The 230,686-nt window shown below is 70.1% G+C and carries 201 protein-coding genes, 2 tRNA genes, 3 rRNA genes and 4 pseudogenes (2 of these 210 cut by a window edge); 113 read left to right on the plus strand and 97 right to left on the minus strand.

From position 1 onward, the window contains the following. On the plus strand, positions 1–472 hold the 3' portion of the coding sequence (locus G9272_RS24785) for a PE-PGRS family protein (protein ID WP_171398600.1). Its footprint begins 371 nt before the window's first position; only the last 472 of its 843 coding nucleotides appear in the window; its start codon lies beyond the left edge, outside the window; its stop codon occupies positions 470–472. Here G9272_RS24785 and G9272_RS24790 read toward each other — a convergent pair. The 4 genes from G9272_RS24790 to G9272_RS24805 form a co-directional block, all read right to left on the minus strand. Continuing rightward, complete coding sequence (locus G9272_RS24790; RefSeq protein WP_253268233.1) at positions 402–1,904, minus strand: PE-PGRS family protein; 1,503 nt, start codon at positions 1,902–1,904, stop codon at positions 402–404. The two genes, G9272_RS24785 and G9272_RS24790, sit on opposite strands and share 71 nt — an antisense overlap. 365 nt (positions 1,905–2,269) lie before the next feature. Next, positions 2,270–2,343, minus strand: a tRNA-Pro gene (locus G9272_RS24795). 42 nt (positions 2,344–2,385) lie between these two features. Beyond that, positions 2,386–3,171: a Pr6Pr family membrane protein gene (locus tag G9272_RS24800; RefSeq protein ID WP_171398602.1), complete on the minus strand. Its 786-nt coding sequence runs from the start codon at positions 3,169–3,171 to the stop codon at positions 2,386–2,388. 416 nt (positions 3,172–3,587) lie between these two features. Further along, complete coding sequence (locus tag G9272_RS24805; protein WP_171398603.1) at positions 3,588–4,514, minus strand: metallophosphoesterase; 927 nt, start codon at positions 4,512–4,514, stop codon at positions 3,588–3,590. A 94-nt stretch (positions 4,515–4,608) separates the two neighbouring features. Between G9272_RS24805 and G9272_RS24810 the strand changes: the two genes are divergently transcribed. Further along, complete coding sequence (locus tag G9272_RS24810) at positions 4,609–5,073, plus strand: GatB/YqeY domain-containing protein (protein WP_171398604.1); 465 nt, start codon at positions 4,609–4,611, stop codon at positions 5,071–5,073. A gap of 193 nt (positions 5,074–5,266) precedes the next feature. Here G9272_RS24810 and G9272_RS24815 read toward each other — a convergent pair whose 3' ends face one another. Further along, positions 5,267–7,540 (minus strand): transglycosylase domain-containing protein, encoded by a 2,274-nt coding sequence (locus tag G9272_RS24815; RefSeq protein ID WP_171398605.1) that lies wholly within the window; start codon positions 7,538–7,540, stop codon positions 5,267–5,269. 407 nt (positions 7,541–7,947) lie between these two features. On the opposite strand from G9272_RS24815, the gene wblA reads away from it, so the two are divergent. Next, positions 7,948–8,286 carry a transcriptional regulator WblA gene (wblA, locus tag G9272_RS24820; protein ID WP_020129278.1) on the plus strand — a complete coding sequence of 113 codons (339 nt, stop codon included), beginning with the start codon at positions 7,948–7,950 and terminating at the stop codon, positions 8,284–8,286. Positions 8,287–8,300: 14 nt separating this feature from the next. On the opposite strand, the gene G9272_RS24825 is transcribed toward wblA, so the two are convergent. Together G9272_RS24825 and G9272_RS24830 are read right to left on the minus strand one after the other, a co-directional pair. Further along, positions 8,301–9,719 (minus strand): ArsA family ATPase, encoded by a 1,419-nt coding sequence (locus G9272_RS24825; RefSeq protein WP_171398606.1) that lies wholly within the window; start codon positions 9,717–9,719, stop codon positions 8,301–8,303. Beyond that, the gene (locus tag G9272_RS24830) at positions 9,716–10,693 is read right to left on the minus strand and encodes an ArsA-related P-loop ATPase (protein WP_171398607.1); all 978 of its coding nucleotides are present in this window, start codon (positions 10,691–10,693) and stop codon (positions 9,716–9,718) included. The genes G9272_RS24825 and G9272_RS24830 overlap by 4 nt, the downstream gene beginning before the upstream one ends. A 120-nt stretch (positions 10,694–10,813) precedes the next feature. On the opposite strand from G9272_RS24830, the gene G9272_RS24835 reads away from it, so the two are divergent. The 4 genes from G9272_RS24835 (at position 10,814) to G9272_RS24850 (ending at position 13,499) form a co-directional block, all read left to right on the plus strand. Then, positions 10,814–10,972: a DUF4177 domain-containing protein gene (locus tag G9272_RS24835; protein ID WP_020129281.1), complete on the plus strand. Its 159-nt coding sequence runs from the start codon at positions 10,814–10,816 to the stop codon at positions 10,970–10,972. Beyond that, positions 10,969–11,433, plus strand: coding sequence for a RidA family protein (locus G9272_RS24840; RefSeq protein ID WP_171398608.1), 465 nt, complete (start codon positions 10,969–10,971; stop codon positions 11,431–11,433). Before G9272_RS24835 ends, G9272_RS24840 begins: the two co-directional genes overlap by 4 nt. A 163-nt stretch (positions 11,434–11,596) precedes the next feature. After that, positions 11,597–12,493: an NUDIX hydrolase gene (locus tag G9272_RS24845; protein ID WP_171398609.1), complete on the plus strand. Its 897-nt coding sequence runs from the start codon at positions 11,597–11,599 to the stop codon at positions 12,491–12,493. 163 nt (positions 12,494–12,656) lie between these two features. Continuing rightward, entirely contained in the window at positions 12,657–13,499 is an 843-nt protein-coding gene (locus G9272_RS24850; protein ID WP_171398610.1) for an MBL fold metallo-hydrolase, read from the plus strand. On the opposite strand, the gene G9272_RS24855 is transcribed toward G9272_RS24850, so the two are convergent. Both G9272_RS24855 and G9272_RS24860 read right to left on the minus strand, forming a co-directional pair. Further along, positions 13,496–14,323 carry a nucleotidyltransferase domain-containing protein gene (locus G9272_RS24855; RefSeq protein WP_171398611.1) on the minus strand — a complete coding sequence of 276 codons (828 nt, stop codon included), beginning with the start codon at positions 14,321–14,323 and terminating at the stop codon, positions 13,496–13,498. The genes G9272_RS24850 and G9272_RS24855 overlap by 4 nt on opposite strands. 230 nt (positions 14,324–14,553) lie before the next feature. Beyond that, complete coding sequence (locus tag G9272_RS24860; protein WP_020129286.1) at positions 14,554–15,228, minus strand: Crp/Fnr family transcriptional regulator; 675 nt, start codon at positions 15,226–15,228, stop codon at positions 14,554–14,556. Between the two features lie 329 nt (positions 15,229–15,557). Between G9272_RS24860 and nth the strand changes: the two genes are divergently transcribed. From nth to G9272_RS24875, 3 genes are all read left to right on the plus strand, one after another. After that, on the plus strand, positions 15,558–16,529 hold the full coding sequence (gene nth / locus G9272_RS24865; protein WP_171398612.1) for an endonuclease III: 972 nt from the start codon (positions 15,558–15,560) through the stop codon (positions 16,527–16,529). Positions 16,530–16,779: 250 nt separating this feature from the next. After that, positions 16,780–17,475 carry an NUDIX hydrolase gene (locus G9272_RS24870; protein WP_171398613.1) on the plus strand — a complete coding sequence of 232 codons (696 nt, stop codon included), beginning with the start codon at positions 16,780–16,782 and terminating at the stop codon, positions 17,473–17,475. Positions 17,476–17,595: 120 nt separating this feature from the next. Then, positions 17,596–18,795: a MarP family serine protease gene (locus G9272_RS24875; protein WP_171398614.1), complete on the plus strand. Its 1,200-nt coding sequence runs from the start codon at positions 17,596–17,598 to the stop codon at positions 18,793–18,795. Positions 18,796–18,858: 63 nt separating this feature from the next. On the opposite strand, the gene G9272_RS45445 is transcribed toward G9272_RS24875, so the two are convergent. The 6 genes from G9272_RS45445 to G9272_RS24900 form a co-directional block, all read right to left on the minus strand. Beyond that, positions 18,859–19,041: a hypothetical protein gene (locus tag G9272_RS45445; RefSeq protein WP_253267937.1), complete on the minus strand. Its 183-nt coding sequence runs from the start codon at positions 19,039–19,041 to the stop codon at positions 18,859–18,861. A 127-nt stretch (positions 19,042–19,168) separates the two neighbouring features. Continuing rightward, positions 19,169–20,119, minus strand: a complete 951-nt coding sequence (locus G9272_RS24880) for an alpha/beta fold hydrolase (protein WP_171398615.1) — start codon at positions 20,117–20,119, stop codon at positions 19,169–19,171. Continuing rightward, positions 20,116–20,604: a phage holin family protein gene (locus G9272_RS24885; protein ID WP_054241806.1), complete on the minus strand. Its 489-nt coding sequence runs from the start codon at positions 20,602–20,604 to the stop codon at positions 20,116–20,118. The genes G9272_RS24880 and G9272_RS24885 overlap by 4 nt, the downstream gene beginning before the upstream one ends. A gap of 98 nt (positions 20,605–20,702) precedes the next feature. Beyond that, positions 20,703–22,160 carry a Na+/H+ antiporter NhaA gene (nhaA, locus tag G9272_RS24890; protein WP_171398616.1) on the minus strand — a complete coding sequence of 486 codons (1,458 nt, stop codon included), beginning with the start codon at positions 22,158–22,160 and terminating at the stop codon, positions 20,703–20,705. 171 nt (positions 22,161–22,331) lie between these two features. After that, on the minus strand, positions 22,332–24,290 hold the full coding sequence (gene acs / locus G9272_RS24895; RefSeq protein WP_171398617.1) for an acetate--CoA ligase: 1,959 nt from the start codon (positions 24,288–24,290) through the stop codon (positions 22,332–22,334). A gap of 288 nt (positions 24,291–24,578) precedes the next feature. Beyond that, positions 24,579–27,293: a SulP family inorganic anion transporter gene (locus tag G9272_RS24900; RefSeq protein ID WP_171398618.1), complete on the minus strand. Its 2,715-nt coding sequence runs from the start codon at positions 27,291–27,293 to the stop codon at positions 24,579–24,581. Between the two features lie 335 nt (positions 27,294–27,628). On the opposite strand from G9272_RS24900, the gene G9272_RS24905 reads away from it, so the two are divergent. Then, positions 27,629–28,909, plus strand: coding sequence for a hypothetical protein (locus G9272_RS24905; protein ID WP_171398619.1), 1,281 nt, complete (start codon positions 27,629–27,631; stop codon positions 28,907–28,909). 83 nt (positions 28,910–28,992) lie between these two features. On the opposite strand, the gene G9272_RS24910 is transcribed toward G9272_RS24905, so the two are convergent. After that, the gene (locus tag G9272_RS24910; protein WP_171398620.1) at positions 28,993–29,973 is read right to left on the minus strand and encodes an ATP-binding protein; all 981 of its coding nucleotides are present in this window, start codon (positions 29,971–29,973) and stop codon (positions 28,993–28,995) included. A gap of 101 nt (positions 29,974–30,074) precedes the next feature. Between G9272_RS24910 and G9272_RS24915 the strand changes: the two genes are divergently transcribed. Continuing rightward, the gene (locus G9272_RS24915) at positions 30,075–30,899 is read left to right on the plus strand and encodes a Fic family protein (RefSeq protein ID WP_171398621.1); all 825 of its coding nucleotides are present in this window, start codon (positions 30,075–30,077) and stop codon (positions 30,897–30,899) included. 432 nt (positions 30,900–31,331) lie between these two features. On the opposite strand, the gene G9272_RS24920 is transcribed toward G9272_RS24915, so the two are convergent. Then, a complete protein-coding gene (locus tag G9272_RS24920; protein ID WP_171398622.1) occupies positions 31,332–32,165 on the minus strand; it encodes an HAD family hydrolase in 834 nt (277 codons plus the stop codon). A 571-nt stretch (positions 32,166–32,736) separates the two neighbouring features. Here G9272_RS24920 and ssd point away from each other — a divergent pair. The 7 genes and pseudogenes from ssd to G9272_RS24955 all read left to right on the plus strand — a co-directional run. Continuing rightward, a complete protein-coding gene (gene ssd / locus G9272_RS24925; protein ID WP_171398623.1) occupies positions 32,737–33,849 on the plus strand; it encodes a septum site-determining protein Ssd in 1,113 nt (370 codons plus the stop codon). After that, entirely contained in the window at positions 33,846–35,051 is a 1,206-nt protein-coding gene (locus tag G9272_RS24930) for a TadA family conjugal transfer-associated ATPase (RefSeq protein ID WP_171398624.1), read from the plus strand. The genes ssd and G9272_RS24930 overlap by 4 nt, the downstream gene beginning before the upstream one ends. Continuing rightward, complete coding sequence (locus tag G9272_RS24935) at positions 35,044–35,904, plus strand: type II secretion system F family protein (RefSeq protein WP_437184299.1); 861 nt, start codon at positions 35,044–35,046, stop codon at positions 35,902–35,904. The genes G9272_RS24930 and G9272_RS24935 overlap by 8 nt, the downstream gene beginning before the upstream one ends. 39 nt (positions 35,905–35,943) lie before the next feature. After that, the gene (locus G9272_RS24940) at positions 35,944–36,729 is read left to right on the plus strand and encodes a type II secretion system F family protein (RefSeq protein ID WP_171398625.1); all 786 of its coding nucleotides are present in this window, start codon (positions 35,944–35,946) and stop codon (positions 36,727–36,729) included. 168 nt (positions 36,730–36,897) lie between these two features. Continuing rightward, positions 36,898–37,107, plus strand: a complete 210-nt coding sequence (locus tag G9272_RS24945) for a DUF4244 domain-containing protein (RefSeq protein WP_171398626.1) — start codon at positions 36,898–36,900, stop codon at positions 37,105–37,107. 34 nt (positions 37,108–37,141) lie between these two features. Further along, positions 37,142–37,480 (plus strand): annotated as a pseudogene (locus tag G9272_RS24950) (TadE family type IV pilus minor pilin); the annotation flags it as partial. A 374-nt stretch (positions 37,481–37,854) separates the two neighbouring features. Further along, positions 37,855–38,259 (plus strand): annotated as a pseudogene (locus G9272_RS24955) (Rv3654c family TadE-like protein); the annotation flags it as partial. Here G9272_RS24955 and G9272_RS24960 read toward each other — a convergent pair. Beyond that, positions 38,189–40,753, minus strand: coding sequence for a DEAD/DEAH box helicase (locus G9272_RS24960; RefSeq protein ID WP_253267938.1), 2,565 nt, complete (start codon positions 40,751–40,753; stop codon positions 38,189–38,191). The pseudogene G9272_RS24955 and the gene G9272_RS24960 overlap by 71 nt on opposite strands. Positions 40,754–40,834: 81 nt before the next feature. Here G9272_RS24960 and bldG point away from each other — a divergent pair, with 81 nt between their 5' ends. The 11 genes from bldG (at position 40,835) to G9272_RS25015 (ending at position 57,589) form a co-directional block, all read left to right on the plus strand. Continuing rightward, complete coding sequence (gene bldG, locus G9272_RS24965) at positions 40,835–41,176, plus strand: anti-sigma factor antagonist BldG (RefSeq protein ID WP_009189842.1); 342 nt, start codon at positions 40,835–40,837, stop codon at positions 41,174–41,176. Between the two features lie 110 nt (positions 41,177–41,286). Beyond that, the gene (locus G9272_RS24970; protein WP_171398627.1) at positions 41,287–41,721 is read left to right on the plus strand and encodes an ATP-binding protein; all 435 of its coding nucleotides are present in this window, start codon (positions 41,287–41,289) and stop codon (positions 41,719–41,721) included. 321 nt (positions 41,722–42,042) lie between these two features. Beyond that, positions 42,043–44,448 carry a sodium-translocating pyrophosphatase gene (locus G9272_RS24975; RefSeq protein ID WP_171398628.1) on the plus strand — a complete coding sequence of 802 codons (2,406 nt, stop codon included), beginning with the start codon at positions 42,043–42,045 and terminating at the stop codon, positions 44,446–44,448. Between the two features lie 193 nt (positions 44,449–44,641). Then, complete coding sequence (locus tag G9272_RS24980; RefSeq protein ID WP_171398629.1) at positions 44,642–45,244, plus strand: small secreted protein; 603 nt, start codon at positions 44,642–44,644, stop codon at positions 45,242–45,244. A 56-nt stretch (positions 45,245–45,300) separates the two neighbouring features. Continuing rightward, positions 45,301–46,842, plus strand: coding sequence for a DUF7059 domain-containing protein (locus G9272_RS24985; protein ID WP_437184300.1), 1,542 nt, complete (start codon positions 45,301–45,303; stop codon positions 46,840–46,842). 531 nt (positions 46,843–47,373) lie between these two features. Beyond that, positions 47,374–47,571 carry a hypothetical protein gene (locus G9272_RS24990; RefSeq protein WP_171398631.1) on the plus strand — a complete coding sequence of 66 codons (198 nt, stop codon included), beginning with the start codon at positions 47,374–47,376 and terminating at the stop codon, positions 47,569–47,571. Between the two features lie 328 nt (positions 47,572–47,899). Next, positions 47,900–50,731 (plus strand): type I DNA topoisomerase, encoded by a 2,832-nt coding sequence (gene topA / locus G9272_RS24995; RefSeq protein ID WP_171398632.1) that lies wholly within the window; start codon positions 47,900–47,902, stop codon positions 50,729–50,731. Between the two features lie 226 nt (positions 50,732–50,957). After that, entirely contained in the window at positions 50,958–54,266 is a 3,309-nt protein-coding gene (gene tmk / locus G9272_RS25000; RefSeq protein ID WP_171398633.1) for a dTMP kinase, read from the plus strand. 132 nt (positions 54,267–54,398) lie between these two features. Further along, positions 54,399–55,604, plus strand: a complete 1,206-nt coding sequence (locus tag G9272_RS25005) for a DNA polymerase III subunit delta' (RefSeq protein ID WP_171398634.1) — start codon at positions 54,399–54,401, stop codon at positions 55,602–55,604. Positions 55,605–55,830: 226 nt separating this feature from the next. Next, positions 55,831–57,408, plus strand: coding sequence for an alpha/beta hydrolase (locus tag G9272_RS25010; RefSeq protein ID WP_171398635.1), 1,578 nt, complete (start codon positions 55,831–55,833; stop codon positions 57,406–57,408). 107 nt (positions 57,409–57,515) lie between these two features. Next, positions 57,516–57,589: transfer RNA gene (locus G9272_RS25015), tRNA-Thr, on the plus strand. Positions 57,590–57,941: 352 nt separating this feature from the next. On the opposite strand, the gene G9272_RS25020 is transcribed toward G9272_RS25015, so the two are convergent. The 17 genes from G9272_RS25020 to G9272_RS25100 all read right to left on the minus strand — a co-directional run bounded on the left by G9272_RS25020 (position 57,942) and on the right by G9272_RS25100 (position 72,988). Then, positions 57,942–59,645, minus strand: coding sequence for a hypothetical protein (locus G9272_RS25020; RefSeq protein ID WP_171398636.1), 1,704 nt, complete (start codon positions 59,643–59,645; stop codon positions 57,942–57,944). 137 nt (positions 59,646–59,782) lie between these two features. Continuing rightward, complete coding sequence (locus G9272_RS25025) at positions 59,783–61,138, minus strand: tyrosine-type recombinase/integrase (protein ID WP_171398637.1); 1,356 nt, start codon at positions 61,136–61,138, stop codon at positions 59,783–59,785. A gap of 93 nt (positions 61,139–61,231) precedes the next feature. Then, on the minus strand, positions 61,232–61,435 hold the full coding sequence (locus tag G9272_RS25030; protein ID WP_171398638.1) for a helix-turn-helix domain-containing protein: 204 nt from the start codon (positions 61,433–61,435) through the stop codon (positions 61,232–61,234). 135 nt (positions 61,436–61,570) lie between these two features. Beyond that, complete coding sequence (locus G9272_RS25035) at positions 61,571–62,827, minus strand: DUF3631 domain-containing protein (protein WP_171398639.1); 1,257 nt, start codon at positions 62,825–62,827, stop codon at positions 61,571–61,573. Further along, complete coding sequence (locus G9272_RS25040; RefSeq protein WP_171398640.1) at positions 62,824–63,258, minus strand: hypothetical protein; 435 nt, start codon at positions 63,256–63,258, stop codon at positions 62,824–62,826. Before G9272_RS25040 ends, G9272_RS25035 begins: the two co-directional genes overlap by 4 nt. Beyond that, positions 63,255–64,163 (minus strand): bifunctional DNA primase/polymerase, encoded by a 909-nt coding sequence (locus G9272_RS25045; protein WP_171402161.1) that lies wholly within the window; start codon positions 64,161–64,163, stop codon positions 63,255–63,257. Before G9272_RS25045 ends, G9272_RS25040 begins: the two co-directional genes overlap by 4 nt. A gap of 29 nt (positions 64,164–64,192) precedes the next feature. Then, the gene (locus G9272_RS25050) at positions 64,193–65,296 is read right to left on the minus strand and encodes a DNA cytosine methyltransferase (protein ID WP_171398641.1); all 1,104 of its coding nucleotides are present in this window, start codon (positions 65,294–65,296) and stop codon (positions 64,193–64,195) included. A gap of 89 nt (positions 65,297–65,385) precedes the next feature. Then, positions 65,386–65,841 (minus strand): single-stranded DNA-binding protein, encoded by a 456-nt coding sequence (ssb, locus tag G9272_RS25055; protein ID WP_171398642.1) that lies wholly within the window; start codon positions 65,839–65,841, stop codon positions 65,386–65,388. A 23-nt stretch (positions 65,842–65,864) separates the two neighbouring features. Continuing rightward, entirely contained in the window at positions 65,865–66,173 is a 309-nt protein-coding gene (locus tag G9272_RS25060; protein WP_437184301.1) for a hypothetical protein, read from the minus strand. After that, positions 66,170–66,337 (minus strand): hypothetical protein, encoded by a 168-nt coding sequence (locus G9272_RS25065; protein WP_171398643.1) that lies wholly within the window; start codon positions 66,335–66,337, stop codon positions 66,170–66,172. The genes G9272_RS25060 and G9272_RS25065 overlap by 4 nt, the downstream gene beginning before the upstream one ends. A 17-nt stretch (positions 66,338–66,354) precedes the next feature. After that, entirely contained in the window at positions 66,355–66,663 is a 309-nt protein-coding gene (locus G9272_RS25070; RefSeq protein ID WP_171398644.1) for a hypothetical protein, read from the minus strand. Between the two features lie 230 nt (positions 66,664–66,893). Further along, entirely contained in the window at positions 66,894–69,080 is a 2,187-nt protein-coding gene (locus G9272_RS25075; RefSeq protein ID WP_437184302.1) for a hypothetical protein, read from the minus strand. A 2-nt stretch (positions 69,081–69,082) separates the two neighbouring features. Further along, positions 69,083–70,627, minus strand: a complete 1,545-nt coding sequence (locus G9272_RS25080) for a hypothetical protein (RefSeq protein WP_171398645.1) — start codon at positions 70,625–70,627, stop codon at positions 69,083–69,085. Between the two features lie 271 nt (positions 70,628–70,898). Then, the gene (locus tag G9272_RS25085) at positions 70,899–71,951 is read right to left on the minus strand and encodes a hypothetical protein (protein WP_171398646.1); all 1,053 of its coding nucleotides are present in this window, start codon (positions 71,949–71,951) and stop codon (positions 70,899–70,901) included. A 4-nt stretch (positions 71,952–71,955) separates the two neighbouring features. After that, positions 71,956–72,369 (minus strand): RRQRL motif-containing zinc-binding protein, encoded by a 414-nt coding sequence (locus tag G9272_RS25090; protein ID WP_171398647.1) that lies wholly within the window; start codon positions 72,367–72,369, stop codon positions 71,956–71,958. Further along, positions 72,369–72,698, minus strand: a complete 330-nt coding sequence (locus G9272_RS25095) for a hypothetical protein (protein ID WP_171398648.1) — start codon at positions 72,696–72,698, stop codon at positions 72,369–72,371. The genes G9272_RS25090 and G9272_RS25095 overlap by 1 nt, the downstream gene beginning before the upstream one ends. Then, on the minus strand, positions 72,695–72,988 hold the full coding sequence (locus tag G9272_RS25100) for a hypothetical protein (RefSeq protein ID WP_171398649.1): 294 nt from the start codon (positions 72,986–72,988) through the stop codon (positions 72,695–72,697). Before G9272_RS25100 ends, G9272_RS25095 begins: the two co-directional genes overlap by 4 nt. Before the next feature lie 754 nt (positions 72,989–73,742). Between G9272_RS25100 and G9272_RS25105 the strand changes: the two genes are divergently transcribed. Together G9272_RS25105 and G9272_RS25110 are read left to right on the plus strand one after the other, a co-directional pair. Further along, positions 73,743–74,468 carry an XRE family transcriptional regulator gene (locus G9272_RS25105; protein WP_253267939.1) on the plus strand — a complete coding sequence of 242 codons (726 nt, stop codon included), beginning with the start codon at positions 73,743–73,745 and terminating at the stop codon, positions 74,466–74,468. 3 nt (positions 74,469–74,471) lie between these two features. Beyond that, the gene (locus tag G9272_RS25110) at positions 74,472–74,945 is read left to right on the plus strand and encodes an NUDIX domain-containing protein (protein WP_171398651.1); all 474 of its coding nucleotides are present in this window, start codon (positions 74,472–74,474) and stop codon (positions 74,943–74,945) included. Here G9272_RS25110 and G9272_RS25115 read toward each other — a convergent pair. From G9272_RS25115 to G9272_RS25135, 5 genes are all read right to left on the minus strand, one after another. Further along, positions 74,933–75,499: an HD domain-containing protein gene (locus tag G9272_RS25115; protein WP_171398652.1), complete on the minus strand. Its 567-nt coding sequence runs from the start codon at positions 75,497–75,499 to the stop codon at positions 74,933–74,935. The two genes, G9272_RS25110 and G9272_RS25115, sit on opposite strands and share 13 nt — an antisense overlap. Position 75,500: 1 nt before the next feature. Continuing rightward, positions 75,501–75,881, minus strand: a complete 381-nt coding sequence (locus tag G9272_RS25120; protein WP_367398584.1) for a GntR family transcriptional regulator — start codon at positions 75,879–75,881, stop codon at positions 75,501–75,503. 354 nt (positions 75,882–76,235) lie between these two features. Continuing rightward, on the minus strand, positions 76,236–78,335 hold the full coding sequence (locus tag G9272_RS25125) for an ATP-binding protein (RefSeq protein ID WP_171398654.1): 2,100 nt from the start codon (positions 78,333–78,335) through the stop codon (positions 76,236–76,238). 17 nt (positions 78,336–78,352) lie between these two features. Beyond that, positions 78,353–78,904 carry an ABC-three component system middle component 2 gene (locus G9272_RS25130; RefSeq protein WP_171398655.1) on the minus strand — a complete coding sequence of 184 codons (552 nt, stop codon included), beginning with the start codon at positions 78,902–78,904 and terminating at the stop codon, positions 78,353–78,355. Further along, positions 78,897–79,943, minus strand: coding sequence for a serine/threonine protein kinase (locus G9272_RS25135; RefSeq protein ID WP_171398656.1), 1,047 nt, complete (start codon positions 79,941–79,943; stop codon positions 78,897–78,899). Before G9272_RS25135 ends, G9272_RS25130 begins: the two co-directional genes overlap by 8 nt. 296 nt (positions 79,944–80,239) lie before the next feature. Between G9272_RS25135 and G9272_RS25140 the strand changes: the two genes are divergently transcribed. Next, positions 80,240–80,989 carry a hypothetical protein gene (locus tag G9272_RS25140; RefSeq protein WP_253267940.1) on the plus strand — a complete coding sequence of 250 codons (750 nt, stop codon included), beginning with the start codon at positions 80,240–80,242 and terminating at the stop codon, positions 80,987–80,989. A 161-nt stretch (positions 80,990–81,150) separates the two neighbouring features. On the opposite strand, the gene G9272_RS25145 is transcribed toward G9272_RS25140, so the two are convergent. Next, positions 81,151–84,114, minus strand: coding sequence for an ATP-dependent helicase (locus tag G9272_RS25145; RefSeq protein WP_171398657.1), 2,964 nt, complete (start codon positions 84,112–84,114; stop codon positions 81,151–81,153). A 368-nt stretch (positions 84,115–84,482) separates the two neighbouring features. Further along, positions 84,483–85,265: pseudogene (locus G9272_RS25150) on the minus strand (tyrosine-type recombinase/integrase); the annotation flags it as partial. A 1,047-nt stretch (positions 85,266–86,312) separates the two neighbouring features. Between G9272_RS25150 and G9272_RS46210 the strand changes: the two are divergent. Further along, a complete protein-coding gene (locus G9272_RS46210; protein ID WP_171398658.1) occupies positions 86,313–87,104 on the plus strand; it encodes a S1 family peptidase in 792 nt (263 codons plus the stop codon). A 483-nt stretch (positions 87,105–87,587) separates the two neighbouring features. Here the strand turns inward: G9272_RS46210 and G9272_RS25160 are convergent, their stop codons facing one another. The 4 genes from G9272_RS25160 to G9272_RS25175 are packed head-to-tail and all read right to left on the minus strand — an operon-like array spanning position 87,588 to position 89,658. After that, positions 87,588–88,445: a DUF3592 domain-containing protein gene (locus G9272_RS25160; RefSeq protein ID WP_171398659.1), complete on the minus strand. Its 858-nt coding sequence runs from the start codon at positions 88,443–88,445 to the stop codon at positions 87,588–87,590. 25 nt (positions 88,446–88,470) lie between these two features. After that, a complete protein-coding gene (locus G9272_RS25165) occupies positions 88,471–88,935 on the minus strand; it encodes a hypothetical protein (RefSeq protein WP_171398660.1) in 465 nt (154 codons plus the stop codon). Position 88,936: 1 nt separating this feature from the next. Further along, positions 88,937–89,197 (minus strand): hypothetical protein, encoded by a 261-nt coding sequence (locus G9272_RS25170; RefSeq protein WP_171398661.1) that lies wholly within the window; start codon positions 89,195–89,197, stop codon positions 88,937–88,939. Between the two features lie 23 nt (positions 89,198–89,220). Beyond that, positions 89,221–89,658 carry a hypothetical protein gene (locus tag G9272_RS25175; protein ID WP_171398662.1) on the minus strand — a complete coding sequence of 146 codons (438 nt, stop codon included), beginning with the start codon at positions 89,656–89,658 and terminating at the stop codon, positions 89,221–89,223. Between the two features lie 204 nt (positions 89,659–89,862). On the opposite strand from G9272_RS25175, the gene G9272_RS25180 reads away from it, so the two are divergent. The 3 genes from G9272_RS25180 (at position 89,863) to G9272_RS25190 (ending at position 95,843) form a co-directional block, all read left to right on the plus strand. After that, positions 89,863–91,377, plus strand: a complete 1,515-nt coding sequence (locus G9272_RS25180) for a hypothetical protein (protein WP_253267941.1) — start codon at positions 89,863–89,865, stop codon at positions 91,375–91,377. After that, complete coding sequence (locus tag G9272_RS25185; RefSeq protein ID WP_171398663.1) at positions 91,377–92,732, plus strand: hypothetical protein; 1,356 nt, start codon at positions 91,377–91,379, stop codon at positions 92,730–92,732. The genes G9272_RS25180 and G9272_RS25185 overlap by 1 nt, the downstream gene beginning before the upstream one ends. A gap of 150 nt (positions 92,733–92,882) precedes the next feature. Beyond that, entirely contained in the window at positions 92,883–95,843 is a 2,961-nt protein-coding gene (locus tag G9272_RS25190; protein WP_171402165.1) for a CHAT domain-containing protein, read from the plus strand. 38 nt (positions 95,844–95,881) lie between these two features. Here the strand turns inward: G9272_RS25190 and G9272_RS25195 are convergent, their stop codons facing one another. Both G9272_RS25195 and G9272_RS25200 read right to left on the minus strand, forming a co-directional pair. Beyond that, the gene (locus G9272_RS25195; protein ID WP_171398664.1) at positions 95,882–96,073 is read right to left on the minus strand and encodes a DUF397 domain-containing protein; all 192 of its coding nucleotides are present in this window, start codon (positions 96,071–96,073) and stop codon (positions 95,882–95,884) included. Between the two features lie 8 nt (positions 96,074–96,081). Beyond that, on the minus strand, positions 96,082–96,933 hold the full coding sequence (locus G9272_RS25200) for a helix-turn-helix domain-containing protein (RefSeq protein WP_171398665.1): 852 nt from the start codon (positions 96,931–96,933) through the stop codon (positions 96,082–96,084). A 197-nt stretch (positions 96,934–97,130) separates the two neighbouring features. Between G9272_RS25200 and G9272_RS25205 the strand changes: the two genes are divergently transcribed. Beyond that, positions 97,131–97,550, plus strand: coding sequence for an ATP-binding protein (locus G9272_RS25205; protein WP_171398666.1), 420 nt, complete (start codon positions 97,131–97,133; stop codon positions 97,548–97,550). Between the two features lie 4 nt (positions 97,551–97,554). Here G9272_RS25205 and G9272_RS25210 read toward each other — a convergent pair whose 3' ends face one another. Next, on the minus strand, positions 97,555–98,520 hold the full coding sequence (locus G9272_RS25210; RefSeq protein WP_171398667.1) for a D-2-hydroxyacid dehydrogenase family protein: 966 nt from the start codon (positions 98,518–98,520) through the stop codon (positions 97,555–97,557). Between the two features lie 65 nt (positions 98,521–98,585). Between G9272_RS25210 and G9272_RS25215 the strand changes: the two genes are divergently transcribed. The 3 genes from G9272_RS25215 (at position 98,586) to G9272_RS45450 (ending at position 103,230) form a co-directional block, all read left to right on the plus strand. After that, entirely contained in the window at positions 98,586–99,008 is a 423-nt protein-coding gene (locus G9272_RS25215) for a DUF3052 domain-containing protein (RefSeq protein ID WP_171398668.1), read from the plus strand. Positions 99,009–99,314: 306 nt separating this feature from the next. Then, the gene (locus G9272_RS25220; RefSeq protein ID WP_171402166.1) at positions 99,315–100,208 is read left to right on the plus strand and encodes a glycosyltransferase family 2 protein; all 894 of its coding nucleotides are present in this window, start codon (positions 99,315–99,317) and stop codon (positions 100,206–100,208) included. A 511-nt stretch (positions 100,209–100,719) separates the two neighbouring features. Beyond that, complete coding sequence (locus G9272_RS45450) at positions 100,720–103,230, plus strand: BTAD domain-containing putative transcriptional regulator (protein ID WP_253267942.1); 2,511 nt, start codon at positions 100,720–100,722, stop codon at positions 103,228–103,230. 65 nt (positions 103,231–103,295) lie between these two features. Here the strand turns inward: G9272_RS45450 and G9272_RS25235 are convergent, their stop codons facing one another. Next, complete coding sequence (locus G9272_RS25235; protein ID WP_171398669.1) at positions 103,296–105,044, minus strand: bifunctional 3'-5' exonuclease/DNA polymerase; 1,749 nt, start codon at positions 105,042–105,044, stop codon at positions 103,296–103,298. An 81-nt stretch (positions 105,045–105,125) separates the two neighbouring features. Continuing rightward, positions 105,126–105,872 carry a Clp protease N-terminal domain-containing protein gene (locus G9272_RS25240; RefSeq protein WP_171398670.1) on the minus strand — a complete coding sequence of 249 codons (747 nt, stop codon included), beginning with the start codon at positions 105,870–105,872 and terminating at the stop codon, positions 105,126–105,128. Positions 105,873–105,963: 91 nt separating this feature from the next. Between G9272_RS25240 and G9272_RS25245 the strand changes: the two genes are divergently transcribed. Next, entirely contained in the window at positions 105,964–107,157 is a 1,194-nt protein-coding gene (locus G9272_RS25245) for a DUF2786 domain-containing protein (RefSeq protein WP_171398671.1), read from the plus strand. Positions 107,158–107,223: 66 nt separating this feature from the next. Here G9272_RS25245 and G9272_RS25250 read toward each other — a convergent pair whose 3' ends face one another. The 4 genes from G9272_RS25250 to rpmB all read right to left on the minus strand — a co-directional run bounded on the left by G9272_RS25250 (position 107,224) and on the right by rpmB (position 109,137). Next, positions 107,224–107,760, minus strand: a complete 537-nt coding sequence (locus G9272_RS25250) for a DUF4232 domain-containing protein (RefSeq protein ID WP_171398672.1) — start codon at positions 107,758–107,760, stop codon at positions 107,224–107,226. 181 nt (positions 107,761–107,941) lie between these two features. Further along, on the minus strand, positions 107,942–108,469 hold the full coding sequence (locus G9272_RS25255; RefSeq protein WP_171398673.1) for a hypothetical protein: 528 nt from the start codon (positions 108,467–108,469) through the stop codon (positions 107,942–107,944). A gap of 126 nt (positions 108,470–108,595) precedes the next feature. Continuing rightward, entirely contained in the window at positions 108,596–108,901 is a 306-nt protein-coding gene (rpsN, locus tag G9272_RS25260; protein ID WP_171398674.1) for a 30S ribosomal protein S14, read from the minus strand. Further along, positions 108,901–109,137 (minus strand): 50S ribosomal protein L28, encoded by a 237-nt coding sequence (gene rpmB / locus G9272_RS25265; protein WP_054241771.1) that lies wholly within the window; start codon positions 109,135–109,137, stop codon positions 108,901–108,903. Before rpmB ends, rpsN begins: the two co-directional genes overlap by 1 nt. 74 nt (positions 109,138–109,211) lie before the next feature. Here rpmB and rpmG point away from each other — a divergent pair, with 74 nt between their 5' ends. The 5 genes from rpmG (at position 109,212) to G9272_RS25290 (ending at position 112,951) form a co-directional block, all read left to right on the plus strand. Further along, complete coding sequence (rpmG, locus tag G9272_RS25270) at positions 109,212–109,376, plus strand: 50S ribosomal protein L33 (RefSeq protein ID WP_171398675.1); 165 nt, start codon at positions 109,212–109,214, stop codon at positions 109,374–109,376. A 9-nt stretch (positions 109,377–109,385) separates the two neighbouring features. Further along, positions 109,386–109,649, plus strand: a complete 264-nt coding sequence (locus G9272_RS25275) for a type B 50S ribosomal protein L31 (RefSeq protein ID WP_171398676.1) — start codon at positions 109,386–109,388, stop codon at positions 109,647–109,649. Beyond that, positions 109,646–110,794 (plus strand): CobW family GTP-binding protein, encoded by a 1,149-nt coding sequence (locus G9272_RS25280; protein WP_171398677.1) that lies wholly within the window; start codon positions 109,646–109,648, stop codon positions 110,792–110,794. The genes G9272_RS25275 and G9272_RS25280 overlap by 4 nt, the downstream gene beginning before the upstream one ends. Positions 110,795–110,797: 3 nt before the next feature. Next, entirely contained in the window at positions 110,798–111,088 is a 291-nt protein-coding gene (gene rpsR / locus G9272_RS25285; protein ID WP_171398678.1) for a 30S ribosomal protein S18, read from the plus strand. A gap of 1,644 nt (positions 111,089–112,732) precedes the next feature. Beyond that, on the plus strand, positions 112,733–112,951 hold the full coding sequence (locus tag G9272_RS25290) for a DUF397 domain-containing protein (RefSeq protein WP_052183895.1): 219 nt from the start codon (positions 112,733–112,735) through the stop codon (positions 112,949–112,951). Positions 112,952–113,097: 146 nt separating this feature from the next. Here the strand turns inward: G9272_RS25290 and G9272_RS25295 are convergent, their stop codons facing one another. Beyond that, the gene (locus G9272_RS25295; RefSeq protein WP_028807289.1) at positions 113,098–113,583 is read right to left on the minus strand and encodes an ATP-binding protein; all 486 of its coding nucleotides are present in this window, start codon (positions 113,581–113,583) and stop codon (positions 113,098–113,100) included. A gap of 374 nt (positions 113,584–113,957) precedes the next feature. Here G9272_RS25295 and G9272_RS25300 point away from each other — a divergent pair, with 374 nt between their 5' ends. The 5 genes from G9272_RS25300 (at position 113,958) to G9272_RS25320 (ending at position 118,912) form a co-directional block, all read left to right on the plus strand. Next, positions 113,958–114,782, plus strand: a complete 825-nt coding sequence (locus tag G9272_RS25300; RefSeq protein ID WP_171402167.1) for a helix-turn-helix domain-containing protein — start codon at positions 113,958–113,960, stop codon at positions 114,780–114,782. Between the two features lie 120 nt (positions 114,783–114,902). After that, positions 114,903–116,363: an aldehyde dehydrogenase family protein gene (locus G9272_RS25305; protein WP_171398680.1), complete on the plus strand. Its 1,461-nt coding sequence runs from the start codon at positions 114,903–114,905 to the stop codon at positions 116,361–116,363. A gap of 97 nt (positions 116,364–116,460) precedes the next feature. After that, entirely contained in the window at positions 116,461–117,102 is a 642-nt protein-coding gene (locus G9272_RS25310) for a PadR family transcriptional regulator (protein ID WP_171398681.1), read from the plus strand. A gap of 80 nt (positions 117,103–117,182) precedes the next feature. Next, positions 117,183–118,154, plus strand: coding sequence for an ATP-binding cassette domain-containing protein (locus tag G9272_RS25315; protein ID WP_171398682.1), 972 nt, complete (start codon positions 117,183–117,185; stop codon positions 118,152–118,154). Next, on the plus strand, positions 118,151–118,912 hold the full coding sequence (locus tag G9272_RS25320) for an ABC transporter permease (RefSeq protein WP_171398683.1): 762 nt from the start codon (positions 118,151–118,153) through the stop codon (positions 118,910–118,912). The genes G9272_RS25315 and G9272_RS25320 overlap by 4 nt, the downstream gene beginning before the upstream one ends. A 21-nt stretch (positions 118,913–118,933) precedes the next feature. On the opposite strand, the gene G9272_RS25325 is transcribed toward G9272_RS25320, so the two are convergent. Both G9272_RS25325 and G9272_RS25330 read right to left on the minus strand, forming a co-directional pair. Beyond that, entirely contained in the window at positions 118,934–120,340 is a 1,407-nt protein-coding gene (locus G9272_RS25325; protein WP_171398684.1) for a glutamate decarboxylase, read from the minus strand. 30 nt (positions 120,341–120,370) lie between these two features. Next, positions 120,371–121,654 carry an ion channel protein gene (locus G9272_RS25330; protein ID WP_171398685.1) on the minus strand — a complete coding sequence of 428 codons (1,284 nt, stop codon included), beginning with the start codon at positions 121,652–121,654 and terminating at the stop codon, positions 120,371–120,373. A 128-nt stretch (positions 121,655–121,782) separates the two neighbouring features. Here G9272_RS25330 and G9272_RS25335 point away from each other — a divergent pair, with 128 nt between their 5' ends. After that, entirely contained in the window at positions 121,783–122,544 is a 762-nt protein-coding gene (locus tag G9272_RS25335; protein ID WP_171398686.1) for a MerR family transcriptional regulator, read from the plus strand. 85 nt (positions 122,545–122,629) lie between these two features. Here the strand turns inward: G9272_RS25335 and G9272_RS25340 are convergent, their stop codons facing one another. Next, entirely contained in the window at positions 122,630–122,995 is a 366-nt protein-coding gene (locus tag G9272_RS25340; protein ID WP_171398687.1) for a YbjQ family protein, read from the minus strand. Positions 122,996–123,137: 142 nt separating this feature from the next. On the opposite strand from G9272_RS25340, the gene G9272_RS25345 reads away from it, so the two are divergent. Beyond that, a complete protein-coding gene (locus G9272_RS25345) occupies positions 123,138–124,121 on the plus strand; it encodes a DedA family protein (protein ID WP_171398688.1) in 984 nt (327 codons plus the stop codon). Between the two features lie 5 nt (positions 124,122–124,126). On the opposite strand, the gene G9272_RS25350 is transcribed toward G9272_RS25345, so the two are convergent. Continuing rightward, entirely contained in the window at positions 124,127–125,788 is a 1,662-nt protein-coding gene (locus G9272_RS25350) for a threonine/serine ThrE exporter family protein (RefSeq protein WP_171398689.1), read from the minus strand. Positions 125,789–125,904: 116 nt separating this feature from the next. Further along, positions 125,905–126,396 carry an inorganic diphosphatase gene (locus G9272_RS25355; protein WP_007452023.1) on the minus strand — a complete coding sequence of 164 codons (492 nt, stop codon included), beginning with the start codon at positions 126,394–126,396 and terminating at the stop codon, positions 125,905–125,907. A gap of 79 nt (positions 126,397–126,475) precedes the next feature. On the opposite strand from G9272_RS25355, the gene dacB reads away from it, so the two are divergent. The 6 genes from dacB to folE all read left to right on the plus strand — a co-directional run bounded on the left by dacB (position 126,476) and on the right by folE (position 134,220). After that, positions 126,476–128,137 (plus strand): D-alanyl-D-alanine carboxypeptidase/D-alanyl-D-alanine endopeptidase, encoded by a 1,662-nt coding sequence (gene dacB / locus G9272_RS25360; protein WP_171398690.1) that lies wholly within the window; start codon positions 126,476–126,478, stop codon positions 128,135–128,137. Between the two features lie 108 nt (positions 128,138–128,245). Continuing rightward, a complete protein-coding gene (locus tag G9272_RS25365) occupies positions 128,246–129,379 on the plus strand; it encodes a zinc-dependent metalloprotease (protein WP_171398691.1) in 1,134 nt (377 codons plus the stop codon). A gap of 193 nt (positions 129,380–129,572) precedes the next feature. Next, the gene (gene tilS, locus G9272_RS25370; protein WP_171398692.1) at positions 129,573–130,604 is read left to right on the plus strand and encodes a tRNA lysidine(34) synthetase TilS; all 1,032 of its coding nucleotides are present in this window, start codon (positions 129,573–129,575) and stop codon (positions 130,602–130,604) included. Between the two features lie 72 nt (positions 130,605–130,676). Next, positions 130,677–131,237 (plus strand): hypoxanthine phosphoribosyltransferase, encoded by a 561-nt coding sequence (gene hpt / locus G9272_RS25375; RefSeq protein ID WP_057601282.1) that lies wholly within the window; start codon positions 130,677–130,679, stop codon positions 131,235–131,237. Between the two features lie 186 nt (positions 131,238–131,423). After that, positions 131,424–133,463 (plus strand): ATP-dependent zinc metalloprotease FtsH, encoded by a 2,040-nt coding sequence (gene ftsH, locus G9272_RS25380; protein WP_020132504.1) that lies wholly within the window; start codon positions 131,424–131,426, stop codon positions 133,461–133,463. Between the two features lie 151 nt (positions 133,464–133,614). Continuing rightward, on the plus strand, positions 133,615–134,220 hold the full coding sequence (gene folE / locus G9272_RS25385; protein WP_054241753.1) for a GTP cyclohydrolase I FolE: 606 nt from the start codon (positions 133,615–133,617) through the stop codon (positions 134,218–134,220). Positions 134,221–134,246: 26 nt separating this feature from the next. On the opposite strand, the gene G9272_RS25390 is transcribed toward folE, so the two are convergent. The 6 genes from G9272_RS25390 to G9272_RS25415 all read right to left on the minus strand — a co-directional run bounded on the left by G9272_RS25390 (position 134,247) and on the right by G9272_RS25415 (position 139,505). Beyond that, positions 134,247–134,732: a DUF3180 domain-containing protein gene (locus G9272_RS25390; protein ID WP_171398693.1), complete on the minus strand. Its 486-nt coding sequence runs from the start codon at positions 134,730–134,732 to the stop codon at positions 134,247–134,249. Between the two features lie 72 nt (positions 134,733–134,804). After that, on the minus strand, positions 134,805–135,416 hold the full coding sequence (folK, locus tag G9272_RS25395; protein WP_054241751.1) for a 2-amino-4-hydroxy-6-hydroxymethyldihydropteridine diphosphokinase: 612 nt from the start codon (positions 135,414–135,416) through the stop codon (positions 134,805–134,807). Further along, positions 135,413–135,772, minus strand: a complete 360-nt coding sequence (gene folB / locus G9272_RS25400; protein ID WP_057601292.1) for a dihydroneopterin aldolase — start codon at positions 135,770–135,772, stop codon at positions 135,413–135,415. The genes folK and folB overlap by 4 nt, the downstream gene beginning before the upstream one ends. A gap of 282 nt (positions 135,773–136,054) precedes the next feature. Next, complete coding sequence (locus G9272_RS25405; RefSeq protein ID WP_171398694.1) at positions 136,055–136,576, minus strand: nuclear transport factor 2 family protein; 522 nt, start codon at positions 136,574–136,576, stop codon at positions 136,055–136,057. Next, a complete protein-coding gene (folP, locus tag G9272_RS25410; RefSeq protein ID WP_171398695.1) occupies positions 136,573–137,553 on the minus strand; it encodes a dihydropteroate synthase in 981 nt (326 codons plus the stop codon). The genes G9272_RS25405 and folP overlap by 4 nt, the downstream gene beginning before the upstream one ends. 140 nt (positions 137,554–137,693) lie before the next feature. After that, positions 137,694–139,505: a phosphatidylglycerol lysyltransferase domain-containing protein gene (locus tag G9272_RS25415; protein WP_171398696.1), complete on the minus strand. Its 1,812-nt coding sequence runs from the start codon at positions 139,503–139,505 to the stop codon at positions 137,694–137,696. A 235-nt stretch (positions 139,506–139,740) separates the two neighbouring features. Between G9272_RS25415 and G9272_RS25420 the strand changes: the two genes are divergently transcribed. Together G9272_RS25420 and G9272_RS25425 are read left to right on the plus strand one after the other, a co-directional pair. After that, on the plus strand, positions 139,741–140,868 hold the full coding sequence (locus G9272_RS25420) for an alpha/beta hydrolase (protein ID WP_171398697.1): 1,128 nt from the start codon (positions 139,741–139,743) through the stop codon (positions 140,866–140,868). A gap of 304 nt (positions 140,869–141,172) precedes the next feature. Beyond that, positions 141,173–142,801, plus strand: a complete 1,629-nt coding sequence (locus G9272_RS25425; protein WP_171398698.1) for a hypothetical protein — start codon at positions 141,173–141,175, stop codon at positions 142,799–142,801. A gap of 19 nt (positions 142,802–142,820) precedes the next feature. Here the strand turns inward: G9272_RS25425 and G9272_RS25430 are convergent, their stop codons facing one another. Both G9272_RS25430 and G9272_RS25435 read right to left on the minus strand, forming a co-directional pair. Next, the gene (locus G9272_RS25430; RefSeq protein ID WP_171402168.1) at positions 142,821–144,173 is read right to left on the minus strand and encodes a PH domain-containing protein; all 1,353 of its coding nucleotides are present in this window, start codon (positions 144,171–144,173) and stop codon (positions 142,821–142,823) included. Between the two features lie 77 nt (positions 144,174–144,250). Further along, on the minus strand, positions 144,251–144,754 hold the full coding sequence (locus G9272_RS25435; RefSeq protein WP_171398699.1) for a PH domain-containing protein: 504 nt from the start codon (positions 144,752–144,754) through the stop codon (positions 144,251–144,253). Positions 144,755–144,797: 43 nt separating this feature from the next. On the opposite strand from G9272_RS25435, the gene G9272_RS25440 reads away from it, so the two are divergent. Further along, the gene (locus G9272_RS25440; protein ID WP_171398700.1) at positions 144,798–145,949 is read left to right on the plus strand and encodes an NADH-quinone oxidoreductase subunit D; all 1,152 of its coding nucleotides are present in this window, start codon (positions 144,798–144,800) and stop codon (positions 145,947–145,949) included. Between the two features lie 32 nt (positions 145,950–145,981). On the opposite strand, the gene G9272_RS25445 is transcribed toward G9272_RS25440, so the two are convergent. Continuing rightward, positions 145,982–147,043, minus strand: a complete 1,062-nt coding sequence (locus tag G9272_RS25445) for an SAM-dependent methyltransferase (protein WP_171398701.1) — start codon at positions 147,041–147,043, stop codon at positions 145,982–145,984. A gap of 118 nt (positions 147,044–147,161) precedes the next feature. On the opposite strand from G9272_RS25445, the gene G9272_RS25450 reads away from it, so the two are divergent. Beyond that, positions 147,162–148,364, plus strand: a complete 1,203-nt coding sequence (locus tag G9272_RS25450; RefSeq protein WP_171398702.1) for a sensor histidine kinase — start codon at positions 147,162–147,164, stop codon at positions 148,362–148,364. A 117-nt stretch (positions 148,365–148,481) separates the two neighbouring features. After that, positions 148,482–149,153 carry a response regulator gene (locus G9272_RS25455; RefSeq protein ID WP_171398703.1) on the plus strand — a complete coding sequence of 224 codons (672 nt, stop codon included), beginning with the start codon at positions 148,482–148,484 and terminating at the stop codon, positions 149,151–149,153. 39 nt (positions 149,154–149,192) lie between these two features. Here G9272_RS25455 and G9272_RS25460 read toward each other — a convergent pair whose 3' ends face one another. Next, a complete protein-coding gene (locus G9272_RS25460; protein ID WP_171398704.1) occupies positions 149,193–150,299 on the minus strand; it encodes a DUF5937 family protein in 1,107 nt (368 codons plus the stop codon). Between the two features lie 231 nt (positions 150,300–150,530). Here G9272_RS25460 and G9272_RS25465 point away from each other — a divergent pair, with 231 nt between their 5' ends. Further along, positions 150,531–150,740: a hypothetical protein gene (locus tag G9272_RS25465; protein ID WP_171398705.1), complete on the plus strand. Its 210-nt coding sequence runs from the start codon at positions 150,531–150,533 to the stop codon at positions 150,738–150,740. Here the strand turns inward: G9272_RS25465 and G9272_RS25470 are convergent. Further along, entirely contained in the window at positions 150,730–151,908 is a 1,179-nt protein-coding gene (locus G9272_RS25470; RefSeq protein ID WP_171398706.1) for a threonine aldolase family protein, read from the minus strand. The two genes, G9272_RS25465 and G9272_RS25470, sit on opposite strands and share 11 nt — an antisense overlap. 199 nt (positions 151,909–152,107) lie before the next feature. Here G9272_RS25470 and G9272_RS25475 point away from each other — a divergent pair, with 199 nt between their 5' ends. The 10 genes from G9272_RS25475 to G9272_RS25520 all read left to right on the plus strand — a co-directional run bounded on the left by G9272_RS25475 (position 152,108) and on the right by G9272_RS25520 (position 160,398). After that, on the plus strand, positions 152,108–153,073 hold the full coding sequence (locus G9272_RS25475) for a Rossmann-like and DUF2520 domain-containing protein (protein ID WP_171398707.1): 966 nt from the start codon (positions 152,108–152,110) through the stop codon (positions 153,071–153,073). Beyond that, a complete protein-coding gene (panC, locus tag G9272_RS25480; protein WP_171398708.1) occupies positions 153,070–154,071 on the plus strand; it encodes a pantoate--beta-alanine ligase in 1,002 nt (333 codons plus the stop codon). The genes G9272_RS25475 and panC overlap by 4 nt, the downstream gene beginning before the upstream one ends. Then, positions 154,068–155,783, plus strand: a complete 1,716-nt coding sequence (locus G9272_RS25485; protein WP_171398709.1) for an L-aspartate oxidase — start codon at positions 154,068–154,070, stop codon at positions 155,781–155,783. Before panC ends, G9272_RS25485 begins: the two co-directional genes overlap by 4 nt. Before the next feature lie 5 nt (positions 155,784–155,788). Continuing rightward, positions 155,789–156,790, plus strand: coding sequence for a carboxylating nicotinate-nucleotide diphosphorylase (nadC, locus tag G9272_RS25490; RefSeq protein WP_171398710.1), 1,002 nt, complete (start codon positions 155,789–155,791; stop codon positions 156,788–156,790). A gap of 15 nt (positions 156,791–156,805) precedes the next feature. After that, a complete protein-coding gene (locus G9272_RS25495) occupies positions 156,806–157,603 on the plus strand; it encodes a type III pantothenate kinase (RefSeq protein ID WP_171398711.1) in 798 nt (265 codons plus the stop codon). 166 nt (positions 157,604–157,769) lie between these two features. Continuing rightward, on the plus strand, positions 157,770–158,459 hold the full coding sequence (locus tag G9272_RS25500; protein ID WP_171402169.1) for a hypothetical protein: 690 nt from the start codon (positions 157,770–157,772) through the stop codon (positions 158,457–158,459). Between the two features lie 51 nt (positions 158,460–158,510). Next, positions 158,511–158,690 (plus strand): hypothetical protein, encoded by a 180-nt coding sequence (locus G9272_RS25505; RefSeq protein ID WP_171398712.1) that lies wholly within the window; start codon positions 158,511–158,513, stop codon positions 158,688–158,690. A 135-nt stretch (positions 158,691–158,825) separates the two neighbouring features. Beyond that, positions 158,826–159,278 (plus strand): BlaI/MecI/CopY family transcriptional regulator, encoded by a 453-nt coding sequence (locus G9272_RS25510; RefSeq protein WP_394644903.1) that lies wholly within the window; start codon positions 158,826–158,828, stop codon positions 159,276–159,278. Between the two features lie 9 nt (positions 159,279–159,287). Beyond that, the gene (locus G9272_RS25515) at positions 159,288–159,836 is read left to right on the plus strand and encodes an amino-acid N-acetyltransferase (protein ID WP_020132477.1); all 549 of its coding nucleotides are present in this window, start codon (positions 159,288–159,290) and stop codon (positions 159,834–159,836) included. 226 nt (positions 159,837–160,062) lie between these two features. Next, positions 160,063–160,398: a histone-like nucleoid-structuring protein Lsr2 gene (locus G9272_RS25520; protein ID WP_020132476.1), complete on the plus strand. Its 336-nt coding sequence runs from the start codon at positions 160,063–160,065 to the stop codon at positions 160,396–160,398. On the opposite strand, the gene G9272_RS25525 is transcribed toward G9272_RS25520, so the two are convergent. Beyond that, positions 160,377–161,018 (minus strand): SCO3374 family protein, encoded by a 642-nt coding sequence (locus G9272_RS25525; RefSeq protein ID WP_171398714.1) that lies wholly within the window; start codon positions 161,016–161,018, stop codon positions 160,377–160,379. The genes G9272_RS25520 and G9272_RS25525 overlap by 22 nt on opposite strands. Before the next feature lie 430 nt (positions 161,019–161,448). On the opposite strand from G9272_RS25525, the gene G9272_RS25530 reads away from it, so the two are divergent. Continuing rightward, positions 161,449–163,974: an ATP-dependent Clp protease ATP-binding subunit gene (locus G9272_RS25530; RefSeq protein WP_171398715.1), complete on the plus strand. Its 2,526-nt coding sequence runs from the start codon at positions 161,449–161,451 to the stop codon at positions 163,972–163,974. A 93-nt stretch (positions 163,975–164,067) separates the two neighbouring features. Here G9272_RS25530 and G9272_RS25535 read toward each other — a convergent pair whose 3' ends face one another. Beyond that, entirely contained in the window at positions 164,068–164,703 is a 636-nt protein-coding gene (locus tag G9272_RS25535) for an HAD family acid phosphatase (protein WP_171398716.1), read from the minus strand. 516 nt (positions 164,704–165,219) lie between these two features. Here G9272_RS25535 and G9272_RS25540 point away from each other — a divergent pair. After that, positions 165,220–165,801, plus strand: a complete 582-nt coding sequence (locus tag G9272_RS25540) for a M23 family metallopeptidase (protein WP_171398717.1) — start codon at positions 165,220–165,222, stop codon at positions 165,799–165,801. A gap of 11 nt (positions 165,802–165,812) precedes the next feature. Here G9272_RS25540 and G9272_RS25545 read toward each other — a convergent pair whose 3' ends face one another. Continuing rightward, positions 165,813–166,400 carry a TetR/AcrR family transcriptional regulator gene (locus tag G9272_RS25545; protein WP_171398718.1) on the minus strand — a complete coding sequence of 196 codons (588 nt, stop codon included), beginning with the start codon at positions 166,398–166,400 and terminating at the stop codon, positions 165,813–165,815. 166 nt (positions 166,401–166,566) lie between these two features. Between G9272_RS25545 and G9272_RS25550 the strand changes: the two genes are divergently transcribed. Then, complete coding sequence (locus G9272_RS25550) at positions 166,567–168,153, plus strand: MDR family MFS transporter (RefSeq protein WP_171398719.1); 1,587 nt, start codon at positions 166,567–166,569, stop codon at positions 168,151–168,153. Between the two features lie 369 nt (positions 168,154–168,522). Here G9272_RS25550 and cseC read toward each other — a convergent pair whose 3' ends face one another. From cseC to G9272_RS25575, 5 genes are all read right to left on the minus strand, one after another. Beyond that, positions 168,523–169,857, minus strand: coding sequence for a two-component system sensor histidine kinase CseC (gene cseC, locus G9272_RS25555; protein ID WP_437184303.1), 1,335 nt, complete (start codon positions 169,855–169,857; stop codon positions 168,523–168,525). Between the two features lie 28 nt (positions 169,858–169,885). Beyond that, on the minus strand, positions 169,886–170,587 hold the full coding sequence (cseB, locus tag G9272_RS25560) for a two-component system response regulator CseB (RefSeq protein WP_171398721.1): 702 nt from the start codon (positions 170,585–170,587) through the stop codon (positions 169,886–169,888). 301 nt (positions 170,588–170,888) lie between these two features. After that, entirely contained in the window at positions 170,889–171,554 is a 666-nt protein-coding gene (locus tag G9272_RS25565) for a hypothetical protein (protein ID WP_171398722.1), read from the minus strand. Further along, positions 171,539–172,081: a SigE family RNA polymerase sigma factor gene (locus G9272_RS25570; RefSeq protein ID WP_020132466.1), complete on the minus strand. Its 543-nt coding sequence runs from the start codon at positions 172,079–172,081 to the stop codon at positions 171,539–171,541. Before G9272_RS25570 ends, G9272_RS25565 begins: the two co-directional genes overlap by 16 nt. 300 nt (positions 172,082–172,381) lie before the next feature. After that, positions 172,382–173,314 (minus strand): A/G-specific adenine glycosylase, encoded by a 933-nt coding sequence (locus G9272_RS25575; protein WP_171398723.1) that lies wholly within the window; start codon positions 173,312–173,314, stop codon positions 172,382–172,384. 260 nt (positions 173,315–173,574) lie between these two features. Here G9272_RS25575 and G9272_RS25580 point away from each other — a divergent pair, with 260 nt between their 5' ends. Then, on the plus strand, positions 173,575–174,414 hold the full coding sequence (locus G9272_RS25580; RefSeq protein WP_171398724.1) for a hypothetical protein: 840 nt from the start codon (positions 173,575–173,577) through the stop codon (positions 174,412–174,414). Between the two features lie 23 nt (positions 174,415–174,437). Here the strand turns inward: G9272_RS25580 and disA are convergent, their stop codons facing one another. Together disA and radA are read right to left on the minus strand one after the other, a co-directional pair. Beyond that, positions 174,438–175,562 (minus strand): DNA integrity scanning diadenylate cyclase DisA, encoded by a 1,125-nt coding sequence (disA, locus tag G9272_RS25585; protein WP_054241725.1) that lies wholly within the window; start codon positions 175,560–175,562, stop codon positions 174,438–174,440. Between the two features lie 80 nt (positions 175,563–175,642). Continuing rightward, a complete protein-coding gene (gene radA / locus G9272_RS25590; protein ID WP_171398725.1) occupies positions 175,643–177,052 on the minus strand; it encodes a DNA repair protein RadA in 1,410 nt (469 codons plus the stop codon). A 276-nt stretch (positions 177,053–177,328) separates the two neighbouring features. Here radA and G9272_RS25595 point away from each other — a divergent pair, with 276 nt between their 5' ends. Beyond that, complete coding sequence (locus G9272_RS25595) at positions 177,329–179,113, plus strand: sigma-70 family RNA polymerase sigma factor (RefSeq protein ID WP_171398726.1); 1,785 nt, start codon at positions 177,329–177,331, stop codon at positions 179,111–179,113. 110 nt (positions 179,114–179,223) lie between these two features. Here the strand turns inward: G9272_RS25595 and G9272_RS25600 are convergent, their stop codons facing one another. Then, the gene (locus tag G9272_RS25600; protein WP_171398727.1) at positions 179,224–180,102 is read right to left on the minus strand and encodes a hypothetical protein; all 879 of its coding nucleotides are present in this window, start codon (positions 180,100–180,102) and stop codon (positions 179,224–179,226) included. 71 nt (positions 180,103–180,173) lie between these two features. Between G9272_RS25600 and G9272_RS25605 the strand changes: the two genes are divergently transcribed. The 4 genes from G9272_RS25605 (at position 180,174) to ilvD (ending at position 184,694) form a co-directional block, all read left to right on the plus strand. After that, on the plus strand, positions 180,174–181,106 hold the full coding sequence (locus tag G9272_RS25605) for a Ppx/GppA phosphatase family protein (RefSeq protein ID WP_171398728.1): 933 nt from the start codon (positions 180,174–180,176) through the stop codon (positions 181,104–181,106). A gap of 149 nt (positions 181,107–181,255) precedes the next feature. Continuing rightward, positions 181,256–182,113: a sugar phosphate isomerase/epimerase family protein gene (locus G9272_RS25610; protein WP_171398729.1), complete on the plus strand. Its 858-nt coding sequence runs from the start codon at positions 181,256–181,258 to the stop codon at positions 182,111–182,113. Next, complete coding sequence (locus G9272_RS25615; RefSeq protein WP_171398730.1) at positions 182,110–182,715, plus strand: TetR/AcrR family transcriptional regulator; 606 nt, start codon at positions 182,110–182,112, stop codon at positions 182,713–182,715. Before G9272_RS25610 ends, G9272_RS25615 begins: the two co-directional genes overlap by 4 nt. Positions 182,716–182,840: 125 nt before the next feature. Next, a complete protein-coding gene (ilvD, locus tag G9272_RS25620; protein ID WP_171398731.1) occupies positions 182,841–184,694 on the plus strand; it encodes a dihydroxy-acid dehydratase in 1,854 nt (617 codons plus the stop codon). A gap of 160 nt (positions 184,695–184,854) precedes the next feature. Here ilvD and G9272_RS25625 read toward each other — a convergent pair whose 3' ends face one another. Beyond that, the gene (locus G9272_RS25625; protein WP_171398732.1) at positions 184,855–187,029 is read right to left on the minus strand and encodes a serine/threonine-protein kinase; all 2,175 of its coding nucleotides are present in this window, start codon (positions 187,027–187,029) and stop codon (positions 184,855–184,857) included. A gap of 181 nt (positions 187,030–187,210) precedes the next feature. Between G9272_RS25625 and G9272_RS25630 the strand changes: the two genes are divergently transcribed. From G9272_RS25630 to G9272_RS25640, 3 genes are all read left to right on the plus strand, one after another. After that, on the plus strand, positions 187,211–187,531 hold the full coding sequence (locus G9272_RS25630) for an SH3 domain-containing protein (protein ID WP_171398733.1): 321 nt from the start codon (positions 187,211–187,213) through the stop codon (positions 187,529–187,531). Between the two features lie 291 nt (positions 187,532–187,822). Beyond that, entirely contained in the window at positions 187,823–188,401 is a 579-nt protein-coding gene (locus G9272_RS25635; protein WP_171398734.1) for an EamA/RhaT family transporter, read from the plus strand. A 126-nt stretch (positions 188,402–188,527) separates the two neighbouring features. After that, on the plus strand, positions 188,528–189,304 hold the full coding sequence (locus G9272_RS25640; RefSeq protein WP_171398735.1) for a class I SAM-dependent methyltransferase: 777 nt from the start codon (positions 188,528–188,530) through the stop codon (positions 189,302–189,304). Here G9272_RS25640 and G9272_RS25645 read toward each other — a convergent pair. Then, positions 189,268–190,728: a SulP family inorganic anion transporter gene (locus G9272_RS25645; RefSeq protein ID WP_171402170.1), complete on the minus strand. Its 1,461-nt coding sequence runs from the start codon at positions 190,726–190,728 to the stop codon at positions 189,268–189,270. The genes G9272_RS25640 and G9272_RS25645 overlap by 37 nt on opposite strands. A 357-nt stretch (positions 190,729–191,085) precedes the next feature. Here G9272_RS25645 and G9272_RS25650 point away from each other — a divergent pair, with 357 nt between their 5' ends. The 3 genes from G9272_RS25650 to proC all read left to right on the plus strand — a co-directional run bounded on the left by G9272_RS25650 (position 191,086) and on the right by proC (position 193,775). Beyond that, positions 191,086–191,934: an ABC transporter ATP-binding protein gene (locus G9272_RS25650; RefSeq protein ID WP_171398736.1), complete on the plus strand. Its 849-nt coding sequence runs from the start codon at positions 191,086–191,088 to the stop codon at positions 191,932–191,934. Next, a complete protein-coding gene (locus G9272_RS25655; protein WP_171398737.1) occupies positions 191,931–192,749 on the plus strand; it encodes an ABC transporter permease in 819 nt (272 codons plus the stop codon). Before G9272_RS25650 ends, G9272_RS25655 begins: the two co-directional genes overlap by 4 nt. A gap of 213 nt (positions 192,750–192,962) precedes the next feature. Continuing rightward, the gene (gene proC / locus G9272_RS25660) at positions 192,963–193,775 is read left to right on the plus strand and encodes a pyrroline-5-carboxylate reductase (RefSeq protein WP_020132448.1); all 813 of its coding nucleotides are present in this window, start codon (positions 192,963–192,965) and stop codon (positions 193,773–193,775) included. Between the two features lie 15 nt (positions 193,776–193,790). On the opposite strand, the gene G9272_RS25665 is transcribed toward proC, so the two are convergent. Beyond that, positions 193,791–194,378: a cysteine hydrolase family protein gene (locus G9272_RS25665; RefSeq protein ID WP_171398738.1), complete on the minus strand. Its 588-nt coding sequence runs from the start codon at positions 194,376–194,378 to the stop codon at positions 193,791–193,793. 75 nt (positions 194,379–194,453) lie between these two features. Between G9272_RS25665 and G9272_RS25670 the strand changes: the two genes are divergently transcribed. Next, positions 194,454–195,461, plus strand: coding sequence for a GlxA family transcriptional regulator (locus tag G9272_RS25670; RefSeq protein ID WP_171398739.1), 1,008 nt, complete (start codon positions 194,454–194,456; stop codon positions 195,459–195,461). On the opposite strand, the gene trpS is transcribed toward G9272_RS25670, so the two are convergent. Further along, entirely contained in the window at positions 195,389–196,426 is a 1,038-nt protein-coding gene (gene trpS / locus G9272_RS25675; protein WP_171398740.1) for a tryptophan--tRNA ligase, read from the minus strand. The genes G9272_RS25670 and trpS overlap by 73 nt on opposite strands. Before the next feature lie 852 nt (positions 196,427–197,278). Here trpS and G9272_RS25680 point away from each other — a divergent pair. The 12 genes from G9272_RS25680 (at position 197,279) to G9272_RS25735 (ending at position 210,510) form a co-directional block, all read left to right on the plus strand. Further along, a 16S ribosomal RNA gene (locus tag G9272_RS25680) occupies positions 197,279–198,804 on the plus strand. Positions 198,805–199,123: 319 nt separating this feature from the next. Further along, positions 199,124–202,246 (plus strand): 23S ribosomal RNA (locus G9272_RS25685). A 90-nt stretch (positions 202,247–202,336) separates the two neighbouring features. Continuing rightward, positions 202,337–202,453, plus strand: a 5S ribosomal RNA gene (rrf, locus tag G9272_RS25690). The 16S, 23S and 5S rRNA genes sit together here, the layout of an rRNA operon. A gap of 72 nt (positions 202,454–202,525) precedes the next feature. Then, positions 202,526–203,170, plus strand: coding sequence for an HAD family hydrolase (locus G9272_RS25695; protein ID WP_171398741.1), 645 nt, complete (start codon positions 202,526–202,528; stop codon positions 203,168–203,170). A 92-nt stretch (positions 203,171–203,262) separates the two neighbouring features. Beyond that, positions 203,263–203,973: a VC0807 family protein gene (locus tag G9272_RS25700; RefSeq protein ID WP_437184304.1), complete on the plus strand. Its 711-nt coding sequence runs from the start codon at positions 203,263–203,265 to the stop codon at positions 203,971–203,973. A gap of 76 nt (positions 203,974–204,049) precedes the next feature. Beyond that, positions 204,050–205,273: an MFS transporter gene (locus tag G9272_RS25705; RefSeq protein ID WP_171398743.1), complete on the plus strand. Its 1,224-nt coding sequence runs from the start codon at positions 204,050–204,052 to the stop codon at positions 205,271–205,273. Next, positions 205,224–206,396, plus strand: a complete 1,173-nt coding sequence (locus G9272_RS25710) for an acetoin utilization protein AcuC (RefSeq protein WP_171398744.1) — start codon at positions 205,224–205,226, stop codon at positions 206,394–206,396. Before G9272_RS25705 ends, G9272_RS25710 begins: the two co-directional genes overlap by 50 nt. Before the next feature lie 214 nt (positions 206,397–206,610). Next, positions 206,611–207,426, plus strand: a complete 816-nt coding sequence (locus G9272_RS25715) for a phosphatase (protein WP_171398745.1) — start codon at positions 206,611–206,613, stop codon at positions 207,424–207,426. Positions 207,427–207,560: 134 nt separating this feature from the next. Then, complete coding sequence (locus tag G9272_RS25720) at positions 207,561–207,773, plus strand: helix-turn-helix domain-containing protein (RefSeq protein WP_015658719.1); 213 nt, start codon at positions 207,561–207,563, stop codon at positions 207,771–207,773. A 177-nt stretch (positions 207,774–207,950) separates the two neighbouring features. Next, positions 207,951–208,049, plus strand: a complete 99-nt coding sequence (locus G9272_RS25725; protein ID WP_003948845.1) for a 30S ribosomal protein bS22 — start codon at positions 207,951–207,953, stop codon at positions 208,047–208,049. A gap of 302 nt (positions 208,050–208,351) precedes the next feature. After that, complete coding sequence (locus G9272_RS25730) at positions 208,352–209,425, plus strand: NAD-dependent epimerase/dehydratase family protein (RefSeq protein ID WP_171398746.1); 1,074 nt, start codon at positions 208,352–208,354, stop codon at positions 209,423–209,425. 14 nt (positions 209,426–209,439) lie between these two features. Next, complete coding sequence (locus tag G9272_RS25735; RefSeq protein WP_171398747.1) at positions 209,440–210,510, plus strand: lysophospholipid acyltransferase family protein; 1,071 nt, start codon at positions 209,440–209,442, stop codon at positions 210,508–210,510. A 645-nt stretch (positions 210,511–211,155) separates the two neighbouring features. Here G9272_RS25735 and G9272_RS25750 read toward each other — a convergent pair. From G9272_RS25750 to G9272_RS25760, 3 genes are all read right to left on the minus strand, one after another. Further along, a complete protein-coding gene (locus G9272_RS25750; RefSeq protein ID WP_171398748.1) occupies positions 211,156–212,400 on the minus strand; it encodes a DUF5667 domain-containing protein in 1,245 nt (414 codons plus the stop codon). 255 nt (positions 212,401–212,655) lie between these two features. Further along, positions 212,656–213,435, minus strand: a complete 780-nt coding sequence (locus tag G9272_RS25755; RefSeq protein WP_054238616.1) for an ECF subfamily RNA polymerase sigma factor, BldN family — start codon at positions 213,433–213,435, stop codon at positions 212,656–212,658. 402 nt (positions 213,436–213,837) lie between these two features. Then, entirely contained in the window at positions 213,838–214,785 is a 948-nt protein-coding gene (locus G9272_RS25760; protein WP_171398749.1) for an HAD family hydrolase, read from the minus strand. 102 nt (positions 214,786–214,887) lie between these two features. Here G9272_RS25760 and G9272_RS25765 point away from each other — a divergent pair, with 102 nt between their 5' ends. From G9272_RS25765 to G9272_RS25785, 5 genes are all read left to right on the plus strand, one after another. Continuing rightward, positions 214,888–215,160, plus strand: a complete 273-nt coding sequence (locus G9272_RS25765) for a glutaredoxin family protein (protein ID WP_171398750.1) — start codon at positions 214,888–214,890, stop codon at positions 215,158–215,160. 251 nt (positions 215,161–215,411) lie between these two features. Beyond that, positions 215,412–216,176, plus strand: coding sequence for a redox-sensing transcriptional repressor Rex (locus G9272_RS25770; RefSeq protein WP_171398751.1), 765 nt, complete (start codon positions 215,412–215,414; stop codon positions 216,174–216,176). Then, entirely contained in the window at positions 216,173–217,909 is a 1,737-nt protein-coding gene (locus tag G9272_RS25775; protein WP_171398752.1) for a glutamyl-tRNA reductase, read from the plus strand. The genes G9272_RS25770 and G9272_RS25775 overlap by 4 nt, the downstream gene beginning before the upstream one ends. A 5-nt stretch (positions 217,910–217,914) precedes the next feature. Then, the gene (gene hemC, locus G9272_RS25780) at positions 217,915–218,874 is read left to right on the plus strand and encodes a hydroxymethylbilane synthase (protein WP_171398753.1); all 960 of its coding nucleotides are present in this window, start codon (positions 217,915–217,917) and stop codon (positions 218,872–218,874) included. Continuing rightward, complete coding sequence (locus G9272_RS25785) at positions 218,871–220,574, plus strand: uroporphyrinogen-III synthase (RefSeq protein WP_171398754.1); 1,704 nt, start codon at positions 218,871–218,873, stop codon at positions 220,572–220,574. Before hemC ends, G9272_RS25785 begins: the two co-directional genes overlap by 4 nt. A 12-nt stretch (positions 220,575–220,586) precedes the next feature. Here the strand turns inward: G9272_RS25785 and G9272_RS25790 are convergent, their stop codons facing one another. Next, positions 220,587–221,981, minus strand: coding sequence for an FAD-binding oxidoreductase (locus G9272_RS25790; RefSeq protein ID WP_171398755.1), 1,395 nt, complete (start codon positions 221,979–221,981; stop codon positions 220,587–220,589). Positions 221,982–222,135: 154 nt separating this feature from the next. On the opposite strand from G9272_RS25790, the gene hemB reads away from it, so the two are divergent. Next, positions 222,136–223,128, plus strand: coding sequence for a porphobilinogen synthase (gene hemB / locus G9272_RS25795; protein WP_171398756.1), 993 nt, complete (start codon positions 222,136–222,138; stop codon positions 223,126–223,128). 11 nt (positions 223,129–223,139) lie between these two features. On the opposite strand, the gene G9272_RS25800 is transcribed toward hemB, so the two are convergent. Continuing rightward, positions 223,140–223,892, minus strand: coding sequence for a DUF4232 domain-containing protein (locus tag G9272_RS25800; protein WP_171398757.1), 753 nt, complete (start codon positions 223,890–223,892; stop codon positions 223,140–223,142). Between the two features lie 188 nt (positions 223,893–224,080). Between G9272_RS25800 and G9272_RS25805 the strand changes: the two genes are divergently transcribed. After that, positions 224,081–225,400, plus strand: coding sequence for a helix-turn-helix domain-containing protein (locus tag G9272_RS25805; protein ID WP_437184305.1), 1,320 nt, complete (start codon positions 224,081–224,083; stop codon positions 225,398–225,400). Here the strand turns inward: G9272_RS25805 and G9272_RS25810 are convergent. Next, a complete protein-coding gene (locus tag G9272_RS25810) occupies positions 225,390–225,578 on the minus strand; it encodes a hypothetical protein (RefSeq protein WP_171398759.1) in 189 nt (62 codons plus the stop codon). The genes G9272_RS25805 and G9272_RS25810 overlap by 11 nt on opposite strands. A 432-nt stretch (positions 225,579–226,010) precedes the next feature. Here G9272_RS25810 and G9272_RS25820 point away from each other — a divergent pair, with 432 nt between their 5' ends. Next, entirely contained in the window at positions 226,011–227,264 is a 1,254-nt protein-coding gene (locus G9272_RS25820) for a PLP-dependent aminotransferase family protein (RefSeq protein WP_253267943.1), read from the plus strand. Positions 227,265–227,270: 6 nt separating this feature from the next. Here the strand turns inward: G9272_RS25820 and G9272_RS25825 are convergent, their stop codons facing one another. The 3 genes from G9272_RS25825 to G9272_RS25835 form a co-directional block, all read right to left on the minus strand. Further along, positions 227,271–228,056 carry a DUF4253 domain-containing protein gene (locus G9272_RS25825; protein ID WP_171398760.1) on the minus strand — a complete coding sequence of 262 codons (786 nt, stop codon included), beginning with the start codon at positions 228,054–228,056 and terminating at the stop codon, positions 227,271–227,273. 69 nt (positions 228,057–228,125) lie between these two features. Continuing rightward, positions 228,126–228,290, minus strand: coding sequence for a hypothetical protein (locus G9272_RS25830; RefSeq protein ID WP_171398761.1), 165 nt, complete (start codon positions 228,288–228,290; stop codon positions 228,126–228,128). A gap of 24 nt (positions 228,291–228,314) precedes the next feature. Then, complete coding sequence (locus G9272_RS25835; RefSeq protein ID WP_367398557.1) at positions 228,315–228,821, minus strand: DUF2690 domain-containing protein; 507 nt, start codon at positions 228,819–228,821, stop codon at positions 228,315–228,317. 2 nt (positions 228,822–228,823) lie between these two features. Between G9272_RS25835 and G9272_RS45455 the strand changes: the two are divergent. Beyond that, positions 228,824–228,916: pseudogene (locus G9272_RS45455) on the plus strand (peptidoglycan-binding protein); the annotation flags it as partial. Positions 228,917–229,022: 106 nt separating this feature from the next. Here the strand turns inward: G9272_RS45455 and argS are convergent. Then, positions 229,023–230,686, minus strand: partial view of an arginine--tRNA ligase gene (gene argS, locus G9272_RS25840; RefSeq protein WP_171398763.1) — the 3' portion only. Its footprint extends 106 nt past the window's final position; only the last 1,664 of its 1,770 coding nucleotides appear in the window; its start codon lies beyond the right edge, outside the window; the stop codon is at positions 229,023–229,025.

Below are 230,686 nucleotides of genomic sequence, written 5' to 3' on the forward strand. Positions count from 1 at the left end.
CGACGAAACGGCACCGCTCATCGGCATCGACGTCGCCGAACTCCGCGGCGACGCGATGGTGTACGAGAACCGCCACGGCGTGTGCCTTGCCGGGTGGCGGGTCACCGAGCGAATCGCCCGTCACGTGGCCAGCCGCCTCGCCGATGAGATCCTTCCAGAGGTGGATCGCAAGCAGCAGGACATCGAGCAGGAGCGTGCCCAGCCCTCCTGGTACTCCTACAGTCGGCGGGACGAACGGAAGTTGGACGCGGAGGCGGCTGTGCTGCGGACCGTCCGGGCGTGGTGCGGCGAGGACAAGGCCGAGCGTTACGACGAGTTGGTCGCCCTGCGAGCCGAGGTCATCCGGCTCGGGGAGCTCGTCGACAAGGCGGTCAAGGCCCTACGCGATCGAGGTCACGGCGTCATCGCCTCCACCATTGAGCGCGACCTTGGCGTCCATATCGCCACCCTTGATCCTGATGTGCGTCGATGACGCCGCGCCACGGGTCTGGCTCCGGTGTGGGAGGCGCTGGCTGCGCCGGAGGCTTCTCCTTCTCCGGCCGGTCCGGGTGCCAGCCGTCGAGGAACGGGCGCAGCTGATTTTTCGTCGGCTTCGCGTTGAAGTCGCGGGCGGCCAGGCCCTGGCCGTTCGTGGTGGGGTCGAGCCGATCGGCCTCCGTGTTCCCCCAAGCCGACCACTCACGCAGCCTCTCGACTTCGAGGACGTCTTCCGACGCGGCGGCGACTTCATCCAGCGCGGCACAGAACGCCCGGATCTCACCCGCGGCCCGCCACTGCTCAAGCGCCGTGCCGAGGTGCTCGGCCCGTACCGCGTGAACCGCCTTCACCGAAGCCGCACTTACCGCGGCCTCCCACTCCCGCCGCTCGCGCTCCTCCTGCTCCGCCGCCAGCCGCCGGCGTTCGGCCTCCTGGCGCTCCCGCTCCTCTCGCAGACGCCGCTGCTCGGCCTCTCGTTCCAGCCGGGCCCGCTCCTGCTCCTCCGCGCGTGCCTTCAACGCCCGGAAGATTGAGCCGATCTGCTCCTCCAACGGCTTCTTGGCCGTGTCGGCCCATTCCTTCTTCCAGCCGTAGCTGTAGCTGTAACCTGAGTTCTCGCTGACCAGCAGCTCCAGTTCGCCGGACGGCTCGAACTTGTGGGCTGGGGTGACCCGTTGCCAGTCGTACGTGCGCCGGCCCGGCTGCTTGGGGACGTACCGGACCTGCTTCTGCCGCTCACGGAAGCCGATCTCGTACGTCCTGCCGTGGACGGTGAGCAGCGGCCTCGGCTGTCTGCGCTTCTTGGACACCGCGATCTCGCCGTACCGCGCGAGTGCCTGATCGGCGAGGAGCCGGAGCAGCGCGAGCACCCTCGGCAGGACCTCCTCGGAGATCTCGAAGGCGCTGTGGTCCGCCGTGACGGCGGCGAGCACGTCCTCGACGTCGGTGATCACGCGGCTGCGCGCCAAACGGATCCGGTTCCACTCGGTGTCGTCCTCACCGGTCACCCGGAGCAGGCCGAGGAAGAAGTCGCCCTTCGCCCGCCCGCTGTACTTCAGGTGGTACCCGTCCGGAGCGCACTGCCGCGCCGCGTCGAATGCCCTGCGATACCGAGCCCGTTCCTCGGCACTGGGCTCCGGGATCCGAAGGAATCGTCCGGCCTTCTGTACCTGCGCGATGAGCGCTGGCCCGACAGCCGCCGGCGACGGGCGCGGAGGTTTCACGGCACGCTTCGATACGGGCTTCGTCTCCGTCGAAGGATCGGCATCCTGCTGAGGGCCAGCGGCAACCGGCGTCTCGGCTTCAGACGCCGCCGCGCGAGGCTTGCGTGGAGCCAGCTCCGGACGGTCAGGATGATGACCATGCTCCAGGTGGAACCGACCCGCGTCAGTGATTTCCGCCTGCCACCTCCCCTTCTTCCTGGGCATGGTCACCAAGCCCCGGTCCCTGAGCGCGCGAGCCGTGACGGCGAGCTCGGGGCTGTCAGAAGTGACGGGGTCGGTTCCGCCCCCGATGCGGGTGAGGAGTGCGAGCTGCCGGTCATTTAACGGAGACCAAGGGTGCATGGCGATGGTCGTACCGTCTCAGGTCTGCTCGGCACAAGCCGTGCAGTGACTCATTCGGGGCGTGAGGCGTACATCGCGCTAGGAGGAGGCGGAATGCCACTCCTCGGGAGCCAACCTGGGAGCCGGATCCCGAAGATCACACCCAGTTGGCTCCCAAAACAGGGCCACAACGCAAATCAGGCCCGGTGCTGATCTCTCAGCACCGGGCCTGACCTGGTGTTTCACGGTCGGGGTGGCGGGATTTGAACCCACGACCTCTTCGTCCCGAACGAAGCGCGCTGCCAAGCTGCGCTACACCCCGATGTCGCTGCTTGTCCTGCTTGTCGCGGCGACGTCGTTTACTTTAGCCCACCGGTGGCCCGAGACGAAATCCGGTTTTGGAGCGGTGGCTGATCGGGTTCGGGCGGGTGTGGTCGAGGGCCACGAGGAGGACCGCGAGGGCGTAGAAGGAGAGGCCGAGGAGGAGGGCGTTGGCGAGGGCGTGTTTGTAGCCGTGGGTCTCGACGTCGAAGAAGGGGTAGAGGTAGCGGCCCGGGGTGCCGACCGTGATCAGCTGGGCGCGGGTGAGGGAGAACGCCAGGTAGGTGACCGGGTAGATCATCCAGGTGACGGCCCGGCGCAGGCGCAGTCGGCCCGGGGGTGTCAGCAGCAGCCAGTCCAGGACGGCGGCTGTCGGTGTCACCGTGTGGACGAGGTGTCCGGCGATCAGGTGCCAGCCCGTGGGGGCGGCCGTCGTGCCGGTCACCGAGAAGGGGACGGCGGCGTCCGCCAGGAGCAGGTGGTAGACGAGGCCGGTCATCGTGACGTAGAGCAGTGCGGCGCCCGTCAGGGCGGCGGGGAGGGGCCGGCGGGCCGTCCACGCGCGGCGGGCGGACAGCAGCGCGACCACGGCAAGCAGGATGTTGCTCTGGATCGCGAAGTGGCTCAGGACCCGCAAGGGGCTGCCGAGCAGGAGGGCGAGCGTCACGCCCGCGGCCGCGGTGCCGGCCAGCAGCAGGCGCAGGACGGCGGCCAGTGGACGGCGTGCAGGGGCGACCACCGCCGAGGCGGGGACGGAGGAGAGCAGTAGCGCGTGGGTCCGCGGGATCGCGGGCAGATCCGGGATGTCCCTGGGTAGCGGCGCGGTCATACCCTCACGCTAGACAAGCACGACAAAAGGGGCGATACGGGAGGGCTGTTCGGGGGAACCGCGGCCGCCTCTCCGCGCCCTCCGCCCCTCCGCAGCCCCCACCTCTCCGCCACCTCCGCCCCGCTTCGCCCCCTGCCCCTCGGCCTGCTCCGCCCCGCTTCGCCCCCTGCTCCTCGGCCTGCTCCGCCCCGCTTCGCCCCCTGCTCCTCGGCCTGCTCCGCCCCGCTTCGCCCCCTGCTCCTCGGCCTGCTCCGCCCCGCTTCGCCCCCTGCTCCTCGGCCTGCTCCGCCCCGCTTCGCCCCCTGCTCCTCGGCCTGCTCCGCCCCGCTTCGCCCCCTGCTCCTCGGCCTGCTCCGCCCCGCTTCGCCCCCTGCTCCTCGGCCTGCTCCGCCCCGCTTCGCCCCCTGCTCCTCGGCCTACTCCTGCCCGACCAACGTCAGCAAGGTCACCTCCGGCGGGCATGCGAACCGCACCGGTGTGTAGCGGTTCGTTCCGCAGCCCGCCGACACGTGCAGGTAGGACGTGTGCCCCTCCGCCGTGTGCGTCGACAGGCCCTTCACGCGCTCCGTGTCCAGGTCGCAGTTGGTGACCAGGGCGCCGTAGAAGGGGATGCAGAGCTGGCCGCCGTGGGTGTGGCCGGCCAGGATCAGGGGGTAGTCGTCCGCCGTGTAGGAGTCCAGGACCCGCAGGTAGGGCGCGTGCACCACACCCATCGAGAAGTCGGACGACGCCGACGGACCGCCGGCCACCTGCGCGTAGCGGTCGCGCTTGATGTGCGGGTCGTCCAGGCCCGTCAGCTCGATCGACACGCCCTCGACCTTCAGCACACCCCGGGTGTTCGTCAGGTTCAGCCAGCCCGCCGCGTCGAAGCCGTCGCGCAGGTCTTCCCACGGGTTGTGGACCACGTCGACGGCGGGCGCGTTGCCGTTCAGGCCGTGGCGCCCCTGGGCCTTCTCGAAGAGATAGCGGGCGGGGTTGCGCAGCTTCGGGCCGTAGTAGTCGTTCGAGCCGAAGACGTAGGCGCCCGGGAACTCCATCAGGGGGCCGAGGGCGTCCAGGACCTCGGGCACGCCGTCCGGGTCGGACAGGTTGTCGCCGGTGTTGATCACGAAGTCGGGGCGCAGACCGGCCAGGGAACGCAACCAGCGCTGCTTCTTGCGCTGGCCGCCGACCATGTGGATGTCGGAGACCTGCAACACGCGCAGGGGGCGCATCCCGGCGGGGAGGACAGGGACCGTCACCCGTCGCAGGCGGAAGGAGCGGGCTTCGAAGCCCGCCGCGTACACCAGACCGGCGGCGCCGGCCGCCGCAATGGACAGAGGTACTCCGTATCGCGCGCGCATACGTCCATCGTGTCAGACGCCGTCAACGGCCCTTGCCCCGCCGCCCCTTAAATCGGCGGGCGTACGGCCACCGACACCTGCGACAATCAAACCCATGACCACGCTCAAGTCGAAGCTTCAGGAAGACCTCAACGCCGCGATCAAGGAGCGCGACGAGCTCCGCTCCTCGACGCTCCGGCTCACGCTCACCGCGATCACCAAGGAGGAGGTCGCCGGCAAGGAGAAGCGCGTGCTCTCCGACGACGAGGTCCTCAAGGTGATCACCAAGGAGGCGAAGAAGCGCCGTGAGGCCGCGGACGCCTTCGCGCAGGGCGGTCGGGCCGAGTCGGCCGAGCGGGAGAAGGCGGAGGGCGAGCTGCTCGCCACCTACCTGCCCAAGCAGCTCAGCGAAGACGAGCTGAACGACATTGTCGCCCAGGCCGTCGCGGAGGCGAAGGCGGCCGGTGCCGAGGGGCCGAGGGCGATGGGCGCCGTCATGAAGATCGTGAACCCGAAGGTGGCCGGCCTGGCCGAGGGCGGCCGCGTCGCCGCGGTCGTCAAGAAGCTGCTCGCGGGCTGACCCCGGTCGCTTACCTCGGCGGAGCATCGGCCTCCGCCGAGCGCCACCGGCCCCGCACGACGAACGGCCCCTGCCTCTCCGTACGAGAAGAATTCCCGTACGAGAAGCAGGGGCCGTTCGCTATGTTCCGCGCCGGCGGACCGGCGGACCGACCGGCCGACCTCCCGGCGGACCTACCGGCGTCGGACCGGTCTCAGCCGCGTCCGCCGCCGTTTCCGTTTCCGTTGCTCTGGCCCTGGAAGAACGTGCCTCCGTCGTTGCCGCCGGTCGAGTTCCCGCCGTTCGTCGTGCCGTTGGTGAGCAGACCGGTGAGGAAGCCGTCGTCGTCGCCGGTGTCGCCGTTGTTGTCACCGTTGTCATCGTCGTCGTTCTCGTCGCCGCGGTCCTTGGCGGGCGGGTTCGGGATGTTGACGAGGTTGAAGGACGGGGCTTCCTTGCCCTCGAGCGCGCCGGTCATCGCGTCGCGCCAGATCGGGCCGGGGGTGTCACCGCCGTAGACCTGGGAGTGGTAGACGCCACCGATGGTGATGTTGGTCATCTCGACCTTCTGGGTGGCGCTGCCGACCCAGACGGCGCCCGCGAGGTTCGGGGTGTAGCCGACGAACCAGGCGTTCTTGCGGGAGTCCGTCGTACCCGTCTTACCGGCGTTGGCGCGGCCGGACAGACCGGCCTGCTTGCCGGTACCGGAGTCGGTCACACCGCTCAGCAGCGTGTTGACGGTGTCCGCGGTCTTCTCGCTCATCGCGCGCGAGCAGGTCGACTTCGGCACCTCCAGCGACTTCTTGGTGCCGCCCACGGTCTGGGTGATCGACTCGATCGCGACCGGGGTGCAGTACATGCCCCGGCTGGCGAAGGCCGCGTACGCGCTCGCCATCGTCAGGGGGGAGAGGCCGGTGGAGCCGAGGGTCATCGACGAGGGCACCTCGGGGACCTTGTCGCCGTTGCCCTGGACCACGCCCAGCTTGTCGGTCATCTTCACCACGGGGCACATGCCGATGTCGGCGAGCATCTGCACGAAGTAGGTGTTGACCGACAGCTCCATGGCCTTCTTCAGCTGGTACGGGCCCTTCTCGGACTCGCTCTCGTTCTCCAGCTTGTCGTTGCCCTGGTTGGTCCACGGCTTGCTGCTGCACGTCTGGACCGTGTCCGGGTACGGCATCTCGTACGGCGCCGGGTAGCTCTGGTTCGCCGGGCGGCCCTCCTCCAGCGCGGCCGCGGCCACGAACGGCTTGAAGGTCGAACCGGTCGGGAAGCCGTAGTTCGAGCCGCCCATGGAGGAGTTGACCGAGTAGTTGTACTCGGTCTCGTTCTTGCCGTAGCCGTACGGCTTCGACTGGCCCATCCCGAGGATCTTGCCGGTGCCGGGCTCGACGAGCGTGGCGGCCGCGGCGACCTTGTCGGACTTGTAGACGTGGTCCTTGAGCGAGTCCTGGACGGACTTCTGGGACTGCGGTTCGAGCGTCGTCCGGATCGTCAGGCCGCCCTGGTTCCAGAGCTTCGCCCGCACTTCCTTGGTCTTGCCGAAGACCGGGTCGCTGAGGAAGACGCGCTCCACGTACTTGCAGAAGAAGCTGGCGCCCTTCACGGCGGTGATGCAGCCGTTCTTCGGCTGCTTGACCTTCAGGCCCAGCGGGGTCTTCTGCGCCTTGGCGGCCTCCGCCTCGGTGATGTCGCCGACCTCGGCCATGCGCTTCAGCACGACGTTGCGGCGGTTGGTGGCCGTGACGTCGTCCTTGACCGGGTCGTAGACGGTCGGGGACTGGACGATGCCGGCCAGCAGCGCCGCCTGGGGGAGGGTGAGGTCCTTGGCGTGCGTGGAGAAGTAGCGCTGTGAGGCCGCCTCGACGCCGTACGCCTGCTCGCCGAAGAACGTGATGTTCAGGTAGTTCTCGAGGATCTTCTTCTTGCCGAGCTCCTCCTCCACCTGGATCGCGTACTTCAGCTCCTTGATCTTGCGGCCGATGGTCTGCTGGGTGGCCTGCGCGACCTTCGTCGGGTCGTCGCCGGCCTCCTCCACGAACACGTTCTTCACGTACTGCTGGGTGAGCGTGGAGGCGCCCTGGGAGACCCCGCTGCTCTGCACGTTCTTGTTGAGCGCGCGCAGCATGCCCTTCAGGTCGACCGCGCCGTGCTCGTAGAAGCGCGAGTCCTCGATCGCGACGATCGCCTTCTGCATGTACGGCGAGATGTTCTTGAGGTCGACCACCGTGCGGTCCCGCGAGTAGACCGTGGCGATCTGGCCGCCTTCGGCGTCGAGGATCGTGGTGCGCTGGCTCAGCGGGGGCGTCTTGAGATTGGCCGGGAGTTCGTCGAACGACTCCACCGACCCCTTGGCGGCGAGGCCCAGCGCGCCGAACGCGGGCAGGGCGATACCCGCCAGCACGGCTCCCGCGAGCACACTGACACCGAGGAACTTGGCGGCCTGCTGCGTTGGCGACAGACCACCGCCCGAGCGCTTCTTTGGCATGAGGGCAGCCTACGTTCTCATTCGCCGGACACGCGTCAATGCCTTGGCCTAAGCTGCTCTCAACTGTCACAGCAGCAGGGCTACGTATCAATACGTCCGGCGACCCCGAATCGTTCCGGAGGTTCCCCGACTTTTTTGATGGGGACGTGTCCGAATCCGCCTTGTGTGTCACCCGGCGTCCGTTGTGACTCAACTGAACTGTCCCGGTTGCCGGGAAAGTCGCATATGTCGCGGGCTCACTCCCCCGGGTGATCTGCCGCTTACGCATAGTCCGTTCGGGCCATTCAAGATTGGGCCCGAAGGGGGTGTTGCGCTGTGCCCACCTTCCGTAACGTCCTCAACTGGCGGCGGTGAATATGCCGCTGCCGCCGTGGGGGAGCCTCGATTCGGGAGAGGACGGCGCCGGTATGGGCTGGGTAACCGACTGGAGTGCGCAGGCTGCCTGCCGCACTACCGATCCGGATGAACTGTTCGTTCAGGGAGCAGCGCAGAACAGGGCCAAGGCGGTGTGCACCGGATGTCCGGTACGCACCGAATGCCTGGCCGACGCGCTCGACAATCGCGTCGAGTTCGGCGTGTGGGGAGGCATGACCGAGCGCGAGCGCCGCGCACTGCTGCGCAGGCGTCCGACTGTGACCTCCTGGCGCCGCCTGCTGGAGACGGCGCGTTCGGAGTACGAGCGTGGGGCGGGCATCCTGCCGCTCGACGACGACGAGATCTACGAGAACTACGCGGCGGTGGGCTGAGGAGAACCCTCGGCTCAGGCGTCGGCAGCCTCGGGCAGCTCCGGCCGGTTGGCCGCGAGCCGGTTCCCGATGTTCCGCAGTCCCGTGAGGTCATGCACATCGCCGGGCAGCGCGGCCACTTCGGACACTGCCACCTCGGGGTGCAGTGCGGTGAAGCGGTCACGTGTGCGCTGCTCGCGGGAGAGCAGGTGCATGCGTTCCGCGTGCAGCCTCAGCAGGCCTGCGGTGAGGTCGTCCACGGTCCGGTCCGCGTCCGCGCCGGTGTTCGCGTCGGCGCTCGCTGTCCGGTCCGTGTCGGTGGCCGCGGGCCGGTTCGCGCCGGTGGGGGTGTCGCGCTCCGGATCGGTTGCGGGAGATTCTGAACTGCCGTACGTGTCGGGAGAGTTACGAAGACCAGCTTTCCCGCCGTCCTGATCCACAATGCGGGGCTCTTCAAGATTTTCCGCCGCGCGGGCATGGACGAGGTCGAGGTTCTCCGCAGCGGCGAGCGCCCGCTCGGCGGACAGCTGGGCGGCGCCGCTGCCGTGCACGCGGTTCAGGACCAGGCCGGCCAGCGGCATGTCCTCGGCGGCCAGCCGCTCCACGAAGTACGCGGCCTCCCTCAGCGCGTCCCGCTCGGGAGCCGCCACCACCAGGAACGCCGTGCCGGGCGCCTGGAGCAGCTTGTACGTGGCGTCCGCGCGCGTGCGGAAGCCGCCGAACATCGAATCCATCGCCGCGACGAACGTCTGTACGTCCTTCAGCAGCTGCCCGCCGAGCAGCTTGCCGAGCGCGCCGGTCATCATCGACATCCCGACGTTCAGGAACTTCATTCCCGCGCGGCCGCCGACCTTGGCGGGCGCGAGCAGGACGCGGATCAGCTTGCCGTCCAGGAACGACCCGAGCCGCTTCGGCGCGTCCAGGAAGTCCAGCGCCGAGCGGGACGGCGGTGTGTCGACGACGATCAGGTCCCACTCGTCCCGCGCGCGCAGCTGCCCCAGCTTCTCCATCGCCATGTACTCCTGCGTGCCCGCGAAGCCCGCCGAGAGCGACTGGTAGAACGGGTTGCCCAGGATCGAGGCCGCCCGGTCGCCGTCCGCGTGCGCCTCGACGATCTCGTCGAAGGTGCGCTTCATGTCGAGCATCATGGCGTGCAGTTCGCCGTCCCCCTCGACGCCCTTGACGCGGCGCGGGGTGTTGTCCAGTGAGTCGATGCCCATGGACTGGGCGAGCCGGCGGGCCGGGTCGATGGTGAGGACCACCACCTTGCGGCCCCGCTCGGCCGCCCTGAGCCCCAGCGCCGCCGCCGTGGTCGTCTTGCCGACGCCGCCGGAGCCGCAGCAGACCACGATGCGGGTCGCCGGGTCGTCGAGCAGCGGATCGAGGTCCAGCACGGGCGCGGGGGAGAGACGGCGCCGGGTGCTTCCCTGGTCGTGAGCCTGGTCCGGACTCATGCGATCCCCTGTTTCCGCAGTTCGTTGGCGAGCTGGTACAGGCCCGCGAGATCCAAGCCCTCGGCGAGCAACGGCAGTTCGTGCAGCGGCAGGTCGAGCTCGCCGAGGACGGCGCGCTGCTCGTGCTCCAGCGCGTACCGCTCGGCGTACTCCTCGGCCTGCTGAAGGAGCGGATCCACCAACCGCTCGGCGTGGCCCCCGCGCCGCGCCCCGCCGAGCCCGGCGGCGGACAACGACCGGGCAACGGAAGAACGAGTCACGGTCCGTACGAGTTCCAGCCCGTCCTCGTCCAGGACCTCGGGCCGCACCATGTTGACGATGACCCGCCCCACCGGCAGCTTCGCCGCCCGCAACTCGGCGATACCGTCGGCGGTCTCCTGGACGGGCATCTCCTCGAGCAGCGTGACCAGATGCACGGCCGTCTCCGACGACTTCAGCACCCGCATCACGGCCTGTGCCTGATTGTGTATCGGGCCGATCCTGGCCAGCCCGGCGACCTCGTCGTTGACGTTCAGGAAGCGGGTGATGCGGCCCGTGGGCGGGGCGTCCATGACGACGTAGTCGTACACGAACCGCCCGTTCTTGTCCTTGCGCCGTACCGCCTCGCACGCCTTGCCGGTGAGGAGCACGTCCCTCAGGCCGGGCGCGATGGTGGTGGCGAAGTCGATGGCGCCGAGCTTCTTCAGGGCCCGTCCGGCGCCTCCGAGTTTGTAGAACATCTGGAGGTAGTCCAGAAGGGCCAGTTCGGGATCGATGGCCAGTGCGTACACCTCACCGCCCCCCGAGGCGACGGCGATCTTGCGTTCCTCATAGGGCAACGCCTGAGTCTCGAAGAGCTGTGCGATGCCCTGCCGACCCTCCACCTCGACGAGAAGCGTCCGCTTCCCTGCCGTGGCGAGGGCCAGCGCGAGGGCCGCGGCGACCGTCGTCTTGCCGGTCCCGCCCTTGCCGCTGACGACCTGGAGCCTGCTCACGTCTTCGAGCGTAACCATTCGGCGCCCGAGGCAATCGGGAGGCTGTGGACAAGAGGGGGCGATATCGGCCACATGGCCTGTGGAACGGGCCCTCGGGCGACAGCGGATACAGTCGGCCCCATGACCAAGTGGGAATACGCAACCGTGCCGCTGCTCGTCCACGCAACGAAGCAGATTCTGGACACCTGGGGCGAGGACGGCTGGGAGCTCGTCCAGGTCGTGCCCGGGCCGAACAACCCGGAGCAGCTCGTCGCCTACCTGAAGCGGGCGAAGGCGTGAGCGCGGTCGAGGAGAGGCTCGCCGAGCTGGGGCTGACCCTGCCGGCGGTCGTGCCGCCCCTCGCGGCCTACCAGCCGGCCGTGCAGTCCGGCCCGTACGTGTACACGGCCGGCCAGCTGCCCATGGTGGACGGCAAGCTGCCGATCACCGGCAAGGTCGGCGCCGAGGTCACCCCCGAGGAGGCCAAGGAGCTGGCCCGCACCTGCGCGCTGAACGCCCTGGCCGCCGTCAAGTCGGTCGCGGGCGACCTGGACCGCATCGCGCGCGTGGTGAAGGTCGTCGGCTTCGTGGCGTCGGCCTCGGACTTCACCGGCCAGCCCGCCGTGCTCAACGGTGCGAGCGAACTGCTGGGCGAGGTCCTCGGCGACAAGGGCGTGCACGCGCGCAGCGCGGTGGGCGTCGCGGTGCTGCCGCTGGACGCGCCTGTGGAGGTCGAGATCCAGGTGGAGCTCGTCCCGTAGTCGCTTTTCGTCCCGAAGGCGCCTTCGCCCTGTAGGCGCCTTGCGGACGCTTCTCCCGGTGCCACGCCGGCATCCCGGAGGCGTCCTCGCAGGCGCCCCGTGGACGCGCTCTGACCTCGGGGGCCTCTCGAACATTCGCGCACCACGGGATAGCCTCGCGCCCATGGCGAATGGGCAGTGGTTCCCCCAGGACTGGCCGGAACGCATCCGCGCGCTCGCGGACGGCACCCTCACCCCGGTCGTCCCGAAGCGCGCGGCCACCGTCATGCTCCTGAAGGACACCGACGGCGGCCCTGTCGTCCACATGCTGCGCAGACGCGCCTCCATGGCCTTCGCCGGAGGCGCGTACGCCTATCCCGGCGGCGGCGTCGACCCACGCGACGACGACCTTCACGTCCGCTGGGCGGGCCCCACGCGCGCGTGGTGGGCCGAGCGGCTCGGCGTCGACGAGACGGCGGCACAGGCGATCGTCTGCGCGGCCGTACGCGAGACCTACGAGGAGGCCGGCGTCCTGCTCGCGGGGCTCACGCCCGATTCCGTCGTCGGTGACACCACGGGCGCCGACTGGGAGGCCGACCGCGCCGCGGTGGCCGCCCGTGAACTGTCCTTCGCCGAGTTCCTCGACCGCCGCGGCCTGGTCCTGCGCTCCGACCTGCTCGGTGCCTGGACGCGTTGGATCACCCCGGAGTTCGAGTCCCGTCGCTACGACACCTGGTTCTTCGTGGCCGCGCTCCCCGAGGGCCAGCGCACCCGCAACGCCTCCACCGAGGCCGACCGCACGGTGTGGATCCGCCCGGCGGACGCGGCGGCCTCGTACGACAAGGGCGAGCTGCTGATGATGCCGCCCACCATCGCGACCCTGCGCCGGCTCGTCCCGTACGCCACGGCCGCAGAGGCGCTCGCCGCGGCCCCTGACCGTGACCTGACGCCCGTCCTGGCGGAGGCCCGCCTGGAGGAGAGCGAGGTCGTGCTGTCGTGGCCGGGGCACGACGAGTTCACCAAGCACATCCCGATCGAGGCGACCGGCGTGAGCGACGCGACGGGCGGGGGCCCCGCATGACGGACATCCGTGGGCGGACGGGCGTGAGCGGTCGAAGCCGGCCGCCCGGCGGAGGACGGGTCCTTCCCGGTCCCCTCGCGCCGCCTGGAGCGCCTCGATGCGCCGCGCCGGCCGTCCGCCGCCCAGGTGACGTTCCGCCCAGCCCTATGGAAGGCCCCTTCGCATGACCGACGCAGCCGCTCTCCCCGGCCAGCCGCGAGGCGGAGTCCTCTCCGGCCCGGCCACCCCGCGCGCGGTCAACGTCCTCGCGCCGAACGCGTCCGCGATGACCCTGGACGGCACGAACACCTGGATCGTCTCCGAGCCCGACTCCGATCTGGCGGTCGTGATCGACCCGGGCCCGCTGGACGACGGCCATCTGCGCGCGGTCGTCGACACCGCCGAGCGGGCCGGCAAGCGCGTCGCCCTGACCCTGCTGACGCACGGCCACCCCGACCACGCCGAGGGCGCCGCCCGCTTCGCCGGGCTGACCGGCACGAAGGTGCGGGCCCTGGACCCGGCGCTGCGGCTGGGCGAGGAGGGCCTGGCCGCCGGGAACGTGATCACGGTGGGCGGCCTGGAGCTGCGGGTCGTCCCGACGCCCGGCCACACCGCCGACTCCCTCTGCTTCCACCTCCCGGCCGACCGGGCCGTACTGACCGGCGACACGGTCCTCGGCCGCGGCACGACCGTCGTCGCGCATCCCGACGGCCGCCTGGGCGACTACCTGGACTCCCTGCGGCGGCTCAGGTCCCTCACGGTCGACGACGGCGTCCACATCGTCCTGCCGGGCCACGGACCGGTCCTGGAGGACGCACAGGGCGTCGTGGAGTTCTACCTCGCGCACCGTGCCCACCGCCTCGCCCAGGTCGAGACGGCCTTCGAGGACGGCTACCGCACCCCCGCCGAGGTCGTCGCCCATGTGTACGCCGACGTCGACCGGTCCCTGTGGCCGGCGGCGGAGCTGTCCGTACGGGCGCAGATGGAGTACCTGAAGGAGCACGGGCTCATCCAGGGCCCGGCCTAGGGCTCGTCCGGCCTGTCGGCCTTCACGCCGTGCACGCGCGCGTACTCCTCGGCGAGCCAGGGGCCGAGATCGTCGACGTAGGACGAGAGGACGGCGCGGTCGCCGCTCGGCTCGTACCCGAGGACGGCCGCCGCCCGTAGCTGCGCCGCGCGCTGCGCGTAGTAGCCGCCGAAGGCCTCCGCCATCTCGTGCAGATCGCTCGTCCAGCCGTTCCAGCGGGGCATGACGAGCGTGAACGCGGTGCGCACGAGGCGGCGGGACATGAACCGGACGAGTGGCCGCAGGGCCTCCTCGGAGTCGCCCGCCGAGGCGATGCGATCGCGCCAGCGCGGCAGGAGCAGCGCGAGGTCGCCATTGGTCTCCCGCGCGAGCAGGGAGTCCGGGCGGTAGCGGGGGAGGTGCTCGGCGAGGTCCTCCCCGAGCAGCGGCGTGCACAGGCACGCCAGGAACCACCCCAGGTCGTGTCTCTCCAGGTCGCTCAGCACGCGCGCGTGGCCGACCAACAGAGTGCCTCCGCCGTCGATCTGCGGGAACTCCTTGTCGAGGGCCTCGTCGAGCGCGCGGCCGTCCGCCCGGTCCGTGTCGGTCGGCTCCTCACGCAGGACGACCAGAAGGTCCAGATCGCTGCGGCCCTCGCGCGCGGCACCGCGTGGAATCGACCCGTAGAGGTACGCACTGTGCAGCCGGGCTCCGAAAACGCCCGGGATCCGGTCCCGAGCCGCCACGACGACCGGCCGGAAAACATCCGCCACGCGCGCGAGGGAGCCTTCGCGGGCGATGTGTCCCTGGGAGTCGAGACCTCGGGAGGGAAGCGTTTCTGCCATGGGGCCACTGTGCTGCCCCGAGCGTGGTCCGGCGGATCATTTTCGGGACCGGGCGCAGGTGCCGGCACCAGGCGCAGGCGCGTGGAGCGGCTCGTTCCGCGTTCGAGGACGAGGCCCGCTCAGGGCCGACAGCGGGGGCTGGGGGCAGTAGCCCCCAGCGACGGTCACACCGCGACCCGAGCCCACTGACGAACGCTCACACGGCCACCCGCGCCGGCCGGGACCAGCGGCTAGCGCGACCGCTTGGCCAGTCGCTCCACGTCCAGCAGGATGACCGCCCGCGCTTCCAGGCGCAGCCACCCGCGCTGGGCGAAGTCCGCCAGCGCCTTGTTCACGGTCTCGCGCGACGCGCCGACGAGCTGGGCCAGCTCCTCCTGCGTCAGGTCGTGGACGACGTGGATGCCCTCCTCGGACTGCACGCCGAAGCGGCGCGAGAGGTCCAGCAGGGCGCGGGCCACGCGGCCGGGGACGTCCGAGAAGACCAGGTCCGACATGGCGTCGTTGGTCTTGCGCAGGCGCCGGGCGACGGCGCGCAGCAGTGCGGTGGCCACCTCGGGCCGGGCGTTCAGCCAGGGCTGGAGGTCGCCGTGGCCGAGGCCGAGGAGCTTGACCTCGGTGAGGGCGGTGGCGGTCGCCGTGCGCGGGCCCGGGTCGAAGAGCGACAGCTCTCCGATGAGCTCGCTGGGACCCACCACGGCCAGCATGTTCTCCCGGCCGTCCGGGGAGGTGCGGTGGAGCTTGACCTTGCCCTCGGTGACGACATAGAGCCGGTCGCCCGGGTCGCCCTCGTGGAAGAGGGAGTCACCACGGGCGAGGGTCACCTCGCTCATGGAGGCGCGCAGTTCCGCGGCCTGCTCGTCGTCGAGTGCCGCGAAGAGCGGGTTGCGCCGCAGAACGTCGTCCACGAGTTCTCTCCTTGTCGACCTGCTCAGGGGATCTTGCTCCCCCGCTTACCAGGGGACCGTGTTCCCCGTTTTGCTGGACGGTCCAAACAGTGTGATCTGTCACAAGGATGCCGCACACGTGTCCCGAGGTAAGCGGCAGGGGTCCAATTGGGGGCCGATCTTCAGGGTCCGGGGCGGATGTCGGTGCCGGGCTTTAGGCTGGCCGAGTGTCCAAATCGCCGGTGAGAGCACAGGCCAAGGGGGCTGGGCGGGTGGTTGTACGTCGCGTTTCCGCTGTGGGCGAACAGGACCCCGGCGGTGGTAGGAAAACGGCAAAGGTGACAAACGAAATGCCTGCGAAGAAAGCGGCCGACAGCGGGAAAGCGGCCGTCAAGAAGGTCGCGACCAGGCGCGCTGCAAGCAAGGCCCGCGCGGACGAGGACGCCGTGAGCAAGGGCGCCGTGGGCAAGGACGCCGTGAGCAAGGGTGCTGCGGGCAAGGACGCCGTGAACAAGGGTGACGTGAACAAGGGTGCCGCTGTCAGCAAGCCCGAGTCCCACACCGCTCTCGTCCGCCGCGCCCGCCGCGTCAACCGCGAGCTCGCCGAGATCTACCCCTATGCCCACCCCGAGCTGGACTTCGAGAACCCCTTCCAGCTGGTGGTCGCCACGGTCCTGTCCGCCCAGACCACCGACCTCCGGGTGAACCAGACGACCCCCGCCCTCTTCGCCAAGTACCCCACCCCCGAGGATCTGGCCGCCGCCGACCCGGAGGAGGTCGAGGAGATCCTCCGCCCCACCGGCTTCTTCCGGGCCAAGACCAAGTCGGTGATGGGTCTCTCCAAGGCCCTGGTGGAGGAGTTCGGCGGGGAGGTCCCCGGTCGGCTCGAGGACCTGGTCAAGCTGCCCGGCGTCGGTCGTAAGACCGCCTTCGTGGTGCTGGGGAACGCGTTCGGCCGACCCGGGATCACCGTGGACACACACTTCCAGCGGCTCGTACGGCGCTGGAAGTGGACCGAGGCGACCGAGCCCGACAAGATCGAGGCGGCCGTCGGCGCGCTCTTCCCCAAGAGCGACTGGACGATGCTCTCGCACCATGTGATCTTCCATGGCCGCCGTATCTGCCACGCCCGCAAGCCCGCCTGCGGCGCCTGCCCCATCGCCCCGCTCTGCCCGGCGTACGGCGAGGGCGAGACGGACCCGGAGAAGGCGAAGAAGCTCCTGAAGTACGAGAAGGGCGGCTTCCCCGGCCAGCGCCTGAACCCGCCCCAGTCCTACCTGGACGCGGGCGGCAGGCCGGCCCCGCCGCTGGGGGCCGGATGACGGAAGGGCTGACGGAGGCCCGGGCCGAACGCGCTGCACGGGCCGACGCGGGACGGACGGCCGACGCGGGGCGGCCCGCCGTACGCATGTCCCCGACGCGTACGACGCGTACGACGCGTACGACGCGTACGACGCGTACGACCCGCACGACGCGAATGACCCGCAGGACACGCACGATCGGGGGACGGCCCACGGAACGATCGGTCGGTTCCCGGGCGTTGGACAGGGCAGAACGGGGGGTGGTGTGGCGATGACACGCGCGAGCAACACGCAGGGCGGTGCGGTGACACTCAGCAAGGAGGGCCTGCCCGCCTGGCTGGACCCGGTGGTGCACGCCGTGGAGACGGTCAAGCCGCTCCAGCTCAGCCGCTTCCTGCCCCCGGAGGACGGCGCGGGACGCCAGTCGGCCGTCCTGATCCTGTTCGGCGAGGGCGAGCGCGGCCCCGAGCTGCTGCTCATGGAGCGCGCCAGCTCCCTTCGCTCCCACGCGGGTCAGCCCTCCTTCCCGGGCGGCGCCCTCGACCCGGAGGACGGCGACCCGCACGGTGACGGGCCGCTCCGGGCCGCCCTGCGCGAGGCCGAGGAGGAGACCGGGCTCGATCCGGCAGGCGTCCAGCTCTTCGGCGTGCTGCCCAAGCTGTACATCCCGGTCAGCGGCTTCGTCGTCACCCCGGTCCTGGGCTGGTGGCGCGAGCCGAGCCCGGTCGGCGTCGTCGATCCGGCGGAGACCGCCCGCGTCTTCACCGTTCCCGTGGCGGATCTCACGGACGCCGAGAATCGCGCCATGACCGTGCACCCCAGTGGTCACCGCGGCCCGGCATTTCTGGTCGAATCCGCCCTTGTGTGGGGTTTCACGGCCGGGGTGATCGACCGCCTGCTGCACTTCGCGGGCTGGGAGCACCCCTGGGACCGCGAGAAGCAGGTCCCGCTCGACTGGCGGTCATGACAGGGTGTCCACCGTGCTGTGTCTGCCAGGGGGAAGCTCTGCCCCATCGCCGCTTCGCGGCGGGTCGGACCCCCGGCCGACCTGTGGTGACCGTGAATTGATGAGGCGAGGCGCGAAGCGGTGAACGTGCTGGACATCCTGTTGTTGGTCGCGGCCGTCTGGTTCGCGGTCGTCGGCTACCGCCAGGGCTTCGTCGTCGGCATCCTGTCGGTGATCGGTTTTCTGGGGGGCGGCCTCGTCGCCGTCTACCTGCTGCCCGTGATCTGGGACGCGCTGACCGACAACTCCGAGGTGAGCACCACGGCCGCCGTCGTCGCGGTCATCGTCGTGATCGTCTGCGCCTCGATCGGTCAGGCCCTCACCACCCACCTCGGCAACAAGCTGCGCCGGTACATCACCTGGTCCCCGGCCCGCGCGCTGGACGCGACCGGCGGCGCGCTGGTCAACGTCGTGGCGATGCTGCTGGTGGCGTGGCTGATCGGGTCCGCCCTCGCCGGCACCACCCTGCCCACGCTGGGCAAGGAGGTCCGTAGCTCCAAGGTGCTGCACGGAGTGTCGGACGCGCTGCCCGACCAGGCCGACACCTGGTTCGCCGACTTCTCCTCCGTCCTCGCGCAGAACGGCTTCCCGCAGGTCTTCAGCCCGTTCTCCAACGAGCCGATCACCGACGTCAAGCCGCCCGACCCGGCCCTGGCGAACAGTGCGGTGGCCAAGCGCGCGCAGCGATCCATCGTCAAGGTCATGGGCACCGCGGAGAGCTGCGGCAAGGTTCTGGAAGGCACCGGCTTCGTCTTCGGTGAGCGCCGCGTCATGACCAACGCGCACGTCGTGGGCGGCGTCGACGAACCCACCGTCCAGATAGGCGGCGAGGGCCGCAAGTACGACGCCACGGTCGTCCTGTACGACTGGAAGCGCGACATCGCCGTCCTGGACGTACCGGATCTCGACGCGCCCGTCCTGGAGTTCACCACCAAGGACGCGGTGAGCAGCGACGACGCGATCGTCGCCGGTTTCCCGGAGAACGGGTCGTACGACGTCCGTGCCGCGCGGGTGCGCGGTCGCATCACGGCCAACGGCCCGGACATCTACCACCGCACCACCGTGCGCCGTGACGTGTACTCGCTGTTCACGACCGTCCGTCAGGGCAACTCCGGAGGCCCGCTGCTCACCACCGACGGCAAGGTGTACGGCGTGGTCTTCGCGAAGTCCCTCGACGACGCCGACACCGGCTACGCCCTCACCGCGGACGAGATCCAGCAGGACATCACCGAGGGGCGTACCGCGGGCCAACAGGTGGACAGCGACAGCTGCGCCCTTTGAGAAGCCCTGGGGAGGATCCCGCAGAAGGGCCCCGCACAGGGCCCCTCTGAATCCTTTGCCGGGTCAGCCTCGAGGGTGACGCAAGCGGACCGAGACCCAGCGGGCCCGGCGGCGCAGGATGCGCGGAATGCCCACTCGGAGGTCTGAGCCCGGCAGTTGCGGGTCGGCACCTCGTCGGTGGGGGCTCAGGCCACTGGCCGAGCGGCGGTTGCGTGCTGCATCACTGTAGTCGTGCGTCCAGCCCATACACCGACGTCTGCCCCTGCCCCAAGGTCGATAACCGCTCTCAGAGCGGCCAATTGGCCTATGCGCCGGGCATTTGGCTGTTCGTCGTACAGACGTTCAGGAACGGGTGCCGAGCGCGACGGCGCGGTCACCGATCGGGCTCGGGATCCTTCAGCCAGTTGACCAGTTCGGTGGAGAAAGCGACCGGATCCTCTTCGTGCGGGAAGTGGCCGAGCCCGTCGAACAGCCGCCAGCGGTACGGCGCTTCGACGTACTCCCCGGAGCCGGCCGCGCTACGGGTGCGCATCACCGGATCGAGGGACCCGTGCAGATGCAGCGTGGGCACGCGCACGGGCCGCTTCATGCGCCGGTAGAACTGGACGCCGTCCGGCCGGGCCATCGAGCGCACCAGCCACCGGTACGGCTCGACGGCGCAGTGCGCGGTGGAGGGGATGCACATGGCGCGCTGGTAGGTCTCCACCGCCTCGTCCTCCGGCAGTCGCGGCCCGGACCAGTCCCGGATCAGCCGGCCCACCAGTTCGCCGTCGTCGGCGGTGAGCTGCCGCTCGGGGATCCACGGCCGCTGGAACCCCCAGATGTGGGAGCTCGCGGTCGTCTGCCGGACGTCGGCGAGCATCGCCGAGCGCCAGCGCCGGGGATGCGGCATCGAGGCGACGGCGAGCCTCCGGACGAGCTTGGGGCGCATCACGGCGGCCGTCCACGCCAGGTAGCCGCCCAGGTCGTGGCCGACCAGCGCGGCGTCCGGCTCGCCCAGGGAGCGGATCACGCCGGTGATGTCGAGGGCGAGGTTCGCCGGGTCGTAGCCGCGCGGCGTACGGTCGCTGCCGCCCACGCCTCGCAGGTCCATCGCGACGGCGCGGAAGCCCGCGTCGGCCAGCGCGACCAGCTGGTGTCGCCACGTCCACCAGAACTGTGGGAAACCGTGGACGAGCATGACCAGCGGCCCGTCGCCGAGCTCGGCGATGTGGAAGCGGGCACCGTTCGCGGCGACCTCGCGATGGGTGACCTGCACGCCGCAGACGGCGTCCGGTCGTACGACCGAGGCGGGCTGGGCCGAAGGTGTGCCGGGGTCCGTCATGACGACGAGCGTGCCACAGCCTCGATGGCCTCCGGGACCCGGTCCTGCGGGAGCTCGGGCCGCGGGTGCGGCTTGGCGTTCTGGAGGACGCCCGCCGAAGCCTTCATCGACGCGGCGACCTTCTGCGGGCCCTTGCTCTTCTGCGCCTTCTTCGCGAAGACCACACCGATCAGGACGAGGACGAGCGCGATGAGGACGTTCGCCGCGAAGGAGAGCAGGAAGCAGATCGCGAGGTTCCAGTCGCTCCAGGTCCGAATGCCGTACGCCAGGGCGAAGTTGAGCATCGGAAGGGAGAACAGCAGGACCGCGCCGGCCACCGAGAACGCCCCACCGCTCGTCGCTCCCCGTTTGACGTCCTGCTTCAGCTGCGCCTTCGCCAGCGCGATCTCGTCGTGCACCAGCGCCGACAATTCGGTCGTCGCCGAGGCGAACAGCTGGCCGATGCTGCGTTCGGCGCCGACCGGGCTGCCGTCGGGTGCGCTCATCGCGTTCTCCCTCTTCTGCTGCTGTGCTGCTTCTGGCTTCTTTTGTACCGTCCCGTCAGATCATGCCGGACGGTCGCCCTCCTCGCCTGCCCCGCCCATCACTTAGGCAGGCCCGTGGCGCGTGTCGGCCTCTCCCCGGCCTCCCCCGAGCCTCCTCCCGGGGCCTCCTCGCGGTCGCTCTCGCGGGCGATCTCCTCGGCTCGGCGGCGGTGCTCGGCGGCCTTGCCGTCGTAGATCTCCGCCATCCGCAGGTGGTAGGCCGGGTCGTCCTCCTCGTACACGTCCGGGATGCCGTCGAGGTCGTCGTCGCGCTCCTCGGCCTCCCACATCCGGCGGTACTCGGCGTTGCGCAGCTTCAGCAGGACCGTCGCGAGGGTGGCCGCGATCAGCGAGCCCAGCAGGACGGAGGCCTTGACCTCGTCGGTCAGGGCCGGGTCGCCCTCGAAGGCGAGCTCCCCGATCAGCAGCGACACGGTGAAGCCGATGCCGGCGAGGGACGCGACGGCGAAGACGTCCGCCCAGGCGAGGTCGTCGCTCAGCGAGGCGCGGGTGAAGCGGGCGGTCAGCCAGGTCCCGCCGAAGATGCCGATCGTCTTGCCCACGACGAGACCGAGGACGACTCCCAGGGTCTCCGGCTTGCCGAACACGTCGACGAGCGCGTTTCCCGAGATCGCCACACCGGCGCTGAACAGGGCGAACAGCGGCACCGCGAGGCCTGCGGAGAGAGGCCGGACGAGGTGCTCGATCCGCTCGCCGGGGGAGTGCTTCTCGCCCTCGCGCGTCGTGCAGCGCAGCATCAGGCCCATCGCGACCCCGGCGATGGTGGCGTGCACGCCGCTGTTGTACATCAGGGCCCAGATGACGAGCGCGAGGGGGATGTAGACGTACCAGCCGGTCACGCCTTTGCGCAGCAGCAGCCAGAACACGAGGAGGCCGACGACCGCGCCGCCCAGCGCCACGAAGTCGATGGTGCTCGTGAAGAAGACCGCGATGATCATGATCGCGAACAGGTCGTCGACGACCGCGAGGGTGAGCAGGAAGGCGCGCAGCGCGCTCGGCAGGGACGTGCCGATGACGGCGAGCACGGCGAGCGCGAACGCGATGTCGGTGGCCGTGGGCACCGCCCAACCGCTCAGTGAGCCACCGCCGCCGAGGTTGGTGAGCGTGTAGACGAGCGCGGGTACGACCATCCCGCACAGCGCGGCCGCCACGGGGAGCGCGGCGGCCTTGGGGTCCTTGAGGTCACCGGCGACGAGTTCTCGCTTGAGTTCGATGCCGGCGACGAAGAAGAAGATCGCGAGCAGGCCGTCGGCCGCCCAGTGCGCGACGGAGAGGTTCAGCCCGAGGGCTTCGGGTCCGAGGTGGAAGTGGCTGACGCTCTCGTAGCTGTCGTGCAGCGCGGGTGCGTTCGCCCAGACCAGCGCGGCGACGGCGGCGACGAGCAGCAGCACGCCGCCGACGGTCTCGGTGCGCAGCGCCTCCGCGACGAAGTTCCGCTCGGGCAGGGACAGACGTCCGAAGACCTTGCCGGGGGTGGTGTTGCGGGGCGCGGACACGGTGGGGGCCTCCGGTCGGTGGGCAGCACTGAGCACATGCCGACCAGACTTCCCGGCGCACCTTTTTCTTTAGCCTACCTAAAGTACGCGAGGAGGAATCCGGTGATCCCCACGTTAGGTGCGAAAAGAGCACCCGGCGCGGTTGTCGCCGGGTGCCCTTCCCTGACCTGCTCAGTCCTCGCTGGGGGAGGCCGGGAGCTTCGCCTGGATGAGATCCATGACCGTGGAGTCGGTCAGCGTGGTGACGTCCCCGAGCTGACGGTTCTCCGCGACATCCCGCAGCAGCCGGCGCATGATCTTGCCGGAGCGGGTCTTCGGCAGCTCCGCGACCGGCATGATCCGCTTCGGCTTGGCGATCGGGCCGAGCGTGGTGCCGACATGGTTGCGCAGGTCGGCGACGAGCTGTTCGTCCTCGGCGTTCGCCGTGCCCCGCAGGATGACGAAGGCGACGATGGCCTGCCCGGTGGTCTCGTCCGCCGCGCCGACGACGGCCGCCTCGGCGACGGCCGGGTGGGACACGAGCGCCGACTCGACCTCCGTGGTGGAGATGTTGTGACCCGACACGAGCATCACGTCGTCGACCCGCCCGAGGAGCCAGATGTCGCCGTCGTCGTCCTTCTTCGCCCCGTCACCGGCGAAGTACCTGCCCTCGAAGCGCGCCCAGTACGTGTCGAGGAACCGCTGGTCGTCGCCCCAGATCGTGCGCAGCATGGACGGCCACGGCTCGGTGAGGACCAGGTAGCCACCGCCGCCGTCGGGCACCTCGTTCGCCTCGTCGTCGACGACGGTCGCGGAGATGCCGGGCAGCGGACGCTGTGCCGAACCGGGCTTGGTCTCGGTGACGCCCGGCAGCGGCGAGATCATCATCGCGCCGGTCTCGGTCTGCCACCAGGTGTCGACGATCGGCGTCCGGTCGCCCCCGATGTGCTTGCGGTACCAGATCCAGGCCTCGGGGTTGATCGGCTCACCGACCGAGCCGAGCACCCGCAGGCTGCTGAGATCGAACTTCGCGGGGATGTCGTCGCCCCACTTCATGAACGTACGGATGGCGGTCGGCGCCGTGTACAGGATCGTCACCCCGTACTTCTGCACGATCTCCCAGAACCGGCCCTGGTGGGGGGTGTCGGGCGTGCCCTCGTACATGACCTGCGTCGCGCCGTTCGCCAGCGGCCCGTAGACGATGTACGAGTGCCCGGTGACCCAGCCGACGTCGGCCGTGCACCAGTAGACGTCGGTCTCCGGCTTGAGATCGAAGACCGCGTGGTGCGTGTACGCGGTCTGCGTGAGGTAGCCGCCGGAGGTGTGCAGGATGCCCTTCGGCTTACCCGTGGTGCCGGAGGTGTAGAGGATGAACAGCGGGTGCTCGGCCTCGAACGCCTCGGGGGTGTGCTCGGCCGACTGGCGCTCGACGATCTCGTGCCACCACACGTCACGCTCGCCGTTCCAGGCGACGTCCTGGCCCGTGCGCCGGACGACGAGCACGTGCTCGACGTTTCCGGCGCGGTCGGCCGCGTCGTCGACGGCCGGCTTCAGCGCGGACGGCTTGCCGCGCCGGTATCCGCCGTCGGACGTGATGACGACCTTGGCGTCCGCGTCCTGGATACGGGTGGCGAGCGCGTCCGCCGAGAAGCCGCCGAAGACGACCGAGTGCGCGGCGCCGATCCGGGCACAGGCCAGCATCGCGATGGCCGTCTCGGGGATCATCGGCATGTAGACGGCGACCCGGTCGCCCTTCTGGACCCCCAGCTCCAACAGGGCGTTGGCGGCCTTCGACACCTCGTCCTTGAGCTCGGCGTAGGTGACGGCGCGGCTGTCGCCGGGCTCGCCCTCGAAGTGGATGGCGACCCGGTCGCCGTGTCCGGCCTCCACATGCCGGTCTACGCAGTTGTAGGCGACGTTGAGTTCGCCGTCCTTGAACCACTTGGCGAACGGCGGGTTCGACCAGTCCAGCGTCTCGGTCGGCTCCTTGGCCCAGGTCAGCCGACGGGCCTGCTCGGCCCAGAAGCCGAGCCTGTCAGCCTTGGCCTGCTCGTACGCCTCCGCCGTGACGTTGGCGTCGGCCGCCAGATCGGCGGGCGGCGCGAACCTGCGCTCTTCCTTGAGCAGGTTGGCCAAGGATTCGTTGCTCACGACATCTCCCTCTCGAAGGGTGTCCGTGTCCGTTGTGTCCCAGGCCACAGCTCATCAGACCCAGGGGTCAGGTGACAAGGGCCGACCAAAAATTGGTTTAGACCTGTAGGGTCATCACTTCTCGACCCTGTTTCCGGTGGCCAGAGGTCGTCCCCTGGATCGACCCAGGGGTCATCCGTACCCACGGACACGGGGCGGACGGAGTTCAGCCGGTGTAACGCCTTTCACATCCCCGCCCCGCGCCGGCTCGCCCCGTGCTGTGAGACGTCGGGGAGGCGTCGCGCCGGTTCAGGCCGGCACGTCCGCCTCTCCCACATGACCGAACAACTCGCCGTCGCCCGCGGCCGCCTCGGTGAGCAGGTACGTCTGCGCCTCGCCCACGTGGAAGTACAGACCGTGCAGCTCCAGCGCCCCGCTCCGCAGGGCCCGGGTCACCGACTCGTGGGCCCGCAGGTGCTCCAACTGTTGGACCACGTTGGTCAGGCAGAGCTGCTCGACCGCGTCCACCGGCGCCCGCCCGGCCAGCCGGGCGGCCGGGCGGCCGTCGTCGGCCATCCGCTCCAGACTCGGCACACCGTGCCGCAGCCACCGCTGCAACGGGGTCCGCGCACAGCCCGGTTCGGCGTCGAGCAGCGCCTGCATGGCGCCGCACCCGGAGTGCCCGCACACCGTGATGGACCGCACCTTCAGCACGTCCACCGCGTACTCGATCGCGGCCGCCACCGAGTCGTCCCCGCTCTTCTCGCCGGGCGGCGGCACGAGGTTGCCGACGTTGCGCACCACGAACAGGTCGCCCGGACCACTGGAGGTGATCATCGACGTGACCAGCCGGGAGTCGGCGCAGGTGAGGAAGAGCTGGGTGGGCCGTTGCCCCTCCCGGGCCAGCCGCGCCAGCTCACCCCGCACCAGCGGTGCGGTGTTGCGCTGGAACGCGCTGATACCACGCACCAGTTGATGCCCGCTCGGCTCGACGGACTGCTCTGGCTGCCCTTCCTGGACCTGCTGGACCTCCTGGACCTGCCGGCCCTGCTGGTCCGGCTGCGTCGCCTGCCCCGGCTCTCCTGGCTTCGCTGACTCCGTGGTCTCTGTCGTCTCCCTCCTCTGGGCCGTCCCGGGAGCCTCTGCGGCTTCCGCTGGGCGCACTGCGGCGGTCGACTCTGCCGGCTGTGCTGTCAGCGATGCCGGTGCCGGCGTCGGTGATGGCTGTGGTGTCTGTGTCGTTTCTCGTGGGACTTCGCACTGGTGGTTGCGCCACGGCGTCCAGGGGCGGCAGCGGCAGTCGGCGATCGGGACCTCGCCGGCGCGAGCGGGACCGAGAGCTGGCGGAGCGGTCGAGTCACCTTCTCCGGTGCCGGTGCCGGTGCCGGTGCTGGTACTGCTGTGGGAGCCGACGCCTGCCCCGGTGTCCGCGTCGGCGTCCGCCTCGGCGTCGGTTCCGGTGTCGAGCCCGGTACCGGAGCGGCGGCCGGTCAGCTCGACGGAGCCACCCCGGGCGGTGTGTGTCTTCTGCCAGTCCTGAAGGGCCTCGTATGCCGCGTGGTCCATGAAGGAGCCGTCCAACTCGACGACGACATGGGTGGCTTGGGGTACGAGATGCAGGATGCGGCTCAGCCGTGGCACCGCGAGGAACGTCAACTGGCCTCTTACGTGTACGTGATGGACTCCTTCCTTCTCGTGGTGCGTGATACGGGTGCGGGCGAGGCGGTGCAGGGCGACGGCCACGGCCACGGCGATGCCGAGCGTCACGCCATCCAGGACGCCGAGGAAGACCACGCCGAGGGTGGTGACGGCGTACACCAGCACCTCACGGTGGCGGGTCACCGTGCGAATGTGGTGCAGGGACACCATCTGGATGCCGACGGCCATCACCAGGGCGGCGAGTGAGGCGAGCGGGATGAGATCCAGGATCGGGACCATCAGCAGCGCGGCGACTACTACGAGAACGCCGTGCAGCATCGTGGAGTTCCGGCTCACGGCACCGGCTTGGACATTTGCCGAACTGCGCACGGCCACGCCCGCCACCGGCAGTCCGCCGAGTGCTCCGGAGACGATGTTGGCCGCGCCCTGGCCCAGCAGCTCGCGGTCCAGATCGGAGCGGCCGACACGGGTGGAGCGGGCGCTGAGCAGGTCCGGCCGCGAGGCGATCAGCTTGTCCACGGCGACCGCGCCGAGCAGCGACTGCACGCTGCACACCAGAGTGGTGGTGAGGACGGCGGCCATGAGCCCGAGCACCGGTCCCTCGGGCAGTCCCGCCAGCGCGTGACTGCTCCAAGACGGCAGGTCCACCTTGGGCAGGGTGAGGCCCGTGAGCGCGGCGGTGGCGGTGGCGCCGGTGACGGCGACGAGTGCGGCGGGCACTTTCTGCGCCAGGCGGCCCACCCGGCCGGGGATACGCGGCCAGAGCAGCAGCAGGGTCAGGGTCAGCGCGCTCACGGCCACGGCCGCCGGCTGTAGTCCGGCCAACTGGGCGGGCAGGGCGCGGAGATTGTCGAGGACCGAGCTCTGGGGGGTGCCGCCGAGGACGACGTGCAGTTGGGCGACGGCGATGGTGACGCCGATGCCGGCGAGCATGCCGTGCACGATGGCGGGGCTGACGGCGAGGGCGGTGCGCGCCACGCGCAGACAGCCGAGACCCAGCTGGGCGAGTCCGGCAAGGACGGTGATGGCACATGTCGTCCGCCAGCCGTAGCGCTGGATCAGGTCGGCGGTGACCACGGTCAGGCCGGCTGCGGGGCCGCTGACCTGGAGCGGCGCACCGCCGACCCACCCGGCGACGATCCCGCCCACGGCGGCGGCGACGAGACCGGCCTGGAGGGGCGCGCCGGTGGCGAGGGCGATGCCGAGGGACAGGGGCAGGGCGATCAGGAAGACCGCGATCGAGGCGGACACGTCGGCGCCCGCGATGCGGAAGCGGCGGTGCGGGGCCGGTGGGGGGCTGTGGGGTGGGTGGGTGCGTTCGGTGGGCGTCGAGTGGGCGGTGCGGGTGGGGGCGCAGGCGGACATGGTTCCCGTCTCCTCCGGGGCAGCGCGGTCGCGGAACAGGTGGTCCCCCGGTTGGGGCGGGGGCGGTCGCGGCCGTGGGTCACGGCGTGCAGCGGGGGGATGAAAATCAACGCTCGGTAAACAGATCGTAATGCAGAGTAAAGGTCAAGCCTGGATTTTTGCGGCAAATGGGGCAGTTAATCACCCCCGAGGGTGAAGTGGTCTTTTTATCGGCTTGTCGTACTAATTCCTTCTCGACTCCGTGCGACCTTGACGGCGCTGCCGGCTCGTCCCGGCGCGTCACCAGAGAACGCCCTCGTCGGCGTTGGCCGAGAGAAGGAAGAAGGTGGGCGGAGATGGCCGCCACCCAGAGGATCGCCGCGGGCGCAGTGGTCGCCGCGGCTCTCGCCGCATCGCTCGCCGGTTGCGCAACGGAAACCGGGGGTTCCCACGGTTCCGAGGAGGGAGTGCCGGGCCCGCAGAAGGCCAAGCCGGTGCCGGCCCCCAAGAGTGTCGTCCGCCTGATCGGCGACGGCTCCACCGCGTACACCGGAGCGCAGCCCCACCTGCCACGCCCCGAGCGACTGAAGCCGGGCCAGAAGCCGCCGCAGTTCGTGGTCTTCTCCTGGGACGGCGCAGGCGAGGACAGCCAGAAGCTGTTCTCCCACTTCCGCCAGGTGTCCAAGGCCAACCGCGCGACGATGACGTACTTCCTCAGCGGCGTGTACATGCTGCCGGAGAAGAAGGCCGACCTGTACAGGCCGCCGCAGCACTCGCCGGGTCGTTCCGACATCGGCTTCAACGACGAGCAGGGCATCGCCGACACCGTGAAGCAGCTGCGCCTGGCGTGGCTGGAGGGGAACGAGATCGGCACCCACTTCAACGGCCACTTCTGCGGCAGGAACGGGGGCGTCGGCGAGTGGTCGGTCGAGGAGTGGAAGGACGAGATCGGCCAGGCCAAGCAGTTCGTGAAGACCTGGAAGACGAACACCGGGATGAAGGACGCGGCCCCGCTGCCCTTCGACTACGACAAGGAACTCATCGGGGCCCGCACCCCCTGCCTCGAGGGCCAGAAGAACTTCATGGGGGCCGCCCGCGAGCTGGGCTTCCGCTACGACACCAGCGGCGTCAACAACCAGGTGTGGCCCGGCAAGAAGCAGGGCCTGTGGGACCTGTCGATGCAGCTCGTGCCCTTCCCCGGTCACTCCTACGAGCAGCTCACCATGGACTACAACTTCATGGTCAACCAGTCCGGCACCACCAGCCAGGGCGATCCCCGCAAGCGCGAGTTCTGGGGCCACCAGATGCGGGACGGCCTGCTCAAGGGCTTCGACCGGGCCTACTACGGCAACCGCGCACCGCTGATCATCGGCAACCACTTCGAGTCCTGGAACGGCGGCACGTACATGCGCGCCGTCGAGGAGGTCGTCGAGAACGTCTGCAACAAGCCGGACGTGCGCTGTGTGTCCTTCCGGCAGCTCGCCGACTGGCTGGATGCCCAGGACCCGAAGGTCCTGGCCAAGCTGCGCACGTTGGAGGTCGGCGAGTCCCCGAAGCGCGGCTGGGTGTCCTTCCTGTCCGGCAGCCCCGCCCCGGCCCCGAAGGGCGTGCCCGGGGCTCCGGCGGTCAAGCAGTAGGGGCCCAAGCCGGCGGGTGTACCGCAGCCAGGTGGTGACACCGACAGCAGCCGTCACCGACAGGAGCCGTCACATGGGAACCGTCACACGGAGGCCGTGAGGCTTTCGCCGAGGACGAATCCGGGGTCGACCTGCGCGGCCAGGTCGACCCCGGTCCGTTCATTGCCCCATGACTCGGCGTTCTTCAGGTGGAAGTGCACCATCTGCCGTGTGTAGCGCTCCCAGTCGCGCCTTTCGTACGACGAGTCGACGGTCGTCCGGAGCAGGCGCAGGGCCTGGCGGTTGGTGTCCTCGAGGAGCTCGAACCGGGGCGGCCGGCCCTTCTCCATGGCGCGCACCCAGTCCGAGTGGCCGACCGTCACGAGCAGGTCGTCCCCGACCTCGGCGCGCAGGAAGTCGACGTCGTCCTGGCCCTGCACCTTGTTGCCGACGACCTTCAGTTCGACGCCGAAGTCGCGGGCGTACTCCTTGTACTGGCGATAGACGGAGACCCCCTTCCGGGTCGGCTCGGCGACGAGGAACGTGATGTCGAACCGGGTGAACATGCCGGAGGCGAAGGAGTCCGAGCCCGCGGTCATGTCGACCACGACGTACTCGTCAGGGCCGTCCACCAGGTGGTTCAGGCACAGTTCCACCGCTCCCGTCTTGGAGTGGTAGCAGGAGACCCCCACGTCGGCGTCCGTGAAAGGGCCCGTGACCATCAAACGGACGGCGCCGCCGTCGAGTTCCACCGGCCGGGCGCAGGCGTCGTACACCGGGTTGTTCTCGCGCACTCGCAGCAACCGGGAGCCCTCACCGGGCGGTGTCGTCTTGATCATCGTCTCGGTGGAGGCGACGCGGGGGTTGGAGCCGCGCAGGTAGTCCTTGATCAGCGGCAGCCGGTCGCCCATGGCGGGCAGCCCGGCGGCCTCCGCCTCGTCGAGGCCGAGAGCGGGCCCCAGGTGCTGGTTGATGTCCGCGTCGACCGCGATCACGGGCCCGCCGTCGGCGGCGAGGGCGCGAATGAACAGGGAGGACAGGGTGGTCTTGCCGCTGCCACCCTTCCCGACGAAAGCAATTTTCATGTTCACAAAGCGTAGTGCGGTGGTAGCTGTGCGTGGCAGGCGTGCGTGAAGAAGACCACTCCTTCGTGGGGTGGGCGTGCCGGTTGCGTAGTGTCGTACTCATGAGTACGACAGGCGCGTCCGCCGATCCGCTCGCGGCCCTGGGCTCCCTGCCCGGTGTGGCCGAGTCCGTGGAGACCATGCGCAAGGCCGTGGACCGGGTCTACGGGCACCGTGTCATGCGTCGCCGCAGCACCGAGATCACCTCCGAGGCCGCACTGCGCGGCGCCCGTGGCTCGGCGGCCCTGTCCGGCGCGGACTGGGCACTGGAGGAGGTGCGTCGGCGTACCGACTTCGGCGCCGACGACGAGGCCCGCGTCATGGGTGCGGCTCTGCGGCTGTCCGCCGAGGCGGGCCAGTTGCTGTCCATCTGGCGGCAGTCGCCGCTGCGGGTGCTGGCGCGGCTGCATCTGGTGGCCGCGGCGACCAGCGATGACGAGGTCGGGCGTCCGCGACAGGCCGGTGAGACGGTCGACGAGCCGCTGATCGAGCTGCCGCTGCCGGGCGCCGCCGAGGTGGCCGGCCGTCTTGAGGGACTGTCCGAGTTGATCATCGCCGGCGGCTCCGCGCCCGCTCTGGTGACGGCTTCCGTCGTCCATGGCGAGCTGCTGGCCCTGCGTCCGTTCACCTCCCACAACGGCCTGGTCGCACGGGCCGCCGAGCGCATCGTGCTGATCGGCAGCGGCCTCGACCCCAAGTCGGTCTGCCCGGCCGAGGTGGGGCACGCCGAGCTGGGACGGGCGGCCTACCTGGCGGCCCTGGACGGCTATGTCTCCGGCACCCCGGACGGCATGGCGGCCTGGATCGCACACTGCGGCAGGGCGGTCGAGCTGGGTGCCCGTGAGTCGACGGCGGTGTGCGAGGCGCTTCAGCGCGGGGCGGCGTGAGTCCCATGCGCGCGTGAGCCCCACGCGCGCATGAGGCTCGGGTACGGAAAAGACCCCCTCGCGGGGGCCTCACAAAGGGTTGCGGCGGTACGAGTCCTCGTACCGCCGCTGGCATGCTCACCCGGTTACCAAGCGTCCTCGATATATTGCCCATCAGGCCGGGAACTTTGCCCGTGACCTGGTGCGGCTGGCCCGTAATCGACGGGTCGACGTCGCGTGGGTGCCCAGTGGTCATGCGCGGTCCGTGGGGCCAAATGCGTTATTAAGGTGATCCTCTCGGATGTCCTTGGTCTCGCGGGCCGTTAAGTCCTTTGTACTCCTGGACCCCGACAAGCGGAAGTGCTGGCACCAGTTCTTTGCTTTTGCTCCCAAACAGGTTTTAAAGGGGCGTTCCTGAGTGGTGACGGGACGTCCCCCACGCGCGGGTGGCCCTCAGACAGTCGCCGCCCGGCGTCGGTTCGCGTACCAGACGAGGCCCGCGGTGGCCGCCGCCGCTCCTATGGCCGCGGCCGCGACGAGCGCGGGGCGGGGCGGTACGGAGAACGAGGGAATCCGCTGCTTGAGGCGCACCGGCCGGTGGAAGTCGAGAATCGGCCAGCCGCGCGCGACGGCCTCGCGCCGCAGGGCCCGGTCCGGGTTCACGGCGTGCGGGTGCCCCACCGCCTTCAGCATCGGCAGATCGGTCGCCGAGTCGCTGTAGGCGTAACAACGCGAGAGGTCGTACCCCTCGGACTCGGCCAGCTCCTTGACCGCCTCCGCCTTCGTCGGGCCGTAGGCGTAGTACTCCACCTCTCCGGTGAAGCAGCCGTCCTCGCCCACGACCATGCGGGTGGCGACCACGCGGTCCGCGCCGAGCAGTTCGCCGATCGGCTCGACCACCTCGGCACCCGACGTGGACACGATCACGACGTCACGGCCGGCCGTGTGGTGCTCCTCGATCAGGGAGGCCGCCTCGTCGTAGATCAGCGGGTCGATCAGGTCGTGAAGGGTCTCGGCCACGATCTCCTTCACCTGTTGGACGTTCCAGCCGCGCACGAGGGCGGACAGGTACTCGCGGGTCCGCTCCATCTGGTCGTGGTCCATACCGCCGACAAGGAAGACGAACTGGGCGTATGCGGTCCGCAGGGCCGCCCTGCGGTTGATCAGGCCGCCTTGGTAGAAGGACTTGCTGAAGGTGAGCGTGCTCGACTTCGCAATGACCGTCTTGTCCAGGTCAAAGAAGGCCGCTGTGCGGGGCAAGGAGTGGTTTTCCACAACCATGAGCATAGGGGCAGCTCATTCGGCGTAAGGTGGGCGCGTGGGTTTGCCTGAGAAGGCTCTCGGGTACACCATGGAAGTCACGGATCGTTCGCGACCGTGCTAACGCGGTCCGACTCCTCCCCCCCCGAGTCGGCCGTGAAGGCGACCCCCGCTCTCCCCCCCGGCGGGGGTCGTCGCATGTCCGGGCGGGTTTTCCAGTTCTGTACGCGGCCGCTGCGCCGCGCCGAGGCGGCTGCGGTCGCCTCTTTTGCTTACCCGCCACTGTCACTGTGCGTAGTCGTCGGACTCCTCTGCGGAAGTCGCACAGCAGATGGTGCAGGGCTCCCCGTATGGGTGACGGCGATATTCACAACCACCCACTCGTCCACAGTTTTCCACCAAGATCCACACGATTTCCGGGCTCGCTGCACCGTGATTCCAACGCGTCCGCTCCGGGCCGACTTCACATGGCCGGTTCCGTTTGCCGGGGGCGTTCGGCCGGATTCTGTCGGCCGTTCATATGGAGACCGGCTGCCGGTTCTTCACACGTTTGGGAATCGCGGGACCGCAGCGACTGCGCACCCCGCAGTGAAGGGGGATGGAAAACGTGACCGGAGCCGTCACACACGACCCGCCGCCCACCACCGGAGGCGGACCGGGCAAGCCACTGATCGTCACGGAGGACGCGGAACTCCTCGACGATCTGCTGCGCCTGTGCGCCGCCGCCGGCGCCACACCGGAGGTGCACCACTCGGTGCCGGAACGCCGGGGCAGCTGGGAGTCGGCGCCGCTCGTCCTGGTCGGCGACGACGCGGCACGCCGTGTCCGCGGGGCCGCCCGTAGACGAGGAGTGGTCCTCGTCGGCCGCGACCAGGACGACTCCGGGGTGTGGCAGCGCGCCGTGGAGATCGGCGCCGACCACGTCCTGATGCTGCCGGACGGCGAACAGTGGCTGGTCGACCGCATCGCCGACGTCGCCGAGGGCGTCGGACGTCCCGCTCTCACCGTCGGCGTCATCGGCGGACGCGGCGGCGCCGGAGCGTCCACGCTCGCGTGCGCCCTCGCCGTCACCTCCGCGCGAGAAGGGCTGCGCACCCTTCTGGTCGACGCCGATCCACTGGGCGGCGGACTCGACGTCCTCCTCGGCGGCGAGAGCACGGAAGGCCTGCGCTGGCCCGCGTTCGCCGCCTCGCGCGGGAGGGTCGGCGGCAGCGCCCTGGAGGAGTCGCTGCCCAGGCTGCACTCGCTGCGGGTGCTCAGCTGGGACCGGGGCGACTGCGTGGCCATCGCGCCGCAGGCCGTGCGCGCGGTGCTGGCGGCGGCCCGACGCCGGGGCGGCACGGTCGTCGTCGACCTCCCGCGCCGCATCGACGACGGTGTCGCCGAGATCCTCGCCCAGCTCGACCTCGGGCTTCTCGTGGTCCCCGCCGAACTGCGCGCCGTCGCGGCGGGCAAGCGCGTGGCCTCCGCCGTCGGCATGGTGCTGCGCGACCTGCGGGTGGCGGTGCGCGGCCCCTACGCGCCCGGACTCGACGACAGCGAAGTGGCCCGACTGCTGGGCCTGCCGTTGGCCGGCGAGGTGCCTGTCGAGTCGGCGCTGCTGCGTCCGGACGGCGGCAAGGCGCCGCCGGGCGCGACCGTGCGCGGGCCGCTCGCCCGCTTCTGCAAGGAGTTCTGGGAGCGCGCGCTCACCGAGGGGGGTGGCTCATGAGCACGCCGCCAGGGCTCGAGCGGGTGAGAGGGACCGGGACGCTGCTGGACGGCGTACGGCAGTGGCTTGCCGACAGCGGCGCCGAACCGACGCCCGCGCGTGTGGCGCAGGCACTGCGCGAACAGGGGCGGGTCCTCGGGGATGCGGAGGTCCTCGGCGCGGCCGAGCAACTGCGGTCCGAGCTGATCGGAAGCGGGCCTCTGGAGCCACTGCTCACCGACCCCGGGGTGACCGACGTACTGGTGTCCGCTCCGGACCGGGTCTGGGTCGACCGGGGCGGCGGTCTGGAGCTGACCGGTGTCTCCTTCCCGGACGCGGCGGCCGTACGGCGCCTCGCGCAGCGTCTGGCCGCCGTGGCCGGGCGGCGCTTGGACGACGCCCGGCCCTGGGCCGACGCCCGGCTGCCCGACGGGACGCGACTGCACGCGGTGCTGCCCCCGGTCGCCGTCGGCTGCACCTGTCTGTCGCTGCGCGTCGTACGGCCACGGGCGTTCACGCTCGGCGAGCTGGTGGCCGCGGGCACGGTGCCGCCGGGCGGGGACAGGGTGCTGCGGGATCTGGTGCGGGCGCGGCTGTCCTTCCTGGTCAGCGGCGGCACCGGCAGCGGCAAGACGACCCTGCTGAGCGCGCTGCTGGGCCAGGTCGGGCCGGGGGAACGGATCGTGCTCGCCGAGGACTCGGCGGAGCTGCGACCGGATCACCCGCACGTCGTCCGCCTGGAGACCAGACCCGCAAACCAGGAGGGAGCCGGGCTCGTCACGCTCGAGGACCTGGTGCGGCAGGCCCTGCGGATGCGGCCCGACCGGATGGTCGTGGGGGAGGTGCGCGGGCCGGAGGTCGTCCATCTGCTGGCCGCGCTCAACACGGGCCACGAGGGCTGCGGGACCGTCCACGCCAATGCCGCCGCGGACGTCCCCGCCCGGCTCGAGGCGCTCGGTACGGCGGCCGGGCTCGACCGGACCGCGCTGCACAGCCAGTTGGCGGCGGCCCTGTCGGTGGTCCTGCACCTCGTACGCGACCCGGCCGGGCGGCGGCGGATCGCCGAGGTGCACGTGCTGGAGCGGGACCCCTCCGGGCTGGTGCGGACCGTGCCGGCACTGCGGTGGCGGGCGGACGCCTTCGCCCACGAGCGGGGATGGGAGCGGCTGCGGGAGCTGCTGCGTGGCGAGGAGAACGAAGGGACGGGCGGGCGTGATGAGTGAGATGCCGATGGCCGCGGCCGTGGCCTGTGCCGGAGCGGCGGCCTGGTTGCTGGGCGGACCGTACTCAGGGGCCAGGCGGGCGCAGTTGCTCCTGGCCGGAGGTGGTGTGGTCGGCAGCGGCCCCCCGCCGTGGCGGCAGCTCACCGGCGAGCTCCGGAGGCTCCGGGGACGGTGGCGACCCGAATGGTGGGCGCCCGTCGCCGGACTGCTCCTGGCGCTGCTGGGCGGTTCGGTGCTGCCGGTCGTCGCGGGGGCGGCCGGGGTGCCCCTGCTGCGCCGGGCGCGGCGAGCCGCCGAGAGCCGGCGGGCGGGGGAGCGCCGAGGGGACGCGGTGATCGCCCTGTGTGCGGCGCTGGCCGGGGAGGTGCTCGCCGGCCGACAGCCAGGGGAGGCGCTGCGGCGGGCCGCGCAGGACTCCGGAGGGCTGGGAGCGGCGCAGCCCGCGGTGTTGGCGGCGGCACGGTTCGGCGGGGACGTGCCCAAGGCTCTCGCGGCCGCTGCCCGGCAACCGGGTGCCGACGGCCTGCTGGGACTCGCCGCGTGCTGGCGGGTGGCCGTGGACCAGGGCGCCGGTCTCGCTGTCGGACTCGACCGGCTGGAGGCGGCGTTACGTGCGGAGCGGGATCAACGCGCGGACCTGCGCGCTCAGTTGGCCGGACCGCGCGCCACGGTGGTGATGCTCGTCGGCCTGCCGGTCCTGGGCCTCGTGCTGGGCGCCGCGCTCGGAGCGGACCCGCTGCACGTCCTGCTGCACACCGGAGCGGGGCTGGGCTGCCTGCTCGTCGGCGGTGTGCTGGAGGGCGTGGGGATGTGGTGGGCGCTGCGGATCGTCCGCCACGCGGAAGCGAAGTGAGGTGACGAGAAGGAGGTGGGTGATGTGGACGGAGGAGGCATGAGCGTGGAAGTTGTCCACAGGCTGGGGGCGGCTGTGGGGATCGTGGTGGCCCTCTGGTGGCTGATGTGGTGGTGGGAGACCGCGCGGCGCCGACGCAGGGCACGGCGGCGCCTGGCCGAACTGCACGCCTCGGGTCCGGCGGCGACCGTGCGAGGAGCCGGGCTGCGGAAGGCCGTACGACGGTGGCTTCCCGACGCATTGGTGGTCGGTGCCGGATGGGTGGTGGTCGGTGGCGTCGCGGGTCTCGTACTGGGGCTGATCGGCGCGGTGGGGCTGGGGCGGTGGCGCCGTCGGCAACAGGCGGCGGGTGTGGTGAGCGAGGTCGACGCCCAGCTTGCCGCACGCCAACTCCCGCTCGCCGCCGACCTGCTGGCCGCGTGCATCGCGGCCGGTGCCGGCCCGGTGATAGCGGCGCAGGCCGTGGGGGAGGCGCTGGGCGGTCCCGTGGGGGAAGGGTTGACGCGTGGTGCCGCCGAGGTGCGGCTGGGCGGCGAACCGGCCACCGCCTGGCGGAGGTTGGCCTTGACACCGGGTGCCGCGGCGCTGGCCCGCCTGCTGGAGCGGGCCGACGTCTCGGGACTGCCCGCGGCCGGACCGGTCGCCCGGCTCGCCGCCGATACCCGAGCCGACTGGGCGCGCGCCGCGACGGCCCGGGCCCGGCGGGCGGCCGTCATGGTCACCGTGCCGGTGGGGCTGTGCTTCCTGCCCGCCTTCATCGCGGTCGGTGTGCTGCCCATCGTCATCGGGCTCGCGGGCGGGGTGCTGGGAGGGGGTGGTCGATGACGGCATGGACAACGTGAACGCCTAGAGCCGAGAAGCGACGGCGCGGGGGCGGTTGAAGAGCGGGCCCGTCGACCAGCGGGCGGCCGAGCGGCCGGGCGGCGAACGGTCGCAAGCGAAGTAGCCGAACCAGAGCAGAGATCAACGCAACGGAACCTCACGGGGGTTGAGATGTACAAGGCGGTATGGGCGCGGCTGAGCGCCCTGGTGTGCAGGGTGCGTGCGGCGCGCAGCGACGCGGGGATGGTGACGTCCGAGTACGCGATGGGGATCGTGGCGGCCGTGGGATTCGCGGTGCTCCTCTACCAGGTGGTGACGAGCGAGGTGGTCGCGGCTCAGCTGCAAGCCATCGTGAAGCGGGCGCTCAGTGCGGGGGCGTGAGCCCGGACGGGAGGCTCGGCGCGCGTGCCGGTGGGTGTGCGTCGGGGACCGGGGGTTCGTGACGGCGGAGTCGGCCGTGGTGTTGCCGGTGCTGGTGGTGTTCGCGACGGCGCTGGTGTGGGGGCTGCTGGTCATGGCGGCCCAGATCCAGTGCGTGGATGCGGCCAGGACCGGCGCCAGGGCGGCGGCCCGGCAGGATCCGGCCGACGCGGTCCTCGAGGTGACCCGCGCGACGGCGCCGCGCGGGGCCGAGGTGACGATCAGCAGGGAGGGCGACCAGGTCCGCGTCGTGGTCGTGGCCAAGCCACCGGCGCTGCGCGGCCTGCCCTTCGAGGTGCGGGAGGAGGCCGTGGCGGCGGCGGAGGAGGCAGTGGCGACGGTGAAGTCGGACGCGGGGACGGCGGAGGAAGCCGTGGGGACTGTGGAGGAAGCCGTGGGGACGGCTGAGAAGGTCAGAGGGGCGGCTGAGAAGGCCCGGGACGCGCCAGGTGATCCCCGAGGTGCGTCAGGAGACGCCCGTGCGTCAGATGGGCTCCGAGGTGCGGCACCAGCCGTGCGCGCGCGACGGGAGGCCCGGGACGCGCCAGGTGATCCCCGAGGTGCGTCAGGAGACGCCCGTGCGTCAGATGGGCTCCGAGGTGCGGCACCAGCCGTGCGCGCGCCACAGGAGGCCCGGGGCGCGTCAGGAGACGCCCAGGGGTCGCTGGGAGACGTGCCGTGAGCGGCGCGGGGCGTGGGGGCGGGGTCATGTGGGCGGCCCGCGTCCTCCGAGGGCGCCACAGGGACGCGGACCGGGGCTCCGCCACCGTCTGGAGTGTGGGTGCGATCGCCGTGCTGTGTGTCGTGTTCGGGATCGTGCTCGCGCTCGGACAGGCCGTGGCGGCCCGGCACCGCGCCGCGGGCGGCGCCGACCTCGCGGCGCTCGCTGCCGCCGACCATTGGGCGGACGGCGTCGCGCAGGCCTGCGACCGGGCGGACCGGGTGGCCCGGGCGCAGGGCGCACGACTGGTGCGGTGCGTGGTCGTCGGCGAGATCTCGGACGTGACGGCGGCGTCGGGACGGGGACTGTTCGCGGCCGAGGTCAGGGCGCGGGCGGGCCCTGCGGATGCGGTGCCGCCCCCGCAGCGGCCCCCGCGGCCTCACCCGCTGCCGGCCCCTTCTCCGACGCTGTCGGAGGCTCCCCTTCCCGAGCTTTCTCCTCGGGGGCCTCCCGCAGCAGTTCCGTGAGCAGCCGTACGGCTCCCCTCTTGTGCAGCGGGTCGTTGCCGTTGCCGCACTTGGGGGACTGGATGCAGGACGGGCAGCCGGCGTCGCACTCACAGGAGGCGATGGCCTGGCGGGTGGCCGTCAGCCAGGAGCGCGCCGTGTGGAAGGCCCGCTCCGCGAAGCCCGCGCCGCCGGGATGGCCGTCGTAGACGAAGACCGTCGGCAACAGCGTGTCGGGGTGGAGAGGGACCGAGACGCCGCCGATGTCCCAGCGGTCGCAGGTCGCGAAGAGGGGCAGCATGCCGATCGAGGCGTGTTCGGCGGCGTGCAGGGCCCCGCCGAGGATCTCGGGGTTGATCCGGGCCGCGTCCAGTTGGTCCTCGGTCACCGTCCACCACACGGCACGCGTGCGCAGCGTACGAGGAGGGAGGTCGAGCTTCGACTCACCCATGACTTCACCGGTGATGACCCGTCGACGCAGGAAGGAGACGACCTGGTTGGTGACTTCGACGGAGCCGTAGCACAACCGGCCCTGGCCCCAGGGGATTTCGACGTCCGTCTCCAGGACGGAGATCGATGTCGTGTCGCGGGCCACCGTCGAATACGGGGGGTTGGCCTCCTCGACCAGGGCGACGGAGTCCTCCAGGTCCAGGGAACGCACGAGATACGTGCGGCCCTGATGGAGGTGGACAGCGCCCTCGTGGACGGTGGTGTGGGAGGAGCCCGCGTCGACCGTGCCGAGCAGTCGGCCGGTGCCGGCCTCGACGACCTGGACGGGTCGGCCGCCCTCGCCGCGGATGTCCGTGAGGTCGGCGGCGCGTTCCCGGCGGGTCCAGTGCCAGGCCTTGGTCCGGCGGCGCAGCAGCTTCGCGGCCTCCAACTGCGGCAGCAGGCCCTCGGTCTCGGGGCCGAACAGGGCCAGATCCTCGTCGGTCAGCGGGAGTTCGGCGGCCGCCGCGCACAGGTGCGGGGCCAGGACGTAGGGGTTGTCGGGGTCGAGGACGGTCGACTCCACCGGGCGGTCGAACAGCGCCTCCGGGTGATGGACCAGGAAGGTGTCCAGCGGGTCGTCCCGGGCGACGAGGACCGCCAGGGCGCCCTGCCCGGACCGGCCCGCGCGGCCGGCCTGCTGCCACAGGGACGCGCGCGTGCCCGGGTAGCCGGCGATCAGGACGGCGTCGAGCCCGGAGACGTCGATGCCGAGCTCCAGGGCGGTGGTCGCGGCCAGGCCGAGGAGCTCGCCCGAGTGCAGGGCCTGCTCCAGGGCGCGTCGTTCCTCGGGGAGGTAACCGCCGCGATAGGCCGCGACACGCCGGGCAAGTGAGCGGTCGACCTCGGCGAGGCGTTCCTGGGCGATCACCGCGATCAGCTCGGCGCCCCGCCGGGAGCGGACGAAGGCGACGGTGCGCACACCCTGGACGGCGAGGTCGGTCAGCAGGTCGGCGGTCTCGGCGGTGGCGGTACGCCGGACGGGTGCGCCCTTCTCGCCCACCATCTCGGTGAGCGGGGGCTCCCACAGGGCGAACACCAGTTCACCGCGGGGTGAGGCGTCGTCGGCGACCTCGACGACCGGGAGGCCGGTGAGGCGCCCGGCGGCGACCGCGGGTTCGGCGGCCGTCGCGGAGGCCAGCAGGAAGACCGGGGAGGCGCCGTAGCGGGCGCAGAGGCGGCGTAGACGGCGCAGCACGTGGGCGACGTGGGAGCCGAACACGCCGCGGTAGGTGTGGCACTCGTCGATGACGACGTACTTCAGGGACTTCAGGAAGGAGGACCAGCGGGGGTGGGAGGGGAGGATTCCGCGGTGCAGCATGTCCGGGTTGGTGAGGACGTAGTTGGCGTACTGGCGGATCCACTCCCGTTCCTCGAACGGGGTGTCGCCGTCGTACACGGCCGGCCGGACGGCGGTGCCCAGAGGTTGTGAAAGTTCCTTCACGGAGCGGCACTGGTCCGCCGCCAGGGCCTTGGTGGGGGCCAGGTAGAGGGTGGTGGCCCCGCGGCCGTTCGGGGCCTCGGAGCCGTCCAGGAGGGCGGAGAGGACCGGTACGAGGTACGCCAGGGACTTGCCGGAAGCGGTGCCCGTGGCGACGACCACCGACTCGCCGTCCAGGGCGTGCTCGGCGGCTTGGGCCTGGTGGGCCCAGGGGTGTTCGATGCCGCAGGCCTGCACGGCCGCGATGACCTCGGGGCGAATCCGGTCCGGCCAGACGGCATGGCGGCCCTCACGCGGGGGCAAGTGCTCCGTATGAGTGATGCGCGACGCCCGGCTCGGTCCCGGGGCGAGCCGGGCCAGGACCTCGCCCGGGGACAGGCGGGGCACGGCCTCGGGCGAGGGTCGATCGGATCGGTGATTCTTGGCCATCGGCACCGAGTGTGTCACTGGCGTGACGGACAATGGGGCCAAGGCGTCGTGCACGCCTGCCGGTAAGTGATTGAATGCCATGGCGGCTGGCGTACCGTCCCGGGGACTCCTGCCCAGGTGTTCCGAGGGGCGACCGCTCGATAGCAAGGTGCTGGAGGATCCGTGGACCTGTCTCTGTCGACCCGTACCGTCGGCGATCGTACGGTCGTCGAGGTCGGTGGCGAAATCGACGTATATACCGCGCCCAAGTTGCGCGAGCAGCTGGTCGAGCTGGTGAACGACGGGAATTTCCACCTCGTCGTGGACATGGAGGGCGTGGACTTCCTCGACTCCACCGGGCTCGGCGTGCTGGTCGGCGGACTGAAGCGGGTGCGTGCCCATGAGGGCTCGCTCCGTCTGGTCTGCAACCAGGAGCGTATTTTGAAGATCTTCCGCATTACCGGTCTGACCAAGGTGTTTCCGATCCACACCTCGGTCGACGAAGCGGTCGCTGCCACCGACTGACCACCCCGTCCCGGGCCCGCGCGGCCCGGCACGGCTGGTTGAACAACGAGGGGGTCCGGGCTTGGCGGCCCGGCCCCCCGACAGCACGCCCGTAGTTCCGAGGGGGACGCATGGCCACCGTTGAACTCCGCTTCAGCGCGCTGCCCGAGCACGTCAGGACCGCCCGACTGGTGGCGGCAGCGGTGGCGCGCAGGGCCGGAGTGGACGAGGCCGTCCTCGACGAGGTCAGGCTCGCCGTCGGCGAGGCCTGCACCCGTGCCGTCGGACTGCATCAGACCGGTGGCATCACCGCGCCGGTGAAGGTGTCGCTGATCGAGGAGGAGAAACAGTTCTCCATCGAGGTCGGCGACGAAGCGCCGCGCTCGGCGCCCGGTGACCGGGCGCCCGGCTCGGGCGGAGGCGTCGACGTGGAGGCCGAGGAGGACGAGATGGGCCTGGCGGTCATCAGCGGCCTCGTCGACGATGTCGAGGTCTCCGCGGGCGAGCACGGCGGGCTGATCCGCATGACCTGGCCGACCACGCCGGCGACCGCGACGCTGTCCTGACCCGAACCTCGCGATTCATTCACCCGAAGGGCCCTACCTCGTAGGGCCCTTCGGCATGTGCGGACCTCGGCGACCGCGCTTACAGTGGTTCCGTGAAATGAATCTTGGAATCTCGGTGAAGTGAATCTTGGCGAAGTGAATCTTGCCGCGAATATCGTGAATCAATTCACGAACCTCAATGCCTTGAAGGCATTACCGGGCGAGATCGTGCGGGTTTTGCGTGCGAAGGCGAATTCCGCTTGCCGCACACTGTTTTGATCAGGTTCCGGTACCTACAATCCGTCCACATCTTGAGCTCAGCCCAAGCGTCAAGGAGGACGAATGGCGGGGCTTTCTACCCCTCATCGGTTGGACCACTCCACAACCTTCGCAGCCGCAGTGCTGACCGACGGCAACCGCCTGCTCGTGGTGGTCATCGCGGTCGTGGCACTGGCCGCGCTCGTGGTTGCGGGCGTGCTGGTGCGCCAGGTGCTCGCGGCAGGCGAGGGCACCGACAGCATGAAGAAGATCGCGGCGGCGGTCCAGGAAGGCGCCAACGCGTATCTGTCCCGACAGTTGCGCACGCTCGGCGTATTCGCCGTCGTCGTGTTCTTCCTGCTCTTGTTGCTGCCCGCGGACGACTGGAATCAGCGCGCCGGACGATCGATCTTCTTCTTGATCGGTGCCGGGTTCTCCGCGGCCACCGGCTATATCGGCATGTGGCTGGCCGTGCGCAGTAATGTGCGCGTCGCCGCGGCGGCGCGGGAAGCCACTCCGGCGGCAGGTGAACCGGAAAAGGATCTCACCGCCGTCTCGCACAAAGCAATGAAGATCGCATTCCGCACGGGCGGCGTCGTCGGCATGTTCACGGTGGGGCTCGGCCTGCTCGGCGCCTCCTGCGTGGTGCTGGTGTACGCGGCCGACGCGCCGAAGGTGCTGGAGGGATTCGGACTCGGCGCGGCCCTCATCGCCATGTTCATGAGGGTGGGCGGTGGCATCTTCACCAAGGCCGCAGACGTCGGCGCGGACCTGGTCGGCAAGGTCGAGCAGGGCATTCCGGAGGACGACCCGCGCAATGCCGCGACCATCGCCGACAACGTGGGCGACAACGTCGGCGACTGTGCGGGCATGGCGGCCGACCTGTTCGAGTCGTACGCCGTGACCCTGGTCGCCGCGCTGATCCTCGGCAAGGCGGCCTTCGGCGACGCCGGGCTCGCCTTCCCGCTGCTCGTTCCCGCCATCGGCGTGCTCACGGCCATGGTCGGCATCTTCGCCGTCGCCCCGCGACGCACCGACCGCAGTGGCATGACCGCGATCAACCGGGGCTTCTTCATCTCCGCGGCGATCTCGCTCGTGCTGGTCGCGGTGGCCGTCTTCCTCTATCTCCCCGGCAAGTACGCCGACCTCGACGGCGTCACCGACGCGGCGATCCAGGGCAAGAACGGCGACCCGCGCGTCCTCGCGCTCGTCGCGGTGGCGATCGGCATTCTCCTGGCCGCGGTCATCCAGCAGTTGACGGGCTATTTCACCGAGACCAGCCGCCGACCCGTGCGCGACATCGGCAAGTCGTCGCTGACGGGCCCCGCCACCGTCGTCCTCGCCGGTATCTCCGTCGGCCTCGAATCGGCCGTCTACACCGCCTTGTTGATCGGCCTGGGTGTGTACGGGGCGTTCCTGCTCGGCGGTACGTCGATCATGCTGGCGCTGTTCGCGGTGGCGCTGGCCGGCACCGGTCTGCTCACCACGGTCGGCGTGATCGTCGCCATGGACACCTTCGGGCCGGTCTCCGACAACGCGCAGGGCATCGCCGAGATGTCCGGTGACGTCCAGGGTGCGGGCGCGCAGGTGCTCACCAACCTCGACGCCGTCGGCAACACGACCAAGGCCATCACCAAGGGCATCGCCATCGCCACCGCCGTCCTGGCGGCGTCGGCGCTCTTCGGGTCGTACCGGGACGCCATCACCACGGGCGCGCAGGAGGTCGGGGAGAAACTCTCCGGGGCGGGCGCGCCGATGAGCCTGATGATGGACATCTCGCAGCCCAACAACCTCGTCGGTCTCATCGCGGGCGCGGCGGTCGTCTTCCTCTTCTCGGGGCTGGCGATCAACGCGGTGTCGCGGTCGGCGGGTTCCGTGGTGTTCGAGGTGCGGCGGCAGTTCCGCGAGCACCCCGGGATCATGGACTACAGCGAGGAGCCGGAGTACGGCAAGGTCGTCGACATCTGCACCCGGGACGCCCTGCGCGAGCTGGCCACCCCCGGACTGCTCGCCGTGCTGGCACCCGTCTTCATCGGATTCACCCTCGGAGTCGGCGCACTCGGCGCGTTCCTCGCCGGCGCGATCGGCACCGGCACGCTGATGGCCGTCTTCCTCGCCAACTCCGGCGGCGCGTGGGACAACGCCAAGAAACTCGTCGAGGACGGTCACCACGGCGGCAAGGGCAGCGAAGCCCATGCGGCCACGGTGATCGGGGACACGGTCGGCGACCCGTTCAAGGACACCGCCGGTCCCGCGATCAACCCGCTGCTGAAGGTCATGAACCTGGTGGCGCTGCTCATCGCACCCGCGGTGATCAAGTTCAGTTACGGCGAGGACAAGAGCATCGGCGTACGGATCCTGATCGCGGTCCTGGCGCTCGCGGTCATCGTGGTCGCGGTGTACGTCTCCAAGCGGCGCGGGATCGCCGTGGGTGACGAAGACAACGCCGAATCTTCGTCCAAGTCCGCCGATCCGGCGGTGATTTCGTAGACCGGCCCACCGGTGCCCAGCTCAAGGGCGGGCGGGTGACGCGCGTTGTCGCGTCGCCCGCCCGTTGTGTTGAGTATGTGTCCGAGCCGTGAGCCTTCTCTCTCCTGGTACAAATGGCTGTAATAAACCACATAGCAGACATTCGTTCTGGGGTTCTCGCCCGGTTGCCGTGTATGTTCCGGGGCCGAGAGCCATGGAAGGGACCAACCCGGTGAACAAGAAGCTCGCGGCCGTGGTGTCCGGCGGTGCGGTACTGGTACTGGCGCTGTCCGGATGCAGCAGTGACGACGACGGCAACAAGGAGCTCGACGCCTGGGCCAAGCAGGTCTGCGACGCGCTGCCTGCCCAGGACGCGAAGGTCGACGCGGCCAACGCCGCGATCAAGCAGGCCGCCACGGACAACAACGCTCCGGCGAACGTCCAGAAGACCGACTCACAGGCCTTCCAGGACATGTCCGACGCCTACGGCGCGCTCGCCCAGGCCGTCCAGAAGGCCGGGACACCGCCCGGCGTCGACGACGGCGAGAAGAAGCAGAAGGACGCCGTCTCGGCGCTCACCACTCTCTCGACCTCCTACGCGGGCCTGAAGAAGCAGGTCGACGCGCTGGACACGAAGGACCAGGCGAAGTTCGCCGACGGTCTCCAGGACATCGCCACCGACCTCGGCGCGCTCAGCAAGAGCGGCAACACCGCGCTGAAGAACCTCGAGCAGGGTGACGTCAAGAACGCCATGGCCAACCAGGCCAGCTGCAAGAAGGTGGCCTCCTCCGCCTCGGCCCGCGCGACGACCAGCTGAGGCCGCGCGGCCGGGAACGATCCGGGGGAACGCGCCCCAAGTGGTGACGGGAGACAATGGGGGGCGTGAGTAACGCCACCCTCTCCCCCCTGCCCTCCGTCGACCGCCCCGACGTGGCCGCCCGGCTGCGCGAGGCGCTGCTCGCGGCCTCCTTCACCGCGGACGGTCTCCTCGAGCTGCTCGGCGCGCCCGCCTACGCCGCGCTGGCTCGCAGCGAGACCGTGCCCGCGATGCGCGCGACCCGCGGGGACACGCCGCTGGAGACACTCGTCCGCCTCTTCCTGCTCCAGCAGCCCGTTCCGCACGCGCGCGTGGAGGAGTTCCTGCCCGTACACGCGTGCGTGGAGAGCGGCTGGCTGGTCCCCACGGGTGAGGACGAGGTCGCCGCGACCGTGGACGTACGGCCGTACGGCGGGCCGGACGGCGAGGACTGGTTCATCATTTCCGACCTCGGATGCGCCGTCGGTGGCGCGGGCGGCAGCGGGAGCGAAGGGCGCCAGGCGGACACGGCTGTCGTCCTCGGTGTCGGCGGCGCGTCGACGACCCTCGCCGGTATCACCGTGCGTACGCCCGTCCCCGCCGCCCTCGACCTCGGCACCGGCTCCGGCATCCAGGCGCTGCACGCCGCCCAGCACGCCACGCGCGTGACGGCCACCGACCTCAACCCGCGCGCGCTGCACATCACCGCGCTCACGCTCGCGCTGTCCGGGGCTCCGGCGGCGGACCTGCGCGAGGGTTCGCTGTTCGAACCGGTCCGGGACGACGAGACGTACGACCTGATCGTGTCCAATCCGCCGTTCGTGATCTCGCCGGGCGCCCGGCTGACCTACCGGGACGGCGGGATGGGCGGGGACGATCTGTGTCGCTCGCTCGTTCAAGGGGCGGGGGAACGGCTGAGCGAGGGCGGGTTCGCGCAGTTCCTCGCCAACTGGCAGCACGTGGAAGGGGAGAACTGGCAGGACAGGCTCAGGTCGTGGGTGCCGCGCGGGTGCGACGCGTGGATCGTGCAGCGCGAGGTGCAGGACGTCACGCAGTATGCGGAGCTCTGGCTGAGGGACGCCGGTGATCACCGGGGCGACCAGGCCGAGTACCAGGCGCACTACGACACCTGGCTGGACGAGTTCGAGGCACGCAAGGTGAAGGCCGTCGGCTTCGGCTGGATCACGCTGCGCAGGACGACGGCCGCGGAGCCCGTGATCACGGTGGAGGAGTGGCCGCACCCGGTGGAACAGCCGCTGGGCGACGCGGTCCTGGCGCACTTCGGACGGCTGGACTATCTGCGTGCCCATGACGACGCGGCCCTGCTCGCCGGGCGCTTCCGGCTGGTCACGGAGGTCGTCCAGGAGCAGGTCGGGCTGCCCGGCGCCGAGGACCCGGAGCACGTCGTGCTGCGCCAGCACCGCGGCATGCGCCGGGCCACCAAGGTGGACACGGTCGGCGCGGGCTTCGCCGGCGTGTGCGACGGCTCGTTGAGCGCCGGCCGCATTCTCGACGCCATCGCTCAACTGGTCGGCGAGGATCCGGTGTTGCTGCGGGACCGCACTCCGGCCCAGATCCGCCTTCTGGTGGAGCAGGGTTTCCTCGAACCGGCGGAGTGACCCGGCCGGATCCGGATGGCCCCGGACCGTCGCGGAGCGGGCTACCGGACACCATCCGGGACATCACCGCCAGACGCCATCCGGGACCTCATCACCCGGGACGTCATCCGGAATGTCGCCCGGGAGGTCATCCGGTGCGTCATCCGGAACGGCTTGGAGTGCGGCCCGCTCCAGCCGCTCCGGCCCGTTCTTCCCCGCTCTCCATGTTTTCTTCGCTCTCGGCGCCGACTCGCCAAGATCGTATGCAGTGTGAGCCGATCGACAACGCCGACAACGGCGAAGACGGCCGGAAAAACCCGCACCCGGTTCGGTGTGTTCCACCGCACTCCGGGCCGCCCGGGGCCGCGCTCCGAGGGCCCGCCGCTCGCGCCGGACCGCACCCCGACCGCACCCCGGTCGGTGGTTCGCCGAGCCCTCCGCCCCCACCCGTAGCCCCGGCGTTCACCTCGGGTTCGCCGGGGCGCCGCCCGCACGTGACAGCCTCCCGTGGCCGGGGCAGGCGCAGGCCGAGCAAAAGGGGCGGGGACGATCATGGAGAGCGGGCCGACGATCTTCACGGGAACAGTGTTCGCCCTGTTCGGTGGCACACTGCTGATGTGGACCGCGATCCGGGTACGGCACCGTGAACCCGTGGCCCAAGGTGTGAGCCCCGTCGCATCGGCGACCCTGGCGGCCCTGGCCTCCGTCGCCGCGCTGGCCGTCGGGGTGTGGTGCTTCACCCGGCTCTGAAGCCGGCTCCGGGACCCCCTGCGGGACTGCCTACGAGGCGGACTCCGAGGCCGCCTTCGCGGATCTCGCCGGACCCCCGTTCGAACCGTGTGAACGTGGTCGCGCCGGTAAAGGGGAAGACGCGTTCCGGTCGTACGGAAAAGGACCGGTGGGCACTCCGGGCGGCAGGAATGGCGGTAGTCGGGTTACCGTTCGAGTGGCCGTTGCGGGCTTTTCCCGTTTGACACGGGGGCGGGATGTACCGTCACACTCCGCAGCGTCACCATGACCCGACCCCGGGAGCAAGGCCTGGGTGAGGCCCCAGCGTCGACCGGAGAGAAGAGCGAAGTTGTCCCCGACCAGCGAGACCGCGAAGGGCGGCCGCCGACTCGTGATCGTCGAGTCGCCTGCCAAGGCGAAGACGATCAAGGGTTACCTCGGCCCCGGATACATCGTCGAGGCCAGCGTCGGGCACATCCGTGACCTTCCCAACGGCGCCGCGGAGGTGCCGGACCAGTACACGGGCGAGGTCCGCCGCCTCGGTGTGGACGTCGAACACGACTTCCAGCCGATCTATGTGGTCAACGCCGACAAGCGGGCGCAGGTCAAGAAGCTCAAGGACCTCCTCAAGGAATCCGACGAGCTCTTCCTCGCCACCGATGAGGACCGCGAGGGCGAGGCGATCGCCTGGCACCTCCAGGAGGTCCTCAAGCCGAAGATCCCGGTCAAGCGGATGGTCTTCCACGAGATCACCAAGGACGCGATCCGGGCCGCCGTCGCCAACCCGCGCGAGCTCAACCAGAAGCTCGTCGACGCCCAGGAGACGCGCCGCATCCTCGACCGTCTCTACGGCTACGAGGTCTCGCCGGTCCTGTGGAAGAAGGTCATGCCGCGCCTGTCGGCCGGCCGTGTCCAGTCCGTCGCCACCCGTCTCGTCGTGGAGCGGGAACGCGAGCGCATCGCGTTTCGTTCTGCTGAGTACTGGGACCTGACGGGCACCTTCTCGACCGGCCGCGCCGGGGATCTGTCGGACCCGTCGTCGCTGGTCGCCCGCCTCCAGACCGTCGACGGCAGGCGGGTCGCGCAGGGCCGCGACTTCGACTCCCTGGGACAACTCAAGAGCGCGAACATCCTCCACCTCGACGAGGTGAACGCCCGCGCCCTGGCCGTCGCCCTGGAGAACACGCGGTTCGCCGTCCGGTCCGTCGAGTCGAAGCCCTACCGCCGCTCGCCGTACGCCCCGTTCCGTACGACGACGCTTCAGCAGGAGGCCAGCCGCAAGCTCGGTTTCGGCGCGAAGGCCACCATGCAGGTCGCGCAGAAGCTGTACGAGAACGGCTACATCACGTACATGCGTACGGACTCCACGACGCTGAGCGAGACGGCGATCTCCGCCGCCCGCGCCCAGGTCACACAGCTGTACGGCGCCGACTACCTGCCGCCCCAGCCCCGCACGTACGCCGGCAAGGTCAAGAACGCGCAGGAGGCGCACGAGGCGATTCGCCCTTCGGGTGATCGTTTCCGCACGCCTGCCGAGACGGGCCTGACCGGCGACCAGTTCAAGCTCTACGAGCTGATCTGGAAGCGGACGGTCGCCTCCCAGATGAAGGACGCGACCGGCAACAGCGTCACGGTGAAGATCGGTGGCACCGCGGCCGACGGCCGGGACGTCGAGTTCAGCGCCTCCGGCAAGACGATCACCTTCCACGGCTTCCTGAAGGCGTACGTCGAGGGTGCCGACGACCCGAACGCCGAGCTGGACGACCGCGAGCGCCGGCTGCCCCAGGTCGGCGAGGGCGACCCGCTGACCGCGGAGGAGATCACGGTCGACGGGCACGCCACCAAGCCCCCGGCCCGCTACACCGAGGCCAGCCTGGTCAAGGAGCTCGAAGAGCGCGAGATCGGCCGCCCGTCGACGTACGCGTCGATCATCGGCACGATCCTCGACCGCGGCTACGTCTTCAAGAAGGGCACGGCACTCGTGCCGTCCTTCCTGTCCTTCGCCGTGGTCAACCTCCTGGAGAAGCACTTCGGCCGACTGGTCGACTACGACTTCACCGCCAGGATGGAGGACGACCTCGACCGCATCGCCCGCGGTGAGGCGCAGGCCGTGCCGTGGCTGAAGCGGTTCTACTTCGGCGAAGGCGTGGGCCACGGCGGCGCGGCCGACGCCGGCAACGGCGACGGGGACCACCTCGGCGGCCTCAAGGAGCTGGTGACCGACCTGGGCGCGATCGACGCGCGCGAGGTGTCGTCGTTCCCGGTGGGCAACGACATCGTGCTGCGGGTCGGGCGCTACGGCCCCTACATCGAGCGCGGAGAGAAGGACGCCGAGGGCCACCAGCGGGCGGACGTGCCCGAGGACCTGGCCCCGGACGAGCTGTCCGTCGAACTCGCGGAGGAGCTGCTCGCCAAGCCGAGCGGCGACTTCGAGCTCGGTGCCGACCCGGAGAGTGGCCACCAGATCATCGCCCGGGACGGCCGCTACGGCCCGTACGTCACCGAGGTGCTCCCCGAGGGCACCCCGAAGACCGGCAAGAACGCCGTGAAGCCGCGTACGGCCTCGCTGTTCAAGTCGATGTCGCTGGACACGGTGACGCTGGCGGACGCTCTCAAGCTGATGTCGCTGCCGCGGGTCGTCGGCGCCGACGCGGAGGGCGTGGAGATCACCGCGCAGAACGGCCGCTACGGCCCGTACCTGAAGAAGGGCACGGACTCGCGGTCGCTCCAGACCGAGGACCAGCTCTTCACGATCACCCTCGAAGAGGCGCTGGAGATCTACTCCCAGCCCAAGCAGCGTGGCCGGGCCGCAGCCAAGCCGCCGCTGAAGGAGCTGGGCGCGGACCCGGTCAGCGGACAGCCGGTCGTCGTCAAGGACGGTCGCTTCGGGCCGTACGTCACCGACGGGGAGACCAACGCGACCCTGCGCTCCGGCGACAGCGTCGAGGAGATCACCCCGGAGCGCGGCTTCGAGCTGCTCGCCGAGAAGCGTGCCAAGGCGCCGGCCAAGAAGACGGCCAAGAAGGCGCCCGCGAAGAAGGCGACGGCGAAGAAGGCGGCCCCGGCGAAGAAGACGGCCGCCAAGAAGACCGCCGCGAAGACGACGACGGCCAAGAAGACGACGGCGAAGAAGACGGTCGCGAAGAAGGCGACGGCTTCCCCGGCTTCGTCCGAGGACTGATCGCTCGGCTGATCGCACGGCGGGTCACCCGGCTGGTCACATGACTGTGACTGGTCGGGTGCCTGTCGGCACGACCGGGCGGACGCCTGAATCGACGACGGAGCCCGGTCACCGTTCCTTCACGGCGGTTCTTCAAACCCACGCCCCGGCATCACTTTGGTGTCGGGGCGGTCGCGCGCGTGGACGGGGGCGACAGGGTGTCAGTCGCGGCCGATAGGCTGAAAGCATGACGCGAGCCGAGCAGCCAACGGCCCACCACCCGGCACCGGACGACGCCTTGGTGGCGGACTCCCGCGAGCGCGCTGTGCGCGCCCTGTTGCGCGAGCCGCAGCTCAAGCGGCTCTGGAGCGCACAGCTGGTGAGCGGGGTGGGAGACGCCCTCGCACTCCTGGTGTTCGTCCTCCTCGTCCTCCAGGCGGCCATCGTGGAGGGCTCCTTCGGGGGCGGCTACCGCGGCGTGGCCTTCGCGGTGGCGACCGTCTTCGCGGTGCGCATTCTGGCCACCCTCCTCTTCGGCGCCGTCCTCCTGGGCCCGCTGACCTCACTGACCTCGCCGGACGGCCCGCTCGACCGCCGCTGGACCATGGTCGGCGCGGACGGCGTGCGCGCCGCGCTGCTGATCGTCGCGCCGCTGTGGATCGACTGGACACCGGACGACGCGCCGGCCCTGCTGCTCGTCACGGTGTTCGTGACCGGAGTGGCCGAGCGGTTCTGGACGGTCGCCCGCGAGAGCGCGTCCCCGGCCCTGCTGCCCGCCCCGCCACTGGAGGGCGCGACCGTCCGGCCGTTGCCCGACCACATGGACGCCCTGCGCCGCCTGTCGCTGCGCACGGGCTTCGTGACGATCCCGCTGGGCGCGGCCACGCTGGTCGTCGCGGCATTGTTCAACAATCTTCTGGGTGCCGGGATCGACTGGTTCGGACAGCACCAGGCGGCCCTCGCCTCGTATGTCGCCGGGGGGCTCTTCGCCGGGTCGCTGTCCATCGTGACCTTCCTGGAGCTGCCCGCAGTGCGCACCCCGCGCGCGCGGTCGCCGCTCGAGGGGCTGCGCCGACCCAGGACCGCCACCGGGGTCGACGCGGGCCGCACCGGCGCGATCCCGCTGCTGGTCCTCGCCTGCGCCGCCGTCGCCGGGGCGGTCACCGCCGCCGTCGCCGTGGCCGTGCTGCACGCCAAGGACCTGGGCGGCGGTCCGGTCATGTACGGGCTGTTCGTGCTCGCGCTGACCGGCGGAGTCGTCATCGGCGTCCGTACGGCGCCGAAGGTGCTGGCGTCGCTGTCGCGTCGCCGGCTGCTCGCGCTGGCCATCGCCTTCACCGGCGTGGCGCTGCTGGCCGCCGGGCTGGTCCCGGACGTCACCAGTGTGCTGCTGATCCTGGCCCTGGCCGGCGTCGGCGCGGGCGTCGCCGCCAACACCGGGCACGCCCTGCTCGACCAGGAGACCGAGGAGCACCGCCGGGCACGGACGACGGAGCACCTGCACGCCGTCGTACGGGTCGTGGTGGCGCTGGGCGCGGTGATCGCCCCGCTGGTGGCGGCGCTCATCGGGCCGCATCGGCTGGAGAACGGCAAGTTCGTGTTCGCGCACGGCGGTGCGGCGTTCACGCTGATGCTGGTCGGCGCGCTGCTGCTGCCGGTGGCCGCACTGGTGCTGGCCAAGATCGACGACCGTTCCGGCGTACCCCTGCGCCAGGACCTGCGGGACGCGCTGCTCGGCGGCGACGACCCGGTGCAGACCTCGGTCGGGACCGGCTTCTTCATCGCCCTGGAGGGCGGTGACGGCGCCGGCAAGTCCACGCAGGCCGAGGCGCTCGCCGAGTGGATCAGGGCCAAGGGCCACGAGGTCGTCCTGACGCGTGAGCCGGGGGCCACGCCCGTGGGCAAGCGGCTGCGTTCGATCCTGCTGGACGTCTCCAGCGCCGGGCTCTCGCACCGCGCGGAGGCGCTGCTGTACGCGGCGGACCGCGCGGAGCACGTCGACACGGTCGTCCGGCCCGCCCTGGAGCGCGGCGCGGTCGTCATCACCGACCGGTACATCGACTCGTCCGTGGCCTACCAGGGCGCGGGCCGCGACCTGTCCCCGACCGAGATCGCGCGGATCTCGCGCTGGGCGACGAACGGCCTGGTCCCGCATCTGACGGTCCTGCTGGACGTGTCGCCGGAGGCCGCCCGCGAGCGGTTCACGGAGGCGCCGGACCGGCTGGAGTCGGAGCCGGCCGAGTTCCACACGCGCGTGCGTTCCGGCTTCCTCACGCTGGCCGCCGCCGACCCGGGCCGCTACCTGGTGGTCGACGCGGCCCAGGAGCCCGAGGCGGTCACGACCGTCGTCCGGCACCGGCTCGACCAGCTGCTGCCCCTGTCCGAGGCCGAGATCAAGGCCCAGGAGGAGGCGCGCAGGAAGGCCGAGGAGGAGGCCCGCCGCAAGGCCGAGGAAGAGGCGGCCCGCAAGGCCGAGGAGGAGCGCCTGGAGCGCGAGCGCCAGGAGCAGCTCGCCAAGCTGCGTGCCGAGGAGGAGGAGCGCAAGCGGCGCGAGCTGGAGGAGGCGCAGCGGCGCGAGGCCGAACGGCAGGCCGAGGAGGCGCGGCTGCGCGCCGAGGAAGCACGCAGGCGCGCCGAGGAGGAGCGGGTCAGGCTCCTCGCGGAGGAGAAGGCCCGCGCCGAGGAGGAGGCCCGCCGCAAGGCGGAGGAGGAGCGGCGCCGCCGGCAGGCCGAGGAGGAGGCACGGCTGCGTGCCGAGGCCGACGCCCGGCGCCTGGAGAAGCAGCGGAAGGCCGAGGAGGCGCTGCTGCGGGCAGAGCAGGCCCGGCGCGCGGCGGAGCAGGCCGCCGCCGCGGCACAGGTCGGACCGAAGCCGGCGCGCCCCACGACGACCGCGGCGTCCGCGGCTCCGGCGGCTCCGGCGGTCCCGCCGGAGGCCGTGACCGTGCCGACGCCGGTGGTGACTCCGACGAACGCGTCGGGCGGGCCGATGGACGAGACGGCGGTGCTGCCGCCGGTCCGGATGGACAAGGAGCCCGCGCAGCCCTCCCGGCCGTCCGGGAACGCGTCCGGATCCGGGAAGCCTTCGGGCTCCGGGGGCGGGGCCGACGCCGAGGTGACGGCCGAGCTGCCGCAGCCCTCGATCCCGCCGGGGTCCGCGGACGAGACGGCGGTACTGCCTCCGGTGCGCGGCGAGAGCTCCGAGGACGAGACGGCGGTACTGCCTCCGGTCCGCGAGGAAAGCCCTGCCGACGAGACGGCCGTGCTGCCTCCCGTGCGGGACCGGAACCCCTCGGACCGGGTGCCGCCGGGGTACTTCCGCGACGAGCGGGGCGAGCGGGGCGAGCGGGACGAGGCGCGGCCGGACGGGGCCGACGACCGTACGCGCGAGCTGCCGCAGGTCGACGAGGAGGGCGCGCCCCGTCAGCGACCCCGGTCGGACTGGGCCGAGGAGACCCCGCTGGACGATCTGCCGACGCTGGCGGACGAACTGCTGGGCCCGCGCCGGGACGAGGACGGGAACGACGAGGGCCGCGGGCGGGGCCGACGCCGCTGAGCGTTCCGGCGCCGCCGCGCGTCCCGCCGTCGGTCGTCGGCGGGACGCCACCTCACCCGTGGCTCGATTGTCAGTGGCTCCCCGCACAATGGAAGGCGCAACGCGAAACGTGACGAAAGGGCGGCGTGACGCATGACCGTGTGGGACGACCTCGTCGGGCAGGAGAAGGTGAGCGAGCAGCTCGCCGCCGCCGCTCGGGACGCCGACGCGCTCGTCACCGCGGCCGGCTCCGCCGCCCCGCCGCCCGAGACGTCGAAGATGACGCACGCCTGGCTGATCACCGGTCCGCCCGGCGCCGGTCGCGGCCAGGTGGCGCGGGCCTTCGCCGCCGCCCTCCAGTGCGTGAGCCCGGACCGGGCGCTCGGCGGCGTCCCGGGCTGCGGGTTCTGCGACGGCTGTCATACGGCGCTCATCGGCACCCACGCCGACGTCAACACCGTCGCCGCGGTCGGTTCGCAGATCCTCGCCGAGGACATGCGCGACACGGTCCGTAAGTCGTACACCTCGCCCGCCACGGGCCGCTGGCAGATCATCCTCGTCGAGGACGCCGAGCGGCTGAACGAGAAGTCCGCCAACGCCGTCCTGAAGGCCGTCGAGGAGCCCGCACCGCGGACGGTCTGGCTGCTCTGCGCGCCCTCCCTGGAGGATGTGCTGCCCACCATCCGCTCCCGCTGCCGGCACCTGAACCTGCGCACGCCCTCCGTCGACGCCGTCGCCGACATGCTCATCCGGCGCGAGGGCATCGAGCCGGCCGTCGCCGCGGCCGCCGCCCGGGCCACGCAGGGGCACGTCGACCGGGCCCGCCGGCTGGCCACCGAGCCCGCCGCCCGCGAGCGCCGCGCGGCGGTGCTGAAGCTGCCTCTGCGCGTCGACGACGTCGGCGGCTGTCTCCGTGCCGCCCAGGAGCTGGTCGACGCGGCGACCGAGGACGCCAAGCAGCTCGCGGAGGAGATGGACGGCAAGGAGACCGAGGAGCTGAAGGCGGCGCTGGGCGCGGCCCAGGGCGGCCGGATGCCGCGCGGTACGGCGGGCGTGATGAAGGACCTGGAGGACAAGCAGAAGCGCCGCAGGACGCGTACGCAGCGCGACAGCCTCGACCTCGCGCTCACCGACCTGACCGCCTTCTACCGCGACGTCCTCGCCCTCCAGCTCGGCTCCCGCGTCGCGATCGCCAACATGGACGCCGAGGACGCCCTCGAGCGGCTCGCCCGTGGCAGCAGCCCGGAGTCCACCCTCCGCCGTATCGAGGCCATCGCCGGGTGCAGACAGGCCCTCGACCGCAATGTGGCTCCGCTGCTGGCGGTGGAGGCGATGACGATGGCCCTGAGAGCGGGCTGACGCCGACGACGGCGAGCGGCCGACACCGGCGAGCGGGTCGGCGCCGACCATCGGGCTGACACCGGCCATCGGGCTGACACCGACCATCGGGCTGACGCCGGCGAGCGGGTCGGTGTCGGCGAGCGGGTCGGTGTCGACGTCGATCTTGGGTTGACGGGCGTCACTCGTCCGTGTCCGTTCGCGTACGTACGGCGTTCGTGCCATTGCGCAGAGTTACGCTCGCTGGATGTACTTCAGGCGCTCTCTCCGCAGGTCCCGTACCGGCGTCACTCTCCTCTCGCTCGCCGCGCTGCTCGTCTCCGGCTGTTCCGCGGCCGAGTCGACGAGCTCCGCCGGTTCCACGGCGCTGGCGGCGCTCGTCGCGCTGCCGCGGGCCACGCCGTCGGCGCTCGCGCCGTACTACGGGCAGAAGCTGAGCTGGCGCGGCTGCGGTGTGCCCGGCTTCGAGTGCGCCACCCTGAAGGTGCCGCTCGACTACGCCGAGCCGGGCGCGGGCGACGTCAGGCTCGCGGTCGCCCGCAAGAAGGCGACGGGCCCGGGCAAGCGGCTCGGCTCGCTGCTGGTGAACCCGGGCGGACCGGGCGGCTCGGCGGTCGGTTACCTCCAGCAGTACGCCGGCATCGGCTACCCCGCCGGGGTCCGCGCCCGCTACGACATGGTCGCCGTGGACCCCCGGGGCGTGGCCCGCAGTGAGCCCGTGGAGTGCCTCGACGGGCGCGCGATGGACACCTACACGCAGACGGACACCACCCCCGACGACCAGCGGGAGACCGGCGAACTCGTCGACGCGTACAAGGAGTTCGCGGAGGGCTGCGGCGCGCACTCGGCACGGCTGCTGCGGCACGTCTCCACCGTGGAGGCGGCCCGCGACATGGACATCCTGCGCGCGGTCCTGGGCGACGGGAAGCTGACGTACGTGGGGGCGTCGTACGGGACGTTCCTCGGCGCGACGTACGCGGGGCTCTTTCCGAACCGGGTGGGCCGGCTCGTCCTGGACGGCGCGATGGACCCGTCGCTGCCCGCCCGCCGACTGAACCTGGACCAGACGGCGGGGTTCGAGACGGCGTTCCAGTCGTTCGCGAAGGACTGCGTCACGCGGTCCGACTGCCCGCTCGGCGGGAAGGGCACGGCTCCCGCCGAGGTCGGCGAGAACCTCAAGGCCTTCTTCCGCAAACTCGACGCGCACCCGATCCCCACCGGCGACCCGGACGGCCGCAAGCTCGGCGAGGCCCTCGCCACCACCGGCGTGATCGCGGCGATGTACGACGAGAGCACCTGGGAGCAGCTGCGCGAGGCGCTGACCTCGGCGATCAAGGACAAGGACGGCGCGGGCCTGCTCGCCCTCTCCGACAGCTACTACGAGCGGGACGCCGACGGCCGCTACGCCAATCTGATGGCCGCCAACGCGGCCGTGAACTGCCTCGACCTGCCCGCGGCCTTCTCCACCCCCGACCAGGTCGAGAAGGCACTCCCGTCCTTCGAGAAGGCGTCCCCGGTCTTCGGCGAGGGTCTCGCCTGGGCCTCCTTGAACTGCGCCTACTGGCCGGTGAGGGCGACCGGCGAGCCGCACCGCATCGAGGCGAAGGGCGCCGCCCCGATCGTCGTCGTCGGCACCACCCGCGACCCGGCGACCCCGTACCGCTGGGCCCGGTCCCTCGCCCACCAGCTCACCTCGGCCCGCCTCCTCACCTACGAGGGCGACGGCCACACCGCCTACGGCCGCGGCAGCGCCTGCATCGACTCCGCGATCGACACCTACCTGCTCCACGGAACCCCTCCGAGGGACGGCAAGCGCTGCAAGTAGCCACCGGCGTGGACCCCGGGAGGCCGCTCCCGGGGCCTGTTCGGAGCACCCCTGGAAACTGTGTAGACTTACCGACGTTGCTGATCGCACCATGGTGCGGACAGCGCGCCGCCTTAGCTCAGATGGCCAGAGCAACGCACTCGTAATGCGTAGGTCTCGGGTTCGAATCCCGAAGGCGGCTCTGTGAAAGCCCCGGGACTCACTCGCCGTGACCTGGGGCTTTTGCTTTGCCCGGATGCGGCGGCGGTGCTGAGCGTGGGCCGCGCGACTGCCCTCGGTCTCAATTCTGGTCTCAACTGACCGTCCGAAGCAGGGCTCCGAGGCGTGTGCGAGGCGCGGCATCAAGGTGGCGCGCATGTGACTCGTGACGTCCTTCGACAGGTGCGATCGCCACTGGCTCTACCGGAGGGTCTGTGTCGGCGGTGTTGCGCCGCGGATCTCCTCGCGCAGGCGTCGACCGTCGCGTTCTGCGCGTCGTAGAGGATGAGCGGCCTGGGGGCCATGCCCCTACGTTGTCTCGACTACGAGCCCAGCTAAATTTGGAGATCACGCCTTCGATCACGCGCCTGATCTCTGTAGTAGTTCAGGTCATTAATCAATCCATTTTGGTGCCACGTATACGGGTCCAGTAGCGCATCATGCTTGAACCATCCAGGAATCTGCCTCTCCGTCACTTTATCGTCATGTTTTGGGAAACCGCGCAAACTTCGATCGGCCAGCACTGTGAGATCGAAGTGCGGAAAGAAAGCAAGTACCCCTGAAATGTTACTAAGGATCAGTTGCATCTCCCTCGGACTGCGACGGTCGATTGCCGGATGCAAGAGGACCAGAAAGGTAATCTTTGCGCCTACAAGCCCTGCTGAGAGGGACACATTTGCCCCATGGCTGTGTGCGAATACAGTGTCAAACTCCTTGATCTTAGTTCCTGGATGGGGTACGACATTGGCGGCTAGCCATTGCTCAAGTTTGAATCCGGCGCCTCGTCGTTCCTTCTTCTTCCACTTTGCACTCCATCGGAAATATCCCGGACCATCGTATAGATCGGTACTAACGTGCTGCTTGATGAATTGGAAAAAATCGCCCTCCGGACGCCACCAGATTCCATTTGCAGCCCAGGTGCCATGGACGATTGTGCTCGTGTGTGCAGGCTCTGCGGTATCACAGTTCGACTGGGGATCAATAAAATTTTGCAATACTTCGTGATCTTCCTCGTGCCTCCCCAAGGCGCTGGCAGAGATCATCTGAACGGTATGGGAGTCACTTCGGCAGCCTTGGATCAGGTGCTCCCTCATATCTCCCTCGAGATCGTCTAGCAGCCAAGAGAGCTGCGATGCGGAGGAGATGCGCACTAGCTCACTGGGGGAGAGTAGTCCAGAATAGAGCAGGGCTGTCGCAGCCTCTGACGAAACACCATTCTGATTCAGATAAGACTCTTCCCAGAGCTGGGACTGAATGGTGGAGAGTTCACCTGCGCGGGCCAGAGGTTCCTCTCGGACTGAGAGGAACGTTTCCAGCAGACCCAGCTTTTCGAAAGCGATTCTAGCTTGCGGCCACGGATCGCCACGCTTGAGTGATTCAAGGCGCGGAATTAGCAGAGTGCGTGCATCGTCCTCCCATTCATTGAGTACGTTGTGATGCCCACTCAGTTGAACTCCCACACCAATAAGTTGTGCTGCCTGAGCCCAATGCGCAGCTTCCGATGAATGCCAGAAGGCCTCATCTCCGGGGATGGGAGACGAAATCAATGATTCTTCGCTATCGCGATCATCTTTCCTCGTGGCGCCTCCTTTAAATTTCACCGCTCCCGAGGCGGGTAGCGGTTTCCGAGGTAGTGAGCCCCTGAGGTCAACGGCGTAGTGAACGTCGGAAAAATGAGCCTTAATTTTATTTGCCATTTCAGTACTCAAGTCCGCGGGGGCGCTCGCCAATTCGGGACCAGACAAGATCATTCCTCTCCCGTAGGGAACGGAAATTGTGCCATCAGGTCGAATGTGAGCGTCGTGAATGGGAACTAGCTTCCAAAGGGAGGGTTTTCTAGGGCCGCGTGTATGCCTGGCCACGGCTGCAACGCTGACTACATCAGACTCTGTGCCTGAGCCGGTGAAGACGAAATCGACCCTTCCAACGCTCTGCCCGTCAAAGGAAACAACCCGACTTCCAAGGTAGCCCTCAGTGCTGATCTTCGTACCATGCTTCCTACTTTTCGCAGGCTCATTGCGTTGAATGCTGTGGTCCATAGCGCCTCCCTCAGGTCCCTTGGCTCCTAATGTCACCTTGAGGGTCGCCGTGCAGATCCCGCCAGCGGCAGTAGACCAATCGAGCCCACTACGCACGTAGAAAGGTCCGGCCCAGGCAATGCCTGAGCCGGACTGTTTCAGCGGACGCGGCGACGTCGCCGCGCGCGTGCTGCTCGGTTGTCGGTGGTCTCGGTTGCGGGAGGTTCTGCCTGTGGCATGAAGGTGTCCCCCATACGGCGCATCGCGTCCTTGGAGAGGTGGGATCTTCCCTGCACGTAACGCCGGGTCTGGCTGATCTGCGTGTGCCGCAGGATCTCCATGATCGTGGGCATGTCGACCCCAAGTTCGTTCAGGATCGTGCCAGCGGTGTGACGGCTTCCGTCGTACAGGCGGCGGTCGTCGATCTCGGCTTCGGCCAACAGCTCTTTGAACTCCTCCCAATCCTGCCGGGGGTCGAGCGGACGGCCGTCTACGCGGGTGAAGACCAGGTGGTGTTCCTGCCAGGCGGCCCCAGCTGCGTCGCGCGCTGTCGCCTGCTGCGCCCTGTGCTCGCGCAGGTAGGGGATGAACGGCGGCGGGATGGGGACGGCGTTCCGGCTCTTCTTCGTCTTGGGCCGGGTGAAGACGAGACCGCCGTTCTTGCGGTCGGGGCACGCGCGGGCGTGCCCCACACAGTCCTTCAGGCACGGCTTCGGGCACCCGCGCTTGTAGCCCTTGTGCGTCGTGCACTCCGGCGGGCACGGCTCGAACCGGTGGAACTTGGCGCCGCACCCGTGCGGGTCCTTGCAGCCGTGCCGCCAGGTAAGGCGCTGTAGCTGCCACTCGGGACGGAACAGTTCGTTGCCGAAGTCGACGTATGGCCACCTGAGACCGAGCGTCTCGCCCTGGCGGAAGCCCATGCCGACTCCGACGCACCATCGCATGAAGGTGGGGCGCCTGGCGGCGGCCTCCAGGAACGCCTTTGCCTCTTCGGTAGTGAAGGGGTTTGCTTCGGTCTCGTCGACCGTGGGCGGGTCTACGAGGGTGGCCACGTTCTCGACAATGAGGCGCCGGCGGTGCGCGATTTTGAGGGCGCGCGACAGGATGCGGTGCACCTTCAGCACGTGGGACGGCGCGTGACCCTCATCAAGCATGACGCGGTACATCCGCTCCAGGTGTTCCGGCTGGAGCTTGTCGAGACGGTGTTTGCCGATGCCAGGGATGATGTCGTTCCTGGTCTTGGACCAGTAGTCATCCAGGGAGCGCGGCTTGAGCTTCAAGGACGCGATATCCGTGAGGTACGTGGTCATCCACTGCTCTACGGTCGGCTTGCGCCCCGCCTTGGGGGCGCGTCCCTTGTCCCGCAGGTCCTCCAACTCGCGGACCTTGCGCTTCACTTCGGTTTCCGTCCGGGCCCGGCGGTGGCGCCGGTCGTAGCTGCCATCGTCCTTGACACCCATGGTGACGCGCCCGTGCCACCAGCCGTCGTTGCCCTCGTAGATGGACGACTCCATGTTCGACTTCTTGGGGCGGGGGCTCAATGTTCTCCTCCATGCAAGAGGCGCCCCCGGACGCGTCGTCCGGGGGCGCCTCGACTGTGCGCAGGGTCAGTTGGGAAGCGGGGCGAGACCGGCCACGTAGGTCTCAAGGTCCGTCCGCCGTATACGGCGGGAACGGCCCAGCTTGATGTAGGTCAGAACTCCGTCCGCCATCAGCTCGTAGAGAGTCGAACGGCCGATGGCGAGCGCTTCGGCGGCCTCTTCCGGCGTGTAGAGAAGCCGGTCGACAGGCGCGGCGACGACTGTGCTCATCCGGGGGTCTCCTCGGTCGGGGCTGTTCGTGCTCGGTCCTTCTCCCAGATCCGCTACATCCGCTGCATCCGCTACAGCGCAGGTCAGGGGCCTGCTTTCTGTAGCGGATGCGTAGCGTGTAGCGGATTGGTGCCGTTACGGCGCGGGGGCGGCGGTGGTCGACGGCGTAGCGGTTTCGTCGGGCGTGTAGCGGATTCCCGGAAGCGCTTCCGCTACGGATTCACCCCCGTTGACCTGCGATGTAGCGGACGTAGCGGATGTAGCGGACTTTGAAGGGGGCGGGGCGCAGTACCGGGCCCACGCGTCCGCGAGATCCTCGGCGTAGTAGCCGCGCGGGACCGTGCCCGCCGCCGTACGGATCGGGCGGGGCTTGATGGGCTTGTTGGCGCCGGTCATGTACTGGCTGAGCAACCGGGCCAGTCCGCGAGGGGTGAGCGGCTTCCCCCCGATGTCGACCCATGGCGCGTCGTCCATCCTGGTCAGGCACTCCAGGATGGCGGCGGTCGGCATGCGGTCGATGCCGTAAAGGACCGTGTCCCGCAGGTCGGTGAGCAGGCGGATACCGAGGGAGGCTTCGTCGTCCTCACTCGCGGCGGTCACCAACTCGACACAGGCGGCCCGCGCGCGTGCCGGCCACTCTCCGCCGGCCGCTTCGGCGACGGCGAGCAGGGGTTCCCACACGTCCGCGGGGCGGTCCGTGACGCCGTCCGGCATGGTCGGCCACGCACCCTCTACCGTGGCGCGGACGGCATCGGCCCACTTGGCGAGCCGGTCACGGAGCGCGCGGCCCTCCTTCTCGTGGATGCGCTGCCGGAAGGGCTCCACTCGCTCGTTCCGGGCCCGACGGCGCATCCGGATGATGACCGAGCGGGTCAGGATCGTGTCCGGCAGCGAGCCGAGACCGGCCATGGCGACCGCGCAGTACGAGGGGAACGGCTGAACGCTCTGGTTCGAGCCGTCGCCCACGCACCTGTAGGTGACACCGGAGCGGCGGTGTCCGGCGTTGAGGAACCCGCGCAACTCCTCGTTGTCCCCTGCCTTGGGACCGAAGACGGTGTCGATCTCGTCGAAGAGGATCGTCGGGCGCCCGTCCGCCCCGGAGACCGCGCGGAAGAGGGCGGCGGCGGACGCGTTGACGGCCACCATGGGCTGCGGAACGAGGGTTTCCACGATCTCCAGCGCGCGGGACTTGCCCGATCCCGGCTCCGGGGAAAGGAACGCGATCCGGGGCGTGGAGTCGAAGCAGTCGAGCAGGTGGGCGTGGGCGTCCCACAGGGCGACGGCGACGTAGGCGGCTTCGGTGGGGAAGACGTTGAAGCGGCGGTGGAACGCTTCGACCTCGTCGAGCAGGGCGGCGCCGTCGATGGACGGAGCGGGCGCAGTGTGGGTCATGCGGCGTTCCTCCTTTCGGTGTGCAGGGCGGGTGCGCCGGCGCAGGCCTCTTTGTGGGCGTCGTATTCGGCGACCAGCGTGGCGACGGCGTGTTGTCCGGTGGCTGTGCCGGTCTGCCCGCAGGTGCAGGCGTAGGCGGCGTTGGGGGTGTCGCCGTAGCGCTTGGACCAGCGGGCGCCGTCGTAGTGGTGGCGGTAGACCGGCGGGGCGTAGATGCGGATCCCCGGCCGGTCCGGCGTCGGGTCCTCTGCACTGCTGCACGTGGGGCCGGGTGGGTGCTGTTCGGTGGGAAGGGCTGAAAGAACGCCCTGACGGGCGGCCTTCCTTCGGCCGCCCTCGCGAGCCGGGGGTGTCGTCGTGTCGGCGGTGTCCGGCTGGTCGGCGGTGTCGGGATGGCTTTTCAGGGCTGGGCGGGCGGGGGAGGTGGTCATGCCGTCTCCCGCGGTCGGCACGTGCGGATGGACCAGTCCAGGGCGCTGCGGATGGTGGCGCGGCACTCGGCCGCCGGCAGTCCGGCCGCCTCGCCGGCCGCCTGAAAAGCCTCCTCCACCCCGGTCCGGGGAATCTCGCCCCATGCGACGAAGCGGCCCAGGGCGCGGGCGCCCGCCAGCAGCCGTGTGTTGCGGCCGCCCTCCGACGTGCCCCGGACTGCGGCCGTCTCGCGCTCCAGGGCCACTTGGGCTGCCCGTGTGCCGTCGCGTACCGGCGTGACGGACATGGACTTGGCGGGCCGCGGCACCTCGACCAGCAGGGCGGTGAGCCAGGGCGGTAGTGCGGCCACGGGGGTGTCGTCGAGAACCTCGTAGGCGCCCTGGGGGGTGGTGCTGCCGGGGGCGACGACGTAGCCGCCCCATGCGCGGGTGTCGATGTGCGCTCCGAGCCGGTTGGCGCTGTTGCGGAGCTGCCCACCGGGCGAGGCGGTGAAGTACAGGTGGTGCCCTCCGCTAGGGGTCCGCACCTGGTATGTGGCCGGGAGGGTCTGGCCGGCGCGCTCGCAGAGCGCCTGTAAAGAAGCGGCGCCGTCAGGCGCTCCTTCTGGCTCTTCCGGCTTGCACACATCCAGGTCGACGACGACCAGGCCGGCCGGACCGGTCGCAATCCCGACGTTGTACGGCCGCCGCGCCCATGCCGCCTGGATCAGGTGGGGGTCGGTGGTGGCGCGTTGCTCGGGGGTGCGGTGTCCGCCCTCGCAGCGCCCGGTGAGGGGGCAGGAGCGTTCGGGGTGTCCGGCGGGCCGCTTGGTTCCGGGGTGCAGGGGGATGACGGGCCAGTCGCGTTCGGCGGAGCACAGTGCGGCGGCGAGCAGGTGCAGGTGACCGAGGTCGACGGTGGGCATGTCGAGCACGTTGATGAGCGGGATGCCGTTCATGCTGCGGCCCTCCCGTCCCGCCGCGCGGTCGTGTCGGCTCCGAGGAGGAGTCCGTAGGCGTGGTGAGCCTGTTGGGGCACGACCCCGTTGCCGAGGATCTTGAGCTGTTCCTTTCGGGGGATGCCGGGAACGGCGGTCACCCACCCGGCGGGCAGACCCATCAGCCATTCCGTGAACGCCGGGGACAGGCGGCGGTTGTCGCGGGTTCCCGGCTCGGTCGGGCACGGCGCCGCCCGTCCGGTGACGTGCTCCCACCGTCGGACGGCGGGCCCGTAGTCAGTGCCGTCGCTGGCGATCCACCGTGCGTCCAGCCGGACCGGCCCACCAGACTGCGTGTGCGTGCCGGCGAGGAGGTTGACGGCGATCTCGTTGAGCGGGCGGGCGTTGCGTCCGAGGAGGTTCGAGGCGCCGGACTTCCAGTCCCGTGCGGCGGGGGTGGGTAGCAGGCTCACTCCGGGGGTGCGGGCAACCTCGTCACGGCGGTGCGCAGGTTCAACCCGCCCCGTCGTTTCGGGCTGGTGCCGGGGCCGCCAGTGCCGTCCGAGGTAGTGGGGGTCGGCATCAGCGGGATGGGCAACTGCGAACCAGCGGTCGCGTTCGTGCGGGGCGCCGACTTCGGGGCCACCAGCTCGTAGACATGTCCAGCGCGCGTCATACCCGAGCGCGGCCAGGTCCGCGGCGACGACGTCCAGCCCCCGCGAGCGGAGCGCCGCCACGTTTTCCAGGAACACGAGACGCGGTCGAACGACGCCCACAGCCTCAGCGACGTTCTTCCAGACGCGCGACCACTGGCCATTGATCCCGTCCCTTCGTCCGGCGTTGGAGATGTTGCGGCAGGGGAAACCGGCGGCGACCACGTCCGGCCGGTACAGGTCGCGGACCTGGTGCCAGTCCAGAGCGGTGATGTCTCCGAGGTTCGGCGTGTTCGGGTGGTGGGCGGCGAACACGGCCGCGGCGTGCGGGTCGTTCTCGGCGAACGCGACGGGCGCGCCGGCGGTCCCGGCGTGGATCGCCCTTTCGAGTCCGCCGTAGCCGGCGCACAGCGCCACGATGCGGGGTGGCGAGCCGGGGGCTCGCCGGATGTCGGTGCGTTGGGTCATGCTGGATGTCTCCAGTTCCGTGATGGGTGACTGGCTGACAAGGGCGGCCCCGGTTCTTTGGCGAGATGCGGGGGCCGCCCTTGGCGTAGCTAGAACGGGGGTTCGGCGTCGGTCCCGTTGGCCGTGGTGCTGCCGGTCGTGGCCCATGCGTCGTCCCCGGCGGGAGCGGTGCGGGCCGGGCGCTTGCCGTTGATGGTCACCGTGGTGAAGCGCAGGGACGCGCCGATCTCGTCGACCTCAACGGCGAGCATGGAGCGGTTCTCGCCCTCCGGGGTCTTCCAGTCGTGCTGACGGATCCGGCCGGACAGCACCACCCGCGAGCCCTTGCTCAGCGAGTCGGCGACGTGTTCGGCGAGCGTGCGCCAGGCGGCGCAGCGGAAGAACGTGGACGTGCCGTCCTTCCACTGGTTCGAGTCGCGGTCGAAGGTGCGCGGGGTGGCGGCGACGGTGAAGCGGGCGAGTGCGGCGCCGCCCTCGGTGAACTTCAGTTCCGGGTCGGCGGTCAGGTTGCCGACGATGGTGATCGGGGTCTCTCCGAAGGACATGCTGATCTCCTGGTCTGGTCGGGTCAGAACGGGGGTTCGTTGCTGTAGTCGTCGGAGCCCCACGGGTCGCGGCCGTTGCCGTGTCGGCGCAGCCACCGGGGGCGGCGGGGCAGGGGAAGGAGGACCATGCGGCGGTTCTCGTTCCAGCAGTGGCAGGGCTCCCACTCGGTGCCCGCGTATTCGCCGGTTTCGTAGTCGCCGTAGTCGTGCTCGATGCCGCCGTCGCCGGCGCAGTCCGGGCAGTCGGGGGCGGGGGTGTCGGTCAGGACCAGCGCGCGGCGCGGCCAGCCGGTGACGCGGATGCGCAGGCGAGGCAGGGCACGGCGGCTCATGCGGCGTGCTCCTGCTTCGCTTCGGTGTCGTCGGCCATGGCGTCGAACTGCAAGAGCAGGTTTCCGAGTTGGCGGCGGGTGATGTCTCGGCTGTAGAGGGTGGGCAGGCCGTCGTTGTCCCAGGTCAGTTCGACCGTGACGATCTCGTCGGGGTCGATGTCCATGCGGGGTTCCCTTCGGGTCAGTTCTTGGCGCGGGCGAGTTTGAGGGTGATTCCGCCGACGCCGATGGGTCCGGCGGCGCTGGCGATGACGGTGGCGGTGTGGGCGGCGAAGTCGAGCAGGTAGCACAGGGCGGCGACCAGCCCCCAGCCGCCCAGGGTGGCGGCGCCGGCGATCGCGAACGGGTACAGCAGCCGCCGCCACGGGAAGCCGTTGGCGGTGGTGTCGTTGACGACGATGACCACCGGTTGCCCGGTGGCCTGGGCGCGCTGGTAGACGTCGGCGGGGATGTGGGCGGCGATGTTTCCGTGCGGTTCGCGGTGGTGCATGTGGTGCTCCCTTCCGGCGAGCCGATCACGCGCAGGAGCCCACCCGGAACGGTTCCGGGCGGGCTCCTGCTGGTCACAGTGTGTGGTTGTAGTGGTCACTGGCTAGTGGCTACTGGCAAGCGGAAAACACCTGACAGAGGCCCCTGTTGGGCAGTAGAGGGGTGTTCTACCGGCTAGTGGCAAGTTTCCGGTAGCCGGTAGCCGGTAGCCGGTAGCCGTCTGTGAGCGATTCAGGCGTGGTCGGGGTGGACATAGACCGAGTGCGGACCGTTGTCCCGGTAGACCAACTCCCCCCGCTCCGCCGCGGCTTTGAGCGCCTCGCGCACGGCCTGCCGGCTGCGGTTGACGCGGTCGGCGACCGCCGACGGCTTCATGCCCGCCGCGCCCGCTTCGGTGATCGCGGCGATCGCGTCCGCGAGCCAGTCCGGCCCGCTATCCCTGCCCGCCGTCGCCCCCTGCTCCGGGGTGCTGTCGCGGTTGTCGCGCAGGGCGGACAGGTTCAGTCCCGGACGCTGCGGCCGGTCCCGCTCGGGGCGGGAGTGGTCGGGCTCGGTGGTGGTGCCGAAATGTTCGTCGATCTCGCGCATGAACGCGTCCGCGAGGCGGTCGACGTCCGAACCCGCCCCCTGCTCCGGTCCCGACTGCGCGGCGGGCCGGTCGCGCAGCGCGGACAGGTTCAGCCCCCGCCGCGGCTCCCCGACCGCCCCGTCTGCGGGAGCGAGCGGGCTGGGCTCGGGGCTGTGCATCCAAGCGATCCGGTCGGCGTCCCACCGCCGCGCGTACGCCTCTCCTGCCGCCTTGGCGGACACGTCGTCCAGGACGGGGTGACGTTCGGAGGTGGCGGCGACGATCTCGCGGATCTGGCTGGGCAGGATCCGCCAGCACTTGAACAACGCGGCCGGCGACTCCGGAGTGCCCATGAACCCCGCGCCCTTGTACGGGGCCTGGTCGACCTTCAGGCCGCGGGTGCCGGGGAACAGCTTGCTGAGGTCCATGCCCTCCTTCTCCCCGCCAGTCAGCGCGACCCTGACCTTGGCTTCGCGGCGGATCATGAGGTTGCCCAGCACAGCCCCAGTGGAGCCGAGGGCGGTCAGGACGGTGCGGATGCCCATGGCGCGCAGCATCCGGATCACTTCGAGGATCTTCTTGGCGAGTTCCTTCAGCGTCTTGTCGGTGCTGGTGAGGATCTCGGCTCCCTCGTCGATGACCAGCATGACCTGAGGGATCGACGGCCCGACCGGCAACAGGTCGGTGTCCTCACGCGCCATCAGCGCCTGATAGGCGATCTTGCGCTGCTTCCCGACCCGCACCACCGCATCGAGCATGACGTTTGCTTCCTCGACCGTCCCGGCGAGCCAGTCGATACCGGGCCGCATGGGACGCTCACCCTCGCGAGGCTGGTGGTTGAGGGCGGGCAGTACCCACGACAGGCCGGCCGATCCGGCGTTCAGGTCGATCACGAATGTGAGGATGTCGGTGGCGCGGGCGAACCCGGCCAGGATCACGTGAACCATGTTCGTCTTGCCTGACCCGGTCGGCCCGACGACCAGCGCGCACTGTTCCCGCAGGTAAGTCTGGATGTGCTCGGCGTTGGAGCGGTAGCCCCACGGGATCCCCGTGTGCAGGGAGAGCGGAGCGTAGTCCGAGGGGTAGGGCGTCTCGGTCTCCAGCGCGTTGACGGTTGAGACGTCGATCAGGGTGCGGCCCTGGTGGATACCGGGTCCGGCGGTGGCGGTGCAGCCGTGCGGCAGGTGCGCATCAGCCGACAGCCCCGCCGCCCGCGCGGCGATCTGGTCGTAGGTGGTGCCGCCGGGGAGTTCGGCGTCGATTGTGAACCCGGTACCGGTCGGCCAGTGCTCCACTGCCAGCACCCGCACCGTCAGTCCGCACACCCGCTGGATGCGTTCCACCCACTCCTCGGCGATCGCCCGCCGCTCCTGCGACAACTCCAGGGCCACCGCCCGCTCTTCGGCGTGCAGGGCCTCTTCCTCGCGGGCTTCCTCGTAGAGGTTGGTCGAGCGGGTGACGGTGGCCGTGCCCACGCCGATGACGGCGAGGGAGCCGAGCGCCTGCCAGGTGAGGGGGCCGTGGGTCATGGCCCAGGTCGTCCAGCCGGCACCGACGAGCCAGGACGCGGCGCGGGCGGCGATCGTGCGGCCGGCGTTCCTGAGGCGGATGCCGGCGGCGGTGTGGCCGATCGCTCCGGCCGCGCCGACGGCGAGCGCCCAACCGGGCGGCATGGCGGTTGCGGCGCCGGTGGTGGCGACGGCGAACGCGCCGGTGGTGGCGGACAGGGCGCCGGTCACGGGTCCGTGACCGGCCGCCCAATCCCACACCGGACCACCGTTGTGTTCGGCCGGCTGCTGCTTGGACTTGCTGTTCTTGCTGCTGGTCATGGTGGCCTCGGTGGTGGTCATGGTCAGACGTTCCAGCCCTTCTCGGCCGCGGTGCCGTTGCGGGGGTCCTCGTGGCGTGCGATGTCCTGCTCGTGGACCTGCCGGAACAGCGGTACGAGGGTCTCGCCCGCGTCGACCGCGTTCAGCAGGGTGCGGTGGATGTCGTCGAAGCCGGCGGCGACGTCCTTTTCGAAGGCGAACTCGTCGTCGGAGCGTTCGGCCAGGATGCGGAAGGTGTTGGCGATCGACAGTAGCGCCGTGGGCAGGTTGTCGATCATCGCGAGAACTTCCATGTTCCCGTCGGGCTCGTAGGTGCGGGCCGCGTTCTCCATCTCGGCCGCGGCCTCTTCGAACTTGAAACCAGACACGTGAATCTCCTGACCGGCCGTGGGGGCCGTGGGGATGAGGTGGGCGGGACGCGCGACGCGGTCCCCGATCTCGTTCGGGTCTTCCTCGGTGGCGGCCTCTTCCTCGGCCTGCCGCGCCCGGATCGCCGCGTCACGAACGGCACGCTGGGCATGGGCGGCGCCCATGAGCCGCCGGTACAGCCGCCGGCCGGGGTGCATCAGCCACCGCCACCCGAGCTTGCGACCGAGCGGCGTGGTCAGGCACCCGAGCACCCCGGCCGCCCCGGAGACGAGAGCGGCCAGCAGCCGGCGCCCCTGGAAACGGGCCGCGGACTTCAGCAGGCCCCACCGGGCCTTGCGGCGGGCGGGCGCCTTACGCACCTGCGCCCGCTTCGCGCCGACCTGCGCGTCGGTGCTCCGGTCACGCGCCTTACGGGCCTTGTTCACCAGGGCGCGCGTGCCGGACGCGGTCTTACCGCCCGCCCATCCGGCGGCGCGGCCAGCCCAACCCTTCGAGCCGTTGGCCTTGTTGGCGCGGCCAGTGGCTCGGGCGTTGCGGCGCGCGTCCGCGACGGCGCGGCGGGCAGTGGTGGTCTGCTGCCGTGCCGCGGAACGGGTCGGCGCCTGCTCCTTGCCGGTCCGGCGAAGCGCCCGCACCTGCCCGACACGGCCAGCCCCGGTACGCGCCCCCGCCGTGCGGCCAGCGCCCGATGCGCCCGCGGCACGTGACGTGGTGGGGCGTGACGCGTGACGGGCGGTGTGACGGCCGCCCGTGACGGCCGTGCCGCGTAGCGCGCCGGACTTCCCCGCTCCGTTGGGCGGCTTGGAACCGGTACCGCGTCCCCGGCCGCCCGCGGACGTGCCGCCCGTACTGCGGCCCGCAGCAGCGCTGCGGCGGCCGGACGTGCCGGGGTTTGCCTTACGGTGCTCGCGGTTGGTGCGGCGGGCACGGACGGCTGCGGCCGTGCCGAGGACGGCGGCGCCGCCCGCGGCCACCGCCAGCGCCACGGGACCGCCACCCACCAGGGCAACGGTGCTCACCGCGCCGACGGCGCCGTTGGTGCCGGACAGAGCCAGCGGCAGCACCGGGATACCACCCGGCGTATGGACCGGCGTGGGCTGTGCGGCGGAAGCCGGGGGCGTCTCGCGGGGCGGTGCCGGGGTGGGCGGGGGTGCGGTGGCAGCCGGGTGGGCTACCGGTTCGGTGGTGGTCTCGGTCATGCTGAGGGTCACTCCTTCACGGAGGAGAGCAGGACCCGGACGCATTGCTTTCCAGGGCGGCGTCCGGGTTTCTGCGTTGAAAGAAGCGGAGTTCAGGCGGTGTGCTGTCGTGATGTCGGCTCGCCGGGTCTGCTGTCCGGGTCTGCGAGGGTGCCGCTCGCCGGGGCTCTCCGGGTCTGCTTCACTGGTTGCGTCGACTGCTTCCGGCAGTCGCAACGAAGGCCAGCCCACTAGTCCTGGGCTGGCCTTCATTGGTGGTGCCGGGGTGCTGTCAGGTGCCGGATTCCTCGTGGGACATCAGCGAGCCCCATGCCCGGCGCACCCGCTCTTCCCCGCCCACGAAGCCGGCCTCGCGGAACGCGGCGACAGCTTGGCGGTAGGACAGGGGCGGGTCGTCGGAGTAGCGCAGATGCCGCAGGCAGACCACAAGCTGAGCGTCCGTCAGAGGCTCGCCCGCCACCGGGGTGGCGACCCCGGCCACGACGGCGATCTCGTCCAGCGTCACGGGCGTGACGTCGTCCGTCACGGGCGTGACGGGCACGGCCGGGACGGTTTCCAGCGGGGGCGTGACCTGCGTGTCTTCCTCCGTCACGGGGGGCGTGACGGCCGTGACGGCCGCACCCTCGACGGCGGCCGGCTCCGGGGTGGCCGGGGCGTGAAGGGCGGGGGCCGTGACGGGGAGGTGGAACATGCCCGCAAGCGCGGCGTCCGCGCCGGCCGTCATCCGCTCGCGCTGGACATCGACCAGGTGCGCCCCGAGCAGGACGTCACCCGCGCCGACCTTCTTGGCGAGCTTCCACGACTCCACCTCTGAACTCTTGCGCGCCTTCATGTCGGGGTGGTTCGCGGCGCGGGCGCGGTGGTAGGCGAGGCGTTGCAGAACGGCCGCGTTACGGCGCTGCGCTTCCGCGTCCACACCCGTGCAGAAGACCACGATCCGGCGGGCCACCAGGCCCAGCCCCTCGGCGGAGGCAGACATGGCGATCGGTGTCACGGCGAACACCACCGCGTCCCGGGTCGACTGCGCCACCGCCGCGCCGGTCAGGGACGCCACCGCCGGCAGCATCCACAACCCGAGCCGCACGGCCAGAGGGGAGGACTGCCCCAGCGCGGTCAGGGCAACCAGGGTCAGGGCGAGAACCAGCGTTGCGCCCTCACCGGCCGCGACCACACCCAGCGCGGTCGCAGAACGGTGGAACACGGAAGTGATGTTGCTGTAGGTGCCCCACGCGCCCATACCGCCGAAACCGACCATGGGCACCGCGGCGAGACTCAGCAGGATGATCTGTCCCCTGCTCAGGGACCTTTCCGGGGGATGACTCACTGCTTCACTCCTTCTCGGGAATGCCGCCCGATTCGTGCTGGTCAGGCGGCGGCTTGTCGTCGGGGTAGGCGCAAGGGACGCACACCCCGAGCGAGGAGGGAATGACGTAAGCGGCCTCCATGCGGCACTGCGGGCAGGTGCGGCGGGCGCGCATCGCGCACTCCAGCGCCCGGCGCTTCGCCGGCGTCATCGGCCGCACCGGCTTGGCCTTGTCGAGGCAGTAGAGGTAGGCGACCAGCGGCCCGCGCCGGTAGCGCGGTCGCAGCACCTGCGCGGCGATCGGCTGTCCGCCGGGACGCAGGCCGCGGGCCCGTAATTGCCGTCTGGTCGCCAAACCGTCCGGGGCGTACCGCCACGGGTAGGTCGGTATGCCGTGGCGGGCGCCGGTCGGGTCGAAGCACTTTCCCAGCGCCGCCATCAGGCCGGCGCCCCGACCGGCGCCGGGGCGTGCACGTCGCCGTACCCGGTCAGCTCCAGCACGGCGCCCGCGTACTCAGTGGATGCCTTCAGCACGCGCGTGCGGCCGGCACCCTGCTCGCGGTACACCACGGAGTCCGGGACGATGCCCAGCGCGTCGCGCCATGCTTCGAAGGCGGACAGGTCGTCGTGGAACCGCAGCCCCAATTGGTCCGGGTAGACGGTCGACACATCGATCTGCGGGGCGGGCAGGTGCCCGAAGTCCACGGTCAGCAGGCGCAGCACACGCAATGGCGCGGCAAGACCGTCCAGCGTCAGACCCTCGTTCATGCGGCAGCCCCCCGGCGTGCCGGACGGCGACGGGAGGGGCGGGCCAGTGGGACCACGTTGAACAGGTCCGGGTGCTCCTCGACCACCCGCGCGGCCAGGCGGACCAAGTCGTCGGGCAGGCTGCTGAACTCGGGGTCGGTGAGGATGTCGCGGGCCGCATCCAGGCGGGCCGCGCGCTCCTCGTCAGTCTCGCCCTCGACCCCGAGCCACAGTTCAACCGGCGTGCCGAGCGCCAGTTCCGCGAACTCCGACGGGCTGAGCGCCTGATGACCGGCAACGATGCACTTCATGGAAGTCTCTCCTCACAGTGAACGGCTCGAACGCGCCCGGAGGTGCCTCTACGGGGCGCGTGCCGCGGGAAAGAGACCGCACCGGATGCGGTGCGGGTGGGACCTTCGAAAGTCCTCATCAAACGGGCAGGACACCGACGTGAGGCCGGCGTCCTGCCCGCATGACGAGTGACGGGGAAGCCCGTCACTGTCGTCTCGCGGCTCCGTACGCGCCTTGCTCCCTTCGCTTGGCCGGCGCGCGGTCACCGCGGCCACTCAGTCGTCACTCGCTGAGTGGTTGCTCCCTGGATGCCATGGGCTGGGTGCGGCCCAATCAACGGGATCCCCGTGATCCGGTCCCTGGGTCTACGCCCGAGGGTCAGACCAGCGGCTTAGCCGATGACACCGATCGATCCGTGAAGACGACGGACTTTTACGTCTCCCCTGCCGCTCGAACCGCGTGTAAGCGGGTCCGGCGGGGTCCTGCTGCGCATGCGACGTGAAGCCGCCTTCAGCCGAGTTGTTACGTTCGGCCGTTGCAGTACCTGTTTTACAGGTACTGCATGAGGGTCCGTCAAGTACATCGACGGAGCCTCTTGGTCTTCACGCCGGGACTTCTTGGCGCACATTCAGAATCGCCGCAGGTCAAGGGAGTTGGTTACCCCGTGCGTAGACAGCTTGGGGAGTTCTGGCTACGGTCAAGAAGTCCCTAGACGTCCCAACGGGGGTGCAGATGTCGAACGAGCGCTTACGGTCCGCTCTCTTGGCCCGTGGCATGACCGTGCAGAGCCTCGCTGAACAGATCAACGTCAACCCGAAGACAGTCGAACGCTGGATCACGCAGGGCAAGGCGCCCTATCGGCGCCATCAGTACGCGACGGCGGCGGCACTGAGGGTTGACGTCACGACCCTGTGGGACGACGAACGCAACGTCGACAGCGCGGCGGACCTGACCAAAGCCGAGATAGCGGCCGTCTACCCGCATCGGCACACCGTGCCGCCGGGACTGTGGCGAGATCTCTACGGGCGGGCTGAGCGGAACCTGGACGTGCTTGTCTACTCCGGGCTGTTCCTCTCGGAAGATCCGCTGTTCCACGACCTGGTGAGGGCGAAGGTGAAAGCGGGGGCCCAGGTCCGCATTCTGCTCGGAGACCCTGGTTGCGCTGCCGTTCGGCAGCGCGGTATCGACGAGGGTCACCAGATCATGGACGGGAAAATCCGCAATGCCTTAGTGCTGTACCGCCCCCTGATGCGAAGTCACCCAGATGTCGGCTTCAGGCTGCACGAATCGACGCTCTACAACTCCATCTACCGAGCCGATGACGAGATGCTGGTCAACCCGCACGTCTACGGCTTCGGCGCCTACATGGCGCCGGTTCTGCATCTGCGCCGCCTGCCCGGCGGCGGCCTCTTCGACACGTACGCGCATAGCATCGATCACACCTGGGAGAAAGCCCGACCGATCACCGAGCAGGACATAGAGAGCATCACGGGAGTCTGAGTCATGGGACGTATCGACTACCTGCACGACCCTGACGCCCCGCCGGCCAACTCGGTCGTGCCGTCCGTCGTTGCGTTCGTGCAGAATGACGCGGGACAGGTGCTGGTGATTCAGCGTTCCGACAACGGGCGTTGGGCACTGCCCGGCGGCGGCCACGACGTGGGGGAGTCGATCAGCGACACCGTCGTGCGCGAAGTCTGGGAAGAGACCGGAATCAAGGCCGAAGTTGTCGACGTGTCTGGGCTCTACACGGACCCCGGGCACGTGATGCAGTACGACGACGGTGAGGTCCGCCAGCAGTTCAGTATCTGCTTCCGCGCGCGGCCGGTCGGCGGCGAACTCCGTACGAGTAGCGAGACGACTCAGGTCCGATGGGTTGCCCCCTCGGACCTGGCGACGCTGGACGTGCACCCCACGATGCGGCTCCGTATCGAGCACGCCATGGACCGGACGCGCACAGCTCCCTACATCGGCTGACGCTTGGCGGCGGCGACGCGTTCGAGGACGCGGTACGTGCAAGCGAGAATCTCGGGTTCGGCTCGGCGAATGAACGTCCCGATCAGACTGTCTGGCCCGTACCGTCCCGTGATCTCGTTGATGCGGTCGATCGGGTTCGTGGGCGTGCCGTCGGGCGTCGTGTTCATGTCGCAGTAGCAGAGCGCGTCGTTCAGGTGCGCACTCTCGCGGGGGAATTCGCCCTCCAACTCTTCGCGCATGCCGCGCGCTTCCGCCTCCATCCAGGCACAGGAGTGGTGAGCAACCAGGTTGATTACTCGTTCGTCGGCGCCGGCCACGTCCCGGAGGTAGCGAGCACCATCCAGCGGGTGAAACCCCGTCTTGGCCAGGTCCGGCGCGTACCCGATGTCGTGCAGCACCGCCGCGGCCTCCAACAGGTCCGCGTCCTGGTCGAGAACGAGGGCGATCGTGCGCGCTCTCTCGGCGACCCCAAGGCAGTGCTTCCACCGCCGCGGCAGCGGTTCGGCGAGCAGGGACTCAGCCAAGGGATAGGCCCACTCCGTCAACTTCGGCAAGCTAGGAACGCTCCTCTCGTATCGGCAGGGCACGGACCCTCCGCACCTTGCCTTGTCCTCCCCCCGCCAGCACGCCGGCGGATTCCAACTTCTCCAGCGCCTTGGTCACCGTGGGACGTGATACTCCAAACCGCTCGGCCAGTGCGGAAGCGCTGGGGAATGGTTGCCCCACTTCGAGCTTGTCAGCCGTGATGATGTCCGCGATTCGCTGTTCGAGCGGACGCCGGTCTACTAGTCCGCCTGCCCGCACGACGCGCCACCGTCCGCCCGGCGTCGGTTCAGCCACACCTTCCTGCCTCAGCACAGCGAACGCGCGGAGCGCGACCCCCCTCGAGACTGCGTGGTCGCTCATGACCTCAGCGAGGGACGGAAGCTCCGTCATGTCCGGGTCCGCCTCGATCTGAGTCTTCACTGCATCCGCGACCTTCAGGAAGGTCCCCCGAGGGCTGGCCTGCCGCAACACTCGCTCTCCTTACCTTGGTCACCTGACGATAGCTTCTAGGAGTCGCACGCCCTGCGGTCGGCAGCCGCTGCCCATTCGCCGAGCACTCTCCGTTCTGGGGCGGTGCATACCAGCGTAGCGCTGACGTTTCAGGGGCCGCGGCAAGCAAATGCGACCTGCTAGTGCGGCTGAAGGTCCGGGTAGAGGCTCTCAGAGCAGTTCGTGGAGAGCGGCTCTTGCAAAGGGTCTTGTTCGAGGCTCACCAGAGGACGAGTTGGGCAGCCGCTAAAGCGCTCAGGCGTCGTCGATCAGCCCGTACGGTGGCTCGGAAATGGATCCGGAATACTTCACCACAACGGATCTCTCCACAGAGGGCGGAGGGACGTTGTCGACGATGATGATTTGAGCTCCCGCTCCGTCTCCTGAAAGCCAATTTGTCAAGTGCCTGTAGATGCGTCTCACGATTGCTTCCGCAGCAGCTTCCGGGTTCTCCGGGGCGTCTTCTGTAGCCCCGATGAGCCCCTCAGGCGCAAGATTCTTTTGGGGGCTATCGATCATGAGGAACCCGGGATGCCTCCGCTCCTCTTCATAGGCCAGCTCAAAAATGGCCAACTCCCAGGCGAGGGAGATCAGCGTCGTAGCGCCCGAGGAACCTACTCGATCATAACGGATACCGCGAACCCAAGGGATTAGTTGACTGCTGATCTCTGCCTCAGTGAGCTTGGGGTAACCAAAATCCTGGAGGATCGCATGGAAACGGGTTGACAGCTTACTGAGCATATCGCTGCGATCCCGCCTTGCAGCCTCGGCTTCGGCAGCACGACGCCGAGCCTCACTCAGACGAGCAGCAAGCGACTCGACCTCTCGCTCATGTTTTTCCACCGACTCCAACATGCGCTGCTGATTATTCACTTGCTCGATAGCCAACTCAGCATCCGTGACAGCTCGAACGGCAGCCTCGCGCACAGCTAGAAGCGGGGTCACAGCCTCCCGCGTCAAATTATTGAAGCGAGTTTGAAGCTCAACAGCTTCAGTATCAAGGACAACGCTCTTGGAGCGGGCATCCTTGGCTTCGCTAGCAACCGCAGAGATGTAGTCGTTGAGTTCATTTAGGCGCCTCTTTGTGCTGTTGAGCTCCTTTGATACGTCGAAAGTTTCGCCGCTAACCGAGCTGTCGCGGGATCCGTTCGTATCGGAAGCTTCCTTCGCCGATGTCAACGCCTCGTGTTCAAGGTGAGGCACTGCCGAGCGGCAGAGCGTACACTTTCCATTCACGATGCTGACATCGCCCAAACCTGATGCACATGCAGGGCAGACCGTGACACCCAACGGGTCAAAGAGTCTTTTAGCTTCTTTGAGCATCGTGAGCTTCTTGAGGTCATCCGCATATTGGGCGCGCAACGGCGCCAATCTTCTAAGCAACGTTTCGCGCTCTCGCGCTTTGCCGGCGGCCCCTCTGGCTTGCTCTACTTTTTCAAGATAAGCGCGCCTTGCCTCCTCGGCGAAGGATGTCTGTTCTCGGGCCTGATCGTCCACTGTTGAGAGTCGCAAAATAGCTTGGGTTCGCCTTGACTGGGCTTCACCATTTTTGTTCTCAAGCTCTACCGGGCCCGGAACACCTTGCTCGCGGATAAAACGCCGAAGTGCATCGATGCCTTTACGTTCACCTCGCAGCTGCTCTTGAAGCTCAGAGATCTGCCCCGCAAGAACAGTCTGATCTTCGTCAAAAACATCAAAAACAAGATCGATGACTTGACGCAGCTTGATCGCCTTATGCGGGGTAAACTCGAACGCCAAGTTCTTATTATCAAGCCGAGTATTGGTGAGAAACCAAAGGGGAGCCGTGTCGCGGAAGCTGAGTTGATGAGTATTGGAGTCAGGCCTCGTTGGAGCGACACGGAGCTTAATTCCGTCCAAGCCGCAGAGCTGAAGAAGGAACTTCGAGATATTCTCGTTCGCCGATGACTCAGAGGAGACGACGGTGGGAGCGACCTGCTCGATCTCGTCCAGATCCCCAGAGAAGATCAGAACATCTTTGATAGACCCTTCAACGCTGCGCTGGATGAGAAATCGGCGCCTGGTGTACCCAAGCCGCGCAGCATCAGGACCGATCTCGGATTCTTCTTGCTCCAGTTCAACGGGAACGTTTGCCTCAATCGACAACTGAGAGGCTTTGACGGCATCAACCACTTCCGGATGCTGAGGGAAGGTCGAACTGCCAAGACAGTAATCAACGAATTCCAGAATTGTAGTCTTACCGGTACTGATTTCCCCGGCGATCAGACTCAAGGGCTTCCAAGAATCCCCCTCGGCAAAACGAACCTCATAATTCTTTCTGTAACCCAGCAGGCGCAGCCCAAGGATCCTCAATCCTGGACCAGGAGGAATTGTCATGCTTGCTATCTCCTTGTTCAGACGTTGAGTAGATCTAGCATCGCCGGGTCTGCTTGAAGCCATTGGCGACAAAATTCAGGAAGTTTACTGTCGGGTACCTTCCGCACCCGTTTCGCAACCACTTCTACGCTGGTCCTGTACCCCTGCGCATAGATGCTTGATAGTTTGCTGGCCGCGGTTTGGCCCGCATCGCTGATGTGATAGACACGGTGCCCAGCGCTTGTGGTCGGAATGGCGAGTCCGTAAGCGATTAGCAACGCTAGGTCATTTTGTAGACGGCTGCGTCGCGTTACGAATCGATGCCCCGGAGCTGCGTACGTCAAAGGCTTAACAGAGAAGCCAGCCAAGATCAGGTCACGATATTCAGCATCACTCGGCTGGATCACCAGAAACGGGTTTGCGGCAAAAAAATCAAGAACCCCAAGCCTTTCAGCACTCGGAGCTAGATTAGAATTCTTCGCGACCTCTAGGAGGAGTAGCAATTGTGCTAGCCGAAATTCTTCCTGATCTTCAGGCCGGAAGTAGCGATCCGATCCTTCCTTGCCCCGAGACTTCGATCTGCTAGTCATTCTGCTCACCACTCGCGTTTTCGTTTTCGCCATCTACGCTTGTGGTGTTGTTCGTAGGGACTTTATCGGCGTCTACGGATTGCAAGTGTTCCCTCGCGACGTCTCGGTAGTCTCTAGCCCAGCCAGCTCTTCCATCATTGACCCGCTGATGCACCATTCCGAATGTGTGTACCAGTCCGGAGCGAATAGAAGCGGGAAGCTTCGGATGGTGATCGCGTACGGCATCCATGACGTTGACATACAAGTCAACTAGTGGCCCATCGGGGTTAGCCTGACAGGCAACGTTGAATCTTTGGGCCCATAGCGAGCCTAGCTCGGCCTTGGATCGGGAAAGGGCTTCCACCTCTTCGGTTACAGCTTTATCCGTCACTTCATGGCTGAGAATCTCAGCATTGAAGAATTCTTCCTTCGCGTCATCGCATTCGAACATCCCCGCGTGCTCCATTTGACGCACGAAGAGTGCACCTTCATATTGATCAAAATTAGCCAGGGTAACAGTCGGTCGATAGCTTGGGTCAGGCAGTGAAACAGTGGGATTGAAGTAGTAGTTCCTGATGTTGGTGGCGTCCTCGGAAAGAAGCAGCCGGCGCAACTGCACTTGATTCCATAGGGCAATCCTCACGCCGTCGCTTTTTTCCTTCTTCTTTTTCCAGCCCGTCCACCATTTTTCGTTCGGTCCGTCAAGATTTCTAGGCATGCAGAGTGTCCAAGTCGACAGGGTGTAACCTTCACGCTTTGCACACGCCAGAGCTTGCTCGTAGGCGTCACGGATCTGATCTTGCTGAGATTTTCCGAAATCATCAATAAAGTATTTGGATTGCCATACGTTTACATCTCCGTCGACGAGAGATCCAACGTAGGCATCAATGCCCCAGTCCCCGGGGTTTGCGTCCAGTGTGGAAAAGTCGGGATGGATTACACCAACGAGGTCTTGAATCATTTCCTCGAAGTGTGCTCGGGCGCCGTCGACTGAACCAGTCTTGATTTTGAAGAACTCAAAATTAATGGTCCCCATGCCGATTAGTGGCACTTGTGTCATGCAGCCGCCCACCCGTTACTCATATTGGCACCGCGCACCAGCACCGCGTTCTGCCTCCCCGGTGCGCTTGCCTGCCCATCCCTGATCGAAAGTCCATCAATCATGGCACGGTGTCGCTACTTTGTGTAGTGGTGTGAGACTCTCCGTGCCTCACGGCGGGGCTAACCCGGCTACATCACTCTTGACCTGCTGCCGGCGGGTGCGCTGCCCCAACGTCCAAGCGGCCTGTCATACCTCCTCCACCCGCGCGAGGATGGTTGGCACCGTCCCCACACCTTCAAGGGAGTTCCGCCAGCATGACAACTCATCCTGTCGGAGTGACAGGTGTCCCAGGCGAGAGCCTGCCCTTCACTGGAGACAAGGTCCGCAACCCGGACGAACAGCAAATCGAGGGTTTCTACTTCGCCTGGCAAGAGTCCCTGCGCGGCCTGACTGCGGATGCCTCAACACTGGCCCTCTGGCAAGAGCGTCGGTACCGGTTCGCTCACCGGGTTCGACGGGCGCTGCTGGGCGCCTCGTTCGCAGGATCGGCAAGTGTGGTGGGGCCCGTCATCTACGGCATCTACACGGTCGCGGGCCTGTGCTACATCGGCCAGACCCACGAGGCGGAACGCCGCCTCGGCGATCTACCAGTCGGTGAGAGCCACCACGTGGGCAACACGCTTCCTCCCGAATTGTGGGACCGGGTGGTAGTGCTGCGCTGGCCGGCTCTCCTTCCGACGATTCCAACCAAAGAGCGCGCCACGATTGAGGAGATAGGGTACGAAGTCTGCGGTCTAGCCCTTGAGTACGCACTGCAGGTGAAGACTGGGCCCTTGCTGAATATTCGTCGGCGGGACCGAAATGGGGAATGGAGGGCGAGAGACCTGGGTAAGAGCCGTTCACGAGGCGCAGTGCATGCCGCACGCCTTCCGGGCCTGTGTCAGATCGTCCTGGCGACGTGGCATGAACTCGAAGCCGTCCAGATTCCTGACGAGGAGTTCGTTTGGGACACGCAGTCAGGACGGATAGTTCTGCCCGCTCGAATCAGCCGGGCTGCGCGATAACCAGCCACCGTCTTCAGGACTGACTGTCAATCGTCGGGGCCCTCGTTTCCTGTCCAGCGCATTGCACATACGTTGCAGTGTGTCTCCTAGGCCACCGCCCGTATGAGGCTGGAGGGCCGTCGGGTGACGACGGCCCTGGCTTCTCTCTTGCGCTGGCTACCTCAGCATCCTGGTCCGGTCTGTGAAAGCGCGGCGATGTGTCGGAATGTTGTCCCTCCGCGTCCGTCCGGGAGGTGCAGCGGCGGCGGCATGTCTTCGGTGGCAAAGAGCTCCACCTTCTGGGCACAGAGCTGGGCGAAGTCGCAGCTCTCGCACTTCGTTGCAGAAGCACGCTGGGGGAAGTCACCTTCGGTGATGCGGTTGACCGCCCACTCCACATTGGAGACTGCGTCGTCGACGGCTTCCTGGTCGACCGGCACGTCGATCCTCTGGCTGTCCTTGAGGAGATGGACTGCACCTGTCCGGGCGTTGGCGCCATGGACTCGTTCGGCACCCCGGCCGTACAACTGTACCTGGAGCGAAAGGTCTTCCCAGTGGAGATCCGGGTTGTTGACGGGGTCCGGACCGCCCTTCATGGTTTTGAAGTCGATGACCTTGGCGTCCCGGATCTTGTCTGCGTCGTCGACGTGCAGCAGGAGGTCGATGGCTCCGGAGATCACGCCTCCTGCGACCGGGATCTCGAAGGGCAGCTCGACCTGCCGTGTCGTCTCGAAGTCCTCGGCGTAGTCCTTGGCGTAGTCGGCGACGATGTCCGAGGACTTCTGTTTGGCCTGCTCGTAAGCGCCCGGACGGTTGACTGGATCCGAGCTCGGCGAGATGTGCTTCAGGTGAAAGAGCTCTTCCGCGATCGACCGTGCTTCTTCGGACGTGGGCGCACTGCTGTTGCCGTAGGTCTGGTGCAACTTCCCCACTGCGGCGTGCACCGCGCGCCCGAACCCGAAGAGTTCCGGAACGGGGGGCGAGAAGCCATTGACGACACTGAGTTTGTAGGCGTGAGGGCAACGCATGAAGGTGTGGATCTGGGAGTAGGTCGTCGGGAGCACGGATTCGTCGCCCCGCCTGCGAGACGGAGCCGACGGGGATGTCACGAGCGGTGGAGTACCTGCTTCCAGAAGGTCACGCCGGACCTCGGCATGAGTCAGGCGGGCCGCGAACGGAGAGACCCGCGCCGTGCGCTTGCCGCCGGGAAGTTGCGCGGAACCAGTGACATACAGGTAGCGCTCAGCGCGGGTGATCGCCGTGTAGAAGAGGCGGGCCTCGCCGGCTGTGCCGGTCTGGTACGACCCGTTGTCGAGCGCCTGTTGGATTAGAGTCGACGGAATCCACCCGTCGTAGCTGTACCGGCGGCCGGGGAAGCGGTTGGCCTCGACATCGACGACGAAGACCACAGGGAACTCCAGCCCCTTGGCCTTGTGGACCGTCGACACAGACACAGCGTCGGGCCGAGTCATCATCTGCCTGTCGGTGTCGTAACCAGTGCCGGCCACGTTGTTCAGGAAGTTGAGGAGCTCTCCGAAACGCGACTTGGTGTCGATGGAGACGTAGACCGACTCTACGTCCTGCATGATGCGGCTGAAGGTCCCAAGGTCCGTCATAACACCGTCATCGAAGCCGCTGTCGGCGACGTTCAAGGCTTCCAACAGGTCGTGCAAGAGCTGCTGCGGAAAGAGGCGCTGGCGGGGAACCCCCGGGGCGACGGGCATGTGGATGCGCCGACCCCAATCGGCGAAGACACGCCGGACCCGGTTGAGGTCAGCCAACTTGAATGCGGTCGATAGTTCGGAGTGGAAGAGGTGGTCGACCTGGCTTCGGTCCGGGGTGCTGTGCCGCATCAACTCGAAGGCGTTGCGGAGCGCGGCGGGCTGGGCTCGATCGAAGAGCTGCCCACCGGCGTCCAGGTCGTAGACGATGTCCTGGGCGTCGAGTGCATCGACGAAGGCGGTGTGACGCTTCGTCTTGTCCTGCTCCTCGGTGTTCGTCGAGCGCATGAGGATGGCGAAGTCCGCGGGGGTGAGTCCCCGGCGGGTGCCGTCGGGCTCTTCGTACTCCGTGCCGAGAAGGCTCTTGATCCGGTCGGCGACGAAGGCGGCTTCCGCCTGCCTGTCGGGGAACTGCTGAACGACGAACTCCCGCGGGCTGTGGTTCGCATGCGCTCTCAGCACCTTCGGCAGGCGCATTGCGCCCACTTCTTGCGCGATGAAGTCCCCCGCCGCCTCAACGATTGCGGACGTGGAACGGAAGTTGGTGAGCAGCTTGTGTACCGAGGCGTTCGGGTATCGCTTGTCGAACTCCAAGATGTTCGTCACGTCCGCGCCGCGAAATCCGTAGATCGCCTGGTCGTCATCGCCCACGACGAACAGGGTCTCGGAGTGCTGATGCATGAGCGCGATGAGCCGCTCCTGCACCACGTTTACGTCCTGGTACTCATCAACGAGGACGTGGCGAAGTGGAGCGAGCGCCTCCACGGCTCCGGAGTCGCCGGACTCAAGCGCCTCGACGACGAGCCGCTGCATCAGCGAGAAGTCGATGAAGTGGTCCTTCTCCATGTTGGACCGGAGGCGTTCCAGAGCGGCCCCGAGCTCAGGGTCCTCGGCCACGACCTGGTCGGGGTCAAGCAGTTCGTCGTTCATCATCTGCCACGCGCGACTGAGCTGCTTGAGGGATTCGAAGTACCCGCGGCGATCGCCCTTGGCGGTGGGGCGGGCATCACGCAGCGCGTGGACCCCGAGCTTGGGGTAGCGCGAGATCAGATAGACCCGGAACTGCATCTCGTCCAATACGTCGAACTGACGGTACCGGGCGTCCATGTCTCCGAGGACACGGCGACACCACGCATGGATGGTTCCGATGTACATGCCCCCGACCAGAAGCGGATCCAGGCCACACTCCTGGAGGGCAGATGCAACCCGGGTCTTGATCTGTTCCCCCGCCTTCTCGGTGAAGGTGAAGGCCACGATCGACTCGGGGGGCGCCCCGGAGGCGACGCGATGGGCGACCCTTCCGGCGAGCGCACGGGACTTGCCGGATCCTGCGCCGGCCAGAGCCAGGACCTCCGGCTCCGGAGCCACAGCAGCGGCGTACTGCTCCGGCGTGAGCCAGTTCCTGAGCGACTTCTCGATCTCCAAGTCGGAGCCCTCCCAATGGTGCCGTTCCACTACGGAACAGACTGCCAGGTGGGTCTGACAATGGGCCGGTATCAGACGGGACTTGCCGCTCAGCTGAGGTCACGAGGCCAGGGGGCGGGGTCCTAGGCGCCTGTCTTGGAGTGGTCTCATTCGTGGTCTCAAGCTGGCTACGTTCCGTGGACGTCCGCCCCAGTACCTTGACGTCCTCGGGGGCCGCTGACCTGCGACGCGGCCTTTCCGACGGACGTCCACGGACACCCCCGGACCAAGATCGGACAACTCGTAATGCGTAGGTCTCGGGTTCGAATCCCGAAGGCGGCTCTGCCGAAGCCTCAGGACTCACTCGCCGTGACCTGGGGCTTTTGCTTTTACCGGATGCGGCGACGACGCTGAGCGCGGGCCGCGCGGCTGTCCCTGGTCTCAGTTCTAGTTTCAGTTGCGGGCTCAGGCGCCGGTTCCGGGGCGGGCAAGAAGGTGTCTCCCATGCGACGCATGGCGTCCTTCGAGAGATGCGAGCGTCCCTTGACGTAGTGGCGCGTATGACTGATCTGCGTGTGCCGAAGGATCTCCATGATGGTCGGCATGTCCACCCCCAGCTCGTTCAGGATCGTGCCCGCTGTGTGGCGGCTCCCGTCGTAGAGGCGACGGTCGTCCCCGCTTCCGCCAGTAGTTCATTGAACTCCTCCCAGTCGTCGCGGGGTCGATGGGACGGCCATCGGGTCGGGTGAACACGGCGTGGTGCTCCTGCCAGAGTTCGCCGGCCGCCTCCCTCAGTTCGTCCTGCTGCGCCTTGGGCGGGTGAAGGCCAGCCCTACGCCCTTGCGGTCCGGGCAGGTACTCGCGTGCTTGACGCAGGACTGGGTGCAGGGCTTCGGGCAACCGCGCTTGTAGCCCTTGTACGTCGCGCAGTTCGGCGGGCAGGGATCGAAGCGGTGCAGGCGCGCCCGACAGGCGTGTGCGTCACCGCAACCGTGCCGCCACGTGAGCCGCTGTAGCTGCCACCCGGGGTGGAACAGCTCGGCGGAGAGGCCGATGTACGGCCACCGCAGTCCCAGGGTCTCGCCCTGCCGGAACCCCATGCCGATCCCGACGATCCACCGCATGAACGTGGGCCGCTTGGCCGCCGCTTCCAGGAACGCCTTCGCCTCTTTCGTGCTCGACTCCCTGCCGCGAACCGCTGCGGGAACTGCTTTGTGCGATAGATCGTGGATCGGTGGATGGTGGCACAGGGACACTGGGGGCCGCTGTGATCGGCCTGGCAGCAGGTGGCGGGAGCGCGCTCCTCGACGGCGTCCTGGCATGAAAGCGGGCCGCAGGCAGATTCAGGATCAGGGCTCGTGGCCCATCGCCAATGGCTCTGCCAGCAACGGCAGGAAGCCTTCGTGGCCTACCTCAGTGCCTGTGACGCCTTTTTAGGCGCCTTGGATGAGTGTGTCCTTGCTCTCGGCACGGCCGAAGCTACAGATGACCTCTCGTTGTATGCCAGCGCTGTGGAGTGCGTCGACATGGCGGTCCATCACACCGTGGAGATACGCGATGGCGATATGGATCACCAGCTGGGCAGGATCCTCACGCTCGGCTCGACTGAGGTCTCTGGTCAAGCGAATTCGTTGCGGTCGGACGTGCGGGCCGCACTCCACGACCTGGCGCACCTTACTAACGCTCTAATCCCGAGTGCGCCCATGCCACCTGACCTCGAACCGCCGGTCAGTGTTCGTCGCTTTTGCTCACGCAGCTCTGACCGACTCACGTGTCAAATTAGAGCCCACGGCAGGTAAGAGAGCGGGCGGAAGAATAGCAGGCAGGTGAGCCTGCGTTTGCCTGGGAGGTCGAGTACCGGGGCTATCAGGGCGAATCTGTGCGAACCCTAGGTGCGCACTGGGATTCCAGCGCCGCCTTGCTGGGTTGTTGCACTTGTGGTGACATTGAAAGGCCTGGCAACCGGATTCTGGGCGAGCCGCAATAGTTCTCTCTATTCTATTGAGCGATAAAGATTACGGAGATCCGTAAATGCAGGTCGACGCGCAGTTATTGCGGCGCTCTTGAATCCGCTTCCGGAGGATGCCTGCGTGTGGTGAAGAAGTCGCATCGACTACCACCGATCTGAAGTTCGAGGGGATCTCAACAGGCTCAGGGAGAATGGTCGCAAAGGTAACAGCTGTGCCTAATCCCTCTCGATTGAGAGATAAGGAAGAAGCATGGGGAAATGTAAATCTTTCCTGCATCGGAATCTCGGCAGGGTGCTCCTTGCCGCGGTGCTCGCCGTAGGTGCGGTGGGCCTCACTCCGGCCCCAAGCCAAGCCATCGTCGGGGGCTACACCGACAGCGAAGGTGTATTCCCCTACATCGCCAGGATTGTGTACACGCCGACAGGGGGGTCCTGCACAGGCACCGTCATCCACCCACTGTGGGTACTTACTGCGGCGCACTGCGCAACGTCAACTCCGCCGAACACCCTGAGAGTCCGCATCGGCAACACCCTCCAAGGGGCCGGCGGGCAAGACAGAGGGGTCGACAGGGTCCTCACGAAGCCCGGCTATGCGGGTGGACATGACGATGTGGCGCTCCTCCACCTCGACCTGCCCGCCTACGTGCCGCGAGTCCGCCTGGCCAGTCCCGCAGAGAGTTATGCGTGGGACGGAGTAGACGACAGCGGTTGGGCCACGGGTTGGGGCATTGACGAAACAGGGGCGATACCCGCGCTGCTTCAGTATCGGCGCGTCGACATTAGACGGCCCGTGGCCGACGGCGCCGGCATCCCGATGATCCCGGTCAGCGCCGGACCCTGCGGGGGCGACAGCGGAGGACCGCTACTCGTGCTGGCCAACGGCGGCGGGTACCTCGAGGTTGGCGTGTTGAAGGCATCAGCCTGCGGCTCCAGTGCCGACTACAGCGTAGTCGGGGAAGGCGGCAACCGAGACTGGATCCGCGCTCAGATTCCGGACCTGGATCGGCCGCATATTGGGCTCCCAGCCCATCCGATGCCCTGATCAATACCGACGTCAGTGGGCCCTGGAATCGCCGGGTCCCGGGGATGTCATGGCAGACCCTGGGGCCCGTGGCAACTTGCGGCGACTGAGCGCCTGTCAGACGGAGGCGGGATGTCGGGTCGGTTGCCAACGTGGGGTCCCTGACTCGGCATCGCCATAGCAGGGTCTGGGTCGAGACCGCGAGGTTCAAAGCGCCGCTCGCCTGCATGTTGTGCGTCTGTCCGCCCCAAGTGGCGGTCTCAATTGCCATCTGATCCGGCATTGTCCGCTATCGTCCACCGACGTCCAGGAACAACCTCTGACCAGGGGATGGGGCCTTGCGTGGACGCCCACGGACGCCCCCCGGACCAAGATCGGACAACTCGTAATAGGTAGGTCTCGGGTTCGAATCCCGAAGGCGGCTCTGCCGAAGCCTCAGGACTCACTCGCCGTGACCTGGGGCTTTTGCTTTTGGTGGGTGTGGAGGAGCCGGGGCGCCAGGTGTCACAGCAATGCCGCACCCGTCGCGACCGCCGTCACGCCGGTGATCAGCAGGATGATGATCCAGCCGATGGCCCTTTCGTTGGCGCGGTGGTCCGCTGTGAGGTCGGGGGTGTAGACGGCCGGGTCGGAGGGGGCGTAGTGGAGGGTGAGTTCGCGGTGGAGGGAGTGGCTCGGGTCGGGGATGCCGTCTCGGGATAGGACGGTGACGTGGGTGCCGTCCTGGGTGGTGAAGGTGAGGACGGGGGCGTGGTTGACGATCTCGTCGCCCTCCCCGTCGGTGTAGACGTCCTTGGTGACGGCCACGACGCGGGCCGGGACGGCAACGGCCGAGGACAGCAGGTCGTCGCGGGTGCGCGCGGTGCGGATGTCGGGACTGGCCGCCGCGAAGACGGTGAGCAGGGCGCCGAAGCCGAGCAGTGAGTACTGGTAGCCCCAGAGGACGGTCGCGTGGATCGCCAGGCCGATGAGGAGCAGGATGACCGCGCAGTCGGGGCCGACCCGGCCGTTCCTGTCCTGCGGGGTGTCGAGCGTGACGCGGAACCGGTGCGGCCGCCCGCGTGGGTAGCGCACCTGGAGTTCCCGGCCGACCCAGGCCTCCTCGACCGAGTCGCCGTGTCTGCCCGCGTTCGGCAGGGTGAACTGCCTTTCGGTGGACGGGTCCTGGAACGTGATCGTCACCGGTATGCCGGGCCTCTTGGAGGCGCCGTGGGCCGGCGGTTCGACCGCCACGATTCGCGCCTTCACCCATACCGCTCGCTGGGCCCGGGTCAGTCCGGTGAGCGAGAGGACGTAGCCGAGGAGTGCCGGCGCCGCGGGTACCACCCACCACAGCTCCAGTAGTTGCTCGTAGCCGTCCATGCGAGTGCCGGCCTTTCTGTGCCGATCAGAGGTGGACACGGAACAGGTTGTCGGCCGGGTCGACGACGGCCGTGAGGCGCAGGCCCACGCGCAGGGCGGGGTGCCGTGAGCGTTTCCAGGTCGTCTCGAAGGTGCGGAAGCCCGGGCCGCTGATGCGGAGGGCGACCGTGACACCGGCGTCGTCTCCGTCCTCCCAGTCGGTCAGGTCGGTGACTTCCGCCGTCGCCGTGACCCCGACGGTGTCGAGCCGCCGGTTGTTGTCTCTCTCGAGGGAGGTGTGGGCCCAGAGCCCGATGCCCAGGGGCGTGCAGAGCAGCGTGGACAGGATGCCCCCGAGCAGGAGGGGAGCATCGGCGAAGACGGTGAAGCCCAGCATGACCGGTCCGCACACGCACATGCCCCCGGCGGTGGAGTACAGGACCACCGTGCCGTAGAGACCGAGGTCGGAGACCTGTGTCGGCTCGGGGACGCCGTTCCCGCCGTCGGCCATCTCAGGGCAGCGGCCGGTGCGGAGCCCGCTCGGGCGGGTTCTGTGCCAGCCGCTCCGCGAGGGCGCGCAGGCCGTCGAGCCGGTACGGGTCGTAGGGGAGGGAGTGGCGCGTGCCGCTTCCGGTGACGATCGTCATCCTGGGGTGGCGGCCCCTGCCGAACTCCAGCCGGGGTGCCTGCCAGATGTGGATGCGGTGGGTGTCGGAGTAGCCGAACAGCTCCAGTATCCGGCCGTCGAAGGAGATCAGGACGGTGTCGGTCACCAGCACTTCGTACGGCGGTGGCGTCACGGGGTGACACCGTCCCCGGCGTACAGGTAGTTGCCGGGCCGGGCGGGGTCGGCGACCAGCAGTACCTGGTCGCCGGCGCGGGGGATCCGCAGCTTGGAGACGATGGTCTGGAGGGTGATCCGCTCGGCGGCCCCGGACGGCCGGGGCACCAGGTCGACGACCAGATCGACGACCGGGTCGAAGTTGACCAACTTGCCGGTGTCGCTGATCGACACGACGACGGCGGGTATGGTCGGCGCCCCCATGGCGAGCAACTGCTGTACGCCGAGGCCGGAGTTGTAGGCGCTCATCGACTGCTGGACCCTGGCGAAGTCCTCGGCGCCGAGGAAGGCGCGGGTGGCGCGACCGTAGAAACCCTTGCCGCCGGCCACCTTGCCGGCGATCTCGGCGGCCCGTTCCTCGCGGGTCTGGTGACGCTTCCTGAAGATTCCCATGACGGCTTCCCCTTCTCGTCGACAACCGGTGATGTGCGGTAATCGCCGGTTGTGTCCGCTGATGTCTGGTGATGTGCGGCGTGGTTCGGGCGGACCCCGTCGTTCGGAATCCGGAACGTGTCCACGGTGGGGACGCTAGAAGGCCGGGGACGCCTACCGATCCCAGGTTCGCCCGCCCGTTTCCGGACGACGTACGCTCCAGGCATGTCGCCCCCGAGCCGGCCGACCGGCGAGCGCCGACCGCGCGCCATGGTGATCGACAGCGCCTGGCGTGGCCTCGGGCCGGGACTGGAATCGCTGAGCGGCCCCGGCGGCGCGCCGTTGACCCGGACGGTCAAGCTGATAGTGCTGCCGCTGATCGTCAGGCCGGCGCTGAGCCCCGAACTCGCGGTGGACTTCCTCGGACCGGCGCAGGCCGCGCGCCTCGACGCGCTGATCCGGGAGTCCGGGACGCGGCTCGAGGCGACGGCACAGTGGTTCACCCTGCTCAAGCGGACCCGCCGGGCGCTCGGCATCGTGGCGGGCCACCCCCAGGACCTGTACTTCCAGCGCTGCTTCGAGCTGGCCACCGAGCACGGAGCACCCTCGGCCGGTGCGGACACGGTGGCCAGGGCCAGGGCCGTGGTCGAGGAGGTGGCGGAGGCGGTCGGCGGGCGCACGGTGGAAGCGCTGAAGGACCACCTCGCCGATGCCGTCCGGCGTGCCCGGCTCGACGGGGAGTTGGCCGACGGGTGGGAGAGCCGCCGTCCGGCCTCGGCCGCCGACGCGGTCGCGGCGGTCGCGCTCGCGGGCGAGGTCCTTGAGGCCTGCGGCGCGCCGGGCGGAGTGGGCGGGGCGGGCAACTCGCCGGAGTACGTGGCCATGGTCGAGGCGGGGCACGGCCGTCTGCTCGGCCGGGCCCTGTGGGCGCACGCGGACGGTGTCTGGGGCCGCGACGATCTGCCGGCGCATCTGGGGCTGACCGAGCGGCAGGTGCCGCCGCGGCCCGAGGTCGGCCGGGGCGCCTCGACGGCCACGCTTCCCGCGCCGCTGGACCGCACGCTCTTCGAACGGCTCTTCGTCGTCCTTCAGTCGTCGGCACGGCGCGACGAACTGCCGACGGTGCCCGAGCTCGTGGGGCGGGAGGTCGGCCGCAGTTGCGCCCCGCTCGGCCTGCACGACGAGAGCCTGCGCGTCGCCCTGGTCCTCGGCGGCCGGCTCGCGGTCGGCCTCGACCCGCTGGGCACCGGGGAACCCGCGCCGGGGCGGACGGCGGCGCATCGGGCCGTCAACAGCCGCTGGCGACGGGAGGCTTCGGTCCTGCGCGCCCGCAGGATGACCGTTTCTCCCCGCCCCGACCCGGACGGCGGCGATGACGGCCGTGGCGGTGACGGCGGTGGCGGTGACGGCGGTGGCCACGGCAACCGGGACGGCGGTGGCCACGGCAACCGGGACGGTGGTGGCGTACTCGACGCCCTCGCCCGGGACCTTCGTACCCCCTGGTCCGCCTATATGCGGCGGCTGTGGGTGCGGCTGCACGGGCGGGACGTCCGCGGGGCATCGCTGGCGGACGCCGCGTCGGCCTGGGCCGTGCTCGACGGGGTCGCCCGCTCGGTGATGATGGACCACCGCGCCAGGGTCCGGTCGGCGCTGCGCACCCTGTCGGCGGCGCCGGGGAGCCCGACGACCCGGGCGACCCCGGTGACCCCGGCGGCAGCGGCCGAGCCGAGGAGCGCGTGATGGCGGGGTCCCACGTCGACGTCCATGTCACGCGGGGCGAGGACGGCACGATCCTGATCGCCGCCGACCCGGCCCCCGGACGGGCCGAGGACGGCAGCGGCCCCGACTTCGCCCGGGCCGTTCTCGACGTCGCGGGGGCGGTCCTGTCCTGGCCCGTCCGCGAAGAACCGGGGCTGCCGATGGCGGAGGTGCATGACGTGGGGCGGGCGCAGCAGTGGCTGTGGGCGCTCTACGGCGAGCGCACCGCTGCCGCCGTGCACGCCTGTGTGGCAGGGGAGCCCGCTGGTGTGCGGGTGACTGCGGACGTGACCGCTCTCGCGGGCGCCGCCGCCCGGCTGGGTTTCGGGCACTGGGCGGCCCGGTGGTGGCCGGCGTCGTACGTGGACGGGATACCGGCGCTCGAACCGGACGTGCTCGGCCTGGAACTGGCCGCGCTCACCCACTGGTGTCAGCAACTGTTCGGCGACTTCAACGATTTCGACGACTTCGCCGGCTTCAACGGCTTCGGCGATGGCCATGTCGGCCACGACGGCCACGACCGTTTCGGTGGCCGGCCCGACGACTGCGTGGCCGAGCTGATCGAGGATCATCAGGCCGCGCTCGACCCGCTGATCCAGTGGTGGCGCGCGGCGCCGCAGTCGGCGGACACGGCACGTCATCTGGAGAGCGTCCTGCGGTTGCTCGACGACGCGGCGGACGGCGCCGGGCTGGACGGGCAGGCTCTGCGCCGACTCCGGGCGGCTCTGGAGCAACACCGTCCGGCCGGCACGACGGTCGACCTGGGCGCGCTGTTCGTACGGCACGACGGCTATGCCCTCGCGGCGGGCGATCCGCTCGTCACGGGCGGCCGGGTGATCGCCCGGGGCTCCGGTACGAACGACTGGCGCCGCTACCCGCCCGGCTTCGTCGACGCCTCCGAGACCGCGGTGTCCTGGACCGCTCGCGCACTCGGCGCACGACGGCAGATCGAGGTCGAGATCGTCGCGCACATCGCGGCACCCGTGGCCGGAGCGCCACTCGTCGCCGAGGTCCGGGTGAACGGCGGTCGTCGGAATCGGGTGCCCCTGGCCAGGCGCGACGACGTGTGGACCGGCCGGGCGGACCTGGACCCGCAGGGTCCCGCCGGTGCCGTGCCACCGCGCTTCGAGGTGGGTGTGCTGCTGCCGGGATTCGACCCGGGGCCGGGCGGTCCCGAGGACCGCGCCGACCGCGACGCGATCCGCGCGCTGGTCCGGCGGCGGCTCGCCACCGCGGCCCAGCCCCTGACGTACGACGGGTCACCGCACGACGCCTCCTCGGGGCCGTTCCTCGCCGAGATCGCCGCCGTCGCCGCCGCCACGGAAGAGGACTACTGACGGATGGACGAGAGCGAGCGCGAGCGCCACGAGAACGAGCGCCGGGAGAACGAGCGCCGGGAGAGCCGGAGCCCGGAGCCTGAGGGCCCGGAGCTCGAAGGTCACGATCCCGAAGGCCACGAGCCCGAGGGTTCGGAGAGCGGTGCGGTGATGCTGCTGTACGGGGAGCCGTTCGACGGCGGGCTCGCGCTGGCCGAGGAACATCAGCTGGCCGCCGATCTCGCCGCCGCGGTCGCCGTCTACGAAGAGCTGCTCACCGTGGCCGAGTCGCTCGAGGACTCGCCCGACGTGCGGTTCCTGCGGGCGCATCTGCTGGCGAACATCGCGAGTGTCCGGCTCACCGCCACGGACCTGGGCGGGGCGGAGGACGCCGTCGAGCGGTCCCGTGCCCTCCTCGACGGCATCGCGTCGGTGCCGATGGGGCCGCGCGGCCGTCAACTGTGGCTGGAGATGCTGCTGAGGACGCTGCTCGCCAGGGCCGACCTGCTGCGCCGTACCGGGCGTCTGGACGAGGCGCTGGCCTGTCTCGACGAGGCGGCGGTCAGGCTGCCCGAGTTCGACGACCCCGACGGACTGCGCACCTCCGAACTGGGCCTGAACCGGGTGCATCTGCTGATCGAGCGGGGCGAGTGGGGAGCGGCCGAGGAACAGGCCGCGGGGTTGCTGTCCACCACGCCGGCGACCGCGGTGGAGACCATCCCGCGGCTGCTGATCGCCCTGGGTCTGATCTGTGCCTCGACCGGGCGGTTCGACCCGGCCGAGGACTACTTCGCCCGCGCCGAGGACTGCTTCCGGGCGACGGGGGACACCGGTGAGCAGCAGTCGCTGCTCGCGCACCGGGCGTACACCGCGATGCACCGGGGCGACCTCGACCTCGCGGAGCGGTTGTTCGCGCAGGCGTCCGCGTTCTTCGAGCGGCAGCGGCGGTTCGGTGACCTGGCGGTCTGTGAACAGGCCCGCGGCTTTCTCGCCGGGCGGCGCGGCGACGCCACCGGCGCGGAGGACCTGGTGGCGGCGAGCCTGACCCGGTTCGAGCGGCTCGGCGCCTCGATTGCCGCCGCCGACAGCATGCTGCTGGGCGCCCAACACGCCTACGACCGGGGCGACATCGACGAGATGAAGCGGCTGGCCCAGCAGGCCCGGGACGTGTACCAGGAGCGGGAGGTGTACGAGCGTTGCGCACAGGTCGATCTCCTGCTCGCGCGAACCCTCGAGGACAACCTGAACCGGACCGACCACGGCGACCGCGAGGCGGAGTCCATCGGTACGGCGATCTCGGTCGCCCTTCCCGCCGCACTGGCCCTGGAGGCGGCCCGCTTCGACTTCGTCACCGCTCACGCGCGCAGTCAGTGGCTGGAACTCGCGGACGAGGCGATGCAGTTGGTCTTCCGTCTCGCGGTACGCCGACAGGACCAGGGACTGCTCTTCGAACTGGCGGAACACCGCTGCGCGGGTGCCTCGCTGGCGCTCGACCGTACGCCGCGGTCGGCGACGTCCGACTCTCCGGTGTTCCCGAGCGCCGGCATGAAGACGTACGAGCCCGTCGACGGCGCGATGACGCTCGGGGGCGTGGCGGCGGAGGCCGCTGCCTCCGCGGGGCTGCGCGTGGCGCCGCCGCCGAAGGTGCGGATGTCGTCGGGATCCGGCCGCGTCGCGCTCCAGGAGTACATCGCGGCGGCCGAGTTCCGCTATCACCGAGGGATCGTCGGCGAGGCGGAGACGCCGTTCTGGATGACCGACGATCTGACGAGCCGCCCGGTGGTCCAGGTCCGGCTGGCCGATGCAGGCGACCTGTTCATGACCTGGACGTGGGCCGGCGGGGCCCGGGGGTTCGGTACCGGCTGTGGGCCCGCCGACGAGGTCGACGGGGCGGTCCGTGCGCTGGCCGCCGCGCTGCCGGGGGCGGTCGGGGGAGCCGAGGGGATGCGGCGGGCGTTCGACTCGGGTGCGCTGGCCGAGTACCGGAGCGAGCTGCGGCTCGCGCGGGTGCTGGCCGAGGCGCTGTGGCCGGAGGGGCTGACGGAGCAGATACGTCAGGTGTCGGCGCGCGCGGGCCGTCCGCTGGTGCGGATCCAGCCGTCGCCCCGGGTCGCCCAGGTGCCGTGGGAACTGCTTGCCGTCGACGACGCGAGCGACGTACGGCTCATCGACCTGGCGGACGTCGTGACCACGGCGCCGGCGTCCTTGCGGCAAGGCGACCCCGCTGCGCGCCCGGCGTCGAACGGGGAACCGGGCACGACCGCGGAAACGGACGCGGTAACAGATGCGGTAACAGATGCGGGAACACACGCGGAAACGCATGCAGAAACAGGTGCCGGAACGGGTGCCGACGCCGGCGCGGTGGTTCTCGTCCTCGACCCCCGGGTGCCCGGATTCCGGGCCGACTCCCCGCTGGGCTCGGTGCTGGGGCCGCCCGGTTCGGACCCGGAGTTGATGTCACTGGTCCAGCACCGTCTCGACGCGGGTCCCGTCGTGCCGTCGGTCGCCGCCCCGGCGGAGGCGTTCCGCCGCACCGACCTGGACCGGGACTGGTTGGGCGACGTGCTCCGCAAGGGGGTGCGCAGGCTGATGTACGTCGGGCATGTGAGCGGCGCACCGGTCGAGGGCGGGCAGAGCGAGGACGGCACGCTCCATCTGTGCTGCGGTCCCGAGGCCGTCGGCCTGGCCGAGCCGGTCCGCAGCCATCGGCCGCTGTCGGCCAAGGATCTGCTGCTGGGCACGCTTCCCCTGCGCGCGGACGGTGAACCGGGCGCGAGAATCTGGCCCGCGCCACGCCGTGTCGCCCTCATCGGCTGCGAGAGCGGCGGCGATCTGCGGTTCGCCGAGTCGTTCGGTCTGGCCACGGCGATGATTCACAACGGTGCGGAGCTGGTCACGGCCACCCGTTGGGTTCTGCCGACGAACTTCGCGTTCCACCGGCTGGCCGGCGTCTCCGCGTCCGTACGCCCGCTGTCGGAGGTGATCATCGCCGTCGACACCGCCCACGAGCACCTCGACCCCGTGCACCTGCTCGGCCGCTGGCAGCGCGAGCAGCTCGACCACTGGCGTTCGGGTGGCCGGATCGAGCACTCGCCCCTGCTGTGGGCGGCCATGACCTGCATCGTCGTGTGAACGGCAGGGCTGGACGGTGAAGCGCGGCCGTCCAGGACTCAGCTCGGGGTGTTGTTACGTATGTCTGCCAGGAGGTGGGCGAGGGCGGCGGGGGTGGTGGTCAGGATCGTGGTGGGGCTGTCGCTTTCGCGGAGGCGGAAGGTGGCAGTGGTGGAGGTGAGTTCGAGGCAGTTGTTGCCGTCCGACCCTCCGGAGAAGGATGACTTCTGCCAGTTGCCGGAAGTGGTCACAGCGCGCCTCACAGTTCCTTCGTCAGCCTGCTCATGAAGTCGCGCGACGCTTCGGGATCCAGCGACTCCGCCTTCAGCTTACGGAAGAGCGTTCGAAGGGCGCCGAGCTGGGCTTCGGAGTCGACGAGGGCCGTACCTTCCGGCCCGTCACGCTGCGCCGAGTCCAGCTTGGGCACCGCACCGCCCGCCAACATCATGGTGTTCCAAGCCCCTGCGAAGCCGTCGCGGTCGAACGGGATCACCCGCACAGTGACGTGGTCCACCTCGGACAGGTCCAGGATGTGGGCGAGTTGGGCCCGGGCGGCGGCGCGGTCGCCGACCCTGATGCGCAGTGCCGCTTCGTGGATCACCGCGTCATACGGGACGGGATCCGGCCGTTCAGTGATCACCTTGCGTTGCATGCGGTGCTGCACCCGCAATGCCAGGTCATGATCGGGCAGTTCGGGCACCCGGTACGCGAACACTGCGCGGGCGTACTCCTCCGTTTGCAGAAGGCCGGGTACGTGCAGGCATTCCACGTCGGCCCGATACGTGGCGTGATGCTCCAACTCGGCCAGGTCCAGGAATGCCGAAGGCAGTCGGCCCCGGTACTCCTCCCACCAGCCGCGTGTCCGATCGGTCGCCATCGCCACCAGGGCCTCGATGAACGTCTCGTCCATGCAGGCGTAATGCGCGGCCAGGCTCCGCAACCGCTTCTCGCTCACGCCTGATTGGCCGTACTCGATCTGGTTGATCTGGGTGGAGCTCACCCCGAGCAGGGCCGCCGCCTCCCGTGCCTTGAGGCCGGCCGCTTCACGGAGCCTGCGCAGCTCCACCGCCAAGCGCACCTGACGTGCCGTCGGTTCGCGCCTCAAGCCCATCGGTCACTCCTCCCAACGCGCCTGCGCGCGCGACTCGTTCGGGGTCAGATTACGGGACCGGCTTGCTGAACCTGGAAATCCAGGTCTACCGTCGGTGACGTAACGCACACACTGCGGAAGCGCACCGCTCCGTCCTGCCACGACGGCTGAGGCATGCCACCGCACGCGCATCCACCCCCCACCTGTGGAGCTGACCCATGACCGAAACCGGCCCGGCACCCGACTCCTGGGAGTACTCCCTCTACATCCCCAGCGACCCCAGAGCAGTCACCGTCTGCCGCCGCACCCTGCGCCTGATCCTCACCCTGCACGGCCTGATCCACCTGGTCGACACCGCGGAGCTGCTCGCCTCGGAGCTGGTCTCCAACGCCGTACTGCACACCAAGGGCCCCGCCTGTCTGCGCCTCCGCTTCCGGGACGGCGTCCTCCAGATCGGCGCCTGGGACGCGGACCCCGAACCACCCGAGCCCCCGAGTCGGCTGGAGGAGCCGGCCGACGTCGAGAGCGGGCGCGGTATGGCCCTCGTCCGGGCCTGCTCGGACCTCTGGCACTGGCAGCCGCTGTCCCGGATGGGCCACCGGGGCAAGCTCGTGTGGTGCGAACTCAACGCGGCGTAGCTCGTCAGCCCAGTACCAGCACCGGCGCCCCCGCCAGATACGCCCGGATCCCCTCCACCGCCTGCCCGTAGTACCGCTCGTAGTTCGCGCGGGACACGTATCCCAGGTGCGGGGTCGCCAGCAGGCGGGGAGCCGTTCGCATCGGGTGGTCGGCGGGGAGGGGTTCGACGTCGAAGACGTCCACGCCCGCCCCCGCGATACGGCCCTCACGCAGCGCCGCGAGCAACGCGTCCTGGTCGACGATCGCCGCCCGCGAGGTGTTCACCAGGTACGCCGTCGGCTTGAGAAGGGCCAGTTCGGCGGGGCCGAGCAGCCCCCGGGTGCGGTCGCTCAGGGCGAGGTGGATCGACACGAAGTCGCTCTCGGAGAGAAGTTCCTCCTTCGAGGCAGCCAACCGCACGCCCACCTCCGCCGCCCGCCCCGCCGTCAGGTTCTGGCTCCACGCGCTCACCTCCATGCCGAAGGCGAGGCCCACCCGGGCGACCAACGCGCCGATCTTCCCCAGGCCCAGCAGCCCGAGCCGCCGCCCGTGCAGGTCCGCGCCGACCGTGGACTGCCACGGCCCGCCCTCCCGCACGGCGGTGCTCTCCTGAACCAGCCCGCGCGCGAGGCCCAGCAGCAACGCCCACGTCAGCTCCACCGGCGGAGTCGAGGAGCTCTCCGTACCGCACACCGTCACGCCGTTCGCCTTCGCCGCCGCGTAGTCGATCACCGAGTTGCGCATGCCGGAGGCGATCAGCAGGCGCAGCCGGGGGAGACGGTCCAGCAGTGACGCCGGGAAGGGGACGCGCTCCCGCAGGGTGACCACACAGTCGAAGTCGGCGAGCGCCGCGGCGAGTTCGTCCTCGTCGCCGAAGTGCTCGGTGAAGGAGACGGCCTCCACCTCCTCGCCCGACGCAGGTGCCGACCAGTCGGCGAGAGTCGTCGCGACGTTCTGGAAGTCGTCGAGTACGGCACAGCGGAAGGGCACGGCTTTTCCTCCAGGTGAGGTGATTCCGACCGGGGGCAGTTCGGGTCCGAGGCTACGGTGAGACCGTGAGCGACTCGGCCGCGACCGGCGGCTACTCCGGCACCCCCCTCGCCAAAAAGCTCGGCGTCAAGCCCGGCCACCGGGTACGACTGCGACACGCCCCGGCCGGGTGGGACGTACCCGGCCTCCCCGACGGCGTCGACCTCGCCCCGGGCGGCCCCCGCGACGCCGACATCACCGTGGCCTTCTACCGCGCCCACGCCGACCTCGCCGTCGAGACCCCGGCCCTCGTCCGCGACCTCGCCGACGACGCGATGCTCTGGGTCGCCTGGCCCCGCAAGGCGGCCGGACATGCCAGCGACATCACCGAGAACGCCCTCCGTGACCTCTTCCTGCCCCTCGGCGTGGTGGATGTGAAGGTCGCCGCGCTGGGGGAGGACTGGTCGGGGCTCAAGTTCGTCCGACGTAGGGAAAACCGGCGCGGTTGAACCGACGTATCCAGAGCTGACGTATCCAGAGCTGACGTATGCAGAGCCGACGTACCCGGAACCGACTGTCCAGGACCGCCGCAGCCAGAGCCGATGTATCCAGAACCGGTGCGGCCGAGGCCGGATCGGCGGAACCGGCTTAGGCAGAACCGGCATAAAAGGGAGACAAAAAGAGGCGGCGGCGGAGCAACGTCCGCACCTGAGGCAACATCTAGGTGAACGACGGGCCCGCGCGTGGACGGGACGCGGTCGCGTCGAGGGCCGGACGGAGTGAGGGACGTGGTGGACGTGGGGGACATCGGGGACGTGGCGGAGCCGAGGATCGCCGTGGCCGTGGTGACCATGGGCAACCGGCCCGCCGAGGTCGACGCGCTGCTGGAGTCGGTGGCCAAGCAGGACCTGGCGCCCGCCCGCATCGTGATCGTCGGCAACGGCTGTGAACTCCCCGACTTCGCCGACCGCCTCTTCCTGCCCGGCGAGGTCACCACGATCGACGTCGGCGAGAACCTCGGCTGCCCCGGCGGCCGCAACGTCGCCCTCGCCCGCCTGAGGGAGTACGGCGACGTGGACGTCGTGGTCGAACTGGACGACGACGGGCTGCTCGTCGACGCCGACGTGCTGAGCCGCGTACGCGACCTGTACGCCGCCGACCCGCGCCTCGGCATCGTCGGCTTCCGCATCGCCGACGAGCACGGCGAGACCCAGCGTCGGCATGTGCCGCGCGTCGGCGCATCGGACCCGATGCAGGGCGGGTACGTCACCGGCTTCCTCGGCGGCGGCCACGCCCTGAGCATGGCCATGCTCGCGGAGACCGGCGACTGGCCCGCCGAGTTCTTCTTCGCGCACGAGGAGACCGACCTGGCCTGGCGGGCCACCGACGCCGGCTGGAAGATCCTCTACGCGCCCGAACTGCTGCTCCAGCACCCCAAGACCTCGCCCGCCCGGCACGCGATATATCACCGCGTCACGGCCCGGAACCGGGTCTGGCTGGTCCGGCGCAACCTTCCGCTGCTCCTCATCCCCGTCCACCTGGGCGTGTGGATCGCGGTCACCCTCCTGCGGACCCGCTCGCTCGGCGGTCTCAAGGCCTGGTTCGGCGGGTTCGCGGAGGGTGTGCGCAAGCCGGCCGGACACCGGCGGCCCATGAAGTGGCGGACGGTGTGGCGGCTGACCCGGCTGGGCAGGCCGCCGGTCATCTGAGGGGCCGTCGGGACCAGCACCGGACCGGCGCGGAACGGGGCGCAGGGCCCGGTCGGTCACCTCCGCCGACCGAGGCCCCGCGCGCCCCCGGATCCGGCCGCGGCGGCGACACTCCCCCGAGTTGCGCGTCGATACGCGCGCACCGTCGGGCCGGTCCGATGATGTGATCACATCAGATCGCGCCAACGAATCGCTAACATGTGGCCAACGGTTCTCCGCGTCGTCGCTGGTCACTTGGTGTTCTCGTCATGCGGCTGGGCACGCGCCCCGAGCGCGAGCGCCCCGAGCGCGAGCGACTCGGGCCGAGCGACTCGGGCCGAGCGACTCGGGCCGAGCGATTCGGCCGAGCGATTCGGCCGAGCGACTCGGGCCGAGCGATTCGGCCGAGCGATTCGGCCGAGCGATTCGGCCGAGCGATTCGGCAATGCGACTCGGCAATGCGACTCGGCAGGGCAACTCGGCAAGGCAACTCAGGTACAGACCCTCGGTACGGACCGGGCGTGGAAAGGCGATGGGCGGCGTGATGCGGCGGTACGGGCTGCGGTTCGGACTGCTGGGCCCACCGGTCCTGTACACGGCCGACGCGCCGGACGCCGAGTGCGAGGCAGGCGTCCCTCCCTACGACACCGTCCGCAGCCCGAAGGTACGGGCCCTGCTGGCATCCCTGCTCCTCGACGCGGGCAGCATCGTCCCTGTCGAGTCGCTCAAGGAGGCGCTGTGGGGCGGCGCGCCGCCGGCGTCCGCGCAGGCCTCGCTGCACAATCACGTCACCCGGCTGCGTCGGCTGCTCGACGACCCCGAGCGGCTGCGCGCGGTGCCGCCCGGCTACCGGCTCCGGGTCGAACACGGCGAGCTCGACGTCCACGTGTTCGAGCGGCACGTCGCCGTGGCACGCGGCGCGCACGCCGCCCGGAACTGGGAACGCGTCGCGCGCGAGTGCGCGGCGGCACTCGCCCTGTGGCGGGGCGCCCCGCTGAGCGGACTCCCGGCCGACCTGGGCGGCTACGCCTTCGTGCGACGCCTGCGGGAGGCCCGGCTGCTCCTGCTGGAGTGGCACTACGACGCCGAACTCGCCCTCGGGGCAACGCGGTTCGAGTGGCTCGTCCCGGAGCTGACGGCCCTGGCCGCCGAACATCCGCTGCGCGAGGCCTACCACCGCCAGCTGATGCTCGCCCTGCACCGCACCGGCCGCCAGGCCGAGGCCCTCGCCGTCCATCGAGACCTGCGTGCCCGCCTCGTCGAGGAACTCGGCATCGAACCGGGCCCGGCGATACGCGACGCCCATGTGGAGGTACTGGCCCCGACGACCGAAGATCCCCCGACTCCGGCTTCGGTTCCGACTCCGACTCCGGCTTCGGTTCCGACTTCGGCTGCGGTTCCGACTTCGGCTTCGGCTCCGGCTTCGGTTCCGACTCTGGCTGCGGTCCCGGCTTCGGCTGCGGCTCCGGCTTCGGTTCCGGCTTCGGTTCCGGCTTCGGTTCCGGCTCCGGCTTCGCTTCCGGCTGCGGCTCCGGCTTCGGTTCCGACTCCGGCTTCGCTTCCGACTTCGGCTTCGGCTCCGGCTTCGGTTCCGACTCCGGCTTCGGTCCCGACTCCGGCTTCGGCTCCGGCTTCGCTTCCGACTTCGGCTTCGGCTTCGGCTTCGCTTCCGACTCCGGCGTCGGCTTCGGCTTCGGTCCCGGCTCCGACTCCGGCTCCGACTCCGGCTCCGACTCCGGCTTCGGTCCCGGCTCCGACTCCGGCTTCGGCTCCGGCTCCCACTTCGGCTTCGGCTCCGGCTTCGACCCCGGATCCGGCTCCGGCTCCGACTCCGGCTCCGGCTTCGACCCCGGATCCGGCTCCGGATCCGGCTCCGGCTTCGACCCCGACCTCACCTCCCACCCCGGCCGCCGAGCCCGAGCCCGAGGCCGAGCCCGAGCCCGAGCCTGTGCCCGCGTTCGAGTCCGAGCCCGGTCTCGCCCGCCCGCGCGCTAGACCGGCGCAACTTCCTCCGCCGCCCGCCCACTTCACCGGCCGTGTCGAAACCCTGCGCCACCTCCACCGCACCCTGGCCGGCGGCAGCCGGATCGTCGTCCTCAGCGGTATGGCCGGCGTAGGCAAGAGCGCGCTCGCGCTGCACGTCGCCCACGCTTTGAAGGAACGTTTCTCCAGTGGGCAGCTCTACCTTCACCTGCATGGCGCCACCCCCGGCATGACCCCCCTCACCGCACCCCAGGCGCTCACCGCCCTGCTGCGCGACCTCGGTACCGAACCCCGGCACATCCCCGAACACCCGGACGCCGCATCCGCGTTGCTGAGGACCCTGCTCGCACCGACGCGCACGCTCGTCGTGCTGGACGACGTCGCGACCGCCTCCCAGGTCCGCCCGCTGCTGCCGGCCGGCCACGGCTGCGCGGTGATCGTCACCAGCCGCTCGCCGCTGACCACGCTCGACGGCGCCCACCGCTTCCCGCTCGGACCGCTGTCCGGCGAAGACAGCGCGGCCCTGCTGCGCGCGGCCTCCGGCCCGGGCGAGGGGCGTGCTGGTCTGGACGCGGCCCATCCCCTCGTCGACCTCACCGGCCGCCTCCCGCTCGCGCTGCGTGTCGTCGCCGCCCGACTCGCCGCACGCAGCGCCCTCACCCCGGACGGGCTGGCCGGTCAACTGGCAGATACCGAGAGCAGGTTGTCCCACCTGGAGTACGACGATCTCAGCGTCCGTCGATCTCTCGCCGTCGCCCACGACGCGCTCGCCGCCTCCGGACGCCAGGCCGACCGGGACGCGGCCCTCGCCCTGCGCCGCATCGGCGCGCTGGACCTGCCCACGTACGGCGCCCCCCTCCTGGCCCGCCTCACCGGCACCGACGAACCCCGCGCCGAGGCAGCCCTGAACCGACTGGTCGACGTGGCGCTCCTCGAAGAGCACGCATATGGCCACTACACCCCACACGACCTGGTACGGGACTACGCCCGCGAACTCGCGAAGGCCGACGGGACGAAAGCTGACGGAGCGAATACCGAAGGCCGAAGGGTCGAAGGCTGACGGGGCGAATGCCAAGCCCGGTCACTGGCCGCCCGACCACCACCCAGCCACCCGACCAAGCCCGGTCACTTCGCGTCGGCGTAGCACTCCACCACCGCCGTGGTGAACGGAAACCGCACCGGTGTCTCCCCGAACGTCAGCCGCCCGGCCAGGCCGGCCGCCTCCCGGATCGCGGCGACGACCGTATCGGCCTCTTCCTCCGGACAGTGCACGATCACCTCGTCGTGCTGGAAGAAGACCAGCTCGGCCGCCATCCCCGTACAGGCCTGCCGGAGCGCGGCGAGCAGCAGCAGCGCCCAGTCGGCGGCGCTGCCCTGGACGACGAAGTTGCGGGCGAACCGGCCACGCGCGCGTGCGTTGGTCGAGGCGTACCCCGGCACCCACTGCCGGTCGGCAGAGGTTTCGTCGTCTCCGCCAGGACTGCCAGGACTGCCAGGACCGCCGACACCGCCGAGGCCGGCGGAGTCGACGGGGATGCCGGCCTCCTCCGTAGCATCGTCCCCCGCGCCGGTCGCCGGAGGGCAGGTCCGGCCGAGCCAGGTCCGCACGAGCCGCCCCTCCTCGCCGGCCCGGGCCGCCTCGTCGACGTACGCCACCGCGCGCGGGAAGCGGCGGCGGAGTGCGGCGAGGTTCTTCAGACCGTCCCCGGAGGTCTGGCCGTAGACCGCGCCGAGGACGGCGAGTTTCGCCTGGGCGCGGTCGCCGGAGAAGGCGCGGTCGGACACGGACTGGTAGAGGTCGGTCTCCCGGCCGGCAACCTCCATCAGCCCGGGATCGCGGGAGATCGCCGCCAGCACGCGCGGCTCCATCTGGTCGGCGTCGGCGACGACGAGCCGCCAGCCCGGGTCGGCGACCACGGCCCGCCGGATGACCTTGGGGATCTGGAGGGCGCCCCCGCCGTTGGTCACCCAGCGCCCGGTGACCGTGCCGTGCGCGAGGAACTCCGGCCGGAACCGCCCGTCCCGCACCCAGTCCTGGAGCCAGGACCACCCATGAGCCACCCAGATGCGGTACAGCTTCTTGTACTCGATCAGCGGCTTCACGGCCGGGTGGTCGAGGGACTCGATCTCCCAGCGCCGGGTCGACTTGATCCGGATGCCGGCCTGCCCGAAGGCCTTGACCACGTCGGCGGGCAGGTCGGGGCGGACCCGGCGCCCGAAGGCGGCCGACACCTCGTCGGCCAGTTCGGCCAGCCGCCGGGGCTCGCCCCCGCCCGCGTACCGCTCGCCGAGCAGGTCGTGCAGGACCGCGCGGTGCACCTCCGCGCTCCACGGCAGCCCGGACCTGTTCATCTCGGCGGCCACCAGCATCCCCGCCGACTCCGCCGCCGTCAGCAGCCGCATCCGCGCCGGGTGTTCGGCCAGCTCGTGCCGCCGCTGCTGCTCGGCGTAGACGGCGAGGAGGTCTTCGAGCGGCAGCCGGACGGCGGTGTCCTGCGCCTCGAACAGCGAGGACTGCGCGCCGGGCGCGGCGGAGCGCTGCGGCGGGTCCGGCGGTACGGGGCCGCCGCGCAGCCGGGCCAGCGCGGCGGCCGCCGAGCGGGGCTCGCCGGAGCGCCCCTCGTGACCCAGGAGGAGGGTCTCGGCGTCCTCGACGTCGTAGCACCGCTCTACTCGTACCCCCGTGGCGAGCAGGCGCGGATACACCTCGGCCGTGGAACGCCAGACCCACCGGGTGACGTCGGGCCGCTCGCGCACGGCTCGCGCCAGGTCCGCCTCCCGCACTACCGGGCCGGTGGGCAGCCCGCCGGGACCGAGGGGGGCGAGTTCCACGCCACCGTCCTCGGCCGGAGCGAGTGCCCACCGGTCGGCCATGCTGCGAGTGTGGCAGGGGGGTCTGACAACGGCCCTGAAAGCTACTCCTGCCCCTGCCCCTGCCCTTGCCCCTACTCCCGCTTACTCCTGTTCCTGCTCCTGTTCCTGCTTCACCGAGATCGCGGCCAGGACCTTCGCGACGTACCGTTCGGTGCCGGTCTTGTCGATGCCGAGGCCGCTGAGGACGCCCTCGCCGTTCTCGAACTCCAGCAGCGCCAGCAGGATGTGCTCGGTGCCGATGTAGTTGTGGCCGAGACGGAGCGCCTCGCGGAAGGTGAGCTCCAGGACCTTCTTGGCGTCCGGGCCGTAGGGGACCAGCTCGGGCGCTTCTTCCACGGCGGGCGGGAGCGCGGCGGTCGCGGCCTCGCGGACCGCGTCCAGGGAGACGCCCTGTTCGCCGATCGCCTTCGCGGCGAGGGCCTCCGGCTCGGCGAGCAGGCCGAGGACGAGGTGCGCGGGCAGCCCCTCGGCGTTGCCGGCGGTCTTGGACGCGTTGTGTGCGGCCATGACCGCGTTCCGCGCGCGGGGGGTGTAGCGGGTGAAGCCCTGGCTCGCGTCGAGGTCGGCCGACTCCTTCGGCACGAACCGCTTCTGGGCGGCCTGCCGGGTGACGCCCATGCTCCGGCCGATGTCGGTCCAGGAGGCACCCGAGCGGCGGGCCTGGTCGACGAAGTGGCCGATGAGATGGTCCGCCACGTCGCCCAGGTGGTCGGCGGCGATGACGGCGTCCTGGAGCTGGTCGAGCGGCTCGCTGTGGCCCTTCTTGATGGCGTCGATGAGGTCGTCGAGACGGACGGACGAGGTGGTGGCAGGTCGTGGAGACGTCATGTGTCAACCGTAGGTTGACAGTAGGGGGGTGTCAACCCGAGGTTGTCACTCCCGTGGGCTTCGGCGCCGCGCCCCGTGACACGATCGACCGGTGAGCAGCACCGACCACAGCAGCCCGAGCGACGATCCGTCCGACAGCCCGTCCGGCGACTCGTCCGGCGACTCGTCCGGCACCGTCGAACGCGCCTTCCGGGCCGCGCTCTACGACACCGCCGACGCCACCCTCGACACCGGCGCCTCGCTCCTCGCCGCCGACCGCTCGGCGGACGCCGAACTGGTCCGGCGGGGCGCGGAGTTCGTGGCGACGGCCTGGCGGCGGGGCTGGCAGCCCGCCGACCTCGTACGACTCGTACGGCGCGAGCTGGACGACGTCCACGTGGCCCTGGTGACGGAGCTGATCCGCACGCAGGCGCGTGACGACCGGCCGCGCGGGCGGCGCTGGGCGGCCCAGCTGGCGGAGCTGTCCGCCGACACCCCGCCCGCGCCCGCCACCGACCGTTTCTCGCACGCCACCACGGTCCTGGAGCTCTACCGCCTGCTGCTGCGCCTGCCCACCCTCGAACCCCTCCAGGAACCCGAACCGCACCGGCAGGCCCGCCCGGGCTCGCACTCCCGCATGCTCACCCGCATCCGCGCGCTGCTCGCCAAGGCCGAGGCGACCGGGTTTCCGCAGGAGGCGGAGGCGCTCACGGCGAAGGCGCAGGAGCTGATGGCCCGGCACAGCGTCGACGAGGCGCTGCTCGACGCCCAGGCGCCGGCCCCGGACGCGCCGGGCGCCTGCCGGATCGGCGTCGAGCCGCCGTACGAGCAGGCGAAGGCGGTGCTGCTGGACGCGGTCGCCGACGCGAACCACTGCCGGGCGGTGTGGAACGAACCCTTCGCCTTCTCCACGGTCGTCGGCTTCGAGGCCGATCTGGAGGCGGTGGAGCTGCTCTACACCTCGCTGCTGGTGCAGGCGCAGTCCGCGATGGCGAAGGCGGAGGCGGCCCAGCGGGCCGGCGGCCGCAGGCGGACCAAGACCTTCCGGCAGTCCTTCCTCGCCGCCTATGCCCACCGCATCGGCACCCGTCTGGGCGAGGTCACCGCCGCCGCCGAGACCCAGGTGACCGAGGAGCTGCTGCCGGTGCTCGCCTCCCGCGTGGTCGCGGTCACCGCCGCGACGGACCGGATGTTCCCGGAGACCGTCTCCACCCGCCTGCGCGGAGTCACCGACGAGGCGGGCTGGACCGAGGGCGCCGAAGCGGCGGACCGGGCCCGGATGCGATCCCGGCCCCGGCTGCCGTGACAGCCAGGGCTGCCGTGACACCCGCGGCTGCCGTGACACCCCCGGTGGGGGCCGGTGCCCGGTGGATCAGTCGCCCGCCTGCTGGAAGGCGCTCACCGTCGCGTCCGGCACCTTCTCGCTCTTGAGGGCGACATCGCCGTACGACCAGGGGAAGCTCAGGTCGGCCGAGCCGCCCGGCAGGCCGGACTTCACCGTCTTGACGGCGAGGCTCTTGTCGCCGCCGTCCTCGCCGCGCACGTAGGTGATCGTGAAGGTGGCGGTGCCCTGCGCCGGGAGGGTCAGCGCCTGCGCCTCGGCGGCCTCGTCCTTCGGCACGGTCGCGGAGCCGCCGTCGGCGGTGAGTTCGACGGTGGGGAAGCCGTTCAGGGTGCACTCGGCGCCCTTGTTGGTGAGCGTGACGGTGACGTTGCCGCTGTCACCGGCGGCGGGAGCGGCGTTGACGGGGCCGACCTCCTGGCCGAGGTCGCAGGCACTGCCGGTGGAGCCGGTCGACCCGGAGGCCTTGCTCTCGTCGGTGCCGGAGCCGCTGTCGTCCCCGCCGCCGCAGGCGGTGAGGAGCAGGGCCGCGGCGAGAGCGGTGACGGTGATGGGAACGGCGCGCATGAGTGATCCCTAGGGTGTCGTGACGGTGCTCGAAGGATCATCACGCACGCGCGCGTACGTGTGTCGCGCGCCCCCGCTCTCGTGACCGCTTCGCCATCCGGGCCGTCCGAGCCGCTCCGGGCCTGTCCGAGCTGCTCGGGGCCGTCCGAGCCGTTCCGGGCCTCCCGAGAGGCCTTTCGGGCTAGCCGAGGCCGGGCGTCGGCAGTCCCGACGGCCACTGGCCGCTCTCCGCCTTGGCGAACGTCTCCTTGCCGACCGCACCCGACCAGGTGACCTTCAGGGACTTCGCGTCGGCGGAGTCGACCATGCCGGTCGTCCGGTCGTCCGTCCCGCTGGTGCACTTGAGGTGGATCATCTGCATGCCCGCCTCCTCGCCGGCGGTCCCGCTGCACACGGTCCCGCCGGTCACGAAGAGGGCGGCCTGCTTCCCCGTGATGATCAGGGCGACGGCCTTGCCGTCCGTCGTGGCGAGCCAACTGCCCTCCAGCTCGCCGGAGGCGGAGACGGAGGTCGAGGCGGACGCGGAGCCCGTCGCACCGCTCGTGCCGCCGGTCGCCGTCGTGGGCGTCGCCGAGGAGCCGTCGTCGGACCCTCCGTCGTCACTGCACCCCGTCAGCGCGAGTACACCCGCCAGCGTGGCGGCCACGGCAACGGCCGTGGCCCGCACCGGCCGACGGGACGCACCCCGCGAGAAGATCGCCGAAGTCACTGCAAGCTCCCAAGCTGTAGCCGGCCGGCCCGGTCGACCGCACGGACCATGAGGCCGTACGGACCGGTAGGGGACCGCAGCAAGCTACCAGCAAGCCCCGGCAGAACACTGGGGGTGGCCTGTGACCTACCAGGACGACTTCCGGACCCCGGGCAGATGCCCGGCGTGGGCCTGCTCCCGCAGACTCACCCGGGACAGCCCGAATGTCCGGAAGTACCCGCGCGGGCGCCCGTCCACCTGGTCCCGGTTGCGTACGCGGGTCGCGCTCGCGTCCCGCGGCTGTGCATGCAACTCCCGCTGTGCCGCCGCCCGTTCGGCCTCCGTGGACGCCGGTCGTCGGATGATCTCCTTCAGCTCGGCCCGCCGCGCCGCGTACCGCGCGACGGTCTCCTGCCGCTTGTCGTTCTTCGCGATCTTGCTCTTCTTCGCCATCAGATCCGCACCCCCCGCGCGCGGATGCGTGCCACGGCCGCCTCGACGCCGATCGTGTCGACGGTCTTGATGCCCTTCGTGCTCAGTCGCAGCCGTACGTGGCGGTTCTCGCTCGGCAGCCAGTAGCGCCTGGACTGGATGTTCGGGTCGAAGCGGCGTGAAGTGCGCCGGTGGGAGTGGGAGATGCGGTTGCCGAAGCCCGGCTGGGCGCCGGTCAGCATGCAGTGCGCGGACACGGGTGACGTACCTCTCCTCGGTCGATGTCGGGGGCGGTAGTGCTAATGGAATTCATTTTCAGTAAGATAGCAGCATGGCACGCAACGAACTCCGCCCGGTCATCAAGCTCCGGTCCACGGCGGGAACGGGCTACACCTACGTGACCCGCAAGAACCGCCGCAGTGACCCGGACCGCATGACCCTGCGCAAGTACGACCCCGTCGTCGGCCGTCACGTCGACTTCCGAGAGGAGCGCTGAACCACCGCCATGCGCAAGGGAATCCACCCGGCCTACGGTCCTGTCGTCTTCCGTGACCGCGCCGCGAACCACGCCTTCCTCACCCGCTCGACGCTGACCGCCACGACGGGCGAGAAGACCGTCGAGTGGGAGGACGGCAACACCTACCCCGTCGTCGACGTCGAGATCTCCTACGTCAGCCACCCCTTCTACACCGGCACCGCCCGCGTCCTGGACACGGCCGGCCGGGTCGAGCGCTTCGAGCTCCGCTACGGGAAGCGGGGCGGGGCGTGAGCCTGTCGGTCGTGATCGTCGGCGGGCTGCACGCCGACGCCCGCCGGACGACGGTCGCGCGACTGCTCGCCGACGTCCCGGGCAGCGTCGTCCTCCACCACGACCTCGCGACGGCCGTGGCGGGCACGGTCGTACGGACCGTCAGCGACGCCACCGGCATCCTCTCCGCCGGTGAGGCGCCCCTGGTCAACGACTGCGCCTGCTGCGCCCTGCGCGAGGATCTCGTCCCCGAGCTGCGCCGCCTCGCCGACGACGGCACCACGCGTCTCGCGGTCGTCGAGCTGTGGGACTCCGTCGAGCCCAAGGCCATGGCCGAGGTGGTCGTGGCCGGCGGTCTCACGGTCACCGGCGTCGTCACCGCCGTCGACCCGGCGCTGCTCCTGCCCTGCCTCGGCAACGGCGACGACCTCGCCGAGTGCGGTCTCGCCGCGGCCGCCACCGACCGGCGCACGGTCGCCGACACCTTCGCGCGCCAGCTGGAGTACGCGCCCGTGCTGGCCGTCGTCGACTCCGGCGAGGCCGACGACGAGGACCGCGAGCTGCTGGCGCAACTGCACCCGACGGCCCGCCAGGTCCGGATCGGGCCCGCCGACCGTGCGGACGCGCGGTCGGCTCTCGCCCGGGCGGTGCTGGCCGGCTTCGACGTCGAGTCGGCCGCCGCCGCCCAGCACCCGGCCTGCGCGCTGCTGCCCGCCGAGGCCGACGCGCACGGGGTGAGCACCTTCGTCTGGCACCGGCGCCGGCCGTTCCACCCGGAGCGGCTGTACGCGGCGCTGGAGGACCTGACCTGCGCGGCCGCCCGCAGCCGGGGCCGGTTCTGGCTCGCCGACAAGCCCGACGTGCTGCTCCACTGGGACGCGGCCGGCGGAGCGCTGTGCGTGGAGTCGGCCGGTCCGTGGCTGGCGTCCCTGCCCGACGCGGCCTGGGACATGGTGCCGCCGGTGCGCCGTGCCGCCGCCGCGCTGGACTGGCACCCCGAGCACGGCGACTGCTGCCAGCACCTGGTCTTCACGTCCCCCGGCCTGGACCGTGACGGTCTGGCGCGCCTCCTGGAGTCCTGCCTGCTCACCGACGCCGAGTACGCCGCCGGCCGGGCCGCCTGGAAGCGGTTGCCCCCGGCCTTCGACACCCTCCTGGAGGTCTGACCCATGCCCCGCAAGACCGAGCACCGGCCCGCCAGGTCCCGCCCCAACCCGCTCGACCAGGCCAAGATCACGTACATCGACTACAAGGACACCGACCTCCTGCGGAAGTTCCTCTCCGACCGAGGCAAGATCCGCAGCCGCCGAGTCACCCGCATCTCCGCCCAACAACAACGCCAGCTGTCCCGAGCGATCAAAAACGCCCGACAAATGGCCCTACTCCCACACACCCCCACCCCGCCCGCGAGCGCACCCCGCCCACTGACCCACCCTGCCGGGGGCCCGCCTGCCCACTGACCCACCCTGCGCTGGGGGCCACACTGCCCACTGACCCACCCTGCCGGGGGCCCGCCTGCCCACTGACCCACCCTGCCCGGCGGCCCACCCTGCCCGGGCCCCGGCCTGGAGGCCAGCCTGCTCGGAGGCTCACCCCGCCCCGGGGCCCCACCCCGGGCGGGAGCCCAGCCGCCGGGCGGGACCCGTCGCTCACCCCGGCTCCACCCGACCCTGGACAGGAGCCGCTGCACATGACGCCCCTGCCCGGGGCCCCACACCGGGCAGGGCCCAGCCCCCGGGCGGGACCTGTCGCTCGCCCCGGCTCCACCCGACCCTGGACAGGAGTCGCTGCACATGACGCCCCTGCCCGGGGCCCCACCCCGGGCAGGGCCCAGCCGCCGGGCGGGACCTGTCGCTCACCCCGGCTCCACCCGACCCTGGACAGGAGCCGCTGCACATGACGCCCCTGCCCGGGGCCCCACCCCGGGCAGGGCCCAGCCCCCGGGCGGGACCCGTCGCTCGCCCCGGCCCCGGGTAGCACCCACCCCTCGCCGCGCCTCCCCCTCCAGCCCCGGACAGAGACCGCCGCCCCCCCCGCCGGATCGCCGCCCCCGGGCAAGGCCCTGCGGGGCACGCCACGGCCGCCCGGCCCCCGGGCAGGCCCGCCGCACACACCGCCGCCACCGCCCACCGCCACCGCCCACCGCCACCGCCCACCGCCACCGCCCACGCCCCACCGCCACCGCCACCGCCCACGCCCGACCGCCACCACCCACGCCCGACCGCCACCACCCCCTTCCGCATCTGTCCTGTACACGTCCTCCTCGTCCACTCAAGCCCCGCCCGGGAGTAGCCCCATCCGTACTCCTGGCCCCGTCACTTCCGTACTGGCAGCTCATCACCCGTACGAGCGAATTCACCTACGCCGTCTACTCGCCCTGGCCATTTGAAGCGGCCGTCGGCCGGACAGTTAGCCGAGTCGTCGCTACGGCGTCGGGCCGTTTACGCCCCGCCCTCGCGACCGACTTCGCCGTCCTGCGCGGGGGTGGGGGCTTGTCGCCGTCGATCGTTGTCGCCCTGGGTGCTCCGGTTCCGGCCGGGGGCGACGGAACCGGTCGCGGTGTTCTCGGACGGACAGGTGTCGGGGGGTTTCGGTGGCGGACGGGATGCCCGAGGTGGGCCCGGCCGCCTCACCCGCCCGCCGCCCCGCGGCACTGGCGCACACCGGGCGGAGTCACATCCGGAGGGGCGGCCTACCGTGCCGAGCGGATGACGGGCATCCGCCGGAACCGCTCCCTTCGGGACGGCCCCGCAGCCGGACGCCGGCCCCCGCCGCCCGATCCGTTGCCGTGTCGACGGAACAGGACGGCCGTGCCACGCGTCTCTTCCTAGTGCACGAGTGGTTCGATCCGGACGACTTTCACGTGGACCTGACGGCGACCGCCGACCCGGACGTGCGGGGCGGAACGTCGGGTAAAGCGGGCGTCAAAGCTGTAACCAGGCAAGCACCCCGCGTGCACGTGCATCTGCTCATGCGGCTGCACATGAACGGGGTTATGATCCGGGACAGTTGACCACGGCACCAATGGCCACACGAGCCAGTGCACCACCAGGGAGCGACCTGTGGACCACCACGTTGACGGGGGGCACGACGTGTACAACGGCATGACGGCCACACAGCTGTACGGGGTTGCCTGGCAGAAGAGCCGGCACAGCAACTCGCAGGGTTCCTGCGTCGAGTTCGCCCGGCTGCCGGGCGGTGACGTGGCCGTGCGCAACTCGCGTTTTCCCGACGGTCCCGCACTCGTCTACACCCGCGCGGAGATCGAGGCGATGCTGCTCGGCATCAAGGACGGCGAGTTCGACCACCTGATCGCGAGCTGACGTCCCTCGACGTCCTCACCGTCTCCTCACCCTCTTCTCGGCCTCTCCTCCGCCTTTCTTCCGCGCGCACCGGGATTTCGGATTTGTCGCGTGAAAACGGTGGGCAACGCGCGTAGAACCGCGGCGTCAGAGTGCGCCGCGGTTCGTCATTCGGCAGGCGTGTGCAGCCGGAAGAGCGCCCAGACGACCTTGCCGCCCAGGCTGCCGGAGAGCGGGTGCCAGCCCCAACTGTCGGCGAAGGAGTCGACGAGGAACAGGCCGCGGCCCGACTCCGCCGAGAAGTCGTCGCTCTCGCGGGGCAGCGGACTCTCGCGGCTGGGGTCGCGCACCGCGCACACGAGCCGCTCGGTCCACCGCATCAGGTGCAACCGCACGGGCGGATGCTGCCGGTCCGGTACGTGCGGGACGTCGTCGGAGGACAGTCCGTGCCTCAGGGCGTTGGTCACCAACTCCGAGACGACCAGACAGACATCGTCGAAACGGTCGCCGACGTCCCACTGGCCGAGGGTTCTCTTGGTGAACTGCCGGGCCTCGCGCACCGCTTCGAAGCGGGCGGGCAGCGCACATGAGGCGGCGTTGGACACGGCCGCGGGATCAAGCGGCGGAAGGCCCTGCCGTAACGGCTCGAGCATGGTCGATCCATTCGTCCCCATGCGAGGCACTCCCGGGATTCGCGGTCGTTGCGATGCAGCGGTGGCGCGAGACCATGCTTTCCGATGCGCACTGCGGATGCAAGGGCAGATGCACGTGCACGTGACCGAAATGGACCTGCCCGTACCGCTTCTTGGCCATTTTTTCCGCCAACTTCTCGCTCATCAGGGCCACTTCCCTTGCTTTCCCCTCACTGTTCCCTCGCATCGCGCTGTACGTATCCTTTGTCTTCTTTCCATCTCTGTAATCGGACGAGTACTGCTCGAAGTGTTTTAGTGGCAGACTGCGGCCCCTAAGACGGTTGGGGAGGCTGGCGAACGTGAGCGCGGGAGAGCCCGGATCGGTGGTGCGGCGGATGCTGCTCGGTTCGCAACTACGGCGACTGCGTGAGGCACGCGGCATCACGCGCGAGGCGGCGGGATACTCGATCAGGGCCTCGGAGTCGAAGATCAGCCGGATGGAACTGGGCCGGGTGAGCTTCAAGACCCGGGACGTGGAGGACCTGCTGACGCTGTACGGCATCACGGACGACACCGAGCGCCAGGCGCTCGTCGGACTCGCTCGTGAGGCCAACGTGGCGGGCTGGTGGCACAGTTACTCGGACGTCCTGCCCAACTGGTTCCCCACCTACGTCGGCCTGGAGGGCGCCGCCGCGCTGATCCGGGCGTACGAGGTCCAGTTCGTGCACGGCCTGCTCCAGACCGAGGCGTACGCCCACGCGGTCGTCAGCCGGGGCATGAAGGGTGCGAACGCGGCCGACATCGACCGGCGCGTGGCGCTGCGTCTGGAGCGGCAGAAGTACCTCGTCGCCGAGAGCGCCCCCGACTTCCACATCGTCCTCGACGAGGCGGCGCTGCGCCGGCCGTACGGCGACCGCGAGGTGATGCGTGGACAGCTCCAGCATCTGATCGAGATCTCCGAGCGCCCCAACGTGCGGCTTCAGGTGATGCCGTTCAGCTTCGGCGGGCACTCCGGTGAGTCCGGCGCCTTCACCATCCTGAGCTTCCCGGAGTCCGACCTCCAGGACGTCGTCTACCTGGAGCAGCTCACCAGCGCCCTGTACCTCGACAAGCGTGAGGACGTCGCGCAGTACGAGCAGGCGCTGAAGGAGCTCCAGCAGGACAGCCCCGGACCGGACGAGAGCCGGGACCTCCTGCGCGGACTGATCCAGCTGTCCTAGGGATTCCCCTAGAGCTCCTGGATCGGCCCCAACTCCCTTGAAACCCCCGTACGATGACGTGTGATCAGATCGTGATGCCGATCGATCGAAGCCGATCGCAGCAGGGGATTGAGGGATCACATGACGTCCTACTTCACTGACCTGGCCCAGCAGTACATCGACGGTAAGTGGCGTCCTGGGACCGGGTCCTGGGACATCATCGACTTCAACCCCTACGACGGCGAGAAGCTGGCCTCGATCACCATAGCCACCGTCGAAGAGGTCGACGACGCCTACCGTGCCGCCGCCCGCGCCCAGAAGCAGTGGGCCGCGACCAATGCCTACGCCCGCCGTTCGGTCTTCGAGAAGGTGCTGCGGCTGGTCGAGGAGCGCGAGGCGGAGATCAGTGAGGTCCTCGTCGCCGAGGCCGGCGGCACCTTCGGCAAGGCCGCCTTCGAGCTGCACCTCGCCAAGGAGTTCCTGCGCGAGTCGATCCACCTGGCGCTGCGTCCCGAGGGCCGCATCCTGCCCTCGCCGATCGACGGCAAGGAGAACCGCGTCTACCGGGAGCCGGTCGGCGTCGTCGGTGTGATCAGCCCGTTCAACGTGCCCTTCCTGCTGTCGCTGAAGTCCGTGGCTCCCGCGCTGGCCCTCGGCAACGGTGTGGTGCTCAAGCCGCACCAGAACACCCCGATCGCCGGCGGCACCGTGATCGCCAAGCTCTTCGAGGACGCCGGTCTGCCCCCGGGTCTGCTGAACGTCGTCGTGACCGACATCGCCGAGATCGGCGACGCCTTCCTGGAGCACCCGATCCCGCGGGTCATCTCCTTCACCGGTTCCGACAAGGTCGGCCGCCATGTCGCCACCGTCGCCGCCTCGCACTTCAAGCGGTCCATCATCGAACTCGGCGGCAACAGCGCCTTCGTCGTCCTCGACGACGCCGATGTCGACTACGCGGTCGACGCGGCCGTCTTCAGCCGCTTCGTCCACCAGGGCCAGGTCTGCATGGCCGCCAACCGCGTCCTGGTCGACCGCTCGCTCGCGGACGAGTTCACCGAGAAGTTCGTCGCCAAGGTGAAGACCCTCAAGGCCGGCGACCCGCGCGACCCGCAGACCGCCATCGGCCCGGTGATCAACTCCCAGCAGGCGGAGGCCGTGACCGGCGCCGTCGAGCAGGCGATCGCCGAGGGCGCGACCGCCCTGCTGCACGGCACGACGACGGACAACCTCGTCGAGCCCTCCGTGCTGGCCGGCCTGCCCGCCGACTCCGCCCTGCTCCAGCAGGAGGTCTTCGGCCCGGTCGTCTTCATCAACACCTTCGACGGCGAGGAGGAGGCGGTCCGCATCGCCAACGACACGCCGTACGGCCTCAGCGGCGCCGTCCACACCGCCGACATCGAGCGGGGCGTCGCCTTCGCCAAGCAGATCGTCACCGGCATGTTCCACGTCAACGACGCCACCGTGCACGACGAGCCGATCGTCCCCTTCGGCGGTGAGAAGAACTCCGGCGTCGGCCGCCTCAACGGCGAGACGACCCTGGAGGCCTTCACCACCACGAAGTGGATCTCGGTCCAGCACGGCCGCAGCGGATTCCCGTTCTGAGCCGCCCGACCCCCTGAGGGGCGGCGCTTCGGCATCACGGCGGACATGGGCCCGGGCACCTGACGGGCGCATGTCCGCCACGCCATAACCTGGGCGCATGTCAGCGATCCGTCTTCTCGTGCTGGGCGCCGTGCGTCAGCACGGGCGGGCCCACGGCTACCAGGTGCGCGGCGACCTGGAGTACTGGGGCGCCCACGAGTGGTCCAACGCCAAGCCGGGCTCGATCTACCACGCCCTGAAGCAGATGGCGAAGCAGGGCCTGCTGCGCGAGCACGAGACGGCCCCCTCCACCGCGGGCGGTCCGCCGCGCACCGAGTACGAGATCACCGAGGCCGGCACCGAGGAGTACTTCAGGCTGCTGCGCGAGGCGCTGACCTCCTACGACCAGAAGACGGACGTGAAGTCGGCGGCCATCGGCTTCGTGGTCGATCTCCCGCGCGCGGAGGCCGTGTCGCTCCTCAAGGAGCGCATCCACGGCATCGAGGAGTGGCGCTCCGCCGTCACCGAGCACTACGTCCCCGAGGACGGGCCGGAGCAACTGGGCCACATCGGGGAGATCATGAACCTCTGGATCCACACGGCCGACGCCGAGGCCGCGTGGACGCGGGGCCTGATCGCGCGGATCGAGCGTGGCGCGTACACCTTCGCGGGGGAGGGCGAGCCGTTCGTCGGCGTCCTCGCGGAGGGCGAGGAGAACCCGTACGCCACGGATGAGCGGCATCCCGGGGATACCCGCTAATCAAGTTTGACGAGTCTCACCCGCGGCGTTACTTTGAATCGGTAGTCAAGTTTGACTAGATGAGGAGCTGGGGGACTTTCATGGCCGACACGGCGATCACCGTCGAAGGCGTACGCAAGAGGTACGGCGACACCCAGGCACTGGACGGGCTCGACCTCGCGGTGGCCCGCGGCACCGTGCACGGGGTGCTCGGGCCGAACGGCGCGGGCAAGACGACCCTGGTCAGGATCCTGTCCACGCTGCTGCGGCCGGACTCCGGACGCGTCGAGGTGGCCGGCCACGACGTCGTGCGCCAGGCCAGGGAGGTCCGTCTGCGCATCGGACTGCTCGGCCAGCACGCCGCCCTCGACGAGGAGTTGGGCGGCCGCCAGAACCTGGAGATGTTCGGCCGCCTCCACCACCTGGGCGCCCGCCACGCGCGCGTGCGCGCCGACGAACTCCTGGAACGCTTCGACCTCACCGCCACCGGCCGCAAGCCGGTCCGCGCCTACAGCGGAGGCATGCGCCGCCGCCTGGACCTGGCCGCCTCCCTCATCGGCAACCGGCACGGCACCGACCCGGAGGTGCTCTTCCTGGACGAGCCGACCACCGGCCTCGACCCGCGCGGGCGCGCCGAGGTGTGGTCCGCGGTCCGCTCGCTGGTCGGCGGCGGGACGACGGTCGTGCTCACCACCCAGTACCTCGAGGAGGCCGACCAGCTCGCCGACCGGATCTCCGTCGTCGACCGGGGCCGCGTGATCGCCGACGGCACGGCGGACGAACTGAAGGCACTGACGGGCGGCGACCGCATCGACGTCGTCCTGCGCGACGCGGGCCACCTGGGAGCGGCCCTCGCGCTGCTGCCCCTGCCCAAGGAGGACGTCACCGTCGACCCCGACCGCCGCCTGCTCAGCGCCCCGGTCACCGACCGCATGGCCGCCCTCTCCGCCGTCGTCCGCGCCCTGGAGGAGGCCGGCGTCGAGGCGGAGGACGTGGCGCTGCGCCGCCCCACGCTGGACGAGGTGTTCCTGCACCTGACCGGGCAGGACGACCGTACGAAGGAGACCGTGTGAGTACGTACGCGCTGACCGATTCCTGGACCATGACCCGGCGTGAACTCGCCCACTGGGCACGGCAGCCGGGCCGGCTTGTCGTCGGGCTCGTCTTCCCCGTGATGCTGCTGCTGATGTTCGGCTACCTGGTCGGCGGCGGCCGCGGGGTGAGCGGCGACTACCTCGACTACCTGATGCCCGGCATGCTCGCGCTCACCATGGCCTTCGGCCTGGAGGGCACGATGCTCGCCGTCACCCAGGATCTCAACAAGGGCGTCATCGACCGGTTCCGCGCCATGCCGATGGCCGACGGCGCGGTCCTGGTGGGCCGTTCGGCGGCCGACATGCTCCAGTCGGCCGTGGGCCTGGCCGTGCTGATCGTCGTCGGCCTCGCGCTCGGCTGGCGCCCCCAGGGCGGGCCGGGCGCCTTCCTGGCCGCGGTGGGTCTGCTCCTCCTCTTCCGCTTCGCGATGCTGTGGATCGGCATCCATCTGGCGCTGGTGGCCGGGAAACCGGAGATGGTGCAGGCCGTGCAGATCCTGGTCTGGCCGGTCGGCTTCCTCTCCAACGCCCTCGCCGCCCCCGCCTCCATGCCCGGCTGGCTGGGCACCGCCGTCGAGTGGAACCCGATGTCCCGGACGGCGACCGCGGTACGCGACCTGTTCGGCGGCCTGGGCGCCGACCCGGCCCACATGGGCGCCGCCACCGCCTGGCCCCTGGCCCTGCTGGCGGTCTTCTTCCCCCTGGCGGTCCGGAAGTTCGCCCGTATGAGCCACTGACGCCTGTGAGGTCCGCGGCGGCTAGTGGTGGAACCCGGTCGCCGCGCCCTTGTCCCGTGTCCGCGGTCCCGACTGACTGCGGAGTTCCGGCAGCAGCCGGGACAGGTCCTCCACGAACATGTCGGCGAGGTCCTCCGAGAAGCCGTTTCTGCACACGACCCGCAGGACGGACAGGTCCTCCCGGTTCGGCGGGAACGTGTACGCGGGCACCAGCCAGCCGCTCTCGCGCAGCCGCCGTGAGACGTCGAAGACGTCGTACGAGTCCACGCCCGGGGCCGTCGTGAAGGCGAACACCGGCAGCTCGTCGCCCCGGGTGAGGAGCCGGAAGTCACCGAGCGCCTCCACCCGGTCGGCGATGCCCCGGGCCACGTCCCGCGTGGTCTGCTGCACCGCCCGAAAGCCCGCGCGGCCCAGCCGCAGCAGCGTGTAGTACTGCGCGACGACCTGGGCGCCCGGCCGGGAGAAGTTGAGGGCGAAGGTCGGCATGTCGCCGCCCAGGTAGTTCACCCGGAAGACCAGCTCCTCCGGCAGGGCCTCCTTGTCGCGCCACAGCGCCCAGCCGACGCCCGGGTACACCAGCCCGTACTTGTGCCCCGAGGTGTTGATCGACGTCACGCGCGCGAGCCGGAAGTCCCACACCAGGTCCTCGTCGAGGAAGGGGGCGATCATCGCGCCGGACGCGCCGTCGACATGCACCGGGATGTCCAGTCCGGTGCGCTCCTGAAGGGCGTCGAGGGCCGCGCAGAGATCTGCGATCGGTTCGTAGGAGCCGTCGAAGGTGGAGCCGAGGATGCCGACGACGCCGATGGTGTTCTCGTCGCACAGCTCGGCCGCGGCCTGCGGGTCGAGGTGGAAGCGGTCCCCCTCCATGGGGATCAGCCGGGCCTCGACCTCCCAGAAGTTGCAGAACTTGTCCCAGCAGACCTGGACGTTGACGCCCATCACGAGGTTCGGCCGGGCACCTGGGTAGCGGTCGCCGGCCCGCTGCGCCCACCGCCGTTTCATCGCCATCCCGGCGAGCATGCAGGCCTCGCTCGACCCGGTCGTCGAACAGCCCACGGCCGCCGACGGGTCGGGCGCGTTCCACAGGTCGGCGAGCATCGCCACACAGCGTCGCTCCAGCTCGGCGGTGCGCGGGTACTCGTCCTTGTCGATCATGTTCTTGTCCCGGCACTCCGCCATCAGGACCCCGGCCTGCGGCTCCATCCAGGTGGTGACGAAGGTGGCCAGGTTGAGCCGTGAATTGCCGTCCAGCATCAGCTCGTCGTGCACCAGTTGGTACGCCGTCGAAGGCGGCGTCGGGCCGTCCGGCAGGCGGTGCTTGGGCGGCGCCTCGACCATGCCGCCGACCGGGTCGGCCTCACCGTAGAAGGGGTTCACGGACAGGGGACGCTCGTCGGACTTCTCGGGTCCTTCGTGCAACGCCATGGGAGTGCCTCCTGAAGGGGCGAACGGGTGTCAGCGGACCGAAGTTCCGTCCGCGCGCAACTGCATCTGCGGCCGTCCCGTCACCAGCAGCCAGGCCGGCAGCGAGGCGATGCAGAGCAGGGCGATGATCGACGGCGAGGAGACCAGGACCGCGGCGACGAAAAGGCTCACCCAGCCCTGCCGGGTGATGGCCAGGAGGACGCCCAGCACCCCTGTGGCCACGCCCACCGCCGGATGGACGTCCGACACGAGCGCATGGGCGGTGAGGCCGAGGGCGGAGCCCACGAACACGGCCGGGAAGATCCGCCCGCCCCGGAAACCGGAGGTCGCGGCGACGACCAGCGCGGCCATCTTCACCACCGTCATCGTGGCGAACTGTCCGGCCGTCCAGCCGTCGGGATCGGCGGCGAGCTCCGCGACCTCGTCCAGCCCCTTGAAGAGCGTCAGATGGCCGCCCAGGGCCGCCAGCAGCCCCAGCACGACCCCGCCGGCCGGGAGGATCAGCATCGGGTGCCGCAGCCGCGCGAACGCGCCGTGAACGTACGGGAAGACGTAGACGCCGCACATGCCGAGCAGCGCGCCCACCGACGCGACCACCATCGCCGCGAGCAGGTCGTCCCAACCGGGCTGTCCGAACGGGGGCAGGTGCATGTCGAAGCTCGGATGGGCCACCAGGGTGGTCGTCATCGAACCGGCCGCGGCGGCGACCAGCGGAGTGAAGACGCTGTCCCACAGCGGCCCCTTGGTCTGCCGTCCCGCGAGCGCCTCGGAGATCAGCAGCGCCGCCGCCACCGGCGTACCGAACAGCGCGCCGATGGTCGCCGCCTCCGCGAGCATCACCCACACCGCGCCCGGCGCCTGCGGCCGGAACCGGTGGCCCAGCCAGAAGACGACTGCCACGTTCACGGCGATGATCGGGTTCTCCGGGCCCAGGCTCGGCCCGCCCGCCAGCATCAGCGCGGTCGCCACCAGCAGCCCGGGGAGCACCACCGGCGGCAGCACGCGCGCGTCCAGCCCCATCGTGGCCGGGTCGGGACCGGCGTGTCCCGGCACCTTCCACACCACCAGCCCCACCAGCACGCCCGTCATGGTGAGCATGACCATCATCCAGAGCACCGAGTACCGGCCCACGCCCAGCGCGTCCGGGAGGTTCTGCCACAGCACGTGCTGGAGTTGCTCGGCCGCCCCCTCCACCAGCAGGAGCAGCAGGCTCGCCAGCACGCCGATGGCGAGGGCGGGCAGGATCGACGGCAACAGGGCGCGTGCCGGGGTCGCCGGAGCGCTGGGCGGCTGCTGTGCGGTGTCCTGGGCCACGGGCTCACGATAAGCGGGCGAAACGGACATGACATCCGGACGGGAACGGGCGCGGGGGGAATCCGCCTTGCACCTCACGTGACGTGAGGACGCACCGTGGAGCGCGTACCGAGAAGGGAGCGGACGAAGTGAGCTACTCCGTAGGACAGGTCGCCGGATTCGCCGGTGTCACGGTGCGCACGCTGCACCACTACGACGACATCGGCCTGCTCGTCCCCGGCGGGCGCAGCCATGCGGGTCACCGGCGCTACGACGACGCCGACCTCGACCGGCTCCAGCAGATCCTGTTCTACCGCGAGCTCGGCTTCCCGCTCGAGGAGGTCGCGGCCCTGCTCGACGATCCGGCGGCCGACCCGCGCGCGCACCTGCGCCGGCAGCACGAACTGCTGACCGTCCGGATCGAGCAGCTACAGAAGATGGCCGCGGCCGTGGAACACGCGATGGAGGCACGCGAGATGGGCATCGATCTCACGCCCGAGGAGAGGTTCGAGGTCTTCGGCGACAAGGACCCGGAGCAGTACGCCGAAGAGGCGGAACGGCGCTGGGGCGGCACCGAGGCCTACGCGGAGTCACAGCACCGCGCCGCCCGCTACACGAAGGACGACTGGAGGCGCATACAGGCCGAGGTCGACGCCTGGAGCGAGGGCTACGCGGGCCTGATGGCCGCCGGTGAGCCGCCGACCGGCGAGGCGGCCATGGACATGGCCGAGGAACACCGGCAGCACATCGGCAAATGGTTCTACGACTGCCCGTACGAGGCGCACCGCTGTCTGGGGGAGATGTACGTCTCCGACGAGCGCTTCAAGGCGTTCTACGACGCGATGCGCCCGGGCCTCGCCGAGCACCTCAAGGAGGCGATCGCGGCGAACGCGGCCCGCCGGACGGCGTAAGGCGGCGTAGCACGGCGTAAGGCGGCGCAGGGGTGACGGCGCTGCGGGTCCTGGTCCGGGCGCCCGGGCGCAGGGAGCTCGGGGGCTACTCCCGGACCATGACCACCGCGGTCCCGTACGCGCACACCTCGGTGCCCACCTCCGCCGCCTCCGTCACGTCGAAGCGGAACATCAGCACGCCGTTGGCTCCACGCACGCGTGCCTGCTCGACGAGGCGTTCCATGGCCTGGTTGCGGGTCTCGACGAGGGTCTTCGTCAAGCCCTTGAGCTCACCGCCGATCATCGACTTGAGGCCCGCGCCGATCTGGCTGCCCAGGTGCCGTGAGCGCACGGTCAGCCCGAAGACCTCGCCGATGACCCGCTCCACCCGGAACCCGGGTACGTCGTTCGTGGTGACGACCAGTACGTCCGGCTCGGGGCCCTGCCCGCCGCCGTAGTCTTCGATGCCCATGGCTCACAGCTTCGTCCCAGCGGGCCCACAGTGCATCCCGGAGACATCCGTGGAACCTGGGGCGGACACATTGCGTTGATAGCTTTGTGCGGCTGCACCATGGACGCCGTACCTTTCCCCCACCCATCAGGAGCCCGGAACCGTGACGACGATCGCCCTCGGACCGAGCTGGCTGGACCCCAATTACCTGCTCGACAACTTCGGTCTCTGGGGCCTGTTGCTCATCGTCTTCGCGGAGTCCGGCCTGCTGATCGGGTTCTTCCTGCCCGGTGACTCCCTGCTGTTCACCGCCGGCCTGCTGATCACGTCGAACCAGCTGGACTTCCCGCTGTGGGGCGCGGTCGCGCTGATCTGCGTCGCCGCGATCCTGGGCGATCAGGCGGGCTACATGTTCGGCAAGAAGGTCGGGCCGTCGCTCTTCAACCGACCGGACTCCCGGCTCTTCAAGCAGGAGAACGTCACCAAGGCGCACGAGTTCTTCGAGAAGTACGGCCCGAAGTCCCTGGTGCTGGCCCGCTTCGTGCCCATCGTGCGCACCTTCACGCCGATCATCGCCGGCGTCAGCGGCATGCGTTACCGCTCCTTCCTGGTCTTCAACGTCATCGGCGGCGTCCTGTGGGGCGCGGGTGTCACCCTGCTCGGCTCCTGGCTGGGCAACATCGACTTCGTCAAGAAGAACATCGAAGCGATCCTCATCCTGATCGTCCTCGTCTCCGTGGTCCCGATCGCCATCGAGTTCCTGCGGGCCCGCTCGAAGGCCAAGAAGAACCCGCAGCAGACCCCGTCGCAGACTCCCGGGCAGCAGCACCAGCCCCACCAGCAGCAGCCCCCGGTCATGGACGACGCGACGACCCAGCTCCGCCGCATCGACCAGCACGACCAGTACGGCGACCAGGGCCAGAACCAGGGTCAGGTCCAGGGTCAGGGTCAGGTCCAGGGGCAGGGTCAGGGTCAGGGGCAGAACCAGGGCCAGCAGCACGACTACTACGGTCAGCAGCAGTACCCCCAGCAGCAGCCGTACCCGCAACAGCAGCAGTACCCCCAGGACTGGCAGCAGCAGCCGCAGCAGCAGCCGTACGGCGCTCAGCAGAACGGCCAGTACCCCTACGACAACCAGGGCTACTGAGAAGCTCAGAAGCCCCGCGTCCGCTTGGCGGCCCGCCGCTTCTCGGCGGAGCCGATCCGCAGGAACAGCCGCGAGATCTCGGACCCGAGGTTCACGCCGATCGCGATGGCCATCGCCAGCGCCGCGGCCTTGGTGATCGACACCAGCCCCGCGTCCACCTCGTTCTGCGCGATGGCCAGCAGCCCGAAGTAGGTCGCCGATCCCGGCAGCAGGGGCCCGATCGCGGCGGTCGTGTACGGCAGGGCGGAAGCGAACCGGTAACGCGAGAGCAACTGCCCGAACAGCCCCACCACGCCCGCCGCGACGGCCGTGGAGGCGACCGGCGAGATCTCCCCGGCGTAGTGCATCGCGCCGTACACCGACCACGCCACACCGCCGTTCAGGGTCACGGCCAGCACGGTGGATCGTTCCTGCTGAAGCAGCACCGCGAAGGTCAACGACAGCAGCATCGACGCGCCGATCTGCCACAGCGGCCGCTTGGTGATGCCCAGGGCCGCGTCGGGATTGAGATGCGCGCCGAGCTGCACACCGACGTAGAGCATCACCAGCACGCCCGCCACGATGCCCACGAAGAAGTACATGACCTCCAACAGGCGCGCGGCCGCGGTGATGTAGAAACCGGTCAGGCCGTCCTGGACGCCCGCCACCAGCGCCCGTCCGGGCAGCAGCGCGAACAGCCCACCGGTGATGACCGCGGACGCCTTCACCTCGACGTTCGCCAGCGTCAGCGCGATGCCTATCGCGGCCGGCGGCATCGCGGCGACCAGGAACTGGTAGAACTCCGGCAGCCCGCGCCCCGCGCAGAGCCACGCCAGCCGGTCTCCGAGCATCGCGCCGAGCGCCGCCGCCACGAACACGACCAGGTCACCGCCGACCAGCACCGAGGCCGCGCCCGCGAGGAGCCCGCTCGCCGAGGTCAGCACCCAGGTCGGGTACGGATGCCGGTTGCGGCGCATCTCCGCGAGCCGCCGGTAGGCGTCTTCCAGGGAGAGATGGCTCTCCGGGTCGCTCAGATCGTCCACGAGCCGGAAGACGGCCGCCAGGCGCGTGTAGTCGGTGCCCCGGCGGCGGACCGTCCGGGACGCCGTCACCGGGTCCTCCACCAGGGACGGCTGGTACGAGATCGACAGCAGCGTGAAGGTGACGTTCGGCTCGCAGCGGTCGAGCCCGTAGGAGCGGCAGACCGCGAACATCGCGGCCTCCACGTCCTCGGCGCCCTCCCCGCCCGCGAGCAGCAGCTCGCCGATACGCAACGTCAGGTCGAGCACGCGCGGGACGGCCGGACCGCCCTCCTCCGCTTTCGGCCCCGGCTCCGGTGCGGGCCGGTCGGCCACCGGCATCCGCAGCATCGTGCGCATCCGGTCCTGCCAGGGCAGGTCCTTGATCAGACTCACCACCGGCACGCCCTCGGCCGGTGTGAAGGCCACCGGGGCCTGCCGGGCGCTGTACGTGCTCGGCACGCTGAACGCCGATCCCTCGCCCTCCGCGGCGGCGGGCGGACCCACGTCCAGCCCGCTCGGGACGGCGAACTCCGACGTGGTCTCCGGCTCACCGCCGGTTCTGGGGACGGCCAGCCCCGCCGGGATCGCGAACTCGGACGTGATCTCGGGGTCGAAGCCACTCCTCGCCTCGTCCGACTGCGGTTTGCGGTCTTCCGCCTCCGACACTCAGCAACGCTCCCTGAACGACACCTTCCGTAGCCCTGCAAGTATGCGCACAGACGCGCGGAAGGGCCGCACGCGTACGCGTGCGGCCCTTCCGGCGGCATCAGGCGACAGAGGCCTCAGTGGCCGCCCTGGTCCTTGAAACGCTTGTAGGACCGCTCGATCTCGGCCTCGGCGTCGGTGCGGCCCACCCAGTCGGCGCCCTCGACGGACTTGCCGGGCTCCAGGTCCTTGTAGACCTCGAAGAAGTGCTGGATCTCCAGACGGTCGAACTCCGACACGTGGTGGATGTCCCGCAGGTGCTCCACGCGCGGGTCGGTCGACGGGACGCACAGCAGCTTGTCGTCGCCGCCGGCCTCGTCCGTCATCCGGAACATGCCGATCGCGCGGCAGCGGATCAGACAGCCCGGGAACGTCGGCTCGTCCAGGATGACCAGCGCGTCCAGCGGGTCACCGTCCTCGCCGAGCGTGTTCTCGACGAATCCGTAGTCGGTCGGGTAGGCGGTCGAGGTGAAGAGTCGACGGTCCAGGCGGATCCGACCGGTCTCGTGGTCCACCTCGTACTTGTTCCGCGAACCCTTCGGGATCTCGATCGTGACGTCGAACTCCACCGGTGGCTCCTCCATGATCAGCACATAGTTCTGGTGGTTAAGTGTCCCTCACGCTGCTGTGTGATCGCGAAAGGGGCTGGTGTTCGTGCCAGAGCTGAGGCCTTGGCGGGCCGCGAGACCGCACGTGGTGCGGGTCACGGACGCCGTACGACCGCGTCTGGCACGGGCCGCAGGGATCGTACGACCTCGTCTCGCACGTGTGGCGGCGGCCGCGAAGCCGCAGGTCGCACGGCTCACACAGGCGGCGAAGCCGCAGCTCGAGCGGATCACGAAGGCCGGTCCGAACACCAGGTCGTGGCAGTACACCGCGGGTGCGGCGACCGCCGGGCTGGCGCTGGCCGCCGGTGTGGTGACCGCCGCCGGCCCCTGGGACTCCACCGGTCAGCGTACGGCGGAGCGGGACCGGGCCGCCGCCCTGGAACAGTCGGGTGGCACAGATCACGGCCGTACGGACGATTCGTCCGATACCTCCGACACGGCGGCCGGAGCGCCGCGGCCCGCGCCGAGCGCCGCCGCCGTCCTCGCGGGCCTCGGTGGCGCCACCAACGCAGTGAAGTCCGCCCCGGACGCCCTTCCGACCGGCAAGGGCCTCGCGGGCGTCCTGGACCCCCTCCTGGGCGATCCGGCCCTCGGCGCCCGGCGGACCGCCGTGGTCGTCGACGTGGCCACCGGCAAGCGGCTGTACGGCTCCGGGGCCGACGCGGCGCTCACCCCGGCATCCACCACGAAGATCGCCACCGCGGTCGCCGCGCTCTCCGCGATGGGCGGCGAGCACCGCCTCACCACGCGCGCGGCGCTGGAACCCGACACCAAGGAAGTCGTCCTCGTCGGCGGCGGCGACCCGACCCTCACGGCCCGCGCGGACGCCGATGGCTGGGCCGACCTGCGTACCCTCGCCGGTTCCACGGCGGCCGCCCTGAAGAAGAGCGGCCTCACCCGGGTGACGCTCTCGTACGACACGACGCTGTTCGCCGGAACCCAGGTTCACCCCATCGGGGTCAACCCCAACCTCGCCGCCGTCACCGCCCTGTCCGCCGACGAGGGCCGCACCGACGACTCCACCAGCGGCCCGACGACCCGCGTGAGCGACCCGGCGGCCGACGCGACCCGCAAGTTCGCCGAGTTCCTCAAGGCCGCCGGCATCAAGACCTCGGCCCCCGGACCCTCGAAGGCCACCACGCGCGCGAAGACCCTCGCGACGGTCTCCTCGCCCCCGCTGTCCGTCCTGGTCGAACGGATGCTGACCAACAGCGACAACGACATCGCCGAGGCCCTCGCCCGCCAGACCGCCGTCGCGACCGGTGTCCGCGCCGACTTCGCCGGCGCCGGCAAGGCCGTCCAGGCACAACTGAAGAAGCTCGGACTGCCGTTGGCCGGCGTCCGGATCAAGGACGGCAGCGGTCTCGACCGCGAGGACCGGCTCACGGCGCACCTCCTGACCGCCCTCCTGGTCAAGGCCGGTGACGCCACCCGCCCCGACCTGCGCCCCGTCCTCACCGGCCTGCCCGTCGCCGGCTTCACCGGCACCCTCAGCAGCCGCTACACGGAGGGAGCGGCCGGCGTCGTCCGCGCCAAGACCGGCACCCTGACCGGCGTGAACACCCTCGCCGGCACGGTCGTCGACCAGGACGGCCGCCTCCTCGCGTTCGCCCTCCTGGCCGGCGGCACGACCGACCCGGCGGCGGCCCAGGGGGCGCTGGACCGGGCGGCGACGGCGCTCGCGGGGTGCGGCTGCCGCTGAGCGGCGCGGCCCGGCACCCCCGAGCCACCCCCGGCCCCGACCCTGACATCTCCCTGACCGGCCTCCTGCGGCCTGCCCCCAACGGCGGCGCTCACGTACGGTTGACGCATGACGAGCATCGGTGGCGCTGCTTCTTCGGGGATGGTCGACTGGAATCTCGCGGTGGCGACCGCGACCCGGCTCGTACGGCCGGGACCCGAGGTCAGCCGTGACGAGGCGCGAGCCGTCGTCGCGGAACTGCGCCGACACGCCAAAGCCTCGGAGGCACACGTCCGGGGCTTCACTCGTATGGGCACCGAGGACATCCACGACACCCCGGTCCTCGTCGTCGACCGCCCGGGCTGGGTGGCGGCGAACGTGGCGGGCTTCCGCGAGATCCTCAAGCCCCTCCTCGACAAGATGCAGGAACGGCGCGGCAACACCCCCGGCGGCGCGGTCCTCGGCGCCGTCGGCGGAAAGGTCACCGGCGTCGAACTCGGCATGCTGCTGTCCTTCCTGTCCTCCCGCGTCCTCGGCCAGTACGAGACCTTCGCCCCCGCCACCCGCCAGCTCCCCGCCGGGGCCAACGGCGGCGGCCGTCTGCTGCTCGTCGCGCCGAACATCGTCCACGTGGAGCGCGAACTCGACGTGGAGCCCCACGACTTCCGGCTGTGGGTGTGCCTCCACGAGGAGACGCACCGCACCCAGTTCTCGGCCGTGCCCTGGCTGCGGGACCACCTCGAGGGCGAGATCCAGTCGTTCTTGGGCGAGACCGACGTCGACCCCATGACGTTCCTGGAGCGGGTCAGGGAAGCGGCCCAGTCCCTCTCCGGCGGCCGGCCCGAGGGTGAGGAGGACGACGGCGGCCGTTCCCTGGTCGAACTGGTGCAGACGCCCGCCCAGCGGGAGATCCTCGCCCGCCTCACCGCCGTGATGTCCCTCCTGGAGGGACACGCCGACTTCGTCATGGACGGAGTGGGCCCGGAAGTCGTGTCGTCCGTCGCCGAGATCCGTGAGAAGTTCCAGCAACGCCGCGCCAAGGGCGCCTCCCGACTGGACATCGCCCTGCGCAAGTTGCTGGGCCTGGACGCCAAGCTCAAGCAGTACCGGGACGGCGAGCGCTTCGTACGCGGCGTCGTCGACCAGGTCGGCATGGACGGCTTCAACCGCGTGTGGACCTCCCCGAACACACTTCCGACCAAGGCCGAGATCGCCAAGCCGGCGGACTGGGTCGCGCGAGTGCACCGCAAGGCCGAGTCATGAACCCGCCAGAACGGCGGTGAACCGAATCCGGCCGACGGCAGGCGAACGCCCCTTCAATCACCCGTCCGAGGGACCGTGAGCCCTGGGTAGGCGTGCAATGCTCGGGGAACGGCCCGGTTCTGTCACCATCTACACACTCTGCGTGACCGAACCTCGGGTTCACCCCCGAAAACTTCATGAAGGGAACCGGACAGTGGGTCCCCATCCTGCGGTCGCGGCGATACGCCTGGCGGTCCGCCGCGTACTCCACGACATCCTCAACGACCACCCCACCCCCGAGACGGGCTCCCACGAGCGACCGGCACCGCCGCTCGTGCTCGTGGCGTGCTCCGGCGGCGCCGACTCCATGGCGCTCGCCTCCGCCCTCGCCTTCGAGGCGCCCCGGCTCGGTATCCGGGCCGGCGGTGTCACCGTCGACCACGGCCTCCAGCCCGGCTCCGACCTGCGCGCCGAGGAAGTCGTCCTGCGCCTGCGCGAACTCGGCCTCGATCCCGTGGAGGCCACGGCCGTGACCGTCGGCCGCGGAGGCGGGCCCGAGGCCGCCGCCCGCGACGCGCGCTACGCCGCCCTCGACGACGCCGCCGTCCGCCACGGCGCCGCCGCGATCCTGCTCGGCCACACCCGCGACGACCAGGCCGAAACCGTCCTGCTCGGCCTGGCCCGTGGCTCCGGCATCCGCTCACTGTCCGGGATGGCGGCTGTCTCCGGGGGGCCGGGGGCCGCGCGCCGCTACCGCCGTCCCTTCCTCCAGCTCGACCGGCAGACCGCCCGCAAGGCCTGCATGGTCCAGTCCCTGCCCGTCTGGGACGACCCGCACAACGCCGACCCGGCCTACACCCGCTCCCGGCTGCGCCACGAGGGGCTGCCCGCCCTGGAGAAGGCCCTCGGCAAGGGTGTCGTCGAGGCCCTCGCCCGTACGGCCCAGCTCTCCCGTGACGACGCCGACGCCCTCGACGCCTGGGCGGGCCAGGCAGAGTCCTCCGTACGGGACGCCGCCGGTCTTCTGGAGTGCGCCAAGCTCTACGCCCTGCCGCCCGCCGTACGCCGTCGGATCCTGCGCCGTGCCGCCATCGAGGCGGGCGCTCCGGCCGGTTCCCTCTTCGCCCGGCACATCGAGGAGGTCGACCGGTTGATCACCGGTTGGCGCGGCCAGGGGGTCATCAATCTCCCCGGCAAAGTCGTCGCTCAGCGCCAGGGTGGCAGACTGGTGATTCGGCAAGGCTGAATCCGGGCCCTCCGGCAGGACCGCTTACGTGGTCGTGGGCGGTCCCGGTGGCCGGTTGGACAACCGAAAGTGATGCGGGTGGACGCGAAAGACATGGGCACCGACCTCAAAGAGGTGCTCATCACCAAGGAAGAGATCGACGCGAAGCTGGTCGAGCTGGCCGCGAAGATCGATGCGGAGTACGCGGGCAAGGACCTGCTCATCGTCGGTGTCCTCAAGGGCGCCGTGATGGTCATGGCCGACCTCGCCCGATCCCTGTCCACCCCCGTCACCATGGACTGGATGGCCGTGTCGTCCTACGGCGCGGGCACCCAGTCCTCCGGTGTCGTGCGGATCCTCAAGGACCTGGACACCGACATCAAGGGCCGTCACGTCCTGATCGTCGAGGACATCATCGACTCCGGTCTGACGCTGTCCTGGCTGATCTCCAACCTCGGCTCGCGCGAGCCCGCCACCCTCAAGGTGTGCACGCTGCTGCGCAAGCCCGAGGCCGCCAAGGTCGCCATCGACGTCGAGTGGGTCGGCTTCGACATCCCCAACGAGTTCGTCGTCGGCTACGGCCTCGACTACGCCGAGAAGTACCGCAATCTCCCGTTCGTCGGTACGCTCGCGCCCCACGTCTACGGCGGCTGAAACCCGAAGGGCCCAAGCCCCGTACGAAGATCGGGAACCTCGGCGGGCCTTTCGCCGTTGGAGCATGCAGACGGGTGCGCCAGCCGTCCCGTGCGGCTCCGCGCGACAAAGCTGGGGTACCGTCAGAAGAACTGTCTTATCAAACTCACTATGGCAGGAGGGACGGGGCGACACCGCTCCGTATGGATGGACGTGAAGCGATACTTCCGTGGGCCGGTCATGTGGATCGTGCTGGCCGTCCTTGCCGTGGTCGTGTTGATGCAGGTCGTCGGCTCGTCCGGCGGCTACAAGACGGTGGACACCGGCCAGGTCATTGCAGCGATCAACGACAACAAGGTCGAGTCGGCCAAGCTCACCACCGGTGACGAGCAGACCATCAAGGTCACGCTCAAGGACGGCGAAAAGGTCAAGGACAGCTCGAAGATCCAGGCGAGCTACATCGGCGACCAGGGCGTGACCATTGCCAACACGCTGCAGACCAAGTACCAGGACAAGCAGATCCCGGACGGATACACAGTCTCGCCGACGAAGCAGAACGCCTTCGTCGGGATCCTGCTGTCCCTGCTCCCCTTCGTCCTCATCGTGGTCGTCTTCCTGTTCCTGATGAATCAGATGCAGGGCGGCGGCTCCCGAGTCATGAACTTCGGGAAGTCCAAGGCCAAGCTCATCACCAAGGACACCCCGAAGACGACTTTCGCCGACGTCGCGGGCTCGGACGAGGCCGTCGAGGAACTCCACGAGATCAAGGAGTTCCTCCAGGAACCGGCGAAGTTCCAGGCCGTCGGCGCCAAGATTCCCAAGGGCGTACTCCTGTACGGCCCGCCCGGTACCGGCAAGACGCTCCTCGCGCGCGCCGTCGCCGGCGAGGCGGGCGTTCCCTTCTACTCGATCTCCGGTTCCGACTTCGTCGAGATGTTCGTCGGTGTCGGTGCCTCCCGGGTCCGTGACCTCTTCGAGCAGGCCAAGGCGAACGCCCCGGCGATCGTCTTCGTCGACGAGATCGACGCGGTCGGCCGCCATCGCGGCGCCGGCCTCGGCGGCGGTCACGACGAGCGCGAGCAGACGCTGAACCAGCTGCTCGTCGAGATGGACGGCTTCGACGTGAAGGGCGGCGTGATCCTCATCGCCGCCACGAACCGCCCCGACATCCTCGACCCCGCGCTGCTGCGTCCCGGCCGCTTCGACCGCCAGATCGCGGTCGACCGCCCGGACATGCAGGGCCGTCTGGAGATCCTCAAGGTTCACCAGAAGGGCAAGCCGGTCGCCCCGGACGTCGACCTGTCGGCCGTCGCCCGCCGTACCCCGGGCTTCACCGGCGCGGACCTGTCGAACGTGCTGAACGAAGCGGCGCTCCTCACGGCGCGCAGCGACAAGAAGCTCATCGACAACCACTCGCTGGACGAGGCCATCGACCGCGTCGTGGCGGGCCCGCAGAAGCGGACCCGGATCATGTCGGACAAGGAAAAGAAGATCACCGCGTACCACGAGGGCGGCCACGCCCTGGTCGCGGCGGCTTCCCCGAACTCCGACCCGGTCCACAAGATCACGATCCTGTCGCGCGGACGGGCCCTCGGCTACACGATGGTCCTGCCGGACGAGGACAAGTACTCGACCACGCGCAACGAGATGCTCGACCAGCTGGCCTACATGCTGGGCGGCCGCGCTGCCGAGGAACTGGTCTTCCACGACCCGACCACCGGCGCCGCGAACGACATCGAGAAGGCCACCGCCACGGCCCGCGCGATGGTCACCCAGTACGGCATGACCGAGCGGCTCGGCGCGATCAAGTTCGGCGGCGACAACACCGAGCCGTTCCTCGGCCGTGAGATGGCTCACCAGCGCGACTACTCGGAAGAGGTCGCCGCGCTGGTGGACGAGGAAGTCAAGAAGCTCATCGAGACGGCGCACAACGAGGCCTGGGAGATCCTGGTCGAGAACCGCGACGTCCTCGACAACCTGGTGCTTCAGCTGCTCGAGAAGGAGACGCTGAACAAGGAGCAGATCGCCGAGGTCTTCTCCGCCATCGTCAAGCGCCCGGCCCGGCCCGCCTGGACCGGTTCCTCGCGGCGCACGCCGTCCACCCGTCCGCCGGTGCTCTCCCCCAGGGAGCTCGCGCTGACGAACGGTGCCAACGGCGCGACGCCGGCGATCTCCACGGCGAAGTCCACCGCGGTGGAGCCCACCCCGGTGACCGAGCCGGCCCCGGAGGACCGCCCCGAGAGCTGATCCGGCTCCCGGGAGCCCCACCAGGCCCGGAATGGATGCCGCGCCCCCCAGGTTCTAGCCTGGGGGGCGCGGCATTTTCGTCTGACGTCCTTCCATGCCGCGATGAGGCGCGTGACCCACACGCGTGACCCGCACAGGAACGAGGCACCACATGACCGACCCCGTGACGCTGGACGGCGAGGGCGCCATCGGCGAGTTCGACGAGAAGCGCGCCGAGAACGCCGTACGGGAGCTGCTGATCGCGGTCGGCGAGGACCCGGACCGTGAGGGCCTCCGGGAGACGCCGGCACGGGTGGCGCGGGCGTACAAGGAGATATTCGCGGGGCTGTGGCAGCAGCCCGAGGACGTGCTGACGACGACCTTCGACCTGGGGCACGACGAGATGGTGCTCGTGAAGGACATCGAGGTGTTCAGCACCTGTGAACACCATCTGGTGCCGTTCAGGGGCGTCGCCCATGTCGGCTACATCCCGTCCACCACCGGGAAGATCACCGGCCTGTCCAAGCTGGCCCGTCTCGTGGACGTCTACGCGCGCCGTCCCCAGGTGCAGGAACGTCTCACCACGCAGATCGCCGACTCCTTGATGGAGATCCTGGAGCCGCGCGGGGTGATCGTCGTCATCGAGTGCGAGCACATGTGCATGTCCATGCGCGGCATCCGCAAGCCCGGCGCCAAGACCATCACCTCGGCGGTGCGGGGACAGCTGCGGGACGCGGCGACGCGCAACGAGGCGATGAGCCTGATCATGGCGCGCTGACGGGGCCAGCGCTCACCCGGGAGACGTCACGCCGGTGACGCCGCGCCCTTGTCGTGATCGTCGTCCTCGGGCAGCTTGCAGACGCGCTCCAGGAAAATGGCCGCCGCTATGACCGCGATGCCCGCCAGGACCGAGAAACCGGCGTAGATGGCCTGGTCGCGGCGGGCGGGGATGTCGAGGGACTCCAGCAGGAAGACGCCCGTCCCGCCGTACATGCCGGAGACGAGGGCGGCCACCAGGGCGCTGGACTGGCCGAAAACGACCGCGCGGGCCGCCATCAGGGGGTCGACGCCCTTGGCCTCGGGGCGGCGCTCACGCTGGGCCTTGAGCCGGGCGCGCAGCGACAGCGCGGTGGCCGTGAGCACCACGGCGATCAGGGCGAGGACGATGGGCGCGGCCAGCGGGACGCTGGGAAGGGTCCCGATCGAGTTCCACAGGCGGGCGCCGGCCCAGGACAGGATCGCGGCCACGCCGAACACGCCGGCCAGCACCCTGATGTGCAGCTCTCTCACGGTGTCCCTTCAACTCCCCCGAGCCCGCGGGCATGGACATCCCGCGGGCAGTGGTCCTGTCGACCTTAACGACTACTCGGGCAGGTGGAGTTCCAGGTCCTTGCGTGCCGCGACGCCCTCGCGGGTCACGGTGTCGAGAAGACCGGCGACCGTGCCGCGGCCGGGCAGCTGGGCCTCGGGCTCCACGTCGTACCAGGGGGCGAGGACGAAGGCGCGTTCGTGGGCGCGGGGGTGGGGGAGCGTGAGGTGCGGGTCGTCGTCGACGACGTCGGCGTACGCGACGATGTCGACGTCGAGTGTGCGCGCGCCCCAGCGCTCGTCGCGCACCCGGTGGAAGGCCTCCTCGACCGCGTGCGCCCGCTCCAGCAGGGAGGACGGCGGGAGGGTCGTCTTCAGCACGACCACCGCGTTGAAGTACGAGGGCTGGCTGCCGGGCTCGACGCCCCACGGCTCCGTCTCGTACACCGGGGAGACGGCCTTGATGCGTACGCCGGGGGTGTCCTCGAGGGCGTCGATGGCACCCTGGAGGGTCTCCAGGCGGTTGCCGAGGTTGGAGCCGAGGGCGATCACGGCCCGTTGGGGGTTGTGCAGGGTGGTGTCGGCGGCGTCGACCTTCTCCACGACGGAGGCGGGTACCGGCTGTACGGTCGGGTCGCTCTGACCCTCGGTGAAGAACGCGGTCATACTCGGCTCCGGATGATGGTGACGGTCACGTCGTCGAAGGGGACCGTGATCGGCGCGTCCGGTTTGTGTACGCAGACCTCGACCTCCTGGACCCCTTCGTGCTTCAGACAGGCCTGGGCGATGCGCTCGGCGAGCGTCTCGATGAGGTCGACGGGCTCGCCCTGGACGACGGCCACGACCTCCTCCGCCACGATGCCGTAGTGGACGGTCTTCGCCAGGTCGTCGTCGGCCGCGGCCGGTCGGGTGTCCAGGCCGAGGACGAGGTCCACGATGAAGGTCTGGCCCTCCTCGCGTTCCTTGGGGAACACGCCGTGGTACCCGCGGGCCTTCAGGCCGCGCAGCGCGACACGATCCACGCGAATCACTCCTGCAATCGTCGGTTTCGGCCGGTGCGTCCGGGTGCGGGCGGCACCCCGGCCTCGAACGAATCTACCCGCGAGCACTGACAGACCCGGGTTCCGGCCACGGTGACCCGGGCCGGAGTCAGGACATTTCACCGGGTGTTTCCCTTGGGGAACCCGGCTGCTCACAGGCTGGTAGCCGCCCCTACCCGAGAGTTCGTGATTCCAACCACTTCTTGGTCCCTGTGGGTCATCTCAGGGCGCCTCCTGCCCCCTTCCTGCGGTCCGCCTACCCGCTCAGGAGGGGTTCTCGTCACTCTCGGGGTCTTCGGGAGCGTCGGCTTCGTCGTTCTCCGTCAGTACGGGGGAGGCGTGGTGCGACCACAGCTTCCATCCGTCGGAGGTGCGGCGGAACACGTTCGTGGCGACCACCAGCTGGCCCACGAGCGGCCCGAGCTCCTCGCCGTCCTCCGGCGCGGGGCCGCCGCTGAGGATGTTCTCGGTGCAGTTCACCAGCGCGGTGTCGCCGGTGACGGAGACATGCACGTCGGTGAGGAAGAACTGGATGTAGTCGGTGTTCGCCATGATCAGCGCGTACGACCGCAGCACGTCGCCCCGGCCGGTGAGTACCGGCCAGCCGGGGTGCACGCAGGAGATCACGCCGACGTCCGCCGGGTCGTGGTACGTCTCGTCCACGCCCAGGTCGGCCGGTGTGAGCCAGAGCGCGGACACCCCGTCGAAGTCGCCTTGTTCCAGTGCCTCGTAGAAGGCGGTGTTGGCGGCCTCGACCTGCTCGACGTCGGTGTGGGGGGCGCTCACCGGACTCCTTCTGCGCCGCTCGGGCCGTGCCCGCCGCGGTGTGCGTCCGGCGTCGCGGGCTCGCCGGTGGCGGTGTGCGCCGGGCGTGGTGCGCCCACGCCGGGTGCGTTGCCTTCCTCGCGCGCCCCCTCCACGGCACGGGCGACCCGTACCGCGTCCGCCGTCGCGCGCACCTCGTGCACGCGGACCGCCCAGGCGCCCGCCTCCGCGGCGAGGGCCGAGACGGCGGCGGTGGCGGCGTCGCGCTCGCGCGCGGGCGGCGGCGCGCCCTCCGGGCCGGCCAGGACACGGCCGAGGAACCGCTTGCGGGAGGCCGCGACGAGCAGCGGGTGACCGAGGGCGTGCAGCCGGTCGAGGTGGGCCAGCAGGGAGAGGTCGTGATCGGCCTCCTTGGAGAAGCCGAGACCCGGGTCGACGACGATGCGGTCGGGGGAGATACCGCCCGCCAGGACGGCTTCCACGCGCGCGTGGAGCTCGTCCACGACCTCGGCGACGACATCGGTGTAGACGCCTCTGACGTTGCCGCCATCGAGGAAGCCTCGCCAGTGCATGACGACGAAGGGGGCGCCCGTCTCCGCGACGGCCGGGATCATCGCCGGGTCGGCGAGGCCGCCGCTGACGTCGTTGACGAGGGCGGCGCCGGCCGCGAGGGCCTGGGCGGCGACGGAGGCGCGCATCGTGTCGACGGAGACGAGGACACCCTCGGAGGCGAGGCCGCGGACCACGGGGATGACCCGGCGGAGCTCCTCGGTCTCGTCGACCCGGCTGGCGCCGGGGCGCGTGGACTCGCCGCCGACGTCCACGAGGTCCGCGCCCTCGGCGACGAGTTGGAGGCCGTGCTTGACGGCGGCCGTCGTGTCGAACCAGCGGCCGCCGTCGGAGAAGGAGTCGGGGGTCACGTTGACGACTCCCATGACCGCGCAGCGGTCCCATTCCGGAAGACCGACGACGCGCCCGCGTCCGCTCTGCTTGCTCATGCGTTCAGCGTAGGCCCAGGAGGGTGCCGTGCCGCGGTGCGGCCCGAGTGGAAGCCCCAGGGCTGGGAGGGGGCGGGGCTTCCACCCGGGCCGGTCTCGGTGGCGCGGGCCCGATGCCCGCCGGGCCGGCATCGCCGCGGCTACGCCGCGCGTACGTCTCTCTCCGCCACCGTGTGCGTACACACGCGTGCCGCCGTGGAGCGGCGGCGCAGGAAGCGCGGCAGCGGGAGGGCGAGGCTGACGAAGCCCTCGGCCTGCATGGCGGCGAAGCCGATGCGGGGGAGGTCGCCGGAGGCCCGGTAGACGACGAAGCGGGGCTCCCAGCGCGGCTGGAACTTGGCGTTGAACTTGTACAGCGACTCGATCTGGAACCAGCGGGAGAGGAACACCAGCAGCCCGCGCCAGGCCCGCAGCACCGGGCCCGCGCCGATCTTCTCGCCGCGCGCCAGCGCCGAGCGGAACATGGCGAAGTTCAGCGACACGCGCGCGATGCCGAACTTCGGGGCGGCCTGGAGAGCGGCGACGATCAGGAGTTCGTTCATGCCCGGGTCGGCCGAGCGGTCGCGGCGCATCAGGTCCAGGGAGGCGCCGTCCGGGCCCCAGGGCACGAAGTGCAGGATCGCCTTCAGGTCGCCGTACTCGCCGGGGACCTCGTCGGCCTTGTGGGCGGTGGCGATGAGGCAGTCCCCGTCGGCGGCGTCGCCGACGCGGCCCAGGGCCATCGAGAAGCCGCGCTCGTTGTCGGTGCCGCGCCAGTCCTCGGAGGCCAGCCGGATGCGCTCCAGTTCGGCCTCACCGAGGTCACGGACGCGCCGTACCCGGGTCTCGTAACCGGCGCGTTCGATGCGCTTGACCATCTGGCGCACGTTGCGCATCGCGCGGCCGGCCAGGGAGAAATCCGCTACGTCCACCACCGCCTCGTCACCCAGCTCGAGCGCGTCGAGCCCGGTCTCCCGGGTCCAGACCTCGCCGCCCGTCTCCGAGCAGCCCATGACGGCGGGCGTCCAGGAGTGGGCCTTGGCCTCGTCCATGAAGCGTTCGATGGCGCCGGGCCAGGCCTCGACGTCGCCGATGGGGTCGCCGCTGGCGAGCATCACGCCGGAGACGACGCGGTAGGTCACCGCCGCCTTGCCGCTGGGGGAGAAGACCACGGCCTTGTCGCGGCGCAGCGCGAAGTGGCCCAGGGAGTCGCGGCGCCCGTGCTTGTCCAGCAGGGCACGCAGGCGCGCCTCGTCCTCCTCCGTGAGGCGGGCGGCCGGGTGCTCGGGGCGGAAGGCGAGGTAGATCGTGGTGACCGCGGTGATCCAGCCGAGGGCGCCAAGGGAGAAGGCGACGGTCCAGGAGGTGTTGCCCTGGTAGTCGACCGGGCCCTCGAAGCCGAAGAGGCCGTACAGGACGTGCGTAATGCGATCGGCCAGGCTCGGGTCGCCGATCAGGCGCCGCGGGTGGACGCTGACGATGACCAGTCCCAGACCGAGGGAACCGGCGCCCATGAGGACGAAGTTGGCGAGCGCGCGCCAGCGGCTGCGCGGGTCGGGCAGTGCCGCGAACTGGTCGCGGTGCAGCAGCAGCGGAGCCAGGAGCGCGACCGAGATGAGCGCGCCCACGATCGAGTGCCGGTACACGAACTGGGCCACCGCGCCCGCCGGGAGCAGCACCACCGCCGCGCGCCACGCGCGCCGCTTGCCGCGCCTGAGGCCGTGCGCGAGCAGCAGCAGCAGGACGCCGGCGCTGAGGGACAGCGCGGCCGCGAACGGCCCGAACGAGCCGGGCAGCACCTCGGCGAAGGTGTGCATACGGCTGTGCCTGAACCGCGGGAAGACCCCGCCGGCGACGTCCAGCAGACCCACCAGGGCACAGGCTCTGGCGACGAGGGCAGGGACGGACTCGGGGCGCGGACCTCGCACTATCTGCCGCACCCGGCTTGATCGGCGCGGAACCCCGCCCGACATTTCCCCATCTTGAGTGACAGACATCGCATCCCGTAGTTCCGCGAGAGACCTTGGACCCGGGCCCGATTCGGGCATCCGGCGACATTGCGCCCTCTAGGACGGTGTCTTGAGGAGAGAGGTTCACTCGTCTCCTCAAAGCCACTGAAAAGGCCAAGGAAAGTCCGGGACAAGCCCTCGCGAAGGAGTCGGGGGGAGCGGGCGGGATCCCGGACGGAGAGCAGGCAGGAAACACCGCATGGGGCTCACGAGCGACAAAATGCTGCTGCTGTCAGTGCTGTTCGCCTTACTGCTGTTCGTCGGCACGGTGTGGCTGTGGCCGCGTCTGGCCCGAACCGGCTGGCGGGCCGTCAGCGGGCGGATCGGGCTGCTGCTGGCCACCCAGTTGGCGCTGTTCGTCTCGGTGGGGCTGACCGCCAACCAGGCGTTCGGCTTCTACGCCAGCTGGGCGGACCTGTTCGGCCGGGAGACGGACCAGGGCGTGGTCGTCGACCACGCGGCGGGTGGCGCCCCGGCGGGGCCGCTGCGGGTGGTCGACACCCGGCGCGTGGACGGCGGCGGCAGCGGGCGTCCGCAGTACGGCGGACAGATCCAGAAGGTCGCCGTCAACGGACGTACGACACACATAGCCACGCCGGCGTACGTGTACCTGCCGCCGGAGTATTTCGACCCGCAGTACCGCACGCGTACGTTCCCCGCGGCCGTCGTCCTCACGGGCTACCCCGGCACGGCGGAGGCGCTCGTGGACAAACTGCACTACCCGCGCACCGCGCGGGAGCTCGCCAAGGACGGGCGCATGCAGCCGATGATCCTGGTGATGATGCGGCCGACCGTGGCGCCGCCGCGGGACACCGAGTGCGTGGACATCCCGGGCGGCCCGCAGACCGAGTCGTTCTTCGCCAAGGACCTGCCGGACGCCGTGACGGCCCACTACCGGGTGGGCAGGAAACCCGGCAGCTGGGGCATCATCGGCGACTCCACGGGCGGCTACTGCGCGCTGAAGCTGGCGATGCACCACCCGGAGGTCTACGGGGCGGGCGCGGGCCTGTCGGCGTACTACAAGGCGCCTACCGATCCGACCACCGGCGACCTCTTCCACGGAAACGCGACCCTGCGCAACGAGGCGGATCTGCACTGGTTTCTGAAGAATCGTTCCGCTCCCGAGACCTCGCTGCTCGTCACCAGCAGCAAGGTCGGAGAATCCAACTTCAAGGCCACGCAGAAGTTCATAGAGCTGGCGAAGGCCACGGGCACGACCAGGATCTCGTCGATCATCCTGGAAAGCGGCGGGCACAACTTCAACACCTGGCGGCGGGAGATCCCGCCGACGCTCGAGTGGATCAGCGGACGGTTGAGCGACCGGTGAGCGGCGCCCGACGGCGGGGGCCGGGCGGCGGGCATCGCGGACGTCAGGGGCGGGGCGGCGGGCGTAGAGGAGGGGGTTGACGGGTGTCGAGGAGGGGAGGCGGCGGGCGTCGAGGGCCGGGGGTTCCGGGCGGCTCGACCAGGGTTCATGAGGGCTGAACGGGGCACCCCGACGGGAAATGATCTTGCTTCTCGTCGAATTCCGTGACCGCGTTGTTTCCTGATGCCCTGTGAAGACTTCGGTATGGCCGTGTTTTTGCGGGGCGGGGCGCCAACATTCGCCTACGCGCGGTAAGTTTCTGGCCATGCCACGTGGACGTCACCGCCATTCCCCGCCTTTGCACAGGCTGCTGCCTCCCTCGGCAATCGCAGGCGTCTCCCTTGTCTGCGCCCTCGGCCCCTGGGTGTTCACGGAGCCGATGATGCTCCGTGGTCTGGCCGCGGCCGCCGCGGCGACGGCGATCCTCGGCGCGTACGTGATGCGCCGCTGGGACATGCAGGCCGGCAAGCAGGTCGCCGACCTGGCACGCGCGCGTGCCAGTGACGAGTGGCGCTACGAGGAACGGGTCGCCGAGCTGGAGAGCGACCTCGACGAATCACGTGAACTGCGCGTCAAGCTGGAGCAGCGCCTGCGGTCCAAGCGCACCGAACTGGCGGGCCTGCGCAACGAGCACGCCGCGCTGCTGCGTCGCTACGCCACGGCCGAGACCGAGCGGGCCAGCGCCCTGGAGGGCCGCCGGCTGCTCGAGATAGAGGCGGCGCCCGCGCCCGCGCTGCCCGCCGCGCGCGCGGCGCAGGACGCGGAGCCGGCCGGCGCGGTCGTCGTGGCCGAGGACACCGACGACACCGAGGACACCGAAGGCGCGGATGCCGTCGAGGCGGCGGCCGGAGCCCAGGAGACGGCCGAGGACGCCGCGTTCGACGACTCTGCCGACTCTGCCGACTCTGCCGACTCTGCCGACTCTGCCGAGTCCGGCGAGTCCGGCGACGCCGCCCAGCCGGTCGCGGAGACCGAGGGGGCCGAGGGGGACGAGGAGGAGCCGACGGCTTCGGCGGTCTTCTCTCCCGAGGGGTCGAAGCTGTTCCTGCGGGCCCAGGCGGCCCTGGCCCGGTTCGACACCGACGGCGTCAAGGCCACGAAGATCGAGGACCACGCCGAGGAGGAGCCCGCGAGGGCGACTTCCGCGGACGTCGGCGCCACAGCCGCCGGTGGCGACGCGGAGGCCGCGCAGGAGGACGAAGCACAGGGGAAGCCCGAGGCGGTCGACGAGCACGCGCGCGCGGCCGCCCCCCACACGGCTGCCGAGGCCGACACGGTCTCGGACGACCGGAGCGCGGACGACCGGAGCGCGGACGACGAGAGTGCGGAGGACCAGGCCCCGGACGACCAGGCTTCCGCCGCCGCGGACGCGGACGACGCTGAGGAGAACGCCCCGGCGCCGGTGGCCTCGGAAGCGGCCGTGGTCGGCGAGCGCCTGGTCTACGCGGAGACCGTGCGGCCCGCGCCGCCGGTGTACTCCGCCACCGCCGGCGCCCCCACCGACACCTCCGTCCCGTCCGCCGCCGCGGCCGGTGCGCTCGTCCCCCGTCCCGCCGGCGCCGTGCAGCGCCGCTCCTCCGGCCACTTCGCCGTGCCGACCGCCGTGGCCGTCGTACCGGCCGCGCAGCCCGTACGGCGTCCGACGGCCGAGGGAGGCTTCGACTTCTTCGGTACGAAGAGCGTGTCGGCGCCCTACGCCCTTGAGGCCGTGCAGAACGAGGATCTGGCCGATGTCGTCGGCCAGGAGGCCCTCGCCCTGCACAAGGCCGAGTCCGAGGCGGAGTTCAAGCCGCTGGACGAGGCGGCGCGCGGTGTGGGTCAGGTGATCGACCTGACCGCCCACGACGAGACGGAGCACATCGACCTTCAGGGACTGCGCAGCGCCGTCTCCTGACGCCGTCTCCTGAGGCGTCCTACGCCATCCACCGGTCGGGCCGGGCGTCCAGGCGCCCGGTCCGTGACCGTTCGGCCTGCCCGCGCAGCAGCTCCGCGGCCTCCTGTGCGTCCCGCAGCCGGGCTGTGACGGTCTTGTCGGCGCCCGTGTCCACATGGACATCCGCGAGCCGCCAGAGGCGCTGCCAGGGCCCTTGCGTCAGCCGCACGCTCTGCACCTTGGCGTGCGGGACGAGCGCCAGGCTGCGGCGCAGCAGTCCGTGCCGGGTGGCGAACACCGCGTCCGTGACGGCGATCCCGTAGCCCCGCCACCACAGCGGCACACACCGCCCGGCCCGCCGCGGCGGCCGCGACAGCGAGGCCCCGGCCGGGACGCTCACCCCGGGCAGCACGCGCGCGACGACGGCCTCCGCGGCCTCGCGCGGGGCGACCGGCACCAGTACGGAGTTGGCCGAGCCGGCCACGTCGAGCTCGACCCGGACCCACCCGCGCCGCCGCCACAGCAGCGGCTCCACGATCCGCACGGTCTGCACCCGCCCGGGCGGCACCGTCTCGTGCGTACGGTCCAGCAGCCCATGGTCGATCCGCAGCCCGTCCGGGGACTCGCCGACCGTCCAGTCGTACTCGCCGACGAACCGTCCGACGCTGCTCGCGCCCGCCGCGCCGAGCAGCGGCACGCCGGTCGCGAGAACCGTCCACACGCTGTGGGTGGCCAGCCACAGCACCGGCGGCACGACGAGCGCGGCGACCAGCGCGCCCCAGGTCGCGCCGGTCAGTACCAGGGCGATCGCGAGCTCGCGCGCCGGTACGCGCAGCAGCTCGCGCGCGGGCGCCTCGCCCACCTCGTGCGCCGTCTCCGGCGCGAAACCCGCCGCCCGCGCGAGCAGCTCCGCCCGCAGCACCCGGGCCTCCTCCTCGCCCAGGAAGGCCAGTTCGTCCTTCTTCTCGGCGCCGACCACGTCGAGCCGGAGCTTCGCGACGCCCGCGATCCGCGCGAGCAGCGGCTGACTGACGTCGATCGCCTGGATGCGTTCCAGCCGGATGTGCGCGGCGCGCCGGAACAGCAGGCCGGTCCGGATGCGCAGTTCGCTGTCGGTCACCGAGAAATGGGTGAACCACCAGGTCAGAAAGCCGTAGAGGGAGGCCGCGGGGACGAGGACGGCGAGCGCGATCAGCAGGGTCGTGGTGGTCAGCCGGGTCAGCTGCTCCTGCGCCTGGTTGGGGTCGTGCACGGCCCACCCGACAAGGACCGCGATCGGCGCCCACGCCCGCCGGAACGGGGTGAAGGGGTGCAGTCGGCGCTCGGTGACGGGCCGTTCGGGACGGGTGCCGGGCGGGTCCGGTGTCTCCGTGGTGTCCGCAGCCTTCGCGATGTCCGTGGCGTTCGCGGTGCCCGTGGCGTCCGCTGCGGGGGGTACGTCGGGTATGCCGTCCTCGACGCCCGGGGTCGTCACAGCCCCGCCGATCGGGCCTCGCCGAGCTGGGTGAGCCGGTCGCGCAGCCGTTCCGCCTCGGCCGGGTCCAGGCCCGGGACGGTCGCGTCGGTCGCGGCGGCCGCGGTGTGCAGCTGGACGCTGGCCAGCCCGAAGTGCCGTTCGACGGGCCCGGAGGTGACCTCGACGAGCTGCATGCGCCCGTACGGCACGACGGTCTCCTCGCGCCACAGCACGCCCCGGCTGATCAGCAGGTCGTCGGCCCGCTCGGCGTACCGCCAGGAGCGCCAGTTGCGGCCGAGCAGCACCCAGCCCCATCCGATGCCGGCCAGGGGCAGCAGTGCGAACGCGGCCCACGCGGGGCCGACGAGCAGCCCGAGCAGCAGCCCGGCGCCGACGGCCGTCAGCCCCAGCCACACCACCAGCAGCAGCCGCCGCATCCGCAGCAGTCCCGGCGGCAGTCCGATCCACTCCGGTCCGGCCGCCGTCGTCCCCACGCCACCCGGGCTCCCCGTATCCATACCGTCAGCGTACGTAGGGGACCGCGTAGGGGAGACTGTGCCCATGACTCCTACGACGGAGACCACGGTCGGGATCGGCGGTGCCGCGGAGAGCACCGACATGGTGCTCAACATCGGCCCCCAGCATCCCTCCACGCACGGTGTGCTGCGGCTGCGGCTCGTCCTGGACGGTGAGCGCATCCGGCGGGCGGAGCCGGTGATCGGCTATATGCACCGCGGCGCGGAGAAGCTGTTCGAGGCACGCGACTACCGCCAGATCGTCATGCTGGCCAACCGCCACGACTGGCTGTCGGCGTTCTCGAACGAGCTGGGCGTGGTCCTCGCGGTGGAGCGGATGCTCGGCATGGAGGTCCCCCCGCGCGCGGTGTGGACGCGTACCCTGCTTGCCGAGCTGAACCGGGTGCTGAACCACCTGATGTTCCTGGGGTCCTACCCCCTGGAGCTGGGCGGCATCACCCCGGTCTTCTACGCCTTCCGTGAGCGCGAAGTGCTCCAGAACGTGATGGAGGAGGTCTCCGGCGGGCGCATGCACTACATGTTCAACCGCGTCGGCGGCCTCAAGGAGGACCTGCCGGCCGGATGGGCCGCACGCGCGCGTGGCGCCGTCGCCGCCGTGCGCTCGCGCATGGACGTCTTCGACGACCTGGTGGTCGGCAACGAGATCTTCCGGGGGCGCACGCGGGACGTGGGAACGCTCGCGCCGGAGCACGTGCACGCGTACGGCGTGAGCGGGCCGATCGCGCGCGCCTCGGGTGTCGACTTCGACCTGCGCCGGGACGAGCCCTATCTCGCGTACGGGGAGCTGCGGGACACCCTCAAGGTGGTGACCCGGACCGAGGGCGACTGCCTCGCGCGCTTCGAATGCCTCCTGGAGCAGACGCACAACGCGCTCGACCTCGCGGACGCCTGCCTGGACCGTCTCGCGGAGCTGCCGCCCGGTCCGATCAACCAGCGGCTCCCGAAGGTCCTCAAGGCGCCCGAGGGACACACGTACGCGTGGACCGAGAACCCTCTCGGCATCAACGGCTACTACCTCGTCAGCAAGGGCGAGAAGACCCCGTACCGGCTGAAGCTTCGCTCGGCCTCGTTCAACAACATCCAGGCGCTCGCCGAACTGCTGCCGGGCACGCTGGTCTCGGACATGGTGGCGATCCTGGGATCGATGTTCTTCGTGGTGGGGGACATCGACAAGTAGGCCGGGCGGCGGACGGGGCAGGCCGCGGGCGGTCAGCCGGTTTCGGGTCCCGGGGCGAGCGGGTGGGGAATGCCGACCGGCTGGAGCAGCCATCCGAAGTCGCCCAGTCCGCCCGGCGCGATGAGCTCGGCGGCCTCTCCGGCGCCCGCGAGGGCGCGCACGTACGCGGAGGGGTCCGTGGAGGCCAGCGCCAGCGGGGGGCGTGCGCCCATGATGCCCAGGGCGCGCAGTGCGGCGCGTTGGGTGAGCAGGCGGGCGCCGACGGGCGCCCGCGCCGCGCCCTTCCCCGCGATTGCTCCCGCCTCCGCGCACGCGTCCAGCGCGACGTGGGCCGTGATGTCGCGGGAACCGTCCGGCACGGGTGCCGTCTCGCGCCCCTCCAGGAAGCCGGTGAGCGTCCCGAACGGCGGCCGCGCGTCCGCCGTGTGCGCGTAGTCCACCGCCACCGCGAGCCCGCCCTCGAGGCAGGAGACGGCGGACGCCCACGCCGTGTCCCGGGGCAGCCCGATCTCCGCCCGCAGCCCCTCCTCGCCCGCCGTCGGCCACCACCGCGCGAGCCACTCCGCCTCCGCGCCGGACACCTGCTCCCCGAGCCGCTCGGTCCCGGTGTCCCGGACGAGCACCCGTCGAGCCACGCCCGCGGAGTCGACCTCCGCGACCTCGACGGGCACGTTGTCCAGCCACTCGTTGGCGAACAGCAGTCCGGTGAGCTGCCGTGGTGGCTCGGGCAGCCACTCGATCCGGTGAGCGAGGCCCGCAGGGCGGTCGGCGAACTCCACGGCGTACGCGCGTGTGCGTGCCGCCACATCGGCGGGGAGCGCGGCCAGCACTGCGGTGACCAGCTCGCCCCGCCCGGCGGCCATGTCGACGAAGTCGAGCGACGAGGGCCGGCCGAGCGCCTCGTCGACCCGGCACAGCAGCCGGGCCACGGCCTCGGCGAACAGCGGCGACGCGTGCACGGACGTACGGAAGTGCCCGGCCGGGCCCTCGGAGCGCCGGTAGAAGCCGCCCGTTCCGTCCACGCCGTACAGCGCCGCCTGCGTCGCCGCCCGCCAGCCGCGCCACTCGCCCGAGCCCGTCACCTTGTCCACCACCCGGTCAGACTAGGCGTACAGGTGATCACGGCATCCACCTTGCGGAGTACGCGCGCCCGGACCGGATCGGCCCTTCGGTTGACCCCTGCACGCATCGGGCATCCCTACGCTGGGTTACGTGCAGCGCCTCTATGACTTCCTCCGCAGACACCCGACAGGGGTGGACGGCTTCTGGGCCCTCGTCCTGTTCGGGATCTCCGCGGCTGCCGGAACCGCGGGCCAGGACCGCGGCGGCACCGACTCCATGGCGCTGCTGGTGCCGGTCGTGTTCCTGTTGTGCCTGGTCATCGCGTTGCGTCGGCGCATGCCCGAGCAGATGCTCGTGCTCGCCGCCGTGCTCGGGCTGGCTCAGCTGGTGCTGAACGTCGGGGTCACGGCGGCCGACTTCGCCCTGCTGGTGATCGTCTACACGGTCGCCGCGACCGGCGCCCGCTGGGCTTCCCGGCTCGCACTGGTCATGGCCCTGAGCGCGGCCACGCTGGCGCAGGTGCGCTGGCCGCACGAGAACGCCAGTGTGCCGAGTCAGGTCGCGGTCATCGTCTTCCAGACCGTGCCGTTCGCCCTCGCCTGGGTGCTGGGCGACTCCATTCGCACCCGTCGCGCGTACTTCGCGCAGTTGGAGGAGCGCGCGGCCCGCCTGGAGAAGGAGCGCGAGGCGCAGGCGAAGGTCGCGGTCGCCGCCGAGCGCGCCCGCATCGCGCGGGAGCTGCACGACGTCGTCGCGCACAACGTGTCGGTGATGGTGGTGCAGGCCGACGGCGCCGCCTATGTCCTCGACACAGCGCCCGACCAGGCGAAGAAGGCCCTGGAGACGATCTCCTCCACGGGCCGCCAGGCCCTCGCCGAGATGCGCCGCCTGCTGGGCGTGCTGCGCACCGGTGAGCACCAGGAGGGCGGCGAGTACGTGCCGCAGCCGGACGTCGAGCAGATCGAGGACCTCGTCGAGCAGTGCCGCGGCTCGGGCCTGCCCGTGGACTTCAAGGTAGAGGGCACGCCGCGGCCGCTGCCCAGTGGCGTCGAGCTGACGGCGTACCGCATCGTGCAGGAGGCGCTGACCAACACGCGCAAGCACGGGGGGCCCAATACGGGCGCGAGCGTGCGCCTGGTCTACTTCGACGACGGCCTCGGCCTGCTCGTCGAGGACGACGGCAAGGGCGCCCCGCACGAGCTGTACGAGGAGGGCGGCGCCGACGGCGCGGGTCATGGCCTGATCGGCATGCGCGAGCGGGTCGGCATGGTGGGCGGCACCCTGGACGCGGGCCCGCGGCCCGGCGGAGGATTCCGCATCAGCGCCCTGCTCCCGCTCAAACCCGCGCACTGACGCCGACGCACGCCCCTGGTGACACCTGTCACGCCCCCGGCGCCACCCGCACCGGCTGACGGGAACAGAAGAAACAGAAACAGAAAAATCAGAACAGAAGAAACGGAAGAGGACTCGATGGCGATCCGCGTGATGCTCGTCGACGACCAGGTGCTGCTGCGCACCGGGTTCCGGATGGTGCTCGCCGCCCAGCCGGACATGGAGGTCGTGGCGGAGGCGGGCGACGGCGTCGAGGCCCTCCAGGTGGTGCGTTCCACGCCGGTCGACGTCGTGCTCATGGACGTCCGTATGCCGAAGCTGGACGGCGTGGAGGCCACCCGGCGCATCTGCGCCGAGGCCGAACCGCCGAAGGTGCTGATCCTGACCACCTTCGACCTGGACGAGTACGCGTTCTCCGGGCTGAAGGCGGGCGCCTCCGGGTTCATGCTCAAGGACGTGCCGCCGGGCGAGCTCCTCGCCGCCATCCGCTCCGTGCACAGCGGTGACGCGGTGGTCGCCCCGTCCACCACCCGCCGTCTCCTCGACCGGTTCGCGCCGATGCTGCCCACCACCGGCAAGGAGCCCCGCCACAAGGAGCTGGAGCGGCTCACGGAGCGGGAGCGCGAGGTCATGGTGCTGGTCGCCCAGGGGCTGTCCAACGGGGAGATCGCGGCCCGGCTGGTGCTGTCCGAGGCGACCGTGAAGACCCACGTGGGCCGCATCCTGACCAAGCTGGGGCTGCGCGACCGGGTCCAGGTGGTGGTCCTCGCGTATGAGACGGGGATCGTCCGGGCCGGCGGCCACGGCTGACCCGCACGGACCCACGCGGCCCCCGCGGGGCACCGACGGCTAGCGGAGCATCCCTTCCAGGAAGTCGCTGCCCAGCCGGGCCACCACCGTCACGTCGAGCTGGTGCAGTACATAGCGGCCGCGCCGACGGGTGGTGAGCAGGCCCGCCTTCTTCAGGACGGCGAGGTGCCGGGATATCTCGGGGGCCGTCATGCCATGCACCTGGGCCAGCTCGGTCGTGGTGTACGCGCTGCGGGCCAGCAGGCGGCAGATCCGCATCCGCACGGGATGGGACAGCGCCTTCATCCGCAGCGTCAGCTGCGCCACCGAGGGAGGCGAGGCCAGCTCCGGCGAGCCGACCGGGTAGTGCAGCACCGGCTGCCAGCCGTACCGGTGCAGCACCATCAGGTGCGGCCAGCCGAGACTCGTCGGCACCAGCAGCAGGCCGCCGTCCCCGGTGGTGGTGCGGCCCTGGACCAGCTTGTCCACGGTGATGCGCGCTGCGTCCGCGTCGAGCGTCACCGCCGAGGACACCGAGGCGAGGGCCTCCGCCAGGCCCTTGTGGCGCAGAAGATCCGTCTTGTAGCGGGCGTCCGTGGCGAGCGGGAGGCGCACCCGGGCCCAGACATCGGCGAAGAACGCCTCGTCGCAGTCCTCCAGGAACTGCCTCAGCCAGGCACGCACGCGGGGCGGGTCGTCGAGCAGCCGCTGAGTGAACCGCACCTGCCGCGGCCCGCGCGTGGCGGCCAGTTCGAAGGCGCGCCGGCGCAGCTTCGGGTCGGCGAGCACGCTGGGGCTCGGCACGTCGTACCCGGGCGCGCAGGTGAACTCCAGGGCGGAATCCACGAACTGCTCGTCCGTCAGCTTGTCCAGGAGGTCGAGCTCCTCGGCGAGCGTGGCCCCGGGGAGCATGCTTCTGCCCGGGATGCCCGCGTACGGCAGGAAGATGTCCGAGAACGTCGTCCGCCACAGGAAGTCGGCCTCGCACATCCGGTCCGCCAGATGCGAGTCGAGCCCGGCGGTCACGCCGGTGACCCAGCCCTGAAGGCCGGGATGGTGCCCCGGCTCGGACAGCGCGTGCAGCGCCATGCCGAGCTCGGCCAGGGGTGAGGGCACGACCGCGACCCTCTCCGGCCGCAGCCCCGCGATGTCGATGCTCAGGCTCATGCCCTCATGGTGCACCGCGCCACTGACAACGCGGTCCTCGATTGACGGCCGCCGTCAATCGACGCGACGCCGGGCATCGGCCGGGCGCAGCCTGAAGAGGCCGGGGCAGCCGCGGGGCAGCCCTCCGGACTCCCTTCACGTCCTCCCCTGTCCGGGCCATGTCCAGGCCGCGTCCGGACGACGTCCAGACCACGTTCCTTGTTCCTTAGTTCGTTCCGAGAGGGATCAGCCATGAGCATCACGCAGCAGTACGCCCTCGACGCCTACCGGGCCCGGCAGCACGGCGAGCCCCCGGTGCCCGCGCCCGGCGCCCAGGACTGGCAGGTGATGCGCGAACTGCGGGACTACCAGCAGTTCCGCGCGGTCCTCGCGGGCCGCCCCGCCCACGGGCGGCTGCGGCGAGCCCTGGCCCGCCGACTGCGCCCCCGTCCTACCTGCTGACCACTTCGGCCACCCGGCCCACGAAGTCCACGACCGCCGCCCTCACGTCGTCCGCCGTCCACGTCAGCCCGGCGGCGCTGACGGTGACCTCGGTGTACGACAACCCCGGCCCGCCGCGGCTCCAGCCGCCGACGAAGAGCATCGCCTTCGTCTGCTCGGCCTGGAGCGCCGCCGCTTCGGCGAGCACATCGGCCTCGTACGGCAGCCAGACCTGGAACTCGTGCGTGTGCGGCACCTCGGGGTGCACGCGTGCCCACGGCAGGCCCGCTTCGGCGAACCCCTCGCGCAGCGCGGCGGCCACCACGCGCGCGTGGGCCACGTACTCCGGCAGCCGGGGCAGTTCCCGCTCCAGGCCGACGAGTGCCGCCAGGGCGGTGGGGAACTGCTGGAAGACCATCCCGCCGTAGCGGTGCCGCCACGTCTTCGCCTCCTCCACCAGCGTCTTCGGGCCGGCGAGCGCGGCGCCGCCGAAGCCGTCGAGGGACTTGTAGAACGATACGTAGACGCTGTCGGCCAGGTCCGCTATCTCCCGCAGGGGGCGGCCGAAGTGGTGGGTCGTCTCCCACAGGCGCGCGCCGTCGAAGTGCACCACCGCGTCGCGCTCGCGTGCCGCCTCCACGACCTCGGTCAGCTCCTCCCAGGAGGGCAGCACATAACCGGCGTCCCTGAGCGGCAGCTCCAGCATCAGCGCCCCGAAGGGCTCCTCGAAGGCGCGCACCTCGTCGGCCGTGGGCAGCCGGGGCTCGCGCGTCAGCCGGACCGTGCGCAGTTCGCTGACGGCGTTGAAGGCGCCCCGCTCCCACACCTCGGGATGGCTCAGCGCGTGCAGCGCGACCGTGGGGTTGCCGGTGCGTCCCGCCCAGCAGCGCAGGGCGACCTGCTGGGCCATCGTGCCGGTCGGGAAGAACGCCGCGGCCTCCGTGCCCAGCAGCCCGGCGACCCGCTCCTCCAGCGCCGCCACGACCCCGTCGCCGTAGAGGTCCGCGGGCTCGTCCAGGTCGTGGACCTGCGGCGCGGCCTCGTGCAGCAGCGCGAGCCGGTCCCGCAGTGTGCCCCGGGCACCGTCGCGCGACAGGACGCGTTCCGCCTTCCGGTAGGCGGCCGCCCGCCGCTCCCGCAGGCGCTGCTGCGCCGACTTCTCCTCGCCGTGTTCCGCCGTGTACGTCATGCCCCGGATGATGCCGTGTGACGGCCCGCGGGACCACGGGCGTTTCCGGCCCCCGCGCGGCCCCCTGGGCCGCAGGTCGGGGAACGGGTGGGATAACCCACAGCCTGTGGACAACCGGACGCTCCCCGGACGGATAGCGTTAACATGACGAGAAATCGTCCGGTACCCGGAGCGGACTGGAACGGAAGGCCTCCGTCGCGTGAGTACAGCCCAACAGCCAGACCCCAGGGACCGCCCCGCGCGGCTCGCCGTCGGCGTCGTCGGCGCCGGCCGGGTGGGCCCCGCCCTGGCCGCGTCCCTCCAGCTCGCCGGGCACCGCCCGGTCGCCGTCTCCGGTGTCTCCGACGCCTCCAGGCGGCGAGCCGCGCTGCTGCTGCCCGACGTGCCCCTCGTCCCGCCCGCCGAGGTCCTCCAGCGTGCCGACCTGGTGCTGCTGACCGTCCCCGACGACGCCCTGCCCGGGCTCGTGGAAGGCCTCGCCGAGACCGGCGCCGTACGGCCCGGCCAGCTGATCGTGCACACCTCGGGGCGGTACGGCGCGAAGGTCCTCGACCCGGTCCTGCGCGCGGGCGGGCTGCCGTTGGCCCTGCACCCGGCGATGACCTTCACGGGCAGCCCCGTCGACGTCCAGCGCCTGGCGGGCTGCTCCTTCGGCGTCACCGCGCCCGACGAGTTGCGGCTGGCCGCCGAGGCCCTGGTGATCGAGATGGGCGGCGAGCCGGAGTGGATCGCCGAGGAGAGCCGGCCGCTCTACCACGCGGCCCTCGCCCTGGGCGCGAATCACCTGGTCACACTGGTCGCCCAGTCCATGGAGCTGCTGCGGACGGCCGGCGTCGAGGCGCCCGACCGGATGCTCGGCCCGCTGCTCGGCGCCGCCCTCGACAACGCGCTGCGCTCCGGCGACGGCGCGCTCACCGGCCCCGTCGCGCGCGGAGACGCGGGCACGGTCGCCGCGCACGTCGCCGAGCTGCGCGAGCACGCCCCGCAGACCGTGGCCGGCTACCTGGCGATGGCCCGCGCGACCGCCGACCGTGCGCTCGCCCACGGGCTCCTCAAGCCCGAGCTCGCCGAGGACCTCCTCGGGGTACTCGCCGACGAAGCCCACGGCACCCCCGGAAACCCCGGTGCCCCCGGCACGCACGGCACCGAAGGAGATGCCGGATGACCACCACCCTGCTGCGCACCGCCGCCGAACTGCACGCACGCACGCGTGGCGGCCGCCGGGCCGTCGTGATGACCATGGGCGCCCTGCACGAGGGCCATGCCACCCTCGTCCGCACCGCCCGGGAACTCGCCGGGCCGGACGGCGAGGTCGTCGTCACGGTCTTCGTCAACCCGCTCCAGTTCGGCCAGGGCGAGGACCTCGACCGCTACCCGCGCACCCTGGACGCCGATCTCAAGCTCGCCGAGCAGGCCGGCGCGGACGCCGTGTTCGCCCCGTCCGTGGACGAGGTCTACCCGGGCGGCGAGCCCCAGGTACGGGTCACCGCGGGCCCCATGGGGGAGCGGCTCGAGGGCAGCTCCCGCCCCGGACACTTCGACGGCATGCTCACCGTCGTCGCCAAGCTGCTGCACCTCACCCGGCCCGACATCGCCCTCTTCGGGCAGAAGGACGCCCAGCAGCTCGCCCTGATCCGCCGCATGACACGGGACCTGAACTTCGGCGTGGAGATCGTCGCCGTGCCCACCGTGCGCGAGGAGGACGGGCTGGCCCTGTCCAGCCGCAACCGCTATCTGTCCGCCGCGGGCCGGCGCACCGCGCTCGCGCTCTCCCAGGCCCTGTTCGCGGGCCGCGACCGGCATGCCGCGCAGGAGGCGCTGCGGGCCCGCGCGCGTCAGGTGCCCGCCACGCGCGCGCGTGCCGAGGCGCTCAGTGCCATAGGGGAGTCCCGCGCGGCGGCCGACGCGCACGCCGTCGCCAAGGCCGCCCCCGGCAACCCGGCGGCCATCCGCGCGGCGGCCCGCCTGGTCCTCGACGAGGCCGCCCGGCTGGACCCGCCGCTGGAACTGGACTACCTCGCGCTGGTCGACCCCTCGGACTTCACGGAGATCACCGAGCTCGAGGACGACTTCACCGGCGAGGCCGTCCTCGCCGTCGCCGCCAGGGTCGGGACGACCCGGCTGATCGACAACCTCCCCCTCACCTTCGGAGCCGCCTCGTGACCAGCACAGGCATACGACTGCACGCGCCCGCGCCCGGGTGGAACATCGCCGCGGACGTGGTGGTCGTGGGCTCCGGCGTCGCCGGCCTGACCGCGGCCCTGCGCTGCGAGGCCGCCGGCCTGACGACGGTCGTCGTCACCAAGGCCCGGCTCGACGACGGCTCCACCCGCTGGGCGCAGGGCGGCATAGCCGCGGCCCTGGGCGAGGGGGACACACCCGAACAGCACCTGGACGACACGCTGGTGGCGGGCGCGGGCCTGTGCGACGAGGACGCCGTACGGATCCTCGTCACCGAGGGCCCCGACGCCGTGCGCCGACTGATCGAGACCGGCGCCCACTTCGACGAGTCCGAGGGGGGCGGCCTGGAGCTCACCCGCGAGGGCGGCCACCACCGACGCCGTATCGCGCACGCGGGCGGCGACGCGACCGGCGCGGAGATCTCCCGCGCGCTCGTCGAGGCGGTACGCGCGCGTGGCCTGCGCACGATCGAGAACGCGCTCGTGCTGGACCTGCTCACGGACGCCGCCGGCCGCACCGCCGGCGTCACCCTGCACGTCATGGGCGAGGGCCAGCACGACGGCGTGGGCGCGGTGCACGCCCCCGCGGTCGTCCTCGCGACCGGCGGCATGGGCCAGGTGTTCTCCGCCACCACCAACCCGTCGGTGTCCACCGGCGACGGTGTGGCGCTCGCCCTGCGCGCGGGCGCGGAGGTCTCGGACCTGGAGTTCGTCCAGTTCCACCCGACCGTGCTGTTCCTCGGCGCGGACGCGGAGGGCCAGCAGCCCCTGGTCTCCGAGGCTGTGCGCGGCGAGGGCGCCCACCTGGTCGACGCGGACGGCGTGCGCTTCATGGTCGGGCAGCACGAGCTGGCCGAGTTGGCTCCCCGCGACATCGTCGCCAAGGGCATCATGCGCCGCATGCAGGAGCAGGACGCCGAGCACATGTTCCTCGACGCCCGCCACTTCGGCGCAGACATGTGGGAGCACCGCTTCCCGACGATCCTGGCCGCCTGCCGCGTCCACGGCATCGACCCGGTCACCGAGCCCGTCCCGGTCGCCCCGGCGGCCCACTACGCCTCCGGGGGCGTGCGCACCGACTCCCACGGCCGGACGACCGTGCCGGGCCTGTACGCGTGCGGCGAGGTCGCCTGCACCGGCGTGCACGGCGCGAACCGGCTCGCGTCGAACTCGCTCCTCGAGGGCCTCGTCTACGCCGAGCGCATCGTCACCGACATCGTGGAGAGCCGGACGGACGACGGCCTGCACGCGCGGGTGCCGGCGCCGGTCGAGCACCCGGAGAAGCCGGCGCACCCGCTGCTCGCCCCGGAGGCCCGGTTCGCCATCCAGCGGATCATGACCGACGGCGCGGGCGTCCTGCGCTCCGCCGAATCCCTGGAGAAGGCGGCCGGCCAGCTGGTGCGGCTGCACGCCGAGGCCCGCGACGCCCTCGACGAGAACGGCAAGACGGCCGAGCCCGGCGTCGACACCTGGGAGGCCACCAACCTCCTGTGCGTGGCGCGGGTCCTGGTCACCGCCGCCCGGCAGCGCGAGGAGACCCGCGGCTGCCACTGGCGCGAGGACCACGCCGACCGCGACGACGCGAACTGGCACCGCCACATCGTCGTACGGCTGAATCCGGACCGCACGCTCGCCGTACACACCACCGATACCGCAGACTTCCCCCCGACCCGGCAGCACCTCCAGGAGCAGTGACAGACGTGAGCACCCCCGACCTTCCCCTCGCCCAGAGCGGCGGCTGCGGCGACGGCTGTGCCTGTGGCGCCGACACAGACACCGACTTCGCTGACGAGGGATACGCCGAATACGCGGAGTGCGGGCTCGACCCCGCGCTCGCCCAGCTGCTGTCCGACGCCGGACTCGACCCCGTGGAGGTCGAGGACATCGCCAACGTCGCCATCCAGGAGGACCTGGCCCACGGCGTCGACGTGACCACCGTCGCGACCATCCCCGAGGAGGCGGTCGCCACCGCCGACTTCACCGCGCGCGAGGCGGGCGTGGTGGCGGGCCTCAGGGTCGCCGAGGCGGTCGTCTCGGTCGTCTGCACGGACGAGTTCGAGGTCGAGCGGCACGTGGAGGACGGCGACCGCGTGGAGGCCGGCCAGAAGCTGCTGTCGGTCACCACGCGCACGCGTGACCTGCTCACCGCCGAGCGCAGCGCGCTCAACCTGCTGTGCCGGCTGTCCGGCATCGCCACCGCCACGCGCGCGTGGGCGGACGTCCTGGAGGGCACCAAGGCGCGCGTGCGGGACACCCGCAAGACGACGCCGGGCCTGCGCTCCCTGGAGAAGTTCGCCGTCCGCTGCGGCGGAGGCGTCAACCACCGCATGTCGCTGTCCGACGCGGCGCTGGTCAAGGACAACCACGTGGTCGCCGCGGGCGGCGTCGCCCAGGCCTTCGAGGCCGTGCGGGAGACGTTCCCGGACGTCCCGATCGAGGTCGAGGTCGACACCCTGCACCAGCTGCGGGAGGTGGTCGACGCCGGCGCCGACCTGATCCTGCTGGACAACTTCACGCCCGGGGAGTGCGCGGAGGCCGTCGGCGTCGTCGGCGGGCGCGCCCTGCTGGAGGCGTCGGGCCGGCTGACCCTGGTCAACGCCAAGGCGTACGCCGACACCGGCGTCGACTTCCTCGCCGTCGGTGCCCTGACGCACTCCTCGCCGATCCTGGACATCGGTCTGGATCTGCGAGCGGCGGAGTAGGAACGGGGACCGGCCATGCTGCTGACGATCGACGTGGGCAACACGCACACCGTGCTCGGCCTGTTCGACGGTGAGGACATCGTCGAGCACTGGCGGATCTCCACCGACGCCCGCCGGACCGCGGACGAACTGGCCGTGCTGCTCCATGGCCTCATGGGCATGCACCCGCTCCTCGGGGACGACCTGGGCGACGGCATCGACGGGATCGCGATCTGCGCGACCGTGCCCTCCGTGCTGCACGAGCTGCGCGAGGTGACACGGCGCTACTACGGCGACGTGCCCGCCGTGCTCGTCGAACCCGGCGTGAAGACGGGCGTGCCGATCCTCTTCGACAACCCCAAGGAGGTCGGCGCCGACCGCATCATCAACGCGGTCGCGGCGAACGAGCTCTACGGCGGCCCGGCGATCGTCGTCGACTTCGGCACGGCGACGACGTTCGACGCGGTCAGCGCGCGCGGGGAGTACGTAGGCGGGGTCATCGCCCCCGGCATCGAGATCTCGGTCGAGGCGCTGGGTGTCAGGGCCGCGATGCTGCGCAAGATCGAGGTGGCCCGGCCCCGGAGCGTGATCGGCAAGAACACGGTCGAGGCGATGCAGTCCGGGATCGTCTACGGGTTCGCCGGCCAGGTCGACGGCGTGGTGACCCGGATGGCCCGCGAGCTGGCGGAGGACCCGGACGAGGTCACGGTGATCGCGACGGGCGGGCTGGCGCCGATGGTGCTCGGCGAGTCCTCCGTGATCGACGAGCACGAGCCGTGGCTGACGCTGATCGGGCTGCGCCTGGTGTACGAGCGGAACGTGTCCCGCATGTGAGCGGCACCGCCCCCGTGGACGAGCGGAGGTGGGCGGAGGCGGGTGACCCGGGAGGCAGGGCCACCAGGGCGGATTGCGGACGCGCCACACCCGTCCCCTATGTCGAATTTGTCTGATTAGCGCGTATCGTCGCGGCATGCCCACGCCCTACGGATCCCGCGGCGGCATGGCGTTCGGCGCGGAGGAGCTGCGTGTGCTCCGCCGCGCCCTCGCCCTCGCCCTCCACCCCGGCCCCGTCTCCGCCGAGGACATCCAGGACTGTCATCGCCTCGCCGAGTCCCTCGACGAGGCCATGCGCGAGGCCGCCCGACTGCGGGCCTTCCTGGTGGCCGATCTCGCCCGGTACCGCGCCGCCCTCCCCGGCACCGCGGCCGGCTACCTCACGCTCCTCGAGGAGGTACTGCCCACCGGCTACCGGCCCGAGCCCGACGACCTCGCCGCCCTGCGCGCCCTGCGCGGCAACCCCGTGGCCGCCGCCCTCCTGGGCCGCTGCCAGGCGCTCGCCGAACGGGACGTACGCGCCCGTCTGGCCCGCCGGGCGGCCCGCAGGGCCCCGGAGGCCGCTCCCACCGTCCCGGCGTCCCGTACCCGGCTTCTGGCCCTTCCCGGGGGCCTTTCCGGGGACAGCTGCGCCCGTCCGTCCGTCGCCGCCGGGGAACCGGGCGGGCGCCCGGGCGAGGAACCGCGAAGGAAACCCGGCGGCAAGCCCGCCACGCCAGCTCCCGGCCCGGTCCCCGCCGAGCCCGCCCCGGAGCCCGCCCGGCGGCCCGTTCCCACGCCGGGCGAGGTCTTCCCGCGGCGCAGACCGGCCCCGCCGCCCGCCAACCCGGAGCAGCAGCGGCTGGCGGCCGGCTGACACGGGCGACCCCGCCCCGCTGTTCCGTTCCGCCCTGGCTACCCTGGATCCATGGACTACGTCTCCGCGCTCGTGCCTCCCGTCGTCATGGCCGTGTTCTTCATCGGTGTGATCAGGGTGATCGTGAAGACCCAGGGCGGAGCCAACAAGGCCAAGGAGGACGCGGCCGTCGACGCCGTCCTCGCGCGCGCGGACGGCGCCCGTCAGGTCTCCGCGAGCCCCGACGCCTGACCGACCCGCGACGCATCCACACCGCCCAGGGCGTGCGGCTCCTTTCGGAGCCGCGCGCCCTTTTTGTTCCCGTTTGCCGATGAAAGCGCACGTCCGGCACGCGATTGGCGAGATCTCCCACTATTGTTCTGAGCTGTGCCTCGCCCATTGGGAGAACTCGAAGACGCGGTCATGACGCGGGTGTGGAAGTGGAACCGCCCGGTGACCGTTCGAGAAGTCCTGGAAGACCTTCAGCAGGAACGGTCCATCGCGTACACCACGGTGATGACCGTTTTGGACAATCTCCATCAGAAGGGCTGGGTGCGCCGTGAAGCCGAAGGCCGGGCCTATCGATATGAGGCGGTCTCGACCCGGGCCGCCTACGCAGCTGCCCTGATGAACGACGCCTGGGCGCAGAGCGACAACCCCGCCGCCGCTCTCGTCGCCTTCTTCGGGATGATGAGCGAGGAACAGCGGCACGCGCTGCGTGACGCCGTACGCATGGTCCAGGGTCCGGAAACTGTCGAACCCACAACTGCGGGGAGTCCGGGGAGTACGGGGAGTGCCGGGGAGAACCCCGGCTCGGCGACGGAGGCCGACGGGCGATAGCGTCCGCACATGTCAGCAGAGAGTCCCTCGGCCGAGAACCCCGAAGTCACCGCTAAAGCCATCACCGTCCGCCGGGCCCGGACCGGCGATGTCTCCGCCGTGCGCCGTCTCCTTGACGCCCACGTCCGCGGTGGCATCCTGCTCGACAAAGCGACGGTGACGCTTTACGAGGACATCCAGGAGTTCTGGGTCGCCGAACGCGACGACAACGCCGAGGTGGTCGGCTGCGGCGCCCTGCACGTGATGTGGGAAGACCTGGCGGAAGTCCGCACTCTCGCGGTGAAGCCGGGGCTGAAGGGCGCGGGCATCGGTCACCAGTTGTTGGAGAAGTTGCTCCACACCGCGCGCTGGCTCGGGGTTCGACGCGTTTTCTGCCTGACCTTCGAAGTCGACTTCTTCGGCAAGCACGGCTTCGTGGAGATCGGTGAGACGCCGGTCGACACCGATGTCTACGCGGAGCTGCTGCGTTCCTATGACGAGGGCGTCGCGGAGTTCCTCGGACTCGAACGAGTGAAACCGAACACCTTGGGCAACAGTCGGATGCTTCTGCATCTGTGATCGTCGACGTCCATTCACACCGACCCGCCTTGCCCGGGTTCCCTATGTCCGAAACGCGCACGTTTCCGGGCGAGGGGCGGGCTGTGGGTCCCCGCCGGGGGTTTGTGTTTTCCCAGCAAAAGCGGTTTGCTTTCCGACGTACTGCTGTACTGCATATAACAGGGCGCGGCTAAACGGCGGACGCCGCGGACCCCCGTCCCTCACGTTTTCGATGAAAGGAAATCCGGTGGCACAGAAGGTTCAGGTCCTTCTTGTCGACGACCTCGACGGCGGCGAGGCGGACGAGACCGTCACGTTCGCGCTGGACGGCAAGACCTACGAGATCGACCTCACGACTACCAATGCGGACAAGCTCCGTGGACTTCTCGAGCCCTACGTGAAGGGTGGCCGTCGTACCGGTGGCCGTGCTTCGGGTGGACGTGGAAAGGCGCGCGCCGCTACCGGTGGCAGCCAGGACACGGCCCAGATCCGCGCGTGGGCCAAGGAGAACGGTCACGAGGTCAATGACCGCGGCCGCGTTCCGGCGTCCATTCGCGAGGCTTACGAGAAGGCCAACGGCTGAGCGCTCGCGCGCCGCAGTCGGACACGGTGACAGTGCGTCGCCAGCGTGTCCACCAGCCGTACGAGATCGGGGGCGCCCCCAACGCCCCCCAGCGCCGACATCGTCGGCAGCGAGGCCTCGGCCTCGCACCCTGCCACGGGGGGCCGCAGCCAGACGGCGGCCCCCTGCACCGGCCCGGGACGGTTCAGGCCCTGATTGCGGCCCTGGCTCCCGACGGGGGGTGGCAGGGGCGCCTCGATGAGTTCGCCCGCGCCGATCGCCGTCAGATCCAGTGGCAGCGCGCCCCACTCCAGCCACTGAAGGATCCCCGGCACCTCCTCCGCGCCGCCCGCTGCCACCAGCAGCCGCATCCGGTCGCCCCGCACGGCCACCGGCGAGCCCGGCGCGAGTCGCCGCAGCGCGGCGAGGCCCGCCTCGGCCGGCACGTCCAGCACGTCGAAGCGCTCGCCCACCAAAAGTCGTACCGGCTCCCCGGGCACCGTCGGCCAGCCCAGTTCGTTCTCGTACCAGCCGCGGATCCGGTCGGCCGGATCATCCGGGTCGAGCGGCCGTCGGGGGAGGGGGACCGTGAGGATCGCAGCGGCGGCCGAGCAGACAGCCGGCGGGACTGAGCCAACCATGCCAAGTGCAACCGTCGAAAAGGCCCGCGGGTTACGCTGGGTGTTTGGACGGATGCGCCCTGTGTCGACAAACGGGGCGTGCGGGGGCGTCGGGAGGCGCAAGGTTGTTCGCCCATAGCGGAGGGGACCGGTGCGCACGGCATGGACTGTCGGCCGGAGCGGGTAAGACATCCCTAGTGGGAGGGGGCGACACGCAGGAAAGGGCGTCTCACGTTCGCCATCGGCGTACTGGCGACTGGGGTAACTGCCTGGCCTGCGGGAACATCGTCTCGCACCATCGGGTTGGAGCAGATGTCGGCGTTCGGGGTCAGGAGGCCATCGACGGTGTCGGCAGTTGGAATGAGCGGTCCCCGCTTGCGGGACTAAGCTGCGGAAGGACAGGGAGGGGAAGTTCCCCCCACTGCCTGACCGCTCTGAGGAGCGATTAACGATGTTCGAGAGGTTCACCGACCGCGCGCGGCGGGTTGTCGTCCTGGCTCAGGAAGAAGCCCGGATGCTCAACCACAACTACATCGGCACCGAGCACATCCTCCTGGGCCTGATCCACGAGGGTGAGGGTGTCGCCGCCAAGGCCCTTGAGAGCCTCGGGATTTCGCTCGAGGCGGTCCGCCAGCAGGTGGAGGAGATCATCGGCCAGGGCCAGCAGGCCCCGTCCGGGCACATCCCCTTCACCCCCCGTGCCAAGAAGGTCCTGGAGCTGTCGCTCCGCGAGGCCCTTCAGCTGGGACACAACTACATCGGCACGGAGCACATCCTGCTCGGCCTGATCCGCGAGGGCGAGGGCGTCGCCGCCCAGGTCCTCGTCAAGCTGGGCGCAGATCTCAACCGGGTGCGGCAGCAGGTCATCCAGCTGCTCTCCGGTTACCAGGGCAAGGAGACCGCCACCGCCGGCGGCCCTGCCGAGGGCACGCCCTCGACGTCCCTGGTCCTCGACCAGTTCGGCCGGAACCTCACCCAGGCCGCTCGTGAGTCCAAGCTCGACCCGGTCATCGGGCGCGAGAAGGAGATCGAGCGGGTCATGCAGGTGCTGTCCCGCCGTACCAAGAACAACCCGGTCCTGATCGGCGAGCCCGGCGTCGGCAAGACCGCCGTCGTCGAAGGTCTCGCCCAGGCCATCGTCAAGGGCGAGGTGCCCGAGACCCTCAAGGACAAGCACCTCTACACCCTGGACCTCGGCGCCCTGGTCGCCGGCTCCCGCTACCGCGGTGACTTCGAGGAGCGCCTGAAGAAGGTCCTCAAGGAGATCCGCACCCGCGGCGACATCATCCTGTTCATCGACGAGCTGCACACGCTGGTCGGTGCGGGTGCCGCCGAGGGCGCCATCGACGCCGCTTCGATCCTGAAGCCGATGCTGGCCCGCGGTGAGCTCCAGACCATCGGTGCGACCACGCTGGACGAGTACCGCAAGCACCTGGAGAAGGACGCGGCCCTCGAGCGCCGCTTCCAGCCCATCCAGGTCGCGGAGCCGTCCCTGCCGCACACGATCGAGATCCTCAAGGGTCTGCGTGACCGGTACGAGGCGCACCACCGTGTCTCGATCACCGACGAGGCGCTGGTCCAGGCCGCCACCCTGGCCGACCGGTACATCTCGGACCGCTTCCTGCCGGACAAGGCGATCGACCTGATCGACGAGGCCGGTTCCCGGATGCGCATCCGCCGGATGACCGCGCCGCCGGACCTGCGCGAGTTCGACGAGAAGATCGCCGGCGTCCGCCGCGACAAGGAGTCCGCGATCGACTCGCAGGACTTCGAGAAGGCCGCCTCCCTCCGCGACAAGGAGAAGCAGCTCCTGGCCGCCAAGGCCAAGCGGGAGAAGGAGTGGAAGGCCGGCGACATGGACGTCGTCGCCGAGGTCGACGGCGAGCTGATCGCCGAGGTCCTCGCGACCGCCACCGGCATCCCGGTCTTCAAGCTGACCGAGGAGGAGTCGAGCCGCCTGCTGCGCATGGAGGACGAGCTCCACAAGCGGGTCATCGGCCAGGTCGACGCCGTCAAGGCGCTGTCGAAGGCGATCCGTCGTACGCGTGCGGGCCTCAAGGACCCGAAGCGTCCCGGTGGTTCGTTCATCTTCGCCGGTCCGTCCGGTGTCGGTAAGACCGAGCTGTCCAAGGCGCTCGCCGAGTTCCTCTTCGGCGACGAGGACGCGCTGATCTCCCTCGACATGTCGGAGTTCAGCGAGAAGCACACGGTCTCGCGTCTCTTCGGTTCGCCCCCCGGATACGTGGGCTACGAAGAGGGCGGCCAGCTGACCGAGAAGGTCCGCCGCAAGCCGTTCTCCGTCGTCCTCTTCGACGAGGTCGAGAAGGCCCACCCGGACATCTTCAACTCGCTGCTCCAGATCCTGGAGGACGGTCGTCTGACCGACTCCCAGGGCCGGGTCGTGGACTTCAAGAACACGGTCATCATCATGACGACCAACCTCGGCACCCGGGACATCTCCAAGGGCTTCAACCTGGGCTTCGCGGCCTCGGGCGACAAGAAGTCGAACTACGAGCGCATGAAGAACAAGGTCTCGGACGAGCTCAAGCAGCACTTCCGCCCCGAGTTCCTCAACCGCGTCGACGACGTCGTCGTCTTCCCGCAGCTGACGCAGGAGGACATCCTGCGGATCGTCGACCTGATGATCGGCAAGGTCGACGAGCGCCTGAAGGACCGGGACATGGGCATCGAGCTCTCCCAGTCCGCCAAGGAGCTGCTGTCCACCAAGGGTTACGACCCGGTGCTGGGTGCGCGTCCGCTGCGTCGCACCATCCAGCGCGAGATCGAGGACACGCTCTCGGAGAAGATCCTCTTCGGTGAGCTGCGCCCCGGTCACATCGTGGTCGTGGACACCGAGGGCGAGGGTGAGACCAAGACCTTCACCTTCCGCGGCGAGGAGAAGTCGGCTCTGCCCGACGTCCCGCCGATCGAGCAGGCGGCCGGCGGTGCCGGACCGAACCTGAGCAAGGACGCCTGACCCTTCGGGGGCTGAGCGGAGAAAGGGGCCGGTGCTTCACAGCGCCGGCCCCTTTCGCATGCGTTCCGCAGGCACCGCACGCCATGCAGGGACCTACGACAGCTGGCCGTCGTAGTCCGGCAGCTTGTATGTGGTTTCGGCGTGGCCGCCCGAGAGGTCGGTGGCGCTGTTGCCGATGTTCGCGATGATCGTGTAGCCCTTGGACTCGATGTCGACGCGCTGGGCGGTCTTGTAGGCGGCGACGTCCTTGAAGAGGTCGAGGAAGCCGCGCACGTAGAGGCCGGAGACCTTGTAGCCGACGTACTTGAGGTTGTAGTCGGTCACCCCGGAGATGATGCCCGGGCGGGCGGTGACGAAGAACAGGGAGACGCCGTGCTCCTGGGCGTACTTGGCGACGTCGAGAACCGGCTTGTTGGCCGGCTGGGGGTAGCTGAAGCCGAAGTCGGTCTCCAGGGTCGTGTTGTCGATGTCGAAGACGATCGCCTGCTTCTCACCGGGCTTGGTGGCGGCGATGCGCTGCTTCAGCGTCGGCAGGGCCTGGTTCATCACGGCCTGGCAGTCCTGCTGCCAGGTGGCGTAGTCGACGTCCTCGGCGGCGGCCGCGGTGGCGACGGTGGAGGTGCCGGTGGCCGTCGCGGCCTGGGCGCCGACCGGTACGGCCATTGCCGTGACGGCTGCCGTCGCCACGGCGGTCATGGCGATGCGGCGCGTCCAGCTGCCTCTGGTCATGTGTGGGGTCCTCTCGCGTCCTTGCGCTGCCGGTGTCGTGAGCATGCTGATCGCTGGGGGTGGCCTGAGGGGAACCAGCGGGTTACTGGACGGTAGAGGCCGATGAGAGCCCGATCACAGACCCGTGCACGAACGTGAGCGGGGTCACAAGTGCCTTGCGGGGTACGGGAGTAGTCGCCGTCACATTCCGAAGTCCCTTGCAGGGGGCGGCCGGTGACATGGCGCACAGGCGATCCGAGCCCTACTAGGGCGGGTAGTCGTAAGCCAAATCGGACTAAAAAGGACGAATGCCTCTGAGGTCCCGATCTCTGTTCGGGCCTCCGGCGTGGGCGGGTGTCGCGTGTGTCCGGAAAGAGGGTTCTGTCAAGAAGTGGGAAGTTTTGGGGTGAAGTACTAGTTTCCGTCGTAGATCACACGTTTGGGGGTCTGTGGGCCTCGGGGTTACCAAGGGATGGCCACTTCGGCGGAGGTTCACGCCGGGTGGTTTCTTCTGTCCCCTTCCCCATGAGGTCTTCGATGTTCCAGCGCGTCACGTTCCGTTCTTCCCGTACGTCCCAGCTCCGCACTCGCGTGGCCGTCGGCGCCGCCGCCCTGGGCGCCTCGGTCGTGCTGGGGAGCGGAGTGGCGTCCGCCGCTGCGCCCGCCGCCGCGCCCGCCACCAAGACGGCCGCCTCGGCCGCTTCCTGGATCGACCCGGTGAAGAAGTACACGCTGTCCGCCGGGTACGCCCAGGCCGGCGCGATGTGGCAGTCCACCCACAGCGGTCAGGACTTCGCCGTGCCGAGCGGCACCAAGGTCATGGCCGCGCACGGCGGCACCGTGGTCAAGGCCGGCGGCAACGGCGCCGGTGACGGCCCCGCCTACGGCAACGCCGTCGTGATCAAGCACACCAACGGCGTCTACTCGCAGTACGCCCACCTCTCGCGCATCGACGTGAAGGTCGGCCAGATCGTCAAGACGGGCCAGAAGATCGCCCTGTCCGGCAGCACCGGCAACTCCAGCGGTCCCCACCTGCACTTCGAGATCCGTACGACCGCGAACTACGGTTCGGCGATCAACCCGGTCACCTTCCTGCACAGCAAGGGCGTGAAGGTCTGACGCCGAGGTGATCAGGCGCCCTGGTGCGCCTGTGTCACCAGATCGATGGCGACCTCGAGGACGGCTGCACGCTTGTCCTCGGGGTCGCCTTCGAGGTCCTGGAGGAAGAACATGCCGGCGTGCAGCGTGAAGATGGCGCTCACGCAGCGGACCTGGTCGGCGAGGGGGGCGTCCGGGTCGATGACGATGTCGCGCAGACCTCGCATGCGGTCCTTGAACGAGTCGCCGATCTGGAGTTCCCGCACCGTCGCCTGGTTCTCCTGCATGAAGCGGAAGAGCGGGGTCGCCTCGGAGAGGGCCCGGCTGTAGCGCCGTATGAGTTCCTGCTTGGTGTCCAGGGTGTGCGGCTGGTTCGCGCCCCACTCGATCAGGTCCTCGATCGGCTTCGTCAGATCCGTGAAGATGCCGACGATGATCTCTTCCTTGGTCTTGAAGTGGTAGTACAGGGCCGCCTTGGTGACCTCCAGACGCTCCGCGATCTCGCGGAGGGAGGTCTTCTCGTAGCCCTGCTCGGCGAAGAGTTCGAGTGCGACGTCCTGGATGCGCTGGCGGGTGTTGCCGCGACGCTGCTGCTTCGTGCCGTCCATGGTGACGTCCATTCTCGTGGTCCTCGCGTTCCCGCGAAAACTTACTTGCCGTCCGGCTAGTTAGATGCGGAAACTTACTTGACGCCCGGCTAGTTGCAGGTCTACCTTCCCAGTGTAATGAACTAGCCGGGCGGCAAGTAAGTGGCCGGCCGGGGGGAAGCCCAGGGGAGTGGCAACCATGGCGGACACAAAGACACCCGAGACCGAGGCGGAGAAACAGCCGAGGAGCGTGCGGGTCGTCCTGCTCGCGCTGATGATCACGATGATGCTCGCGATGCTCGACAACATGATCGTGGGCACCGCGATGCCGACGATCGTCGGCGAACTCGGCGGGCTCGAACACCTGTCATGGGTCGTGACCGCGTACACCCTCGCGACCGCGGCCTCCACCCCGCTCTGGGGCAAGCTCGGCGACATGTACGGGCGCAAGGGCGCCTTCATGACGTCGATCGTGATCTTCCTGATCGGTTCCGCACTGAGCGGCATGGCCCAGAACATGGGCGAACTGATCGGCTTCCGCGCGATCCAGGGCCTCGGCGCCGGTGGCCTGATGGTCGGCGTCATGGCGATCATCGGTGACCTCATCCCGCCGCGGGAGCGCGGCAAGTACCAGGGCATGATGGCCGGCGTCATGGCGCTCGCGATGATCGGTGGCCCGCTGGTCGGCGGCACCATCACCGACAACTGGGGCTGGCGCTGGTCGTTCTACATCAACCTGCCGCTCGGCGTGGTGTCGCTGGCCCTCATCAGCGCCGTTCTGCACCTGCCGAAGAAGCGCTCGCAGTCGCGGATCGACTACCTGGGCGCCACCCTGCTGACCGTCGGCATCACCTCCATCGTCCTCGTCACCACCTGGGGCGGCTCGGAGTACGCCTGGTCGTCCGCGCGGATCATGGAGCTCATCGGGATCGGCGTCGCCTCGCTCATCGGGTTCGTGTTCTGGCAGACCAGGGCCGCCGAGCCGATCGTGCCGCTGCACATCTTCCGCAGCCGCAACTTCACCCTGATGTCGCTCATCGGCTTCGTCGCCGGCTTCGTGATGTTCGGCGCCACCCTCTTCCTGCCGCTGTACCAGCAGTCCGTGCAGGGCGCCTCCGCGACCAACTCCGGTCTGCTGCTCCTGCCGATGCTCGGCGCCATGCTGGTCACCTCGATCGTGGCGGGCCGGGTGACCACGAACAGCGGCAAGTACAAGATCTTCCCGGTCGTCGGCAGCGTCGCGATGGTCATCGGCCTGTACCTGCTGTCCACGATGGACACCGGGACCAGCCGCCTCACCTCCGGCGTGTTCATGGCCGTCGTCGGTCTCGGCATGGGCTGCCTCATGCAGATCACGATGCTGGTCGCACAGAACAGCGTCGAGATGAAGGACATGGGCGTCGCTTCCTCGTCCACCACCCTCTTCCGTACGCTCGGCTCCTCCTTCGGCGTCGCGATCATGGGTGCGCTGTTCAACAACCGCGTCCAGGACGTCATGTCCGAGCGGGCCGGCGCGCTGGGTTCGAAGATCACCGAGCAGTCCGCGCAACTGGACGCGGCCAGCCTGGCCAAGCTGCCCGCCGAGGCCCGGGAGGCCTACCAGTACGCGGTCTCGTCCGGCACCCACTCGGCGTTCCTGCTGGGGGCCGTGGTCGCGGTGATCGCGCTGGTGGCGGCGGTGTTCGTCAAGGAGGTCCCGCTCAAGGGAGCGGGTCCGCAGAAGGACGACGAGGAGTCGGCCGACGGTGCGGCCGCGACGCAGCCTCCCCTGGTCGAGGCCATCTGACCGCGCTGTTGTGAACGCAGGCCCCCCGGCGGTGTCCGCCCCGGGGGGCCTGTGGTTTGTGCGCCCGAGCCGACGCCGCTCTCCCGCTGCTGAGGAGGACTGTCGGTCGCCGGTGTCACTACCGGTTCCGTGGACGGAATGCGGCAGTTGTGGGCGCTGACGAACAGGACCCCTGGACCGATCCGACCTCCGGCGGGGAAGCAGAGCCATGATCAAGGGCCTCGGCATCTACCGCATGGATCTTCGACCAGGACCAAGGCCTTCTTCTCCACCGAGAAGCTCGACTTCTCGAAGGACCTCGGCTGAGCGTCCGGCGTCTTCCCCGCACCGCGCGGCATCGCTGTGTCACGAGCCGCGCGGTGTCCGCCGTCACGGCATCACCGGGTAGCTTCCCGTGTTGGTCGGCGCGTGCTCCGGCAGCCACAGGACGGCGACGGCGCCCTCGGCGGGTATGTGCCCAGGGGCCCCCGCGGGCCGTACGTTGCGGAAGGTCAGCCGGGCGCCGAGTACCCGGGCCTGGCCCGCCGCGATGGTGAGCCCGAGGCCGTGTCCGTGCCCGGCCCGGTCGGCGCTGCCGGTGCGGAAGCGGCTCGGCCCCTCGGCGAGCAGGTCCTCGGGGAAACCGGGGCCGTGGTCGCGGACCCGGATGACCCGGCCCTCGACGGTCACCTGGATCGGCGGCTTGCCGTGCCGGGCGGCGTTGGCCAGCAGGTTGAACAGCACGCGCTCCAGGCGCCGGGGGTCGGTCGTGACCATCGACTCGTGGACCACCCGCACCTCGACGTCCGGGTCCTTGGCCGCGACCCGCCGGGCCACGAACTCGCCCAGCACGATGTCCTGGAGTTCGGCGCGCTCCGAGGCGCCGTCGAGACGGGCCACCTCCAGCACGTCCTCGACCAGGGTGCGCATCGCCTTCGCCCGGTCCAGGACCAGCTCCGTCGGTCGGCCGGGAGGCAGCAGCTCGGCGGCCGTCAGCAGTCCCGTCACCGGGGTGCGCAGTTCGTGCGCGATGTCCGCGGTGACCCGGCGCTCGGCCTCCAGCCGCTCCTGAAGCGTGTCCGCCATGGCGTCCACCGCGCTCGCGAGGTCATCGGTCTCGTCCCGCACGACCCCGCCTATCGCGTCCCGTACGCGGACGTCCGACTCGCCGCCGGCGACCTGGTTCGCCGCGGCCGCCGCCTTGCGCAGCCGGCGCGACATCTGACCGCCGATGAGCACACCGAGCGCACTGCCGCCGAGCACGACCGCGATGGAGCCGATCACCAGGGCCTGGTCGAGGTCGTTGAGGATGTCCGTGCTGCGGTCGGTGAACCCGGTGTGCAGCGACAGCACATGTCCGTCCTTGACCGGAACGGCCGCCCAGATGTCCGGCACGCCGCCCGTACGGTCGGAGACGAAGGTGGCCCGGCGGCCCTCCCGCACCTTCTCGCGCAACGCGGGCGGCAGACGGGAGTCGTCGATCTTGATGTTGGGGAAGTTGGGCCGTCCCGACCGCTCGTAGTTGCTCTGGGCGATCTGCACGCGCTCGTCGGCGAGGTCGCGCGCGTTGTCCAGCATGGACACGCGTGCGGCGTTGTGCACGACGAGGCTGAGCGCTATCGCCACCAGCGCGCCGACCAGCGCGATCGCCGCGCTCAGCTTCCATCGCAGACCCGTACGGATGCTGATGCGCTCCGTGCGAGCCGGACGCAGGTGCCGGATCATCCCCCGCATACTCCTGTCTCCGCCCCGCTCAGGCCTTCAGCTTGTAGCCGAAGCCGCGGACCGTCTCGATGCGGTCCTGACCGATCTTCGTGCGCAGCCGCTGTACATGGACGTCGACGACCCGGGTGTCGCCGCCCCAGCCGTAGTCCCACACCCGCTCCAGCAGTTTGTCGCGTGAGAGGACCGTGCCCGGGGCGGAGGAGAACTCCAGCAGCAGGCGCATCTCGGTAGGGGTCAGCGCCACCGGCTGTCCGGCCCGTCGCACCTCCATGCCCTCCGTGTCGATCTCCAGGTCACCGAAGGCCAGGACGCCGCCGGTGGCGGGGGCGTCGGGCTCGGTGCGATCGCCGCCGCCCGCGTGACCGAAGCGGCGCAGCACGGCGCGGATCCGGGCGACCAGCACGGCGCCGTCGAAGGGCTTGGTCACGTAGTCGTCGGCGCCGGCCTCCAGGCCGAGGACGACGTCGATGGAGTCGGCACGCGCCGACAACATGATCACCGGCACGGTGGACTCGTCCCGGATGCGCCGGCACAGGCTCACGCCGTCCAGGCCGGGCACCATGACGTCAAGCAGCGCGATGTCGGGGCGGTCGGCACGGAACGCCTCCAGGCCCGACAGGCCGTCGGGCATCGCGGTGACCACGAAGCCGTCCCGCTCGAGGGCGAGCTGGGTGGCCTCGCGGATGACGTCGTCGTCCTCGACGAACAGGACGTGGGTCTGGTCTGCCATCCCGGTGCTCTCAGTTCTCGTATGCGGTCTCGTGTGCGTGCGGGTCGTCGGTCTGACGGGCTTCCGCCTGCGTCCCGTCGCTCACCTGTTCGGTGAACTGCCGGGTGTGCCCCTTGCTTGGACGCGTGGAGCACGGCGAGCGTTCACTTCGCGCGCGATCCATGTCCGTACTCCGTGTGGTCCGTCCTTGCGCGTGCCTGCCCCTCCCGCCCGTCCTTGCCCGTCCACCCATTGATCGGAACGAGTGGCCCGATCGGTTCACGCTGCCGGAGGATTTCTTGGCAGATCGCATCGGGGCAGGTCAGCCGGCCTCCGGGGCCACCGTCGGGAGGTCACCGACGACGCTGCTGTAGTCGTTGTGCCAGCTGTACTCCTTCACGAAGCGGCCCGAGGCCCAGCGGTACATGATCACGTTCTCGCCGGAGGGGTCGGAGACCGGGTCGCCCTTCTCGTACACCTGCTTGCTCACCACCAGGTCGCCCCGGTCCATCTCCGCGTAGACAGGAGGCTCCTCGGCCTGGAAGACGTTCCGGTAGCCGCCGCCGCCGTCGTCCTTCCGGTACACGTACGAGCCCACGCCGACGACGTCACCGCAGGTGAGCACGTTGATGATGATGTCGTCGCCGGAGCCGCCGGTGAGGTCGCCGTACGACACGTCGACCGGGTACTCGTCGCCGACGCAGGGCTGCAACTCGCGCTTGACCTCGGCCGAGACCTCGGGGTCGTCCTTGATCAGCCGGACCGCCTCCGTCCGGTCGGGGGGGCCGGTGGAGGCGGACGACGGGGAGGTGGTGGCGCCCGCCGCCGCGTCGGCGTGAGCCGGACCCTCGTCACGGGCGCCGGTGCCGCCGGTGGCGCAGGCGGAGACGAAAAGGGCGAGGGCGGCGAGCACGGACATCGCCGTGATCGCCGCCTGGATGGTGCTTCGGGCCGGTGTGGGCCCGGCCTCGGTCAGGCCGCCGCGCAACGCTCCCGCTCCTCACGCTCCAGCGCGCGTGCGTCCAGATCGCGGGCTTCCAGCTCCTCGCGGAGCCGGGCGAGCGCCCGGTGCAGCGTGCTCTTGACCGTTCCCGCCGACATGCCGAGGGCGGCGGCCGTCTCCTCCGTGGACATCTGCTCCCAGTGTCGCAGCACCACGACACTGCGCTGCTTCGGAGCGAGCACCTTCATCGCGTCCATCAGCAGAGCGCGGTCGGCGTGCTGCTCGGTGGAGTCGTCCACACGGGCGTCCGGGAGCTGCTCGGTCGGAACCTCCTCGAGCTTGCGGGCCCGCCACCACTCGGTGCGTGTGTTGATCATGACCCGGCGCAGGTAGGCGTCCGCGAGCCGCTTGTCCGCGATGCCGTCCCAGCGGCCGTAGGTCCGGGCCAGCGCGGTCTGGAGGAGATCCTGCGCGTCGACCGGGTCCGGGACCAGGCGGCGGGCGCTGCGCAGCAGCGCGTCCTGCCGCGTGCGGACGTATTCCTCGAACTCGAGCACCTCGCCCTGTGCCATGGTCAACCGCCTCCGATTCCCCGTACCGGCGGACTGCCGCCGCCGGTTCACTGCCTGTGGTCTGTAGCCCTCGTGGTCCTGCTGGGTACGCAAATGAAGCTACGGAGGTGTTGTCACGGCGTTGTCCGAGGCAGCCTGCGGCCAGCGCTCAGCTGTCCGTCGGTTGTGTAACGGAAACAGGTTTGGGGTAGAGACACAGGCCGAATAGCTCGGCTATGAAGTGATTTGTCCGGCCGTTGAGCGTGACAAAAGCCCGGCGGCGGCTGTGATGAAGCCGCACACCTGTGAAATGACCGTGCGTCAGGTCAGCGGCAGGCGGTACAACCCGCCCGGGAGAGGCTCCACGAGTCCGTCCGCGACGAGGCCGTCCAGCGCACGCGCGCGTTGCACCGGCTCGTGCCACACCCGGTCGAGGGCGGCCTGCGGCACGGGGGTGTGCGCGTCCCGCAGGACGGCGAGCAGCTTGCCCCGGACCTGTCGGTCGGTGCCCGCGTACGTCTGGCCCCGGCGCGGCGGGCCGTCGTGCTCCGGCTTGCCCGCGAGCCGCCAGGCGCACTGCGCCGCGATCGGGCAGCGCACGCACGTCTCGTTCTTCGCCGTGCAGACGAGCGCGCCGAGTTCCATGGACGCGGCGGCCCAGCGCGCGGCGGTCGGCTCGTCGTCGGGCAGCAGGGCGCGGGCCAGCTTGCGCTCGGCGGCCGTGGTGGCGTTCGGCGGGTACCGCACGCCCGTGACGGCGCGCGCGAGGACGCGGCGGACGTTGGTGTCCAGGACGGCGTGCCGTTGCCCGTAGGCGAAGGAGGCGACGGCCGCGGCCGTGTACTCGCCGATGCCGGGCAGCGCCAGGAGCTGCGCGTGGCCCGACGGTACGTTGCCGCCGTGCCGTTCCGTTATCGCCACCGCCGCGCCGTGCAACCGCAGGGCGCGGCGCGGATAGCCGAGCCGCCCCCACGCGCGTACGGCCTCGCCCGGGGCCTCCGCGGCCAGGTCGGCGGGGCGCGGCCAGCGGGCGAGCCACTGCTCGTAGACCGGCAGGACACGGCTGACCGGTGTCTGCTGGAGCATGAACTCGCTGACCATCACGCCCCACGCGCCGGCCTCTGGACGCCGCCAGGGCAGGTCACGGGCGTTCTCGTCGAACCAGTCGATCACCGGGGAGTGCAGGTCCGCCGCGGTGGCGTCGACGTCGGAGCGGGCGGGGGAGCGGTGCGGGGGCTTCGTGGGCGCAGTCATGGCCCTTCCGATCCTGCCATGCGGACCGGGGCACGCGCGCGTACCGCCACTCGGCCGGGCGGGGTCCCGCGGGCGCGGCACGCGCGCGTGACCGGGGTCGTGGCCAGAGGTACAACGGGTGCGATCGTCAAGGAGGAGCGGCCGCGCGGACCGAAGTCGGATACGGGGGACACGGTTTCCGGGATGATGATCCGGAAAAGTTGCGCTCCTGGCGGCGGGTGGGGCCAGTGAACCCGTCGATCTCTCGTACAGTTTGCGCCGTGGGATCTCTGCGCAATCCGGTCGGGCCGCTTCCCTCCTCCATCTACTGGCGTCGGAGGGTCGTACTGCTGTCCGTGTTCGCCCTGTTGGCGATGCTGACCCTGTGGGTGGTGACCTCGGGCGGGGGCGGCAGGAAGAACGGTGCCGACGGTGGTGGCGGCAAGAATCCCGCCTCCTCCATCACGCCGGGGCCGTCCGGATCGGGGCCCGCGATCAGCCAGAACCCGGGCGGCCGCGACGAGTCGAGCGACGGCACCTCCAGCGGGTCCGGCTCCGGCTCCGGCTCGGGCGCGAATGGCGGCACCGGCTCAGGCGGCTCGGACGGTGACTCGGCGGGTGCCGGGGACATCGACGACGGCGCCAACGGCAGCGGCAGTGGTAGTGGCAGTGGCGGCGGCAGCGGTACGGGGACGACGCTGCCGGCCGGGACGACCCTGCCCAACTGCACCGCGGGCGGGGTCACATTGACCTTGCGCAGCGTCCAGAACTCCTACTCGCCCGACCAGACGCCCACGTTCCAACTGACCGCGAAGAACGCCTCGGGGAGCGACTGCAAGGTCGATCTCGGGCCGAAGGCCGCGGTGTTGACGATCACCCAGACAGGCGGCGACGACGCGTACTGGTCGTCCGCCGACTGCCCCAGGACGGCCGGGAGCCTGCTGTACCGGGTGCCGGCCGGGGACAGCTTCACGTACACCGTGAAGTGGGACCGCAAGCCGAGTGCCCCCGAGTGCGCTACGCCTCCGGCGGGGGCGGCCGGAGCGGGTACGTATCTGGTGGAGGCGAAGGCTCCGGGGTTCGCCAAGGCACAGACGTCCTTCGTGCTGAAGGACGACTAGCCCGACCCGGACGGGCCGACCGGCTAGACGTACCGCTCCAGGATCGACGACTCCGCCAGCCGTGACAGGCCCTCGCGGACGCTCCGGGCCCGTGCCTCGCCCACGCCGTCCACCGTCTGGAGGTCGTCGACGCTCGCGGCGAGGAGCTTCTGGAGGCCGCCGAAGTGCTCGACGAGACGGTCGATGATGGCGCCGGGCAGCCGCGGCACCTTCGCCAGCAGGCGGAAGCCGCGGGGCGAGACCGCCGAGTCGAGGGCCTCGGGGGAGCCGGTGTAGCCCAACGCGCGTGCCACCGTGGACAGTTCCAGGAGCTCGGCGTGGCTCAGCGCGTTCAGCTCGTACAGCGCCTCGTCGACCGTGCGGGAGCGCTTGGCCGTGGGCTCGGGCACGTAGTCCCGGACCACCAGCTCGCGTTCCGGCTCCACGCCCGCGATCAGCTCGTCGAGCTGGAGGGCGAGCAGTCGCCCGTCCGTGCCCAGTTCGACCACGTATTCGGCGATTTCGGTGGCGATGCGGCGCACCATCTCGAGACGCTGGGCCACCGCGGAGACGTCCCGGACCGTCACCAGGTCCTCGATCTCCAGCGCTGACAACGTTCCCGCGACCTCGTCCAGGCGGAGCTTGTAGCGCTCCAGGGTCGCCAGCGCCTGGTTCGCGCGGGACAGGATCGCCGCGGAGTCCTCCAGGACGCGGCGCTGTCCGTCGACGTACAGGGCGATCAGACGCATGGACTGGGAGACCGAGACGATCGGGAAGCCGACCTGCTTGCTGACCCGGTCCGCCGTGCGGTGCCGGGTGCCCGTCTCCTCCGTGGGGATCGTGGGGTCCGGCACCAGCTGGACGCCGGCCCGGAGGATCTTCGACAGGTCGGAGGAGACCACGATGCCGCCGTCGAGCTTGCACAGCTCACGCAGGCGCGTGGCCGCGAACTCCACGTCCAGGACGAACCCGCCCGTGCACATCGACTCGACCGTCTTGTCGGAGCCCAGCACGATGAGTCCGCCGGTGTTGCCGCGAAGGATCCGCTCCAGGCCGTCGCGAAGGGCCGTGCCGGGAGCCACCGCGCTCAGCGCGGCGCGCATCAGGCCGTCGGCACCGGAACTCCCACCGGACTTTCCGGGAGCTGCCGCCCGGTCGTTGGCTGCCACTGCACTCCTCCGGTCACAGGTCTGGGACGCTCCCGTTTCGCGCACTCGTTTCGTACGGACGGGCGAGACCAGGGCAAAGTCTACCGGCGCTCCTCCGCATCCCGTGGGGCGTCTCGTCGACGGGAGCGCGGCAGGACCCGCAGGGCGTCCCCTATGTCCGCGACTTCCAGAACCTTCATGCCCGCGGGGATCTTGCCGGGATCGCCCGGCACCAGCGCGTGCGTGAAGCCCAGACGGTGTGCCTCCGAGAGCCTGCGCTGGACGCCCGTGACCCGTCTGACCTCGCCCGCGAGGCCGACTTCGCCGATCGCGACCAGGTTCTTGGGCAGCGGGGTGTCGCTCGCGGCGGAGGCCAGGGCGAGGGCGATCGCCAGGTCCGCGGCGGGCTCCGAGAGCTTCACGCCGCCGACCGTCGCCGAGTAGATGTCCCGCTTGCCCAGGGCGCTGATCCGGCCGCGCTGCTCCAGAACGGCCAGCATCATCGAGACCCGGGAGGTCTCCAGGCCGGACGTCGTACGGCGGGGCGAGGGGATCTGCGAGTCGACGGTGAGGGCCTGCACCTCGGCGACCAGGGGGCGGCGGCCCTCCAGGGTGACCGTCAGACAGGTGCCCGGGACCGGTTCGTCACGTCGGGTCAGGAAAAGTCCGCTCGGGTCGGCTAGGCCCGTAATGCCCTCGTCGTGCAGTTCGAAGCAGCCGACCTCGTCGGTGGCGCCGTAGCGGTTCTTGACGCCCCGCACCAGGCGCAGGCGTGCGTGGCGGTCTCCCTCGAAGCTCAGCACGACGTCCACGAGGTGTTCGAGGAGGCGGGGGCCGGCGATCGCGCCGTCCTTCGTGACATGGCCCACCAGGAGCGTGGACATGCCGCGTTCCTTGGAGGCGCGGATCAGGGCGCCGGCGACCTCGCGGACCTGGGCCATGCCGCCGGGCGCTCCGTCGATCTCAGGGGAGGCCACGGTCTGCACGGAGTCCATGATCAGCAGTGATGGCTTCACCGCGTCCAAGTGACCCAGGACGGCCGCCAGATCGGTCTCGGCGGCCAGATACAGGTGGTCGTCGATGGCGCCGATGCGGTCGGCGCGCATGCGGACCTGGGAGGCCGATTCCTCACCGGTCACATACAGCGTGCGGTGTTCCTCGCTCGCCGACTTGGCCGCCACGTCCAGCAGGAGGGTCGACTTGCCGACGCCCGGCTCGCCGGCCAGCAGGACGACCGCGCCCGGTACGAGTCCGCCGCCGAGGACACGGTCCAGCTCGGGCACGCCGGTGGGACGGGCGGTGGCCTGACGCCCGTCGACCTGGCCGATGGGCAGGGCGGACGTGGTGACGCGCCCCGGCGTCGTCGTACGGACCGCGGGCGTGCCGTGCTCCTCGACCGTCCCCCAGGCCTGGCACTCGGGGCAGCGGCCGAGCCACTTGGCCGTCTGCCAGCCGCACTCGGTACAGCGGTAGGACGGACGGTCCTTGGTGGTCTTCGTACGGGCAGCCATGGGGAAACCGTAACCGCCGCCACTGACAGCCGGACGTGCCTGTGGACAACCGACCTCGCCGGGTGCCCGTCCTGGTGCCTCTTCGGCGCCCCCGCGCGGTCCCGCGCCCTCCGGGAGAGGGCAGGCGCCCCTTGTGATTTGGCCACGCCCCGTCACGAACGAGCCATGGGACCCCCCTTCCCTGTCCCCTTATGAGGGATCGTTTCACCCGTACGGATTAAAAGGACTCAAGGGACAAGAAGACCTAGTTCCGCGCCGCCTACGGTCGCACGGGTGATGAGCAGCAGCCCGGAGATTTCGACCCGCATGACCGGCGCACACCGGGCGCACCGGGAGGCGCGCGACGGCGCTGCGGCGCGCACGCTCGCGCAGCGACCCCCCGCGCGCTACGAGCCCTACCTGGACGGCCTGTTCACCTACTGCCTGTCCGTCCTGTGCGACCACGAAGCGGCCACCGCCGCCCTCGGTGACGTCCTCGCGTTCGCCGAACGGCGTGGCCAGCGTGGCCCCGAAGCGGCGGGCGACCGCCGGGCCTGGCTGTACGCGCTGGCCCGCTGGGCCTGTCTGCGCAAGCTCACCGAGGCCAAGCAGAAACGTCAGGGCACGCAGAAACGTCAGGGCACGCACGCGGCGGCCCGCGACGGCGCCCGCCGGCAGCCGGGCGCGAAGCCCACGACGGCCACGAGCGCCACGACGGCCCCGACGTCCGCAGTTCCGCCCGTCTCCGACGAGGCCAGGGAGCAGCGGCGGCGTGAGCTGACCCAGCTCGCCTGGCCGGAGGCCGCCGGCACCACCCCGGAACAGCGCGAGGCGCTCGAACTCGCCGTACGTCACCACCTCGCCCCCCACGAGGTCGCCGCCGTCCTCGGCAAGGACCTGGCCGCCGCCCGCGAACTGCTCGCCTCCGCCGCCTGCGAGGTCGAGCGCACGCGCGCGGCGCTCGCCGTCGTCGAGACCGGCGGCTGTCCCGGTGTGGCCCGTCTCACCGGCGAGAACCAGCTCGTGCTCAGCGCCGCCCTGCGTCGCGAACTCGTCCGGCACGTCGACGACTGCCCCCGCTGCCGCCGGGCCGCCGAACGCGCCGTCCCCGGCCGCTGGCCCGGCGCCGGTGTCACCCCCGCCGAGCTGCCCGTCCTGTCAGCGCCCCGCGCGGAGCTGCGCGTGGCCATGGCCCGCCTCCCGCGTGTGCGGGGGGCCGCCGCACCGCGCTACGACCGGCGGGGCTTCCCGATGGACCCCAAGGACCGGGCCGCCCGCCGGGAGCGGCTCCGCGCGCGTGCCGTCACCACGACCGTCGTCGCCACCGTCGTCGCCGCTCCCGTGCTCGCCCTGTGGGCGGCCTACCGGGGCACACCGACGGGGGAGGGGGTCGAGGGCCGCTCGGCCAGCGCCAGCGAGGCACAGGACCCCGACAGCCTCGACGGCGAGACGGTCGGCGGCTACGAGAACGCGGGAAACGCCAGCACCCGCCCGGGTGCCGGCCTCCCCAAGGGCGACGGACCGGATGTCTCCGTGGAGGTCGTCAGCGTCACGGGACTCGGCAGGAGCGCCGCCGGCAAGCTCTCCGTGACGGCCGCCAACAGGGGCGACACCACCCTCATCACCCTCACCGCGGCCGCCGACGGCGACGGGCCGGTCCGCTGGTCGGCCACCACGGCGGCCTCCTGGCTCTATCCGAGCCGCTCCACGGGTGCGCTGAAGCCCGGCGAGTCGGTGACGATCAAGGTGTACGTCGATCATCTGCGCGAGCCCTCCGGGCACTGGCACGCGCGCGTGGCCGTCGCCCCGGCGGGCGCCGTCGTCTCCATCGAGGGCTACGGCACCGCGCCCGGCCCCTCGGACCCGGGCAACGGCCCCGGTCCGGGCGGCCCCGGCGGTCCGCCCCCGTCGTCCGACCCGGAACCGACGCCCACGGCGCCGTCCTCCCCGGATCCCACCCCGACCGATCCGCCGTCCTCCTCCGACCCGGAGCCCACACCGGGCGACCCGTCCCCGACCGACTCGGAGGACTCGACCCCGCCGTCCGACGACGGCGACCCCCCGAGCCCGGCGACGTCGTAGAGGTCGGCCGTAGGCGTCACGGGCCCTGCGGGCCGGGATCCGGGCGGTCCAGGACCCCGGCGGTCCACAGGGCCGAGGGCCCGGGACTCAGCCAGTCGCTCGTCGGCTCGTCAGCCCGCCGCGTTCCCCGGATCCGCCGGATGCGGCGCCAGGAGCGGGAGCTGCGAGGCGAGGCGCTGTTCGCACAGCTCGACCAGGCGGTCGTAGCCGGCCTTGCCCATGAGCTCGGTCAGCTCCGGGCGGTAGGAGACGTACACCGGGTCGCCCGCGCCGTGTGCCGAGGTCGCGGACGTGCACCACCAGTGCAGGTCATGGCCGCCCGGGCCCCAGCCGCGGCGGTCGTACTCACCGATCGACACCTGGAGCACGCGCGTGTCGTCGGGCCGGTCGATCCAGTCGTACGTCCGGCGCACCGGCAGCTGCCAGCAGACGTCGGGCTTGGTCTCCAGCGGCTCGCGGCCCTCCTTGAGAGCCAGGATGTGCAGCGAGCAGCCCGCGCCGCCCGCGAAACCGGGGCGGTTCTGGAAGATGCACGACCCGTTGAACGGGCGGGTCTGGCGGGAGCCCTCGTCGTCCTCCGAGACCCAGCCGTCCCGGACGCCCTCGTCGTGGTGCTGCCAGATGTCCGGCGTGAGCCGCGCCACATGCCCGGCGACGCGCTTCTCGTCGTCCTCGTCGGAGAAGTGGGCGCCCAGGGTGCAGCAGCCGTCGGCCGCGCGGCCCGGCTGGATGCCCTGGCAACCGCTGCCGAAGATGCAGTTCCAGCGAGAGGTCAGCCAGGTCAGATCACACCGGAAGACCTGTTCGTCGTCCGCCGGGTCGGGGAACTCCACCCACGCGCGCGCGAAGTCGAGACCCTTCTCGTCCGCGGCCGGCGCCTGCGCTGCCGCTGCCTGGGCCTTGTTCGACTTCTTCGGTGGCTTCACCGGCTTCGCCCGCGAAGAACCGCCGGTCGATTTGTCGGTCTTCGCCTTGTTCGTCTTTGGCACTCGTCCAGGGTAAGTCGCCGGGAGCCGCTTCGGGGACGGGCAGGGGCGCTCTGGGCAGTAGCGTTCCCTACATGAGACTCGGTGTCCTCGACGTGGGATCGAACACGGTGCATCTGCTGGTGGTGGACGCACACCCGGGCGCGTGCCCCCTGCCCGCGCACTCGCACAAGGTGGAACTGCGCCTTGCCCAACTCCTCGACGAGGACGGCGCGATCGGCCCGGAGGGCGTCGACAAACTGATCGGCGTGGTCCAGGAGGCGCTCCAGGCCGCCGAGGACAAGGGCGTGGAGGACCTGCTGCCGTTCGCGACCTCCGCCGTACGCGAGGCCAGCAACGCCGACGACGTCCTCGCGCGCGTGCAGGCCGAGACCGGCGTCGAGCTCCAGGTACTCACCGGCGCCGAGGAGGCCCGGCTCACCTTCCTCGCCGCCCGCCGCTGGTTCGGCTGGTCCGCCGGAAAGCTGCTGGTCCTGGACATCGGCGGCGGCTCCCTGGAGATCGCCTACGGCATCGACGAGGAGCCCGACGCGGCCGTCTCGCTGCCGCTCGGCGCCGGCCGGCTCACCGCGGGCTGGCTGCCCGGCGACCCGCCCGACCCCGAGGACATACGGGCCGTGCGCCGCCACGCCCGTGCGCAGATCGCCCGCACGGTCGGGGAGTTCAAGCGCTTCGGCGCCCCCGACCACGTCGTCGCCACGTCGAAGACGTTCAAGCAGCTCGCCCGCATCGCCGGCGCCGCCCGCTCCATCGACGGCCCGTACGCCCAGCGGCAGCTCAAGCGCGAGTCGCTCGAGGCCTGGGTGCCCCGCCTGGCGGGCATGACGACCGCCCAGCGAGCGGAACTCCCGGGCGTCTCCGAGGGCCGCGCCAACCAGCTCCTCGCGGGCGCGCTGGTCGCGGAGGGGGCGATGGACCTCTTCGGCGTGGAGAACCTGGAGATCTGCCCCTGGGCGCTCAGGGAGGGCGTCATCCTGCGCAAACTCGATCACATGAGGTCGGAGTGACGGACCCGCGGGGCGCGCGGCCGTGACATGGCCGGCTCCGCCGCGCGGGCACGGGCCACCAGGACGTACGCCCACCCGCCCGTGGCGAACACCACAACGGCGGCCGGGGGCCCGGCACCCGGGTGACCGCACCCCGTAACCTGTCCCCCATGGCAGAGCCAGTCGTGCGGATCCCGGATGCGAAGGTCGCCCTGTCGACGGCCTCGGTCTACCCGGAGTCGACGGCGACGGCCTTCGAGATCGCCGCGCGCCTCGGATACGACGGCGTCGAGGTCATGGTCTGGAACGACCCCGTCAGCCAGGACATCGGCGCGCTGCGCAGACTCAGCGACTACCACCGGATCCCCATCCTCGCCGTCCACGCCCCCTGCCTGCTCATCACGCAGCGGGTGTGGTCGACCGACCCGTGGACCAAGCTCCAGCGGGCCCGCGCGGCGGCGGAGAAGCTCGGCGCGAGCACGGTCGTCGTCCACCCGCCGTTCCGCTGGCAGCGCCAGTACGCGCGGGACTTCGTCACGGGCATCTGGCGGATGGCGGACGAGACGGACGTACGGTTCGCCGTCGAGAACATGTACCCGTGGCGCTACCGCGACCGCGAGATGCTCGCGTACGCGCCCGACTGGGACGTCACGAAGGACGACTACCGGCACTTCACGATCGATCTCAGCCATGCCTCCACGGCCCGCGCGGACGCGATGCAGATGATCGACCGCATGGGCGACCGGCTTGGCCACGTCCACCTCGCCGACGGAAACGGTTCGGCCAAGGACGAGCACCTGGTCCCGGGCCGCGGCGCCCAGCCCTGCGCCGAGCTGCTGGAACGGCTCGCGCTGACCGGCTTCGACGGGCACGTCGTCATCGAGGTCAACACGCGGCGCGCGATGTCCAGCGCCGAACGTGAGGCCGACCTGGCGGAGGCCCTTGCCTTCACGCGCCTGCACCTGGCCTCCGCCTCGTCGACGGGCCCGTCGGCCCCGCCCTCCGCGGACAAGGTGCCCCGCCGATGACCGGCGTCACGGCCCGCAAGCGCGGCCGCCCCCCTCGTACGGAGTCCGCGGACACCCGGGACCGCATCCTGACGGCCGCCCGCGAGGAGTTCTCCGAGCGGGGCTACGACAAGACGTCCGTACGCGGTATCGCGAAGGCCGCCGGTGTGGACTCGGCCCTGGTGCACCACTACTTCGGCACCAAGGAGCAGATCTTCGAGGCGGCCATCGAGGTCGCCTTCGCACCCGCGCTGGGCGCCCCGGAGGCGGTCGCCGACGGCCCGCTGGACCAGGTCGGCGAGCGGCTCGCCCGCTTCGTCTTCGGCGTCTGGGAGAACCCCACGACCCGCAAGCCCCTGCTGGCGATCGTGCGCTCGGCCGTGAACAACGACACCGCGGCCGCCGTCTTCCGCCGCCTGGTCGTCTCCCAGGTGCTGCGCCGGATCGCCGGCCGGCTCGATCTGCCGGACGCCGAGCTGCGCGCCGAACTGGCGGCCGCGCAGCTGGTGGGCTGCGCGATGCTGCGGTACGTGATCAAGGTGGAGCCGCTGGCCTCGGCGGACCTGGAGCTGATCATCGCGCGCGTGGCACCGGTCGTACAGGGACACCTGACCGGGCCGTGAGGCGCGGCTCGCAGGTGAGACATTCGTCCCGGTATACGGACACCGTGTCCGCCCCCTGGATGACCGGCGTACGCTCGTTAGCAGTCAGAAGTCTCTGATCGCAGTCTCTGAAGGAGCGAGCGACGATGCCCGAGCTGAGGTCCCGCACAGTCACCCACGGCCGCAACATGGCGGGCGCCCGCGCCCTTATGCGCGCCTCCGGTGTACCCGGTGCGGACATCGGCCGGAAGCCGATCATCGCGGTGGCGAACAGCTTCACCGAGTTCGTGCCCGGCCACACGCACCTCCAGCCGGTCGGCCGGATCGTCAGCGAGGCGATCACCGCGGCCGGCGGCATCCCGCGCGAGTTCAACACGATCGCCGTCGACGACGGCATCGCGATGGGCCACGGCGGCATGCTCTACAGCCTGCCCTCCCGCGACCTGATCGCGGACAGTGTGGAGTACATGGTCGAGGCGCACTGCGCCGACGCCCTGATCTGCATCTCCAACTGCGACAAGATCACCCCGGGCATGCTGAACGCGGCCCTGCGCCTGAACATCCCGACGGTCTTCGTCTCCGGCGGCCCGATGGAGTCCGGGCGCGCCACCCTCGTCGACGGCACGGTCCGCACCCTCGACCTGGTCGACGCGATCTCCGACGCGGTGAACGACAAGATCTCGGACGAGGACATCCTCCGTATCGAGGAGAACGCCTGCCCCACCTGCGGCAGCTGTTCCGGCATGTTCACCGCCAACTCGATGAACTGCCTGACCGAGGCCATCGGCCTCTCCCTCCCCGGCAACGGCTCGGTGCTGGCCACCCACACGGCCCGCAGGGCGCTGTACGAGGACGCGGGGCGCACGGTGATGGACATCACCCGCCGCTACTACGAGCAGGACGACGAGACGGTCCTGCCCCGCAACATCGCCACCATCGCGGCCTTCGAGAACGCGATGGCCCTCGACATCGCGATGGGCGGCTCGACCAACACGATCCTGCACCTCCTCGCCGCCGCCCAGGAGGCGGGCGTCCCGTTCGGCCTGGAGGAGATCAACGAGGTCTCGCGCCGCGTGCCCTGCCTGGCGAAGGTCGCGCCGAACGTGGCGAAGGACCGCACGTACTACATGGAGGACGTGCACCGCGCCGGTGGCATCCCCGCCCTGCTCGGCGAACTGCACCGCGCGGGCCTGCTCAACGAGGACGTGTTCTCGGTCCACAGCCCGTCCCTGGCGGACTGGCTGAAGACGTGGGACGTCCGTGGCGGCTCCCCCTCGCCCGAGGCGCTCGAACTGTGGCACGCGGCTCCCGGCTGCGTCCGCTCCGCCGAGGCCTTCTCGCAGTCCGAGCGCTGGGAGGCGCTGGACGTGGACGCCGAGGGCGGCTGCATCCGCTCCGCCGAGCACGCCTACAGCAAGGACGGCGGTCTCGCGGTACTGCGCGGCAACATCGCCGTCGACGGCTGCGTGGTCAAGACGGCCGGCGTCGACGAGTCGATCTGGACCTTCGAGGGCCCGGCGGTCGTCTGCGAGTCGCAGGAGGAGGCCGTCGAGAAGATCCTCAACAAGCAGGTGACGCACGGCGACGTCGTCGTCATCCGCTACGAGGGTCCCAAGGGCGGTCCGGGCATGCAGGAGATGCTCTACCCGACGTCCTTCCTCAAGGGCCGTGGCCTCGGCAAGACCTGCGCCCTGATCACCGACGGCCGCTTCTCCGGCGGCACCTCGGGCCTGTCGATCGGCCATGCCTCGCCCGAGGCGGCCTCCGGCGGCACCATCGCCCTCGTCGAGGACGGCGACCGCATCCGCATCGACATCCCGAACCGCACGATCGAGCTCCTCGTCGACGACGCCGAGCTGGCGCGGCGCGAGGCGGCCCTCGGCGGCGTCTACGCCCCGAAGAACCGCGAGCGCAAGGTGTCCGCCGCCCTGCGGGCCTACGCCGCGATGGCGACGAGCGCCGACAAGGGCGCGGTGCGGGACGTGTCGAAGCTGGGCTGACGCCCGACACCTGGCAGCCACCACCGGGCAGTCGAGGCAAGCGTTGCTGTGAGGGCCGTCTCCGCCGCACGGAGGCGGCCCTCGGCGCGTCTCACCAGCCCGCAGCACGAGCCCACTGGCGTCGGCCCGCTGTCACCAGCCCGCGCTCATCAGTCCGCGCTCACCAGTCCGCCGGGTCCCGTCCGTCCACCGCGAAGACGGTTCCGTCGGGGGCGCCGGCGTAGACGTGGCCGTCGACCGCCTCGGGCGCGGGCAGCGTGGCCACCACCTCGTCCGAGTTGGCGCCGAGCCGCAGTGCGGTCTGCCCGACGAGCTTGCCCTTCTCGGAGTCCACGGCGAGGAGCCGTCCGTCGGCGGCGCTGAAGTAGACGTGCTCGCCGTCGGCGGTCGCTACCGAACCCCGGCTCACCGCCGTCTGAAGGGACCACGCCTGCTTGCCCAGGGCCATGTCGACGGCCACGAGCGATCCGTCGAAGGCCAGGAGGTAGACCCGGTGGCCCTGCACGGTGGCCTGCGCCTCCTGGAGCGCGACGCCCAGCTTCACCCGCAGCGACACCTTGTCCTGCGGGTGGTAGCGGACCACGGCGTCGACCGTGCCGTAATCGGCGCCCTGGGACAGCAGGACGAGGCTGCCGTCCGTGGTGCCCACGAGACGCAGCGTGCCGCTGAGTCGCTCGTCCCACCGCACCTTCCCGGTCGCGGGATCCACGGCCGTGATCCGGGTGCGCCCGTCGTCCGACGTGCTCGACACATACGCCAGCGGATCCTTCGGGAACGCCGTGAAGTACGGCTCGTCCAGCCCCGGAATGCGCCGGCTCCACACCGACTTCCCCGTCGCGGCGTCCACCCCGGTCACCGTGTCGTCGGCCGCGGTCAGCAACAGGGTGCCGCCGACGCTCCGGACACCCGGGTAGTCCGACAGGTCGCGCTGCCAGCGGGTGACGCCGGACGCCGGGTCGAGCGCCTCCATCCGCTTGCCCGAGTGCGTGATCACCTGAGCCAGCCCGCCCGAGAGCACCGGCGCCTGGCTCGGCCCGTCGTCGTCGGTGAGGACGTGCCGCCACAGCACCCGCCCGTCTGACGCGTCCAGCGCCGACACCAGCCCCGACTGGACACAGAGCAGCCGCCGGGCGTCGTAGGTGCACTGGGGCATGCCGCCCGTGCCCGTACCGGTACCCGCGCCGGTGCTGCCCTTCGCCGGTCGCGTGCTCCAGGGAGTGAAGGCCGGCGACGCGGACTGCGAGCCGCCCGCGTCGCCCCGCGCGTCCCGGCCCGGGTCGTTCTCGCCGGGCAGCTGCGTGGCGAGGACCGCGCCGCCCGAGAGGACGACGACCAGCGCGCCGACCGCGAGGGCCACCCGCCGGCGCCGACTGCGCGGCCGCGCCTCCGCCCGGGCCGGTGCCTGCGCGGGCTCTTCCGCCCCCTCCGCCCCCTCCGAACCCGTCGGCTCAGCCTCGGTCTCCTCCAGCGCCCGCTGCGACGGTATGAACGCCTGCGTGTCGTACGAGGCCGCCACCGACCGCAGTTCCCGCATCAACTCATCGGGCGTGGGCCGGTCTTCGGGCTCCTTGGCCAGACAGCGCACCACCAGCGGCGCGAGGTTCCCCGGTACGCCGGTCAGATCCGGCTCGTCGTGCACGACCTGGTAGGCGACGACGTACGGGCTGTCGGAGTCGAACGGCCCGCGTCCCGTCGCCGCGTGCACCATCACCGACCCGAGCGCGAAGATGTCGGCGGCCGGTCCCACCTCCCGCGGCCGCCGGAACTGCTCCGGCGCCATGAACGGCGGCGTACCGATCAACTTGCCGGTCTCGGTGCGCAGTTCGCTGTCCTTCGGCCGGGAGATGCCGAAGTCGATGACCTTCGGCCCGTCCTCGGCCAGCAGGACGTTGCTCGGCTTCAGATCCCGGTGCACGACCCCGACCCGGTGGATGTCCCGCAGCGCCTCCGCGAGCCCGGCCATCAGCCGCCGCAACTCGCCCGAGCGCATGGGCCCGTTCCGCTTCACCTGCTCGGCGAGCGTCGAACCGGGAATGAACAGGGTGGCCATCCAGGGCCGTTCGGCCTCGGGGTCGGCGTCGACGACGGGCGCGGTGAACGCCCCGCTCACCCGCCGAGCGGCGGCCACCTCCTGGTGGAAACGGCCCCTGAACTCGGGATCCCGGGCGAACTGGGCGTGGACGACCTTCACCGCGACCTTCATCCCGGAGGTGCTCCGGGCCAGGTGCACCACGCCCATGCCACCGGAGCCCAGACGCTCCTCCAGGCGGTAGTGGCCGGCGTACTCCGGAAGTTCCGCTTCCGCGCCCGCCCCGGTGTTGCGCTGTGGCGTCATGGACCACCCCCGTGCTGTTCATCCGCGCGCGCGACGCACGGAGCCTAGTCGATGACTCGTACGGGACCGAGGCGGCTTGCTAGCCTCCGTGTGCGAATCCTGTACATGTGTTTTATTGCGTGTTTTAGGGGAATCAACGTGACCCCATGGCAGTCATGGGGTTCGACGGGGGAGGTTTTTCATGTCTGTTGACCGCGTGGAAGAGGTCGCGAGCGGCGGGACGGCGGAGGCCGTCACGACGGCCGCGGCGGCCCTCACCTACTACCCGATCGCCCCGGGCGTCCGGCTGAACGTCCGCAGCGGCCCCGGTACGAGCTACCCGGTCGTCAAGGTCCTGGCCGAGGGCACCAAGGTCCCGATCTTCTGCCAGACCCCGGGCACCTCGGTGAGCGGCCCGTACGGCACGACGAACATCTGGGACAACATCGCCGACAGCCAGTTCGTCTCGGACGCGTACGTGCGGACAGGCAGCGACGGCTACGTCGCCGCCCACTGCGCCTGAACCTGCGCCGGACCCGGACCCGGCCCTGGACCCGGCCCTGGGCCTGGCCCCTGACCCGGACGTGAGGCGCGGCCTCGGACCGGCCCGACTCGGACCTGGACCCTGTCCCGGATCTGAGGCGCAACTTCGGCTCGGTCAGGGGCCGAGCCCGAACCCGGACTCGGCCCCTGACCCGGACCCGGCCCTGAGGCGCAGCCTCGGACGGCCTTCGACCGGCCTCGGACCGGCCGAGGACCGGCCCAGCAGCAACCCACCCGGGAGCCCGCCTCCGCCCGGAGCCATAATCGTCCCGTGAGCGACGAAAACGGCACCCCGGACACTTCGGCCGGCTCCCGGGACACCTCGACCGGCCCGGCGGGCACCCGCACACCCGCCGGTCGGCCGGGAAGCCCCACCGGCGCCGGTCCCCGCCCGGAGCCCCTCCGCTTCTTCGGCACCACCTGGGTGGACCACGACCCCGGTTACCAGGGCTACGCGGCCCGCCGCATCGCCGTGGCCGTCGGCTCCCTGGCCGCCGTCACCGTCTCCTGCCTCGTCCTCCGCTTCGCCTACGAGGGCATCGCGATCGCCGACCTGGGCAGCTTCGTGACGCTCCTGGTCGTCGTGATGTTCGCGGTCTGCACCGTGCTCGCCTTCCGCCACACCTGGGAAGGCTTCACCAAGCGCCCCGATCCCGACCGCCAGGCCTCCCTGCGCGGTCTGCTCGCCGTCGGCTTCGTCGGCTCGCTGCTCGCGTACTTCTTCCGCACCCTCACCGAGGCTCCCGGCGAGAGGCTCCACCGCGAGGAGTACGACACGGCTCGCGACCAGTACGAACGCCGCTCCACCCGCCGCACGGGCAACCCGTCGAAGAAGCGCCGCCGCGGCTGACCTCCTGCCACGGACCTGGTGCCGTCCGGGAGCGGGGCGTGGCGGAGGACCGTGTCGTCGCGACCGAGCCGGCCCACAGACCCAAATCCGTTCCCCTTCCCGCCCACCTAGGGCCACCATGGCCCCATGACGGCCTCCTCCCACACCCCCTCGCACACCACCCGAGCCCACTCCTTCAACTCCGCCGCCGCCCAGTACGCCGCCAACCGCCCCTCCTACCCGACCGCCCTCTTCGACACGATCGAGGACCTCGCCGGCCGCCCCCTCGCCGGCGCACGGGTCGCGGACGTCGGGGCCGGCACCGGCATAGCGACCACCCTCCTGCACGCCCGCGGCGCCGACGTCATCGCCGTCGAGCCCGGGGACGGCATGGCCGTACAGTTCCGCCGCACCCTCCCCGAGGTGCCGATCGTCCGGGGCGACGGCAACCACCTCCCCCTGGCCACCGCCTCCCTCGACTTCCTCACCTACGCCCAGTCCTGGCACTGGACCGACCCGGCCCGCTCGGTCCCGGAGGCCCTGCGCGTCCTGCGCCCGGGCGGCGCGCTGGCGTTGTGGTGGAACACCGGCGCCCTCGACGTGCCCTGGCTCGCGGAGGCGGCCCAGCGCATCGACCGGTACTTCGGTGAGAGCACCCCCGCGAACATCAAGAACGTGAACGCCCGCGTCGTCGACCCCACCGGCCGCCTCGGACTGACCCGGCGTGAGGTCCGCTGGAGCCGCCGCGTCCCCGTCGACACGCACCTGGCCAACATCGGCAGCCACTCGATGTTCCTGGTCCACGGCGAGGAGGCGAGCACCGCCTTCCTGGCCGAGGAGCGCGACCACCTGATGCGGGCCTTCCCCGACGGACTCGTCGAAGAGGTCTACGACGTCATCCTGTTGCTCGCGACCAGAGCCTGACCGCGCGCGGCGGCCCACCCCTCCAGGGCCGCCGCACACGCGTGATCCACATGCCGCAGCCCGCCCAACTCCAGCCGAACCGCGCGGTCGCGCGGCAGCGCGTCCAACGCGTCCAGCAGCTTCGGCAGCCGCAGAAACGTCGCGTGCCCCAGCACCCGTACGACGAGCCCGGTGTCTCCCCGGTCCTCCGTCTCGACGTGCACATGGCTGATCTCCCACGCCGTCTTCGCCACGGCCAGCGCCAGCCCGACCAGCACCCCCTCGAACAGGTTTCCCGCCACGATCGCCACCGCCGTGACCCCGAGCACGACGGCCTCCGCCCGCTGCCCGCGCCACAGCTTCCGTGTCTCCCGCCAGGGCACCAGCCTGCCGCCGACGTACACCAGCAGCCCGGCAAGTGCCGCGACCGGAACGGCCCCCAGCACCCCGGGCAGCGCGGTCGCGAACAGCAGTAGCCACACCCCGTGCAGCACCCGCGACACCTTGGTCCGCGCGCCCGCCCGCGTCCCCTCGGAGACGGCACCTCCAGCTCCCGCAACCGCACTCCGCACGATGAAGGTCGTCATCGGCAGCGCGCCCAGCACCCCGCACACGGCGTTGCCCGCGCCCTGTGCCATCAACTCCCGGTCGTAGTCCGTCCCCCGTCCGTCGGGCAGCCGATCCACCGCCGCCGCGCCGAACAGCGACTCCGCCGACGCGATCAGCGCGAACGCCACTACGGTCCCGATCACCCCCACTTCCGTCAGCCGTCCGAGATCCGCCGCCTCCGGCACCCGTACGGCATTCCACAGCCCCTGCACCTGGACCCGCCGCACATCCAGGTCGAACACCCACGTGGCACCCGCCGCCGACGCCACCGCGACCAACGGCGCCGGAACCAGCCGCGCACCGCGCCGCCACCGCCCCCACAGCAGCAACATGACCATGGTGGCACCCCCCACTGACAACGCCACCGGATCCACCTCCCCGGGCAGCGACACCAACCCGGCGAGCCGGTCGAGCCCGCCCGCCGGCGCGGCCGCGTCCCCGAGGGCGTACACCTGCCCGGCGACCAGCACCAGCCCGATCCCGGCGAGCATCCCGTGCACGACGGCCACCGACACGGCCCGGAACCACCGCCCCAGCCGTAGCGCGCCGAGCCCGAGCTGCACCAGCCCGGCAGCGAGCACGAGCACGCCGAGCGCCGCCACCCCGTACCGCTGTACGGCCTCGTGGACGAGCACGGTCAGGCCCGCCGCCGGCCCACTCACCTGAAGGCTGCCGCCGGGCAGCGCCCCGACCACCAGCCCGCCGACGATGCCGGTGATCAGCCCCAGCTCGGCGGGCACACCGGAGGCCACGGCGATGCCCACACAGAGGGGGAGCGCGACGAGAAACACGACGAAGGAAGCGAACAGATCGGCCTTGCGGACACCACGGAGCAACACGGCGGCACCTCCAGGAGGGAAACGGGAGATGCGTGGGCGCGCCGCACCGGGGGAGGGCACGGCGACGAAGCTGCGCGGACCGGAGCGAGAGCAAGACCGACGCTCCAGCCGCGCATGAATTCCATTGTCAGTTGAAACGCCCGGCCGGACGGGAGGTTCCTGTGGTGACCCGGTGAACACGGAAGCGAGGGAACCGGATCATCCGCTTCCAGTGCCACCCCCACGCGCCCGCGCCCCTCCCCACGCGCCCGCGCCCCTCCCCACGCGCCCGCGCCCCTCCCCACGCGCCCGCGCCACCCCCAACGCGCCCACGCCACTTGACGCCCCGACGCACCCCGGAGCATTATTCATCACATGATGAATTTTAAGCCGAACTCCCGCCCACCCGGCGAGAACACGACCCAGGCCCCACCCGCCCCACCTGCCGCGCCCGCCGTACGAGCCGAGAACCTGACCGTCGTCCGAGGCCCCCGCACAGTCCTGCGCACGCTCGACTTCACCGTCCCTCGCGGCCGGATCACCGGCCTGCTGGGCCCCTCCGGCTGCGGCAAGTCGACCCTCATGCGCTCTATCGTCGGCACCCAGGACAAGGCCACCGGCACCCTCGACGTCCTCGGCCACCCCGCGGGCCACCCCACCCTCCGCACCCGCATCGGCTACGTCACCCAGGCCCCCTCCGTCTACGACGACCTGACGATCCGCCAGAACCTCGACTACTTCGCCGCGATCCTCGACCCGGGCCGAGCGGCAGCGGACCGCCGCCACGAGAACGTCACCCGAGCCATCGCCGACGTGGACCTCACCACCCACGCCGACGCCCTCGCCGGTAACCTCTCCGGCGGCCAGCGCAACCGCGTCTCGCTGGCCGTGGCGCTCCTGGGCACCCCGGAACTCCTGGTCCTCGACGAACCGACCGTCGGCCTGGACCCGGTCCTGCGCCGCGACCTGTGGAACCTCTTCCACGACATCGCCGCCTCTCGAGGCGCGACCCTGCTGATCTCCTCCCACGTCATGGACGAGGCCGAGCGCTGCCACCGTCTGCTCCTCATGCGCGAGGGCGAGATCCTCGCCGACGCCACCCCCGAGGCCCTGCGCACCCGCACCGGCGCCGACACGGTCGAGTCGGCCTTCCTGCACCTGGTGGACGCGGCGACAGAGGCAGCCCGCACAAAGGAGACCCGCACGACGGAGACAACCCGATGACTACGCCCAGGCCCACGCCTACGCCCACGACCACGCCCACCACCCCGGCTCCGGCCCCCGTACCCACCACCAGCGCCCTGAGCCTCTCCCGCACCACCGCCACCGCGGCCAGGGTCCTGCGCCAACTGCGCCACGACCCGCGCACCATCGCGCTGCTGGTCCTCATCCCCTGCGTGATGCTGTTCCTGCTCCGCTACGTCTTCGACGGCAGCCCGCGCACCTTCGACAACATCGGCGCGTCCCTCCTGGGCATCTTCCCGCTGATCACGATGTTCCTGGTCACCTCCATCGCCACCCTGCGCGAACGCACCTCGGGCACCCTCGAACGCCTCCTCGCCATGCCCCTCGGCAAAGGCGACCTGATCGCCGGCTACGCCCTCGCCTTCGGCACCCTCGCGATCATCCAGTCGGCCCTGGCCACCGGCCTGGCGGTCTGGTTCCTCGACCTGGACGTCACGGGCAGCCCCTGGCTCCTCCTCCTGGTCGCCCTCCTCGACGCCCTGCTCGGCACCGCCCTCGGCCTCTTCGTCTCCGCCTTCGCGGCCTCGGAGTTCCAAGCGGTCCAGTTCATGCCGGCGGTGATCTTCCCCCAACTCCTCCTCTGCGGCCTCTTCGCCCCCCGCGACACCATGCACCCCGCCCTGGAGGCCGTCTCCGACGTCCTCCCCATGTCCTACGCGGTCGACGGCATGAACGAGGTCCTCACCCACACCGACATGACGGCCACCTTCGTACGGGACATCCTCATCGTCGGCGGCTGCGCTTTCCTGGTCCTGTGCCTGGGAGCGGCCACCCTCCGACGCCGCACAGCGTGACCCACCAGCCCGCCCGGCGCTTGAGGACGAGGCCGTCCAGGCCGAAAGGAGGGAAAGGGGGGTCTGGGGACACAGCCCTCAGGGACGGGACGGGACGGGAAGGGGCGGCGGGGGCGAGAAAACGACGTCCGCCCACCGGACAGGCAAGCCGGACAGGCACCCCCGGTGCGACGATGAACCCCGGACGACGCAACCCCCGGAGGGCCCCGCACCATGACCCAGAAAGTCGCAGTCCTCGGCACCGGCAAGATCGGCGAAGCCCTCCTCAGCGGCATGATCCGAGGCGGCTGGCCCCCCGCCGACCTCCTCGTCACCGCCCGCCGCCCGGAACGAGCCGAGGAACTCCGCACCCGCTACGGAGTCACCCCGGTCACCAACGCCGAGGCCGCCAAGACCGCGGACACCCTGATCCTCACGGTCAAACCGCAGGACATGGGCACCCTCCTCGACGAGCTCGCCCCGCACGTCCCCGCCGACCGCCTGATCATCAGCGGAGCCGCCGGCATCACCACCGCCTCCATCGAGGAGCGCCTCGCCGCCGGCACCCCGGTCGTCCGCGTCATGACGAACACCCCCGCCCTCGTCGACGAGGCCATGTCCGTCATCTCCGCCGGCACCCACGCCACCGCCGCCCACCTCGCCCACACCGAGGAGATCTTCGGCGCCGTAGGCAAGACCCTCCGCGTCCCCGAGTCCCAGCAGGACGCCTGCACCGCCCTCTCCGGCTCCGGCCCGGCGTACTTCTTCTACCTGGTCGAAGCCATGACGGACGCCGGCATCCTGCTCGGCCTGCCCCGCGACAAGGCCCACGACCTCATCGTCCAGTCCGCGATCGGCGCCGCGACGATGCTCCGCGACAGCGGCGAACACCCGGTCAAGCTCCGCGAGAACGTCACGTCCCCCGCCGGCACCACCATCAACGCCATCCGCGAACTCGAGAACCACGGCGTACGAGCCGCCCTCATCGCCGCCCTCGAGGCCGCCCGCGACCGCAGCCGAGAACTGGCCTCCGGCAAGAAGGACTGACGCCGCCCGGGGCGGTCAGGCACCGGCCGCCCCCACGAGCTCCTCGGTCGTCACCACCCGCGCGAACCCACCCCCGTGCAGGGACACCGCCGACGCCTGCGCGATCTCCTCCGCACTCCGCCGCCAGCCGAACGGACCCTCCAGGTCGAACGTGTACGTCGCGTCGTACGCGAACAGCACGTCGTACCCGAGATTGCCGCCCATCCGCGCAGTCGTCTCCGCGCACATGTTGGTCTGGATCCCGGCCACCACGATCTGCGAGACTCCCGCCGCGGTCAGCCAGGCGGCCAGATCCGGCGTCCCGAGGAACGCCGAGTTCACCGTCTTGGTCAGGAACAGCTCGGCCCCGGAACCCTTCCCCCGCCGCTCCTCCACGTACTCCTTGAAGTCGTTCCCCTCATACCCCAGCCGCAACGGCGACCCCGGCTTCACCGAGTCGTGCCGCACGAACACGACCGGCCGCCCCGTCCCCTGCCATACGTCGATGAGCGCGGCGATGTTGTCATCGGCCCCGGGATTGTTCCGCGCCCCCCAGAAGTCCAGCTCCTCGAAGCCCTTCTGCACATCGACGACCACCAGCGCTGCGTTCTCCGCGATATCCATGCCCTCGATCCTGCCGCCGGGACCGCCCCCGCCCCAGCAGGTCGGAAGACAGCGATCGATGGTTTACTGCCAAGCGTGGACCCTGCGTACCGCGTCGCCCTCGTCGCCTTCCCCGGCATCCGCGCCTTCGACGTGTCCGTCATCACCGAGGTCTGGGGCACCGACCGCACCGACCGCGGCGCCCCCGCCTTCGACCTGCGCCGAGTCGCCACCGACAGCGCTTCCGTCCCGATGCGCGGCGGCCTGGCCCTCGCCCCCGACCGCACCCTCACCTGGCTCTCCCGAGCCGACCTGATCCTGGTCCCCGGCCTGGACGACCACCTCACCCCCGCACCCGCCCCCGTCCTGGACGCTCTGCGCCGCGCCCACGCCCGCGGCACCACCCTCGCGGCCCTGTGCGGCGGCGCCTTCACCCTCGCCCAGGCCGGCCTCCTCGACGGCCGCCGAGCGATCACCCACTGGGGCCTGATCGACTTCCTGCGCACCCACCACCCCCGAGTGAACGTCGTCCCCGACGCCCTCTTCATCGAGGACGACAACATCTGGACCGCCGCCGGCACGGCAGCCGGCATCGACCTCTGCCTCCACCTGGTCCGCCGCTCCCACGGCGCCGAGGCGGCCGCCACCATCGCCCGCTCGATGGTCACCGCCCCCTTCCGCACCGGCACCCAGGCCCAGTTCATCGAACACCCCACCCCCCGCGCCGACCGGGACGCCGACAACCTCGCCGCCGTACGCGACCACGCCCTGCGCCACCTGCACGAACCACTCACCGTCGCCGGCCTGGCGGCGCGGGCCGGCATGTCCCCCCGCAGCTTCGCCCGCCACTTCACGGCCGAGACCGGCGCCACCCCCCTGCGCTGGCTCCTCGACCAGCGCATCGCCGCGGCCCAGAAACTCCTCGAACGCACCGACCTCCCCATGCCCGAGGTGGCCCGGCGGGCCGGCTTCGGCAGCGAGGTCACGATGCGCCAGCACTTCGCATCGCGCCTCGCCACCAGCCCACGCGCCTACCGCACCGCGTTCAGCACCCGCTCGGTGACCGGCCCCGTCGCGGGCGGCAGCAGCCCGATCGCGCGATAGGCGCTGTCCACGACCGGCCGCGCCATCGCCCGAGCCTTCGCCGCCCCGTCCCGCAGCACCCCCTCCACATGGACGGGATCCGCGCAGAGCTCCCGGTGCCTGGCCTGCACCGGCCGCAGGACCTCGACCACCGCGTCAGCCGTGTCCTTCTTCAATGCGCCGTACGACCCATAGGCACCGGCCAGGGCCTCAGGCTCCCCGCCCGTACACGCGGCGAGGATCTCCAGCAGATTGGCGAGCCCCGGCCGCTCCTCCCGGTCGTACACGACCTCCCGCCCACTGTCGGTGACAGCCCGCATGACCTTCTTGCGCACCACATCGGGCTCGTCCAGCAGATAGACGATTCCCGGCCCGAGGTCGTCGCTCTTGCCCATCTTCGACGTCGGCGCCTGGAGGTTCATCACCCGCGCCGCCACCGCCGGATGCGTGGCCTTCGGCACGACGAACGTGTGTCCGTACCGCTGGTTGAACCGCACCGCCAGATCGCGTGTGAGCTCGACATGCTGGGACTGGTCGTCGCCCACCGGCACCTCGTCGGAGCCGTAGGCAAGGATGTCCGCCGCCATCAGCACGGGATAGGTCAGCAGCGACAGCCGCACACTGCCCCCGCGCTCCCGCTCCCGCCCGGACTTCTCCTTGTACTGGATCATCCGCCGCATCTCGCCGTCCGTGGCCACGCACTCCAGCAGATACGACAACCGCGCGTGCTCGTCCACATGACTCTGTACGAACACGGTGCACAGCTGTGGATCCAGTCCCGTCGCCAGCAACAGCGTCGCCGCCTGCCGACTGAGCCGACGCACCCGCGCCGGATCGTGCTCCACGGTCAGCGCGTGCAGATCGACGACGCAGAACAGCGAGTCCGCCCGGTGCTGGTCGACCTCGGCCCACTGCCGCAGAGCGCCCAGGTAGTTCCCCAGCGTCAGATGCCCGGTCGGCTTGACCCCGCTGAAGACCCGCTTCATCTCTCCACCTCCTGGTCGAGACCGCCACTCCGGCCGGCCGACCCCCTGGAACCCTGGAGGGAGAAACGAGAACGGCCGCCGAAGCGGCGGCCGTTGAGTGCATACGTGAGCACGGCCGCCGTCAGGCGGCCCACCACAGCTGGGTGCACGTACGCGTAGTCATGTGCGTCAGAGTACGCCTCAGGGGTGCCCGAGGGACATGAGTTGACACACCCCGACCGGATACGTAGTGTTCTCCGAGTTGTTCGACGTGAGCGCCGACCCCGGTCGGTCCCCGGACAGCCATTCCGCAGGTACCAACCACTTCTCGACGCGCAGTCGATTCGTCTGCCGTCGTGTCGTTGTCATGTGTATTCGCGAAATGAGGAATCCCGTTCGAAAGGACGCAGGGCCCCGATTGGCTTCGGGGGCCGGGAATCCGCTAAAGTCTCACTCGTCGGAACGGCCCAACAGCCGGGAAGACAACCCCCCTCTGACTGGGAATCAGGCCCGAAAGGATCTGATAGAGTCGGAACCGCCGGAAAGGGAAACGCGAAAGCAAGAACCTGGAAAGCACCGAGGAAATCGGGTCGAGAAAAGATCTGATAGAGTCGGAAACGCAAGACCGAAGGGAAGCGCCCGGAGGAAAGCCTGAGAGAGTCTCTCGGGTGAGTACAAAGGAAGCGTCCGTTCCTTGAGAACTCAACAGCGTGCCAAAAATCAACGCCAGATATGTTGATACCCCGTCCCCGGCAGTGATAGCCGAGGATGAGGTTCCTTTGAAACAAAACACAGCGAGGACGCTGTGAACGGCCGGGCTTATTCCGCCTGGCTGTTCCGCTCTCGTGGTGTCGACCGGATTACCGGTAAACATTCACGGAGAGTTTGATCCTGGCTCAGGACGAACGCTGGCGGCGTGCTTAACACATGCAAGTCGAACGATGAACCACTTCGGTGGGGATTAGTGGCGAACGGGTGAGTAACACGTGGGCAATCTGCCCTTCACTCTGGGACAAGCCCTGGAAACGGGGTCTAATACCGGATAGCACTTCCACTCGCATGGGTGGAGGTTGAAAGCTCCGGCGGTGAAGGATGAGCCCGCGGCCTATCAGCTTGTTGGTGAGGTAATGGCTCACCAAGGCGACGACGGGTAGCCGGCCTGAGAGGGCGACCGGCCACACTGGGACTGAGACACGGCCCAGACTCCTACGGGAGGCAGCAGTGGGGAATATTGCACAATGGGCGAAAGCCTGATGCAGCGACGCCGCGTGAGGGATGACGGCCTTCGGGTTGTAAACCTCTTTCAGCAGGGAAGAAGCGAAAGTGACGGTACCTGCAGAAGAAGCGCCGGCTAACTACGTGCCAGCAGCCGCGGTAATACGTAGGGCGCAAGCGTTGTCCGGAATTATTGGGCGTAAAGAGCTCGTAGGCGGTCTGTCACGTCGGATGTGAAAGCCCGGGGCTTAACCCCGGGTCTGCATTCGATACGGGCAGACTAGAGTGTGGTAGGGGAGATCGGAATTCCTGGTGTAGCGGTGAAATGCGCAGATATCAGGAGGAACACCGGTGGCGAAGGCGGATCTCTGGGCCATTACTGACGCTGAGGAGCGAAAGCGTGGGGAGCGAACAGGATTAGATACCCTGGTAGTCCACGCCGTAAACGGTGGGAACTAGGTGTTGGCGACATTCCACGTCGTCGGTGCCGCAGCTAACGCATTAAGTTCCCCGCCTGGGGAGTACGGCCGCAAGGCTAAAACTCAAAGGAATTGACGGGGGCCCGCACAAGCAGCGGAGCATGTGGCTTAATTCGACGCAACGCGAAGAACCTTACCAAGGCTTGACATACACCGGAAAGCATTAGAGATAGTGCCCCCCTTGTGGTCGGTGTACAGGTGGTGCATGGCTGTCGTCAGCTCGTGTCGTGAGATGTTGGGTTAAGTCCCGCAACGAGCGCAACCCTTGTTCTGTGTTGCCAGCATGCCCTTCGGGGTGATGGGGACTCACAGGAGACTGCCGGGGTCAACTCGGAGGAAGGTGGGGACGACGTCAAGTCATCATGCCCCTTATGTCTTGGGCTGCACACGTGCTACAATGGCCGGTACAAAGAGCTGCGAAACCGTGAGGTGGAGCGAATCTCAAAAAGCCGGTCTCAGTTCGGATTGGGGTCTGCAACTCGACCCCATGAAGTCGGAGTTGCTAGTAATCGCAGATCAGCATTGCTGCGGTGAATACGTTCCCGGGCCTTGTACACACCGCCCGTCACGTCACGAAAGTCGGTAACACCCGAAGCCGGTGGCCCAACCCCTTGTGGGAGGGAGCTGTCGAAGGTGGGACTGGCGATTGGGACGAAGTCGTAACAAGGTAGCCGTACCGGAAGGTGCGGCTGGATCACCTCCTTTCTAAGGAGCACTTCTAAGCCTGTCCCTTCGGGGGCCGGTTCAGAGGCCAGTACATCGGCGTACGTCCGATGCTGGTTGCTCATGGGTGGAACGTTGATTATTCGGCATTCTCAGTCATCTCGGGCTGCAAGTACTGCTCTTCGGAGCGTGGAAAGCTGATCATGAGTGGCGAGGGTGCCGGGCACGCTGTTGGGTGTCTGAGGGTATGGCCGTATGGCTGCCTTCAGTGCCGGCCCCAGTGCACTCGAAACCGTAGGGTTTCGGGGTGATGGGTGGCTGGTCGTTGTTTGAGAACTGCACAGTGGACGCGAGCATCTGTGGCCAAGTTTTTAAGGGCGCACGGTGGATGCCTTGGCACCAGGAACCGATGAAGGACGTGGGAGGCCACGATAGTCCCCGGGGAGTCGTCAACCAGGCTTTGATCCGGGGGTTTCCGAATGGGGAAACCCGGCAGTCGTCATGGGCTGTCACCCGCTGCTGAACACATAGGCAGTGTGGAGGGAACGCGGGGAAGTGAAACATCTCAGTACCCGCAGGAAGAGAAAACAACCGTGATTCCGGGAGTAGTGGCGAGCGAAACCGGATGAGGCCAAACCGTATACGTGTGAGACCCGGCAGGGGTTGCGTGTACGGGGTTGTGGGATCTCTCTTTCACAGTCTGCCGGCTGTGAGACGAGTCAGAAACCGTTGATGTAGGCGAAGGACATGCGAAAGGTCCGGCGTAGAGGGTAAGACCCCCGTAGTCGAAACATCAGCGGCTCGTTTGAGAGACACCCAAGTAGCACGGGGCCCGAGAAATCCCGTGTGAATCTGGCGGGACCACCCGCTAAGCCTAAATATTCCCTGGTGACCGATAGCGGATAGTACCGTGAGGGAATGGTGAAAAGTACCGCGGGAGCGGAGTGAAATAGTACCTGAAACCGTGTGCCTACAAGCCGTGGGAGCGTCGGACGGAGAGCTTGCTCTTCGTCTCGTGACTGCGTGCCTTTTGAAGAATGAGCCTGCGAGTTTGCGGTGTGTTGCGAGGTTAACCCGAGTGGGGTAGCCGTAGCGAAAGCGAGTCCGAATAGGGCGTTTCAGTAGCACGCTCAAGACCCGAAGCGGAGTGATCTAGCCATGGGCAGGTTGAAGCGGAGGTAAGACTTCGTGGAGGACCGAACCCACCAGGGTTGAAAACCTGGGGGATGACCTGTGGTTAGGGGTGAAAGGCCAATCAAACTCCGTGATAGCTGGTTCTCCCCGAAATGCATTTAGGTGCAGCGTCGTGTGTTTCTTGCCGGAGGTAGAGCACTGGATAGGCGATGGGCCCTACCGGGTTACTGACCTTAGCCAAACTCCGAATGCCGGTAAGTGAGAGCGCGGCAGTGAGACTGTGGGGGATAAGCTCCATGGTCGAGAGGGAAACAGCCCAGAGCATCGACTAAGGCCCCTAAGCGTACGCTAAGTGGGAAAGGATGTGGAGTCGCACAGACAACCAGGAGGTTGGCTTAGAAGCAGCCACCCTTGAAAGAGTGCGTAATAGCTCACTGGTCTAGTGATTCCGCGCCGACAATGTAGCGGGGCTCAAGCGTACCGCCGAAGTCGTGTCATTGCAGCTATAGGGCCAACGCCCGCTGTGATGGGTAGGGGAGCGTCGTGTGCCGGGTGAAGCAGCACCGGAAGGTAGTTGTGGACGGTTCACGAGTGAGAATGCAGGCATGAGTAGCGATACACACGTGAGAAACGTGTGCGCCGATTGACTAAGGGTTCCTGGGTCAAGCTGATCTGCCCAGGGTAAGTCGGGACCTAAGGCGAGGCCGACAGGCGTAGTCGATGGATAACCGGTTGATATTCCGGTACCCGCTGTGAAGCGTCAAACATCGAACCAGGCGATGCTAAGTCCGTGAAGCCGTTCCGGACCCTTCGGGGAAAGGAAAGTGGTGGAGCCGGCGAACCAGACTTGCAGTAGGTGAGTGATGGGGTGACGCAGGAAGGTAGTCCATCCCGGGCGGTGGTTGTCCCGGGGTAAGGGTGTAGGACGAACGGTAGGCAAATCCGCCGTTCATATAGTCTGAGACCTGATGCCGAGCCGATTGTGGCGAAGTGGATGATCCTATGCTGTCGAGAAAAGCCTCTAGCGAGTTTCATGGCGGCCCGTACCCTAAACCGACTCAGGTGGTCAGGTAGAGAATACCGAGGCGTTCGGGTGAACTATGGTTAAGGAACTCGGCAAAATGCCCCCGTAACTTCGGGAGAAGGGGGGCCACGTCTGGTGAGAGCACTTGCTGCTCGAGCTGGGGGTGGCCGCAGAGACCAGCGAGAAGCGACTGTTTACTAAAAACACAGGTCCGTGCGAAGCCGTAAGGCGATGTATACGGACTGACGCCTGCCCGGTGCTGGAACGTTAAGGGGACCGGTTAGTCAAGATTCGTCTTGGCGAAGCTGAGAACTTAAGCGCCAGTAAACGGCGGTGGTAACTATAACCATCCTAAGGTAGCGAAATTCCTTGTCGGGTAAGTTCCGACCTGCACGAATGGCGTAACGACTTCTCGACTGTCTCAACCATAGGCCCGGTGAAATTGCACTACGAGTAAAGATGCTCGTTTCGCGCAGCAGGACGGAAAGACCCCGGGACCTTTACTACAGTTTGATATTGGTGTTCGGTTCGGCTTGTGTAGGATAGGTGGGAGACTTTGAAGCGGCCACGCCAGTGGTTGTGGAGTCGTCGTTGAAATACCACTCTGGTCGTGCTGGATGTCTAACCTGGGTCCGTGATCCGGATCAGGGACAGTGTCTGATGGGTAGTTTAACTGGGGCGGTTGCCTCCTAAAGAGTAACGGAGGCGCCCAAAGGTTCCCTCAGCCTGGTTGGCAATCAGGTGTTGAGTGTAAGTGCACAAGGGAGCTTGACTGTGAGACCGACGGGTCGAGCAGGGACGAAAGTCGGGACTAGTGATCCGGCGGTGGCTTGTGGAAGCGCCGTCGCTCAACGGATAAAAGGTACCCCGGGGATAACAGGCTGATCTTCCCCAAGAGTCCATATCGACGGGATGGTTTGGCACCTCGATGTCGGCTCGTCGCATCCTGGGGCTGGAGTCGGTCCCAAGGGTTGGGCTGTTCGCCCATTAAAGCGGTACGCGAGCTGGGTTTAGAACGTCGTGAGACAGTTCGGTCCCTATCCGCTGCGCGCGCAGGAATATTGAGAAGGGCTGTCCCTAGTACGAGAGGACCGGGACGGACGAACCTCTGGTGTGCCAGTTGTTCTGCCAAGGGCATGGCTGGTTGGCTACGTTCGGGAGGGATAACCGCTGAAAGCATCTAAGCGGGAAGCCTGCTTCGAGATGAGTATTCCCACCCCCTTGAGGGGTTAAGGCTCCCAGTAGACGACTGGGTTGATAGGCCGGATGTGGAAGCCCAGTAATGGGTGAAGCTGACTGGTACTAATAGGCCGAGGGCTTGTCCTCAGTTGCTCGCGTCCACTGTGTTGGTTCTGAAACCACGAACGGCCCCATGCCATGGTCACGGCATGGTGCGGCTGGACAGTTTCATAGTGTTTCGGTGGTCATAGCGTGAGGGAAACGCCCGGTTACATTCCGAACCCGGAAGCTAAGCCTTACAGCGCCGATGGTACTGCAGGGGGGACCCTGTGGGAGAGTAGGACACCGCCGAACAAATATTACGGGAAACCCCCGCACCTCACGGTGCGGGGGTTTTCTGCGTTTGGGCTCATTTAGGGTCTAGTCATGCGCTACGACCTGGTGATTTTCGACAACGATGGTGTCCTGGTGGACAGTGAGCCGATCTCCAATCGGCTGCTGGCCGCCTATCTGACCGAGCTCGGGCATCCCACCTCGTACGAGGACTCCATCCGTGACTACATGGGGTCTGCGATGCATCGCATCCACGACCTGGTCCAGGAGCGCACGGGGCAGCTGCTGCCGGCGGAGTTCGACGACACGTTTCACCGGCGGGTGTTCGCGGCCTTCGAGCAGGAGCTGGAGCCCGTGGCGGGCGCCGTGGACGTCCTCGCGAAGCTGGCCGCGGACGGGGTGCCGTACTGCGTGGCGTCCTCCGGGAGCCATGAGCGGATTCGGGTGGGGCATCGGAAGACCGGGCTGGACCGGTGGTTCGAGGATGCGCGGATCTTCAGCTCGCAGGATGTCGGGAAGGGGAAGCCGGCGCCGGATCTCTTCCTGCACGCGGCTCAGCGGATGGGGGTGGCGCCGGAGCGGTGTGTGGTCGTGGAGGACAGTCCGCTGGGGGTGCGGGCAGCTGTGGCGGCCGGGATGGACGTCTACGGGTTCACCGCGATGACTCCGGCCGCGAAGCTCGCGGGGGCCACTCAACTCTTCTCCGACATGGGGCAGTTGCCTGACCTGCTGATCTGACGGACGATCCGATGTCGGGCTGACATTTGTCATGCGTAGCTCCGGACGATCGTTTCTACTGGGGGACCCCTCCCGGCGGCGAAGCTATGGGCATGACGACGAACCAGTGCAAGAAGCAGAACGCCTTCGCCCCGCTCATCGTGGATGTGGCGGTGCCGCTCGGGTCGTACTACCTCTTCAAGGGCGCGTTCGGGATGAGCACCTTCGCCGCTCTCGCCTGGAGCAGCCTGGTCCCGGCCGGGCGGACCATGTGGAGCGCGGTCAGCCGGCGGACGGTCAACGGGCTCGCCGGGCTCATCCTCGTCGTCAACATCGTCGGACTGGTGCTCAGCCTGGTCTCCGGTGATCCGCGGCTGATGCTGGCCAAGGACAGCGGGGTCAGCAGCACGATCGGGATCGGGATCCTGGTCTCCGCGGCGCTGGGGAGGCCGATGATGACCGCCGCGGTCAAGCCGTTCCTGGTGAAGGGGGACGCGGTCAGGGAGGCGGCCTGGGCGCGGCTGGAGAGTGGCGCGTCGGTCGCGTCGGCGGACTTCCGCAAGCGGGAGCGGGCCTTCTCGATCGTCTGGGGTGTGGTGCTGCTCGTCGAGTGCGTCGTGCGGGTCGTGGGGGCGTACACGGTGCCGGTGGACACCATGGTGTGGCTCGGTTCCGTGGTCATGGTCGTGGCGATGGGGATCGGCTTCGTGGTCGGCGGGGCGCTCGGTGCCGGGCCGATGGCGGCGATGGTCGCCTTCGAGCTGGGGGCCGGGAAGGCCGTAGAGGACGAGGTCGAGGTGCCCGAGGTCGTCCTCGCCCGGTGAAGTCCGGCAAAGCTGAGGAGAATTCATCTTTGGCTGGATCTACCCACGAGTACGCAGGGGCCCTACGCTCGCCGCCATGACAGAAGTGCTGCGGCGCGGTAGGGCCTCTTTGGCGTTCAGCTTTTTCGCGCAGGGCGCGGCCTTTGCTCTGCTGGTGACACGGATCCCAGCCATCCAGAACAGGTACGAGGTCTCGGACGCGCTGCTGCCCGTCTTCCTGGCGGCCGTGCCCATCCTGGCCGGGGTCGGAAGCGTGACGACCGAGCAGCTGGTGAAGCGGATACCGCCCAGCCGGGTGCTGCGGTGGTCCCAGCCGGTGGTGCTGCTGGCGCTGCTCGGGGTCGGGGCAGGGCGGGGGATGGCCGAGCTGGGTGTCGCCCTGGCCGTCTTCGGCCTCGCCGTGGGGGCGCTGGACGCCTCGATGAACATGCTCGGGGTGAGTCTTCAGCGGACGTACGGGCGCAGCATCATGCTCAGCTTCCATGCCGTGTACAGCCTGGGCGGGATCGTGGGGGCCTCGCTGGCGTGGGTGGGGGCGCATTGGCATCTCGCGCTGTGGGTGTCGTATCTGCCGGTGGTGGCGGTGCTGTTGCCGGCCGTCCTGGTGGGGAGCCGTTGGTATGTGGACGGGGGTGCGGAGGACGGCAAGGCGGGGGACGCCGAGTCGGGGGGCGGCGGTACGGGTGTCGTCTTCAAGGTGTTGCTGCCGCTGTGTCTGGTGATGACCTTCGCCTATATCGGGGACTCGACGGTCTCCAACTGGAGCGCGAAGTATCTCCAGGACGTGCTGGGCAGCAGCGAGCAGCTGGCCACCGTTCCGTACAACGTCTACATGGTGACCACGCTGCTCGGGCGGGCCATCGGGGACTTCGGGGTGCGGCGGTTCGGGGCCGCGGCGGTGGTGCGGCTGGGGGCGCTGGTGGCGGCTGCGGGGTTCGCGGTGGTGGCCGTCGCGCCCGGGGCGTGGGTCGGGATGCTCGGGTTCACGCTCGTGGGGCTGGGGTTGTGCGTACTGGTGCCGCAGACGTTCGCGGCGGCGGGACGGTTGTTCCCGGGGGCTTCGGATGCGGCGATCGCCCGTCTCAACATCTTCAATTACGTCGGGTTCCTGATCGGTTCGCCGTTGGTGGGGGCGCTGGGGGACGCCTGGACCTATCGGGGAGCGATGGTGGTGCCGATGGTGTTGGTGCTGGTGACGTTGGTGTACGCCCGGTCGTTCGCCGCTCAACCGGACCGATACGGTGGCGGGCATGAGCGGCCGCGCACAGCTGATGTGGGACGAGGCAGTAACGGGCTATGACTTCGGGCCCGAGCATCCGATGGATCCGGTTCGGCTGGATCTGACCCGGAGGCTGGTCGGTGCCCTGGGGCTCGACCGGGAGGTGGACGTCGTCGCGGCGAAGCCCGCCGGGGAGTCGACGCTGCGGCTGGTGCACCGGGAGGACTACGTCCAGGCCGTCAAGGCGGCGTCGGTGGAGCCGGGGTCGGCGGACCAGTCGTACGGGCTGGGGACGATGGACGATCCGGCCTTCGCGGGGATGCACGAGGTGTCCGCCCTCATCGCCGGGCTGTCCGTCGGGGCCGCGGAGGCCGTCTGGCGGGGCGAGGCGCTGCACGCGGTGAACTTCGCGGGTGGGTTGCATCATGCGATGCCGGGCGGGGCGTCGGGGTTCTGTATCTACAACGACGCTTCGCTGGCGATCGCCCGGTTGCTGGAGCTGGGGGCCGAGCGGGTCGCGTATGTGGATGTGGACGTGCATCACGGGGACGGCGTGCAGGCGGCGTTCTGGGACGACCCGCGGGTGCTGACGATCTCCCTGCACGAGCATCCTCGTACCTTGTTCCCGCAGACCGGGTGGCCGGAGGAGACCGGTGGGGAGCGGGCGGAGGGGTCGGCGGTGAACGTCGCGCTGCCGGCCGGGACCGGCGACGCGGGGTGGCTGCGGGCGTTCCACTCGGTGGTGCCGGAGCTGATCGCCGATTTCCGGCCGGATGTGCTGGTGACCCAGCACGGGGCCGACACGCACTTCGAGGATCCGTTGGCTCATCTCGCGGTGTCTCTCGATGCGCAGCGGGCTGTGCAGGTGGCCTGTCATGAGTTGGCGCACGAGTACGCCGGGGGCAAGTGGGTCGCGCTCGGTGGGGGCGGGTACGCGGTGGTGGATGTGGTGCCGCGGTCGTGGACGCATCTGGTGGGGGTGGCGGCGGGGGTGCCGGTGGCGCCGGAGACGGTGATTCCGGAGGGGTGGCGACAGGAGGTCTTCGCTCGTACCCGGCAGTTGGGGCCGGTGCGGATGACCGACGGGCGGTGGCCGGTGGAGTGGGCGGAGTGGGAGTCGGGGTACGACCCCGCCGATCGGTTGGACCAGGCTGTGTTGGCCACGCGGCGGGCGGTGTTTCCGTTGCGGGGGTTGTTGCCGTAGGGGAGGGGGTGCGGTGGGTGGGCGTTGTGGGGTTCGCCCCCGCCGCCCTCACCCGTTCCCCTCCTCGTCAGGGGCTCTGCCCCCTGCGCCCCCCGGATCGGCCCGGACGGCCTCGTCCTCAATTGCCGGACGAGCTGACAAGCGCTTACGCCAACTGTGGGGTGTTGCCCTTGTTCTCGCCCGAGGCCCCGCTTCGTCCGTCAGCATCGCTTCTGTGTTGAGTTCCGTGGCGCTGCGGGCGCATCTGCTGGCTGCGCGGTTGGCCGGGGCGGTGGCCACCTCCCGGGAGGAGAGTCTGCGGAGCTATCGGCTCTTCGCCGCTCGTGATCCCCGGGTGCTGCTCGGGCTTGATCCCGAGCGGAGTTGGGGGCAGCGGGATCTGATCGCGCTGATGGCCGACAAGTGTGGAGTTTCGGCCGATCCCGGCTGCGTTTCCGGGCATGATGTGATCGATCCTGAGCGCACACTGGCCGGGCTGGACGCCTTCGCGGCGCGGCTCGCCTCGGTCGCCCAGCGTGGCGCGCCCGTGCTGCTGGGCACCGGGCATCCGCATCGGCTGCTGGGGTTCTACGCCGCCGTTGCGGACGCTTTGTCGGCGGCGGGATGTGATGTTCTCACCCCGGCGCAGGGTCACTGTGTCGACATAACGACCCGGTTCGGTCTACGTACGCACAACCTCGACTACGTACGGGGAGTCGCGGTCGTCCGGGAGGCAGGTGTCGAACGCGCCGGTTGTGCGACCGGTGCGCACAGCCATTCGCCGCTCCCGGTTCGGGTCGCGCTGGCGGCTGCGGCCGAGGGTGGGGGGCCGCTGCCCGAGCTGGTCATCGGGGACCACGGATGGGTCTGCGGGGCAGGTCAGCTGGGTTTCGAGGCCATCGGGCTGGCGGACACCGACGACCCCGCGCTGTTCGTGGGGGAGGCCGAGGGAATCGTCTCCGTCGTCGTTCCACTTGATGACGCCGTGCGGTCCGCTTACTACAGGCCGCTGACCCGCTACGTACTCAATCGAGCGTGTCTGTCACAGTAGGCCGCTGATGGGTGCACCTCTTCCCCACTCGCATCACCCGCCCCTACATTGGGGAGTGAGCACGCAGCGACGAAGAGTCACCGGAAGGGGAAGCCGGTGGCCGTCGAGTCGAGTGCGGAAGGTTCAGGTGTGTCATGGGTGCAGCCGGCGAGAGGCCTCTGAACGAGGTTCAGTTCCTTACCGTGGCGGAAGTCGCCTCGGTGATGCGAGTGTCGAAGATGACCGTGTACCGACTGGTGCACAGCGGTCATCTGCCCGCGATCCGGGTGGGGCGGTCCTTCCGCGTCCCCGAGCAAGCGGTGCACGAGTACCTCCGCGAGAGCTACGTGGGGGTGGAAACCGCCTGACGGCCGGGGCCTGTCCGGCAGGGCAGGCCCGGGGTGGGGCCCGGCTTCAGGGCCGTCTCGGGCCCCTCCCGCCCCTCGATTACGACCTCAGCGCTCGGGCGGGTAGGCTAGCCCCTCGTAGGTCGTATGGGCCCATGGCGCCCAGCACCGAGTGATGAGAAGTGAGCGAGGGTAGTCGTGGGCTCTGTTATCAAGAAGCGGCGCAAGCGGATGGCCAAGAAGAAGCACCGCAAGCTGCTCAAGCGCACGCGCGTTCAGCGTCGCAACAAGAAGTAAGCGCGAGCAGGAGTAAGCGCAAGCACTTACTTCGCGCGACGCGAGCCGCGTAGGCGTGGTGTGGCCCCCCACCGTGTTATCGGTGGGGGGCCACACGCATATCCGGGTGCCCGTACGGCCGGCTGAACGCCGTGCGTATGCCTGGACGTGCACCATGGCTGATCTGGTCGTATGACCGAAGAGATCTCGTCACTTCGTGCATCGGGCGGTCATCACAGCGCAACATCGACCCGCTAGGTTGGCCGCAGACGGGAACTCGGCAGGGCGGCCGGCGGTTCCAGGACGGAAGGAAGGCGCTGATCTTGGGAAAGGTCGTGCTCGTTACCGGAGTGGCCCGTCAGCTGGGGGGCCGGTTCGTACGACGGATCCAGCGTGACCCACAGGTCGACCGGGTGGTCGCCGTGGACGCGGTGCGGCCCGAGCACCATCTCGGGGGCGCCGACTTCATCGAGGCCGACATCCGGCAGCCCACCATCGCGCGGGTGCTCGCCGAGACCGGTGCCGACACCGTCGTCCACCTCGACGTGACGGCGACCGCGCTGGGCAGGGGCAGCCGGACCACGGTCAAGGAGACCAACGTCATCGGGACCATGCAGCTGCTCGGCGCCTGTCAGAAATCGCCGAATGTGAAACGGCTGGTGGTCAAGTCCTCCACCAACGTCTACGGGTCCGCGCCGCGTGATCCCGCCGTGTTCACCGAGACGACCCCGCCCAAGTCGCTGCCCAGCGGCGGCTTCGCCAAGGACGCCGTCGAGGTCGAGGGGTATGTGCGTGGGTTCGCCCGGCGGCGGCCCGATGTCGCCGTGTGCGTGCTGCGGTTCGCCAACATCCTGGGGCCGACCGCCGAGACGCCGCTCGCCGCGTACTTCTCGCTGCCCGTGCTGCCGACCGTGCTCGGCTACGACCCCCGGCTCCAGTTCGTGCACGAGGACGACGTGATCGAGGTGCTGCGGATCGCCTCGCACGAACCGCGGCGGGGCACCCTCAACAGCGGCACCTTCAACATCGCCGGGGACGGGGCGCTGTTGCTGTCGCAGTGTTCGCGGCGGCTCGGGCGGCCCACCGTGCCCCTGCTGCTGCCTGCCGTCACCTGGGCGGGGTCGCTGGTGCGTACGCTGGGCATGACGGACTTCTCGCCCGAGCAGATCCGGCTGCTCACCCATGGTCGGGTCGTGTCCACGGACCAGATGCGCGAGACGCTGGGGTTCACGCCGCGGTACACCACGGCGGAGACCTTCGCGGACTTCGCGCGCAGTCACGGACCCGGACTCCTGCCGCCCGAGGCCGTTGCCGGGGCCGTCGACCGGATCGCCGCGCTGTCCCTGCCGGGCGGCGGCCACCCCCCGGTCCACCTCCCGACGCAGAGCGCCAACTGAGGAGCGCATCAACGATGGCGGATGCCAAGGTCATTCCGTTCGACGACGACCGGTCCCGGGGGAGCGCCGTAACGCGGCCGCCCCGGCGCCGGGGTGCGGTGAGCCGGCGCAGGAACGGCGAGCCCGCGCCGGTCCGGGAGATCGGCGAGGCCGGTGAGGTCGGTGAGGTCCAGCCCCTGCCCACCAGGGCGGCTGGGCAGGATGATGTTCCTGTGACGGGTGAGGAACGGCTGGACAAGGACGCGGGCGGCCTGGAGCGGCGGATCGCGGGCGGGCTGTCCTTCCTGCGCCGGCGCCTCACGGGCGACTACGAGGTCGACGACTTCGGCTATGACGAGGAGCTGACCGACCAGGTCCTGATGTCCTTGCTGCGGCCGCTGTACGAGAAGTACTTCCGGGTCGAGGTGAAGGGTGTCGAGAACATCCCGGCGGAGGGGGGCGCGCTGATCGTCGCCAACCACTCCGGGACGCTGCCGTTGGACGGCCTGATGATGCAGGTCGCCGTCCACGACCACCACCCGGCGGGCCGGCACCTGCGACTGCTGGCCGCCGACCTCGTCTTCGTGCTGCCGGTCGTCAACGAGCTGGCCCGCAAGCTCGGGCACACCCTCGCCTGCGCGGAGGACGCCGAACGGCTGCTCGGCCAGGGCGAGCTGGTCGGGGTGATGCCGGAGGGCTTCAAGGGCATCGGGAAGCCCTTCAGCGAGCGCTACAAGCTCCAGCGGTTCGGCCGGGGCGGCTTCGTCTCCACGGCACTGCGTCAGGGAGCTCCGATCATCCCCTGCTCGATCGTCGGGGCCGAGGAGATCTACCCGATGATCGGCAACGCGAAGACGTTGGCGCGGGTGCTCGGGTTCCCGTACTTCCCGCTGACGCCGACCTTCCCGTGGCTGGGACCGCTGGGCGGCATTCCCCTGCCGACGAAGTGGACGATCCAGTTCGGCGAGCCGATCCCGACGGACGGCTACCCGCCGGAGGCGGCGGAGGACCCCATGCTGATGTTCAACCTGACGGACCAGGTCCGTGAACAGATCCAGCACACCCTCTACAAGCTGCTGGTGCAGCGGCGGTCGGTGTTCTTCTGACGGGTGGCCGGGTGGCTGGGCTTCGGTGAGCCGCCGCCGGACGGAGTGCGGCGCAGCCGGGCGAAGCCCGCGTAGCGGTGCGAGGCCGGCGGTGTAGATGGGTGCCCATGCTGATGTTCGACCTGACGGATCAGGTCCGTGAACGGATCCAGCACACCCTCTACAAGTTGCTGGTGCAGCGGCGGTCGGTGTTCTTCTGACGGGTGGCCGGGTGGCTGGGCTTCGGTGAGCCGCCGGACGGGGTCCGGCGCAGCCGGGCGAAGCCCGCGTAGCGGTGCGAGGTCGGCGGTGTAGATGGGTGCCCATGCTGATGTTCGACCTGACGGATCAGGTCCGTGAACGGATCCAGCACACCCTCTACAAGTTGCTGGTGCAGCGGCGGTCGGTGTTCTTCTGACGGGTGGCCGGGTGGCTGGGCTTCGGTGAGCCGCCGGACGGAGTGCGGCGCAGCCGGGCGAAGCCCGCGTAGCGGTGCGAGGTCGGCGGTGTAGATGGGTGCCTATGCTGATGTTCGACCTGACGGATCAGGTCCGTGAACGGATCCAGCACACCCTCTACTGAGTGGGGCTGTTCGGGTACGACTGTGGGGGCGCTCCTCTTTTGAGAGGGGCGCCCCCACAGTCGTACGGGCTGGGGCTGCTCGGGTTACTCCGCGTCCTCGCTGTCGATGCCCAGGCCTGGGAGCAGGCCGGGGAGGAGGGGTGGGAGGGTGACGTCCGGTTGGGTGCTGGGGACGATGGTGGTCGGGGCGGTGCTGCCGTTTTCCTTCGGGGGGTCCAGGAGGCCGCCGGTGCTGCCGCCGAGCAGGCCGTCGTCGGTGGTGCCGGAGGTGGACGACTTGCTGGGGCTTCCGGTGTCGGCGCCGGTCCCGTCGGTCGGGTCGTGGCCGGTGCCTGGGGTGGTCGCGTGGCGGTCGGTGTCCGAGGTGCCGGTGGACGTCGAGCCGGAGCCCTCACGGGTGCCGCCGCCGCCCGGGGCGGGGGGCCGCGGGAGGAGGGACTGGAGCGGGGCGACCTCTTGGTCTATGGCCTCGAAGACCGACGAGACCTGTTGACTGACGTCGCCGAGCTGGACCGGCAGGCGGTCGCGCAGGGCGCCCCAGACCTCGCGGTGCGAGCGGGAGAACGCGTCGAGGGCCTGGATGGGGCCCAGGGAGTTCGGGTCGCGTTCGTACGCCTCGTGGAGGAGCCGGTGGCCTTCCGACGCGTCGTGCTGCATGCCGTTCAGGGCGCGTCGGATCTCGCCGAGGGATTCGTGGTCGAGGTCGCCGCTGCGGCCCCGCTCCATGAGTCGACGGGCCTCGCTGAGCCGGGTGGAGGCCTGGTCGAGATAGGTCCGACCGCGCTCGTCGTCGCCGTCGGCCAGATAGTTGAGCTTGAAGTCCTCGATGCCGCGCTTCAGTCCGTAGAGCCCGTCGCCCGGGAGGGCGTCGGAACTCGCGGCCGCGACTCCGCCGAAGGCGCCCGCCGCGACGCCGACGCTGAGGCCGCCCGCGGTGAGGCCCTTGGCGAGGCGGGATCGCGGTCGGAACTTGCCCAGGGGACTGGCCCGGTGAGTGCCCCTGGCCCGGTGGGAGCGTTGCTCCGGCACCGAAGGGTCCGCCGTTTCGCCTCCCGCGGTGCCCGCTTGCAGCATGGCCTCCATTGCGGCGACCAACTGGGCCCGCTGGACGACCTTGACCTCGGGATCGAGTTCCGGTTTGGGCAGCTCGGCGAGACTCGTGGCGAGGGCCAGAAGTTGGCCCTGCCCGGTCTGGTCCGCAGCGGCCGGCGCCGGCGGTGATCCTTCGGTCTGCTCGGCCGCCGTGCCCTGGGAGGAACAGTCGGACTGCTCCTCCAAGGCCTGGGCGAAGGCGCTCGCCCGCCGGTGCGCCGATACGTTCGCGATCACTGGCGGCACCTCCTCTCGTCATGACGGTCGACTCCCCTGGGGTCCTGACGGTTGCACGCCCTGGGCCGGATCCACACGATCGAGTGATCGGGGTCGGCCAGGACGTGACCACAGGGAGCCTGTATCCCGCACAACGACTGGCGCGGCACTTGGGTTACGGACTGCGGATGATCGGATCGGGAAGACAACGGACTTTCACTGAAGGTGAGTTGGCGTCACGGAGTGTGTGGCGTCGGTCGTGGGCGGGGGACGGGTTCAGCGGGCGTCTTCCGGCAGCAGGCGGGCGAGGGTGCGGACGGCCCGGTACTGGAGCGTCTTGATGGCACCCTCGTTCTTGCCCATCACGCGCGCGGTCTCGGCGACGGAGAGCCCCTGGAGGAACCGGAGCGTCACGCACTCCTGCTGCTGGGGGTTGAGCCGGCGTACGGCGTCCAGAAGCGCCGCGTTGGAGAGGGACTCCAGGACGGAGTCCTCGGGTGAGCGCTCGACCTCGTTGGCGTCGAGCATCTCGCCGGTCGTCACCTCGAGCCGGAAGCGGCTCGACTTGAAGTGGTCGGCGACGAGGTTGCGGGCGATGGTGACGAGCCAGGCGCCGAAGTCGCGGCCCTGCCAGGTGAACGTCCCGATGCGGCGCAGGGCGCGCAGGAACGTCTCGCTGGTGAGGTCCTCGGCTGTCGCCTTGCCGCCGACCCGGTAGTAGATGTAGCGGTAGACCGTGTCGCTGTACTGGTCGTACAGGCGCCCGAAGGCATCGGCCTCGCCGGCTTGGGCGCGTTCGACGAGGTCCATCATGCGGGCGCTGTCACTGTCGGCGGCCGGCCGACGGGCGGTGGCCGCGCCGGCCGAGCGTCCTCGTCTGCCCACCGCGGCGCTGCCGTCGGCCAGTGCGTAGCACGGGCCCAGCGGAGCGGTGGTGGCGAAGGCGGGGACGGCGTACGCGGTGGGGACGACGCCGCGCAAGAGGTCATGGACCGTAGCGACCGTTGCGCGCAGCGTAGCCAGGCCCGAGGTGTCAACCCCGACGTGTGGGTACACGGGACTCCCAGAGGCAGAGCTTGCATCACGTGCAGTACGGAACCATTCACCCGTCGTAGCGACGGAAGGGGTACCGGATTGCGTCTGAGGAGAATAACGCTTCGTGCAGGCCCTGCTACACCGAGTTGCTCAAATCATCGATTACGTCGCTTCTGTGGCCTATTGACGCTCGATCAAGTTGCATAGGGTGAACGATTGTTGACCGAAATGGTTCGGGTTTCGGGTCGGTCCGGGGCGTGTTGTGGCTGTGCGCGGACAACAGGACTGGACGAGGGGTTACGGGGGTAAGACCGTCGGATTGGCCGGGTTCGGTGTCCGGTGTGGGGTGTTGTCCGGTAACGCGAAAGAGCGGCCGGGCAGTTGCGCCTCGGCCGCTCTTCCGGGATGTCTACGTCGGCGTCGTCATCGCCGTCGTCGGTGCAGCGCGATCGCCGCCGCCGTGCCGCCCGCCACCGCGCCCACGCCCGCCGCGGCCGGGATGCCGACCTTCGCCGCCTTGCGGCCCGTGCGGTAGTCGCGCAGCCGCCAGTCGAGGTTGCGCGCGTGCTTGCGGAGCTTGGCGTCGGGGTTGATGGCGTAGGGGTGGCCGACGAGGGAGAGCATCGGGATGTCGTTGTGGGAGTCGCTGTAGGCGGCGCAGCGGGAGAGGTCCAGGTTCTCCGCCGCGGCCAGCGCGCGTACCGCCTCCGCCTTCGCGGGGCCGTGCAGCGGCTCGCCCACCAGCCTGCCCGTGTAGACGCCGTCGACGGACTCCGCGACCGTGCCCAGCGCGCCGGTCAGGCCGAGGCGGCGGGCGATCACCTGGGCGATCTCCACCGGGGCCGCCGTGACCAGCCACACCTTCTGGCCCGCGTCCAGGTGCGCCTGGGCGAGGGCCCGGGTGCCCGGCCAGATGCGCTCGGCCATGTACTCGTCGTAGATCTCCTCGCCGATCGACATCAGCTCGGAGACCCGGTGGCCCTGCACGATGGAGAGCGCCGAGTCGCGGGCCTCCTGCATGTGCTCGGGGTCCTCGACGCCGGCCAGCCGGAACCACGCCTGCTGCCAGGCGAAGCGGGCCAGGTCGCGGGTCTCGAAGAACTTGCGTTTGTACAGGCCACGGCCGAAGTGGAAGAGCGCGGCGCCCTGCATCACGGTGTTGTCGAGGTCGAAGAAGGCGGCGGCCATCGCGTCGCCGTGCACCGGGAACTGCGGTTCCCGGTCGGGGGTGTCCAGGGGTGTCAGGGTCTCCTGGGAGTCCAGGTTTTCCTGGGTGGACTTGCGGGCTGCCTCCGCCGAGGCCTCGCCTGCCAACACGCTCCGCGCCGTGGCGGAGCGCCTACGGGGAGTGAGCCATCCTAGAGCGGCCATGGCGTGAGCATAGCCAGTCCGTTCGGTGGTTCCGGAGCCGAGAGGTTCGAAGGGTGTGAACTCTCCGCGACCGCGCCGTTAAAGAAGCGCGAGAATGGCGGTATGACTCCCCTCTTTCGACGTAAGGCCGCAGCGGGCGAGCGGTCGGTCACCCTCATCCGTAAGTCCGGTTGCCATCTGTGCGACGACGCCGAGCGCGTGATCGAGAAGGTCTGCGGGGAACTCGGTGTGTCCTGGGAGCAGAAGGACATCGCCGACGACCAGGAGCTGTACGACCAGTACTGGGAGCAGATCCCGGTGGTGCTCGTCGACGGCAGGCAGCACACGTTCTGGCGGGTGGACGAGAGTCGCCTGCGCAAAGAACTGGCCGGGTGAGGAACTGACCGAGCAGTACAAGGCTGTACCGAACGTCGCTTAGGATCGATGGCGGTTTTGTCTCGGGGGCGGGATTCACGAGGAGAGTGGCGGTTTTGCCCCCTGGAATGTTGCGCGTGACCCCGGTCACGTTGGCCGGGCAAATCGGACACCATCTTTGTGCACGCGTTCACAAAGACATAGCCTGCTGTCGACGGGGCGGTCTGGGTACGTGTGACCGCCTACAGCCCCGCTCTACCCGCAGGAGCACCGTGGCAACTGGCCGAACTCACCGACCGGCGACCCGTAGCCGAGGGATTCCCGAGGCCACCGTCGCCCGGCTTCCGCTGTACCTCCGCGCGCTGACCGCACTGTCGGAGCGCTCGGTACCCACGGTCTCCTCCGAGGAGCTCGCGGCCGCGGCGGGGGTCAACTCCGCCAAGCTGCGCAAGGACTTCTCCTACCTGGGTTCCTACGGGACGCGGGGTGTCGGCTACGACGTCGAGTACCTCGTCTACCAGATCTCCCGCGAGCTCGGGCTGACCCAGGACTGGCCGGTCGTGATCGTCGGTATCGGTAACCTCGGCGCGGCCCTGGCCAACTACGGCGGCTTCGCCTCGCGCGGGTTCCGGGTCGCGGCGCTCATCGACGCCGATCCCGCGATGGCCGGGAAGCAGGTCGCCGGGATCTCCGTCCAGCACAGCGACGGCCTGGAGAAGATCATCTCCGACAACGGCGTCTCCATCGGTGTCATCACCACCCCGCCGGGCGTCGCCCAGCAGGTCTGTGACCGGCTCGTGGCCGCCGGCGTCACGTCCATCCTGAACTTCGCGCCGACCGTGCTGACCGTTCCGGACGGCGTCGACGTGCGCAAGGTCGACCTCTCCATCGAGCTCCAGATCCTCGCCTTCCACGAGCAGCGCAAGGCCGGCGAGGAGGCCGCGGCGAACGAGAGCGCCGTACCGGCCCCGGCCGGCCGCGCCGACTCCACCGACCAGGGACCCGACGGGGACGTACCCGCCGTGATGCCGGCATGAGTCTCCTCGTCGTCGGGCTGAGCCACCGCAGCGCTCCGGTCAGCGTGCTGGAGCGGGCCTCGCTGTCCACGGACGCGCAGTTCAAGCTGCTCCAGGACACGGTCGCCGCCGAACCGGCCGCCGAGGCCGCGGTCCTCGCCACCTGCAACCGGATCGAGCTGTACGCCGACGTGGACAAGTTCCACGCCGGTGTCGCCGAGCTGTCCACGCTGCTCGCCCAGCACAGCGGGGTCGGGCTCGAGGAGCTCACCCCTTACCTGTACGTGCACTACGAGGACCGCGCCGTCCACCACTTCTTCTCGGTGGCCTGCGGTCTGGACTCCATGGTCGTCGGCGAGGGCCAGATCCTCGGACAGATCAAGGACTCCCTGGCCCGGGCACAGGAGCTGCACACCGCCGGACGGCTGCTGAACGACCTGTTCCAGCAGGCCCTGCGGGTCGGCAAGCGCGCCCACTCCGAGACCGGCATCGACCGCGCCGGGCAGTCCCTGGTCACCTTCGGCCTGGAGCAGCTGGCCGCGGGCGGGGACGTTGCCGCGTGGGCGCGGGGCAAGAAGGCGCTGGTCATCGGCGCCGGTTCGATGTCCTCGCTGGCCGCCGCCACGCTCGCGCGCGCCGGGGTCGCCGAGGTCGTCGTCGCCAACCGCACCCCCGACCGGGCCGAGCGGCTCGCCCACCTGCTCGAAGAGCAGTACGGACAGCGCCTGACCGAGGGCGGCGACACGGACGTGTCGGCCCGCGCGGTACCGATGGAGTCGGTGCCGGCCGAGCTGACACGTGCCGACGTGGCCGTCTCCTGTACCGGGGCGACGGGCCTGGTCCTGACGGCGGAGGCGGTCGCCGAGGCCGTCGAGGGCCGCACCGGGGCACCCGCCGCCTTCGACGACGAGGCGACGGACGTACGGCCGCTGCCGCCCACCTCGGTCGGCACCGACGAGAACTGCCCCCTGGACCTGGCCGCCGTACAGCAGGCCCCCGTGCAGCAGTCCGGCTTCTCCGTGCTGGGGGAGGCCGCCGTCGCCGGGATGGACGCGGCGACGCTGGAGCAGCACGCCGCCTGGGTCGACAACGCGACCGTGGACCGCCGGCTCGCCGCCCGTCGCAGCCCCGAGGCCGACGCCGAGCTGATCACCGCGCTCGCCGCGACCGCCGCCACCCTCGGCCGTATCCCCGAGCGTCGCAGGCCCGAGCCGGTCGCCACACCCGTCCGGCCGGAGCCGGTGCTCTTCCTGCTCGACCTGGCGATGCCGCGGGACGTCGACGCGGCCGCGCACCGGCTGGCCGGGGTGCGGCTGGTGGACATCGAGTCGCTGGCGGAGGCCTCGGCCGACGCGCCGATGGCCGCCGACGTCGACCAGGTGCGGCGGATCGTAGCCGACGAGGTCGCCGCCTTCGGCGCCGCGCAGCGGGCCGCGCACATCACGCCGACCGTGGTCGCCCTGCGCACCATGGCCGCCGACGTCGTGGCCACGGAGATCGCCCGGCTCGACGGGCGGCTGCCCGGCCTGGACGACAAGCACCGCGCCGAGATCACCCAGACCGTGAAGCGGGTCGTCGACAAGCTGCTGCACGCGCCGACCGTACGGGTCAAGCAGCTCGCGGCCGAGCCCGGCGGCGTCGGGTACGCGGACGCGCTGCGGACCCTGTTCGACCTCGACCCGGAGGCGGTGGCCGCCGTTTCCCGGGCCGAGGAAAGCACCGAGAAGAACGCAGAGAACCGAGGGCCGGCATGAGCGGCATGAGTACGAAGGCACTGAGACTGGGGACGAGGCGAAGCAGACTCGCCATGGCCCAGTCCGGGCAGGTCGCGGACGCCGTGAGCCAGGTGACCGGACGGCCCGTGGAACTCGTCGAGATCACCACCTACGGTGATGTCTCCCGCGAGCACCTCGCGCAGATCGGCGGCACGGGCGTCTTCGTGACCGCGCTGCGCGACGCGCTGGCCAAGGGCGAGGTCGACTTCGCGGTTCACTCGCTGAAGGACCTGCCGACCACCCAGCCCGAGAACCTGGTCCTGGCCGCCGTACCGGTGCGCGAGGACCCCCGCGACGTGATCGTCGCCCGGGACGCGCTGAAGTTCACCGACCTGCCGCGCGGGGCACGCATCGGTACGGGTTCGCCGCGCCGCATGGCGCAGCTGAACGCGTACGCGCGCAGCCACGGGCTGGACATGGAGACCGTGCCGATCCGCGGGAACGTCGACACGCGGATCGGGTACGTGCACGACGGCGAGCTGGACGCGGTGGTGCTGGCGGCGGCCGGCCTCAGCCGCATCGGCCGCATCGACGAGGTCACCGACTTCCTGTCGATAGACACGGTTCTGCCCGCTCCCGGCCAGGGAGCACTGGCGATCGAGTGTGCCGCGGACAACGCGTCACTGATCGCCGCGCTCGGTGAGCTCGACGATCCGTTCACACGGATCGCCGTGACCGCCGAACGGTCCCTGCTCGCCGCCCTGGAGGCCGGCTGCTCCGCCCCTGTGGGCGCGCTGGCCGACCTTCTGGCCGACGGGCAGATTGTCAACGAAATGCGCCTGCGTGGCGTCGTCGGTACCCCCGACGGCACGCGCATGGTGCAGCTGTCCACCACCGGTCCCGTGCCCGAGACGCACGACGGGGCAATGGCGCTCGGTCGCGAACTCGCAGCCGAGATGCTTGCCCAGGGCGCGGCCGGTCTGATGGGGGAGCGAGCACTGTGAGCCCCACCGCCCTTCCAGCCGCTGGTCCTGAACACGGGCACGTCACCTTCCTGGGTGCCGGACCCGGGGATCCGGGACTACTGACTCTGCGCGCCGTGGAGGCGCTTGCGCACGCGGACGTCCTCGTCGCCGAGCATGAGGTGCTCGACGTCGTACGGACGCACGCGAGGCCGGGCGTCGCCGTCGTGAACGCGGAAGCGGGTCCATCGGACCCTCTTCCGGGCACGGGCGCGCCCCTCCCGACGATCGTTGACGGCACGTCAACAACCGCTGAGGTACCCGCTGTGCGCGATGCCGCACATCTTGTCATGGAGGCCGCGCGGGGCGGCAGGCGGGTCGTCCGTGCGGTGACCGGGGACCCGGGACTTGATACGTACGCGGCGGCGGAAATGCTCGCCTGCGCGGCGGCCGGTGTTCCCTTCGAGGTCGTACCCGGTGTCGCGGCCGTCGTCGGCGTGCCCGCGTACGCCGGTGTGCCGCTGCGGGACGCGCAGGGCGCCGACGTCCGGTTCGTCGACGCGCGCACGGCTTCGGACCGCTGCTGGACCGAGGTCGGGGCGTCCGACGGCACGGTCGTCGTGTCGACGACCCTCGACTCCGTCGCCTCGGCCGCCGGCGAGCTGGTGTCGGCGGGGCGCAAGCCCGATACGCCGATGACGGTCACGGTGGCGGGTACGACGACGCGGCAGCGGACCTGGACGGCGACCCTGGGCACGATCGCGCAGACGCTGAAGCAGGCGAAGGTGCTGCCCTCGCCCGAGGGCGGCCGGCCGGTCATAGTCGTGGTCGGTGAGCGTTCCGCCCCCGCCCAGCGCGACCAGTTGTCGTGGTTCGAGTCCAAGCCGCTGTTCGGCTGGAAGGTGCTCGTGCCGCGTACGAAGGAGCAGGCGGTGTCGCTCTCCGACCAGCTGCGGTCGTACGGGGCCGTGCCGCACGAGGTGCCGACGATCGCCGTCGAGCCGCCGCGCACCCCCCAGCAGATGGAGCGCGCGGTCAAGGGCCTGGTGACGGGCCGCTACGAGTGGATCGCCTTCACCTCGGTGAATGCCGTCAAGGCGGTGCGCGAGAAGTTCGAGGAGTACGGGCTCGACGCGCGTGCCTTCGCCGGCATCAAGGTCGCGGCGGTGGGCGAGCAGACGGCGAAGGCGCTGGTCGCCTTCGGTGTGAAGCCGGATCTTGTACCGAGCGGTGAGCAGTCGGCTGCCGGGCTCCTCGAGGACTGGCCGCCCTACGACCCGGTCTTCGACCCGATCGACCGGGTGTTCCTGCCGCGCGCGGACATCGCCACCGAGACCCTGGTCGCCGGGCTCATCGAGCTGGGCTGGGAGGTCGACGACGTCACCGCCTACCGGACCGTACGGGCCTCGCCGCCGCCGGCGGAGACCCGGGAGGCGATCAAGGGCGGCGGCTTCGACGCCGTGCTCTTCACGTCGTCGTCCACCGTGCGGAACCTGGTGGGCATCGCCGGCAAGCCGCACAACGTGACGATCATCGCCTGCATCGGTCCCGCCACGGCCAAGACGGCCGAGGAGCACGGGCTGCGGGTCGACGTCATGGCGCCCGAGCCGTCCGCCCTCAAGCTGGCCGAGGCACTGGCCGACTTCGGCCTGCGTCGGCGGGCGGCGGCCCAGGAGGCCGGTGACCCGGTCAGCCGGCCGAGCGAGCGGCGTCCGGGTGCGCGGAGGCGACGGGCTACGTAACGGCCGAGGGCGTCAGGGGACCGGCGCGACCGTGTGCCCGTGGCGCAGCAGGTTCTGCGGGTCGTACGTCGACTTCGTGCGGCGCAGACGGTCGTGGACCTCGGGCGTCCAGGCGCGGGCGCGGTCGGCTTGGCCGCCCGGGGTGCCGTGCAGGTTGACCATCGTGCGGCCTGTGCCGTAGGGGGCCATCGCGGTGTACAGGGCGGCCGTGGCCGCCTCCACCGCGGCGGCGGCCTCCGGGCCGGCCAGGACGCCGACCGACTCCAACAGGTACGCGGCGTCGCGGGCGCATACCGCGTCCTCGACGGCGGCCGGTTCGGCCAGTGCGCCGCCCATGTGGCGCAGCTCGACCAGGAGGAGCGGGTAGTCCTCGCCCGCGTCCGGGCCGGTCTGCGCCAGCAGGGTGTCCACGGCCTCGGGGGTCAGGTCGCGCAGCAGCGCGCAGCACTCGCGGGCCGGGATGGGGTCCTGCGGGTCCTGGTAGATCTCGTCGACCTTGCGGTAGTCCAGGTCGGCCACCGTGTCGAACTCGACCGGCGCGGCCGCGCGCAGCGGCGCCAGCAGGGGGTCCGCCGCGGCCGGGTCGCCGGTCCAGGCGACCGCGACGCGGGCGAAGAAGCGGCCGCGCATCGGTTCGGGGATGATCGGCAGCGGGGGCAGCCGCAGCAGGGTGAAGCCGGTGCACATCTCGTCCGGCACGGTGGGCGCCCAGTCCGCGTAGGCGCGCAGCAGGGGCTCGGCGTGCTCGCCTGCGCAGTAGATGCCACCGCCGACGACGCGGCTCAGCGGCACCAACCCGGTGACCAGGGACGTCACCACGCCCACGTTCCCCTTGCCGCCGCGCAGTGCCCAGAACAGGTCGGGCTCGTGGTCGGCGTCCGTCTCGTGCAGGGTGCCGTCCGGGGTGACGACCTGGAGGGAACGAACCAGGTCGGAGGCGAACCCGTAGGCCCGGCCGAGCAGCGGCAGCCCGCCGCCCAGGGTGTAGCCGACCACCCCGGCGTCGGTCGCGGAGCCGTTCAGCGCGGCGAGCCCGTGCGGGACCGAGGCCTCCAGCAGCAGCCGCCACTTCACGCCGGCGCCGACGGTCGCGGTCCGCGCCTCGACGTCGATCGACACGTCGGTCATCCGGGCGGTGTTGATCAGCAGGCCGCCGTCCATGGGGAAGTTCGCGCCGTGTCCGGTGGCCTGGACGGCGACGGGCGTGCCGGTGGCGGCCGCCCAGCGCATCGCCGTCACGACGTCGTCGGCGCCGGTCGCGCCCACGACGACGTCCGGGGCGTGCCGGGCCGCCAGGTTGAAGGTGGCGACCTCGGCGTCGTAGCCCTCGTCCCCGGGACGCAGCACCGGGCCGCGCAGGTCGGAGAGGGCGAAGAGGTCTGGGGTGGGGTGGTGCGTGGCGGTCATCGCGGCCTCCTTGAGCGCAGGAGTGGCCGTCGTGGTCCTTCTTCCCAGGATGGACCCGGGGCGTTCACGGTGCATACGGGCGGGGCCGGCGGCCTCCCTCGGGCCGACGGGGCGTCGGCAAAGGTGCCCCCGGGCCGGGCGTAGCGTAGGGCGTATGACGAAGTACGGATCCTTTCCCGGTGCGCGTCCCCGGCGGCTGCGCACCACTCCCGTCGTGCGGCGCATGGTCGCGGAGACCCGGCTGCACCCGGCCGATTTCATCCTGCCCGCGTTCGTGCGGGAGGGCGTGAGCGAGCCGGTGCCGATCCAGGCCATGCCCGGCGTCGTGCAGCACACGCGCGACAGCCTGAAGAAGGCCGCGCTGGAGGCCGTACAGGCCGGGATCTCCGGGATCATGCTCTTCGGGGTGCCGGAGGAGTCCAAGAAGGACGCGCTCGGCACGCCCGGGACCGACCCGGACGGGATCCTCCAGGTCGCCATCCGGGACGTGCGGGCCGAGGTCGGGGACGACCTGCTCGTCATGTCCGACCTGTGCCTGGACGAGACGACCGATCACGGGCACTGCGGGGTGCTGGACGATCAGGGGCGCGTCGACAACGACGCCACCCTGGAGCGGTACGCCGAGATGGCACAGGTCCAGGCCGACGCGGGCGCCCATGTCGTCGGGCCCAGCGGGATGATGGACGGGCAGATCGGGGTCATCCGCGATGCCCTCGACCAGATCGGCCGCGAGGACGTCTCGATCCTCGCGTACACCGTCAAGTACTCCTCCGCCTTCTTCGGGCCCTTCCGGGAGGCCGTGGGCTCGTCCCTGAAGGGCGACCGGAAGACGTACCAGCAGGATCCGGCGAACCTCCGTGAGTCGCTGCGCGAGCTGGCGCTGGATCTGGAGGAGGGCGCCGACATGGTCATGGTGAAGCCGGCCGGCCCCTACCTCGACATCCTGGCCCGGGTCGCCGACGCCGTGGACGTGCCGGTCGCCGCCTACCAGATCTCCGGCGAGTACTCGATGGTCGAGGCCGCCGCCGAGAAGGGCTGGATCGACCGCGACCAGGCGATCCTCGAGACGCTGACCGGCATCAAGCGGGCCGGAGCGCGGAACATCCTCACCTACTGGGCCACCGAAGCGGCCCAGAAGCTGCGGTAGTTCGCCTGCTTTCACCAGGACAGGGCGTCGTCCATGTCCTGCTGCCAGTACGTCACCGCCAGGGAGCTGTCGTAGTAGACGCCCTTGGCGGGCAGGGCCGGCGTCGCGGAGGCGCCGCCGTCGCTGTTCGGGGTGTAGCCCTGGAAGGCGATCGTCAGCTTCTCGGCCGTCTGACCGCCGTCGCCGCTGCCGTCGGCGGCGGACAGCAGGACGCCCGCGTAGCCGGACTCGCCGGGCGCGAGGGTCGTCACCGCCTGCGGCTGCGTCTCCTTGGCGGCCTGCGGCACCCACTGCATCTCGTCGAAGCGCACGACCGGGTAGTAGGTCAGGTCGCAGGTCTTGCTGCCGGTGTTGGTCACCGTGAGCAGCATGTGGTTGAGCGGGCGGGCGACCGGCTGCGCGGTGACCTTGGTGTTCGAGCCGTTGCACAGGACGCGGGTGTCGGAGGCGGTGTCGTCGGCGGCCTTGTCGCCCGTACTGCCGCCCGTGTTGCCCCCGGTGTCGGCGCCTGTGTTGCCGCCCGTCTTGCCGGATGAGCCGGTCGAGCCCGTCGTGTCCTTCGTCGGGGCCGTGCCGGTGCCGGTGCCGGTGCCGGTGCCGGTGCCCTTGTCCGTGGCGGGCGTGGGCTGGGCCGCCGTGGCCGTCGACGACGCCGGGTGCGACGCGCCCTCGTCCTGTACGCCCGTCCCGTCCTCGCACGCCGTGAGCGCGAGGGCGGTCAGGGCGGTGAGGGCGAGCAGGTGGCTGGTGCGGCGGATACGCATCGTGAAGTCCTCTTCCGGAATGCCGTGTTGAAGCGGCGTGCTTGGATGGCCAAAGCTTGTGCGGGGATCCGTCCCAGCCGCCACGGGCGGCGGACGATAAGGGACGCTGGAATGCCTGCAATGGGTTTGACCTGGGGAAACGGACCATCCCTGGAACGCGGGGATGGGACATGGGGACTGGAGGAACGGTGTCTGCGACCGAGTTCGCCGAGCTGCTGCGAGCGTTGAAGGAGCGGTCCGGGCTGAGCTACGGGATGCTCGCGAAACGGCTCCACATGAGTACGTCGACGCTGCACCGCTACTGCAACGGGGACGCCGTCCCCACGGACTACGCGCCCGTGGAGCGGCTGGCGCGGCTGTGCAGGGCGTCGCCTCAGGAGCTCGTCGAGCTGCACCGGCGGTGGGTGCTGGCGGATGCGGTGCGGGGGAGGAAGGGGGACGCGGCGGAGGCCGTCGCCGCGGACGGCACCGCGGACGGCGCCGCGGATGTCTTCGCCGGCGAGGCCGTTGCGGAGGCGGCGGTCGTGGCCGCCGGGGCTGAGGAAACGCTTGTCGCGGCGGAACGCGTGGGGGACGAGCGGACCCGCCGTACCCGCCGCTTCCTGGTCCTTGCCGGGGTCGGTGTCGTGGCTGCCCTCGGCTCGGTCACCCTGGCGCTCGCCCTGACCCTGCCGTCCGGCGGGCCCGGCGGGTCCGGCGACGGGGACAGTGTCGGTGCGGCGGGTACGCCGTCCGTGCAGGGGCGGGGAACGGGGAGCACGTCCTCGCCGTCCGCGTCCGCGTCGCCGTCCGTATCCGCGTCGCCGTCGGCCTCGACCTCGGGATCCGCCTCTCCGTCGGAGTCCGCCACCGCCGGCTCCTCGACGGCGCCGGGCGCGGGGGCCGACGCCCCCGTCCCGCTGACGGTCACCACCCGCCCGTACGCCTGGGAGAGCCCCTGTGGTCAGCGCTATCTGATCGAGCAGGGGCCGGGGCAGGTCGCGCCGCCGCCCGTCGAGCAGGACGCGCCCGCGTGGGTGGCCCGGCACGGAGCCGTGTCGGCGGGGGAGCAGTATCTGGAGCTCACCGTGCAGGGGACCGGCGAGGAGACCGTCGTCGTGGACAGCCTGACGGTCCGGACCGTCGCCAAGGCCGCGCCGCTCGCCTGGAACGACTACGCCATGGGCTACCCGGGCGTCGGCTGCGGTGGCGGTGTGCCGACGCGCGCCTTCTCCGTCGCCCTCGACGCGGCGCGGCCGGCGCTGGTGCCCGAGGCGGGGCACAAGAACTTCCCGTTCAAGGTGAGCGAGTCCGACCCGGAGGTCTACTACGTCACCGCCGACGCCTCCGCGTACGACGTGCGCTGGTACCTGGAGCTGTCCTGGTCCAGCGGTTCACGGCACGGCAAGCTGACGATCGACGACAAGGGCAGGCCGTTCCGCACGAGCGGCGAGAACGGGCGGCCCGACTACGAGTTCCCGCTCGGCGGCTCCGCGTGGGAGCGGGCGGGAGCCTCTCCTACGCCGTAGGTGCCGGATCCTGTCGGGGTGCTGCCGGACCCCGTCGGGTGCTGGAGCCCGACGGGCCCTCGTCGCGCAGGCCCTCGCCGTCGTGGCACGCGGTGAGGGCGAGCGCCGCAGCGGCGGTCAGCGCGGCGGCGAGCAGACGGACGCGGCGGCGGGTGGGGGGAGTGGGGCGTATGGGCATGGGGCAAGCCTGAGCCGTACGGCCTCCGACCTTCCACATCCGCCGCGCAAGTCGGGACGCCGGTCCGGTCCCATAGCCTCTGAACTGCGCAGACAGTGCCCCTCCGGGACGGCGTGTGGGACGCCCCGACTGCCCAGGGAGAGCCCCTTTGTTCACCTTCGCCTTCCGGTCGAGGGCGGAGGTGGAGCGGTTGTGCACCGGTGGAACCCGGGACCGGCGCCCGCCCCGCCCGGCATCGCGCCGGACGCCTTCGCCGCCCTCGACGACATCGAGAAGATCCGCTAGCGCGGTATCGACGACGTGACGGACGACGACATCAACGTGTACGGGGCGACGGGGACGAAGGTGTGAACGCATGCCGCTGTACGCATGTTGCCGTCCACATGGCAGAAACCCGTGTGTAGGCGGCATGTATCTCCCTAGGGTGCGGGCATGACTGTCGCAGCCGAGTCGCCCAGTGCGCCCGCCTCCGTCCCCGCCGCCGCTCCAGGCCCCGTGCCCGTTCCTGCCTCCGTGCCTTCGCTCGCCGCCCGGGTCCGGTCGATCGGCGGCTCGCCCGTGCGGGACATCCTCGCCGTCACCGCCCGCCCCGAGGTGATCAACTTCGCGGGCGGGCTGCCCGCGCCGGAGCTGTTCGACCGCGAGGGCGTGGCCGCCGCGTTCCGGTTCGCGCTGGAGGAGGTTCCGGCCCAGGCCCTCCAGTACGCCACGACCGAGGGCGAGCCGAGCCTGCGTGAGCGGCTGGCGGCACGGACGACGGCCCGTGGACTGCCCACGACCGCCGACGACCTCCTCGTCACCACGGGTTCCCAGCAAGCCCTGTCCCTGCTGGCGACCGCACTCCTCGACCCCGGCGACACGGTGCTCGTCGAGGCGCCCTGCTACCTGGCCGCCCTCCAGGTCTTCGGTCTGGCGGGAGCCAGGATCGTGGCGGTGCCCGGCGACGCGGACGGCCCGGACCCCGAGGCGCTCGCCGACCTCGTGGTCCGTGAACGGCCGAAGCTCCTCTACACCGTCCCCACCTTCCAGAACCCCACCGGCCGCACCGTCCCCGCCGAGCGCCGTGCCGCGGTCGCCGCCGTCGCCGCCCGGCACGGTCTGTGGATCGTCGAGGACGACCCCTACGGCGAACTCCGCTACGACGGCGAGCGCGTCCCCTGGATCGCCGCCCACCCCGACGCCCGCGACCGTACGGTCCTCCTCGGCTCCTTCTCCAAGGTCATGGCACCCGGCATCCGGCTGGGCTGGCTGCGCGCGCCGGACGAGCTGCGCCGGGCCTGCGTCGTCGCCAAGCAGGCCGCCGATCTGCACACCCCCACCGTCAACCAGCTCGCCGCGGCACGGTACTTGACCGCCTTCGACCTGGACGCGCACGTGGCCCGGGTCGCCGCCGTGTACCGGGAGCGCCGGGACGCCATGCTCGCGGGCCTCGCGGACGCCCTCCCGGCAGGGTCGGTGTGGACCCGTCCGGAGGGCGGCATGTTCCTCTGGGTCCGCCTCCCCGAGTCGTACGACACCACGGCCCTCCTGCCGCAGGTCGTCGCCCAGGACGTGGCGTACGTCCCCGGCGCCCCCTTCTACGCCGGTGAGCCCGACCGCTCGACCCTGCGCCTGTGCTTCGTGACGCAGACCCCGGAGGAGATCGGGGAGGGGCTGCGCAGGCTGGGGCGGGGGCTCACGGGGTAGCGCGGATCAGTCCCACCAGAAGGTCCAGGTGGGCTCGCCGACGAGCTGCTGGGCGTAGGCCTCCAGGGTGCCCGGGCCCTGGAGGACGTTGTCCGGGCAGAACGCGAAGTGCTCGGCGGCGATCGGCTCCGCCTCCGCGAGGGTGCCGGGCGGGGCCGCGACGGATACGGCCAGGACGTCGAAACCGAGGCCGACGACCCGTATGCCGAAGCGGTCCTCCCAGGAGCGCAGGACGGCGCACAGTCGCGCGACGTCGTGCTCGTGGTTGGCCGGGCCCGACCAGCCGACGGCCGCCGGGACGTCCGCGCTGCGGCGGGCGGGGACCAGGGCGACATGCGGCGACCCGAACCAGGAAGGCCCCTGCTCCGCAAGGGTGTCGGCGATCTGCGCGGCGCGTGCGTCCGGATCCGCCGTCAGGGTGCCGGGCGCGGCGAGGCCGGGCCACTCCTCGCCGTCCGCCGCGCACTCCTCCCAGTACTCCGCGAGGATCTCCTCCGCGTCGTGGTCCCCGGGGTACGACACCGCGGCGGGCATCAACTCCCATTCCGACGGGCCGCCTTGGGAGCCGCCGAGGTCGACCAGGACGGGAACCAGCCCGGCCCGTCCCGCCGTCCCGCCCAGGGCCGTCCAGTTGCCGGAGGAGGCGGACTGCTCCGCGTGCCACAGCAACGGCTCGTGCCACACGCCTTCGTCCGTCGTGTCGATCAGCCGGCCCGGCGGGAGCTGGAGGCCGAGGGAGCGGCCGCTGGGATCGGAGGCCAGTTTGGGGAGCGGATTGGGAAGAGTCGCCATGCCGGTGACTGTAAGGGCAGGCACTGACACCGGCCCGGTCGGTGTGTCCCGTCCGGTCCGCGACGGCCGTCAGGCGGAGTGTCTCGCGCGCCGACGGCGCCAGACGTGCGTCAGCCAGATGCCCAGACCGACGAGCGGGAGGACGACGGCGGCCGGGATGACCACACCCGCGCCTCCCACCAGCAGGAAGGTGATCAGGGCGTCGCCGATCGACGGGCCGTCCGCGCCGCCCAACTGCCGCTCCTCGCCATGGTGTTCTCACGTCGTCGAGGGGTGGGACGTGCGGGTGCGAGGAGTTGGTTCCGGGGCCCGGCCCACCCGGGCCTCGAAGCACTCCTTCCTGCCGTCCGCCGTCGGCAGGAAACAGGTCCGGACGAGCGTCCCGGGGCGGGTCGCCGTCATGGCGGTGTGCACATAGGTGTCCGCCTCGGCGCGGTCCTTGACCTCGGCTCGGTACGGGCGGACGCCGCCCACGGCTTCGGACTCGATCCGGTCGCCGATCCGCGCACCCCACATCCGGGTCCGACTCGTCCCGCACTCTCTGCTGTACCGCAGTTGCACCGACGCCCCGGTGGCGGTGGCGGTGACGTGCTCGGCGACGGTCTCCGGCGCGGTGGCGCACCGCATGTCCATCGGGCTCCCGGCCTCGCAGGCGGTTCCCCGGCAGCGCGGGCCGGTGACGGACGGGGACGGGGACACCGCCGGGTGCGGTGCGCCGTGCTGGCCCGGGAGGAGTAAGAGGGTCAACGCGATGGCCCCGGACACCGCGGCGACTCAAGGACGACTACGGCTACACCGGCAAGATCGACGGCATCGCCGGGTCGGGGACCGGCGCGGCGTTCAAGCGGTTCGCCGCCTGACGTACCCGGCCATGACCGCGGCCCGCCCTCCCCGGAAGCCGGAAACCGGATGCCGGAAGGAGGACGGGCCGCGGTACGTCGATCGCCTCTGCGCGGGGCTGTTCCCTCAGAGCTTGTCGGGGGTCCGGATGCCCAGCAGGGCCATGCCCAGGTGGAGGGTGCGGGCCGTGAGGTCCACCAGGAACAGGCGGTTCTCGACGACCTCCGGCGAGTTGTCGGGGGACAGCACATGGCACTGGTCGTAGAACGTCGTCAGGTGCGAGGCCAGCTGGTACAGGTACGCGGCCAGCTTGTGCGGCTCGTACGCCGCCGCGACCTCGTGCACCGTCTCGCCGAACCGGTCCAGGTGCAGGCCCAACGCCCGCTCCGCCGGGGCCAGTTCCAGCTCCGGGTGAGCGGCCGGGCGGGCCTCGCCGGCCTTGCGCAGGATCGACTGGATACGGGCGTACGCGTACTGGAGGTAGACGGAGGTGTCGCCGTTCAGCGAGACCATCTGGTCCAGGTCGAACTTGTAGTCCCGCACGGCGGACGTCGACAGGTCGGCGTACTTCACCGCGCCGACACCTACGTACCGGCCGTTCTCCACGATCTCCGGCTCGGACAGGCCCACCTTCACGGCCTTCTCCCGGACCACCGTCGTGGCCCGCTCGACCGCCTCGTCGAGGAGGTCGACCAGCTTGACCGTCTCGCCCTCACGGGTCTTGAACGGCTTGCCGTCCTTGCCGAGGACCGTGCCGAACGCCAACTGGTGCGCCTTGACGTCCTCGTTCAGCCAGCCCGCCCTGCGCGCCGTCTCGAAGACCATCTTGAAGTGCAGCGACTGACGGGCGTCCACCACGTACAGCAGCGTGCTCGCCTTGATGTTGAAGACACGGTCACGGATCGCCGACAGGTCGGTCGCCGCGTAGCCGTAGCCGCCGTCCGACTTCTGGACGATCAGCGGGACCGGGTTGCCGTCCGGGCCCTTGACGTCCTCGAAGAAGACGCAGAGGGCGCCCTCGGAGCGGACCGCGACCCCGGACTCCTCCAGGAGACGGCAGGTCTCCGCCAGCATGTCGTTGTAACCCGACTCGCCGACGATGTCCTCGTCCCGGATCTCCATGTCCAGCTTCTCGAAGACCGAGAAGAAGTAGATCTTCGACTCGTCGACGAACTTCTGCCAGGTCGCGAGCGTGTGCGGGTCGCCCGCCTGGAGGTCCACCACCCGGCGCCGGGCCCGGGTCTTGAACTCCTCGTCCGCGTCGAACAGCCTGCGCGCGGCCTTGTAGAGGCGGTCGAGGTTCGACATCGCCTCCTCGCCGCTCACCTGGGACTCCTTGTGGTCCAGCTCGTGCGGGTGCTCGTCCAGATACTGGATGAGCATGCCGAACTGGGTGCCCCAGTCGCCGATGTGGTGCCGGCGGACCACGCTCTCGCCGGTGAACTCCAGGATCTGCACCGTCGCGTCGCCGATGACCGCCGACCGCAGATGACCGACGTGCATCTCCTTCGCCACGTTCGGCTGGGCGTAGTCGATGACCGTCGTGCCGGGGTGGCCGGAGTGCGGCACGCCCAGGCGGTCCGCGTCCGCGTACCGGGCGGCGAGGTTCCGGGTGATCGCGCCGTCGGTGATCGTCACGTTCAGGAAGCCGGGGCCCGAGACCTCGACCTCTTCGATCAGGTCACCCGTGACCACGTGCGCCACGACCTGCGTCGCCAGCTCCCGCGGGTTCGCCTTCGCCTTCTTGGCCAGCGCCAGGATGCCGTTGGCCTGGAAGTCGGCCCGGTCGC

Origin of the sequence: Streptomyces asoensis (genome assembly GCF_013085465.1) — a bacterium.
GTDB classification, from domain to species: Bacteria; Actinomycetota; Actinomycetes; order Streptomycetales; family Streptomycetaceae; genus Streptomyces; species Streptomyces cacaoi_A.

Bases quoted from the DNA above. Each gene is read 5' to 3' on its own strand.
- G9272_RS24990 (WP_171398631.1), top strand. From the start codon at position 47,374: ATGGAGAGCGGGCCGACGATCTTCACGGGAACAGTGTTCGCCCTGTTC.
- G9272_RS25340 (WP_171398687.1), bottom strand. From the start codon at position 122,995: ATGGGCATCGAAGACTACGGCGGCGGGCAGGGCCCCGAGCCGGACGTA.
- G9272_RS25165 (WP_171398660.1), bottom strand. From the start codon at position 88,935: ATGGCCGACGGCGGGAACGGCGTCCCCGAGCCGACACAGGTCTCCGAC.
- panC (WP_171398708.1), top strand. From the start codon at position 153,070: ATGACCACCACCCTGCTGCGCACCGCCGCCGAACTGCACGCACGCACG.
- G9272_RS25700 (WP_437184304.1), top strand. From the start codon at position 203,263: ATGACGACGAACCAGTGCAAGAAGCAGAACGCCTTCGCCCCGCTCATC.
- G9272_RS24845 (WP_171398609.1), top strand. From the start codon at position 11,597: ATGGCGAATGGGCAGTGGTTCCCCCAGGACTGGCCGGAACGCATCCGC.
- G9272_RS25050 (WP_171398641.1), bottom strand. From the start codon at position 65,296: ATGACCCAACGCACCGACATCCGGCGAGCCCCCGGCTCGCCACCCCGC.
- G9272_RS25605 (WP_171398728.1), top strand. From the start codon at position 180,174: ATGAGACTCGGTGTCCTCGACGTGGGATCGAACACGGTGCATCTGCTG.
- G9272_RS25110 (WP_171398651.1), top strand. From the start codon at position 74,472: ATGGGACGTATCGACTACCTGCACGACCCTGACGCCCCGCCGGCCAAC.
- G9272_RS25650 (WP_171398736.1), top strand. From the start codon at position 191,086: ATGATGAATTTTAAGCCGAACTCCCGCCCACCCGGCGAGAACACGACC.
- G9272_RS25060 (WP_437184301.1), bottom strand. From the start codon at position 66,173: ATGAGCCGCCGTGCCCTGCCTCGCCTGCGCATCCGCGTCACCGGCTGG.
- G9272_RS25535 (WP_171398716.1), bottom strand. From the start codon at position 164,703: ATGACCAGAGGCAGCTGGACGCGCCGCATCGCCATGACCGCCGTGGCG.
- G9272_RS25470 (WP_171398706.1), bottom strand. From the start codon at position 151,908: ATGACGTACACGGCGGAACACGGCGAGGAGAAGTCGGCGCAGCAGCGC.
- G9272_RS25315 (WP_171398682.1), top strand. From the start codon at position 117,183: ATGGCCGACACGGCGATCACCGTCGAAGGCGTACGCAAGAGGTACGGC.
- G9272_RS25495 (WP_171398711.1), top strand. From the start codon at position 156,806: ATGCTGCTGACGATCGACGTGGGCAACACGCACACCGTGCTCGGCCTG.
- ssb (WP_171398642.1), bottom strand. From the start codon at position 65,841: ATGTCCTTCGGAGAGACCCCGATCACCATCGTCGGCAACCTGACCGCC.
- G9272_RS25530 (WP_171398715.1), top strand. From the start codon at position 161,449: ATGTTCGAGAGGTTCACCGACCGCGCGCGGCGGGTTGTCGTCCTGGCT.
- G9272_RS25045 (WP_171402161.1), bottom strand. From the start codon at position 64,163: ATGCCCACCGTCGACCTCGGTCACCTGCACCTGCTCGCCGCCGCACTG.
- rpsR (WP_171398678.1), top strand. From the start codon at position 110,798: ATGCCCCGCAAGACCGAGCACCGGCCCGCCAGGTCCCGCCCCAACCCG.
- ilvD (WP_171398731.1), top strand. From the start codon at position 182,841: ATGCCCGAGCTGAGGTCCCGCACAGTCACCCACGGCCGCAACATGGCG.
- G9272_RS25200 (WP_171398665.1), bottom strand. From the start codon at position 96,933: ATGGGCTTGAGGCGCGAACCGACGGCACGTCAGGTGCGCTTGGCGGTG.
- G9272_RS24805 (WP_171398603.1), bottom strand. From the start codon at position 4,514: ATGCGCGCGCGATACGGAGTACCTCTGTCCATTGCGGCGGCCGGCGCC.
- G9272_RS24855 (WP_171398611.1), bottom strand. From the start codon at position 14,323: ATGGCAGAAACGCTTCCCTCCCGAGGTCTCGACTCCCAGGGACACATC.
- G9272_RS25025 (WP_171398637.1), bottom strand. From the start codon at position 61,138: ATGGAGTCGTCCATCTACGAGGGCAACGACGGCTGGTGGCACGGGCGC.
- wblA (WP_020129278.1), top strand. From the start codon at position 7,948: ATGGGCTGGGTAACCGACTGGAGTGCGCAGGCTGCCTGCCGCACTACC.
- G9272_RS25100 (WP_171398649.1), bottom strand. From the start codon at position 72,988: ATGAAGTGCATCGTTGCCGGTCATCAGGCGCTCAGCCCGTCGGAGTTC.
- G9272_RS25235 (WP_171398669.1), bottom strand. From the start codon at position 105,044: ATGGCCGACCGGTGGGCACTCGCTCCGGCCGAGGACGGTGGCGTGGAA.
- G9272_RS25500 (WP_171402169.1), top strand. From the start codon at position 157,770: ATGGCGTTCGGCGCGGAGGAGCTGCGTGTGCTCCGCCGCGCCCTCGCC.
- G9272_RS25720 (WP_015658719.1), top strand. From the start codon at position 207,561: ATGGGTGCAGCCGGCGAGAGGCCTCTGAACGAGGTTCAGTTCCTTACC.
- G9272_RS25640 (WP_171398735.1), top strand. From the start codon at position 188,528: ATGACGGCCTCCTCCCACACCCCCTCGCACACCACCCGAGCCCACTCC.
- proC (WP_020132448.1), top strand. From the start codon at position 192,963: ATGACCCAGAAAGTCGCAGTCCTCGGCACCGGCAAGATCGGCGAAGCC.
- cseB (WP_171398721.1), bottom strand. From the start codon at position 170,587: ATGGCAGACCAGACCCACGTCCTGTTCGTCGAGGACGACGACGTCATC.
- G9272_RS25765 (WP_171398750.1), top strand. From the start codon at position 214,888: ATGACTCCCCTCTTTCGACGTAAGGCCGCAGCGGGCGAGCGGTCGGTC.
- G9272_RS25575 (WP_171398723.1), bottom strand. From the start codon at position 173,314: ATGACTGCGCCCACGAAGCCCCCGCACCGCTCCCCCGCCCGCTCCGAC.
- G9272_RS25820 (WP_253267943.1), top strand. From the start codon at position 226,011: ATGACTGTCGCAGCCGAGTCGCCCAGTGCGCCCGCCTCCGTCCCCGCC.
- G9272_RS25550 (WP_171398719.1), top strand. From the start codon at position 166,567: ATGGCGGACACAAAGACACCCGAGACCGAGGCGGAGAAACAGCCGAGG.
- G9272_RS24815 (WP_171398605.1), bottom strand. From the start codon at position 7,540: ATGCCAAAGAAGCGCTCGGGCGGTGGTCTGTCGCCAACGCAGCAGGCC.
- G9272_RS25070 (WP_171398644.1), bottom strand. From the start codon at position 66,663: ATGCACCACCGCGAACCGCACGGAAACATCGCCGCCCACATCCCCGCC.
- ftsH (WP_020132504.1), top strand. From the start codon at position 131,424: ATGGACGTGAAGCGATACTTCCGTGGGCCGGTCATGTGGATCGTGCTG.
- G9272_RS24985 (WP_437184300.1), top strand. From the start codon at position 45,301: ATGGGGGGCGTGAGTAACGCCACCCTCTCCCCCCTGCCCTCCGTCGAC.
- G9272_RS24980 (WP_171398629.1), top strand. From the start codon at position 44,642: ATGGAAGGGACCAACCCGGTGAACAAGAAGCTCGCGGCCGTGGTGTCC.
- G9272_RS25710 (WP_171398744.1), top strand. From the start codon at position 205,224: ATGAGCGGCCGCGCACAGCTGATGTGGGACGAGGCAGTAACGGGCTAT.
- G9272_RS24910 (WP_171398620.1), bottom strand. From the start codon at position 29,973: ATGAAAATTGCTTTCGTCGGGAAGGGTGGCAGCGGCAAGACCACCCTG.
- folE (WP_054241753.1), top strand. From the start codon at position 133,615: ATGACCGACCCCGTGACGCTGGACGGCGAGGGCGCCATCGGCGAGTTC.
- G9272_RS24915 (WP_171398621.1), top strand. From the start codon at position 30,075: ATGAGTACGACAGGCGCGTCCGCCGATCCGCTCGCGGCCCTGGGCTCC.
- G9272_RS24920 (WP_171398622.1), bottom strand. From the start codon at position 32,165: ATGCTCATGGTTGTGGAAAACCACTCCTTGCCCCGCACAGCGGCCTTC.
- G9272_RS25465 (WP_171398705.1), top strand. From the start codon at position 150,531: ATGAGCATCACGCAGCAGTACGCCCTCGACGCCTACCGGGCCCGGCAG.
- G9272_RS24835 (WP_020129281.1), top strand. From the start codon at position 10,814: ATGACCAAGTGGGAATACGCAACCGTGCCGCTGCTCGTCCACGCAACG.
- G9272_RS25005 (WP_171398634.1), top strand. From the start codon at position 54,399: ATGACCGTGTGGGACGACCTCGTCGGGCAGGAGAAGGTGAGCGAGCAG.
- G9272_RS25040 (WP_171398640.1), bottom strand. From the start codon at position 63,258: ATGACCACCTCCCCCGCCCGCCCAGCCCTGAAAAGCCATCCCGACACC.
- G9272_RS25160 (WP_171398659.1), bottom strand. From the start codon at position 88,445: ATGGACGGCTACGAGCAACTACTGGAGCTGTGGTGGGTGGTACCCGCG.
- G9272_RS24945 (WP_171398626.1), top strand. From the start codon at position 36,898: ATGTACAAGGCGGTATGGGCGCGGCTGAGCGCCCTGGTGTGCAGGGTG.
- G9272_RS25615 (WP_171398730.1), top strand. From the start codon at position 182,110: ATGACCGGCGTCACGGCCCGCAAGCGCGGCCGCCCCCCTCGTACGGAG.
- G9272_RS25120 (WP_367398584.1), bottom strand. From the start codon at position 75,881: ATGACGGAGCTTCCGTCCCTCGCTGAGGTCATGAGCGACCACGCAGTC.
- G9272_RS25130 (WP_171398655.1), bottom strand. From the start codon at position 78,904: ATGACTAGCAGATCGAAGTCTCGGGGCAAGGAAGGATCGGATCGCTAC.
- tmk (WP_171398633.1), top strand. From the start codon at position 50,958: ATGACGCGAGCCGAGCAGCCAACGGCCCACCACCCGGCACCGGACGAC.
- nth (WP_171398612.1), top strand. From the start codon at position 15,558: ATGCCTGCGAAGAAAGCGGCCGACAGCGGGAAAGCGGCCGTCAAGAAG.
- G9272_RS25825 (WP_171398760.1), bottom strand. From the start codon at position 228,056: ATGGCGACTCTTCCCAATCCGCTCCCCAAACTGGCCTCCGATCCCAGC.
- G9272_RS25625 (WP_171398732.1), bottom strand. From the start codon at position 187,029: ATGACGCCACAGCGCAACACCGGGGCGGGCGCGGAAGCGGAACTTCCG.
- G9272_RS25705 (WP_171398743.1), top strand. From the start codon at position 204,050: ATGACAGAAGTGCTGCGGCGCGGTAGGGCCTCTTTGGCGTTCAGCTTT.
- ssd (WP_171398623.1), top strand. From the start codon at position 32,737: ATGGAAAACGTGACCGGAGCCGTCACACACGACCCGCCGCCCACCACC.
- G9272_RS25240 (WP_171398670.1), bottom strand. From the start codon at position 105,872: ATGACGTCTCCACGACCTGCCACCACCTCGTCCGTCCGTCTCGACGAC.
- G9272_RS25305 (WP_171398680.1), top strand. From the start codon at position 114,903: ATGACGTCCTACTTCACTGACCTGGCCCAGCAGTACATCGACGGTAAG.
- G9272_RS25415 (WP_171398696.1), bottom strand. From the start codon at position 139,505: ATGTCGGGCGGGGTTCCGCGCCGATCAAGCCGGGTGCGGCAGATAGTG.
- G9272_RS24800 (WP_171398602.1), bottom strand. From the start codon at position 3,171: ATGACCGCGCCGCTACCCAGGGACATCCCGGATCTGCCCGCGATCCCG.
- G9272_RS24970 (WP_171398627.1), top strand. From the start codon at position 41,287: ATGGCCACCGTTGAACTCCGCTTCAGCGCGCTGCCCGAGCACGTCAGG.
- G9272_RS46210 (WP_171398658.1), top strand. From the start codon at position 86,313: ATGGGGAAATGTAAATCTTTCCTGCATCGGAATCTCGGCAGGGTGCTC.
- hemB (WP_171398756.1), top strand. From the start codon at position 222,136: ATGACGAAGTACGGATCCTTTCCCGGTGCGCGTCCCCGGCGGCTGCGC.
- G9272_RS45445 (WP_253267937.1), bottom strand. From the start codon at position 19,041: ATGGGCTGGACGCACGACTACAGTGATGCAGCACGCAACCGCCGCTCG.
- folK (WP_054241751.1), bottom strand. From the start codon at position 135,416: ATGACCGCGTTCTTCACCGAGGGTCAGAGCGACCCGACCGTACAGCCG.
- G9272_RS24850 (WP_171398610.1), top strand. From the start codon at position 12,657: ATGACCGACGCAGCCGCTCTCCCCGGCCAGCCGCGAGGCGGAGTCCTC.
- G9272_RS25140 (WP_253267940.1), top strand. From the start codon at position 80,240: ATGACAACTCATCCTGTCGGAGTGACAGGTGTCCCAGGCGAGAGCCTG.
- cseC (WP_437184303.1), bottom strand. From the start codon at position 169,857: ATGATCCGGCACCTGCGTCCGGCTCGCACGGAGCGCATCAGCATCCGT.
- hpt (WP_057601282.1), top strand. From the start codon at position 130,677: ATGCGGGTGGACGCGAAAGACATGGGCACCGACCTCAAAGAGGTGCTC.
- G9272_RS25570 (WP_020132466.1), bottom strand. From the start codon at position 172,081: ATGGCACAGGGCGAGGTGCTCGAGTTCGAGGAATACGTCCGCACGCGG.
- G9272_RS24885 (WP_054241806.1), bottom strand. From the start codon at position 20,604: ATGAGCGCACCCGACGGCAGCCCGGTCGGCGCCGAACGCAGCATCGGC.
- G9272_RS25540 (WP_171398717.1), top strand. From the start codon at position 165,220: ATGTTCCAGCGCGTCACGTTCCGTTCTTCCCGTACGTCCCAGCTCCGC.
- G9272_RS24935 (WP_437184299.1), top strand. From the start codon at position 35,044: ATGAGTGAGATGCCGATGGCCGCGGCCGTGGCCTGTGCCGGAGCGGCG.
- G9272_RS25185 (WP_171398663.1), top strand. From the start codon at position 91,377: ATGGCGGGGTCCCACGTCGACGTCCATGTCACGCGGGGCGAGGACGGC.
- G9272_RS25095 (WP_171398648.1), bottom strand. From the start codon at position 72,698: ATGAACGAGGGTCTGACGCTGGACGGTCTTGCCGCGCCATTGCGTGTG.
- G9272_RS25735 (WP_171398747.1), top strand. From the start codon at position 209,440: ATGGCGGATGCCAAGGTCATTCCGTTCGACGACGACCGGTCCCGGGGG.
- G9272_RS24930 (WP_171398624.1), top strand. From the start codon at position 33,846: ATGAGCACGCCGCCAGGGCTCGAGCGGGTGAGAGGGACCGGGACGCTG.
- G9272_RS25440 (WP_171398700.1), top strand. From the start codon at position 144,798: ATGACTCCTACGACGGAGACCACGGTCGGGATCGGCGGTGCCGCGGAG.
- G9272_RS24825 (WP_171398606.1), bottom strand. From the start codon at position 9,719: ATGAGTCCGGACCAGGCTCACGACCAGGGAAGCACCCGGCGCCGTCTC.
- G9272_RS24975 (WP_171398628.1), top strand. From the start codon at position 42,043: ATGGCGGGGCTTTCTACCCCTCATCGGTTGGACCACTCCACAACCTTC.
- G9272_RS25810 (WP_171398759.1), bottom strand. From the start codon at position 225,578: ATGCCCATACGCCCCACTCCCCCCACCCGCCGCCGCGTCCGTCTGCTC.
- G9272_RS25325 (WP_171398684.1), bottom strand. From the start codon at position 120,340: ATGGCGTTGCACGAAGGACCCGAGAAGTCCGACGAGCGTCCCCTGTCC.
- G9272_RS25655 (WP_171398737.1), top strand. From the start codon at position 191,931: ATGACTACGCCCAGGCCCACGCCTACGCCCACGACCACGCCCACCACC.
- G9272_RS25425 (WP_171398698.1), top strand. From the start codon at position 141,173: ATGCCACGTGGACGTCACCGCCATTCCCCGCCTTTGCACAGGCTGCTG.
- G9272_RS24940 (WP_171398625.1), top strand. From the start codon at position 35,944: ATGAGCGTGGAAGTTGTCCACAGGCTGGGGGCGGCTGTGGGGATCGTG.
- G9272_RS25250 (WP_171398672.1), bottom strand. From the start codon at position 107,760: ATGCGCGCCGTTCCCATCACCGTCACCGCTCTCGCCGCGGCCCTGCTC.
- G9272_RS24905 (WP_171398619.1), top strand. From the start codon at position 27,629: ATGGCCGCCACCCAGAGGATCGCCGCGGGCGCAGTGGTCGCCGCGGCT.
- G9272_RS25180 (WP_253267941.1), top strand. From the start codon at position 89,863: ATGTCGCCCCCGAGCCGGCCGACCGGCGAGCGCCGACCGCGCGCCATG.
- G9272_RS25435 (WP_171398699.1), bottom strand. From the start codon at position 144,754: ATGGATACGGGGAGCCCGGGTGGCGTGGGGACGACGGCGGCCGGACCG.
- G9272_RS25515 (WP_020132477.1), top strand. From the start codon at position 159,288: ATGTCAGCAGAGAGTCCCTCGGCCGAGAACCCCGAAGTCACCGCTAAA.
- G9272_RS25290 (WP_052183895.1), top strand. From the start codon at position 112,733: ATGACGGCCACACAGCTGTACGGGGTTGCCTGGCAGAAGAGCCGGCAC.
- G9272_RS25775 (WP_171398752.1), top strand. From the start codon at position 216,173: ATGAGTCTCCTCGTCGTCGGGCTGAGCCACCGCAGCGCTCCGGTCAGC.
- G9272_RS25295 (WP_028807289.1), bottom strand. From the start codon at position 113,583: ATGCTCGAGCCGTTACGGCAGGGCCTTCCGCCGCTTGATCCCGCGGCC.
- G9272_RS25300 (WP_171402167.1), top strand. From the start codon at position 113,958: ATGCTGCTCGGTTCGCAACTACGGCGACTGCGTGAGGCACGCGGCATC.
- G9272_RS25800 (WP_171398757.1), bottom strand. From the start codon at position 223,892: ATGCGTATCCGCCGCACCAGCCACCTGCTCGCCCTCACCGCCCTGACC.
- G9272_RS25075 (WP_437184302.1), bottom strand. From the start codon at position 69,080: ATGACCACCACCGAGGCCACCATGACCAGCAGCAAGAACAGCAAGTCC.
- G9272_RS25020 (WP_171398636.1), bottom strand. From the start codon at position 59,645: ATGGACCACAGCATTCAACGCAATGAGCCTGCGAAAAGTAGGAAGCAT.
- G9272_RS25190 (WP_171402165.1), top strand. From the start codon at position 92,883: ATGCTGCTGTACGGGGAGCCGTTCGACGGCGGGCTCGCGCTGGCCGAG.
- G9272_RS25460 (WP_171398704.1), bottom strand. From the start codon at position 150,299: ATGAGCCTGAGCATCGACATCGCGGGGCTGCGGCCGGAGAGGGTCGCG.
- G9272_RS25310 (WP_171398681.1), top strand. From the start codon at position 116,461: ATGTCAGCGATCCGTCTTCTCGTGCTGGGCGCCGTGCGTCAGCACGGG.
- G9272_RS25275 (WP_171398676.1), top strand. From the start codon at position 109,386: ATGCGCAAGGGAATCCACCCGGCCTACGGTCCTGTCGTCTTCCGTGAC.
- G9272_RS25545 (WP_171398718.1), bottom strand. From the start codon at position 166,400: ATGGACGTCACCATGGACGGCACGAAGCAGCAGCGTCGCGGCAACACC.
- G9272_RS24900 (WP_171398618.1), bottom strand. From the start codon at position 27,293: ATGTCCGCCTGCGCCCCCACCCGCACCGCCCACTCGACGCCCACCGAA.
- G9272_RS25610 (WP_171398729.1), top strand. From the start codon at position 181,256: ATGGCAGAGCCAGTCGTGCGGATCCCGGATGCGAAGGTCGCCCTGTCG.
- G9272_RS45450 (WP_253267942.1), top strand. From the start codon at position 100,720: ATGGGCGGCGTGATGCGGCGGTACGGGCTGCGGTTCGGACTGCTGGGC.
- G9272_RS25630 (WP_171398733.1), top strand. From the start codon at position 187,211: ATGTCTGTTGACCGCGTGGAAGAGGTCGCGAGCGGCGGGACGGCGGAG.
- G9272_RS25420 (WP_171398697.1), top strand. From the start codon at position 139,741: ATGGGGCTCACGAGCGACAAAATGCTGCTGCTGTCAGTGCTGTTCGCC.
- G9272_RS25010 (WP_171398635.1), top strand. From the start codon at position 55,831: ATGTACTTCAGGCGCTCTCTCCGCAGGTCCCGTACCGGCGTCACTCTC.
- G9272_RS25035 (WP_171398639.1), bottom strand. From the start codon at position 62,827: ATGACCCACACTGCGCCCGCTCCGTCCATCGACGGCGCCGCCCTGCTC.
- G9272_RS24790 (WP_253268233.1), bottom strand. From the start codon at position 1,904: ATGCCCAGGAAGAAGGGGAGGTGGCAGGCGGAAATCACTGACGCGGGT.
- folP (WP_171398695.1), bottom strand. From the start codon at position 137,553: ATGAGCAAGCAGAGCGGACGCGGGCGCGTCGTCGGTCTTCCGGAATGG.
- G9272_RS25135 (WP_171398656.1), bottom strand. From the start codon at position 79,943: ATGACACAAGTGCCACTAATCGGCATGGGGACCATTAATTTTGAGTTC.
- G9272_RS25175 (WP_171398662.1), bottom strand. From the start codon at position 89,658: ATGGGAATCTTCAGGAAGCGTCACCAGACCCGCGAGGAACGGGCCGCC.
- G9272_RS25455 (WP_171398703.1), top strand. From the start codon at position 148,482: ATGGCGATCCGCGTGATGCTCGTCGACGACCAGGTGCTGCTGCGCACC.
- G9272_RS25790 (WP_171398755.1), bottom strand. From the start codon at position 221,981: ATGACCGCCACGCACCACCCCACCCCAGACCTCTTCGCCCTCTCCGAC.
- G9272_RS25665 (WP_171398738.1), bottom strand. From the start codon at position 194,378: ATGGATATCGCGGAGAACGCAGCGCTGGTGGTCGTCGATGTGCAGAAG.
- G9272_RS25065 (WP_171398643.1), bottom strand. From the start codon at position 66,337: ATGGACATCGACCCCGACGAGATCGTCACGGTCGAACTGACCTGGGAC.
- G9272_RS25595 (WP_171398726.1), top strand. From the start codon at position 177,329: ATGAGCAGCAGCCCGGAGATTTCGACCCGCATGACCGGCGCACACCGG.
- G9272_RS25760 (WP_171398749.1), bottom strand. From the start codon at position 214,785: ATGGCCGCTCTAGGATGGCTCACTCCCCGTAGGCGCTCCGCCACGGCG.
- G9272_RS25205 (WP_171398666.1), top strand. From the start codon at position 97,131: ATGACCGAAACCGGCCCGGCACCCGACTCCTGGGAGTACTCCCTCTAC.
- hemC (WP_171398753.1), top strand. From the start codon at position 217,915: ATGAGTACGAAGGCACTGAGACTGGGGACGAGGCGAAGCAGACTCGCC.
- radA (WP_171398725.1), bottom strand. From the start codon at position 177,052: ATGGCTGCCCGTACGAAGACCACCAAGGACCGTCCGTCCTACCGCTGT.
- G9272_RS25505 (WP_171398712.1), top strand. From the start codon at position 158,511: ATGGACTACGTCTCCGCGCTCGTGCCTCCCGTCGTCATGGCCGTGTTC.
- G9272_RS25125 (WP_171398654.1), bottom strand. From the start codon at position 78,335: ATGACAATTCCTCCTGGTCCAGGATTGAGGATCCTTGGGCTGCGCCTG.
- rpmG (WP_171398675.1), top strand. From the start codon at position 109,212: ATGGCACGCAACGAACTCCGCCCGGTCATCAAGCTCCGGTCCACGGCG.
- G9272_RS25090 (WP_171398647.1), bottom strand. From the start codon at position 72,369: ATGGCGGCGCTGGGAAAGTGCTTCGACCCGACCGGCGCCCGCCACGGC.
- G9272_RS25695 (WP_171398741.1), top strand. From the start codon at position 202,526: ATGCGCTACGACCTGGTGATTTTCGACAACGATGGTGTCCTGGTGGAC.
- G9272_RS25030 (WP_171398638.1), bottom strand. From the start codon at position 61,435: ATGAGCACAGTCGTCGCCGCGCCTGTCGACCGGCTTCTCTACACGCCG.
- G9272_RS25525 (WP_171398714.1), bottom strand. From the start codon at position 161,018: ATGGTTGGCTCAGTCCCGCCGGCTGTCTGCTCGGCCGCCGCTGCGATC.
- G9272_RS24810 (WP_171398604.1), top strand. From the start codon at position 4,609: ATGACCACGCTCAAGTCGAAGCTTCAGGAAGACCTCAACGCCGCGATC.
- G9272_RS25105 (WP_253267939.1), top strand. From the start codon at position 73,743: ATGACCGTGCAGAGCCTCGCTGAACAGATCAACGTCAACCCGAAGACA.
- G9272_RS25080 (WP_171398645.1), bottom strand. From the start codon at position 70,627: ATGACCGAGACCACCACCGAACCGGTAGCCCACCCGGCTGCCACCGCA.
- rpsN (WP_171398674.1), bottom strand. From the start codon at position 108,901: ATGGCGAAGAAGAGCAAGATCGCGAAGAACGACAAGCGGCAGGAGACC.
- trpS (WP_171398740.1), bottom strand. From the start codon at position 196,426: ATGAAGCGGGTCTTCAGCGGGGTCAAGCCGACCGGGCATCTGACGCTG.
- G9272_RS24880 (WP_171398615.1), bottom strand. From the start codon at position 20,119: ATGACGGACCCCGGCACACCTTCGGCCCAGCCCGCCTCGGTCGTACGA.
- G9272_RS25365 (WP_171398691.1), top strand. From the start codon at position 128,246: ATGACGAGCATCGGTGGCGCTGCTTCTTCGGGGATGGTCGACTGGAAT.
- G9272_RS24870 (WP_171398613.1), top strand. From the start codon at position 16,780: ATGACACGCGCGAGCAACACGCAGGGCGGTGCGGTGACACTCAGCAAG.
- G9272_RS24960 (WP_253267938.1), bottom strand. From the start codon at position 40,753: ATGGCATTCAATCACTTACCGGCAGGCGTGCACGACGCCTTGGCCCCA.